Source organism: Streptomyces luomodiensis (genome assembly GCF_031679605.1).
Lineage (GTDB): Bacteria > Actinomycetota > Actinomycetes > Streptomycetales > Streptomycetaceae > Streptomyces > Streptomyces luomodiensis.
In genome coordinates, this window is record NZ_CP117522.1 from 2348950 (window position 1) to 2576521 (window position 227572).

A 227572-nucleotide genomic window follows, 5' to 3' on the forward strand; every position below is an offset into this window, starting at 1 on the left:
CGAGCACCGCCTGGCCCTGGAGCAGCTGCGCGCCGCCGTGGACTCCCGGCCCAAGGACTGGGACACCTTCCAGCGGCAGGCCGTCTCCTTCCATCTGCGCAACGCCCGCGCCTGGGCCGATCGCGCCACCGGCCAGGATCTGAGCGCCCAGGTCGATCCCGCATTCCGCCATGGACCGGCCGCGCTCGCCGATGCCGCCGCATCGCACTGACCACCGCCCGCCGTCTTCACGACCCGACCGATTGGGGCACCCTTCGCATGTCACTGACCGTCTCCCCCGAACTTCTGGCCCAGGCCGAGCAGGGCGAGGTCTCCGAGCGGGACTTCGTCGCCACCGTGCGCGACTCACTGCCGTACGCCTATGACCTCATCGCCCGTCTGGCGGACGAACTCCGTTCCGGTGACGCCGAGTTCACCGACAACCAGACCCCGCCGCCGTCCGAGGCCGAGCGGGGGCAGCTGCTGCGCGCCCTGGCCAGCGACGCCATCCGCGGCAGTCTGGAGCGCCACTTCGGCATCACCCTCGCCTTCATGAACTGCCATCGGGTGGCCGCGTTCCGCCCCGGTGCGGAAGAGGGTTCCACCTACGCCACCTTCGTCTCCACGCGGTCCCAGATCCTCAACCAGTCGCCCGAACTCCGCGACTGCTGACCCCCGGTCGCCCGAGAACCCGCGCAGCCCCAGGCCAATGGTCTGGGGCTGCGGCTACGTGATCCCGTAGTGCCCGCAGGCGGCCCCCATCCGTACCGTCATTGGTGTCCGGAAACGCGGAGCCGATTCCGGACCGGTCGAATCCCTCGTCATGATCGGGAAGGGAAAGCCATGCCGGTAACGGTCGAAAAGAACACGGTCTGCCTCGTCTGCGACAGCGAGCTGGAAATTGAGAACGGCGCGGAGACGGGCGAGATCATCGAATGCGGGACGTGCGGTCAGGAGCACGAGCTGACCAGCGGGGCCGACAACGGCTACCAGGTCGCGCTGGCGCCGGAGGTCGAGGAGGACTGGGGCGAATGACCGTCGCAGCCACCGACGTCCTGCTGTCGGTGACCGTGCTGCGCCCCGACGAGCGTCGGCTCCTGGACGCCTTGCGCGCCCAGGGGCTGACGGCCCGTCCGGTGCTGCCGCCGGACATCGCCGAAGTCCTCTCGGACGAAACGGCCCGACCCGAGATCGTCCTGCTCAGGAACCTGTCCCACCGTGAGGCCATCGGTACCGCCCGCCGGCTCGAGCAGGCCGGGATCGAGACCCTGAACAGCCCCTCGGCCATCGAGGTGTGCAACGACAAGGGCCTTCAGGCCCTGCTCTTCGCGCGGCACGGCGTCCCCCACCCGGTGACCCGGCACGCGTTCAGCTACGACCAGGTCCGCTCCGCCGTCGTCGAGCTCGGCCAGCCGGTGGTGGTGAAACCGCCCTCCGGCTCGTGGGGGCGCGGGGTCACCCGCCTGGCCGACGAGGGCGAACTGGAGGCGTGGACGGGCGGGCGGGAGTCCGCCGACGCGGCCGGGAAGCTCTTTCCCGTGCTGGTGCAGGAGTACGTGGACAAGCCGGGCCATGACCTGCGCGTCGTGGTGATCGGGGAGACCCCGGTCGTGGCCTTCCGCCGGAAGTCCGACAACTGGCGCACCAATACGCATCTGGGCGCCGAGGTGGAACGCGTCGAGATCACCGCGGACATCGAGCGGCTGTGCGCCCTGACGGTTTCCGCTCTCGGCCCCGGTTTCTACGGGGTGGACCTGGTGGAGGACCGCCTCACGGGTGAGCTGACGGTTCTGGAGATCAACGCCAATCCGGAATTCGCGCGTTCCTCCGAAGCGCATGGCGTCGATGTGGCGGGCCGTTATGCCGAATACGTCGCCGGTCTCCTCGGCTCCCGGCGGCTCTCGGTGGCCGCCTGAGCCATCACGCCACCGGCATCAGTAACACCACGGGGAATCTCCAGGACCATTGTCACCTTTTCAAGGGGATATTTCATGGAACAATACGACGCTGCGCTCGTTCTGACCCGGGTACTGACCTCCGGTGTCGTGATGAGCATCGAGAAGAACGACAAGGAGCTGCCCTCTCTGGAGAGGCTGCTGGCCAAACTCGGCGGCCGTGCCAGAGTGGTTCTGGTCAACAGCCGGACGGCCGCGATCCACGCGGCGCTGTGCGGCCAGGGCATCGGGCACGGTGACCACGCGGTGCTGCCCGAACTCGATCGGCGCGACCGCTCCTTCGTCAGCTGGCTCGGCGTGCAGGAGGCCGGCCAGGAAGCCGGATCGGAGGCCGGCGGACCGGCCTTCGATCTGTTGAGCCTCACCCCCGAGAACGCCGGCCAACTCCGGGAGGCCGCCGCGGCCGCAAGCGCTCCGGCGCTGGCCGTGGACTTCACCGGGCTCGGCTTCGGGCCGGCGGCGGCCCTGCTCACCGATGACGAGCGGATCTGGGCGCGGGCCGAGCGGCTGAAGATATTCGGCGCCTTCGATCTGCGCACGATGTGGACGCAGGAGGAGGCCGAACCCGGCCTGGCCCCGGGCGTCCAGTTCAACTACCGGCTCAGCCCGCTGGTCGCGGCCTGCGTCCGGATGGCACTCAGGCAGGTCGGCCCGCGTACGCCCGTCAAGACCGGAGGGACCAACTGATGATCACGGACTTCCCGTCGGCTCCGCTCCCGCTGCCCGACCCCGCGGAGGTCGCGGCCGAACTCGCCGAATTCGGCGGCGGGGCGATGATCCCCAAGGAGATGCGGCGCACCATCTTCCCGGTGATCACCAAGGAGGATGTCTTCACCATGCTGCTGGCGCAGCGGTCCGCCCCGGAGAAGGTGGTGGCCGACTTCGCCGAGAGCTACCGCGCCTACGTGGGCGCCCACCGGGCGCTCCCCACCGCGAGCGGCACCTCAAGCCTCCATCTGGCCCTGATCGGGGCCGGTGTGCAGCCCGGTGACGAGGTGATCGTCCCCGCCTTCACCTTCATCGCCACCGCGCAGGCGGTCGTGGCCGCCAAGGCCGTGCCGGTCTTCGTCGACATCGATCCGCGGACGTACTGCATGTCGGCCGAGGCCGCCGAGGCGGCGGTCACCGAGCGCACCCGGGCCATCATGCCGGTGCACGTCCACGGGCTGCCCGCGGACGTCGCCGCGCTGCGCGCGGTCTGCGGCCGGCACGGGCTGGCGCTGGTGGAGGACGCCTCGCACGCCCACTCCGCGAAGATCGGTGAGCAGATCTGCGGCTCCCTGGGGGACGCCGCAGGACAGAGCCTGATGGCGGACAAGAACTTCCCGCTCGGCGGCGAGGGCGGTATCGCCTTCTTCGCAAGCGACGAGGCGTACGACCGGACGACGGAGTTCCTCGACCGGAACGGCATCGACTACGGGATGTCCTGGGTGGCCGCCGCGTTCGGCGCGAGCCAGCTGGCGCGACTGCCCTACTACGACGCCATACGGGCCCGCAACGCGGCGCTGCTGGCCGACGCGCTGCGGGAGACCGGTCTGTTCACCCCGCCGTACGTGCCGGACGGCCACGTCCACGCGTACAACATGTACCGCGTCAATCTGGTGCCCGAGGCCGTCGGCCTGGAGGACCTGCCCGTCTGGGCGGTGAAGGAGGCCGTGCACGAGCTGCTCACCGCCGAGGGCGTGCCGGCCCGCGAGTGGCAGAACACCCCCATCCCCTGCCACCTGCCCTTCCGGGAGCGGGCGGGCTTCGGCAACGGCTACCCGTTCACGCTCAACCCGGCCGCGGTCCGGGACCACGAGCCGCAGGACTTCCCGAACGTGGTCGCCATGCTGGACCGCACCGTGGTGCTCTGCCGTGAGCTGCGCTCCCCGGTGGAGTACGAGCGGGCGACCCGCTACGCGGACGCCTTCCGCAAGGTCGCCGCCCGTCCCGACGCCATCCGCAAGCTCGTCGCCGAGCGTGAGTACCGGCGGCCCTATGAGAAGGCGGCCCGCCTTGGCTGACAACGACCGGCTGCGGGTGGCCGTACTCGGCGCCAGCGGCTACACCGGTGCGGAACTGGTCCGGCTGCTGCTGGACCACCCGCGAGTGGAACTCGCCTATCTGTCCTCGGAGCGCTACAGCGGGCTCCCCATCACCTCCGTGCTGGCCGGGGTGCGCAACCACCCCGCCGCCGCCGGGTTACGGTTCCAGCCGCTGGATGCCTGCGACGAGGTGGACGTGGCCTTCGGCTGCCTGCCCACCGGGGCGCTGCCGCCGCGGATGCCCAAGCTCTCGGAGCGGGCGGAGCGGGTGATCAACCTGGCCGGGGACTTCCGGCTCACCGACCCTGAGGAGGCCGCCGCCCACTATCCCGAGTCGGCCGGGTGGGACCAGCCGTTCCACTACTTCGTCCCGGAGTTCTCCCCGCCACCCGCCGACGCCCGGTTCATCAACCTGCCCGGCTGCATGGCCGTCACCACGCTCTACGCGCTGCAACCGCTGGTCGCCGCCGACCTGGTGGGGGATGAGGTCGTCGTGGACGCCAAGACCGGGGCCAGTGGCAGCGGAGCGAAGTCCTCGGAGCACCCCGCGGAGCGGATCGGCAACTTCCGGGTGCACAAGCCGTTCGGGCACCGGCACGCCCCGGAGATCGTGCAGGCGCTGCACACCTTCTCCGGCCGCGCCCCACGGCTGCGGTTCTCCACCTACAGCCTGGACGTCTCGCGGGGCATCCTGATCTCCGCGTACGGTCCGCTGCGCCCGGAGGTCTCCCGGCTGGACGTCAAACGTGCCTACGGCAAGACGTACGCGAAGACCCCGTTCGTCCGGGTGCGCACCGCGCTGAAGACGCCCGGCGACTTCCCGATGCTCAAGAGCGTGGTCGGCTCCAACATGGCCGAGGTGGCGGTGTCGGTCCGCGAGGACCGGTTCGTGGCCGTCGCCGCGCTCGACAACCTGCTCAAGGGCGCGGCCGGACAGGCGGTGCAGGCCCTCAACCTCCTCCACGGATTCGAGCAGTCCACAGCCCTTCCCTTCACGGCGGTGACACCATGAGCGGACGGCCCCTGTATGTGATCAAGGTCGGCAGCAGCACCCTGCTGCATCCCCAGGTCTTCGACGAGATCGCCGCCGTCCGCCGGCGCGGGGCGCGGGTGCTGCTGGTGGCCGGAGGCGCCGAGGGCATCGAGCGCCACTACCGGTCCATCGGCCGGGCCATGCCCGAACTCACCCTGCGCAACGGCGACACCGTGCGCTACTGCCCTCCGGCGGAGATGCCGCATATCGTCGCCGCCTACCAGCAGGTCACGCTCCCCATGGTGGAGGCCGGCCTCACCGCGCTCGGCCTGGCGGTCTTCACCGCCGTCGCGGCCCACGGCGGCCTGGTGACCGGGGTCGTCAACCGTCCGCTGCGGGTGATGGCGGACGGCCGGTCCAAGGTGATCAGGGACCACCGCGCGGGCACGGCGGAGGGCGTGGACACCGAGCGGCTCACGACGCTGCTGGACGCCTACGACGTGGTCTGCCTCTCCCCGCCGGTGCGGGACGCGGCCGGCGGCAGCGAACTCAACGTCGACGCCGACGTGCTGGCCGCGACGCTGGCCAACGCGCTGGGCGCGGACCATCTGCGGCTGGTCACCGGGACCGCGGGGATCCTCACCGACCCCGCGGACCCCGGCTCCACCCTGCGCGACGCGTTCCCGGGCACGGCCGCCCAGTACGCGGGCGGCCGGATGAAGCAGAAGGTGCGGGCGGCGGAGCTGGGGCTGCGAGGCACGGCGGACGTCGCGGTGACCGGGCCGCACACCATGGCGGATCCGGACGGCTGGACCCGGTTCTGGGCGGCCGAGGAACCGGCCGCGGACCTGGCCCTGCTCAGCCGGACCGTGCAGATCCCCTCCACCTCCTACGACGAACACGAACTGGTGGACTACCTGGTGCACTGGTGCCGGCAGCGGGAGCTGCGGGCGTGGCGCGACGAGGCCGGCAACCTGGTCGCGGAGCGCGGCACGGGACCGCGCACCCTGCTGCTGCTGGGCCATCTGGACACCGTCCCGTTCACCTGGCCGGTGCGCTGGGAATCCGGCGCCGCGGATGACGCGGACACGGCGGACGCGGGCACCGGGGACGCGGTGCTGCACGGGCGGGGCAGTGTGGACGCCAAGGCGTCCATGGCCGCCTTCCTCGACGTACTGGCCGACGCGACCGTCCCCGAGGGCTGGCGGCTGCGCGTCGTCGGCGCGGTGGAGGAAGAGGTCTCCTCGTCCAAGGGGGCCTTCCACGTACGCGACCACTATCCGGCGGACGCGGTCGTGGTGGGCGAGCCGAGCGGTTCGGCCGCCCTCACCCTCGGCTACTTCGGGCTGTTCAAGCTGCGGGTGACCGCGACGGTGCGCAGCGGCCACTCGGCCGGCTTCCAGGCCCGGTCCGCGCCCGACCACCTGATCGAGTCGCTGGAGGCGATCCGGGCGGCCGTGCTGAAGGAGGCCGACGACGCCCTGAGCGCGGTCATCGACGTCAGCTGCTCGGCCGATGCCGGCAGCCAGTCGGCCACCGCGATCCTCAACTTCCGGGTGCCGCCGGCCGCGGACCTCGACGCGCTGCGCACCAGGGCCCTGGACGCGGCGGGCGAGGACGTGCGGATCGAGTTCCTGCGCGCCACCCCGGGCTTCACCGGCCCCCGCTCGACGCCGCTGGCCAGGGCCTTCAGCCGCGGTTTCGGCCGCAGCGGCATCCGTCCCCGATTCCTGCTGAAGAAGGGCACATCCGATATGAACACCCTGGCCACGACATGGCGGGGGGTACCCATGGTGGCCTACGGACCGGGCGACTCGGCCCTGGACCACACCGAACACGAGCACATCGACGCGGCCGAGTACCGCAGGGCCCGCACCGTGCTGCACGAGGCGGTCACCGGGTTCTTCGCGCTCAGCGGCGCGGGAGCCGACGACGGCGGGCGCGCCGCCCGGACCGGGGAGGAGGCGGCATGACGGCGACCGTCACGGAGGCCGGGCCGCACGGTGTCGGCGGAGCCGTCGCCGAGCGCCCCGCCCCCCACCAGACCCTCCCCGATGTGCTGCGGGAGCGGGCGCTGACCGCCCGCCGCATGGTGATCGACATGGCCGCCTCGCCGACCGGCTGCCATCTCGGCGGCAGCCTGTCGGCGATGGACATCCTGATCGCCGCGCTGGACCGGACGGCCTCGTCCGACGACGGCAGCCAGGTGGTGCTGAGCAAGGGACACGCCGCCGCGGGGCTGTACGCGGCGCTGTACGTGACCGGAATCCTCCCGGAGGACCCGGTGCCGCACTACGGCGCCCCGACCCACCACTTCACCGGTCATCCGGGGCCCGCCGTACCGGGCGTCCGCTTCCCGACCGGAAGCCTCGGCCACGGGGTGCCCTACGCGCTGGGCTGGGCCCTGAGCCGCAGGCTCTCCGGCTCGGGCGGCCTGGGCATCGCCGTCGCCGGGGACGGCGAGCTCCAGGAGGGGCTGGTCTGGGAGACCTGCCAGGTCGCCGCCGCGCAACAGGTCGGCAATCTGGTGCTCTTCGTGGACCGCAACGGCGGCCAGAACGACGGCCTGGTGGCGGACATCTCCCCGCAGCCGCGGCTGGCCGAGCGGTTCGAGGCGTTCGGCTTCGAGGTGCGCGAGGCGGACGGGCACGATGTGGCCGCCCTCCGGGAACTGCTGGAGCCGGACCGGTCGGCCGCCACACGGCCGTTGGCGATCATCGCGGACACCGTCAAGGGCAAGGGGCTCCGCCCGGTCGAGGGCAAGGCCGCCTCGCACTACGTGACCATCGACGCCGCGCGGGCCACCAGTTGGAAGAGGATCGTGCGATGACACTGCCCGGACGTACCGCCTACCGCGAGGAACTGACGAGCATCGCCGCGGACAACCCCCGGGTCCTGTGCCTGGAGGCCGATCTCGGCGGCCGCTCCCACCCCTTCGCGACCGCGTATCCCGACCGCTTCTTCAACGTCGGCATCGCCGAGGGTGCCATGGTCGACATGGCCGCCGGGCTGGCGGCCGGCGGCTACCAGCCCTTCGTCTCCACCTTCGCGCCGTTCGCCGCGCTGCGCGCGGCGGAGAGCCTGAAGCTCGCCCTGGGCTACCTGGGCGCCGGTATCACCGTGGTGGCCCCGTACGCCGGGGTGTCCGGCGGCTGGTTCGGCACCACCCACCACTGCCTGGAGGACTTCGCCGTCGTACGGGCGATACCCGGCGTCACGATCGCCGCCCCCTACGGGGAGCAGGAGATGCGCGCGGTCATCCGCCGGGCCGCGCGCACCGGCACCCCGCACTACGTGCGCACCGGGCGCAACGCCGCCCCGGTGAGCCTGCCGTGGCAGGGGACGGACCCGCCGGTGGTCAACTGGGACGACGCGGGCGCGCGGCCGGACCGTACCTGCCTGGTGTCGGTCGGTGAGGTCGGCACCGAGCTGTGCCTGGCGGTGCGCCGGGCCGACCCCGGGCTCGCGCACGCGCATCTGTGCTTCGTCGACCAGCCGCATCTGGAGCTGGCCGCCGCGGAACTGGCCGGGCGGTACGACAGGTTCGTCGTGGTCGAGGAGCACCGGCCCGCCGGGAGCGTCGGCTCCGCGCTCGCCCTGCTGCTGTCCGGGCGCGTGGTGCGCTCGGTGAACGCGGGCGAGGGCTGGCCGAGCCGGGGCGGCAGCCATGAGCAGGTGCTCGACCAGCTGGGGCTGAACGAGGCCGCGGTGTGGGAGGCGCTGGCCCCTTGGGAGGAACGGCCGCTCGGGGCCGGGGCGGAGATGGGAACGGGGAACGGGACAGGGAAGGGGAAGTCGACATGAGTACGCAGCACCGGGTGGGGCTGGGGCAGGGGACCGCGATCTACGTGGGCGCGATCCTGGGCGCCGGCATTCTGGCGCTGCCCGCGCTCGCGGCGCGGGCGGCGGGCCCCGCCTCCCTGCTGGCGTGGCTGGCGCTGCTGCTGTTCTGCGTACCGGTGGCCACGAGCTTCGCCGCGCTCGGCGCGCGGTACCCGGACAGCGGCGGGGTGGCCACCTTCGTGTCCAAGGCCTTCGGGTCACGTCTGTCCGGCGCGGTGGGGTACTGGTTCTACTTCGCCCTGCCCGCCGGGGCACCGGCCACGGCCTACGTCGGAGGCCAGTACGCGGCCCACGCGCTGGGTGCCGGACAGCGGGTCACGCTGGCGGTGGCCGCGGGCCTGCTGCTGGCGGCGTTCGCCAGCAACGCGGTGGGGCTGCGGATGTCGGCCCGGGTGCAGCTGGTGCTGGTGGGGCTGCTGGCGGTGCTGCTGCTGATCGCCGTGCTCACCGCGCTGCCCCACGCCCGTACCTCGAACCTCACCCCGTTCGCGCCGCACGGCGGGGCGGCCGTCGGACAGGCCGCCAGCCTGCTGTTCTTCACCTTCGCGGGGTGGGAGGCGGTCACCCATCTCTCCGGTGAGTTCCGCGATCCGCGCAAGGATCTGCGCCGGGTCACGGCGGCCACCTTGGTGGTCATCGGGGTGCTCTACCTGGGTCTCGCGGTGACCTGTGTGCTGGTGCTGGGACCCGAACTCGCCGAGTCCGACGCCCCGTTGACGCTGCTGCTCCAGCGCGGTATCGGCTCGTCCGCCTCCGCCATCACCGCGGTGATGGCCATGCTGCTCACCTTCGGCACCATGAACTCCTACCTGGCCGGGGCCTCCCGGCTCGGGGCGGCGCTCGCCCGGGACGGTGTGCTGCCGGCCCCGCTCGCCAAGGGCCACCGGCCCGGCGAGGTGCCGCGCCGCAGCCTGGCCCTGCTGTTCGTGCTCAGCGGGCTGGTGTGCGCCTTCGCGCTGCTGACGGACACCGGTCTGGGGAAGGTCATGCTGGCCGCGTCCGCGTGCTTCATCGCGGTCACGGTGGCCGGCCTGGTGGCGGGGGTGCGGCTGCTGCCCCGGGGCAGCGCCGTGTGGTGGGGCGCGGTCGTCGCGGCCGCGGTGATGAGCGTCGTCCTGGCGTTCTCCGGGTGGTTCCTGATCCTTCCGGTGCTGCTGGGAGCGGCGGCGGTCGGCGGGCAGTGGTGGTCGGCGCGGCTCCGGGAACGGGTGCGGTCGGCCGGCTCGCCGAAGTCCGGGGCGTCGAGGATGGTGAACGCCTGCGCGCCGCTGCCGGAGCGGGCAGAGTAAGTGGCCGGAAGACGTCCGAGGAGGGTGCAGTGGATCTGGGGCTGAAGGGGCGGGTCGCGCTGGTCGCGGCCGGTACGAGCGGCATCGGGCTGGCGGTGGCCCGCCGGCTGGCCGGGGAGGGCGCCACCGTATCGGTGTGCGGGCGCTCCCCCGGCCGGCTGCGGGAGGCGGTGAGCCTGCTGGAGGAGGAGGCGCCCGGGGCGGTGCACGGGAAGGCGCTGGACGTCACCGATCACGCCGCGGTGGAGGGCTGGGTCGAGGAGGTGGCCGGTCTGCACGGCGGGCCGCATGTGGTGGTCGCCAACGCGGGGAGCCCGCCGGAGGGGGGTGCCGAGCGGTTCGGTGTGCCGGACTACCGGGCGGCGGTGGAGCTCAACCTGCTCTCCGCGATCACCCTGACCCGGGCGGCCCTGCCGCATATGCGGCAGGCGGGCTACGGCCGGATCCTCTTCGTCACCTCGCTGGCCAGCAAGCAGCCGATTCCCGGGCTCGCGCTGTCCAACACGGTCCGCCCGGCGGTGGTCGGCTACGCCAAGGCGCTGGTGCACGAACTCGCCGAGGCCGGGGAGCGTGCGGTGACGGTCAATGTGCTCGCCCCCGGTATGACGCGTACGCCCACGCTCCAGGCGTGGGCGGAGGAACTCGAGGGCGGCGTGGAGCGGTTGAGCGCGGACATTCCGATCGGGCGGCTGGCGGAACCGGACGAGGTGGGTGCCGCCGCCGCCTTCCTCGCCTCGTCGCTCGCGGGAGCCACCACCGGAGTGGTGCTGCCGGTGGACGGCGGCGCCACCCGCGGCCTGCTCTGAGAGTGGGCCGGTGGCGCCGCTCGTGCCGTCGGGTCAGGCGGCCACGGGGGGACGTCCGTGCAGGGCCACGGCGAGTTGGGCGCGGCGGCTGATGTCGAGTTTGCGATAGATCCGGGTGATGTGCTGTTCCACGGCGCGCGGGGAGACCCGCAGCCGCTCGGCCATCTGCTGGTTGGTGAGACCGTCGAGCATCATCCGGGTCAGCCGACGCTCGTGGGCGCTCAGTTCGCCCGCCTCGATCTCCGGCCGCCCCGCGTCCGGGACATGGGGGCCGGCCGGCGCGGCGGAGCCGCCGGTGAAGACCTCGTCCAGCTCCCTGGCGCGGGTGCTCAGGACGATGCGTTCCCGGACGTAAGGGTCCCCGCCCAGCACGCTCCGCAGCGCGGCGTGGTCGTCGACCTGGAGCAGCAGCGTGTCGCCCTGCCCCCCGGCCCAGGCCCCTCCGTACAGCAGGATCTTCTCGTGGGCCATCCGCCGCCAGTACAAACGGTGACTCGGCCGCGTACGGCGCAGGTCCTCTCCCGTGCGCAGTTGGCGTTCTACGAAGAATCTCATCGTTGCTCCCGGTGCCAGGACGGTGCCCACGGGGCCCGGACGCTCCGTGGTACTGCGCCCGTAGCGTCCAGCGACGGACTCCCCAACGCTTCCCGTCCCGATACCGGCCGACCGAACACCTGTCGGTAATGGTTATATTTTTTTCGCTGACTGGTCGTTACAGTTAGTACATGAGCGCTCGCCGAGGGGGCACAGGTTGACGGAGCAGAAGCGGGACCCGGTCCGGTTGAATGTGCTCGGCTCGCTCGAATGCCTCACGGACGACGGGACTCAGCTTCCGCTCGGCGGGCCCGTCCACGAGCGGGTACTCGTCGCCCTGCTGCTCTCCCCCAACCGTGTTCTGCCGGTCAGCCGGCTGGTCGAGGCCGTCTGGGACGAGGATCCGCCCGCCACCGCCCCGCACCAGGTGCGCAAGGCCGTCGCCGCGCTCCGCCGCCGCATCCCGGCGGGGCATGAGCTGATCCTCACCGATGGTCCCGGCTACCGGGCGGTGGTGGCACCCGAGCGCCTGGACCTGAGCATGTTCACCGAGGGGCTGCGGCGGGCCCAGCAGGAAGCGGCCGAAGGGCGCACCAGGGCCGCGGTCGACACCCTGAGCACGGCTCTCGCACTGTGGCGCGGCCCGGTTCTGGCCGGGGCCGGCGGTGCGGTGATCGCGGCCGCCTCCGCCGCTCTGGAGGAGCGCCACCTGGCGGCGACCGAACAGTACTACGAGCTGCGGCTGTCCCTGGGCGAGAGCGGCGAACTGGTCGGGGACCTGCGCGATCTGATCGGCTCCCATCCCTTCCAGGAGACGCTCCGCGGACTGCTGATGCTCGCCCTGTACCGGTCGGGGCGGCAGGCGGAAGCGCTGGCGGAGTTCGACTCGGTGCGCAAAATGCTCTCCGTGGAGCTGGGCATCGACCCGAGCGAGCGGCTGACCGCTCTGCACGAGGCGATCCTGCGCAACAGCCCCGAACTCGCCGCCCCCAGCCGTCCGGCGCCCGTGCCCCCGGCCACCGCGGCGGCCGCCACCCCCACCGGCCACTCACCGCCTCCCTTATCCGCTCCCTTACCCACCCCGCCCCCACCGGTGCCGACCGGCCCGCACTGCTGCACCCTGCCCTACGACCTGCCGGACTTCACCGGCCGGGACCGGGAGCTGCGGTATCTGCTGGAGGGCTCCTGGGGACCGGACGGCCAGGGCGGTCCGGGCCCGCGCCCCGGACGCGGCCCGCGCATCGTGGCCATCGACGGCATGGGCGGCACCGGCAAGACCTCGCTCGCGGTGCGGGTCGCCCACCAACTCGCCGACTACTGGCCCGACGCCCATCTCTACGTCGACCTGCGCGGTTTTACCCCAGGCGAGCCGCCGCTCCAGCCCGGCGCGGTCGCCGAGGCGATGCTGCGGACGCTCGACGTGCCCGGCGAGCGCATCCCCGAGGACGAGGCGGGGCGGCTCGCCCTGTGGCGTACCACGGCGGCACAGCACCGGCTGGTACTCCTCCTGGACAACGCTGTCGACAGCGCGCAGGTCCGGCCGCTGCTGCCGGGCACCTCCGACGCCCTCGTCCTGATCACCAGCCGTTCCCGGCTGGTGGAACTGGACGGGGCGCAGTGGATCTCCCTCGGGATGATGCCCCCGCAGGACAGCACGGCGCTGGTCGCCAGGATGCTCGGCGAGGAGCGCATGGCGGCCGAGCCGGTGGCGGTGGCCGAGCTGGCGGAGTTATGCGGCCACCTGCCGCTCGCACTGCGGATCGCCGCCGCCAGGCTCCGCAACCGGCCGCGCTGGACCGTCCGCCACCTGGTCGACCGGTTACGGGACGAGACCCGCCGCCTGGACGAACTGCGCTCCGGGGAACGCGGCGTCACCGCGACCCTGACCCTGTCCTACGAAGGGCTCGCCCCGGCGCACCGCACCGCCTTCCGGCTGCTGGGCAGACATCCGGGCGCGGACGTCGACCCCTACTCGGCCGGCGCTCTGCTCGGCACCGACCCGAGCCGGGCCGAGGAGGTGCTGGAGCATCTGCTGGACACGCATCTGATGCAGCAGCACGAGACCGGCCGCTACGCCTTCCACGACCTGGTGCGCAGTTTCGCGCAGTGGCTGACGAAGCAGGAGGGCCAGGACCAGAACACGGCGAACGAGACGGCGGACGCCACGGCGGATGCCACGGCCACCCAGCGGCTGCTCGACTACTACCTGGCCGCCACCGAAGCGGCCTGTGACATCGTTTTCCCGGGGCGGGCGCCACTGAGCCCCGGACCCGACGGACCGGTCCTGCGGCCGGCCGCCGTGGTCCCGCCGCTCCAGAACGTCGCCCGCGCCCGGGAGTGGCTGGACCGGGAGAAGGACAGCCTGCTGGCAGCCGTCACCCTCGCGGACCGCCAGGGCCTGTACCGGCACGCCGCCGAACTGGCCCGCAACGTCGTCTTCCAGCTCGACAGCCGGGGGCGCTACGAGGAGTTCCGGCAGGTGGCGGGCGTCGCGGTGGCCGCCTCACGGGCGCTGGAGGACCGGTCCCTGCTGGCCCTGAGCCTGTCGAACCTGGCGGTCGCCGACTGGAAGCTGGGGCGCTTCCCGGAGGGGCTGACGGCCGCGGAGGAGAGCCTGGGGCTTTCGGTGTCGCTGGGGGACCGCAGGGGGGAGGCCAAGAGCACCGGGATGCTCGGGCTGTTGCTGGCCACGGTCGGCCGCTTCGACGAGGCGCTGCCCCACCTGATGCAGTCGATCTCCCTCAAGAGGGAGCTGGGCGCCCCGCGCGCGGAGGCCGAGTCCCTGACCAACCTCAGCTCGCTCTTCGAGCACCTGGGCAGATACCGCGAGGCCGCCGAGGCGGCGCGGCGGGCGGTCGAGCTCAACCAGCGGATCGGCGCCCGGGACAACGAGATGGTGGCCCTGACCGACCTGGCCCTCGCCCTCATCGGTCTCGGTGCGGACGAGGAGGCCCGCGCCTGCCTGGACCGGGCCCTGGAGATGAGCGACGACTCGGACTCCCTGGGAGACGTGGCCCTGGTCCTCGCGCTCTCGGCCAAGGTACGGCGCCGCCTCGGCATGCCCGCGGGGACGCCGGACCACGCCGAACGCGCCCTGGAACTGGAGCGCGAGAGCCGCGCGCCGATCCGGCAGGCGACGGTCAAGAACATCCTGGGCCGGCTGTGCGGCCACCGGCGTGACCACACCACCGCCCTCCAACTGCACACCGACGCCCACCGGATCGCCTCGGCGGTCGGCTACCGCATCGAGATGGCGCGCGCCCTGTCCGGTATGGCCCAGGCTTGTCAGGCGCTCGGTGACGCGGCGGCGGCCGATGACCACCGCCGCGGAGCCGACGCGCTGTTCGACCAGATGGGCGTGGCGGAAGCGTTCCGCCGGCACGGTTGACACACCGGTGCGGCATCAGGCGGCGGCGAAGGCCGGCCCCTCACCCGAGAGGGGAGCGACGGCCGGCCCCTCACCGGAGGCGAGGACATGGCGCGCGCTGGGGTGCCCGGTGGTGGCCGTCGTCCGGTACTCGTGCGCCGCTCCGGCAGTGGAAGCGAACGTCATCGCCGCGATGAGTCCGACCAGTGTGGCGCGCGTGGCTCGCATGAGTGGTACCCCCTCAATCGGTGACCGCTGTTGACATCTCCGATGCTGTCCGCGGCCGTTCCCGAACGCGTCCGGTCTCGTTACCGGCCGCCGCACGCCGTGGCGCGCCGAAACGGGAACCCGCGGTATCCGGCGGCTGACAGGGGCGGCGTACCGCCCCGGCCCGCCGGCCGGCCCCCGCTCACAACGGGCCCATCAGACCCAATCCGGCGTCGGGGGAACAAGGGCGGGAGGCGGAGTCGTGGTGGTGGCCGGGTTCGCAGTCGCGGACCACGACGGTGACGGCCTCGACCGGGCAGCCGGCCACCCGGGATACGGTCGCGGCCAGCTCGGACACCAGGACGGCGCGGCGTTCCCGGTCGTTCCCCTGCCACCAGTCGACGGTGACCACAGGCATGTCGGTACTCCTCAGGAAATAGGTAAGGCGGATGGCACAGGCCCTGAATGGCGCGGCTCGCCATGAGGGTCAGCCATCCTCCCGACCCGGGTTCCTGAACGGTTCCCGCGCCGTTCCCTCTCACGGAGGCGGGACTGGGTACCGCGGATACCCCCCTCTTCCGCACCGCGTCCGTACGGGGACATGGGGGTGGTCGGCGCCGCGGACATCACCGTCGCGGCGGGGGGCGGCGGGCGCGCCGGAACCGGCCGGCGGCCCCGGCGCTCATCGCACCCGGCGGTCCCGGGCGCGCCACAGCCGGCCGATGTCGCGGGCGAAGGACCAGCTGAGCAGGGTCAGGGCCAGCAGGGCGGCGCCGACGGCCAGGGGGCGGGGCAGCACATCGGCGCCGACGACGAGCAGCAGCACGCCCTGGAGCGCGGCCACCGTCTTACGGGCCGTGCTCGGGGGCAAGGGGCCGGCCAGCCAGGGCAGCACCCATGACGCGGCGACGAAGGCGTAGCGCATGGCCCCGATCAGCAGCACCCAGGGGCCGAGCGAGGCGGCCACGTAGACGCTGAGCACCAGGATGAGGACGGCGTCGACCTCCATGTCGAACCGCGCGCCCAGCGCGGAGGTGGTGCCGGTGCGGCGGGCCACCTGGCCGTCGACCGCGTCGAGGACCAGGGCGACCGCGGTGAGGACCACCAGGACGGTGACCGGCGGCGAGCTCGCGAAGGAGTCGGCGACCAGCGCGGTCACCCCGCCGACCAGCGTCGCCCGCGCCAGCGTGACGCGGTTGGCCGCGCCGAAGGAGACGAGCCAGGACCGCGACAGGGCGCGGGTGAGCACCGCCCAGGTGGCGCCCGCGAAGGCCAGGCCGGTGAGCCAGCCCGCGGGTCCCAGGCCGACCGCCGTGCCCAGCGACACGAGCAACAGCAGCTGCGCGCCCGCGCCCGCGGCCGTCTCGGTCCGCACCAGCCTCGTGTTGTACGGGTTGTTCAGGGCCACCGTGCACCCTCCGGGCTGTGTGGCTGAGTGGGTGGGTGCCGCGTACCGTGTCCGCGGCTTCATGGTGTCGGTACGTGGGCCACCACCCGATCGTTCAGTTCCCCTTGCCCAGCCCCTTGTCCAGCTCCTGAGGAGAACGCCGTATGACGCGCACCGCCCGTGCCTTCTGGCTCCGCTCCCCCGGCCACGGCGAGATACGTCAAGTGACCCTGCCCGACCCGGGCCCCGGCGACGTGGTGGTGCGCACGCTGTGCACCGGGGTGAGCCGCGGTACGGAGACCCTGGTCTTCCGCGGTGGCGTCCCGGAGAGCCAGCACACCGCCATGCGGGCGCCGTTCCAGGACGGTGCGTTCCCCGGCCCGGTCAAGTACGGCTATCTCAACGTGGGTCTGGTCGAGGAGGGGCCGCGGGACCTGCGGGGGCGCGCCGTCTTCTGTCTGTATCCGCATCAGACCCGGTACGTGGTCCCGGCGAGCGCGGTGACCCCGGTGCCGGCGGGCGTGCCCGCGCCGCGCGCCGTGCTGGCGGGCACGGTGGAGACCGCGGTGAACGCCGCCTGGGACGCCGCGCCCCTGCTGGGCGACCGGATCGCCGTGGTGGGGGCGGGGATGGTGGGTGCCTGCGTCGCGGCGGTGCTGGCCCGGTTCCCCGCCGTACGGGTGCAGTTGGTCGACGCCCGGCCCGAGCGCGCGGAGGTCGCGCGGGCGCTCGGGGTGGACTTCGCGCTCCCCGGGGAGGCGGCGGGCGACCGTGATCTGGTGGTGCACGCCAGCGCCACCGAACAGGGGCTCGCGCGCTCGCTGGAACTCCTCGCGCCGGAGGGCACGGTGCTGGAGCTGAGCTGGTACGGGGACCGGCGGGTCAGCCTGCCGCTCGGGGAGGCGTTCCACTCCCGCCGGCTGGTGGTGCGCAGCAGCCAGGTGGGGACGGTGTCACCGGCCCGGGGCGCCCGCCGGGGCTACGCCGACCGGATGGCGCTGGCGCTCGGACTGCTCGCCGATCCGGCCTTCGACGCCCTCGTCACCGGCGAATGCGGTTTCGAGGAGCTTCCCGAGGTGCTGCCGAGACTGGCGTCCGGGGAGCTTCCGGGGTTGTGCCACCGGGTTCGGTACGACGGCGAAGACGACGGACACGACGCGTACGAGGACGACGGCGGATCCGCCGTGTCGCCGGGCTGAACACGCGGAACGCGGCGGCCGTACTGGAGGGCGTGCCCCGGCCGGGGCCCGACACGCCGCGTCTGGAGGGTCATCCGTTGTTCAGCATCACCGTCCGCGATCACATCATGGTCGCTCACAGTTTCCGCGGGGAGGTCTTCGGACCCGCGCAGCGGTTGCACGGGGCGACGTTCCTGGTGGACGCCACCTTCCGCCGGGCCGAGTTGGACGGCGACAACATCGTCGTCGACATCGGTCTGGCCACCCGTGAGCTGGGCGAGGTGTGCGGCGCGCTCAGCTATCGCAATCTCGACGACGAACCCGGTTTCCGGGGCGTCAACACCTCCACCGAGTTCCTCGCCAAGGTGATCGCCGACCGCCTCGCCGAGCGGGTGCGCTCCGGGGCGCTGGGCGAGGGCGCCCATGGGCTCTTGGGGATCACGGTCACCCTGCGCGAATCGCATATCGCCTGGGCCAGTTACGAGCGTGCGCTATGAGCCGGGCCGCACCGCGTGCGGTGCACTTCGTGATGCCCGGCGCCGTGGCCGACCCGGCCGCGCCGAGCGGCGGCAACGTCTACGACCGGCGGATCTGCCGGGATCTGCCCGGCACCGGCTGGCGGGTCGAGGAGCACACCGTCGCGGGCGACTGGCCCCGGCCGGGACCCGCCGCCCGCGCGGAGCTGAGCCGCGTCCTGACCGGGACGGCGGACGGGGCGGTGGTGCTGCTCGACGGACTGGTCGCCGCCGCGCTGCCCCACCTCGTCGTTCCGCAGGCCCAGCGGCTGCGGCCGGCGGTGCTGGTGCATCTGCCGCTGGGCGACGAGACGGGGCTGGACCCCGGCCTGGCCGCCGAACTTCAGGCGCTGGAGGGCCGGACCCTGCGCTCGGTCCGGGCGGTGGTGGCCACCAGCGCGTGGGCGGCCGGGCGGCTGGTGGAACTGCACGGACTGGTCCCCGACCGGGTCCACGTCGCCGCGCCCGGCGCCGATATCGCGCCGCCGGCCTCCCCGGGCGGTGACGGCTCACGGCTGCTGTGCGTGGCCTCGGTGACCCCGCGCAAGGGACAGCTGCGGCTGGTGGAGGCGCTCGCGCAGATCCGCGACCTGCCCTGGAGCCTGGACTGTGTGGGACCCCTGGACCGGGACCCGGACTACACCGGCCGGCTCCGGGAGCTGATCGGGAGGACCGGCGTCGGCGACCGGGTGCGGCTGCTCGGCCCGAGGACCGGCGCCGGGCTGGACGCCGGCTACGCCGCTGCCGACGCGCTGGTGCTCGCCTCGTACGCCGAGACCTACGGCATGGCGGTGACCGAGGCGCTCGCCCGGGGGATACCGGTGCTGGCGACGGCCGTCGGCGGGGTCCCGGAGGCGGTCGGGCAGGCGCCCGGCGGCCGGACGCCGGGCCTGCTGATCGACCCGGACGACCCCGGGGCGCTGACGGCGGCGCTGCGCCGCTGGCTGGGCGACCCCGGTACGCGCCGCCGGCTGACCGCCGCCGCGCACGAGCGGCGTACCGCGCTGGCCGGGTGGGAGAACACCACCCGGAACCTGGCCGGTGCGCTGGACCAGCTCCGACACGAGCCGCGGAGGGCCGCGTGAGGACGACCGACGTACCGCGTTACACCCCCGACTGGCTGGAGCTGCGGGAGGGTGCCGACGCGGCCGCCCGCGCCCCCGAACTCCTCGACGCGCTCCGCCCCCACCTGTCCGGCCCGCCGCTGGTGATCCACGATCTGGGGTGCGGCACCGGCTCCATGGGGCGCTGGCTGGCGCCCCGGCTGGGCGGCCCGCAGCTGTGGATCCTGCACGACCGGGACCCCGATCTGCTGGACCGGGCGGCCGTCCGGATGCCCCGGACCACCACCGACGGCAGCCGCGTCACCATCGCCACGGCGCGGGGCGACCTCGCCCGGCTGACCGGGAGCGCGCTGGACGGCGCCTCGCTGGTGACGGCGTCCGCGCTGCTGGACGTGGTCACCGAGCGGGAGGTGGACCGGATCGCCGCGGCCTGCGCCGAGGCCCGGTGCCCGGCGCTGCTGGCGCTGACGGTGGTGGGCCGGGTCGAGCTCAGCCCGGCCGATCCGCTGGACGCGGAGATCGCCGAGGCGTTCGACGCCCATCAGCGGCGCGGCGGTCTGCTGGGCCCGGACGCGGTCGCGGTGGCCTCCCGGGCCTTCGCCCGCCACGGCGCGACGGTGCGGACGCACACCAGCCCCTGGGTGCTCGGCGCCGAGCAGTCCGCGCTGACGGCCGAGTGGCTGCGCGGCCGGGTGGCCGCGGCCGTCGAGCAGCGGCCGCGGTGCGCGGGACGCGCCGAGGCGTATCTGCGCCGCCGGCTGGCCACGTGTGCGGCGGGGGCGCTGCGGGCGGTGGTGCACCACCGCGATCTGCTGGCGCTGCCCGCGCCCCGCACGACGGGGGCGGCCGCGTGAGCGCCGCACCGCGCGCCCGGCTCGGGGCGGCCGTGGGCGCCGCCGTCCTCGCGGTGCTGGTGTGGCGGCTGGGCACCGGGGCCTTTGTGGCCGGCTTGCGCACCGTCGACGGCCGCACCCTGCTGGCGGCGCTCGCTCTGGGCCTGCTCACCACGGTGTGCAGCGCGTGGCGCTGGTGTCTGGTGGCGCGCGGGCTGGGCATCCGGCTGCGGCTGGGCCCGGCCGTCGCCGCCTACTACCGCGCGCTGTTCCTCAACGCCGCGCTGCCCGGTGGCGTGCTCGGCGATGCGCACCGCGCGGTACGGCACGGGCGGGACGCGGGGGACGTCGGCCGGGGTGTCCGCGCGGTGGTGCTGGAGCGGGTCGCGGGCCAGGTGGTGCTGCTCGCGGTGGGGGTGGCGATGGTGCTGGCCCACCCCTCCCTGGCGGTGGAGTGGACCGGCCGGCTGGTCGGCGGGGTGGCCGGCCGGCTGGTCTCGGCGCCCGGGGCGGTCGCGGGGTGCGCGGCGCCGCTCGTGGTGGCCGTGGCTCTCGTGGCGGCCGTCCGCCGCCGCGCGGCGCCGGTGGCCTCGCGGCGGCGGGGCGCGGTCCGCGGCGCGCTGGCGGAGGCGCGCCGCGGACTGCTGGCCCCGGGCAGCTGGCCGGGGGTGGTGGTCTCCTCGGCCGTGGTGCTGGCCGGGCATCTGACGACGTTCGTCCTGGCCGCGCGGACCGCGGGGTCACACGCTCCGCTGACCGTGCTGGTCCCCCTGTCGGTGCTGGCCCTGATCGCCATGGCGCTGCCGCTGAACGTCGGCGGCTGGGGCCCCCGGGAGACCGTCACGGCCTGGGCCTTCGGTGCCGCCGGCCTGGGTGCGGGCCAGGGGCTGGCCGTGGCCGTGGTCTACGGGGTGCTGACCTTCGCCGCGTGTCTCCCCGGGGCCGTGGTGCCGGCCGTCCAGTGGTGCGCGCGGCCGTGGCGCGGTCAGGTCGAGTTCGAAGAGGGTGTCCGCGCCGAGGGCGGAGCGGCGGACGGGCGGGCGGAGCGCGTCCCGCATGACCGGGGTGCCGTCGAAGCGCAGCCCGGGGATGCCGTCGCCGAGCAGGACCGGGGCCACGGTGACGTAGAGCCGGTGCAGCGCGCCCGCGTGCAGGAAGCGCGACACGGTGACACCGCCGCCCTCGACGAGTATCCGGCCCAGCCGGCGCCGTGCGAGGGTGCGCACCAGGTGGTGGGGGGCGAAGGCGTCCGGGTCCGCGAGCGTCAGCACCTCCACCCCGTCCGGCGGCGCCGGCCGGCGCTCGCCGGTGGCGGCCACCACCCACAGGGTGGGGGCTGAGCCATCGGTGAAGACGCGGCGGTCGCGCGGCACCCGGCCGTGTGGATCGAGGACGACCCGTACCGGGTTCGGGCCCGCGCAGGCGCGCACGGTCAGCTGGGGGTCGTCCGCGACGGCGGTGCCGGCCCCGACGACCACCGCGTCGGCGAGGGCGCGCAGCCGGTGGAGGTGGCGGCGGTCCTCCTGTCCGGTGACGTAGTCGGCGTCGCCGGTGCGGGTGGCGATGAAACCGTCCAGGCTCTGGCCGAGCTGAGCGACGGTCAGCCGCGGACCGGCCAGGCACAGCGGGAGGTAGCGGTCGGCCAGGAGCCGGGCCTCCGGCGAGGCGGGCTCGCTCCACCGCCGTCCGCCGTCCGGGCCCCGGACCAGACCGGCGGCCCCGGCGTCCGCCTCGGTCCGCACCGAGCGCAGCCGCTCCCACGCCGCTTCCGTGGCCAGGAAGGTCATTTAGTCTCCTCCCCGGCACCGACGAGGGAAAGATATTCGGCGAAGGAATCGACGAGCCCGGCCAGGAGTTCTTTTCCCTTGTGCGCGGACGCCCTGGACGGACGGCCGATGACACCGGACTCCGTATAGGCGGACATACCGAGGGTGAGCAGATGCTTGCGCTCATCGAAGGTCCAGTCGGAGGTTTCATGACCGGACCGGACGAGTTCCGGGTGGGCATGCAGGAGGATGGATGTCTCCAGTTCGCCCGCATGCATATCGCTGTGCGCCGGGGTGCGTATACCGGCGCGTATCCGGGCGGTGTTCCAGTCCGCCGGTCCCGGGAACAGCGCCATACGGAAGTCACTGCCGACGGATTCCTGGACGACGTTGCGCAGTACGTAATTCCCGCCGTGCCCGTTCACCAGGACCAGACCGCGCAGACCCGCGCGCCGAAGCGACTGGGCGATGTCGCGGACCACGGCGTGGAGGGTGGCCGCGGAGAGGGACACCGTCCCTGGCCAGGCGGCGTGCTCATGGGAGCAGGAGATGGTCACCGGGGGCAGTGCCAGCACCGGATACGCGGCCGCGAGCTGGCCGGCGACCGTGCAGGCGATGACCGTGTCGGTCGCCAGGGGGAGAAACGCGCCGTGTTGTTCGAAACTGCCGACCGGAAGCACGGCGACATCGGCCCGGCGGGCCCGCACGTCTTCCGTCGTCTGGGTCGGCAAGACCATGCCGGCCTGGGAGCGCATGCCCGAACCGCTCATATCTCGTGGACCTTTCCTGTGTCCGTCCGACAGCTGATTGCCGCGGCTTTCTCATATTCCCGTACCCGGGCCCGGGTTTTCCAGATAGGCTGCCGGACATGACAGAAAGTGATGGCGTGTTCGATGTCGGCACCCAGCCTTCTGGTGTCGAACGAGTGGTGAATGTCCGGCTGTCCACGCGATATGGCGAATTTCTCGCCATCGGCTATCGGGACCTCGCTCGCGGCGATGAACAAATAGCGCTGGTGCACGGCGATGTCACCGGGGAGGAGGCGCTGGCCCGGCTGCATTCGGAGTGCCTCACCGGGGACGCGTTCGGCTCCCGTCACTGCGAGTGCGGCGACCAGCTCTCCGCGGCGCTGAAGGCGATCGCGGCCGAAGGCCGGGGCGTGCTCGTCTATCTGAGGGGCCATGAGGGGCGCGGGATCGGGCTGCTCGCCAAGCTCCAGGCGATGCGGCTCCAGGCGGAGGGGCTGGACACCGTCGAGGCCAATCTGGCGCTTGGCCTGCCGGCCGACGCCCGCGACTACCAGGTGGCGGCGGAGGTGCTGCACGACCTCCGGGTGCGCTCCGTGCGGCTGCTGTCCAACAACCCCCGCAAGCGGGAGGCGCTGCTGCGGCACGGCGTCGGGGTCAGCGAGCAGGTGCCGCTGCTGATGCCCCCGCGCCAGGAGAACCTCGCGTACCTGCTCACCAAGCGGGACCGCATGGACCACTGTCTGCCGCATCTGGACGCCGTAGTCCAGCGCACCTGACCGCGCGCTACCGCCGGATGGGCGATCAGCGCACATATGTCCGAGAATGGTGGTGCCCGTGACGTCCCCCGTGACGTCCCGACGGACGACGATCAAGGGTAGGGATCATGGACCTGGAGATCGAACTCCGGGTGGACGGGACCGAGCACCGCCTCACCGTCGACACCCGTACTACGCTGCTGGATGCCCTGCGCGAGCGGCTGGGGAACACCAGCCCCAAGAAGGGCTGCGACCACGGACAGTGCGGCGCCTGCACCCTGCTGCTCGACGGCCGCCGGGTCCTGGGCTGTCTCGCGCTGGCCGTCGCCCACCAGGGCTCGGACATCATCACGGCGGCGGGACTCGCCGACGGTGAGCTCCACCCGCTCCAGCGGTCGTTCATCGCGCACGACGCCTTCCAGTGCGGCTACTGCACACCCGGTCAGATCGTCTCGGCGGCCGGGATGCTGCGGGAGGCCGGGGCGGGCTGGCCGAGCGCCGTGAGCAAGGACCCGAACGCCACCGAGGTGGTGCTGGACGACGAGGAGATCGCCGAGCGGATGAGCGGCAACCTGTGCCGCTGCGCCGCGTACGCCAACATCGTCCCGGCGATCGCGGAGGTGGCGCACCGATGAGGCCCTTTCGCTACGAGCGCGCCGACGGGGTGTCAGCGGCCGTCAGCACCCTGGTCCGGGAGCCCGAGGCGGCCTATCTGGCCGGGGGCACCAATCTGGTCGATCTGATGCGGCTGGAGGTGGCCACCCCGGAGGTGCTGATCGACGTCCGGCGGCTGACCTCCGACCGGATCGAGGAGCTGCCCGACGGCGGACTGCGCATCGGCGCGGCGGTGACCAACAGCGATCTGGCCGCCGACCCGCGGGTCCGGCGCCGCTATCCGGTGCTCTCCCAGGCGCTGCTCTCGGGCGCCTCGGGCCAGCTGCGCAACCTGGCCACCACCGGCGGGAACCTGCTCCAGCGCACCCGCTGCCCGTACTTCCAGAACGTCACCACCCCCTGCAACAAACGCGCACCGGGCTCGGGCTGTTCGGCACTGGAGGGCTACCAGCGCGACATGGCGGTCCTCGGCGCCTCCCCCGCCTGTGTGGCCACCCACCCCTCCGACATGGCGGTCGCCCTGGCCGCACTGGACGCGGTGGTGGCGGTGGCCGGGCCGGACGGTCAGCGGCGGATCCCGCTGACCGAGCTGCACCGGCTGCCGGACTCCGCCCCCGAGCGCGACACCGTGCTGGAGCGCGGTGAGCTGATCACCGATGTGGAGCTGCCGCCCCCGCACGCCGCGACCCGCTCCCGCTACCGCAAGGTGCGCGACCGCGCCTCGTACGCCTTCGCGCTGGTCTCGGTCGCCGCCGCGCTGGACGTCGCCGACGGGGCGGTACGGGACGCGCGCATCGCGCTGGGCGGGGTGGCGCACAAGCCCTGGCGCGCCACCACCGCCGAGGCGGCGCTGCGCGGCGCGCCCGCCACCCGGGAGAGCTTCGTGGACGCGGCCGCGGCCGAACTGTCCGGGGCGCGGCCGCTGCCGGGCAACGCCTTCAAGGTGCCGCTCGCCCGCAACACGATCGTCGCCACCCTGCTGGAGCTGCTGGAGGAGGCGCGATGAGCGACGTCACGGCCCGCCCCCGGGCCATCGGTATCCCGATGGACCGCGTCGACGGCGTGCAGAAGGTCACCGGCACCGCCACCTACGCCTATGAATGGCCCCTCGACCAGCCCGTCTACCTCTATCCGCTCCAGTCCACGATCGCCTCCGGGCGGGTGACCGGGGTGGACAGCGCGCTCGCGGAGGCGGAGCCGGGGGTGCTGGCCGTGCTCAGCCACCTCAACGCCCCCACGCTGACCCGGCCCGACGATCCGGAGCTGGCCGTCCTCCAGTCCGACGAGGTCGCCTGGCGCGGTCAGTTCATCGGCGCGGTGGTCGCCGAGAGCCTGGAGACCGCGCGCCGCGCGGCGGGGCTCGTCCGCGTCAGCTACGAGAGCAGGACCCCCGATGTGGTGCTGCGCGCCGACCGCGACGACCTCTGCGCCCCGGCGCACGCGGCCACCTTCGGCACCGGCGGCGGAGAGCTCCAGGACGGCTCGCCCGCCGACAGCCGGCTGGGGGACGTCGAGACGGCCCTGGCGGCCGCGCCGACCATGGTGGACGCCACGTACACCACGCCGATGTACCACAACAATCCGATGGAACCGCACACCGCCGTCGTCACCTGGTCGGACGGGGAGCTGATCGTGCGCTGCTCCACCCAGGGCGTCTCCTTCAGCCAGGCCCTGATCTCCGGGGTGCTGGGTCTTGAGCCGGGGCGGGTGCGGGTGGTCTCCCCGCATGTCGGGGGCGCGTTCGGCTCGAAGGTCTACCCCCACTCGTACGCCGTCCTGGCCGCGATGGCGGCCCGGACCGTCCGCCGGCCGGTCAAGTTCACCCTCACCCGCCAGCAGATGTTCGCCCTGGTCGGGTACCGTCCCGCGTCGATCCAGCGGATGCGGCTGGGCGCCGACCGGGACGGCAGGCTGATCGCGCTCGCCCATGACGTGATCGAGCAGACCGCCAAGGCCAAGGGGTACGCGGAGCAGGTGGCCGTCTGCTCCCGGATGATGTACGCGGCGCCGCACCGGCGCACCACCCACCGGCTGGCCCCGCTGGACGTCCCGGTGCCGACGATCATGCGGGCGCCGGGCGAGGCGCAGGGGATGTACGCGCTGGAGTCGGCCCTGGACGAGATGGCGCTCGCCTGCCGACTGGACCCGGTGGAGTTCCGCATCCGCAATGAGCCGGAGGTGCATCCGGAGTCCGGGCTGCCGTTCTCCAGCCGCCATCTGGTGGCCTGTCTGCGCGAGGGCGCCCGCCGGGCCGGATGGGAGCGGCGCGATCCGGCCCCCCGGTCGCGGCGCGAGGGGCGCTGGCTGGTGGGCACCGGCGTGGCCGCCTCGACGTACCCCTCCCCCCGCTTCCCCGGGAACGCGGCCACGATCCGGATCGGTCCGGACGGCCACTACACGGTGCGGATCGCCGCCGCCGACCTGGGCACCGGCACCTGGACGGCGCTCACCCAGATCGCCGCCGACGCGCTGGGCGTCCCGGTCGGGGAGGTGGAGATGCGGATCGGGGACACGGCGCTGCCGGCCGCGTCGGTCGCCGGGTTCTCGGCCGGCATCAACAGCTGGGGCAGCGCGATCTGGGAGGCCGCGGACCGGCTGCGGGCCCGGCTGCGGACCGAGCACGGCGGTATCGCGCCACCGGGCGGCCTGGCGGCCACCGCGGAGCTGCCGGGCGGCAACCCGGACGCCGAGCGCTACGCGATGCACAGCTTCGGCGCCCAGTTCGCCGAGGTACGGGTCGACCAGGACACCGGGGAGGTGCGGGTGGCGCGGCTGCTGGGGATGTTCGACGTGGGCCGGGTCATCAACCCCAAGACGGCGCGGTCCCAGCTGATCGGCGGGATGACCCAGGGGATGTCGATGGCGCTGTACGAACACAGCGTGCTCGACCCGCGGTTCGGGCATGTGGTCAACCAGGACTTCGCCCAGTACCACATCGCCTCCCACGCCGATGTGCACGCCGTCGAGGCCCACTGGCTGGACGAGTCCGACCCGCACACCAACCCCATGGGCGCCAAGGGCCTCGGTGAGGTGGGCATCGTCGGCACCGCCGCGGCCATCGCCAACGCCGTGCACCACGCCACCGGTGTCCGGGTCCGCGAACTGCCCATCACCCTCGACAAACTGCTGCCCTGAGCCATGGCCGGGTCCGGTGCACCGATCCTGGTGACCGGCGCCGCCGGGAGCGTCGGGGCCGTCGGCCGCGGCGTGGTGGCGGAGCTGCGCCGGCGCGGGCTGCCGGTGCGCGCCCTGGTCCACCGCGAGGACGAGCGGGCGGCGGACCTGCGCGCGACGGGCGCGGAGGTGGTGGCGGGCGATCTGACCCGCGCCCCGGACGTGGTCCGCGCGCTGGACGGCTGCGGACGGATGTACTTCGGCATGAGCGTGTCGCCGCGCTACCTGGAGGCGACGATGACCACGGCGGTGGTCGCGCGCGCCTCCGCACGGCTGGAAGCGCTGGTCAACATGTCGCAGATGACGGTCTCCCAGATGGACCTGACCAGCACGGCGGAATCCACCCAGCACCGTCAGCAATGGCTGGCCGAACAGGCGCTGAACTGGTCGGGACTCCCGGTCACGCACATCCGGCCCACCATCTTCATGGAGAACCCGCTGTTCGAGGTCTTCGTCTACGCCTCGATCGCGCAGGAGGGCACCATCCGGCTGCCGTTCGGCACCGGGCGCACCTCCCCCGTCGCGGCGCGGGACGTCGCCGCGGTGGTGGCCGAGGTCCTGGCGGACCCGTCCGCCCACACCGGCAGGGTCTACCAGCTGACCGGCCCGGCCTCGCGCGATATGACCGCCATGGCCGAGGAGTTCAGCAGTGCGCTGGGGCGGCCGGTCAGCTATGTGGACGTCTCCTACGAAGCCTGGGTCAACCACGACCTGGGGGCGCTGGGCCTGCCCGCCCACGTCGCCGACCATCTCGCCACGATGGCGCGGCTGCACGCGGAGAACCGCTACGACCGGGTGACCGACGACATCGAAAGGATCACCGGAAGGCCCGCGACGGGGGTGCGGGAATTCGTCCGCGACCATCCCGGGAAGTTCACGGAAGGAGCGGGGTGAGCGGCGAGGCGGCAGCGGGCGGGCAGGCGCCCGGACCCCGGATGGCCGCGCGGCAGGTGGCCGAGCGGCAGCCAGCCGGGCCCCAGCGGCAAACAATCACGCCGCGTGGACGCCGAATCAGCCCACGGACGCACCGCGAGATGGCATCCGCCAACTGCCCAGCGTCCCCGGCGGACAGCCGACCGAACGGCAGACGACCAACCGACGGACGGCCGCCGTACACCAACGGACCGCAGACGGCCCGGCACGGTCCTTGTCTGGAACGAAAGCGGCACGGCCCGGAAACCGCCCCGGCACCAACGCGGCATCCGCGAGCCGCCCCCGCCGGCAGGCGGGGGGCACCGCCAGACGCGGCCGGGCACCGTCGGGCCCCGGCGGGAAACACGCAGACGCGGACACCACGCCGTGCGGGGGCCGGTTCAGTTCGCGGGGGCGCCGCGGCGGGGTGTGGGGCGGCCGGTGGGTGGCACGCGGAGGCAGCCGTCCGGGCCGCAGGTGGCGGTGCGGTCGTACAGATCCATCAGGCGGCGGGCCGCGCGGGCGATGTCGTAGCGGTCGAGGGCGTCCGGGACCGGGTAGCGCAGGGGGCCCGCGGCGGCCTGTCGGCGCAGGGCGTCGGCGAGGGCGGCCGGGCCGGGGGCGATGCGGCGGGCGCCGGGGGCGGCGCCGGCGGGGAGTTCGTCGAGGGCGGGGCAGACGGTGTGCAGCACCGGCAGCCCGGCCGCGAGCGCCTCCAGCGCCGCGAGGCCGAACGCCTCCTCGACGGAGGGCGAGACCAGGACGTCCATGGCGGCCAGCAGTCCGGGCAGCCCCGCGGGCCGGTCGTCGGCCGGGGCCACCGCGCCGTCGCGCTCCCCCAGCAGCCGGACCCGGTCGGCCACGCCGAGCCGGGCGGCCAGGTCCTCCAGCGCGGGGCGCTCGGGGCCGTCGCCGACCAGCAGCAGCCGGGCGCCGGGCACGTCGGCGACGGCCCGAACCGCCGCGTCGAACCGCTTGTCCGCCACCAGCCGGCCGACCCCGCCGACCACGAAGGCCCGCTCGGGGATGCCGAGACGGGCGCGGGCGGCCGCGCGGGCGGTCGGCTCGAAGTGGAAGTGGCGGGCGTCGATCCCGTTGGGCACCAGGTGGATCCGGGGGTTGGGCACCCCCAGGTCGCGCAGCCGGTCGGCGACGGCGGCCGAGACGGCGACGGTCGCCGAGCCCAGCCGTTCGGCGGCGAGGTAGCGGGCGCGGAGGGCGGCGGTGAGCGGACGGCCGTCGATCCGCCGCTCGCCCAGGCTGTGTTCGGTGGCGATCACCGCCCGCACCCCGGCCAGCCGCGCGGCGATCCGGCCGAGCACACAGGCCCGGTAGAGATGGGTGTGCACCAGGTCGTAGCCGCCGGACCGGATCATCCGCGCCAGCCTGGGTACGGCGGCGAGCTGCCGCGCACGCCCGCCGCCCAGGGGCAGATGGGTGACGGGGACACCGTCCGCGCGGATGCCGTGCGCGGTGGCGCCGGGGCCGGAGAGGGCGATGACGTCACAGCGCACCGGCACATGGCGCAGGAGCAGCCTCAGTTGCTGTTCGGCTCCTCCGGCCCCGAGGCGGGAGATGATGTGCAGAACTCTCATCGGGCGACTGCGCCCCATCTCGGTGTGCCAATGTGACGTCGATCGGCTCCGACCCTGCCAGACGTCGGGATGTAAATCACGTAAGACGCGCACCGCTGGGCCGTCGGAGTGGACATCTCACGGACCGTCAACAGGGCGCGCCGAATTTCCGATGTGCGCCGCCGCGCCCCGTGCGATTGTTACCTTCTCATCTCGCGCGATGACCTGAAGAATGAATGACCCATATGGGCCATCAGGACGCGACATTCGGTTCCAGCCAGACCCGCGGGAGTGCCCAGATGTCTGCACCGACCCCCGTCAGAGATTCCCCCCGGAAAACCGGCGCACGCCCCGTGCACGCCGGGCCGCCGCCCGCGCGTACGGCGTCGGATTCCCGCGTTCCGCACCATCGCCCCGCCCCGGTGTACGAGTACAAGCGGTACAGCGAGTTGGCGGGCCCGCTGACGGAGCCCCCCGCGGACCGCCCCTACCGGGTGCGCTGCCGGAGTCTGCTGGCCCAGGAGCCGCACCGGTTCCGGGCCGCGCTGCTGCTGTGCGCGGCGCCGGTGTGCTCGGCGCTGCTGCTGTTGTGGCTGCTGCGCCCCGACCACTGGGTGCGCCGCGACTACGCGCCGGCGTGGCAGTGCGCGGCGGATGTCGCGATGCTGCTCTCGATCGCGCTGATCGAGAGCTTCCGCCTGTTCACGGTCGTCTCCAACGCCCATGCCACCCTGGTGGCGCGGGATCCGGTGCCGGTGGTGCCGGAGCCGGGGACCCGGGTGGCGTTCCTGACCAGCTTCGTGCCCGGCAAGGAGCCGATCGCGATGGTCCGGGCCACGCTCGAGGGAGCGGTACGCATCCGGCACACCGGGCCGCTGGACGTCTGGCTGCTCGACGAGGGGGACGACGACGAGGTCAAGGCGCTGTGCGCACGGCTGGGCGTACGGCACTTCTCCCGCAAGGGCGTCGAGAAGTGGAATCAGCCCAAGGGCGCTTTCCGGGCGCGGACCAAGCACGGGAATTACAACGCCTGGCTGGACGCCCACGGCGACGCATATGAATTCATGGCGTGTGTGGACACCGACCATGTGCCGCTGCCCAACTTCCTGGAGCGCATGCTGGGTTACTTCCGGGACCCGGATATCGCCTTTGTCGTGGGACCGCAGGTCTACGGGAATTACGACACCCCGGTCACCAAGGCCGCCGAAAGCCAGCAGTTCCTTTTCCACGCGCTGATCCAGCGGGCGGGAAACGCGTATGGCGGTCCGATGTTCGTGGGCACCAACAATGCCGTACGGATCAGCGCGCTGCGCTCGATCGGCGGACTGTACGACTCGATCACCGAGGACATGGCCACCGGTTTCGAGCTGCACCGCCGCCGCAACCCCGCGACCGGGAAGAAGTGGCGCTCGGTCTACACCCCCGACGTGCTGGCGGTGGGCGAGGGACCGAGCGCCTGGACGGACTTCTTCACCCAGCAGATGCGGTGGAGCCGCGGCACCTACGAGACCCTGCTCAAGCAGTTCTGGAAGGGCCTGTTCACCCTGTCGCCGGGCAAGCTGCTCAACTACTCGCTGATGATCGCGTACTACCCGATGACCGCGATCAACTGGATGCTCTCCGCGCTGTCCTGTGCGCTGTTCCTGATGCTGGGGGCCGCCGGGATCCACGTCCCGGCCGAGATGTGGATGATGCTCTACAGCGACGCGGCGATGCTCCAGATCGGCCTGTACGTCTGGAACCGGCGGCACAACGTCTCCCCGCACGAGCCGGAGGGCTCCGGCGGGCTGGCCGGGATGCTGCTCTCGGCGCTGTCCGCCCCGATCTACGCCAAGTCGCTGTGCGACGCGGCGCTGCGGCGCACCAGCCGGTTCGTGGTCACGCCCAAGGGCGACTCGTCCAGCCCCGACCGGCTCTCCACGTTCCGTATCCATCTGCTGTGGGCGGGGGTGTTCGGGTCCTCGCTGATCGGTTCGTTCTTCCTGGGCCACACCCATGCGGTGATGCGCGTCTGGGCTGTGCTCGCCCTCGCCCTGTGTCTGGCCCCGGTGGCGATCTGGTCGGTGGGGCTGGTACGCCGCGGGCGACGGCGCCCGGCGCGCGGAACGGTGCCGTCGGCGCGTGCGGACAGCCCGTGCCCGGCGGCGGCCAAGGAGAAGGACAAGGAGAAGGAGAAGGCCCCGGTCTGCGCGCTGTGACCGGCGGACAGGGCGGGCCGTGGCACGGGGCGCCCCCTTCGCCCCCTTTGACGCCAGGCCCTAGCGGTGGTGGCCGGCGTTGCGGGCCAGGTCGAGCGCGTACGCGGTCCACCAGTGGCCGGCCGGGGGGCCGCCGTTGCAGGTTCCGTCGGACTCCCCGGGCCGTTTGATCCACAAGTACGCGTCCACCCGGGGGTCACCGGTGTGGGTGCTGGGCGGTTCGCCCAGCGCCCGCCCCGGTGGGTTGCACCAGGAGTTCCGGGTCCTGACCCCGTGCCGGGCCGCGCCGCGCGGCCGCAGCGGCCCGTTGCCGTTCCGGCTGGTGTCGATGACGAAGTGGGTGCCGTCCAGGGCACGGGAGAGCCGGCGGCCGTACGCCCTGATGACCCGGGTCGGCTGGAAGTTGGCGACGTTCAGCGCGAAGCCGTCCGCCTGCTCGATGCCGCCCTCGCGCAGCGGCTTCACCAGCCGGGCGGGGTTCTTGATCCAGCCCGGGTTCCCCGCGTCCACGTACACCCGGACGTGGGGCAGCGCGGCGAACATGGCGACCGCGTCGCGGATCATCGCCAGCCGGGCGGTGCGCAGCCGGGCGGGCACACAGCCGTCGACGATCTGGGCCACCGCGTCGGGTTCCAGTACGACGATCGCTTTTCGATCGCCGATGCCCAGGGTGATCTGCTCGATCCACTTCCGGTATTCCCTGCCGTCCTTCGCGCCGCCCGCGGAGTACCGTCCGCAGTCGCGGTACGGGATGTGATAGGGCACCAGGACGGGGGTGGACCCGGTGCGCGCCGCGGATTCCGTGATGAAGCGCACCCGTTCGCGCGGCGGCGCGGGGCCGAGCCACTCCGCGACCGGCTGCTGGGCGATCCGCCGGATGAGTTCGGCATCGCCGTTCTTCCCCGCCCTCTCCCGCTCGTGGGCCTGCCGGGCGGCCGGGCTGTCCGGGTTCACCCAGAGCCCGCCCCGCCGCGGGGAGTCGAACCATTGGCATCCGCTCAGCGGAAGCATCGCCATGACGCACACGGCGGCATGCACCCCATGCCGCACAACGGTCTTTCTGGCACCTTTCTCGCGCATGCGTCGAATCATGGCACCGCGTGCCGCCGCTTCAGCGGACGCGGCGCTCGTGGCCTCCGATGTCGTGCCCCACGCCCGGCCGGCCGTCGCCCGCGTCGCCCCCGTCGTTCTCCGGGTGGCCGCCCGCGTCGTCCTCCGGGTGCCACAGCGGATGCTCATGGGCCGCCCACGCCCGCTCGACGCTGCCGGTGCGCATACCGCGCCGGGCCTCCGGATCGGCGAGCGCCTTGCCGATGTGGCCGAGCAGGACGACGCCGACCGCCAGCGCCAGCCAGTCGTGGACGAAGGTGGCACTGGTGCGCCACATCAGCGGGGCCAGTCCGGTGAACCACATCAGCAGCCCGGTGCCCGCCATCACCAGCACCGCGCCCGCGAGGTACCCGGCGTAGAGCTTCTGCCCCGCGTTGAACTTGCCCGCGGGCCGCTCCGCACGGCGGTGGTCGCGCCGCAGCGCCGCGCGCAGCCAGCGGCGGTCGTGCGGGCCGAACCGGTTGAGGCGGGTGAGGTCGGCGCGGAAGGCGCGGGAGGCGAGCCCGAGCAGGGCCGGGAGGGGCGTCAGGATGCCGGACCACTCGTGGACGGTGACCACGAGCGCGCGCCGGCCCACGAGTTCGGCCAGCTGGGGCAGGTACAGACAGGCCGCGCTCAGCACGCACGCCCCCAGCAGGGCGGCCGTGGTGCGGTGGATCCAGCGCTCGGCGGGGCTGAACCGGAGCACCCGGGCCCCGGACGGCGATCGGGACCCGGACCGGTCGCCGTGCTCAGGCGGTGGGGTCATCGTCACGCCCGTTCGACCTGCCGACCCAGGCGTCGACGTCATAGCCCCGGTCCTCCCAGTAGCCGGGCCGCACCTCATCGGTGACGGTGATACCGGAGAGCCACTTCGCCGACTTGTAGAAGTACATGGGCGCCACATACAGCCGCACCGGCCCGCCGTGCGCGTGCCCGAGCGGCTCGTCCCGCAGCTTCAGCGCGACCAGCACATCCGGGCGCCGGGCCTGGTCGAGCGTCAGGCTCTCGGTGTACGCGCCGTCGAAGCAGGTGAAGCGGACGGCCGTGCCCCGCGGGCGCACCCCGGCCGCGTCGAGCAGCGCCGACAGCCGCACCCCCTCGAACGGGGTCTCGCGCACCCGCCAGCCGGTGACGCACTGGACGTCGCGGACCAGACGGGTCTGCGGGAGCGCGCGCAGATCGGCGAGGCGGTACTCGGCGGGCTTGTCGACGAGCCCGTCGACGGTGAGGCGGTAGCTGTCGGCGTTCTTGTGGGGCACGGAGGAGGTGACGGAGTAGTAGCGGAATCCTCCGCCGTTGGGGAGGAGGCCGGTCACCCCCGTCGGGTCCTTGTCGGCCACCGCGCCCAGCGCGGTCTCCAGCCGGTCCTGCAACCAGGGCGCCGCGGCCATCGCGCCCGCGCCGAGGCCGAGCATGCCGAGAACGAGGCGCCGGCCGACGGGGGCGCCCCGGCCGTCGGCTCCGGCACCGGTGTTGGGGTCCATGGACCGATGAGAGCACCGGGCGGGGGCGACGCGCCATCTCCGCCGGGGATTCGTCAGCGTTCCGTAAGACTCCGTCGTCGCCTACGAGGCGTCGAGCGAGGCGAGCAGTGCGAGGGCGTCGGCCGAGGGGCTGCCGGGAGCCGCGTGCAGGAGCAGCGTCTCCAGTCCGTCGGAGCCGGCCACCTGGAACTTCTCGACCAGCAGTTCCACCGGGCCGATCGTGGGGTGCCGGATGCGGAAGGTGGTGTCGCGGGCGGTGCGCACGTCGTGGCGTGCCCACAGCACGCGGAACCGCTCGCTCTTGACGGAGAGCTCACCGATCAGGGTGTGCAGACGCGCGTCGTCGGTCTCGGTGCCGATCTGGGCGCGCAGGTGCGCCACGGCGGTGGCCGTGTACCGCTCCCAGTCGTCGTGGTAGTCGTGTGCCGCCTGCTCGGTGAAGAGCGTCCGCAGCCGGTTCGTCCCCGGCTCCATGTCCGGCGCCAGGGCTCGGGCCAGCCGATTGGCGGCCAGCACGTCGCTGTACTTGTTGAACACCATGGCGGGCACGTTGAGGGTCCGCAGCAGCAGGCCAAGGCTCTCGGGTACGCGCGCGTCCGCCCGGTCCGGGCGGCGGCTCGGCTTCGGACCGGCCAGCGACATCAGATAGGCCGTGCCTTCCGCGTCCAGCTGGAGCACATCGGCCAGGGCGTGGCTGACCTGGGCCGAGGGGTTGCGGTCGCGGCCCTGTTCCAGGCGCAGGTAGTACTCGACGCTGATCCCGGCCAGCATCGCCACTTCCTCGCGGCGCAGACCCGGCACCCGGCGCGGCCCGTGGCCGGCCGGCAGGCCCGCCTCCGCCGGTGTGACGAGTTCGCGACGGGCCCGCAGGAAGTCTCCGAGAGCGTTGTCCACCCGTTCAGCCTAGGCGGCCGCGACTCCCCGTGGGTGTCCCCGCCACTACCAGGAACAGCGGGAACTGGGACCCGGCGTGCGCCCGGGTGACAGTGACGGCATGACGAAGACATGGTTCATCACGGGGGTCAACAGCGGGATCGGCCGGGAGCTGGCGGAGCAGCTCCTCGCGCGCGGCGACCGCGTCGCGGGAACGGTCAGGCGGCAAGGATCGGTCGATGACCTGCGGGACACGTACGGCGACCGGTTCTGGCTCGGCCACCTCGACATCACCGACCTGGCGCGGGTGCGGGAGGTCGTCGACGCCGCCTTCGGCGAGCTGGGCCGTATCGATGTCGTCGTGATCAACGCGGGCTACGGGCTGTTCGGCGCTGCCGAGGAATGCACCGACGAGCAGATGGTCCACCAGATCACCACCAACCTGATCGGCTCGATCCAGACGGCGCGGGCGGCGCTGCCGCATCTGCGCGCACAGGGCGGCGGCCGGATCATCCAGATCTCGTCGGTCGCCGGTCTCGCCGCGCACCCTGGTGCCTCGCTCTACCACGCGGGCAAGTGGGGCGTCGAAGGGTTCATGGAGGCCCTCGCCGGTGAGGTGGCTCCGTTCGGCATCGAGGTGACGCTGGTCGAGCCCGGTGGTGCGCGGACCTCCTTCGCCGGCAGCAGCCTGCGGCTGGGCCGGCCGCTGGCCGCTTACGACGGCACACCGGCCGCCGCGGTGCGCGTCTTCAAGGACACCGCCGTCCCGCTCCCCGGCGATCCGGCCAAGGTCGCCGCGAAGGTCATCGACAGCGCCGCCCAGCGGCCCGCGCCGATGCGGCTGGTGCTGGGCAGCGACTCCTACCAGGGCGCCACCGCCGCGCTGCGCAACCGTCTCGCCCACATCGAACCGCAGCGGGCCGGCGCCGCCGAGACCGACGCGGACACCGACACGACCACCGACGCGACCACCTGAGCGATCCCGCCGCCACCGGCCGGGTCCCCGCCTGCCCCGCATACCAGACGTCAGTCCTCACCCTGGTGTTCAACGACACCACCGGCATCGTCGACGACCCCGACGGTTCCGGTCGGGCCGCCTGGAACGGCGTCGCCCCGGGCCGCCGGTGACCCGGCGGCCCGACCCGGCGCGCACCGGGGCCCCATCGCGTCGGCCTGGCCGTCCGCCGGAGGTCACCGTCCGCCGGAGGTCAGGACACCGCCTTGGCCGCCGCGCGGCCCGCCGTGCGGCCCGAGAAGAGGCAGCCGCCCAGGAAGGTGCCCTCCAGGGAGCGGTAGCCGTGCACGCCCCCGCCGCCGAAGCCCGCCGCCTCGCCGGCCGCGTAGACGCCGGGCAGCGGTTCGCCGCCCTCGGTCAGGACGCGGGAGGAGAGGTCCGTCTCCAGGCCGCCGAGCGTCTTGCGGGTCAGGATGTGCAGGCGCACGGCGATCAGCGGACCCGCCTTGGGGTCGAGGATGCGGTGCGGGGCGGCGGTGCGGATCAGCCGGTCGCCCAGATAGTTGCGGGTGCCGCGCAGGGCGGTCACCTGGAGGTCCTTGGTGTAGGGGTTGGCGATCTCGCGGTCCCGGGCGACGATCTCCCGCCGCAGCCCGGCCTCGTCGATGAGCGGCTCCTTGGTGAGCTCGTTCATCCGCCGGACCAGCGCCGTCAGCGACCGCTCCACGATGAAGTCCGCGCCGTGGTCCATGAACGCCTGGACCGGGCCCGGGACGCCGGCCCGCGCACGGCCGATCACCTCGCGGACGCTCTTGCCGGTGAGGTCCGGGTTCTGTTCGGAGCCGGAGAGCGCGAACTCCTTCTCGATGATCTTCCGGGTGAGCACGAACCAGGTGTGGTCGTAGCCGGTCCGCATGATGTGCTCGAGCGTGCCGAGGGTGTCGAAGCCGGGGAAGAGCGGCACCGGCAGCCGCCTGCCACGGGCGTCGAACCACAGCGAGGACGGGCCGGGCAGGATGCGGATGCCGTGCCGGGGCCAGATCGGGTTCCAGTTCTCGATGCCCTCGGTGTAGTGCCACATCCGGTCGCGGTTGATGATCCGTCCGCCGGCCGCCTCGGCGATGCCGAGCATCTTGCCGTCCACATGGGCCGGAACCCCGGAGATCATCCGCTCGGGCGGGGAGCCGAGCCGCTCGGGCCAGTTGGCGCGGACGAGGTCGTGGTTGCCGCCGATGCCGCCGGAGGTGACGATCACGGCTTGGGCGCGCAGTTCGAAGGCGCCGGTGACCTCGCGGCTGCTGGCGGTGCCGCGCTCGGCACGGCTGGGCTCCAGGATGTCGCCGGTGACCGTGTCGACCGTGCCCGCGCTGCGGCCCAGCCCCGTCACCCGGTGCCGGAAGCGCAGGTCGACCAGGCCGCGGGCGGCGGCCGCGCGCACCCGCCGCTCGAAGGGGGCGACGACGCCGGGGCCGGTGCCCCAGGTGATGTGGAAGCGGGGCACGGAGTTGCCGTGCCCGGTCGCGTCGTAGCCGCCGCGTTCGGCCCAGCCGACGAGCGGGAACAGCCGCAGCCCCTGGGCGTGCAGCCAGGACCGCTTCTCGCCCGCCGCGAAGTCCACGTACGCCTCGGCCCAGCGGCGCGGCCAGTGGTCCTCCTCGCGGTCGAACCCGGCCGTGCCCAGCCAGTCCTGCCAGGCGAGGTCGCGGCTGTCGCGGATGCGCAGGCGGCGCTGCTCGGGTGAGTCGACGAGGAAGAGTCCGCCGAAGGACCAGTGGGCCTGGCCGCCGAGCGACTGCTCGGGCTCCTGGTCGAGCAGGATCACCTTGCGGCCGGCGTCGGCCAGTTCGGCGGTGGCCGCGAGGCCCGCGAGCCCCGCGCCGACCACGATCACATCCGCGTCGTACGCCATCGTGTGGTGTCCCGTTCTCGTGAGCCCGCCGACGCCCGCCGGCGGTGTCGTGACCGCGATCCTGCCTACCGGCCAGTACGGCGTCAACCCGCGGCATGGGAGCGGTTTCCGGCCGCTCCCCTGCCCGTCGGCGTGGTGCCGACGTCGTGGCGAAACTTCAGCGCCGAACAAAAGGGCACAATCGTTCACTGATATTGGACAGGGTTTGGCTGACGGTGCATCATCATCGACCATGGCTGACAGCTCCGTTGAGCGTTCAGGGCCGACCCCCACCGTGGGACGCCGCGTGGTGAACCCGACCCTCGTCACGCCCGGCCCGCAGCCCGTGGAGGCCGGACCGCCCGCGGACGAGGCGCCACAGGTGCTCCGCGGCGAGGTGATCGGGCCCCGGCACGCCCGCCACCGCCCGGTGGACAACCGGCGCAAGGCAGCCGCCGGGGCGATCCTGCTGTCCGCCACCGGCGCCGCCACCGCGCTCCTGATGTTCCTGGGCAAGGACGCCCGCGAGGCGTCGGCCGCACCCGAGCACAACACCGCCACGGCCGCCCCGGACGAGCCGGACAGCCAGGCCGTCCCGTACGCCGAGGCGGCGGTGGGCGACACCCCGCTGCGCGGTGCGCGCGCCGAGAAGTCCGAGCAGCCCGAGTCGCGGCGGCCCGACACCGCGCAGCCGACGGCCCAGGCCCCGGCCGGCGACTCCACCCCGGCGGCCGGGCCCCGCACCCCCTCGTCCGGCGGGAACCGCTCCGCCCCGTCCTGGCCGGACCGGGCTTCGCAGGGGTCGGGGCGGTACGACGACTGGCAGGACGCGGCGGAGGCGTTCGACCGCTGGGTCGAGCAGCAGGCGAGGCAGTACGCCGACGACGGCGGCTCCGGGCCCTACGGGACGGGCCAGGGCGACGGGCGCGGCGGGCAGGGGCACGGCGGCGGCTACGGCGGCGGCCGCGGGAACGGCTACGGCGGTGGCCACGGGGGCGGGAACGGCCACGGGGGCGGCTACGGCGGTGGCCACCGCCGCTGACCGCGTCCGCGATCTGCTTGTATGGCGGTATGCCTGATCAGGAACCGCGTTCCGCCGACGAACTACTGGACATCGTGGACGAGCGGGACCGCGTGGTGGGCCAGGCCCGACGCGGTGACGCCATGGCCCACCGACTCCGGCACCGCTGCGTCTTCATCCAGGCGCGGGACGCCCAGGGCCGGATCTTCGTCCATCGCCGCACCGCCGAGAAGCTGGTCTTCCCGTCGCTGTACGACATGTTCGTCGGCGGGGTGGTCGGCGCGGGCGAGAGCTACGACGAGGCGGCGCTGCGCGAGGCGGAGGAGGAGCTGGGGGTGCGGGGGCTGCCCGCGCCCGTGCCGCTGTTCTCCTTCCTCTACGAGACGCCCGAGCACACCTGGTGGAGCCGGATCTACGAGGTGCGCTGCGAGCTGCCGGTCGATCCGCAGGTCGAGGAGGTCGCCTGGCACACCTTCCTCACCGAGGAGGAGCTGACCCGCCGGCTGCCCGAGTGGGAGTGGGTGCCGGACGGGCGGGAGGCGTACCGGCGGCTGGTGGAGTGGCGCCGTGAGAGGCTCGAAGCGTGACCGAGTCCGCCGAACCCGCCAGATCCGCCGAACCCGCCAAGTCCACCGAGTCCGCCGAGTGCGGCTCTCCGGAAGCCTCCGGGCCCGCCGATGCGCGTGGCGGCGGTCTGGCCTCCGTCGTCGCGGAGGTGCGGCTGTGGTTCGCGCCCGAGCGGCTGCGGACGGAGGGCGACACCCCCGACTACCGCTTCTCGCTCGCCAACGAACGGACCTTCCTGGCATGGCTGCGCACCGCGATGGCGCTGGTCGGCGGCGGATTCGCGGTCGACCAGTTCCTCCCGGAGACGGGCCGGCCGCTGCGGCTGGCCCTGGCCCTCATCCTGCTGGCGGGCGGTGCGATGTGCGCGCTGCGGGCCATCAACCACTGGATGCGCTGCGAGCGGGCCATGCGACGCGGCGAGGACCTGCCGGTGTCCCGGTTCCCGGTGGTGCTGGCGGTCGCGGTCGGAGTGGTCGCGCTGCTGATGGTGATCGTGGCCGCCTTCGGGTGGGGCGGGTGAGCCGGAAGGTGTGAGGCGATGCCCGAGGGGAACAGAACGGACGGAACACGAACGCAGGGCCGGGACCGGGACCCAGGGCTCCAGCCGGAGCGGACGCGGCTGGCCTGGCGGCGTACGACGCTGGCGTGCGCGGTGGCCGCCTCGCTCGCGGGGCGCCAGACCTTGCACGGCGGTGCCGACCCGGCCGCGCTCGTGATCCTGGCCCTGGTGGTGCTGGCCTGGCTGGCCTTCCTGGTGTCGGCTCACCGCCGTATCCGGGCCATGAACGCGTCACGGCCGCCCGCCCTGTCCCCGCGGGCGGCCGCGGCCGCGGTCACCTGCACCCTCGCCCTGGCCCTCCTGGGAGCGGCCACCCTGCGCTGAACCCCACCCAGCGCTTCACCCTCACCCGGGGCCGCCCGGATCGCTCAGTCCACCGTGATGGCGATCTTGCCCCGGACGTGGCCCTCCATGCTGAGCCGGTGCGCGTCGGCCGTCTTCGGGAGAGGGAAGACCTCGGCGACCTCGACACCGAGGGCGCCGCGCTCGGCGAGGTCGGTGAGGTCCTGGAGGTCGTCGGGGTCGGGGCGGACGAAGACGTAGTGGCCGCCGAGGCCGAGGACGGCGGGGTCGGCGATGGAGGCCAGGCGGCCGCCGGGGGCGAGGAGTTCGGGGGAGGCGGTGAGGGCGTCGCCGCCGACCAGGTCGAATACCGCGTCCACCCCGTTCGGGGCGAGGGCGCGGACCCGGTCGGCGAGTCCCTCCCCGTACGTGGTCGGTTCGGCGCCGAGCGCGCTCAGGTACGCGTGGTTGCGCTCGCTCGCGGTGCCGATCACACGGGCGCCCATGTGCCGGGCCAGCTGGACCGCCATCGAGCCGACCCCGCCCGCCGCCGCGTGGACCAGGACGGTGTCCCCCTCACCGGCCTTCAGCGCCCGCGTCAGGGTCTGGTAGGCGGTCAGGCCCGCCAGGGGGATGCCCGCGGCCTGTGTGAAGGAGAGGTTCCGCGGTTTGCGGGCGAGGGTGCGGATGGGCGCGGCCACGTACTCGGCGCAGGTGCCCCGGGAGAGGAAGTCCTCCCGTACGTACCCGATCACCTCGTCGCCGGGCTGGAACTCCGTCACCGCCGGACCGGTCCGCTCCACGACCCCGGAGACGTCCCAGCCGGGGATGACCGGGAAGACCGCGTCCAGGAAGGGGTCGAGGTAGCCGGCCCGCGTCTTCCAGTCGACGGGGTTCACGGCGGCCGCCTTGACCTTGATCAGCACGGTGTCGGGGCCGACCTTGGGCTCCGGCCGCTCCCCGTACTCCAGGACCTCGGGGCCGCCGTAGCTGCGGTAGCTGATGGCCTTCATGGTGGTACTCCTCGCCTCTCTCGTGTTGTTCGTGTTGCTCGTGTTCGTCATGGGTCTCGCCCTCTCGCTGTCGCCGAGACCACTGGACTACATACCGACTGGTCGGCATCATGTGGTGGGACGGTCCGCCCGTTTCCCCTACCCGAGTACCGAGGAAGAGGCGCGATGAACGCAGGCAATCCCCCAGGGCTCGACCTCGAGCGGCTCCGTGCCCACCTCGACCGCGAACGGGCGGGGCTGGTGCGCGGGCCGCTGAGTGCCGAGCTGATCGAAGGCGGCCGTTCGAATCTCACCTACACCGTCACCGACGGCGCGTCCCGCTGGGTCGTCCGGCGTCCGCCGCTGGGCCATGTGCTCGCCACCGCCCATGACATGGCGCGCGAACACCGGGTGATCAGCGCGCTGCACCCGACGTCGGTGCCGGTGCCGGAGCCGGTGCTGCTGTGCGAGGACGAGACGGTCATCGGGTCGCCCTTCTACGTCATGGAGTTCGTCGAGGGCACCCCGTACCGCAGCGCCGAGCAGCTGGCCGCGATCGGGCCGGAGCGCACCCGTGAGGTCGTCCTCTCCCTCGTCGACACGCTGGTGGCGCTGCACTCCGTCGACCCGGCCGAGGTCGGGCTCGGCGACTTCGGGCGTCCGGAGGGGTTCCTGGAGCGGCAGCTGCGCCGCTGGGGCAAGCAGCTGGAGGCTTCGCGCAGCCGCGAGCTGCCGGGGATCGACGAGCTGCACACCCGGCTCGCCAAGGCGCTGCCGGTCTCCCCCTCCCCCACGGTGGTGCACGGCGACTACCGCCTCGACAACGTCCTGGTGAACGCCGACGACCGGATCACGGCGATCCTCGACTGGGAGATGTCCACGCTCGGGGATCCGCTGACCGATCTCGGGCTGATCGTGATGTACAGCGGTCATCCGCAGCTCGCCGACGCCCCCATCTCCTCCACCCAGGGCGCCCCCGGCCACCCCGCCACGGACGAGCTGATCCAGCGCTATGCCGAGGGTTCGGGGCGCGATGTCGGCGCCGTCTCCTGGTACACCGCGTTCGCCTACTTCAAGCTGGCGGTGATCCTCGAGGGCATCCACTACCGCTTCACCCTCGGTCAGACCGTCGGTGCGGGCTTCGACCGCATCGGCGACATCGTCCCCGCCTTCATCGACCACGGCCTCACCACCCTCCAGGAGAGCTGATCCCGCATGGACTTCGCATTCGACGCCAGGACCGAAGAGCTGCGCGCCAAACTGCTCGCCTTCATGGACGAGCACGTCCATCCGGCGGAGGCGGTCGTGGAGGAGCAGCGGGCCCGGCTGGACTCCCCGTGGCTCACCCCGCCGATCGTCGAGGAGCTCAAGGCCGAGGCCCGCCGCCAGGGGCTGTGGAACCTGTTCCTGCCCGACGCCGAGTACGGCGCGGGGCTGACCAATCTCCAGTACGCCCCGCTCGCCGAGATCACCGGTCACAGCCCCCAGCTGGCCCCCACGGCGCTGAACTGCGCCGCCCCCGACACCGGCAACATGGAGGTGCTCGCCCAGTTCGGCGATGAGCGGCAGCGCAAGCAGTGGCTGGAGCCGCTGCTCGCGGGGGAGATCCGGTCGGCCTTCGCGATGACCGAGCCGGAGGTGGCCTCGTCCGACGCGACCAACATCGAGACCCGGATCGAGCGCGATGGCGACGACTACGTCATCACCGGGCGCAAGTGGTACATCTCCGGGGCGATGAACCCCGACTGCAAGATCTTCATCGTGATGGGCAAGACCGACCCGGAGGGCGCCGATGTGCGCCGTCAGCAGTCGATGGTGCTGGTGCCGCGCGACACCCCGGGGGTCGAGGTGCGGCGGGCGATGCGGGTGTACGGCTACGAGGACCACTACCACGGCGGCCACGCCGAGGTGGTCTTCGACCGGGTGCGGGTGCCGGTGAGCAACCTCATCGGGGAGGAGGGCGGCGGTTTCGCCATCGCCCAGGCCCGTCTCGGCCCCGGCCGGATCCACCACTGCATGCGGCTGATCGGCATGGCCGAGCGCGGGATCGAGCTGATGTGCCGGCGGGCCGTGGACCGTACGGCCTTCGGCAAGGCGCTCGGCCGGCAGGGCCAGGTGCAGGAGTGGATCGCGGACGCGCGGGTGGCGGTCGAGCAGCTGCGGCTGCTGGTGCTGAAGACGGCCTGGCTGATGGACACGGTGGGCAACCGCGAGGCCCACACCGAGATCCAGGCGATCAAGATCGCGACCCCGCGCACGGTGGTGGACATCCTGGACCGGGCGGTGCAGCTGCACGGCGCGGGCGGGGTCAGCCAGGACTTCCCGCTGGCCGAGCTGTGGGCCGCGGCCCGTACCCTGCGGCTCGCGGACGGCCCGGACGAGGTGCACCAACGCTCGCTGGCCCGCCGGGAGTTGAAGCGCTACCAGTCAGACCAGTAGACCAGTAGACGTGGACAGAAACGGGTGTGGGGCGCCTGCCGGGCAGGCGCCCCACACCCGTGGGTGTCACGATCCGCTCAGGGCCGCAGCGCGCGGAGCAGCAGGTCGGCCAGATGGTCGGCGACCTCCTGGGCGCCCAGCGGCCCGCCGGGCCGGTACCAGGTGCCCAGGTGGTGGACCGAGCCGAAGTGGTAGTCCACCACCAGATCGGCCGGGGTCCGGGAGCTGAACACCCCGGTCCGCTGGCCCTCCTCGATCAGCGCGCGGAACCGCTCGTGGTAGCGGCGGCGCTCGGCGCGTACCTGCTTGTGCTTCTCCGGGCTGAGTTGGTGCATGGACCGGAAGAAGATGGTGGCGTCGTCGAGGTTCTCGATGGTGGTGACCACGACGTCGGCCGCCGCGTCGCGCAGCCGCCGCTCCACCGGCGCGTCCGCGTCCGCGAAGGCGTCCAGGCGCTCCTGCTGGAGCCGGAGCACCCGGCCGTAGATCTCATGGAGCAGATCGTCCTTGGAGCCGAAGTAGTGGTAGAGGGCGCCCTTGGTGACGCCCGCCGCCTCGACGATCTCCTGTACGGACGTCCGGTCGTAACCGCGCTCGGCGAAGAGGCGGGTGGCAGCGGCCAGCAGCCGCTGTGGCACCGGCTGTCCGTCGCCGTCCGTCGCTCTGCCCATGGTCGCCACCCGTTCTCTTCCTCTTTTCTCTTTCCCTCTTATCCTCGCAGCTCGCGCCGGAGGATCTTGCCACTGGTCGTCTTCGGCAGCTCGGGCAGGATCTCCACCTCGCGCGGGTACTTGTACGCGGCCAGCCGCTCCGCACAGTACGCGGACAGCTCGTCCGGTGTGGCCTCGGCCCCTGGCCGGAGACTCACATACGCCTTGACCGTCTCGCCGCGGTAGGCGTGGGGTTTGCCGACGACGGCCGCCTCCCGCACGGCGGGGTGGGTGTAGAGCACGTCCTCGACCTCGCGCGGCCACACCTTGAAGCCCGAGGCGTTGATCATGTCCTTCTTGCGGTCGACCACGTACAGCCAGCCGCCCTCGTCCATGAAGCCGATGTCGCCGGTGCGCAGCTCGCCGTCGGGGAGGGTGGCCGCGGTCGCCTCCGGGCGCCGCCAGTAGCCGGGCACCACCATCGGACCGCGGACGACGATCTCGCCCTGTCGGCCGAACGGCACGTCCTCGCCCGCGTCGTCCACGATGCGCACCACGGTGTCGGCGCCGGGGACGCCGACGGCGAGGGTGCCGGAGGCCGGGTCGACGGGGGCGCGGACGCCGGGCGGGACGCTGGCGCAGGGTGCGGTGCACTCGGTGAGCCCGTAGCCGTTGTGCAGATACGGGCCGAAGGTCGTCTGGAACCGTTCGACCAGCGCGGGCGGCAGCGGGGCGCCGCCGGAGGAGATGATCCGGAAGGACGAGAAGTGGTCGCGGGTGGCCTGCGGATGGGCCATCAGCGCCATGAAGGCGGTGGAGGGGCCCACGGTGTAGACGGGACGGTACTCGGCGAAGGCGTCGAGGACGACCCCGGTCTCGAAGCGGTAGGTCAGGGCGAGGGTGCCCGCCCCGGCGACGCACGCGCACAGCTGGCAGACCATGCCGGTGATGTGGAAGAGCGGGGCCAGCGCGAAGAGCGTGGAACCGGCGGGCAGCTCATGGAGGAGGTGCTGCCGGTCGGCGTTGTAAGAGATGTTGCCGTGGGTGTTGGTGGCTCCCTTGGGGGTGCCGCTGGTCCCGGAGGTGTAGCTGATCAGCGCGATGTCATCGGGGCCCGGTGCGGCGAGGGACGGCGGGCGGGCTCCGGCGCGGGCGGCGACGAGGAGGTCCTCGGTGTCCTCGGGGACGGGGATCGGCGCATCGCGCAGCACCCGCTCGTCGTCGCGGGTCTGGAGGTCGCGGGCGTCGGCGGTGAGCGCGATGCGCACCGGGGACGCGGCGGCCGTCTCGCGTATGTAGTCCTCCCAGGCGTGGCGGGCGCAGACCAGGGCGCTGACCTCGGCGTCGCCCAGGATGTGCGCGAGCTCCGCGCCCTTGTACATGGGGTTGACGGGGACGACCGTACCGCCCGCCTTCCACGCGCCCAGCAGCGCGAGCACGAAGTGCGGGGTGTTCTGGAGCATGATGGCGAGCCGGTCGCCGGGCCGGAAGCCGCGTTCGGTGAGATGGCCGGCTATGCCGTCGGAGAGCTCGTCGACCTCCCGGTAGGTCAGCCGTCCGTCGAAGTAGGCGAGTGCCGGGTGGCCGGGTGAGGTGCGCACGGCGTCCCGGAACGCGTGCAGCGGACTCGGCCTCGGGGTGATCGGGCGGCGCTGTGCCTCAGTGAGTTGCGCGAGCCATGGCTTGTCCTGGTACGAGGTCATGGGGTGCGGCCCTGTCTGGTGGGGGTGAGGGTGGCGGTGGGAGAGGTACCGGGCGCGGGGTCAGCCGGATGTCCCGGGTGCCGCTTCGATCGCTTCGAGCTTGCGCTGGAGCTTGTTGATACCGCCCAGCCAGCGGTCGGTGTCACCGGCGCGGGCCGCGTAGTGGCGGGCCACCTCGGGGTGCGGAAGGATCAGGAAGCGCTCCTCGGCGATGCCCGCGAGGACGGCGTCGGCGACCTGTCCTGGTTCGATCGCGGTGGGCGCCAGCACCAGCTCACCGGCGGTCCCGGAGGCGGTCAGCATGTCGGTGCGCACCCCCTGCGGGCAGACGGCGTGGACGCCGATGCCGCGGTGGCGGTAGGTGGCCGAGAGCCATTCGGCGAAGGCGAGCGCGGCGTGTTTGGAGACGCTGTACGGCGCCGAGCCGACCATGGTGAGCAGTCCGGCGGCGGAGACGGTGGCGACGAAGCGGCCGCTGCCGCGCTCCAGCCACGCGGGCAGCAGTTCCCGGGCGGCCCGCACATGGGCCATCACATTGACGTCCCAGGACTGCTGCCACAGCTCCTCGTCGGCCTCCGGGCCGCCGTCGTGGCCCACGCCGGCGTTGGCGCAGAAGATGTCGATGGTGCCGTCGAGCGCCTCGCGGGCCGCGGGCACGACACCGGAGGCGTCACCGGGGACGGCGGTCGCGCCGATCTCCTCGGCGACGGCCTTGGCCTTGGCGACGTCGAGGTCGTTGACCACGACCCGGGCGCCCTCGGCGGTGAAGCGCCGGGCGAGGGCGGCGCCGATGCCGCCGCCCGCTCCGGTGACCACGACATGCGCCCCACGCACGGTACCCACGATCGCAACGCTCCTCGGCTCGGTTCCGTTCGGCTCCGCAGCGCAGACTAACCAGTCGGTATGTGCGAACGGAAGAGGTCCCGCGACCTCCCCGCGAATGGCCGGTGGGTTACCGGCCGGGTCCGTCTCTGCGCATGACGCTGCGCCAGCGGGCGTTCTCCCCGGCGAGCGCGTTCCACAGCACATTGAGCGGATGACCGGCGTCCTGCGCGGTCCGCTCCCCGGCCCGTACGAACACCCCGACCAGCACTTCCAGCTCCGGCCCCATGCCGTCGGTCAGCTCCAGCGTGCGCAGCCCGGCGCCGGCCCGGATCCGCCCGTCGGCCACCGCGGCACCGATGCCCTCGGTGACCAGCACTCCGCCGCGCAGCACACCGGAGGAGAGCAGCTCCAGGCCGTACTGCACATTGTCGATCTCGGCCGCGATGTTCAGCTCCTGGCGGTAGCGGCCGCCGAACCAGCCGCGCAGGAAGCCGGGTATCAGACCGTCGGCCGACACGGCCAGCGGCAGCCGGGGCAGCTCGCCCACCGGGACCGAGGGGCCCGGCAGTTCCCCGGCGTCCAGGTTGGTGACCAGGGACAGCCCGCTGCGCCGCCACTCCATCACCTCGAAGCCGTCGAGCCGGCCGTCGCGGCCGGCCGTGGTGAGCACGCTGCCGCAGACCAGGTCGAGTTCCTTGGCGTCGAGCCGCTGCAACAGATCCCGGGTGCGCACATGCTCGACCTTGAGCTCGACCCCCCGGCGGTCGAATTCCCCGGTCACCAACTCCACCGCGTTCAGCAGAAAGCCGAGGGTGTATCGGGTGGAGCCGACACAGAGCCGGCTGCCGAGACGGCGGCGGGCGTCGTACAGCTCCTCCCGCCAGTCTTCGAGGGTGCCGCGCGCGAGTGTGGCCAGTGACTCCCCGGTCGCGGTGAAGAGCACATTCTGGCTGCGGCCCCGTTTGACCACCAGCGGCTCACCGCACAGCGCGCCGAAGTTCCGGTTCAGGGTGTCCAGTTGTTTCTGCACACTGGACTGCTCCCGCCCCAGCAGCCGGGCGGCGCCCAGCGCGGTGCCCGTCTCATGGACCGCGAGCAGCGTTCTGAGCTGGTCCATCGTGGTGTCCAGCAGCGCCGTCGGGTACTGCCACCGATCCTTTACAGGCATTCCGGCCTTCCGCTCGAAGAGTATTCGGCACCCCAATGACGTTTCCGTCCGCAGCATAGTCCAGCGCACTTTGAGTGAACTGATCCCGAGAACAGCGGCGATATTCTCCCGATGGATATTCGGGAATTCCGTGTCCCCCACGTATCCCCCGGCGGTTACGGAGTCCTGCATTCCAGGTTCCGCCCGCCCATTTCGGGTAAGTCGAACGGCTGGCCGATTGTCCGACGGCGACCGTATGCGTGTCGTATGGCCAGCGCTCAGGGCAGTTGGGACGATACACGCACAACGGACCATTCGAGGGGAAGCAGCAATGACGGGGATGAGCGTACGGCCGTACTGGGAGCTGAGATTCGACGCCGACGGGGACGTCGACGTCCGGCAGCTGGACCGGCTGCTGGAACAGACCGCGCAGCGGGAACTCACGGATCTGGTGGTGTTCTCGCACGGCTGGAACAACACCCGGGCGATGGCCACGCGGCTCTACGACCGCTTCTTCGCGCCCTTTCCGGAGCTGCTCGGCGAGGCGGGCCCGGCACGCCTCGGCTATGTGGGGGTGGTGTGGCCGTCGATGCGGTTCGCCGACGAGTCGCTCGCGGGCTTCCCCCGCGAACCGGTACCCGGTGCCCGCCCGGGGCTCGACGCGGAGACCCGGCGAGCCCTGGAGACGGTCTTCCCCGGGCGGCAGCAGATCGTGGCGCGCCTGGCCGAGCTGCTGACCGAGCGGCCCGAACGGCTCGCGGCGCTGGACGAGTTCGCGGTGCTGATGCGCGGGCTGGTCGGGGTCCGCGGGCTGGTCGGCGCGGCCGGCCACGCGGCGGACACGGACGTGGACACCGACACCGACACCGACACCGACACCGACACCGACACGAACGGCGTACCGGCGATGTTCGGGGAGGACGTGGCGGAGGTCTGCGAGCGGTTCGCCGCCGCGCTCACCGAGGCGCGCGGCAAGACCGACACCGAGGACCGCGGGAGGACCGGCACCGAGGACCGCGCCCTCCTCGACAGCGGGCTCGGCGGGCTCTGGGACGGGGCGCACGAGCTGCTCCGCCAGGGCACGTACTACGTGATGAAGCGGCGGGCCGGCACGGTCGGGCGGGAGGGCCTGGGACCGGCGCTCGGCGCGCTGGCGGCCGCCCGGTCCGCGCCGCGCCTCCATCTGATCGGCCACAGCTTCGGCGGCCGGCTGGTGTCGTACGCGCTGACCGGGCTGCCCGGAAGCGCCACGGTGGCATCGGTGACCCTGCTCCAGGGGGCGTTCTCGCACTACGCCTTCGCCGAACGGCTGCCGCACGCCGCAGGGCGCGGCGGTGCGCTGCGCACCGCCCCGCACCGGGTGACCGGGCCGGTGGTGTCCTGCCACTCGCGCCATGACACCGCGCTGGGCCTGCTGTACCCGGTGGCGTCGCGGGTGTCCGGGGACGATGCCTCGCTGTTGCCGGGCGACACCCGCTGGGGGGCGATCGGGTACGACGGCATCCACGCGGTGGACGGCTCCCGGCGGGTGGACCTGGCCGAGGCGCTGGACGGGCCGTTCCCGGCCGGGGGCTGCGTGAGCGTCGATGTCTCGGAGGTCGTCCGGCACGGCGTGCCGCCGGCCGGCGCGCACAACGACATCTGCCATGCCGAGCTGGCCCGGGTGGTGCTGCGCGCGGGCCGGATCGGGGACGGGTAGCGGTTCCGCGACGGCCGGCGCGGCGGCCCTTGTGGCGACCGGGGGCGGTGGCCCCGTCACGGCCGGGAGGGGCGGGACCTCGCCGGGTGCGAGGTCCCGCCCCGGTGGCCTCAGCGGTGGGCCCGGAACTCCACGACCTGCTGGTAGGTGGGCCGGTTCTGCCAGCTGATCTTGTTGTGGGTCAGCCCGCCGACCGGCCGCTGGATGATGGCGTCGGCGCACCACTGGTCGCCCGCCGAGCAGTTGTCGTCGCCGGGGTAGACCTGGGCGGGGGTCTTGGCCACGGCCGTCTTCAGGCTCGTCAGCAGGGCGTCCCGGCAGGCGCTCAGCTCCCCGCCGCCGCAGTACGGCCGGGCCAGCGGGCCCGCCACGTCCTCGCCGAGGACCGTGCGCAGATCCTTGTCCACATAGGACCACCAGCCGTACTGGAAGGAGGACCCGGCGTGCGAGCCGGTGGGGCCGTGCCCGGCCGAGGGCGCTTCGTCGACCGTCAGATTGGCGCGCAGGGCGTCGTAGAGGTCATCGCCCAGTCCGGGTCCGAACTCGGCCTCGACCAGCAGCGGCCACCAGGCGTCCATGATCCGTACGGCGTCGGCGTGCCCGTAGGTGTGCGAGCCGGCGCTGGTCTCGCGGCGCTGTGCGCCCGCCGCCGCCCAGGACTCCAGCCGCTGCACCGCGGTGGCCAGGCCGGGGTCGTCGATGGGCTGCGAGCGCAGCACCTTCAGCAGCTCCGGCAGCACGTCCTCACCGCGCAGATCGGTGACGGCGGCCTCGGCCATGGCCCGGGTGAGCGCGGCGCGGGTGACCCCGCCCTTGCGGACCAGGGCGCGCACCCGGTCGTCGAGGAGGTTGCCGCGGTGCACCGAGCCGTTGCCGAAGCCGGCCGCGCTGTAGCCCTTGGCCAGCTTGTTGTTCCAGCTGATGTAGTAGTCCTGGTCGATGGACTGCGGATGTTCGGCGGGCGGGGTGGCGGCGGCGGTGTTGGCCGTGGGGTCGAAGTCCCGCCACTCGTACGCGGTCTGGGCCCGGACCGGCAGCGAGGAGTCCACGTCCGCGGCGCGCACCGGGTTGAGTCCGCTGTTGTAGTAGGCGGTCTGCCGGGAGTCGGCGTAGAACCAGTTGAAGGTGTAGTTGATGTGCTGGGTCGCGCTCTGGAAGGACGCGGCGTCGGTCACGTAGCCGGGGTCGTTGAGCATCTGGAAGCCGATGATGGAGTCGGCCTCGTGGCGGTAGGTGGAGCGCAGCACGGTGTAGGCCACCGGTGTGCCGTCGACGGTCGCGCGGTGGGTCACCAGTCCGTAGTTGGTCCGGTAGACCTGCATCCGGTACGAGCCGGCGGCGGTGGAGTCGGCGAGGGTGGGCTTCCAGGCGTTGCGCCGCTCCAGCTTCTCCATCGGCAGACAGGCGCCGTGGTAGCGGTAGTACGTGGCGTCCTTGGACGGCGCGGAGCCGTCCGGGGAGCACAGCTCGACCGCGTAGGTGTCGGTGATGTCCTGGGCGGCGGTGGTGGCGCTCCAGGCGTAGTCCTGGCCGCGGCCGAGCTGGACGTACATCCCCACACCCGCGAAGGAGGCGCCGCGGGCGCTGATCCCCGGGCCCTGGAGCTCCTGGAGCATCAGCAGCTGCGGGGCGAAGTAGCCGGTCTGCGGGCCGAAGACGGCCACCGGGTGGCCGCTGGCGGTGTACTTGCCGGAGACCACCAGCGCGTTGGACATGCCCTTCTTGCGGCTGAACAGATCGCGGGGCAGCACCCCGTCGTCGTAGATGCCGCGCAGCGGTTCGAGTGACGCGGGGGCCTCGGCCTCGGTGCGGGCCTTGGTGCGGTCCTTGGCGCCGGCTTTGGTGGTGGCGCCGCCCTCGCGGTCGTAGACGAGTTGTTCGGCGGTGACCGAGCCGGGGTCGGGCAGCGCGACACCCTTGGGCGTGGCGGGCTTGTCCGCGTACGGGAAGCTGCCGTCGCGCACGGTCAGCACCGCCTCGGGGTCGTTGCGCTCCCGGAAGGACTCCCACACCTCGGTGCCCTCGGCGAGGCCGTACTTCTGCTGGGCGGCGAGCAGTGAGAGCGCGCCCTCCACCTCGCCGCCCCCGCCGTTGCCGAAGAGGGCGCCGACCACGGAGGCGAGGGCGATCAGGTCGGTGAGCTTGAACGGCTGGATCTCACCGGCGTTGGTGATCGCGTCGATATGGCCGGTGAGCACGTACTCCCCGGGGAAGTACCGGCCGTCCTTGGCCTTCTTGGCGTAGGCGTTGATGCCGTCGACATACGCCTGGGCGTCGGCCAGCGCCTGGCGGCCGCGCTCGCCGCCGTGGGCGAGGATGAAAGCCACCTGCGCCTGGTAGTCCTCCTCGGTGTACGGCGCCTGGCGGAAGAAGTCCTGCTCCAGGCCCTGGTTGGCGGCGGCGCCGCCGGCGAAGGAGGTCAGCTCGCCGCGCCCCACGTGGCGGAAGAGGTCCATCAGCCACAGCCGGTCCTGGGCGGCGGCGTATCCGGCGCCGAACTCGGTGCCCTCGCGGGTGGTGCCCTGGATGTGCGGGACACCGGTCTTCTTGTCGCGGGTGATCGTGACGTCGTCGCGCGGCTTGGTCACGGAGGCGACCTGGTCGGCGGGGACGCCGAAGGAGGAGTCGTTGAAGAAGTCGGTCAGCTTGTCGTCGGTGAGGGTGGGGTAGCCGCTCGCCAGGTCGCCGTAGCGGCCGAGCTGGTCGGTGCTGTGCTCGGGATGGGTGCCCAGCACCCGGTTGGCGAGGATGTCGGCGAGCGTGGCGTTGCCGGTCGCACCCGGCGGGAGGATGTCGGAGCACTGGCCGCCGCAGTAGTCGGTGGCCGCCGCCGCGGCGGGCTCCGCACGGGCCGGCTGCGGCACCGGGGCCGCGAGGGCGACGCCGAGGCCGAGTGCGGCGGCCGCGGCGAGCACGGTACTGGTGAGCTTGCGGTGTCTGATGGGCCTGGGGGTTCGTCGTCGCATGTGCGCTCCTCCCGGTTGCCGTCGCGACGGAGGTTACCGGCGGTATTACCGGCCCGGAAGATGAGCGGACGTCAACTTCATGGCCACGGCGGGCGAGTGAGGACTGCCGGAGAAGATCCGGGGAATTCGATGGATCCGGATCGCGCTGCGTTACGTCCATTCGACAACGAGTCGGGTCCGCACTCGCGGAGGTGGTAAGAAGTGGCCGGTTTCAGAGCACTTGCACGTGAGGTTCGCAATCCACGCAGACACATCACCGCCCGGCGCACATCGCTGCGCAAATGCCTGGAGCGGTTCGCGCCGTACGGGCACCGGGCGACCTGGCACCATCTATGCGCCCGTTCCGGGATCATCCCGGAGGACCGTAGGCCGGACCCCCTGCGGCTGCTCACGGCTCTGGCGGAGCTCGAGGAGGCCCGCACGCTGTGGCTCGCGTACGAGGCGGACTTCGCCGCCCGGCGCCGGCAGGAGAAATTCCTCGGCATCCGCCAGCCGAGCGCCGTCGACGACTGGCATCTGCGCACCTGGGGCGGATGCGACATCATTCCCTGCGAATCCCCCCAGGCCCATCCCGACGGCCGCCTCGCCGACGTGCTGCGACGGCTGATCGCGGCGATGGAGTCGGGTCCGGGCTCGGCCTGCCCGGTCTGCGCGCAACCGGGCCTGGTCTGGCGTGAGGACCTGGACCGCTATCCGTCGGCCGGACCGGTCTGCCGGGACTGCGGCATCGTGGTGCCGCTGCCGCTGCTGACCACCGAGGCCCTGGCGGCGGCCCGGCGCGCGGCCCGGATGAGCCGGTACGCCACCGTATGACACCCGGCCTTCCCCGGCCGGAAGAGCGCTCGCCGGAGTCCCCGCACCGGGCGGCCGGCGAGCGCCGACATCCCTGACGACCGCGTCGGCGCGGGCCGCGTTGACAGGGCGCCGGGCAGCCGAGCATGCTGAGCAGTCGCTTAGTACGTGGCTGCCCGGGAGGCACGCATGACAGAGCCCAGGATCTTCACCTCGCCCGATGAGCTGCGGTCCGCGGCCGGCGCGGAACTCGGCCCCAGCGACTGGCTGGAGATCGACCAGAAGCGCATCGATCTGTTCGCCGACGCGACCGGCGACCACCAGTGGATCCACGTGGACGCGGAGAAGGCGGCGGCCGGCCCGTTCGGCACCACGATCGCGCACGGCTATCTGACGCTGTCCCTGCTGCCGTCGTTCACCCCGCAGCTGCTGCGGGTCGAGGGCGTGCGGATGGGCATCAACTACGGCGTGAACAAGGTCCGCTTCCCCTCCCCCGTCCCGGTCGGCTCCCGGCTGCGCGCCACTGGCCGGATCGTGGAGGTCGCCGAGGTCAAGGACGGGGTGCAGATGACGCTGACGGTGACCGTGGAGCGGGAGGGCGGCGACAAGCCGGTGTGCGTGGCGGAGTCCGTGGTCCGCTACTACGGCTGACGGTTACCGCTGCCGGTGGCCCCTACGGCCGGCGGCCCTACCGCTGACGGTCCCTACGGCTGCCGCCCCGAGGCCCCCACCATGCGCAGCACCAGACCCGCGTAGAGGTCGCCGACCTCGTCGGGGGTGCTGCGCCCACGGGCGTTGAACCAGCGGGCGACGTCGATGCACAGGGACAGCACGGCGACCGTGGTGCCGCGCACGTCCGCGACGTCGAAGACGCCCTCCTTCACCCCGTCCTCGATGATCGAGCGCACCGCCCCGTCCGTGGCCCTGCGGACGGCGATGACCTCGGCATGGTGCTCCTCGGCGAGCGCGCCGAGCTCGTACTGCACCACCCGCGCGGTCGTATGGTGCTCGGCGTGCCAGCGGACGAAGGAGCGCACCGCCTCGGCGAGCCGCTCGGCCGGGCTGCCACCGCCGTCCCGCGCCCGCTCCACGATCCCCAGGGCCCGCTCATGGCCGACCTTGCTGATCTGGTAGAGCAGCTCTTCCTTGGTCTTGTAGTGGATGTAGAGGGCGGCCGGGCTCATTCCGGCGCGGCTCGCGATGTCCCGGGTGGTGGTGGCGTGGTAGCCGCGCTCCGCGAAGGCGTGCACGGCGGCGCTCACCAGCCGCCGGGCGGCGTCAGGGGTGATGTCGCCCCAGGGCTCGGCCTTGCCCCCGGTGTTCTTCGGCTCCGCGTCCATGGCGGACACCCTACACGGAGAGTGAGCAAGCGCTTAGGAGATGTCCGGATCGTCGTCCCGCCACTCGGACTAGGATCCCCCCATGTCACAACTGGTCCAGGTCAACTACCGCAAGTACGACGGCACTCTGCACTGGAATCAGCGGATGCGCAGACTGGGCGAGGACGACCACGGCGTATGGCTGGGGCTGCCGGCCGGGGCGGTGACGCGCAAGGGGTACCGTCCCCCGATCCTGCTCGAGTGCGCGCATGTGCTCCTCTTCCCGCGCGACGCGTGGTGGACGGCGGTGTTCAACGCCCCGCCCCGGGAGACCGAGATCTACTGCGACATCACCACGCCGCCCGAGTGGGTCTCCCCCTACGAGGTGACCATGGTGGACCTGGACCTCGACGTCATCCGCGAGCGGACGGACGGCGCGACCCTGATGGTCGACCAGGACGAGTTCGCCGAGCACCAGGTGCGGTACGGCTATCCGGCGGACGTCATAGCGGAGGCCGAGGCGGCGGGGCGGTGGCTGATGGAGGCGGTCGACGGGCGCGCCGAGCCGTTCGGGACCGCCTGCGGGCAGTGGCTGGGCATGGTCGACGGCGAGCGGCGCTGACAGCCCGACCGCGGACATCGCCTCTCGGTGGACGCCACCTCACCAAGGGACGTCACCTCACCGGGAAACGTCGTCTCACCCGGACGGGCGGCCCGTGCCGGGCGCGGCCGAGGACCCTTCCGTATGCCGCTTCCCCGGCGCGGGCGGGCCCCCGGCGGAGTCCCCGGCGGGGTCCGCGGCCGGGCGCTCGCGCAGTGGCCGTACGGCGATCGCCGCCGATATCAGGAGCAGTCCGCCCAGCATGACGAAGGGGGCGGCCGTGCCCACGAGCCCCGCGAGCACACCGGCGGAGGCGGGCGCGGCGACCTGGCCGAGGCGGTTGCCGGTCAGCCGCAGCGCGAGGGCCGTGCTGCGCGCCCCCTCCGGGGCGGCCTGGACGACGGTCGTCATCGACAGCGGCTGTCCGACGCCGAGGCAGAAGCCGAGCCCGGCCAGCAGCACCCCGAGCGCCCAGGCGGGCACCGGCAGGGCGATGCCCGTGCACAGGAGCGCGGCGCCCAGACAGCTGACGGCCATCAGGACGGTGCGGCCCATCAGCCGGATCATCGGGGTGATGGCGAGCCGGCAGACCACGGTGGCGGTGGCGCGCAGGCTGAGCAGCACACCGACGACCGCGGGCGAGATCCCGCGCTGTTCGCCGACCACCGGCAGATAGGCGGTGAGGATGTCGGTGGCGGAGAGCACGGCGAGGCTGATGAACATGCCGGAGGCGACACCGCGGGTGGTCAGGATGCCGCGTACCGGCACCCGCCGGGCGGCGGTCTCCCCGGCGGGGGCGGCCGTCGTCCCCGTACCGTCCGGGCGGCGCTCGATGCGCCACAGCGAGGTGACGGAGAAGGCCGCGAGGGCGGCGGACACGAACAGCGCGGCCGCGCTGGTGCGCCCCATCGCCCCGTCCTGTTCGGAGACCACCAGTCCGGCCGCGATGGGCCCGATGAGCTGGCCGAGCGAGGCGCCGATGGTGAAGTGGCCGAAGTTGCGGTCCTGTTCGTCCGGTCCGCTCTGGCGGGCCACGATGGACTGGGCGCCGATGACGAACGACAGATGGCCCAGGCCCATCACCCCGCTCCACGCGGCCATCTCGGGCAGCGAACCGGCCGTGCCGCTGAGCGCGCAGCCGGTGGCGATGAGCGCGACCCCGACGGGCAGCAGCGGGGCGCACCGCCCGTGGTCGGTGCGCCGTCCCAGCGGTACGGCGGCGAACAGCGGCAGCAGGGCGTAGACACCGGCGATCACACCGACCGCGCGGGCGTCGGCGCCGAGTGCCAGCGCCCGGTAGGAGACGGCCGGCCGCGCCATGCTGACCGCCCCCTGGGTGAACGAAAAGGCGATGACCAGGCGCAGCAGCCAGCCCCTCCCGGGCTTCGGACTCTCCATGGGTCAGATGATGCCGAAGGCCAGAGCCGCGGCGAGCACCACCAGCGAGGTGAGCGCCGCCCATTTCACGGTGAACCGGGTGTGGTCGCCGAATTCGACCTTCGCCATGCCCACGAGGACGTAGACGGCGGGGACCAGCGGGCTCGACATGTGCAGGGCCTGTCCGGTGATCGAGGCGCGGGCGATCTCCAGCGCGGAGACCCCGTGCGCGGCCCCGGCCTCGGCGAGGATCGGCACGATGCCGAAGTAGAAGCCGTCGTTGGACATGAAGTAGGTGAGCGGGATGGACAGCACACCGGTGACCACGGCCATGTGCGGGCCCATGCCGTCGGGGACGCTGTCGACCAGCCAGCGGGCCATGTGCTCGACCATGCCGGTGCCGGTGAGGACGCCGGTGAAGACGGCGGCGGCGAAGACCATCCCGGAGACGTTGACGACGTTCTCGGCGTGCGCGGCGATCCGGGCCTTCTGGTCGCTCATCTGCGGGAAGTTGACGGTGAGCGCGATCGCGGCGGCGAGGAGGAAGAGGACCGGGATCGGCAGGACTTCCATGATCATCAGGGTCAGCAGGGCGATGGTCAGGGCCGCGTTGAACCAGTAGAGCTTGGGGCGCAGGGTGGCGCGGTGGGGGTCGAGCCCCTTGAACTCGTCGTCGTCGGAGGCGCCGGAGACGCCGGAGCCGTGCGAGCCGTCCGAAGCGTCGGAGGCATCGGAGCCGTCCGAGGCGTGTGCCGCGCGGCCGCCCTTGGCCGCCTTGCCGCCGCCCTCGCCCTTGGTGCCGGAGCCCGCACCGACCAGCACCTGCTCGGGGTCGCCCGCGGTGACCTCGTCCAGCGTCAGCACGCCCAGGCGCTTGCGCTCCCGCAGACCCAGGCCGTAGGAGAGGGCGATGACGAAGAGCAGTCCGACCGCGAGGGCCGGGATCATCGGTACGAAGATGTCGCCCGCGTCGACCTTGAGCGCGGTGGCGGCACGGGCGGTCGGGCCGCCCCAGGGCAGCGTGTTCATCACGCCGTTGGCCATGGCCGCGACACCGGTCATCACCACCAGGCTCATCTTCAGCCGCCGGTAGAGCGGCACCATGGCCGACACGGTGATCATGAAGGTGGTGGAGCCGTCGCCGTCGAGCGAGACGACCGCCGCGAGGATCGCGGTGCCGACCACGATCCGCATCGGATCCGCCTTGCAGAACCGCAGGATGAGCCGGACGATCGGGTCGAAGAGGCCGACGTCGATCATCACCCCGAAGTAGATGATGGCGAACATCAGCATGGCGGCCGTGGGGGCGAGATCTCCGACGCCGTCGAGAACGTAGTCCCCGAGATGCGCCCCCTTCCCGACGAGCACGCAGAACAGCGCGGGGATGAGCACCAGGGCGCCCATCGGGGACATCTTCTTCATCATGATCAGGACAAGGAATGTCGCGATCATGACGAAGCCGAGGATGGTCAGCATAGTTGGCTACCTCACGTTCGCCTTCGAACTCCCCCAGTTATTGGCGGTCGAGGTGACGTTAGGTGCGGCAACTTTGCGTTAACAAGACCTTGACATGCGAGCAATAAGCGCAAAACCCCAGGTCAGTGCAGTGGTGCCAGCGCGGCGGCCTCAGCGCGGTGGCATGGGCGAGACCTGCACCGGATGACCGTTGAGCACCGCCGTACCGGAGAGCGGGTCCAGCCGTGAGCCGTCGATGAGCTGGTTGACGTTGACCCCGGGACGCGCCCCGGCCACGGAGAGCCGGACACCGGGGCGGTCATGGCCCCAGCCGTGCGGCAGGCTCACCACTCCGGTGCGTACCGCGTCCGTCACCTCGACCGGCACCTCCAGCTCCCCGCCGTCGCCCTTGACCCGCGCCAGGCCGCCGTCGGCCAGGCCCAGCCGGGCGGCGTCCTCGGGGTGCACCTGGAGGGTGCAGCGGTTGCTGCCGCCCATCAGGGCCGGGACGTTGTGCATCCAGCTGTTGTTGGAACGCAGATGGCGGCGGCCGACCAGCAGCAGCCCCGAGGGCCGGTCGGCCAGCGCCCGGCGCAGCCGGGCCACATCGGCGGCCAGCGGCTCCGGGCACAGCTCCACTGTGCCGCTGCGGGTCTTCAGCAGTCCGGGCAGCCGCGGCCGCAGCGGCCCCAGGTCGATGCCGTGCGGATGGGCGAGCAGCTTCTCCAGGCTCAGCCCGTCGGGATCGGCGCCGAACCCGTCGCCGTACGGCCCCAGCCGCAGCATCATGTCCAGCCGGCGCTCGGCGCCGTCCACCCCGGTCAGCCGCGCGGCCAGCTCGGCGGGCTCGCGTCCGTACACTGGGGACGCCGGGTCGGCGGTCTCCTTGCCGAGCGTCTGCTCGATGGCCAGCGCGTCCACGGCCGCCGGGTCGGCACCGCCTCGTCCGCTCACGCACAGCACCAGCCGCGCCAGGATCTCGCACTCGCTCATCCGGTCCGCCTCCAGCGGGATGGCGGGGCGGCTGTAGCGGACCTGGTTGCGCACGGACAGGCTGTTGAAGGCGTAGTCGAAGTGGGGGCTGCGGCTGGGCGGGGGCGGCGGCAGCACCACATGGGCGTGGCGCGAGGTCTCGTTGAGATACGGATCGACGCTGACCATGAAGTCGAGCCCGGCCAGCGCCCGGTCGAGGCGGTCGCCGTCCGGCGCGGAGAGCACGGGGTTGGCCGCGATCGCCAGCAGCGCCCGTATCCGCCCCTCGCCCGGTGTCTCGATCTCCTCGGCGAGCGCGGCGACGGGCAGTTCCCCCTTGGCCTCGGGGTGCCCGCTGACCCTGCTGCGCCAGCGGCCCAGCGCGAACCCCTTCCCCGGCCGCGCCGGGCGCTCCCGCCGGCCGGTGGCGCCCAGCGGGAACATCATGCCGCCGGGCCGGTCGAGCTGTCCGATGAGCACGTTGACCACATCGACCAGCCAGCTGGTGAGGGTGCCGAACTCGACCGTGGTGGAGCCGACCCGCCCGTACACCACGCCCCTGGACGCGGCGGCCAGCTCACGGGCGAGGATGCGGATCTCCTCGGCGGGCACATCACACGCCGCGGCCACCGCCTCCGGCGGGAAGTCCTCGGCCAGCCGCCCCACCTCCGGCACACCGCTGATGTGCTCGGCGAGCGGGCCCGGTGCCACCAGGTCCTCGGCGAACAGCACCTGCACCATGGCGAAGAGCAGCAGGGCGTCCGTACCGGGCCGGATCGCCACATGGCGGTCGGCCAGCGCGGCCGTACGGGTGCGCCGGGGGTCGACCACCACCAGCCGGCCGCCGCGCCGCCGCAACGCCCGCAGCCGGCCGGGGAAGTCGGGGGCCGTGCACAGACTGCCGCCCGAGTCCAGCGGGTTGGCGCCGAGTATCAGCAGATGGTCCGTACGGTCCAGATCGGGCACCGGGAGCGCGCCCGCGTCGCCGTACAGCAACCCGCTGGAGACGTGCTTGGGCATCTGGTCGAGGGTGCTGGCGGTGAAGACGTTGGGGGTGCGCAGCGCGCCGAGCAGCTGCGGCGGATAGAGCCCTCCGGCCACGGTGTGCACGTTGGGGTTGCCGAGCACGATCCCCGCCGCCTGCGGTCCGTGCTCGCGCAGCAGGGGCGCCAGCCCCTCCTGGACGACGGCGAACGCCTCGTCCCAGCCGGTCTCCTCAAGGCGCCCGGCGCGGCGCACGAGGGGGCGCCGCAGCCGGTCGGGGTCGGCGTCGAGCTCTCCGAACGAGGCGCCCTTGGGGCAGATGAAGCCACGGCTGAAGATGTCCTCCCGATCGCCGCGCGCCCCGGTGACCCTCCCCTCGTCGATCGTCAGGGTCAGTCCGCAGGTGGCCTCGCAGAGCGGGCAGATGCGCAGGGCGGTGCTCATGGGTCCCTCCCGGGGACGGCGGCGAGGCGGCGCTGACGCGCGGGACCCGCTCACCATACCGACTGGTTGGCATGCCGGGGAGGCATCGACGGGAACTCCCGCCCGGCACGGCCCCGCCGCCCGGCCCGCGTCCGCCCCGGGTCGGCCCCGCCGCCTGGTCTGCCGCCCGTCCCCGGGTCGGCCCAGCACCCGGATCGGCCAGGCCAGCACCCGGGTCGGCCCAGCCCCAGCCCAGTCCGGCACCCAGTCCGGCACCCGGGCTACTCCAGCACCCGGGCCAGCCCAGTCCCAGCTCAGTCCAGTACCCGGATCGGCCCAGTTTTCAGCTCAGTCCAGCACCCGGGCCAGATAGGCGCGCAGCAGCTCCTTCGTCTCCGCCACGATCGCCGGATCGCCCTCCGGGTCCATCCGGAACGCCAGTTGCAGCAGCGCGTCCGCCGCCTCGACCGCGAGCAGGAACGCCACCCGCAGCCGCTCCTCGGCCACCTCGTCCGTGCCGCTCCCGCCGCTCCCGCCGTCCCCCAGCCGGTCGGCGAGCAGCACCCGCAGCCGGTCGGCGACCAGATGGTTGGGCTGGTCCGGCCGCGCGGTCGCCGGGACCGGATGGCCGAACTCGATGAGCGCGAAGCCGGGCGCCCCGCGCTTCATCGCCAGATACTCGTCGACGACCACGTCCATCGCCTCACGCCAGCCGCCGCGCCCGGCCGGCCCGGAGTCCGAGGCGGCCAGCCGCCGGGTGATCCGGGTGGCGTACTCGTCCAGATTGCGGTGGGCCAGGGCCTCGGCCATCGCCCGCTTGTTGGAGAAGAAGCGGTAGACCGAGCCGATGGGCACATTGGCGCGCTCGGCGACGGCGCGGGTGCTCAGCTCTTCGTAGCTGATCTCGTCGAGCAGTTCGGCGCAGGCGTCCAGGATCCGGCCGAGGCGCTCGGCGCTGCGACGCTGGACCGGAGGGCGGCGGAGGGGCGGTATGGGCACGCCACCATCCTGCCCGATCATTGACGCACCCGGGTTTCGATTCCTATCGTCTGACAGAGGAATCGAGCGGTGTGGCGGAGCGGCGGGAGCGCGCGATGGGCGACGGCACGGGGATCGAGCAGGCGCGTAAGACGGCCCAAGGGCTGGTCTACGCCTCCGGATTCGGCAATGAGCACAGCAGCGAGGCCGTGCCCGGCGCACTGCCCATCGGCCGCAACTCCCCCCAGCGCGCACCGCTCGGGCTCTACGCGGAGCAGCTGAGCGGCACCGCCTTCACCGAGCCGCGCGCCGCCAACCGGCGCTCCTGGCTGTACCGCATCCGGCCCTCCGCCGCGCATCCGCCGTTCACCCGGATCGACAATGGCGCGCTGCGCGGCGCGCCCTTCACCGAGACCGCGCCCGACCCCAACCGGCTGCGCTGGGATCCGCTGCCGGAGCCGCCGGAGGGCACCGACTTCCTCACCGGGCTGTGGACGCTGGGCGGCAACGGCGACGCCACCCAGCGCGCCGGCATGGCCATCCACCTCTACGCGGCCAACGCGCCGATGACCGACCGGGTGTTCAGCGACGCGGACGGCGAGCTGCTGATCGTTCCCGAGCGGGGCGGGCTGCTGCTGCGCACCGAGTTCGGTCTGCTGCGGGCCGAGCCGGGGCATGTGGCGCTGATCCCGCGCGGGGTGCGGTTCCGGGTGGAGCCGCTCGCCCCTTCCGTGCGCGGCTATGTGTGCGAGAACTACGGCCGCCCCTTCACCCTCCCCGACCTCGGCCCGATCGGCGCCAACGGGCTGGCGAACGCCCGGGACTTCCTGGCCCCGGTCGCGGCGTACGAGGACGTGGAGCGCCCGGTGGAGGTGATCAACAAGTTCTGCGGCAATCTGTGGGCCGCGACGTACGACCACTCGCCGCTGGATGTGGTCGCCTGGCACGGCAACCATGTGCCGTACGTGTACGACCTGCGCCGTTTCAATGTGCTGGGCACCATCAGCTATGACCACCCGGACCCGTCCATCTTCACGGTGCTCACCTCGCCCTCCGACACCCCGGGGCTCGCGGGCGTGGACTTCGTGGTCTTCGCCCCGCGCTGGCTGGTCGGCGAGGACACCTTCCGGCCGCCGTACTTCCACCGCAATGTGATGAGCGAGTACATGGGGCTGATCGAAGGCGCGTACGACGCGAAGACCGGGGGCGCCGGGGGCTTCGTACCGGGCGGGGGCTCGCTGCACAACATGATGTCCGCGCACGGCCCCGACCACGAGACCTTTCTGCGGGCGAGCGCGGCCGAGCTGGCGCCGCACAAGGTGGACGACGGGCTGGCCTTCATGTTCGAGACCCGCTGGCCGGTCACGGCCACCCGGCAGGCGCTGGAGGCGGACCACCTCCAGGGGCGCTATGACGACGTATGGCAGGGTCTGGAGCGTCATTTCCGCCCTTGAAACGCCACGTGAACGACCCCGCGCGGCGGTTGCCGTACGACCGCCCCGCGCGGCGGTTGACGTACGACGCCCCGTACGACCGCCCCGCGCGGACCGCGGCCGTACGACCGACCGTACGACCGCTCCGCGCGGCCGCTGCCGTGACACGTGGCTCGTGACTCCTGACTCATGACCGGAGACCGCGTGACCGCCTTCGCCCCCGACTCCCTCACCCTCAACCGCAAGCTGCCGCTGTGGTACCAGGTCTCGCAGTCGCTGCGGGCCTCCATACTCGGCCGGCGCCCGCACGACCCGCTGCGGCTGCCGACCGAGGACCAGCTCGCCGAGCACTACGGCGTCAGCGTGCTCACCATGCGGCAGGCGCTCAAGGAACTGGAGGCCGAGGGGCTGATCAGCCGCCACCGCCGTCGCGGCACCTTCATCGAACCGAGTGCGCGGCGCGGCGCGCCGGTACGGCTGCTGGGGTCGGTGGACGCGATCGTGGCCCAGCAGTCGGGCGAGCGGACGACGGTGCTGGAACACGGCTCGGCGCCGGTTCCGGCGGAACTCGCGGAGTACTTCCCCGGCCTGGACGAGGCGACCGTCTACCGCCGGCTGCGCCGGGACGGCAGCGGCGGCGAACCCACCAACTGGGCGGAGAACCTGGTCCGCCCCGAGCTGGCCGACCGCATCGACCTCGCGGACCTCGCGCGCTGGCCGATGACGAAGGTACTGCGGGACGTGGTGGGGGTACGGATCAGCCGGATCACGGACACGGTGGAGGCCCGGCTGGCCGACCCCGAGACCTCCCGCCTGCTCCAGGTCCCGCTGCTCAGCCCGATCCTGTACTACACGGGGGTGACCTACGACGAGAGCGGCCGCGTGGTGGACGTGGCCCGCATCCACTACCGGGGCGACCGGTTCTCGTTCTCGGTAACCGTAGAGGCCGACTGACCCGCCCCCACGGAGCGGCCACGCCGCGACGGCCCGCCGCAGCGGCGGGAAGCCAGACCCAGCATGGCGAGACGGCCCGCCGTCCACACCGGGCGGCCCCCTCGCACCGCGCGGGCGGCGCACGGCCGACGGCGGCAGCCGGACAGGCCGAACACGCGATCACCGTCGAGGCCGATCGGCGCCCTTCGCAGCACCCGCCGCCCCTCCCCCGGCCCGCGGCCACTCGGCCGCGCCGGGCCGCGCCGCCACACGCCCCGCCGTCGCCGTCGCGGCGGGACACGGACACCGGTGTGCGGGTGCCGCCGGCCCGACCGGCGACCGGCATGGTGACGGCGGGCACGTGGCCTTGGGGGTGGGGGCCGCATCGATACCATGCCGGGCGTGGGAGAACGTGAGGCGCCGCTGCTGGGGGACCTGATGCCGTGGGCCGTGGGGCCGCTGCGGCTCGGGCGGGCCTGGGTCATGGGGCCGGACGCGGTCTCGCTCAGAGCGCGCTGGGAGCGGCTGACGGGGGCCGAGGACGAGGCCGGGCGGACCGCGCTGTTCCGGCCGACCCGCGCCCGTACGCTGCACAGCTCCGTACCGCAGCTGCCCGGCCAGGCCACCTCCACCGCCCGGCTGGCGCGGGCGGACGGACCGTGCCCGCAGCCGGTGCGGATCGCGCACGGGCCGTTCGACCAGCAGTGGCTGATACCGGATCACCGGCTGATCGACGCCGCCCGCCCCGAGCTGTGGCGGGTGGCCGACGACCGGCAGATCCATGTGGTCGAGGCCGCCGGGCCGGACCCGGACCCGGTGCTCAGCTTCTCGGCGCTGCTGCCGGACGGCCACTCCCCCGCGGGCCGCCCCGGCCGTATCCGTCCGCTCTACCGCCGCCCCGGCGGGCAGGAGCCCAATCTCGCTCCCGGGCTGCTCGCATACCTCACCACCCGGCTCGGCCGCGCGGTGAGCGCCGAGGACTTCCTGGCGTGGACCGCCGCCGTGGCGCGCGGCGCCCCGTGCGCCGTGCCGCTGACCGCCGACCCCGGGGTGTGGGAGTCGGGCGTGGAGCTGGGCCGCCGTGTGCTGTGGCTCCACACGCGCGGGGCGCACAGTGGTGAACGCCCGCGCATGCCGGGTGGCCGACGCCCCTACGTCCGTGCCGCGCTTCCGGCGAACGGGCTGCCGGACTCCCTGGACTACGACCCGGACGAGGAGGCCCTGCTGCTGGGTGAGGGGCGGATCTCGCCGGTGCCACGGGTCGCGTGGGAGTTCCGGGCGGGCGGGGTGCGCGTACTGGAGACGTGGTTCGAGCGGCGCACCGCCCCGCAGGAGCCGGGCACGCTGGAGGCGGTCGGCCCGGCGGGCTGGCCGCCCGCGTGGACCTCGGAGCTGCTGGAGCTGATCACCGTGCTGGCGCTGCTCGCCGAGCTGCGCCCGGAGCTGCGGGCCGCCGCCGACCGGCTGGCGGACGGCCCCCTGATCGAGGCGGCGGAGCTACGGGAGGCGGGGTTGCTGCCGGTGCCCGGCACGGCGCGGCGCCCCGCGTCCGTACTGGACCATCACGAGGAGGGCCCGGAGGGTCAGTTCGCCCTTCTGTGAACGGACCCGCCCCGCTTCCACGAGGGGTACGGCCGCCGCCGCGAAGAGTACGGCCGCACCCACGCGGGGTACGGCCGAACGGACCTCTCGTCGGCATCCCGCAGCGACAGCGGTATGGGGTGGATCACAGCACGGAACTCACCGGCTGGAGCGAACCGGATGACCCCGTGCCTGCCCGGGATGACGAACGAAGACGCCTACGGGCCGGCCGGGTCAGCCGTGGTTGCCGAACAGCGAACGACGCAGCCGGCGCAGTGGCGCGAACAGCGACACCCGCGCACCCCGGCTGTTCTTCGCGCGCGTGTGATCGTGCGCGATCAGCTCCTGCATCAGCACCGCGGCGCTCTCCGCCTCCCGCTGGGGGACGGCAGGGCCGCCCAGCACCGCGAGATGGCGGTCGAGGCGCGCGCTGGACGCACCGCTTCCGCATTTGATCGCAGGCACTCGTGGCCTGCTCCGTACCGTTATCTGCTCCATGACACTCCCCACCCGTACGAGGGCACCCGCCCCGGGCAGAGTAACCCTACCTCCCCGAGCCGTCACCCACGCATCCCAGGTTCCGGATTCACCACCACGTCAAGGGTGTTGACAATACCTTTCGCGCGCAAACAAATTCTCGGCCCACCGCTCCATCCGTCCATCTGTCTACCCATCGCACCCCTTCACCAGGCTCGAACACGCCTGCGAGGAGACCCCGGCGGCCGGGGCCTCCTCCGTGCGGTGGTGGCGTGGCGCGATCAGGCGGCCGAACTGAAGACCGGGAGGTAGCCACCGGACTGACCGGCGGCGGTGGGGTGGTAGGACTCGTCGATGGGGATGGTGACGCTGTTCAGCCAAGCGCTGCCGGAGCAGATCTCATGCCCGGTGAAGGTCGTGGTGACGTCGCCGAAGCTGAAGCCGTGGTCGGCGGCACGCTTGGCGGTGACGGAGTTGAGCACGTCGGCGCCGCTGTTGATCGCGGCGCGCTCGGTCTCGCTGAGACCCAGTACGCAGGAGCCGCTCAGCTTGTAGAAGCGCGGGTAGCCGAGGACGACGACATGGGCGGACGGGGCCTTGGCGCGGATGGCGTCGTAGACCTGGTCCAGCTTGGCGGGCAGGGTGTTCTGGACGAACGTCTTGGCGCTGTTGACCGCGTTGACGCAGGTGGACTCGGACTGGAGCACACAGGTGGTCATGATGTCGGCGAAGCCGGCGTCATTGCCGCCGATGGAGATGGAGACGAGACCGGTGCCGGAGTTCAGCGGACCGAGCTGATTGTTCAGCACATCGCCGGTCTTGGCACCGGAGCAGGCGGTGAAGGCGAAGCTGGAGGGGGCGTGCGCGGCGGCCCAGAGCGCGGGGTACGCCTTGGTGCTGCGCTTACAGCTGCCGCTGGCGCTGTCGTAGCTGCCCGCGCCGACGCCGGATGAGTAGGAGTCACCCAGCGCCACATAGGCGGGGCCCGCGCTGTTCTCGTGGGCATGGGCGGCGCCGGCCCCGGTGAGGGCGAGGACGGCACCGACGACGAACGAAGCCATCGTCGCCGTGAGTCTGGACAGTTTCATTCGATCTCCCTAGCAGGATCACTGCTGTGCCGATATGAGGCGCGATGACCCGAAAAGGTGTCATCGCGTTCGTTCGAAACCGTCAGTCACGCCGCACGGGAGCGTTTCAGCGGAGTGACATGGCTATGTCATCCCGCTCAAACGGCCTATCTATGCGAGTAGTTGGCAAAAATCTTTCGATACGCGGCCGATACCGCCACAGGGCGGCCAGTATCCGGACGAGTCACTCCGCGGGATGTGTGAACGCCCCCATTCCGGTGGGGTCCGTGGAACAGCTCGGTAAACGGCCGCAAACCCTGGTGCGTCCTCGCCCCCGGTCCTGGATCATGGGGGCGGGTGCGCTGACCGACGCACCGGCCCCCCCGTTCTCAGGAGGCAGACCCTGCCTACGACACCCGCCGAAAAGTCCCTTCCGATCCGGCTGAACGTCGATGACAGCGATTCGCCGTCGGATGTCGTCGACGCGCTCTTCCTGGGGCGCTTCGCGACCGGTGAGCAGCCGTACGCCCGCAGCCACTCCGTCGACCGGGTGAAGTCGGGCGCCACGCTGCTGCCGCCGTCCGCGACCGTGCTGCGGGCGGCCCGCGACGACGACCGCAGCGCGACACTCGCCGAGGGCGACGGCTGGACCCTGCTGATCTCCCGGTGGAACCGGGGCGCGGATGTGACCGTGACCGCCGTCGACGACGCGCTGGCCGAGAAGGTGCTGCGGCAGGCGGTCGACGGCGCGGAGGACGAACCCGAGCCGCAGCCGGAGAACGTCTCGATGGGCTTCTGGTACGTCTCGCCGCGGCGCGGACCGCACCGCACCACACGGCAGATCTCGGCCGGGACCTGGGAGGAGATCCGCGGCAACTACACGGCGCCGGTCGCCGAGGCCATGGACGGGCTGATGAAGGTCACCCCCGACGACATCGCCGGCCGGCTCCTGCTGCTGCACGGCCCGCCCGGCACCGGCAAGACCTCGGCGCTGCGCACCCTGGCCCGGTCCTGGCGGGACTGGTGCCAGGTGGACTGCGTCCTGGACCCGGAGCGGCTGTTCACGGACGTCGGCTATCTGATGGACATCGCGATCGGCGAGGACGACGGCACCGCCAAGGGGCGCTGGCGGCTGCTGCTCCTGGAGGACTGCGACGAGCTGATCCGCGGCGAGGCCAAGCACACCGCCGGGCAGGCGCTGTCCCGGCTGCTGAACCTGACGGACGGTCTGCTCGGCCAGGGGCGCAATGTGCTGGTCGGGGTGACCACCAACGAGGACCTGGAGCGGCTGCATCCGGCGGTCGTCCGCCCCGGCCGGTGCCTGGCCCGGATCGAGGTGGGCAAGCTGACGCGGGCGGAGGCGGTCAACTGGCTGGGGACGGAGACCGACGACCGGGAGGGCGTCGTCGGACGGGACGGGGCGACGCTCGCGGAGCTGTACGCGCTGCGCCGCGGCACCCGGCCCGCCTCGGTGCCGTCACAGTCGGGGGACGCGGACGCGGGGCTGTACCTGTGAGACGGGCGGGCCGGTGAGACAGGCAGGCTGGTGAGACGCGCGGGCGATGAGACGGGCTCACCGGCGGGCCCGTCTCAGCCGTACAGCTCCCGCAGCCGTACGGACAGGCAGGTCACACAGCCCTCCATCTTCTCGAACTCGCTGATGTCCACCGGCACCGGCTCATAGCCGAGGTCGGCGAACAGCTCGGCCGTGCGCGGCGCGCTCCGCGCCATCAGCAGCTTGCCGCCGCCGAGCAGCACCACATGGGCGCCGGACTCCTCGGGCACGGGAAGGAAGCGCGGAAACGCCTCCGGGTCGTCGACCAGCGGCGGATAGCCGATGACGGTGCCGTCCGGCAGCGCGGTCACCGCCGACTTGAGGTGCAGCACCTTGCTGACCGGTACGGCCACCACCCGCGCGCCCAGCGGCTCCAGCGCGGCGCGCAGCTGGCGTACGCCGTCGCCGTTGGTACGCCCGCCGCGGCCCACGTAGAGGGTGTCGCCGATCTTCAGCACGTCCCCGCCGTCCAGCGTCCCCGGCTCGCGGATGCGGTTCAGCGAGCAGCCGAGTCCGGTCACGGCCTCCTCCGCCGTCACGGTCTCGGGCCGGCGGGAGTCGGCGCCGGGGCGGGCGATCACCGCGACGTTCCGGTGGACGACCATGGTGTCCTCGACGAACACCCCGTCCGGGCAGTCGTCCAGCGGCGGCAGCTCCACCGTCTCCCAGCCGTGCGCACGCAGCGCCACGACGTAGACCTCCCACTGCCGCAGCGCCAGCGCGGCGTCGACCGGTGTGCGGTCGATATGGGTGACGAGCCCGTCGGCGAGGCGGGGGCTGGGGCGTCGGACGAGGGCTTTACGGCTGGTCATGGCTCCAGGATGACAGGCTCAGGCGCCGTCCTGGTCACCGTAGGCGGCCCGCACGGCGTCCTCGACGGCGGCGAGCGCGGCCGCGCGGTCCAGGCCCAGGCGCCGCGCCCGCTGGGCGTACGTCCGGGCGGCTTCGGCGGCCTGGCGCCGGGCCGCGTCGCCCGCCGCCGCGATGAAGGAGCCGTGGCGGCCGCGGGTCTCGATCACACCGTCCGCCTCCAGCGCCCGGTACGCCTTGGCGACGGTGTTGGCCGCCAGCCCCAGCTCCTCGGCGAAGCCGCGTACGGTGGGGAGTTTGTAGCCCACGGGGAGCGCGCCGGAGCGGGCCCGCTCGGCGATCTGCGCGCGGATCTGCTCGAAGGGGGCGGCCGCCGCGTCCGGGGCGACGGTGATCTGCAAGGCCACGTGGGGCTCCTGGGGCGTGCGTACGGTGTGGTGGTGTGTGGCCCCCATTGTCGGCCACGCCGAGGGACCGCGCACCGCCGGTGATCCGGCGCATGAGCCAGCGGCGAGCTTGCGCATGAGACACGGGTGGTCCGGCGTATGAGCCACGGGTGGTCCGGCGCATACGCGGCGGGTGGTCCGGCGTATGAGCCGCCGGGGGCCCGGCGTATGCGCCGCGGGTGCTCCGGTCCACGTACCGTCGGTGATCTAGCCCACGAGCAGGGCGAATTGGGAGGCGGGCGGGGCTGACAGGCCGTAGCCTGCGAAACCATGACCCTGACTGTGCGCGATTTCCGTGCCGCCGACGCGGAGTCCGTCGCGGCAGCGCGTCGCTCCGCCTTCCCCTATCTGGTGACCACGCCGCGGACGGTGGTCTGGGCGGTGGAGAGCGCGCCCGTGGCACGGCACTACCGGCTGCTGGTCGCCGAGGCCGACGGGGAGGTGGTGGGCGCGTCCGAGGTGGGCGTCTTCCACGACAGCGACGAGCCCGGCCTGGCCTTCGCCAATACGACGGTGAGCGCGCGGGCGCGCGGCCGGGGCGCCGGCTCGGCACTGGTGACCGCCGCCGAGGAGTACCTGGCCGGGCTGGGCACCGCGAAGGTCTTCGCCTGGACGCTGGACGAGCCGGGCGCGGTGACGTTCGCCGAACGCCGTGGCTACCGCCGTGGCCGCGCCTCCCGTGTCCAGCGGCTGGACCTGACGGCGGCCGCGCTGCCGCCGCTGAACGCGGGCGGCCTGCCGGACGGCGTGGAGCTGCGCACGGCGGCGGACTTCGCGGACGATCCGCGCCCGCTGTACGAGGCGGACGTCGAGTGCACGCGGGACGAGCCGGGAGATGTGGCGACGACCCGGCCCCCGTACGCCGAGTGGCTGGCCGCCACCTGGGAACACCCGGCGCTCGACCGCGAGCTGACCTCGGTGGCCGTGGTGGACGGCGCCGTGGCGTCCTACAGCGTCGCCCACACCGACGGCCGGGGCCGCTACTGGTCCGGCATGACCGGCACCCTCCGCGCCTTCCGTGGCCGCGGCCTGGCCAAGCTCGCCAAGAACGACTCCCTGCACCGCGCCCGGTCGGCGGGCTGCCGGGAGGCGTTCACCGGCAACGACGGCGACAACGAGCCGATGCTGGCGATCAACAAGTGGTTCGGCTACGAACCGGCGCACATGGAGTGGCGCTACGTGCGGGAGCTGTCGGCATAACGCCGCAGGCCCGCCTCTCTCCTGTCAACCCCCGCTGAACTGTCAACCCCCACTGACCAAGGGACATCGATGTCTGCCATGACCCCATCCGTCCACCCGCCCAGACGCACTCTGCTCGGCACCCTCCTGGCCGTCGCCCTCACGACGGCGGTACCCCTCCTCCCGAGCGGCACGGCCTGGGCGAACGACAGCGCCTCCGCCGACCCGCTCAAGGTGATGGTCGTCGGCGACTCGATGACCCAGGGCCACGAGGGCGACTACACCTGGCGCTACCGCCTGTGGCAGTGGTTCCACGAGCAGCACGTGGCCGTGGACTTCGTCGGCCCCTACACCGGTACGACGTCACCCGACGCACCGGCCGCTCCCCAGCCGCCCCGGCTCCAGGGCGAGCCGGAGCCCGCCCCGGCCCCGCCCAGGACCGACGGCGGCTACGCCAAGGACGCGGAGGCGTTCGACAGCGACCACTTCGCGGTGTGGGGCCGCCAGGCCGCCCAGGACAAGGCGCTGATCAAGGAGCAGGTGGCGAAGTACCAGCCCGATCTGCTGCTGGTGGGCCTGGGCTTCAACGACATGGGCTGGTTCGTCAGCGACGCCCAGGGCACCCTGGAGAGCGTGAAGACGCTGGTCGACGAGGCCCGCGCCGCCAAGTCCGACGTCAAGTTCGCCCTGGCCAACGTGCCGCAGCGGGCGAAGATCGAGGGCCGGGACGACCTGATCGCCAACACCGACACCTACAACCGGCTGCTCGCCGAGGCGATCCCGGCCTGGCACACCGCCACGTCCCCCGTGAAGCTGGTCGACTGGCAGGGTGACTACGACTGCGCGCCCGAGAGTTGCCCCGCCGGCTATGACGGCCTGCACCCCAACGCCCTCGGCGAGTACCAGATAGCCCACGCCTTCGAGACCACCCTGCACACCGAGTACCACCTCGGCACCGACGTCCCGGACGTCCCCGGCACCGTCGCGCCCCGCCCCACCTCGACACCGGCCGACGTCAAGGCCACCTCGGCGGACAGCGGCATCGTCGTCACCTGGGACCCGGTCTACGGCGCCTTCGGCTACGACGTCCGCGCCCGGCTCGTCGGCTCCGCCGACTGGGGCGGCGAGCACCACGTCACCGCCAACCGCTACGACACCACCTGGACGACCGAGGGCCAGAGCTACGAGTACCAGATCCGCACCGACAGCGGCGGATCGGTGAAGTCGGAGTGGTCGGAGGTCGTCAGCGCGACCGCCCATCCGAAGACCGCCCCCGGCCCCGCCGACATCGTCACCCGTCCCACCGCCACCGGCGTCGACGTGTCCTGGAACCCCCCGACCGGCCCGTACACCGACACCATCGACCGCTACGAGGTCCTCACCTACGACCTCGACACCCCCGGCGCGTTCCCCGGCAGCGTCGGCACCCGGGACACGTCCATCCACGTGGACGGCCTGACGCCCGGCCACCGCTACGCGGTCTCCGTGGCCACCTGGAACGCGGCCGGCGGCGGTATCCCCAGCGGCGGCCCCCAGGTGGTCATCGGCGCGGACGCCGCGTCGGCGGCAAGCTGACCGTCCGACAGCGCGCTGTCGCGCGGTCACGGCACTAGCCCAGCGGCGTCAGGCGGTCGGGGCCCTTGGGGTCATAGGCGATGGCGTCGCCGGGCTCGTGCCAGTGGAGGGTGAAGCGGTGGCCCGCCCGGTAGGCCTCCAGGCCCGCGCGGCAGTACGCCACCATGTCGTCCGGCAGCGCGTCCAGCGGGAACCAGCCCAGCTCCGAGCACTTCTCCGGCTCCCGGTTGACCGGCTCCCGCCCGCCCTCCCCCGGATCTCCCAGCTCCGCCTCGAAGAACCACCCCGTACGGGGCGCCCCCGTCGGCGCCTTGTGCTGCATCACGAGGACGACCCGCACCTCGTCCGGGGTGAGGGTGAGGCCGATCTCCTCCGCCGTCTCGCGGAGGAGTGCGGCACGGACGTCCTCCCCGTCCTCGACATGGCCGGACGGGGCGTGCAACAGCCCGTCCGCGTAACCCGTGTTGGCGCGGCGGGCGAGGAGGACCTCGCCGCCGCGGCGCAGGATCAGATGGACGTCGACGATCTCGGTGTGGCGCCGGGCGGGCGCGAGGTCGGCCACCAGGACGTACCGCTCGTCGTGCACCACCCGCCCCCACAGCGCCGCGTCCGCCCCGAGCTGCTCGACCGACAGCCGCTCGGCCAACGGCCCGACCAGCCCGGACAGCTCGGCGGCGGACAGACCGACGGGGCCGGACCGCTCGGCGACGGACAGGCCCACCGAGTCGGACTCACCCCAGCGGCCCTCGATCAGCACCAGCCGCCCGCCCGGCCGCACCAGCCGCGCCCAACGGCCCAGCACCGCCCGCTGATCGGGCAGCAGCCACAGCAGATGCCGGACCAGCACCACATCGAAGTTCCGCTCCGGCACGGGCGGCTCCGCCGCGTCCCCGACGAGCACGGTGGCGCCCGTCCCCGCGAGCTTCTCCCGGGCCAGCCCGGCCATCCGGGACGAGCGGTCGACCCCCGTCACCCGGTGCCCCGCCTCGGCCGCGAGCAGGGCGAGGCTTCCGGTGCCGCACCCGAGGTCGAGCACATCGCCGGGCCGCTCGGGCAGCCACCCACGCAGCCGGGCGGCCCACGCCTCCCGGACGGCCGGGTCACGCAGTCCGTGGTCCGGCTCGTCGTCGAAGTCCGCGGCGGCGGCGTCCCAGTAGGCGGTGGTCGAGGTGTCGGCACACATACCGCGATGGTCGCACCCGCCACCGACAACGCCTCCCTTTCCCACCGTGGGGCGGCTTCTTACCGTGGGGCGGGCCGCAGCACGAGGGTGACGAAGCCGAGGGTTCCGCGGTAGCCGTTCAGCCACTGGGAGCGGTGTTCGGCGGCGGCCTTGTGCGCGTCCGCGGCGTCGGGTTCCATGCCGTGGTCCAGGGCCCAGCGGGACAGCGAGCCGGTCCACGACCACTCGTAGTCGTCCCACTCCCCGGCCGTGCTGACGTGACCGTAGACGGGCACCCAGCCGTCGGCGACGACACGGTCCACGGTGGTCGTGAGATCGGCGTAGTCGTCCCGGGTGGCGCCCAGCGCCGAGAGGGCGGCGGTATGGGGTTCGCGCTCCCAGAAGCCGTCGCCCACCAGGACATGGCCGCCCGGTGCGAGGAATTCGCGCGCCGCCGCGAGGGTGGGCAGCAGCCCGCCGAAGGCGTGTGCGGCGCCGACGCTCAGCACCACGTCGAAGCGGTGCGCCGAGGCGAACCCGGCGGCGTCCGTCTCATGGACGACCAGCCGGTCCGCGACCCCGGCTTCCTCCGCGTCCGCGCGTGCCAGGTCCAGGGCGGCGCCGTCGACGTCCACGCCCTCGGCGCGTATCGACGGGTAGCGGGCCAGCAGCCGCCGCAACCATGCGCCGCGTCCGCAGCCGAGGTCGAGGGCGCGGGCGTCGGCGCGGTCCGCCGCGTCCGCCATGGCCCGGTCCAGCAGCCGGCCCACCGACTCCTCCGCGAGCGGGGCGGCGATCGGGTGGTCGGCGTGCGCGAGGCGGGAGATCCGTTGACGGTCCATCCGCACAGCGTGGCAAGACCCGGCCCACCTCGCAGCGCATTTTCTTGGTCAGAACGATGCGTTGAACGTCTCGATCTCACAACGCGCCGCCCCGCCTTTGCCGATCCTGGCATCCGTGGTGATGAACGGCACGCCTAGGCTTTCAGCAAGCACAACGTACTGGGCGTCATAGGCGGACAGGTTGCTCGACAGGTCCTTGACTCGCTCCCACAGGATCAACGTTTCGTACCGGTCGATCGGCAGATCGCGATACGTCGCCACGGCCTTGCGGAGCTGCTTTTCGCTGAGCTTGGGCTCGCCGCCACGTCGCCCGCGCGCCAGGCCGAGCAACGCCGACATGACCTCGTAATCGAGCAGATGGGGTGCGGCGAGCCGATCCTCCTTCGCGACACGTTGACGCACCCCATGTCCCGTTGGACTCTCGTCCGCCAGGAAGAAGACGAGCGCGGAGCAGTCAATGACGATCAACGGTCCGCCCTTGCGTCGTGGATCGCGGCCAGCACATCCGATGCGCTCAAGCTGGCGCCGGCCTCGGCTTCGGCCCGAGCTGCGACCTCAGCGAGCGTGGGCCTAGAGGCTTCCCCGACGAGCACCTCCAGCGCATACGCCTGGAGCGACTTGCCAGCCCGTGCAGCGCGGGCCTTCAGCGTGGCGAGGGCGTCGTCCGGTACGTCGCGAATGGTCAGAGCAGTCATGCGCTGCATTTTAGCAGCAGCGCATGCATAATGCAGCTGCATCACAGGTCCGCACCGTCGCGGTGGCGCGGGCAGCGGCAGGGCGGGAACTGGCTCGACCGCAAGGGTGCGAGCTTGTCCTTGACCACGACGACCACCTTGGCGACTTCCTGCGTGACGACCGTGCCGTCGGGCGAGACGCGGTAGACGCGCATCGTCATCCGTGGAGGGGTGGGATCGATGTGTGGGAACACGTTGACCTGTCTTTCCGGTCGGCCAATTACGTTGAGTGCACACAGCGTTGCGCTCCGGCACGTAGGCTGGAAAGAGGCGATACGTCCCAGCCAAGATCGCGGGACGAAAGGGGATGGACCGATGACGTTCCAGCCACGCGAACTGTTTCCCGACCGCTCCGCACGCGACCTCTTCGGCGCGGAGATCCGCCGCCACCGCGAGAAGGCGGACATGTCGCTGCGGCGGCTGTCAGAGGTGCTGAACTACAGCAAATCGCACCTGGCCCGGATCGAGGCGGCGGAGTCCCTGCCGTACGACGACCTTCCGGCCAAGCTGGACGCGTGCTTTGGGACGGACGGCATGTTCGCGCGGATCTATGCGCTGGCGAAGAACGAGCCGTATCCGTCGAAGCTGCGCCGTGTGGTGGAAGTTGAGAAGCGCGCGGTCACCATCGAGCAATACACGTGCGCCACCATCCCTGGCCTGCTCCAGACTCCCGAACTCGCAAAGGCGTCGCTGCGCATCGGCAACCGGTTCGCACCCGACGCGGAGATCGAGGCGTGGACGAAGGCCCGCATTGCTCGACAGGCGCGGCTGGCCGGACCACGGCCACCGCACTGTTGGTTCATCGTGGACGAGGCGGCATTGCGCCGCGCGGCGGGCGGACCCGAGGTGATGCGCCGCCAGATGGGGTCCCTCCTTGAGCGCGGGACGCAGCCATACGTAACCATTCAGGTCCTGCCGTTCAGGGCGGGCCAGCACGTGGAGGCGGGCGGTTCCTTGCTGCTCTACACGCTGCCGAACGAACCACTGCTGGCCTACGAAGAAGGCAGCCGCTTCGGCACTTTCGTCGAGGACCCGGACCGAGTCGCGGAGCGTCGGAAGAACTACGATCTGCTCAGGGCCATGGCCCTCTCGCCCCTCGACTCCGAGGCGGTGATCCGAGCCGTGATGAAGGACTGGACCTCATGGGAACCGCCCCAGACCTGAGAACCGCTTCGTGGCACAAGAGCAGCTACAGCAGTAACGGGGGCGGCGAATGCGTGGAGGTCGCCGACAACCTCCCCGGCATCGTCCCCGTCCGCGACTCCAAGAATCCCGACGGGCCCGTCCTCATATTCCCGGACGACTCCTGGAGCACCTTCATAGCGACCCTGAAGAGTCCTCACCGCAGCAGCAGCTGAAGTCCGCCCAGCACCGTGGCCGCGATCACCAGTCGCTCGAAGAGCTTCTGGTTGATCCGGTCCACGCAGGCCTTACCGATGAACGCACCGGGCAGGACGAAGAGCGCCAGCAGCGCGTCCAGCAGCAAGGAGCGGGCGTCGATCAGGCCGAGGCCGACGCTGAAGGGCACCTTGGCCACGTTCACGATCAGGAAGAACCAGGCCGAGGTGCCCAGGAAACCCAGCTTCCGGAAGCCGGCGGAGAGCAGGTAGAGCGACATCACGGGGCCGCCCGCGTTGGCCACCATCGTCGTGAAACCGCCGAGGACACCGTACGAACCGGCCTTGAGCCGTGCGCCCGCCCCGTCCGTGTCCGGGACCGCCGGGACCGCCGGGGTCTCCGCGCGTGCCGCCGTGCGCCGTCGCCACAGCGTGACGCCCGCCATCAGCAGCAGGATCGCCCCGATCGACGTCCGTACCGCCGCATCCCCGGCCCACAGCAGGAACACCGTCCCCACCACGACCCCGGCCGCGACCGCCGGGAACAGCCGCCACAGGGTCCCCCAGTGGGCGTGCCGCCGATAGGTGCTCACGGCGAGCACGTCACCCACGATCAGCAGGGGCAGCAGCACACCGGTCGACTCCCGGGCCGGAAGCACCGCCGCGAAGATCGCGAGGCTGACGGTGTTGGCGCCGCTGACGGCGGTTTTCGAGAAGCCGACGAGTATGGCCGCCGCCGCGAGCGCGGCGAACTCCCAGAGGGTAACGGTGTACATGCCACGGAATGATGGCAGGCCGCCGCGCACCCGCCGCAGCCAGGGATCTCAGCGCACCCAGCCCATGAGCGGCTCGGTGTCGAGCGTGACGCCGACCGGCGCGGGCAGCGTGAGGGGCTTACCGAACGGCACGGTCTTGGTGCACTCGTAGCGGACGCCGTCGGGCTCGCTGAACACGGTGACCTCACCGGCCTCCCGGTCGACCAGCAGGTAGACCGGAATGCCCGTCTCGGCGTAGGCCCGTGGCTTCTCCACCCGATCCCTGCGGTCGGTGTCGGAGTCGTAGGAAGTGACCTCCACGACCATCAGGACGGAGTCGGCATCGGCCCACTCCCCCTGGCCGACGAACGCGTCACTGTGGGCCAGGGTCCCGTCGGGGCGCGCATGGCCATTGCGGTCCGTCTCGACTTTGAGGCCCTGGTCGTGAAGCCACAGTTCGGGATGGGCCTGGATGCAGATCCGCGCCAGCCACTGAATGATCCGCCCGTGATCGCCGTCCGGCACCGGCGTGACCCCGATCTTCCCGTTGATGAACTCCCACCGCACTCCCTCCGCCACGCGGGCCGCCAGCCGCGCGTACTCCTCGAACTCCTCCGGCAGCATCTGCGGACGATCATGGGTCGCGGTCATGACCGAGAGCCTCCTTCGGGTGCGGTGCGCTCTCAGCGTAGTCGTTCTCAGTGGCCACCACCTGTGAGACTGAGGTGCACGCATGGTGACAGGACGAACTTGGGACGGGCTGCCGGAGCTGGTGGACTGGCTCGAGGAGGAGTACGGGCCGATCGCCGAGGACGGAACTCCGCCTCGCGTACGAGACGGTGGAGCTGCCCGCCGACGACGATCAGCGCCTGGTGGTGCACATCCCCGCCGACGACGCCTCGGCCGCCGCCCTGGACCGGCTGACGGGCCGCCGCTCCGGCGCGCTGCGTGCGGTGTCCGGCTGAGGCCCGTCCGCCGGGCAGGTCATTCGTCCAGGTAGTGGAAGCCCGGCTGCGGATGCATCAGGAAGTCGTGGTGCGAGATGTTCCAGGCGTACGCACCGGCCATCGCGAAGGCGACGCGGTCCCCGGCCCGTAGCTCCGTGACCGGGACGCGGCGGGCCAGGACGTCCTTGGGGGTGCACAGCTGGCCGACCAGCGTGACCGGCTCCTCCCGTACGGCCGGGCGCGCCCAGGGCCGGGGCCAGGTGTCCACGGGGAGCACCTGGAAGGGCTGGTCGTGCTGTTTGGTGGCGGGGGTGCGCAGGTGGTGGGTGCCGCCGCGCAGCACCGCGAACGCCTCGCCCCCGCTGTGCTTGAGGTCCAGCACTTCGGTGACGTACCAGCCGCAGTGGACGGTCAGCGCCCGGCCGGGCTCGATCCGCAGGGTGAGGCCCGGGTGGCGCAGGGCGAGGTCCGCCATGCCCCTGCCGTAGGCGGCCCAGTCGAAGCGGCGGTCGGGGTGAGCGTAGTCCACCCCCATCCCGCCGCCGACGTTCACCTCGGTGAGCCCCAGGCCGTGGCGCTCGGACAGCTTCCGCGTCCAGTCGGCGATCACGGCGGCCACCGCGACCTGGGCGGGGGCGTCGAGGCCGCTGGCGAGATGGGCGTGGATGCCGCGCAGGCGGAGGGGGCCCGCGCGGGTGAACAGGGGCAGGCAGCGCTCTACGGCCTCCGGGTCGAGGCCGAAGGGGCTGGGGCGGCCGCCCATGGCGAGTGCCGCGCCGCCCAGCTCGTCACCGGGCACCGGGAGGTTGACGCGCAGCAGGATGTCCACGTCCCCGTCTCCCCCGTCCCCGGCCTCCGCGTTCCCCGCGTTCCCGTCTCCCCCGTCCCCGGGCCCCGCGTTCCCGAGCCCCGCGCCGCCGGGCCCCGCGTTCCCGAGCCCCGCGCCCCTGGCCCTCACGTCCCCGGCTCCCGCGTCCCCGGCCCTCACGTCCTCCGCCGCCCTGGCCAGCAGCCGCAGCTCCTGTTCGCTCTCCACATGGAACCGCTCCACGCCCAGCGTCAGCGCCCGGCGCAGCTCGCCCTCGGTCTTGCCCGGTCCGCCGAAGGCCAGCGGCATCCCGGGCACGGCCGCGCGGACATGCTCCACCTCACCGCCGGAGGCGACCTCGTAGCCGGTGACGTGGGGCGCGAGCGCCCGGAGGACGGGCGGGGCCGGATTGGCCTTCGCGGCGTAGTAGAGCTCCAGGCCCGGCGGCAGCGCGTCGCGTACGGCGCGTGCGTGCGCGCGGAGCGCGGCCAGGTCGTAGACGTAGGCGGGGAGGTCGTCGGCGGTCAGCGCCGTGGCGAGGGTGTGGACGGGGGTGGTGATCAACGGCTGCTCCCGGGGTGGATGGCATGGGCCGCCTCGGCCGCGTGGGTCGTCTCCGACACGTGGGTCGACTCCGACGCATGGGCCGACTCCGACGCATGGGTTGTCTCCGACACGTGCGCCGCCTCGGACAGCAGGGCGGAGGCGAGCGGGCTGGCGATCCGGACATAGCCCGCGTGGCGGTCGGCCTGACGGGCCCAGCGGGTGAGCAGGTTGGCCTTGGCGGGCAGCGGCACACCCGCCACGAGGGCGCGCAGCGCGGGCGGGTGATCGTGGGCCGCGGAGCGCTCGCACAGCACCCGGCGAACCGCCGACCACAGCGCGGGCTCCAGGCGCGGACAGCGGTCGGCGAGGGCGGCCACCATCTCGGCGACGTGGTTGACCAGCAGGCAGTACACCACCCGGTCCCAGCCGCGCTCCCGCTCGTATGTCAGCGGGCGGGCCACGGCCTCGGGCAGCGCCGCGAGCGCGGCGGTGTGCTGCTCGGGCACCAGCTTGGTGCCCTCCAGGTCACGGAAGAGGACCTGCCGGGGGGTGCCGTCGGCGGGGTCCACGCCGATCACGACGTTCTGGAGATGGGGTTCGAGCACCACGCCGTGGTCGAAGTAGGCGGCCAGCACGGGCGGTACGAGAAGGTCCAGATACGCCTGCCACCAGGCGGCGAGCCGGTCGGGACCGGCGTCGGGGAGGAGCCGGGAGAGCTGGGCGCCGCTGGTCGGGTACTCATCGGCGACGGCCGCCGCGAGCACCGCGGTCAGCCCCGGCCGCAGCCGGGCGGCCAGCCCCTCGCGGACGATCACCCCGAAGCCCTCGGTCAGCTGCTGCTCACCGCCGAGGTCAAGGCTCCGGTACGCGGGTTCGCGCAGCAGCTCGCAGCTGGGGAAGCGGGCGGCGAGGTCGGCGGCGACCGGTTCCAGCAGCCGGGTCAGGGCGACGGCGCCGGACAGCTCGTAGTCGGCGTTCTTGCGCAGGCAGTTGGTGATCCGCACGTTCAGGCTGAACTTGAGGAAGTCCCGGCCGTCGTACAGCGTCCGGACCGACGCGGTCGGCGCGAAGTCCCGGCCGCCGGGCCCGAGGTCCAGCACATCGCCACGGCCGATCGCCGCCCGCAGCAGACGGTGCTCGCTCAGCATGGCGTACTGCCAGGGGTGCGCGGGCAGCAGGCGGTAGCCCTCGGGGACCTGGCGCTGCCGGTCCAGCGCGGCGAGGGCACCGGGGCGCGCGGACTCCTCGCGGACGTATGCGTGGCGTACGGCGAGGTGGTGCAGCGGGAAGCGCGCCCCGGCCTCGGGGGCGAACCGCGACCAGGAGTCGGCGCTGCCGGTGCGGGCCTTGGGGGTGGGGTGGAAGCGGTGGCCGAAGAGCAGGGACTGCTCGGAGGCGAGATAGGCGAGATGGGCGCGCTGGGTGTCATGGGCGCTGTCGGCGGCGGGTGGGGTGTTTCGGTCCCGGTTCCGGTCCCGCTCCTCCATCGCCTCCAGGGCCGCCGTCATGCCCGCGTGGCTGGAGGTGACCTGGTCCAGGAACTCGTCGTTGTGCACACCCGTGCGCAGCTGGAGCTCCCGGTGGATGCGCTCGGCGAGTTCGCGCCAGGACATCTCGGTCCAGGTGCCGTCGCGCTGTTCGCTGACCGGCCCGGTGAAGCGGTGCGCCCCGATGAGGGAGGTGCGCCGCAGCCGGACGCGCAGCAGCGCCCCGCAGCGCGGCAGCCTCAGCCGGAGCCACCCGTCGGCCACGGCGGTCTGGTGCTCCGGCCCCGAGACCTCACGGAGCAGACAGTTGAGGAGGGTGTGGGCGGTCACGTGGTCGGCGGAGGCCACGGCCGCGGCGGGCGAGGAGGTCATGGGCATGAGGCGGCTCCAGCGGGGGCGGAGGAGGGTGCGGAGGAGGAGGGTGCGGAGGAGGAGGGTGCGGAGGAGGAGGGTGCGGAGGGAGGTGCGGGGTGGAGGGTGGGAGAGGTACGGGGAAGGTGGGCCGGTCGGGGCGCGCCGGTCATCTGCCGCTTCCCCGCAGCAGATAGTTGGGCCCGGTGACGTAGTGCTTGTTGATGTCCGCGGCGCCCGAGTGATCCTTGGTGAACAGGGTGCCGGCGGTGACCATCGCCTTGACCGGCAGCCGCGCCGCCTCCAGCACCCGCGCCCGCAGCAGGGCGGCGGACGTCCCGGGCCGGGTGGCGGCGAGCCGGTCGACGGCCTCGGTGAGCCGGTCGCGCAGCCGCCGCAACAGGGTGTCGAGCGGGGCCCGGCCGAGGCGGGCGAGTTCGAAGACGAGGGCGGCGGCGCACAGATGGACGGTGATGGTGGTGAACACGTCGGCCACCGGGCCGTCGCCGGGCGTCAGGATTCTGCGGTCGTCGAAGCCGCACAGGTCGGCGGCGGGTCCGCCGCCGATCACGGCGGCGAGCCGTACCGCGTGGACGCGGGGGCCGTCGTGGTCCTTGATGAGCAGCCGCAGCCGGGGCACCGCACACCCCTCCTCGAAGACCAGCGAGGTGTTCTGCTGGTGGGACTCCAGCGCGATGCCATACCCGAAGAGGGTGGTGTGGAAGTCGAACAGCAGCGTGAAGTAGTCGTCGAGCAGGGCGAGGACGTCACCGCCGTAGTGGCGCTCGGCGAGCCCGTCGATGACGAGCATGCCGTCCGGGGCGGGGGCGAGCAGCCCGGCCAGCGGCACGATCGTGGCGTTCTCCAGACCGGGCGGGTAGCGGCGCACGAGCGTGGCCAGCAGCTCGTGCCCGGCGTGCAGATGGGTGGTCTCGTCGGCGAGCAGCACGGTGGCGCGGAACCTCGGCTCGCGCTCGATCACGGCTTCCACGAGCCGCTGGGCCACTTCGCCGTCGGTGAGGGTGCCGGGTTTGATGGACCGCCGGTTGCGTTGCCCCAGCGTGGAGGTGGTGAGCGGCAGCTTGAGGTGGACGAGGGGGTCGTCGGCGACGGCCACGGTCCGCATGGAGAGGGTGGGCCGTACGTCCAGCAGACCACGGTCGGCGAGCCGGGCGGCGTCCTCCAGCCCGGCCGTGCGCAGCGCGGTCTCCAGCGGGCGGCCGACGGTGAGCGGATGCACCGGGAAGGCCAGCCATCCGTCGGCTGTCCCCTTCCCCGGCCCGAGACCGAGCCTCAGCTCGCCGGGTGTCGGCCACCAGACGGGCAGCCGTGCCGGGTCCCCGCTGACCGCCTCGCGGGGGAGGACGAGCCAGCGCAGCGGGAAGGTGGGGTGGAACTCGGGGGCGTGGGCGCGTAATTGGTCCTCGGTGAAGACGGCCCGGCCCCGGCTGGTCGGGTAGACCGGGTGGTCCCGGAAGGCGGCGAGCGTGTCATACGCCACCGCCCCGGACATCCCCGCCCACCGCTCACCGTGGCGCGCGGCCAGGTCGGCGACGACACCGGGCCGGACGCGGGTGTGCAGCCGCATGGCGTCGAGGGCCTGGTGGCATTCGGTGACGAAGACGTCGTACAGCGGGCGGTCGTCGACCGGAACGGCCGCCCGCAGCCGCCCGAGGACGGCGTCGAGGCCGGTGAGCGGTGCGGTACGGACGGGATGGTCGACGGGGCCGCCCACAGCCCCAGGCCCGGCGGCGGCGCCGAGGGCGCCGGGAGCGCCGGAACTGCCGGGGACGGCGGGAGCGCCGGGGACGGCGGAAGTGCCAGGGGCGCTGGGGACACAGGGGACGCCGAGCGACCCGGATTCACCCGAGACGCCGAGCGGCCCAAGCCCGGCCAGGGCGCTCGGCGCCCGGGGAACGCGGCCTCCGGGAGCGTGGTTCCCGGGCCCATCGGCCGGGCCGGGCCCGGCCGAGGTCGCGGCGCCCCCGGCGCCGCCCCCAACCGCACCACCCACAGTCGCGCCACTCGCACCCGCGCCCCCCACAGTCGCGTCTCGCGAGGGGGCGGGTACCAGTCGGGGCGGGCGGCGGGCGCGGATGGTGCACTGGAAGCCCTCGGGTTCCACCGGCAGCAGCACGCTCTCGCCCCCCTCCAGCGCGATGCGCAGCCAGTCGCCGTCGGCGCGCCGCACCGTGCGGGCGCGGCTGCGCAGCTTGTAGGCATCCTCTCGGAGGAACGTGTCGAGCACCCGTCCGAGAAGCTCCCGCTCCTCTTCCGCTGTTTCCGCTGTTTCCGCTGTCACACGATCTCCCATCGGTGGGCCGCGAGGAACTCCGCCACCGCCGCGTCGATCCGCCCCTGGTCGGTGCCGGTGGCCCGGAGCACGCCGAGGAAGTCGCGGTTGGTGCGGTGGAGCGGGTGTTCCTCGCCGATTCCGCGCAGCGGCCGGTAGTCCAGCCGTACGCCGTCGCGTTCGGTCACACTCGCCGGAGGGGCGGACGCGAGCCGTCCGGCGCGGTCGGCCATGACGTACTCCATGCGGACCCGGCCGTCGGTCCGTGCGCCGAGGTCGTCCGGCAGCGGCTCGCCCAGGTGCGTACGGAGGATGTACTCGAACAGGGGGATGTCGAGCAGCTCGGCGAGGACGAGGTCGCACTGGTCGCCTATGGCACGGTAGTTGACCTCTATGAGGCGGGCCCGGTCGCCCTGGACGACGTACTCGGTGTGGCACACGCCGAACCCGACACCGAGCGCGCGTAGTTGGGTCAGCACGTGGTCGGTGTGCGGCTGCGGGGGCGGGGCGGGCAGCAGGTGCAGCCGTTCCTCGATGAAGTGCGGGGGTGGCGACAGCTCGGTGCGGAAGGCGCCCAGGACATGCAGGGTGCGGCCGTCACCAAGGGTTTCCAGGGTGCGTAGTTCGCCCTCGAGGAACTCCTCGATCACCAGCGCGGCCCCGGGCCTCCGGGCGCGGATCTCCCGGCAGCGCCGGATCAGTTCGTCCGCGTCGGCGACGAGGACGACGTCCTCGCTGGCGACGCCCTCGCGTGGTTTGACCACACAGGGGTAGGGCGCGTCGAGTCCGGCGAGGGTGGCGGGGTCCTGCCCGGTGGCGAGTTCGGCGGACCAGACGGGGTCGGCGGCGTCCGGGCCGGCGGCGGCGAGGGCGCGGCGCAGTTCGGCCTTGTTCTTCGTGCGCAGCGCGGCGCGCCAGTCCTTGCCGGGGAGGCCGAAGTACGCGGCGGCGAGGGCGGCCTGGGTCTGGAGGTGGTCGCTGTTGGTGAAGACGGCGTGGGGACGGCCCTCGGCGGCGATACGGCTGATGACCTCGGCGAAGTCCCGTACCTCACAGGGGGCGACGTCAAGCGCGGGGAACGGGGCGCGCCGCCGTCCGTAGGCGCGTTCGTGGGCGTCGGGCTGGTCGGTGAGGAGGGTAACCGCCAGGCCGAGCCGGGCCGCCGCGGGGAGGAAGCCCTCGGTGACGGAGTCGGTGGGGTTGAGGGCGAGGAGGTGGAGCCGAGGGGGCCCCGAGGCAGGGGAGGAGGACGGCCGGGACGCCGCGTCGAGATCATTCTCGTTCACGGCCCGAGATTAGGTTAGGCATGCCTAATCCTGCTAATTCGACGGCCCGGTCCGCCCGTTTGGCCCTGATTAGCCGTCAACGATGGTCAATCTTCCGCGTCAACCCCCGGCGTCGACGAGGTGGCCCGTCAACGGGGTAGCCCGATGCCGCGCTGGCGGACGCGGCGCGCGGCGAGCCGCTCGTCCGGGTCCTGGGCGCGCAGCGCGGCGAGTTCGTCGCCCAGGAGACGGCCGAGGCGGCCGAGGAAGGCGTCGGCGGTGCGGGAAGCGTCAGGGGTCCGGGCGGTGTCCCGGTCCGTCTCCCCGTCCGCCTCCCCGTCCTCCTCCACGATCCGGTCGACGATGCCCTGGGCGAGGAGGTCGGCGGAGCGTACGCCCTGGCGGGCGGCGACCTCGTACGCCCGCTCCGTGGTGCGGTGGAGGATCGCGGAGGCGCCCTCCGGCGGCAGCGGCGACAGCCAGGCGTGGCGCGCCGCGACGACCCGGTCGGCGGGCAGCAGCGCGAGCGCGGCGCCACCGGCGCCCTGGCCGAGCAGCAGGCAGAGGGTGGGCGCGGGCAGGGTCACCATGTCGGCGAGGCACCGCGCTATCTCCCCGGCGAGCCCGCCCTCCTCGGCCTCGCGGCTGAGCGCGGCGCCCGCGGTGTCGATGACGGTGAGCAGCGGCAGTCCGAGCTCGGCGGCGATCCGCATCCCGCGCCGCGCGGTCCGCAACCCCGCCGGCCCCAGCGCCTGCCCCTCCCCCGGCCCGTCGGCCGTGTCGCCCTTACGGGCACTGCGCCGGTTGTGGCCGAGGACGACGCAGGGCGTCCCGCCGACGCGGGCGAGCGCCAGCAACAACCCGGGATCGTGCTCGCCGGCCCCCGTGCCGCTGAGCGGGCTCACATCCTCGGCGGCGACCCGCAGTAGATCCCGCAAACCGGGCCGTTCGGCCCGCCGCGACGCCCGGATCGACTCCTCGGCGGACGGCACCGCCGCCCCCACCTCTGCGTCGTCGGGTGCCCCGCCGCCCCCTCCCGCCCCGGCGAAGGCAGTGACCCCGGCCTGATCGTGCACGGCCCCCACGCCCCCGGCGCCCCCGGCCGCGACATCCCCACGCCGACCGCCCGCTCCCGCCCTGGGCAGAGCGCCGGAGGGCGGGGCCGGCGTCGGGGCCGCCGACCCCGCCTCCACGGCATCGGCACCACTCGCGTCCCGCTCAGCGCCACGCCCGCCAGGCACCACGTGCCCGTGAACGGCCGACGAGGACCCAGCCTCCGGATCCCACCGGCCCGCGCCACCACCGAACGCCTCCGCCTCACCACTATCGGCGCCACGAGCGACCGACGGGCCACCCCCGGCCGCGATACCCCCGTGCCGCCCCGGCGTCCCGCTGGGCGCGTCACCCGGTGTGCCGGGCGCGGGCCCGGTGGAGGCCCCGCCTGCGTCCCTCGGCTGGTCGGGGGCGAGTGCCGCACCCGCCGTCGGGGCGGGGCCGGTCGCGGCGTCGCCCGCGCAGAGAACCCTCAGCACGCGTGCCGCCACGCCCGACAGGCGGCTCAGCGGGAGGACCGCGTCGATCAGGCCGTGGTGCATCAGGTTCTCGGCGTTCTGCACACCGGGCGGGAACTCCTCCCCGTACAGGGCCTCGTGCACCCGCGGGCCCATGAAGCCGATGAGGGCCCCCGGCTCGGCGGCGGTGACGTGGCCGAGGGAGCCCCAGGAGGCGAGGACGCCGCCGGTCGTGGGGTGGCGGAGGTGCACGAGGTACGGCAGGCCCGCCGCCTTGTGGTCCGTGATCGCCGCGGCCACCTTCACCATCTGAAGGAACGCGACCGTACCCTCCTGCATCCGGGTCCCGCCCGACGCCGGTGTCGCCAGCAGCGGCAGTCGCTCCGCCGTGGCCCGCTCCACGGCCCGTACCAGCCGCTCCCCCGCGGCGACGCCTATCGAACCGGCCAGGAAGCGGAACTCGCAGGCGACCAGCGCCACCCGGCGCCCCTCGATACGCCCCTCACCGGTGATGACCGACTCGTCCAGCCCGGTGCGCTCCCGGGCCCGCTCCAGGTCGGCCCGGTAGTCGGGGTCCTCCGTGGTGATCTCCACCGGCTCGTCCCAGCCGTACCAGCTGCCGGGGTCGACGACGGCCTCGATCAGCTCACGGGCCGAGGCGCGGGAGAGGCGGGAGGCGCAGGAGACGCGGGGTGAGTTCGTTCCGGTCATGTGTGTCACCTTTCCACGCCGCCGAGCCTGCGCAACCATCGGCGATCACCTTGAGTACCCCCGGGACCGGCCCAGGACCGGCCCAGTCTCAGCTCCGCCTGAGCTGCTCCTTAACGGCGCCATAAGAGCGGTGGACCGGCCGGTGGTCGGGGCTAGCGTGCTCCGCGTCACCCCCACCGAAGGAGTCCCCGACGATGACCGCTCGTGCTACCGCTCGCCGCAGAACCGCCCGCATCGCCGTGCTCGGCACGGTGCCGCTCGCCCTCATCGCGCTGAGCGCCGACCCGGCCTCCGCGCACGGTTCGATGACGGACCCGGTCAGCCGGGTGTCGGCATGCTTCGCGGAGGGTCCGGAGAGCCCGGACTCGGCGGCCTGCAAGGCGGCCGTCGCGGCAGGCGGCACCCAGGCGCTCTACGACTGGAACGAGGTCAACATCCCGGACGCCGCCGGACGCCACAAGGAGATCATCCCGGACGGGAAGCTGTGCAGCGCGGGCCGCGACAAGTACAAGGGCCTGGACCTGCCGCGCGCCGACTGGCCCGCCACCGCCATGACGGCCGGTGAGCACACCTTCACCTACCGGGCCACCGCGCCCCACCGGGGCAGCTTCGAGCTGTACATCACCAAGGACGGCTACGACCCGACGAAGCCGTTGACCTGGGCTGACCTGGAGGCGGAGCCGTTCGCCAAGGTCACCGACCCCACGTTGCAGAACGGCAGTTACGTGTTCACGGGGAACGTGCCCGACAAGTCGGGCCGCCATCTGATCTACAGCATCTGGCAGCGTTCGGACAGCCCGGAGGCGTTCTACACCTGCTCGGACGTGACGTTCGGCGGAGACGCGGCCGGGACGAAGACGAACTCCGCGCCGGCCGCCGTCGCGCCCGATGACACGCAGATAGCGGAGGGCGCCGAGAAGTCGACGGTCGATCACCACGGGCACGGCGGTGACGGCGGTGACGGCGGCGCCGAGGCCACCCACCAGCCGAAGACGGCGGACGAGAGCGCGGAGGGGACGGAGACCAAGGCCAAGAGCGCCGAGGCCATGGCCGCGAGCACCGGCCCGCGACAGGACGGGAGCGCCGCCGACGGGCAGCGGCTCGCCGAGACCGGGGGCGACGGCTCCACCACCCCCATGGCCCTCGGCGGCGCCGCGGTCCTCGCCACCGGTGCGGCCGTGCTGTTCGCCGTCGGCAACCGCCGCAAGGCCGTACGCCGCGGCCGCGGCTGAGGCTGTCGCCGGCGCCAAGGCGCCGGCCCTGATGAAAGCGGAGCCGGTTCCGGGGCCTACGGCAACCCCGGGACCGGCTATCCGCGTTTCGTCACTCCGACAGGGGTCCGTCTAGAGCTCGTCGTCGGCCAGCGCCGCGTCGAGGGCCGCCGTGAGCCGCAGCAGCCGCGCCCGCAGATCGATCGCCTCCTCGGCGTCGAGGCCGCTGGCCTCGATCGCCTTCAGGGGGACGACCTGGGCGCGCTCCTTCAGCGCCGTCCCCTCCGCCGTCAGCCGGACCGTCACCGAGCGCTCGTCGTGCGCGCTGCGCTCGCGCTGGACGAGTCCGGCCGACTGCATCCGCTTGAGCAGCGGCGAGAGGGTACCCGAGTCCAGCCGCAGGAACTCCCCCAGCCGCTTGACCGGCATCTCCCCGTGCTCCCACAGCACGAGCATCGCCAGGTACTGCGGATAGGTCAGCTCCGTGTCGCGCAGCACCCGGCGGTAGAGGCCATCGAAGGCACGGGAGGCGGCGTGCAGGGCGAAGCAGAGCTGCCGGTCGAGCCGGAGCAGCTCGTCGGCGGGAGGCAGCGACGCCTCCGGGGCGGCGGTGCGGTCAGTCGTGCGGTCGGGCTGATGCGGCATGTGTCCAGCGTACCCTTTAGTTGTGCGCAACTTAATTGTGTGCTGTACTTCCGTCCGGAGGCAGGGCGCACCGAGCACCCGCCTCCCTCCGACTGCCGGAACACGAAAGGGATGGTCTTCATGGACGCGCTCTACACCGCGGTGGCCACGGCCAACGGACGCGACGGCCGGGCCGTGAGCTCCGACGGACAGCTCGACCTGCCGCTGGCCATGCCGCCCGCCCTCGGCGGCAGCGGCCAGGGCACCAACCCCGAGCAGCTGTTCGCCGCGGGCTACGCCGCCTGTTTCGCGTCCGCGCTCGGCCTCGTCGGCCGCCAGGCCAAGGTCGACACCAAGGACATCTCCGTCACCGCGGAGGTCGGCATCGGCAAGGACGAGGCGGACGGCGGCTTCGGGCTCAAGGTGACGCTGCGCGTCGAGCTGCCGAGCGAGCTCGAGAACGAGACCGGCCGCAAGCTGGTCGAGCAGGCGCACCAGGTGTGCCCGTACTCCAAGGCGACGAGGGGCAACCTCGAGGTCGAGCTCGTCACCGAGTGACCGGGTAACACCCAACGGCCCGGCGGACGGCGCGCCCTGCTCGTACGGAACGAGGCAGGGCGCTCATCCACGCGCGACCAGGGGTCAGTCGTCCGAGGCGCAGGTGGTCGGGGTGGCGTGCTCCGGAATCGCCGCCCTCGTCGAGGCGCCGCAGGAAGCCCGAGCCGACCACCTGGTCCATGAGCGCCGGGGTGCTCTCGGCGATGAGGTCGCCGGCCCCGGGGAAGTAGTCCAGGAGCTTCGTCAGACCCGGACAGGGTGGTGCCGTGGTTGGAGGGGGCGAAGCCGACCAGGGCGTTCACCTTCGGAGGAACGTTTACGCCGTTTTCACGCCACGTCCAGGAATCCGGCGGGCCGGATCGCGGAGTCGCCGAAGCGGGCGCGGGCCCGGTCGGCGGCGGCCTCCAGGCGGCGTGACTTCTCGTCGGCGGGGTCGAACGTCAGCTGGTGCGGGGCGAGTTCGGCATCCACCAGCCCCTCGACGCGCAGCGCCACCGACCGCACCCGGGCCCGCTGCAACCCGAGCGCGTCGTGCAGCGCGTACGCGGCGGCGGTCAGCGCCGGGGTGTGCGCGGTCGGCTCGGTCAGGGTGCGGGAGCGGGTGGTCGTGGAGCGGTCGGCGTAGCGGACGGTGAGGCTGAGCGCGGTGGCGACCTGCCCGCTGGTGCGCAGCCGGACGCCGAGCCCGTCGGCGAGGGTGAGCAGCGCGCGGCGCCTGCGGACCGGGTCCAGCTCGTCGTGCCGGAAGCGGTGTTCCGCGCCCATCGCACGGGCGGGGGCGTTCGGGGTGACCGGCGCCGGGTCGACACCGCGCGCCCACGCGTGGACGCGGCGCGCGGTCGCCACGCCGAGGATCCGCTGGAGGGTGGACAGCGGCGCGGCGGCGATCCGCGCGGCGCTGTCCAGCCCGTACGCGCTCAGGGTGCGCGCGGTCGCGGGGCCCACCCCGGGCAGGGCGGTGGGCGGCTTACGGGCCAGGAACGCGGCGACGGCGTCCGGATCGCCGGGAACGGTACGGACGGAACCGGCCGCACGGCCGGACCGGCCGCCCTCGGGGCCGGAGGCGTCGGACTCCTGGGCGGCCATGCGGGCGAGCATGGGGTTGGCGGCGACGCCGACGGTGCAGTCCACGCCGTACCGGGCCAGCGCCCGGACCCGTACGATCTCGGCCAGCCCCGCCGCGTCCCGCCCGAAGTACCGCAGCGCACCCCGCACATCGGCCAGCGCGGCATCGGGCGGCAGCGCCTCGACGACGGGCGTCAGCTCCCCGAGCAGGGTGAGCAGGCCCTGGTAGACGTCCTCCCCGGGCGTGGGATGGAACCGCACGTACAGCACATGCGGCACGTCATCGGACCGTTCCGGACCGTCGGTCCGCCCCCGGCCCGCATCGCCCCGGGCCCGGCCACCGGCCGACGCGTCCCCGCCCGCCTCGTCCGCCTCGTCCTCCGGCCCCCCGGCCGCCGCCCCCGCGTCCGCCTCGTCAGCGCCGCCCGGGGTCCGGCCCCGGCCCCCGCCTCCGCCCGCCTCGTCGTCGAACTGGTCGAACTCCTCGGCGCCACCGCTGGGTTCACCGGTCGCCGAACCCGCCGCCGCACCGTCAGCGGGCCCCCCGGGTGCGGCGGCACCGGCCGAGGGGTCGGCCGGGCGTGCGACGGGGGCGGCCGAGGAGACCGCACCCGTACCGCCGGGGACGCCCTCCCCCGCCACGACCGACGACTGGCTCGGCGCGGGCGGGCGGGCATCGGCCGCATGGCCGTCCTCCGCCCCACCCCGGGGCACCGCGCCATCCAGACGCACGCGCTCCCCCGGCCCGGCCCCGCCCCGCGCCCCGGGTGCGAGTGGTCCGGCCGACGCCGGTGGGGGTGCGGTGGCCCGGATACCGAGCGGGACGACGCCGACCAGGGGCATGGCGGACGGGACCGCACCACCACCGGCCCCGAGCGCGGACCCGCCCTGACACGGCTCGGCCCGCAGGACGGGCCCGTCCTGGCACGGCTCGGCCCCGAGCACAGGCCCGTCCTGGCACGGCCCGACCCCCAGCACCGGCCCGCCCTGACACGGCCCGACCCCCAGCGCGGGCGAGGTGGCGGCGGACGTACGGCGGGGCTGCCGCCCCTTCGGCGCGTTCATCCCGCGCTCCCCGGACTCGCGTGCCACAGCTTGCGGCCGGTCGCGGCCTGGTCGCCCGCCGGCCGGAGGTCGGCCCAGGGGTGCATGGCGTAGCCGGTGGGCATCTCGATGCGGCGGTCGGAGCCGGCGTCCGCCCCGGCCGTCTCCGCCCCCGCCCCGGCCAGTTCGGCGGCGACCGCCTCGAGGCCGCCCTCCTTCCTGAGCCGGGCCAGTTCGGCGAGGTTCCACACGGCCGAGCCGACGACGCTGAGGCTGCGCGGGCCGCGCCGCTGGACCACCCCGCGCACGAGGAGCAGCCAGGAGTGGAAGACGGTGTGCGCGCAGGCCGCGTGGCTGTCGTCGAAGAAGGCGCAGTCGACCAGCCCCGTACCGTCGTCGAGCGTGATGAAGATGACCCGGCGCCCCGAGCGGATCGGCGGGGTCTGGGTGGCGGCCTTGGCGCCGGCGACGAGCACCGTCTCCCCGTGCGGCGCGTCGCGCAGCCGCTTCGCGGGGATCGCGCCCAACTCCTCCAGGAAGTCCCGGTGGTCGCCCATCAGATGACGGGAGACGTCCATGCCGAGGATGCCGAGTTCGGCGCCGAGGCGTTCGTCCGCGTCGAGGTCGGGGAGTCCGGCGGGGGCGGCGGGGCCGGTTTCGGCCAGCGGAAGCTGGCCCTCGGCGTTGTGCCGGGCGGCGGCGCCCCGCTGCTGCCGGTGCAGTTCGGCGATCTGTAGCAGCAGGTCGCGGCGGCTCGCGCCGAACGCGTCCAACGCGCCGACCTGGGCCAGCCGTTCGGCGACCGGCCGCCCGGGGTGGGCGCGCAGCCACAGGTCCTGGAGCGAGGAGTACGGCTGTCCGGCCACGATCCGCTCGGTCTCGGCCTCGCTGATGCCGTGGACGTCGCTCAGCGCCAGCCGGATCCCGACGCCCTCATGACCGCTCTCATGACCGTCCCCATGACCGCCCTCATGACCGCCCTCATGACCGTCCCCATGACCGCCCTCGTGGCCGCCCTCATCATTGGCGTCCTCTTTATTACGGCTGTCATGAGAACCGCCAGACGTCAGTTCGATTCGATAGGCGGCCCCCGACCGGTTCACGTCCAACGGCAGGATCGGCACCCCGCGCCGCCGCGCGTCCGCCAGCAGCAGCCGCTTCGGGTACATCCCGGGGTCATGGGTGAGCAGCCCGGCGTAGAAGGCGGCCGGATGGTGCGCCTTGAGCCAGGCGGACTGGTACGTCGGGACCGCGAAGGCGACGGCGTGCGCCTTGCAGAAGCCGTACGAGCCGAACGCCTCGACGATCTCCCAGGTGCGCTCCCGTACCTCCGGCGCATAGCCCCGTTTCTCCGCCTCCGCGTGGAACCAGGACCGCACCCGCCCCTGCCGCTCGGGGTCGGACAGCGCGCGCCGCGCCTCGTCGGCGAGGTCCCGTTCGCAACCGGTCATGATCGACACGATCTTGATGATCTGCTCGTGGAAGACCACGACCCCGTAGGTCTCGCGCAGCGCGTCCGCCAGGTCCGGATGCGGATAGCGCGCGGGTTTGCGGCCGTGCCGGGCGTCGATGAAGGGCCGGACCATGTCGGCGGCCACCGGACCCGGCCGGAAAAGCGATATGTCGACCACGAGGTCGTGGAAGGAGGTGGGCTGGAGCCGGCCCAGGAGATCACGCTGACCGGGCGATTCGATCTGGAAGCAGCCGAGCGTCTCGGTGGAGCGGATCAGGTCGTAGGTGGCCGGATCGCCGGGCCGGACCTGACCGGGGTCGTCGAGGTCCACGTCCCGCCCGGTGGTCCGGCGGATCTCCGCGACCGCGTGCGCCATCGCGGACTGCATCCGCACACCGAGGACATCGAGCTTGAGCAGTCCGAGCTCCTCCACGTCGTCCTTGTCGAACTGCGACATGGGAAAGCCCTCGCCGCTGGTCGGCACGATGGGGGTACGGGCCGGCAGCCCGGCGTCCGAGAGCAGCACTCCGCAGGGGTGCATGGCGATGCCACGGGGCAGCCCGTCGAGCGCCTCGACCAGTCCCCAGAACCTGCTGAAACGTTCCTGTCCTGCGGTCGCCTCGCGGAGCGCCCGCAGCTCGGGCAGTTCCTCGAGCGCCGCGCGGGCATCCCGGGCGCGGATGTGCGGGAAGGACTTGGCCAGCCGGTCCACCTCGGCCGGGTCCATGCCGAGCGCCGCGCCCACGTCCCGTACGGCATGGCGCACCCGGTAGGTCTCGGGCATCGAGACGGTCGCGACCCGCTCCGCCCCGAACCGCTCGAAGATCGCGCGATAGACGTCGAGCCGCCGCGCGGACTCCACATCGATGTCGATATCGGGCAGCGCGGCCCGCCGCACCGACAGGAAGCGCTCCATCAGCAGGCCGTTGGCGACGGGGTCGGCGTGGGCGATGCCCAGCAGATGGTTGACGAACGACCCGGCGCCGGAGCCACGGGCGGCCACCCGGATGCCGAGCGCACGGGTGTCGTCCACGACCTGCGCGACGGTGAGGAAGTACGAGGCGAAACCGAGCCGTTCGATGGTGCGCAGCTCGTCCTCCAGCCGCTCCCAGCGCGCCCGGTCGCGGTCGTACCCCCGCAGCACCATGGCGGCGGCGCAGCGCGACCGCAGCACCCGCTCGGCGCTCCGCCGCCCGGCCCCGACCAGACGGGGCTCGGGGAAGTGGACGCTGCCCAGGCCGATGTGGCCCTCGGGGTCGACCAGACACCCGGCGGCGGTGCGCCGGGTCTCCTCCAGCAGCCGGTACGCGGCATCCCGCCGCATCCCGGCCGCCGCCACGATCAGCTCGGCCGCCTTCGCCATGTCCCGGGGGCCCTTGAGCCAGCGCTCACCGCTGTCGAGCGCGCCGGGGTCGCGCGGGTCGATGGGAACGAGCCGGCGGGCCGCGTCCAGGACGTCGGCGACCGGCCCCTCCCCCGGGTCCGCATAGCGGACGGCGTTGCTCAGCACGGCCGGTATGCCCTGTTCGGTGGCGAATCCGACGGTACGGGCGGCGAGCCGCAGCGAACCCGGGCCGGTGCCGGCGCGGCCGTGCCAGACGGCTTCCAGCCGCAGCGCGTCACCGAAGAGTTCCCGCCAGGGGGTGATCAGCTGCTCGGCCCGGTCGGGGCGTCCGGCGGCCAGGGCCCGGCCGACGTCGGAATCCGGGCCGAGCAGCACGGTCAGCGGGGCGAGCGCGCCGGCGGCGCCCACCAGATCGCGCCAGTGCAGCAGGGGCGGCCCGGCGCCGTTGGTCCGGGCGGTCCCGGGGTGGGCGAGCCCCGCATGGGCGGCGGAGACCAGCCCGCACAGCGCGGCCCAGCCCGCCGCGCCGTCCCGGGCGAGGAAGACCACCCGGGGCGCGGACTCGTCGATGAACGCCCCGCCGCGCACCGGCGTCCGGCGCCGGGCGGTACGCCCCGGCTCCGGGGCCTCCATCCGTACGGCGAGGTCCACCCCGAAGAGCGGCCGCACCCCCGCACGCTCACACGCCCTGGCGAACCGCACCGCCCCGGCGAGGCTGTCGCGGTCGGTCAGCGCGACCGCGTCCATGCCACGCTCGGCGGCGCGCTGCGCCAGCCGCTCCGGGTGCGCGGCCCCGTACCGCATGGAGAACCCGGACGCGGTGTGCAGATGCGTAAAGCCCGGCATCCACACCTCCCGCTGCTCGCACCCCCTGCCCGACCCTGCTTGTCCCACGCCCCACCATAACCCCATTCTCGAACAGGCGTACGAGTTGGTTCGGCGGCCTTCCCCGTCCACCATAAGCACATAAAACGACACCAAGTTCCGCGTGTCGCCTTCGGAAGCGGCGGAGCCGGGACGCGACAGCCTCACCGGGGCGGCGCGCGGCGTTCCGCATCGAAACATCCGCCGCACGCGACAATAAGCCACCGAACGACTACTTGTAGCGACCGGAAGTGCTCGATCGGCGTGCGCTCTTGACGCGTACCGCGTAAGGCTCCGTCCGGTATCTGCAACCATGAGCAAGGGAGTGTTCGACATGCGGAAGACCACTGGGGCGATCGGGCTGGGAGCCGCTCTGACCGTGAGCGCCGTGCTGGGGATCGGCACGAGCGGCACGGCGAACGCCGAGCCCGTCAAGCCGAAGAGCCTGTACCCTCCCTCCGCCCTGGTCCTCACCGTCGGCTACGGGGCCGACGCGGCCACGGCCAGGGTCCAGCGGGCGGTCACGCTGAGCTGTCGCCCCACCCCCAGCGGCACCCATCCGGCCCCCGCCCAGGCATGTGCCGAACTCCGTTCCGTGAACGGCACGTTGGGCCGGCTGCGGACCGGTGCGGAGCCCGGCCGGGTGTGCACCAAGGAGTGGCGTCCGGTCACCGTCACCGCCGAGGGGGTCTGGGACGGCCGCCGGGTGTCGTACGCGCACACCTTCGCGAACAACTGCTTCAAGAACGCGGCCCCGACGGTGATCTTCGAGTTCTGACCGGCTGGGCCCATCCGACCGGCTGAGCCCAGGCGCGTTCCGCCCGGCCGCACCACAGAACAGGCCCCCGGACACCCTCCACGGGTTCCGGGGGCCTGCTGATGTTCTGTTCCGTACCGCTCTACTCGGCCCTTCAGCCGATCTCGGCGCCGAACGCCTGGAGCGCCTCCGGCACCGGCTGGAAGAAGGTCTCCCCGCCCGAGGAGCAGTCACCGCTGCCGCCGGAGGTCAGGCCCAGCGCCGTGTCGCCCGAGAAGAGCGCGCCGCCGCTGTCGCCGGGCTCGGCGCAGACGTTGGTCTGGATCAGCCCGGAGACCGACCCCTCCTGGTAGTTGACGGTCGCGTCGAGGCCGGTGACCTCGCCGTCGTGCACCTGGGTGGTGGAGCCGCTGCGCGTCACCGTCTGACCGACCGTGGCGTCACCGGCCTTGCTGATGGCCTGGGTGCTGCCGTTGTAGAGGTCGACCTCGCTCGGGTGGTCGGTGTCCGCGGTGTACTTGACCAGCCCGTAGTCGTTGCCGGGGAACTCGCTGCCCGCGTTGGTCCCGATCTCGCCGCCGCCCTGCGAGTCCGACCAGCTGCTGATGGCCTCGGTGCAGTGACCGGCGGTCAGGAAGTACGGCTCGCCGTCCTTGACGACGTTGAAGCCGAGCGAGCAGCGTCCGCCGTCGCCCCAGATGGCGTCGCCACCCGCGATGAAGGTGGAGAACTTCCCGGCCGAGCGCTTCACCTCGACCTTGTCGCCGAGCGCGTCGGTGACCTTCTGAAGCGCGTTCAGCCGGTCGCCCTTGACGGTGCTGTCCGCGGTGACGACGACCTTGTTGCTTCTGGGGTCCACCGACCACGAGGTGCCCGGAATGGTGGCCTTGTCCTTCAGCGTCTGACGCGCCTTGCCCAGCTCGGCCAGGGTGTACTTGACCAGCTTGGCCTCGGCTCCGGCCTCCCGGATCCGGTCCACGGCGCTCTCGTCGACCACGTTGACGACGAGCTTCTTGGCCTTGGCGTCGTAGTACGAGCCCGCCGTGTCGCTCTTGAGCGTGGCGGTGAGGGTGTGGGCGAGCTTTCCGGCGGCGGTGACCGAGAGGGTCTCCGGCTGGGCCTCACCGGGCGCGGCGTTGGCGCTCTGGAGGGTGATCCCCGTGGCGACCAGGGCCGCTATGCCGGCTCCGGCAATGGCGACACGACGCTTCGGTATGCGGCGGTGCTTCAACTCTCTGCCTTCCAGTGGGGGGTTGGGCCGTCGGCAGTGGGGTGCCAGGGCCCGGAGGGCGTAACGACATGCCGCTTCTCCCCACGCAGGGGCGCGTTCATGCCAAATTGCGCCGTCGAGTATTCCCACCACGACCGGGCTCGCACAAGGGGGCGTTCACCTCATGGGCGTGAAATGTACCCTGCGGCCCCGAGTCCGGACATGCCGGGGCCCGCACACCTCATGGGTGTACGGGCCCGATCAGGCGCATCCGAACGGAACGTCACACCTCGCGGATCTCCCCAGCTCAGCGCCCCGCCGACAGCTCCTCACTCCCGGCGGGGCGCTCCTCACGACCCCCTCTCGCGGCTCACCGGTCCACGGTGTGCGCCTCCGGTTCCGGCTCGCGCTCGGTGATCCTCGGCATCGCCGGCCGGGCGGACTGCGCGGACTGGGCGGGTGCGGCCTCCCGCTCCGGAGCGGCGGCCGGGGCGCCGCCCTCCGTACCGCCCGCCACGCCGCCGTCCGTCCGGGCCGCCCCCTCCGGGAGCTCCTGCTGTCCCTTTTCCAGGAAGCGCAGCAGCTCGACCGGGATGGGCAGCACCAGCGTGGAGTTCTTCTCGGCGGCGACCGCCATCACGGTCTGGAGCAGCCGCAGCTGGAGGGCCGAGGGGGTGTCGGCCATCTGCGAGGCGGCCTCGGCCAGCTTCTTCGACGCCTGGAGCTCCGCGTCCGCGTTGATGACCCGGGCGCGGCGCTCCCGGTCGGCCTCCGCCTGGCGGGCCATCGACCGCTTCATGGTCTCCGGCAGCGACACATCCTTGATCTCCACCCGGTCGATATGGACACCCCATCCGACGGCCGGGCTGTCGATCATGAGCTCAAGGCCCTGGTTGAGCTTCTCGCGGTTGGAGAGCAGATCGTCCAGATCGCTCTTTCCGATGATCGACCGCAGCGAGGTCTGGGCCATCTGGGAGACGGCGAAGCGGTAGTCCTCGACCGCGACGAGCGCGTCGGCCGGGTCCACGACCTTGAAGTAGACGACGGCGTCGACCCGCACCGTCACGTTGTCCCGGGTGATGCCCTCCTGGGCGGGCACGGGCATCGTCACGATCTGCATATTGACCTTGTAGAGCCGTTCGACGAACGGGGCGATCATGGTGAAACCCGGCCCCCGGATATCCGAGCGCAGCCTCCCGAGCCGGAAGACCACCCCCCGCTCGTACTGCTTGACCACCCGGGCCGCGGCCAGCACGCCCAGGGCGCCGAGGCAAGCCAGTACCACTACCAATGTCACGAGCGCGTCCACCATCACGGCCACCTGCCGTCCGTATCGCGAACAATGCCCCGTATGGGGTACTGATGTCCACGATAGTCCGCCGGTCAGACAGTGGGGAGAGCTATGGAAAGCCCCCGCCCGGTGGCCCGGACGGGGGCTTCTCAGCAGGCTGCTCAGCCGGCGGTGATTCGGCGACGATTCGGCGATACGGCGCCGATCAGCCGATCAGCGAACGGGCGCCGATCAGTACACGCTCACGCCGTACGCGTTCAGCGCCTCGACGACCGGCTGGAAGAACGTGGTGCCACCGGAGGTGCAGTCACCGCTGCCGCCGGAGGTGAGGCCGAGGGCGGTGGTGCCGGCGTAGAGCGGGCCGCCGCTGTCGCCGGGCTCGGCGCAGACCGTGGTCTGGATCATGCCGTAGACGATGTCACCGCCGCCGTAGTTGACCGTGGCGTTCAGCGCGGTGACCCGGCCGCTGTGGATGCCGGTGGTGCTGCCGCGCCGGGTGACCGTCTGGCCCACGGTCGGGTTGGCGGCGGAGGTGATGTCCTGGCTGCCGACGGTGCCGGAGGGGGAGACCGAGCCGCTGTACCGGACCAGACCGTAGTCGTTGGTCGGGAAGCTGGAGCCGGCCGTCGGGCCGATCGTGGTGGTGTGGCTGGAGTTCGACCACCAGGTGCCCGCACCGTCGGTGCAGTGACCGGCGGTGACGAAGTAGTTGGTGCCACTGCTGTTGCGCACGTTGAAGCCGAGGGAGCAGCGCCAGCTACTCGCGTAGATCGCGTCGCCGCCCGAGATCAGCTTCTGGATCTTGCCGGGGGTCCGCTGGACCTCGATCGCGTCGGCGCTCGCACCGGCGGTGTTCTTGATCTTGGCTATCTCGCTCTGGGACACCGTGCTGTCGGCGGTGACGACAAGCTTGTTGGTCGCCTTGTCGACATACCAGGCGGTGCCCGCGACATCGGCCTCCAGGACGGCGTTGCTCGCCGACTTGGCCTCCGCCGCGCTGAAGGTGCGGGCGTTGTCGCTTCCGGCGTAGGCGGCGGGGGCAGCGAGCGCCGTTCCGGCCACCAGGGCGGAGGTCGCGGCGATCAGGGCGATACGTCTCGCCTGCTTACCGTGGGGGGCGTTGCGCTTGATCCTCAACTCTTCCTCCGTGGGAATCGGGGGTCCGCTCGAGTGGGCAGGCCCGTGAGGCGCAGTCAGAGAGCACGCCGAATAGTCCGATTCGACGTGCCCCTGACAAGCGCTTCCGGAAGTATTCGTGGCCATGGGCGCACCGCGCAAGAGGACAATTCGGAACAGCCGCCTGACACACGCCACATAGCCCCGGCGGGTTCAGGCCGCCGGGGCTTGTGCTCCCATCCCCTTGGGGTATCCCATGAGACGGATGCGCGGGCGATCAGGTTCCGTCGTGGCGCGAGCGGATCACATCCCTTCGGCCATCCCGGTCCCGGGGCCGCTCAGTCCCTCTCCCGCCGCTCCCCCGGATAAGGAAGTCCCAGGTGGTCGCGGAGTGTCGGACCGGTGTACGCGGTGCGGAACGCCCCGCGCTCCTGGAGCAGCGGCACCACCCGGTCCACGAAGTCGTCGAGCCCGCCGGGGGTCAGATGCGGTACGAGGATGAAGCCGTCGGCGGCGTCCGCGGCGACGTATTCGGCCATCTCGGCGGCGACCGCCTCCGGGGTGCCGATGAACGACTGCCGCCCGGTCGCCTCGATGACGGTCTGCCGGATGGACAGCCCTTTCTCCTCCGACAGCGCCCGCCACTTGGCGGCGACGGCCAGCGGATCGCCATGCCGCACCCGGCCCTGGGCCAGCTGGGCGTCGGGGTCCGGGTCGATGTCCGGAAGCGGTCCGTCGGGGTCGTAGCCGGACAGGTCCACGCCCCAGATCTGCTCCAGGGTGAGCAGCGCGGTCTGGGGCGAGACCTGCTGCCGCCGGATCTCGACGGCCTTCTCCCGGGCCTCGGCCGCGGTGTCGCCGAGGACCAGGGTCACCCCGGGCATGATCTTCAGTTCCTCCGGGGCGCGCCCGTACCGCGCGAGCCGCCGCTTGACGTCGGCGTAGAAGGCGCGCCCCGCCTCCAGTGAGCCGTGCCGGGTGAAGATGACGTCGGCGGTGGAGGCGGCGAACTCCCGGCCCTCGTCGGAGTCGCCGGCCTGGATCACCACCGGATGGCCCTGCGGTGAGCGCGGCAGGCCGAACTCGCCCTCGAGGGTGAAGTGCCGGCCGGTGTGGGCGAACGGGCGGGGCGTACCACCCGGCGTGCCACCCCGCAGGCCGTCCGGCGTGCCGTCTGGGGTGCCCTTCGTCCCCTGGGAGTCCCACAGTCCGCGGGCGACGGCGACGAACTCGGCGGCCCGGGTGTAGCGGTCGGCCCGGTCCAGGAAACCGCCGCGCCGGAAGTTCTCGCCGGTGAAGGCGTCGGAGGAGGTGACCACGTTCCAGGCGGCGCGGCCTCCGCTGAGGTGGTCCAGGGAGGCGAACCGGCGGGCCAGCTCATAGGGTTCGTTGAACGTGGTGTTGACGGTGGCGGCCAGCCCCAGCCGTTCGGTGACGGCCGCGAGCGCGTTCAGCACGGTCATCGATTCGGGCCTGCCGACCACGTCGAGGTCGTGGATGCGGCCGTTGTGCTCGCGCAGCCGCAGCCCCTCGGCGAGGAAGAAGAAGTCGAACAGACCGCGCTCGGCGGTGCGCGCGAGATGTTCGAAGGAGGAGAAGTCGATCTGGCTCTTGGACCGGGGATCGGCCCAGACCGTGGTGTTGTTGACCCCGGGGAAGTGGGCGGCGAGATGGATCCGCTTGCGCTGCCGGCTCATCGGGCGGCCTCCCTCTCCAGGGCGTAGCGGTTGGCCGGGCGGGACAGCCCCAGGTGGTCGCGGAGCGTCGCACCGGGATAGAAGGTGCGGAAGAGCCCTCGGTGCTGGAGCAGCGCCACACTGCCGTTGACGAAACGCTCCAGGTCATGGCGCGGGGCGACGGGGGTGATGTGGAAGCCGTCCACGGCGTCGGCGGTATGCCATCCGGTGATCAGCTCGGCGAGGTCGACCGGTCCCCCGCGGTACAGCGGCGGTCCGCCGGCCGTCGCGGGCGGCCGCACCAGCGGGGCGTCGGCCGGGGAGCGCCCGGCCGCGCCCTCCCCGTCGGCCAGGTCCACGGCGACGGCGGCGAGCACGGTGAGCGCGCCGGCCTCCCGGCCGTACCCCACCGCTCGGCTCCGCAGCTGGTCGCGGAGGCGGCCCGCCTCCTCCGGGGAGGTGGCGTGGACGTACACCACATCGGCGTGTCGGGCCGCGGTCTCCCAGGTCACCGGGTCGGTGGCGGCGACGGCCACGACCGGGTGGCCCTGCGGGGGCCGGGGCACGATGGCGGGGCCGCGCACCGTGAAGCGGGGCGACTCGAAGTCCACGTAGTGCAGTTTGTCGCGGTCGATGAAGCGGCCGGTGGCGGTGTCACGGATCTCCGCGTCGTCCTCCCAGCTGTCCCACAGCCGGGCCGCCACATCGGCGACCTCCCCCGCCTCGGCCCACAGCTCCCCGGCGGGGGCGGCCGGGCGGCGGCCCACCAGCCGCGCCTCCGCCTCCGTGGACGACACCTCGACCCGCCAGCCCGCCCGGCCGCGGCTCACCCAGTCCAGGGTGGCCACGGCGGAAGAGACGTGGAACGGCTCGGTGTGGGTGGTGGTGACGGTCGGGACCAGCCCGATCCGCCCGGTGGCGGGTGCGACACGCGAGAGCACGGCGAGCGCGTCCAGCCTGCCGCGGCCCGGCCCCGGCGGGCCGAAGGTGTCGTCCAGGGTGACGAAGTCGAGTGTGCCGCGCTCGGCGAGGCGGGCGAGGTCCACGTAGTACGGCGCCTGGTACTGCCCGTCGCCGTCGATGGCGGCAGCCAGGTGCAGGGTGCCGGTCGGTACGGCCATGGTCGGGGCCTTCCTCGGTCGGGGGCGGGGGGTCACGGCTTGGGCAGACCGGGCGGGTTGATCTCGGACTTCTTCACCGCCTCACTGGAGAGCCCCCACCGCTTCAGGACCTTGGCGTACGAGCCGTCCTCGATCACGTGGTCGATGGCCGCGGCGTAGGCGTCGACCAGTCCGCTGCCCTTCTTGGTGGTGGCCGCGATCTTGCCCTGCACCTGGTCGCCGCCGCCCGAGAACCGGCCGATGATCTGGGTCTGGCCGGTCGAGGCGACGTGGTAGGCGGAGGTGGGGTGGGGGCCGAAGTAGGCGTCGATACGGCCGGACTGGAGGGCGAGGTAGTAGTCGGTGTCCTTCTGGAAGTACTTGATGTTCACGGGCTTGCGGCCCGCCTTCTCGTTCTCCTTGCTCCAGTCGACCAGGATCTTCTCCTGGTTGGTGCCGGAGGAGACCGAGATGGTCTTACCCGCCACGTCCTTCGGGCCCCTGACCCGCCACGACGTGCCCTTCTTGGCCTCGAAGGCGAGGTCGTCCAGCCGGTAGGTGGCGAAGTCGTACTTCTCCTTGCGCTCCTCGGTGACCGTCACATTGGAGAAGACGGCGTCGAACTTGGAGCTGTCGAGGCCCACGAAGAGGTTCTCCCAGGAGACCGCCTGGAAGTCGACCTTGAGCCCGAGGGTGTCGGCGACCAGCGTGGCGATGTCGATCTCCGAGCCGATCCGGGTCTTGTCGTCGGTCGCGTAGAAACCGAGCGGGGCGGCGGCGTCGGCGCTGCCGCCGATGCGCAGGGTGCCGCGCTCGCGGATCGCGGCCGGCACCTTGGCCGCGATCGACTCGACCTTCTTGCCTCTGATGCGGTGCTGGTCGGGGCCGATGTTGATGGCGTTCTTCCGGTTCTTGGAGCCCACCGTCTCCTGGACGTCGCCGTCGCCGCAGCCGCCGAGCAGGGCGGAGGCGGTGAGGGCGGCGACGGCGGTGACGAGGGTGCGGCGGGTCTTCACGGAGTGCTCCTTGCGCAGGGGGACAGCGGCGTACGTGACCATCGGCGGGTCACAGGACCTTGGAGAGGAACGCCTTGGTGCGTTCGTGGCGCGGGCTGTCGAGCACCTCGGCGGGCGTGCCCTGCTCGACGATCCGGCCACCGTCCATGAAGACGACGGTGTCGGCGACCTCCCGCGCGAAGCCGATCTCATGGGTGACGACGATCATCGTGGTGCCCTGGTGGGCCAGGTCCTTGATGACGTCGAGGACCTCGCCGACCAGTTCGGGGTCGAGGGCGGAGGTCGGCTCGTCGAAGAGCAGCAGCTCGGGTTCCAGGGCGAGGGCACGGGCGATCGCCACCCGCTGCTGCTGTCCGCCGGAGAGCTGCCGGGGGTACGCGGACGCCTTGTCGGCGAGACCGACCCGGGCGAGCAGCGTCTCGGCGGCCTCGACCACCTGTTTCCGGGGGCGGCGCAGGGCCGAGACCGGCGCTTCGACGATGTTCTCCAGCACGGTCAGATGCGGGAAGAGGTTGAAGTTCTGGAAGACGAAGCCGATCCGGGTGCGCTGCTTGAGGATCTCGCGTTCGCGCAGCTCGTAGAGGCGGTCGCCCTGACGGCGGTAGCCGACCAGCGAGCCGCCGACGCTGATCCAGCCGCTGTCCACCTTCTCCAGGTGGTTGATGGCGCGCAGCAGGGTGGACTTGCCGGAGCCGGAGGGGCCGAGGACCACGGCCACCTCCCCGGAGCGCACCTCCAGGTCGATCCCGCGCAGCACCTCCAGCGGCCCGAAGCTCTTGTGGACGGAGCGGATGTCGACCATGGCGGTCATCGGGTGGCTCCCCGCGAGAAGTGGCGCTCGACGTAGTACTGCGCGATCGAGAGCACGGTGGTCAGGATGATGTACCAGACGGTCGCGACCATCAGCAGCGGCACGACCCGGCCGTTGCGTCCGTAGATGACCTGCACCTGGTAGAACAGCTCGCCGATCGCCATGACGGAGACGATCGAGGTGCCCTTGAAGAGCGAGATGACCTCGTTGGCGGCGTTCGGCAGGATCGAGCGCATCGCCTGCGGGAGCACGATCCTGCGCAGCTGCCGCAGCCGGGGGATGCCGAGCGCGGCCGCCGCCTCCAGCTGTCCGCCGTCGACGGCGAGGACTCCGCCGCGCACGATCTCCGCCGCGTAGGCCGCCTGGTGGAGAGCGAGTCCGAGGACCGCCGCGCTCATCGCGCCGACCAGACCGGCGGTGTCGAAGGAGAAGAAGCCGGGGCCGAAGGGGATGCCGAAGTCGATCCGCTGGTAGAGGTAGGTGAGGTTGAACCAGAAGAGCAGCTGGACGATGAGCGGGATGGAGCGGAACGCCCAGATGTAGGTGAAGGCGACCGACTTCAGGAACGGGCTCTTGGACAGCCGCATGAAGGCCAGGACGATCCCGAGGGCGAAGCCGAGCGCGGTGCCGTAGAAGGTGAGCTGGATGGTGATCCAGACCGCCTTGAGGATGGTCGCGGTGGTGAAGAAGTCGGCGAAGACGTCCCATTCCCAGCCGGGGTTGGTGACCAGGCCGTGGGCGAACTGGGCCACCAGGACGGCGGTGACGACCACCGCGGCCCAGCGCCAGGGGTGGCGTACCGGGACGACCTTGAGGGCGGAGTAGTCCTCGCGTGCGGCGCCGCCATCGGCGGCCTTGCCGACAGGCGGATCGGACGTCAGCGACATGGAGGGTCCTTCAGGGGGAGCGGAGGGTTTTCCGGGACAGCGGAGGGTTTTCCGGGGGGTGCTCAGAGCTCAGGCGATGCGCGGGACTCGGACGGCGAGCGGGGCTCAGACGGCGAGCGAGGCGCGACAGGACAGGTCGCGCAGACAGCGCAGCAGTGCGCGGGCGGTCGCGTCGTTCTGCCGGAACGCGGGTGCGTTGGTACGGGGCCGGGCGAAGGCGCCGGAGGCGCGGGCGTCGGTGTGCGGGCCGAGCGCGAAGCGGCGCGGATGCGGATGGCCGGCCCGGTCCAGGACCCGGGCGTCGGCGGGGCTGACGGCGAGCAGTCCGGCCGGGGTGGCGGCGGCGCCGTCGCGGTGCAGGGAGCGCAGCAGGCTGTCGCGGGAGCGGTCCACGGTCGGCTCCGGCAGCCGGGCCTCGACCAGCGCACGGGCCTCGACGGCGTGGCCGGGCACACTGGCGGAGCTCGCCCGGAACACCCCGCGCAGCGGATCGGCGGTCACGGTCGTCTCGGCGCCGAGGAAGCGGACCACTCCGGCGCGGGAGAGCGCGAGCAGCTGCTCCAGCCGTGGGCCGGGCGGTCCGGAGGCGAGGAAGCTGAAGAAGCCGTGCCACCAGCCGCCGATGTCGCCGAGCCGGGTCAGCTGGCCGTAGACGGACAGCAGGGCGAGGAAGACGGCCAGGTCGGGGCTGTGGGCGGGGTCGTGGCGGCGGGTGAGGTCGGCCTCGATATGGGCGCGCAGCCCCTGCTGGAGGGCGTCCTCGGTGGGGAACCGCAGCCCGGTCAGGGGGCGGTCGAGGGCGTCCAGGTCGAGTCGGTCGGCCGGATCGGGGACGGCCGCCGTGACCAAGGCGTCCAGTGCGGGACTGCCGGGCGGGCAGGCGGCGTACTTCTCCTCGAACGCGGACCACTCGCCGGCCGTCCGCTCCGGATGGGCGGTGAACAGCCGGTGGTAGTGGGCGAATCCCAGCTCCTTGGTGATCAGGGGCCAGATGTCGCGCCGGAAGTCCGGCCGTTCGGGGCGCGACAGCAACGCGTCGACCTGGGCGGGGCCGAAGAAGCGCGGCACCGGGGGCCGTTCGCCGTCCAGCGAGTAGCCGATCTTGGCGTGGTACGGCACACCGCGCCGTGAACCGGCGTACAGCACGGGCTCGCGGCCGGAGGGGCGGTACACCAGCTCCCCGGCCGGGCCGCGCTCGTAGCGTCCGCCGCGCCCCTCGGTGAGCAGCAGCATCAGATCGACGAAGGCCAGGCCGAGGCCGCGTACGAGCACCGGTTCCCCGGGGCGCAGTCCGCTCAGGTCGCTGTCGGCGGTGTACTCCGGCGGGAGGTGGACGAGTCCGTGCTCGGCGGCGAACGCGCTGAGCGCCCGCTGCTCGGCATCGGGTTCGGCGTCGAGGTGACCGAGGGCGAGGACCACGGCGTCGGCGGTGATCGGGGCGGTCCGCCGCTCCAGCCACACCTGCTGGCGTCCGTCGCGCGGCCCGGTGACGCGTACCGCCCGGTCCCGGTGCTCATGGACGGTGGTGCCGGGCGGCAGGGCGGCCACCGACCGCTCGTACACCCAGCGCAGATAGGCGCTCTGGAGGCGTCTGGTGGCGAAGCTCTGCCCGGTCAGGGCGGCGGCCTCGGCGGCGAGTTCGGGCGGCAGGGCGGGGGACACCTCTCCCGCGCGGACCTGGCCGGCCCATTCGGCGAGGGAGGGGCCGGGACGCAGCGGGCCTTCGCGCTCCACCGACTCGTCGGTGAACATGGTGACGTCCTCGGCCATGGAGTTCATCCACAGCAGCGGGGACTGGTCCGGCCGCCAGATACGGCCGCCACCGGGCGGGTGCGGGTCGACCAGGTGCAGCTCGAACGGGGCGCCGTCGCCGTACAGTTCGGGGGCGTTGGCGGCGATGCGCTCGATCAGACCGGTGGCGCGGGGGCCCGCGCCGACGATGACGATCGTGGCGGGCGATCGGGAGGGGTGGTCCGATGTCGCGGACATGCGAGGGCTCCGTGAGTTCTGAAGTGAACACACGCATGGCCCGCACACACGGCCGAGCCCCTCAGCTCGGCATGGGCCCGAGGCTAAGGCGTCCCCACCGTGCGCTGTCAAGACCGTCCGAACTGTGAGCAGTGCGTCTCACCACGGTTGACGTGCAAGCGGAAGGCTGCTCCACTTGGCCCATGGACTCATGGCAGCGACTGGTCACGCGCGACCACATCGACTTCGGTCGGGTGTGGTCCTCGTCCTGTTCGGGCTGACCGCCCGCCTCCGCTGCCCTGGGGGAATCCCCCCGGATTCCTCCGGGATTCCCGGAATTCTCCGGGGAATCCCCTCCCCCAGCGCTTCGAGGCTTCGCCCGCCCGCCGGTTCCCTCCTCCGGTGTGGCCGCCGCACACCCGCGTCGTCACGCGCCATCGGCCCTCGCGCACGCATGACCGCAGCACACGTTTGACGCCAGCACACACACGGTTCAGCACACCCCTCCCCTCAGGTGCCCCGGCACCGCCTAGCGGCTAGCAGTCGCAGCCGCAGTCACAACCATCGCAGCAGTCACAGCAATTGCAGCAGTCGCCGCAGTTGCCGCAGCAGTCACAGCAGTCATCGCACTTATGGCACAGGCCCTCACGCGGCTGCCCGGTCCACGGGTCGTGGTACGGGTCCCGGCAGCACACCTGGCAGGTGCAGCACAGCCCGGTCCACACCAGGCAGCCGGCGATCAGCCCCCGGCGCCGGTGCGGCGGCTCCGGAGGCGCGCCGCCGGGGCCGCCCGGGGTGGTGATCCACGGCGACTGCGGCGGCGGCCCGTAGGAGGACTCCGGGCCGCCGGAGCCGTGGCCGGTGTGGGCGCAGCCGCCGGTGCCGAAGGCCCGGTCGACCGCGCGCTCCAGCTCGTGGACCAGCAGCACATGGGCGAGCCGCCCGGACCCCTTGCCCGCGAACCGGGTGTCCTTCAGGGCCAGCCGTACCCCGTGCACCGCGTCGTCGCACAGCCTGCGGACCTCGGCGAGAGAGGTGCCGGTGGCCGCGATCGGGTTCCAGGCGCCGGTCCGGGCGTCCTCGGCCAGGTCCTCCACCGCGTCCAGCAGATGGGCGAGCCGTCCGAAGAGCCGGCCCGCCTCCTCCAGCGGGGCCCGGTTGCCGGGCCGGCCGGCCAGGACGGCGGTGTGCCCGAAGGCCGCGGCGGTCGCGGTCTCGGTCGGCTCGGTGATGGTCAGCAGTGAGGTGCCGGGGCCGGCCTGGGACTCGAGCTCCGGCTGTCGGCCGACCGCGTCGAGCAGCAGGGCGGTGTCGAAGCCGAGCGCGGCGCCGCCGCGCTCCCCCGCCCGGTCCCACCGCCCGGCCACCCGGCGGGCGGCCGCGGCGACCGGGCGCCGGGCCAACGCCCCGTCGCCGTCCGCGACATGGTCCCGTACCTTCGCCGAGGCCAGCACCAGCGAGACGGTGGCCGCCAGCCGCGCCCCCTCGCCCTGGGCGACCGACGCCGTCCGCATCCCGCGCAGCGGACAGGGCCCGGCGGTGCGCCGCCAGCCGTCCGAGCGCCCGGCCTGGGCCTCCACCAGTACCGAAATCACCAGGCCGTCGTAATTGGTGGCGATGCGGGCGAACTGCCCGTGTTCACCCCGCAAGGCGAGGCACAGCCCGCACAAATGCGCCATCCACTCGGTGCGCAGGTTTTCCGACAGCCGATGGCGGCAAGGCCGGATAATGCCAAACACAAAGATCCCCGTTCACCCATACGTCCCCGACGTCACCCGTCCGGCCGCGGCGGAGTCTACCCAGCACTCCGTCAGCCTCCATAAGCAGGGGGAACTCTGATATGGCGCCAGTCGTTGTGCACCAGTAACGTCACGAATCCCCTGTGCGGCCGCAATCCACGTGGCAGACCATCCGCATCATGGACGACCATAGAGGGGCGGACACTACACACCATCAGGGAGAGAGAGGAGGCGTCCATGGGATCGGTACGCAAGGCAAGTGCCTGGCTTGGCCTCGTCGACGACAGCGATGACGAGCGCTACTACGACGACGACTACGCCGAGGGACCCGAGCCCGGCGACTCCTGGGTGACCGACCCGCGAGCGCGGGTGGCCGACCAGACCGCGCAGGACCCCGGGACCCGGATCGCCACGGTCACGCCGGAGGGGTTCCGGGACGCGCGCGGCATCGGCGAGATGTTCCGGGAGGGCGTCCCGGTCATCGTCAATCTGACGACGATGGAGCCCTCCGACGCCAAGCGCGTGGTGGATTTCATGGCCGGGCTGATCTTCGGGCTGCGGGGCTCGATCGACCGCGTGGCCAACCGAGTCTTCCTCCTCACCCCGCCGGACTACCAGATCATCAACGGCCAGGTCGGCCACGCCACGGGCTTTTTCAACCAGAGCTAGGCCCGCGCTGCGGGGCTCACCGGAAGGCGTCGATTCCGGTGAGCGCCTTGCCCAGCACCAGCTGGTGCATTTCGACGGTGCCCTCATAGGTGAGCACCGACTCCAGATTCGTGGCGTGCCGCATCACCGGATACTCCAGCGAGATCCCATTGGCACCCAGAATCGTCCGCGCCGTACGGCAGATCTCGATCGCCTCCCGCACATTGTTCAGCTTGCCGAAGCTGACCTGCTCGGGGCGGAGCCGTCCCGCGTCCAGCCGCCGCCCCAGATGATGGGCGAGCAGCACCCCCTTGTGGAGCTCCAGCGCCATATCGGCCAGTTTGGCCTGGGTGAGCTGGAAGCCCCCGATCGGCCGGCCGAACTGCTCGCGCTCGCGCGCGTAGTCCAGCGCCGACTCGAAGGCGGAGCGGGCCGCCCCCATCGCGCCCCAGACGATGCCGTAGCGGGCGTGGCTCAGACAGCTGAGCGGCCCCCGCAACCCGGTCACCTCGGGCAGGACGGCGTCGGCCGGCAGCCGCACCTCGTCCAGGACCAGTTCGCTGGTGACCGAGGCGCGCAGCGACCACTTGTGCTTGATCGCGGGGGCCGAGAAGCCTGGCGCGTCGGTGGGGACGAGGAAGCCGCGGATGCCCTCGTCGGTGCGGGCCCACACCACGGCGACCCCGGCCACCGAGCCATTAGTGATCCACATCTTGCGGCCGGTGAGCACCCAGTCCGAGCCGTCCCGCTTGGCGTAGGTGCGCATACCGGACGGGTCGGAGCCGTGGTCGGGCTCGGTCAGCCCGAAGCAGCCGATGACCTCGCCGGAGGCCATCCGGGGCAGCCACCGCTGCTTCTGCTCCTCGGAGCCGAAGCGGTGGATGGCGTACATGGACAGGGAGCCCTGCACCGAGATCAGGGAGCGGATGCCGGAGTCGGCGGCCTCCAGCTCCAGACAGGCCAGTCCGTACTGGATCGCGCTGGCGCCCGCGCAGCCGTAGCCGGTGAGGGACATGCCGAGCGCGCCGAGGGAGCCGAGCTCCCGGGCCAGCTCGCGGATGCCGGGCACCTCGCCGCGCTCGTACCAGTCGGCGACCTGCGGCAGGACGCGGTCGGCGGCCCATCGGCGCATGGTGTCGCGGACCGCGAGGTCCTCGGGGTCGAGCAGATCGTCGAGCCCGAGTGGGTCGCGCGGGTCGAACGGCGGCAAGGTACCAGCGGACATGGGCGGCGGCCTCCGGTGGTTGCGGGTCCGGGACACCGGGCGCGTACCGGCCGCCGGGGCGCGTCCTGTCGCCCGGCGGCCGGGGCGGTCAGCCCGGTCGGTCCGACGCTACGGCCGGGTAACCCCCGGCGTCCAGACCCGCTCCCGCCAGGTCATCGGGGTCGGTCGGGGTCCGGTCAGGACTCGGCGGCGACGGCGGTGCGGTCATACCGGGCCGGGGCGTCCGGATCGCCCGTCCCCTGGCCGTCCGCCTCCTGTCCGTCCGCCTCCTGTCCGTCCTGGCCCTGGGCGGCGCCCGGGTCGGACTCGTCGTCGCCGGCGCACTCCATGACCTTGGGCAGCCGCAGCGCGGCCAGCGCGCCGAGCAGCAGCAGACCGGCACTGACCGCGAGCGTGACGTGCAGACCGTGGACGAAGGCGGTGCGGGCGGCCGAGCGCAGGGCCTCCCCGGCGTGGCCGCCGAGCCGGTCGGAGACCTTGTACGCCGCGCCCAGCGACTGGCCCGCGTCGGCGCCGGCCGAGGCGGGGACGCCGGGCACCGAGGACACTCCGGGCTTGTAGGCGGCGTTCATCACGCTGCCGAGGAGGGCGATGCCGATACCGGCACCGAGCTGGTAGGAGGTCTCACCGATGGCGGCGGCGCCGCCCGCCGAACCGGTCGACGCCTCGTTGAGCATGGACTCGTAGGCGCTGAAGAGCGTGGTCTCCAGGCCGAAGCCCAGGACGACGAAGCCGCCGACGAGCACGGCGGGCCGGTCGGACTGGCCCATGGCGGTGAGCGAGAGAACGGCGAGGGCGGTGAGCGCGAAGCCGACCGCGACCATGACCCGCGGGCCGAGCCACTGGAGCATCCGCGAGCCGACGAGCCCGGCGGCCATGGCGGCGAAGGTGAGCGGCAGCAGCCGCAGACCCGTCTCGAGCGGGGTGAGCCCGAGCACGAGCTGGAGGTACTGGGCGGCTATGAGCTCCAGGCCGACGAGCGCCAGCAGGGCGAGGACGATACAGCCGACGGAGATCGAGAAGGCGGGCCGGGAGAACAGCTTGAGATCGACCAGCGGATGCGTACGGCGGCGCTGGCGGCGGATGAAGAGCACCAGCAGCACCACCCCGAACAGGGTCGGGGCGGCGGTCACGACGTTCAGCAGCCCGGCGCCGCTGCCCACCCGCTTGACGCCGAAGACGACGCAGAACAGCCCGCACGCGGCCATGACCGCGCCCAGCACGTCCCAGGGCCCGTTCCGGTCGCCGGTGGACTCCGGCAGCAGCCAGCGGCCGACGGGCAGCGCCACGACCATCAGGGGCAGGTTGACCAGGAAGACCGAGCCCCACCAGAAGTTCTCCACCAGAAAGCCGCCGAGCAGCGGACCGACGGCCGCGCCGACGGCGGCGACCGCGCTCCATATGCCGATGGCCAGCGCCCGCTCCCGGCGGTCCGGGAAGACCTGGCGCAGGATCGACAGCGTCGCGGGCATGATCATCGCGCCGCCGACGCCCAGCAGCGCGCGGGCCACGATGAGGATCTGGGGGCTGGGGGCGAAGGCGGCCAGCGCGGAGGCGGCGCCGAAGAGCCCGTAGCCGAGCAGCAGGACGCGTCGTCTGCCGACCCGGTCGCCGAGGGTGCCGAAGAGGATCAGCAGCGAAGCGCAGACCAGTGGATAGACGTCCACGATCCACAGCAGTTCGATCGCGCCGGGGCGCAGATCCTCGGTCACGGCCGGGACCGCGACATGGAGCACGGTCGCGTCCACGGCGACGAGCAGCAGGCTGACGCAGAGCACGAGGAGCACGATCCAGCGGTTCGCCCCGCCGTTCGCCTCGGTGCCGCGCCATTGCCGGGGAACGCCCGCCGTCCGCCGATTGCCGGCCGTGGTCGTCCCGGACATGTACGCACCTCCCTGGGTCTTGCGCTCGCGGTCCGCCGCGCTGGGGCGGAACGTCACGTCGGTGGGGACGTCCGGGTGACCCGGTGGCGAAGGCGCGAGTGAGACGTCAGGGTACGCGAGTCCCCGCGCGGACCGTGTGCCGCAGGTCATGTTGGGCCCATCGCCCGGATGGCTTACGGAGGCGTACGTTCCGCACTTCCCCTTTTGTCCCCCGTCGCTCTGCCGTTCCCCGCCGTCCCTCCCGTGTCCTCACGGTGGCTGTTTTCCGTTCGTCCGCCGTTGTCCACAGCCCCCGCGGGCGGTCGTCCACAGCCCCCGCGAACAGCGCGGACCATCCTTGATAATCGTCGCCGTGACTGATCTCGCCCCGACCGACTGCGCGCCACCCGGCGACGGCGGCAGACCGGGCCGCACCACCGGCCCCACGCCGCGCCAGGCCGCTTCGGCGTTGCTCGCGTATGCGGGGACGCGCCTGCTCGGGCTGGTGGTTCTCGCGGTCTGGGGCGCCTTCGCGGACAAGAGTCCGCACCAGCTGCTCGCGGCCCGCTGGGACGCGCTGTGGTACACCCGCATCGCCGAGGAGGGGTACGGCTACGCGCTCCGGCTCCCCGACGGGGCGGTCCACTCCGACCTCGCGTTCTTCCCCCTGCTCCCCGCGCTGGAGCGAGTGATTTCAGCCATAGCCCCGCTGACCGCGGCCGACGCCGGCCTGCTGGTGAGCTGGGTCACGTCCCTGCTCGCCGCCTGGGGGATCTTCGCGATCGGCGATCTGCTCCACGGCCGGCGGGTGGGCCTCACGCTGGCCGCGCTGTGGGGCGTGCTGCCGGTCGGGATCGTGCAGTCGATGGCGTACTCGGAGTCGCTCTTCACGGCACTGGCCGCCTGGGGGGTGTACGCGGCGCTGACCCGGCGGTGGCTGTGGGCGGGGCTGCTCGCGGCGCTGGCGGGGCTCACCCGGCCGGTGGGGGCGGCGGTGGTCGCGGCGGTCTGGGTGGCGGCCGCGGTGGAGCTGCTGCCCGGCGGACGGTGGCGGCGGGCGGGAGGAATGGATCGGGGCCTGCTCGCGGGCGTCGTGCTCGCGCCGCTGGGCTGGCTCGGCTATGTGACCTGGGTGGCCTTCCGGACCGGAAGCGTCACCGGCTACTTCGACGTCCAGAACGGCTGGGGAAACGGCTTCGACGGCGGCCTGGCCTTCGCACGCTTCATCGGCGGGCTGCTGACCGGCCCGCCCTTCGTGGACGGGCTCGGCCTGCTGCTCGGCGTCGGGGCGCTGATCTGGCTCTACGCCCGCTGTGTGCGGCAGCGCCAGCCGCTGCCGCTGCTGGCCTACGGCGGGGCGGTGCTCGTCCTGGCGCTGACCGCGAAGGGGTACTTCGGCTCCAAGCCCCGGCTGCTGCTCCCGGCCTTCCCCCTGCTGCTGCCGGCCGCGGTCGCCCTGGCCCGGCTGCGGCCGGGGCGCGCCGCGCTGGTGCTGGGCTCGGCCGGGCTCGTCTCCGCGCTGTACGGGGCCTTCTGGCTGCACGGCTCCGGGCCGCCGTGATCCGACCGTCCCGGCCGGATCGCCGAGCGCCCGCGGAGAGCCGCGTCCGGCCGCCCGGCGACGCCCGGGGAAACAACGAGGAACGCCTCGGCTAATACGCGATAAACACCCCCTGTAAGAATTCCATAAAGGCCCTGGGACACGCCCATTGCAAGGGCGGGTCACAAAAGTCCGGGAGCTCGCGCATTCCTGGGAAAGGGCACGGCCAAAAGCCGTGGGCGAGACGCACTCCACATCACATCGTCATCACAAAGCGACCTGATCGACCGAACCCGCCTGTCACGCAATGTAACGTCGATTAGGTGCGTACCGAAGACAGGCTCCCGGCGACCGAGGAGCGACGGCCCGATCTCATGCGACCACGCATGACCCGAACGCGCTTCTGGCTGCTCGGGACCACCATTGCGGTCTACGCGGCGACCGTGATCGGGGTGCTCACCACCTCATGGCTGGTGGAGCTCGACTGGCAGGTGATGCTCTTCCGGCCCTACAAGCAGTGGCCGGAATTCCACACCTTCCTGGACTATTTCGTCGTCATGGGCCAGCGCGGCCCGACCGCGGTGGCCGTCGCCGCCTGGCTGGGGTGGTGCTGCCACCGGCAGCGCACCCTGCGGCCGCTGCTGGTGCTGGGCACCTCCCTGCTGCTGCTGAACGCCACCGTGGGCGCGGTGAAGCTCGGCTTCGGCCGGCTCGGTCCGCACTACGCGACCACCGTCGGGTCCAATGAGATGTGGCGGACCGGCGATATATTTCCTTCCGGTCACACCGCGAACGCCGTGGTCACCTGGGGCGTGCTCGCCTATCTGGCGACCACCCCCCTGGCCCGCAGAGTCGCCTCGCTGATCGCCGCGGGCTTCGCCTTCGGCGTCGGCATGACCACCGTCTACCTCGGCACCCACTGGCTGAGCGATGTGGTGCTGGGCTGGGCGGCCGGGGTGCTGGTGCTGCTGGCGCTGCCGTGGCTGGAGCCGGCCATGGCCCGTGCCGAGGTGCTGCTGCTGACCGTGTGGCGCCGGGTGCGCGAGCGCCGGGCGGCCGCGCCGGTGCCCACCGGGCCGCCGGTCGCCGGGACCCCGCTGGCCACCCCGCGCGCCGCCCGCGACGACGAGCTGCCCGCCCGGGAGACCGTGGCGGTGATCCGGCCGGCCGCGGCGGCCGGCCGCGGCCCCGACGGACGGCCGCACCACCCGGTCCGCCAGCACACGGTACGCTCCGAGCGCACCCCGGTCACCCCGGTCGGCAGCCGCCGGCCGCCGCACGCCGACCGGGTGCCGCGCACCACGGCGCCCTTCGGCCCGCCCGCCGGCCGCGGCCGGACGCCCGCGGGGGGCTGAGCCGCCGCACCGGGCCGCGGGGCGGTACGCACACCCTTCCCCGCGCCGGCCGGTCGATCCGCCACACCACGGCCCCGGACGCTCCGCCGAGAGCGTCCGGGGCCGTGGTGCGTCCGGGGCACGTGACGTGTCCGGACAGGTGACGTGTCCGGACAGGTGGCGCGTCCGCGCAGGGCGGCGGGCGCGCCTCGGACAGCCGGGCCGGACCGGGCCGGTCAGCCGCGCCAGCAGCGCTTCACGGTGCCGTCGTCCACCTCGAAGTCGATCCGCCCGCGCACGTACTCCATCGTGATGATCGCGCCCGGCGGAAGCGACCGTACGGTGGTCCAGCCGCGGGCGCGCGCCCTCTCCTCGGCGGTACGGGCATCGAGACCCACATAGCTGTCGAGATCGTCGTCGGGTTCGGCCGGAAGGTTCGGTACAGGTCCCATGACAGCCACCGTAGGTGGCTCCATACGAGTGGCAAACCCGGAGTGCCCATGGACTGGCACCGCCTCATGTGCCTCGCGTCCGCCATTCGTCACACTTGTGTCACAGAAAACACGCCCGGGTTTGTCGGCGACTTCGTCACTCTTCCGGGGCTTGTGTTGACGTCTCGAAGATGACGGCGAGTTTCCGTCGATATCCCGCGCCAAACCACCGGCTCCGGTATGGACGGCGGGCCTTGGCGAGATCTTTCGAACAATTCGCACAGCTGCCGGAAAAGCGATGTCCGGACCCTCCGGAACACACACTTCCGCCACACATCGCCGAAGCCGAACCCGAAGGCCGGAGCCGAACCCCAAGGTTTACGCCCAGCCGGACGCGGTACCCGCCGCCACCGGAGACCACATGACTGACACATCCGATGAGACCCCCGAGAAGACGGCGGCCGGCGACCTGACCCCGCTGGCACTCCTGCGTGCCGCCCGTGAACAGCTCGTCGAGCTGACGGGCCTGGCCCCCGAGTCCGTGCCCCGCCTGGAGCGGACCGACGAGGGGTGGGTGCTGGAGGCCGAGGTGGTGGAGCTGGCCCGGGTGCCGGAGACGATGAGCCTGATGGCGCTGTACGAGGTGAGCCTCGACCCGGACGGCATCCTCACCGGATACCGCCGCCTCCGCCGCTATGAGCGCGGACGGAGCGACCGCGCCTGACGGCGGGAGCCCCGGACGCCCACGAAACCCGAGACCCGAAACCCGAGAGGAGCACATCCGACATGACCACTGTTGTCCCGGCACAGCAAACCAGAAGCGGTGGCGGCTCCAGCGGCCTGTACGACGTCCTGGAACTCATCCTCGACCGGGGGCTGGTGATCGACGCGTTCATCCGCGTCTCCCTCGTCGGCATCGAGATACTCAAGATCGACGTCCGGGTCGTGGTGGCCAGCGTCGACACGTATCTGCGGTTCGCCGAGGCGTGCAACCGGCTCGACCTGGAGTCGGGGCCGAACAAGTCCCCCGGACTGCCCGAGGTCGTGGAGGGCATCACCGAGGGCGGTGCGCGTTCCAAGACCAAGGGCGCCCTCTCCGGCGCGGGCGAGACCGTCTCCAAGGCCGCCCAGTCCGTGGCCGAGGCGATCCGGCCGGCGGAGGAGGACGACGAGGAGCCGCGCCGCCGGCGTCCGGCCCGTAAGGCGGCGCCGAAGAAGTCCGAGGAGTCCGCATGAGCACGTATGTCTACGGCATCGCGCGCGGTGAGGTCGCGGATCTGGACGATCGGCTGACCGGCATCGGTGACCCCCCGCTGCCGGTCCGGGCGCTGAACGAGGGCGAGCTGGCCGCGATCGTCAGCGACTGCCCGGCGGAGCTCAAGCCCCGGCGGCGCGATCTGCTGGCCCATCAGCACGTGCTGGCCGAGGTGAGCGGCTCCCATCCGGTGCTGCCGATGCGCTTCGGCAGCGTGTCCTCCAGCGACGAGGACGTCCGCAGCGTGCTGGCCGAGCACGCCGACCGCTACCAGGACCAGCTCAGCCGGCTGTCCGGCCGGGTGGAGTACAACGTCAAGGCCGTGCACGACGAGGACGCGGTGCTGCACCAGGTGCTCGCCGAGGAGCCGGACCTGCGGGTGATGGCGGAGGCCAACCGCGCGGCGGGCGGCGGCACCTACGAGGAGCGGGTGCGCTTCGGCGAACGGGTGGCCGAGGCGGTACGGGCGCACGAGGTGCGGGACGCCAAGCTGGTGGAGGAGGCGCTGGCCCCGACGGCCGAGGACGTGCGCCCCGGACCGGAGAGCGGCGGCTGGTTCCTGAGCCTGTCCCTGCTGCTGGACAAGGACGCCGCTGATCCGCTGCTGGCGGCGGCCGCAGATCTGGAGAAGGCCCATCCCTGGCTGAAGCTGCGGCTCAACGGCCCGCTGCCGCCGTACAGCTTCGTCGAGTCCTGATGCTGATGATCGGCTGGGTGCTGAGGCAGGTCGTGGCCGCCGCGGAGCGGGAGTACTACGACCCGGCCAACATCCAGCGCGCCCTGGCCGATCTGGAGAACCGGCTCGACCTGGGCGAGATCGACGAGAAGGAGTTCGAGCGGCAGGAGGACGCGCTGCTCGACCGGTTGGAGGAGGCGCGCCAGTGGGCGAACGGGACTCTGTGACCACCCGGGGCGGTGTGGCCCCGACGGCCGGCGCGTATGGCTCTCCGGCCTCGTCGTTCGGCTCCTCGGGATCGTACGGGGTGGCCAACCGGGGCGAGGGCGGGGCCAACCTCGCCGACATCCTGGAGCGGGTGCTCGACAAGGGCGTGGTGATCGCGGGCGATATCCGCATCAATCTGCTCGACATCGAACTTCTCACGATCAAGCTGCGGCTGATCGTGGCCTCGGTCGACAAGGCGAAGGAGATGGGCATCGACTGGTGGGAGCACGATCCGTCGCTCTCCTCCCGCGCCCGGACCGACCGGACCGAAGTGACCGCCCGGACCGACCGGACCGACCGGACCGAAGTGACCGACCAGGCCGCCCGGACCGACCGGACCGAGGTGCCCAGCGGGGAGAACGAGGAGAAGACCGCATGACCGAAGGACTGCGGTACGCCTACGCGGTGGTACGCGACACCGGTACGCCGGACGCCGCCGCGGACGTGCTCGCCGCCCTGGAGGGGGTGCCCGGAGTGGCGGGCGAACCGGTGCGCGCCGTACGCCATCTGGGCCTCGCCGTCCTGGCGGGCACCGTGCCCGCCGAGCACTTCGACGAGGGCCCGCTGCGGGAGCGGCTGGAGGACATGGCGTGGCTGGAGCGGGTGGCGCGCGCCCATCAGCGGGTGGTCGACACCGCGGGCGCCGAGTCCTGCGTCATACCGGTCCGGCTGGCCACCGTCTGCCGTGGTGAGGAGGGGCTGCGGCGGATGCTCGCCGACGGGCGGGAGCGGTTCGCCTCGGCGCTGGACCGGCTGGAGGGCCGGGTCGAATGGGGCGTCAAGGCCTATGCCGAGGCGCCCCCGCCCGAGGAGCCGCCCGCCGGGGAACCGAACGCTGCGACCGCCCTGTCCGGCCGTGACTACCTGCGCCGCCGCAAGGCACAGCGGCGCGCCGCCGAGCAGCGCTGGGGCCATACGGAGGAGGGTGCGCGGCTGGTGCACGACACCCTCGCCGGGCTGGCCGAGCGGCACCGGCTGCATCCGCCGCAGGACCCGAAGCTGTCGGGGGTGTCCGACCGCAATGTGCTGAACGCCGCGTATCTGGTACGGCGCGAGGACAGCGCCGGTTTCGCCCAGCGGGTCGGTGAGCTGGCCGGGCGGGCGGCCGGGCTGCGGGTGGAGCTGACCGGCCCGTGGGCGCCGTACTCCTTCACCGCCCCTGACGAGGCCGAGGGCGCGGGGGCCGGCGGATGACGACGGCCCCGTCCGGCCGCCCCCTGGCCCATCAGCGGATCGCCCTGGTGGATGTGTTGGACCGGCTGCTCGCGGGCGGAGTAGTGATCACCGGTGATCTGACCCTGCGGATCGCCGACGTCGATCTGGTCCGTATCGATCTGCGCGCGCTCATCAGCTCGGTGAACGCCAATGTGCCGTCGCCCTGGGAGGAACCATGAGCGGAACCGTGAGCCACAAGCTGGAGCTGGACCAGGACACCGTCGAGCGTGACCTGATGAAGCTGGTGCTGACCGTCGTCGAGCTGCTGCGCCAGCTCATGGAGCGGCAGGCGCTGCGCCGGGTGGACCAGGGCGACCTGACGGAGGACCAGGAGGAGCGGATCGGGCTGACGCTGATGCTGCTGGAGGACCGGATGGGCACCCTCTGCGAGCGCTACGGCATCGCGCCCTCGGAGCTCAATCTGGACCTTGGGCCGCTCGGTCCGCTGCTGTCCCCGGGGGAGTGACGCTCAGGGCAGCCCCACGGTTCGCCGCAGCCAGCGGGCGATCACGACGGTACCCGTCCAGGACCGAGACCCGCCCAGGACACGTAAGGAGCCTCGATGGCGACAGACACCGCGCGGGCCGTCGGTCCGGTCCGGGTGTCACGGCAGGGCAGTGTGCTCGTGGACTGGCTCACCACCACCGACCACAAGAAGATCGGGCATCTGTATCTGATCTCGTCCTTCGGCTTCTTCCTGGTCGGAGGCGTCCTGGCGCTGGTGATGCGCGCGGAGCTGGCCCGCCCGGGGCTCCAGATCCTCTCCCAGGAGGAGTTCAACCAGGCGTTCACCCTGCACGGCACGATCATGCTGCTGCTGTTCGCCACCCCGGCCTTCGCGGGGTTCGCCAACGAGATCATGCCGCTCCAGATCGGCGCGCCGGATGTGGCCTTCCCCCGCCTCAACATGCTGTCGTACTGGCTGTATCTGTTCGGCGGGCTGATCGTGGTGGCCAGTCTGCTGGTGCCGGGGGGCGCCGCGGACTTCGGCTGGACCGCCTACGCCCCGCTCAACAGCGCGATCCGCTCCCCCGGTATCGGCGCCGATATGTGGATCATGGGGCTGGCGCTGTCCGGCTTCGGGACGATCCTGGGCGCGGTGAACTTCCTGACCACCATCATGGCGATGCGGGCGCCGGGGATGACGATGTTCCGGATGCCGATCTTCACCTGGAACACCCTCTTCACCTCGATCATGATCCTGATGGCGTTCCCGGTGCTGGCGGCGGCGCTGCTGGCGCTGGAGGCGGACCGGCGGTTCGGGGCGGTGGTCTTCGACGCCCGGTACGGCGGACCGCTGCTGTGGCAGCACCTCTTCTGGTTCTTCGGCCATCCCGAGGTCTACATCATCGCGCTGCCGTTCTTCGGCATCATCACCGAGATCATCCCGGTCTTCTCCCGTAAACCGGTCTTCGGCTATGTGACGCTGATCGGCGCGACCATGGCCATCACCGGACTGTCGATGGTGGTCTGGGCCCACCACATGTTCGCCACGGGGTCGGTTCTGCTGCCCTTCTTCTCCCTGATGTCCTTTCTGATCGCGGTGCCGACCGGGGTGAAGTTCTTCAACTGGATCGGCACCATGCTGGGCGGCTCGGTGTCCCTGGAGGCGCCGATGCTGTGGGCGGTCGGGTTCCTGGTGAGCTTCCTCTTCGGGGGGATCACCGGCGTCATCCTGGCCTCACCGCCGATGGACTTCCATGTCACCGACACCTACTTCGTCGTGGGCCACTTCCACTACGTGGTCTTCGGCACCGTCGTCTTCGCGATGTTCGCGGGGTTCTACTTCTGGTGGCCGAAGTTCACCGGGAAGCTGCTGGAGGAGCGGCTGGCCCGGATCCACTTCTGGACGCTGTTCGTCGGCTTCCACACCACCTTCCTGGTGCACCACTGGCTGGGGGTGGAGGGGATGCCGCGCCGCTACGCCGACTATCTGGCGGCGGACGGCTTCACCGCGCTCAACACCGTCTCCACCATCGGCTCCTTCCTGCTGGGCATGTCGACCCTGCCGTTCCTCTACAACGTCTGGAAGACGGCCAAGTACGGGAAGAAGACCGAGACGGACGACCCCTGGGGGTTCGGCCGCTCCCTGGAGTGGGCGACCTCCTGTCCCCCGCCCCGGCACAACTTCACCACCCTGCCGAGGGTCCGCTCCGAGTCGCCCGCCTTCGATCTGCACCATCCGGAGGTGGCCGGCCCGGAGCAGGAGAAGGACCAGCAGCTGACGCCGCGGGGGGCGATCGGCCCAGGGCCCGAGCCAGGCGGTCCCTGAGCCTCGAGCCCCCGCCGAAGCCCCCGTCAGGATCAGACCGACGCCTCGATCCGCACCGCCAGGTCGTTGCCGCGGGTGTAGTACGGCCGGGCCTGTACCTCCCCGTGCGGGCCCGTGACCGTCCGCGGCGGATAGGTGAAGATCTCCTTCTTGTCCGCGATGTCGTCCAGGATGCGGGCGAGCCGCGCCGGGGCCATGCTCCCGTCCGCCGGGCGCAGCCACAGGTCCCACACGTCCGCACCGCCGTCCCAGCTCCGCGCCAGCTCGGGGTAGGAGAGCGTGAAGGAGAAGTCCGGGCCGTCCACCTCCAGCGGCGCCGTCCGCACCGGGGCGGTGCCCCCGCGGCGACGGGCCTCGACGACCGCCTCGGCCAGCCAGTCGGAGGGGTAGGCGACGCGGTGCAGCCGCCCCCGGACGGTCATCGTGTCGTCCCCCAGGCGGATCTCCCCGGCCTCGGCGTGGGGCGCCCGCCGCCAGCTGCGCAGCGACAGATTGCCGTGCTTGGTGGCGTACGGGATGCGGACGGACAGCGGGGAGGTGCTCGGCCCCGGCCGGCGGTCGACGAGCGAGCGCAGATCGTTCAGGCCCGGGGCGAGCCGCCGCGGCTCCGCGTCCCCGTACGCCACATGGACGTCCCAGCGGCCCTCGGGCAGGGCGACGGTGCTGGGCAGGGCGGCCTGTAGCCGGCCGTCCGCGGTGGGGCCCAGCGGCAGCCGCACCTCCCCGTCGGGGGCGTCCGCCGCGCCCCGGCGGAGCAGCACCAGCGCACCGCTCCAGTCGTCGTGGCCGCCGGGGGCGGGACGGGCTCCGTCGGCGATGTGGAAGGTGAGCCCGCCGGCCGAGTCCGCCACGCAGTCGGCGCGAGCCGGGGCGGTCCCGTCGGCCTCACTCATCCCGTCCTCCTTCAGGTGCTGGGCTGCCTCCGCTGTTGCACTCATGCGACACGCACCTTCCGCAGGGAGTCCTTGGTGGTGAACGCGCCGCTGAGCAGGGAGCCGCGGGTGCGGTGCCAGGACTCCCGCAGTCCGCTGCGGGCGATCAGACCGGAGAACAGCGTCTCGTAGCGCCCGGCCACCCGGGAGGGGTCGAAGCGGGCCGAGTCCTTCAGCGCCGCCTGTCCCATCTGCTGGCGCAGCTCGTCGTTGTTGATGAGGTCGAGGAGGGCGGCGGCGATGGCGTCGCTGTCGCCGGTGGGCACGAGCCGGCCGTCCACGCCGTTGTCGATGATCTCCGCGGGTCCGTGCGGGCAGTCGGTGGCCACCACGGGAAGGCCGCAGCGCATCGCCTCCACGATGGTCATGCCGAACGACTCCAGGCTGGAGGTGACGGCGGCGATGGAGCCCTTGGCCCACTCGGGGTCGAGCGGATTGGCCGGACCCATCAGGAAGACGTGGTTGTAGAGGCCGAGCTGGTCGATCAGGGCGCGCAGCTTGGCGTACTGGGCGCCGCCGCCGTAGATCCGCAGCCGCCAGTCCGGGCGGGCCGCGCTGACCTTGGCGAACGCCTGTATCAGCAGGTCGTAGCGTTTGACCGGGGCCAGCCGGCCGGCCGCGACCACCCATTTGCCGGTGCCGTCCGCGGGCGCCAGACCGGGCTCGGGCACGCTGTTCGGCACCGCCTCGATCCGTACGCCGGGCAGCCGCATCTGGTCGCGGTAGGTCTGCGCGTCGGCCTCGGTCACGGTGGTCACCGCGTCCAGCCGGGGGTAGACCGCGCGCAGGGCCCGCTTCAGCCCCTTGGAGTGGGTGCTGAGCGTCAGATGTTCCTGGCCGACCCGTACCGGACCGCGGCGGGCCTCGCGGGCGATGTGGACGTTGAGCCCGGGACGGGTTCCGACAACGATATCGGCGTCCAGCCGGCGCAGATGGTCCGCGATACGGCGGTCGGTGAGGGCGCTGTACTGCTTGTAGCGGCCCTCCGCCGCCGGGAAGACCCGGGCCGGGCGGCTGTGGTCCGGGTCGTCGCCGTCGTAGGACGGGCTGTTCTTCCGGATGTCCACTAAGTGGCTGAGCCGCACATGCGGACCGGGATCGAAGAGCGGCTGGTCGCGGTGGCGGAATACCGACACGATCTCCACATCGTGCTGTTCCCCCAGGGTGCGGGCGAGGTTGTACGTGGTCCGGATCGTCCCGCCGATCCCGTACGCGTTATGAATCAGGAAAGAGATGTGCATCCGGCCCCGTATCCCACTGCTTCCCCGCGGACGGGTCTCGTCCGCCTACCACGGTGTTAGACGGCGAAAAGTGGGACAGGGTTGGGCGTCATCACCTTCTTGTGTCCCAACAGATGTGAAATCGGTAGCGACTTGAGGGAACCATCCGGCCCGACGGGCCATCAGGCCCCGGCGCGGCCCAGGGCGCGTGACCCCCGCCCCGCATGGCCCGTTGTCTACGTATGAGCCGGGAACCGCCCGGCTCACACCGAGACCGAGGAGCCACCCGTGCCGCGCATGCTCGACGTCAGCGATGACGTACGCGCCGAGATCGGCGACGAAGAAGCCGACCGGCTGCTCGCCGGGGACAACGCCCCGGGCGCTTACGACTGCACGTCCTGCCGCACGCCCGGCAACACCGAGCAGGAGCGGACCAGCACCGTGCTCTTCGTGGGCCAGGAGACGGCCGTGCTGGCCTTCGCCCACGCCACCTGCGTGCCCTCCCAGGTCGTCCCGGTCTCCGAAGAGCAGTTGCGCGGCGCGGTGCGGTCCATCACGGGTGAGGACGCCGCGCCGCTGACCGCCGAGGCCCCGCCCGCACCGCCCGCGCCATCCGTTTCCGTACCGCACGCCTCCGTACCGCACGCTTCCGCGCCGTACATCCCCGCCCCGGCCGCGCCACTCGCCCCCGCCTCGCACACCTCCGCGCTGCTGACCGCCGAGGCGCCGCACGCGCCGGTGGCCCAGCAGGCGGTGCTCGGGGTGACCAGCGGGGTGGTGCTGGTCGGCCAGGAGGCGTGCCCGGCGCTGGTGGTGGAGCCGACCGCGCCGATCGTCCGCCCCGGTTCGGCCGGGCACGCCGACGACTTCCTCCAGCTCCTCATCGAACAGGGCTTCGCCCCGGTGGTCGATCTGGGCCGGCCGCCCGCGCCCAACCCCGGCTGGTCGGTGCTGCTGGCCATGGGGCGGCTGCACGCGGTGCTGATGCCGGGGCCGAACGGCGGCGGCCCGGTGGCCTGGTGGCAGGCGCACAGCCCGATGCCGCTCAGCGACGGCTGGCGGAGCGCCGTCGGCCGCTCCCGGAAGGTGCTGATCTACGGCGCGGCGGCGGGCACGATCGGCACCCAGCCGCGCGAGGACCAGCTGCGCGCGGCGCTGGACCGGGCCGCGGCGCGCGGTGCGCTGGTCGGCGCGTCGATGCCGCTCGCGGGCACATGACCGCCATGGCCGCCGCCGTCCCGGAGCTCCCCCCGCAGCTCCCCCCGGACCTCACCGACCCTTGGTGGGCAGCCCATTCGCCACCGATGCCGCATCCGACGGGCGGCCGGGTCGTTGGCACATACGTGCACGCATACGACCTCTCCTACCGCTCCCCCTCATACGGCTGCATTCCGGCCATGCGCCCCGCGCTGGAGGCAGCGCCCGACCCCTGGCGCCACTCCGCCACGCCGATCTACGACGCGTTGTACGCGGAGTACCGCAGGCTGTTCCGGGCGCTGCCCGGCGACCGTTCGGACGAGGAGAACATGGAGTTCGTGGCGTTCGCCGCCATCGGCCGGCCCCGGGGCCTCACCGGCGGCCACGGCCGCCCGGACAGCCACAGCGCGGCGTGGCACACCGACGAGCTCTACTACCGCGGCTACGTCCCCGCCCTGCCGCCCGGCCGCGGCGAGGAGCAGGGGCACACCTACTGACCCCGGGGGCACACCCACCGGCCCCGGGCACACCCACCGGCCCCCGCGCCCGCCCGCCGCACGGGCGGAAGGCGCGGGCCCGGCCGGGAGCCGGGACGGGCTGACCGGCGCGCGGCCGCTACTTCTTGCGGCCGCGCTTCTCGCGCACCCGCACCGAGATCTGCAGGGGCGTCCCCTCGAAGCCGAACTCCTCGCGCAGCCGCCGCTCGATGAAGCGGCGGTAGCCGGCCTCCAGGAAGCCCGAGGCGAACAGCACGAACCGCGGCGGCCGGGTCCCGGCCTGCGTCCCGAACAGAATCCGCGGCTGCTTGCCGCCGCGGATCGGATGCGGATGGGAGGCGACGATCTCACCGAGGAAGGAGTTGAGCCGCCCGGTCGGAATCCGGGTCTCCCAGCCCGCCAGCGCCGTCTCGATCGCCGGGACCAGCTTCTCCATGTGGCGGCCGGTGCGCGCCGAGACGTTCACCCGCGGCGCCCACTGGATCTGCCCCAGCTCGGTCTCGATCTCGCGCTCGAGGTAGTAGTGGCGCTCCTCGTCGAGGGTGTCCCACTTGTTGTACGCGATGACGAGCGCGCGCCCGGCCTCGACGGCCATCGAGATGATCCGCTGGTCCTGGACGCTGATGGACTCGCTGGCGTCGATCAGCACGATCGCGACCTCCGCCTTCTCCACGGCGGCCGCGGTGCGCAGCGAGGCGTAGTAGTCCGCGCCCTCCTGGAGGTGGACCCGGCGGCGGATACCGGCGGTGTCGACGAACTTCCAGGTGATGCCGCCGAGTTCGATCATCTCGTCGACCGGGTCGCGGGTGGTGCCCGCCATCTCGTTGACGACCACCCGCTCCTCGCCCGCGACCTTGTTGAGCAGCGAGGACTTGCCGACGTTCGGGCGGCCGATCAGGGCGACCCGGCGCGGTCCGCCGACCGTCGCCCCGAAGGTCTGGGCCGGGGCCTCGGGCAGCGCCTCCAGCACCGCGTCGAGCATGTCGCCGGTACCGCGGCCGTGCAGCGCGGAGACCGGGTACGGCTCGCCGAGGCCGAGCGACCACAGCATCGCGGCGTCCGCCTCACCGCTGGGCCCGTCGACCTTGTTGGCGCACAGCACCACGGGCTTCCCGGCCCGGCGCAGCAGCTTGACCACGGCCTCGTCGGTGTCGGTGGCGCCGACCGTCGCGTCCACGACGAACACCACCGCGTCGGCGGCCTCGATGGCGAACTCGGCCTGGGCCGCCACGGACGCGTCGATGCCGAGCACGTCCTGCTCCCAGCCGCCGGTGTCGACCACCTTGAAGCGGCGGCCGGACCACTCGGCCTCGTAGGTGACCCGGTCGCGGGTGACCCCGGGGCGGTCCTCCACGACCGCCTCACGGCGGCCGAGGATGCGGTTCACCAGGGTGGACTTGCCGACATTGGGGCGGCCGACGACGGCCAGCACCGGCAGCGGGCCGTGCCCGGCCGCGGCGAGGTCGCCCTCGACCTCCGTCAGGTCGAAGCCCTCTTGCGCGGCGAGCTCCATGAACTCCGCGTACTCGGCGTCGCCAAGCTCCCCGTGCTCGTCGCCGCCGCTGTGGATCTGGTCGTTCATGAAGATTTCCTCGTCGTCCCTCAGTGCCGCGGGCCGCCGCTATGGGCTCGCGGGTCTCATGTCTGGTCTGGGCGCCCGGTCAGCCGCCGGGCGGCGTCCAGATGCGCGCCCAGCCGCTTCCGGATGCGCTCGGTGGCCTGGTCCAGGGCCGCCCGGGTGCGCCTGCCGCTTCCGTCCCCCGCCTCGAAGGGGTCGCCGAACACCACGTCGATCCTGCCGCGCAGCCGGGGCAGCGCCCTGGTCCGCCCGTCGCCGCGCGGCTCGGCGGTGCCGAGCACCGCCACCGGCACGATCGGCGCACCGGAGCGCACGGCGAAGTACGCGAGCCCCGAGCGCAGTGAGGCGAAGTCGCCGTCGCCCCGGGTGCCCTCCGGGAAGATGCCCAGCACCCCGCCGCGCTCCAGCACCCCCAGGGCCTGGCCGATCGCGGTGCGGTCGGCGCTGGTGCGGTCCACCTTCAGCTGCCCGATACCGCGCAGGAACGGGTCCAGCGGGCCGGTGAACGCCTCCTTCTTGACCAGGAAGTGCACCGGCCGCGGCGAGGTGCCGATCACCATCGGACCGTCGACGTTGTGGGAGTGGTTCCCCGCGAGGATGACGGGCCCGGCGGACGGGACGCGCCAGGCGCCCAGCACCCGGGGCCGCCACAGCCCGTACATCAGGCCGATGCCGATCCGCCGGGCCGCGGCGGCCCCGGCCGCGCTGGGAAGTGCCGCGTCGGTGGCGCTCACGCCGCGGTCCGCTTCTCCTCGACGAGGGTGACGACGCACTCGACGACCTGGTCGAGGGTGAGGTCGGAGGTGTCCACCTCGACCGCGTCGTCCGCCTTGGCGAGCGGTGATGTCTTACGGCCGGAGTCCAGGGCGTCCCGCTTGGCCAGCGCGGCCTGGGTGGCGGCCAGGTCGCTGGCCTCCTTGCCCTTCAGCTCGCCGTTGCGGCGGGCCGCCCGGACCTCCGGGGAGGCGGTCAGGAAGATCTTGAGGTCGGCGTCCGGGAGGACCGTGGTGCCGATGTCCCGGCCCTCGACCACGATGCCGCGCGGCGCCTCGGCGGCGATGGTCCGCTGCAGCTCGGTGATCACGGCCCGCACCTCGGGCACCGCGCTGACCGCGCTGACCCGCGAGGTGACCTCCTGGGTGCGGATCGGCCCGGAGACGTCGGTGCCGTCGACGGTGATCGTCGGGGCGGCCGGGTCGGTGCCGGAGACGATGGTGGGCTTGGCGGCGGCGTCGGCCACGGCGGCGGCGTCCTCGACGTCGATGCCGTTGGTCACCATCCACCAGGTGATCGCCCGGTACTGGGCGCCGGTGTCCAGGTAGCCCAGGCCCAGCTTGGCGGCGACGGCCTTCGAGGTACTGGACTTGCCCGTGCCTGCGGGGCCGTCGATCGCGACAATCACTGCTGCCGGGGCGGTCCGGGCGGCGGTTTCCACGGTGACAGACACCTTTCATGTGCACGGGGCTGAGTTGAACGGGGGCAGGTGAGCCTCGGACAAGGTTACTGGCTTCGTCCGGGCGGCTTCGCACCGCTGGGGGACGGCCCCCGGAGCCGGGGCCTGCGGCGGCCGTCCCGCACCGCTACTGCCGGATGGACCAGCCCCGCTCCCGCAGCGCCTTGGTGAGCGCCGGGGCCGCCGAGGGCTCGACCATCAGCTGGATCAGACCGGCCTGCTGTCCGGTGGTGTGCTCGATCCGGACGTCCTCGATGTTGACGCCCGCCCGGCCCGCGTCGGCGAAGATCCGGGCCAGCTCGCCCGGCTGGTCGCCGATGAGCACCGTCACGGTCTCATAGGCGGCCGAGGCGGCGCCGTGCTTGCCCGGCACCCGCTCGCGCCCGGCGTTGCCCCGGCGCAGCACGTCCTCGATACCGGCCGCGCCGTGGCCGCGCTTGGCCTCGTCGGCGGACTGGAGCGCGCGCAGCGCCCGCACCGTCTCGTCGAGGTCGGCGGCGACGGCGGCGAGCACATCGGCGACCGGGCCGGGGTTGGCGGAGAGGATGTCGATCCACATGGCGGGGTCGGAGGCCGCGATCCGGGTCACGTCGCGGATGCCCTGCCCGCACAGCCGCACGGCCGTCTCATCGGCGTCCCTCAGCCGCGCGGCCACCATGCTGGACAGCAGGTGCGGGGTGTGCGAGACGAGCGCCACCGCCCGGTCGTGGGCCTCGTCCTCCATCACCACGGGCACGGCCCGGCACAGCGCGACGAGCTCCAGCGCCAGGTTGAGCACCTCGATGTCGGTGCCGCCGGTGGGTGTGAGCACCCAGGGCCGTCCCTCGAAGAGGTCGGCGGTGGCGGCCAGCGGCCCGGAGCGCTCCCGGCCCGCCATCGGATGCGTGCCGATGTAGCGGGTCAGATCGCAGCCGAGGGCCTCCAGCTCACGGCGCGGGCCGCCCTTGACGCTCGCGACGTCCAGGACGCCGCGGGCCAGGCCGCGGCGCAGCGCGTCGGCCACCGTGGGGGCCACGTGGGCCGGCGGCACGGCCACGATCGCCAGGTCCACCGGCCCGTCGGGCTCGCCTTGCGTCCCGGCGCCGAGCGCCTCCGCGGTGCGGGCCTGGTCCGCGTCGTGGTCGGCGAGGTGCACCTGGACCCCGCGGCCGGCCAGGGCCAGCGCGGCGGAGGTGCCGATCAGGCCGGTGCCGATGACGAGGGCGGTTCTCATTGGGCGATGTCCTTGCGGAGGGAGGCGGCGGCGCCGAGGTAGACATGGGCGACGTCGGACTTGGGCAGGGGCGTCTCGACATGCGCCAGGATGCGGACGACCCGGGGCATGGCCCCCTCGATGTCCAGCTCCTGGGCGCAGATCAGCGGTACGTCGGTGATGCCGAGCTTGCGGGCGGCGACCGCGGGGAAGTCGCTGTGCAGATCGGGGGTGGCGGTGAACCACACGCTGATCAGGTCGTCGGGGTCGAGGTCGTTGCGCTCCAGGATGGTGGTCAGCAGCTTTGAGACCCGCTCGTGCATGTGCTCCGGCTCGTCCCGCTCCAGCTGGACGGCCCCGCGGACCGCTCGTACCGCCACGTCTCGCTCCCTGTCGCGCTGTGCCCGTCTGCGTCGGGCGCGGCCGCGTCGCGGGCCGCGCTCACGATCAGCCTAACGAGCGGGTCGGACAGACTCCCGGGGCGACCGCTGGGCGAGACGCGACGAGACCGGCGAGACGCGACGCGACGAGACCGAACGAGCCGCCGGCGGCCGGGCCGATCAGCGACTCGGGGGTCGTCAGCGGCTCTTGGACCGTCAGCGGCTCGGGGACCTCAGAGGTCGACCTCGCGCATCAGCATGCCGACCTCGGTGTTGGTCAGCCGCCGCAGCCAGCCGGACTTCTGGTCGCCGAGCGCGATCGGTCCGAAGGCCGTCCGCACCAGCTTGTCGACCGGGAAGCCGGCCTCGGCGAGCATCCGCCGCACGATGTGCTTGCGGCCCTCGTGCAGGCTCACCTCGACCAGGTAGTTCTTACCGGTGTTCTGCACCACCCGGAAGTGGTCGGCGCGGGCGTAGCCGTCCTCCAGCTGGATGCCGTTCTTGAGCCGCTTGCCGAGGTCGCGCGGGAGCGGGCCCTGGATCGCGGCGAGGTAGGTCTTCCTCACGCCGTAGCGGGGGTGGGTGAGGCGGTGGGCCAGCTCACCGTGGTTGGTGAGCAGGATGATGCCCTCGGTCTCGGTGTCGAGCCGGCCGACGTGGAAGAGCCGGGTCTCGCGGTTGGTCACGTAGTCGCCCAGGCACTGGCGGCCGTCGGGGTCCTCCATGGTGGAGACGACACCGGCGGGCTTGTTCAGCGCGAAGAAGAGGTACGACTGGGTGGCCACGGTCAGCCCGTCGACCTTGATCTCGTCCTTCTCGGGATCGACGCGCAGCCCCTGCTCGGTCACGATCTTGCCGTTGACCTCGACCCGAGCCTGGTCGATCAGGTCCTCACAGGCACGGCGCGAACCCATACCGGCGCGGGCGAGGACCTTCTGGAGCCGCTCGCCCTCCGGCTCGCCGAAGGTCTTGGGCAGTGTGATCCGCGGCTTGTCGTGGCGGGCGCGGTTGCGCTCCTCGATCTGCGCGTCGTACTCGCGCGGACGGGCCGGGGCCGACGTCCGGCCACGGCCGCCGCCTGCCTTGGGACCGCCCTTGGGGCCGCCCTTGGGACCCGCCTTCGGGCCGCCCTTCGGTCCACCCTTGGGACCCGCCTTGGGGCCCGCGCTCGGGCCGCCGCCCACGTCGTAGCGGCGCTCCTCGGGGCGGGGGCGGCCGGCGCGCTGCTGCTTCTCGTCGCGCCGGTTCCCCGCGCCCCGGTAGTTCTTGCCGCCGCTACCGCTGCCCCTGCTGTTCCTGCCGCTGCTTCGCATCACGTTTCCGTCTGAGAGTGGCCGCTGCCGGCTCGGTGTTCTACATCGTCGTGCGCTTCGTCGCCGTCGATGGCATCCGGATCGAACGACGGCACGCCCTCCTGGGACTCGCCCTCGACCGCGTCCGCCTCGGGGAGGAACGGCGCGAGCTCCGGAAGCTCCTCCAGGCCCCGCAGGCCCATCCGCTCCAGGAAGTAGTTCGTCGTCCTGTACAGGATCGCACCTGTTTCGGGTTCCGTGCCCGCCTCCTCGACCAGACCCCGCTGGAGGAGGGTCCGCATCACGCCGTCGCAGTTGACGCCGCGGACGGCCGAGACACGGGAACGGCTGACCGGCTGACGGTACGCGACCACGGCGAGGGTTTCCAAAGCGGCCTGGGTGAGCCGGGCCTGCTGACCGTCCAGGACGAACCCCTCGACGGCGGCGGCGTAGGCCGGGCGCGTGTAGTAGCGCCAGCCGCCCGCGACCAGCCGCAGCTCGAAACCGCGGCCCTGTGTCGCGTACTCGTCGGCCAGCTCGCGCAGCGCGTCCGCGACGGCGCGGCGCGGCCGCTCCAGCACCTTGGCGAGGTGCTCCTCGGTGGCGGGCTCGTCGACGACCATGAGGACGGCCTCCAGGGCGGGCTTGAGGTCCAGCTCGGCGACCCCGGAGAGCCCGGCGGGTGTCCGCTGCTCACTCAACTCGGTACCTCCTCCTTCTCGTTCGGGGGCGTGGCCGCCTCCTTACCGGGCGTGGCCGTCTCCTTACCGGGCCCGGCTTCCCGGGGCCGGGCCTTGCCCCGGGCCTGGGCCTCCTGGTCGAACTCGTCGGTCACCAGCGGCTGCCGCCCCTCCTCGCCCGTCCAGCGGACCATGAGCGACCCGAGCGCCTCCGGCTGGTCGAGCAGGACCGCGCGCTCCCGGTAGAGCTCCAGGAGCGCCAGGAAACGCGCGACGACCGTAAGGACGTCGGGAGCGTCCTCGGCGAGCGTGCCGAAGGTCGCCTCCCCCAGCTCCCGCAGCCGTGCGACCACCACCTCCGCCTGCTCCCGGACGCTGACCAGCGGGGTGTGGATGTGGTCGACGTAGACCTGTGGCTTGGGTTTGGGCTGCATCGCCTTGACGGCCAGCTTGGCGAAGCCCTCGGGGCCGATGCTGATGACGACGTCGGGGAGCAGCTCGGCGTGGTGCGGCTCCAGGCCGACGGTACGGGGGTGGCGGGTGGCCTCGGCGGCCAGCCGGTCGCTGAAGATGTCCGCGATCCGCTTGTACGCGCGGTACTGGAGCAGCCGGGCGAAGAGCAGGTCGCGCGCCTCGAGCAGGGCGAGGTCCGCTTCGTCCTCGACCTCGGCGGCGGGCAGCAGCCGGGCCGCCTTGAGGTCCAGCAGGGTCGCGGCGACGACGAGGAACTCGGTGGTCTGGTCGAGGTCCCAGTCCGGTCCCATGGCGCGGATATGGGCCATGAACTCGTCGGTGACCTTGGAGAGGGCGACCTCGGTGACGTCGAGCTTGTGCTTGGAGATCAGCTGAAGGAGGAGGTCGAAGGGACCTTCGAAGTTGTCCAGCCGCACGGTGAACCGATTGCCGTCGTCGTCACCGTTGACGTCGTCCTGGTCGCCTCCCTGGCTCTCCTGGCTTCCCGCGCGCCCTTCGGCCCCGTCGGCCCCCTCGCTCCCTTCGGCCCCGTCGGTCCCGGCCCCGGTCGCCTCCCCGCCGTGCCCGCCCGCCGAGGGCGTCATATCGACGTCGGCCCGTGCGTGCACCGGCTCTGGCTCGCCCGCCGCAGCGCCCTCACCATGGCCCCCGGCCGTCGCACCGCGCCCGGCGGGCGTGCCGCCCGGCACGGCCCGCTCCCCCGGGGCGACGATCCGTTCCGGGCGCGTGGTGCGCGGCTGAGCGTGGGTCCTCCGTCCGGCTCGGGTCTCCGCTTCCGTGGCCGGAGCGGCGGGCTCGGTCACCGCCGGGAACGCCTCGGGCCCGGCGGCCGCCTCGTAAGGGGCCTCGTGCGCCGCACGGGCGCCGTCCTGCGGCCCGTCGGCCGCCAGGGGCGGCGCGGCCGCCTCAGCCGTCGCCGGGTGCGGATCGGCCGTCGTCGTCGTACGTGTGGCGGGCTCGCTGCCCTGAGTGGCGTGGGCCGCTTCGGCGGGGTCCGTCCGCGGGGACGGGGCGTCCGACGCGGGGGGCGGCGCGGCGGGGTGCTGCGCGGAGGTGGTGGACCGGTCCGGCCCCGTGGTGTGCGGCCGGGCGCCGGGGCCTCGGCCGAGGGTGCGGCGAGGGGGGCGGGGCGGCGGGGCGGGGGCGTCGTTCGTCGGCATCGCGGTCCAGGGTGCTCAGGGCCGGGCGGGGCAGCCCGTACGACCGGGCAGGCTATCGCCCGGCCCGGTCAACGGCCGCGGAGGCGGCGCACCAGGATGCTCGCGTCGCCCCGCGACTCGAGGTCGGCGAGGACGACCGCGACCGCCTCGCGGACGATCCGGCCGCGGTCGACGGCGAGCCCGTGCTCGCCCCGGAGCACCAGACGTGCGTGCTCGAGGTCCATCAGCTCCTCGGCGGAGACATAGACCGTGATCTTCTCGTCGTGGCGCTCGCGCCCGCTGGGCCGCCGGTTCGCCGTACGGGCGCGCCGACGGGCCGGGGCGCTCTGCTCGGCCGCGGCCGAACCGGTCCGGGCCGGGCGGCCCTTGGGCCGGTCCCCGGCCGCGGGGCGCCGCTCGCCGACCGCGTCCTGGGGGGCCGCCGTCTCCCGTCCGGTGTGTTCGCCCGAGCCGGACTGCTCACCGTCCGGGCGCTGCTCCTGCCCTTCGCCCGGCTCGGTGCCCGCCTCGGGGCCCGCGGCGGGCGGGGGCACCCGGGGGCCCTCGCCGTTCGTCTGGCGGCGTCCGGAGGCGGGAGAGGAGGACTGGAGCGCCATCCCTCCCGTGGTGCGGAACAGTTCGTCGGCTCCCGGCAGACTCACTCGGCGTGACACCGGGCGAGCACCTCCCTGGCGAGCTGACGATAGGCGGCGGCGCCGACGGAGTTGGACGCGTACGTGGTGATCGGCTCACCCGCGACCGTGGTCTCGGGGAAGCGGACCGTACGGCCGATGACCGTGTGGTAGACGTGATCGTCGAACGCCTCGACCACTCGGGCGAGGACCTCGCGGCTGTGCACGGTGCGCGAGTCGTACATCGTGGCGAGGATGCCGTCCAGCTCCAGGTCGGGGTTGAGCCGCTCCTGGACCTTCTCGATCGTCTCCGTGAGCAACGCCACACCGCGCAGCGCGAAGAACTCGCACTCCAGCGGCACGATCACCTTGTGCGCGGCGGTGAGCGCGTTGACGGTGAGCAGACCGAGCGAGGGCTGACAGTCGATGACGATGTAGTCGTAGTCGGCCATCAGCGGCTTGAGCGCGCGCTGGAGGGTCGACTCCCGGGCGACCTCGCTCACCAGCTGCACCTCGGCGGCCGACAAGTCGATATTGCTGGGCAGCAGGTCCATATTGGGCACGGCCGTCTTCAGCAGCACCTCGTCGGCCGACATGCCCCGCTCCATGAGCAGGTTGTAGACCGTGAGGTCGAGCTCCATCGGGTTGACCCCGAGGCCGACCGACAGGGCGCCCTGCGGGTCGAAGTCGACGAGCAGGACCCGGCGGCCGTACTCGGCCAGGGCGGCGCCCAGGTTGATGGTGGAGGTGGTCTTGCCGACCCCGCCCTTCTGGTTGCACATCGCGATGATCTTCGCGGGACCGTGGTCGGTCAGCGGCCCCGGGATCGGGAAGTACGGCAGCGGGCGCCCGGTCGGGCCGATGCGCTCGCGGCGCTGGCGGGCAGCGTCGGGCGCGAGCGTGGCCGCGTATTCGGGGTCCGGTTCGTACTCCGCGTCCGGGTCGTAGAAGTGCCCGTCGGGGAGGTCGTCGTAGTCGGCGAAGCGGGCGGGATCCGTGCCCCCCTGGTCGCCGGCCATGGCGTTCACGTGATGGCCGTCCATGCTGTGGCTCTGGTGGGCTGTCGTCATGCTCTGGTGGGTTGCGAAGGTGCGGACAGCGACGGAGCCGACAGCCTCGAGCCCCGAGGGACCCTGGCCCCGCGCAGCCGATCCTGGTTGACCACCCCCGGGAGAAAATGTCGACTCATTCACAAGTCGTCCTACCTCCTTGGTGACCAGGAAATTTCTCTATAGGTCAGCGTGACACCATGCCGACGGTTGGCGACTCTATGGCGTGTCGGCGGTCCGCAGCAACACAATCCACCGGACACGGCATGATGTGTCGGCAATCGAACACCCCGATGTCAAGGGCGTGTGACCGGTGCCGCGGAGATTTCACCACCCCACAAAGCGTCTGAATAGTTGCCTTTAGGGCGAGTTGGCCGAGCCATGAGTCGCGCCCGATATGGGACACAGCGGACACGCCCGCGGCCGGGCCCCGCCCTACGGCAGAACCCGGCCGGATGTCCATCCTTGGCTTGTCGTTGACGGTCCGGGTTGACCGTCCGGCAACCGGAGTTCACCGGCCCGGACAACCGGAATTCACCCGCTCCGGCACCCCTCGGCCGATCAGCGACTCACCGATCGACGAGTCAGCCGATCAGCGCGCTCAGTTCGACGGCGGGCAGCTCGTGCGCCTCGGCGACCGGGCCGTAGACGACCTGCCCCTCATGGGTGTTGAGCCCCTTGGCCAGCGCGGCGTCCCGGCGCAGCGCGTCCCGCCAACCGCGGTTGGCCAGCTCCACGATGTACGGAAGCGTCGCGTTGGTGAGCGCGTGGGTGGAGGTGTTCGGAACCGCGCCGGGCATGTTGGCGACGCAGTAGAAGACCGAGTCGTGGACCGTGAAGGTCGGCTCGGCGTGGGTGGTGGGGTGGGAGTCCTCGAAGCAGCCGCCCTGGTCGATCGCGATGTCGACAAGGACACTTCCCGGCTTCATCCGGGACACCATCTCGTTGCTGACCAGCTTGGGCGCCTTGGCCCCCGGGATGAGCACGGCGCCGATGACCAGGTCGGCGTCGAGGACGGCCTTCTCCAGCTCATAGGCGTTGGAGGCGATGGTCTGCACCCGGTTGCCGAAGATCCGGTCGGCCTCGCGCAGCTTGTTGATGTCCTTGTCGAGCAGCGTGACGTGGAAGCCCATGCCGATGGCGATCTGGGCGGCGCTCCACCCGGAGACGCCACCGCCGATGACGACGGCCCGCGCGGCGGCCACCCCCGGCACCCCGGCGGGCAGCACACCGCGGCCGCCGGCCGACCGCATCAGGTGGTACGCGCCGACCTGCGGCGCGATCCGGCCCGCGACCTCGGACATCGGCGCGAGCAGCGGCAGCGCGCGGCCGGCGGTCTCGACGGTCTCGTAGGCGATGGCGGTGGTGCCGGACTCCAGCAGCGCGTCCGTGCAGGCCCGGGAGGCGGCCAGGTGCAGATAGGTGAAGAGCGTCTGGTCCTTGCGCAGCCGGTGGTATTCCTCCGCGATGGGCTCCTTGACCTTCAGCAGCAGGTCGGCGGCGGCCCAGACCTCGTCGGCCGTGTCGAGGATGCGCGCGCCGGCGGCGATGTACTCCTCGTCCGTGATGGAGGAGCCGAGGCCCGCGCTCTGCTCCACGACGACCTCATGGCCGCCTCGGACCAGCTCGTGCACACCAGCGGGGGTGATGGCCACACGGAACTCGTTGTTCTTGACCTCGCGGGGAATACCGACCTTCACGTCGATCACGGTCCTTGGATGGGGGGAACGGAACATATCGCCACAGCCGGTCATAGGCCGCCACAACATCGACCTTAGACAGGCAAACCGGAACGCGTCCGCATGCCGGAGACGACCGCAACATTCGCGGTACAGCCAGTCTAATGAAGGAGGTCACCCTGTCTAGCCTTGCAATGCATCAATCTTTTGGGAGACCGCTACTTGTTTCGTAGGTCGACTGGGTTTCCCTTGCCCTTCCCGAGTGACGGAACCATGTCGTCCGGTTCGGTCTCGTCGATCCTGCGGGCGGTGCTGCGCAGCGACCGCGCCACCGCGGGGTCCCCGCCCAGCCGGTCGATCGCGTCCGCCGCGTGGCGCGCCACATCGGCGTGCAGCCGCGTATCGCCGCAGGTCCGGGCGGCCGCGGCGGCCTCCGTCCAGATGCGCAGCGCCTCCCTCGGCCGGCCCGTGCGCTCCTGGGCGCCGGCGGCACCGCTGAGCGCCCGCGCGTACCCCGGCCGGTCCCCCGCCCGGCGGCAGGCGGCCGCGGCGGCCCGCCAGTCGCGCAGCGCCTCGCCCCACCGCCCGGCGTAGCCGTGGACGGTGCCGAGCCGCGCGTACAGCCGGGCGGCCGCGGGCAGATCGCGGCGGCTCAGCCGCAGCTCCAGGGCGCGTCCATACCAGTCGGCCGCCCGGTGCCAGTCCTCCAGCTCCTGGTACGTCCCGCCGATCGACTCCAGCGCCCGCCCGGTCGTATACGGATCACCCGAGGCGCGGGCGGCCTCCAGGGCGCTCTTGTAACGGGCGAGGGCCTGGTCCACCCGGCCCGCCCCGCCGTCCAGATCGCCGAGGTTCAGCAGCGCGGCCGCCCGCTCCACCTGCAGATCACGCCGCTTGGCCACGTCGAGCACCAGCTGATGCAGGCCGTACAGCTCCGGCGCGGCGCCCTCGGCGCCCCGGTGGGCGGTGAGGGCATGGGTCAGCGCGGCCACCAGACGGCGGGCCAGGGTGTCGAGCCGACCGGTCTCCACGGCCGTCCGGGCGGCCTCGATCAGCGTGGGCAGCCGCGCCTCGAGCCAGGCGGCCGCCTTCGCCGCCGACTCGAACCGCAGCGGCCTCGGCATCTCGGCCAGCCTCTTCCGGCCCGGCGAACCGGGGGGCTCGGCGGCCAGTCGGCAGGCGCGCAGCTGCCGTACGGTGCGCTCCAGCATCCGCGCCCGCGCCAGCTCCACCTCCGCCGGGCGCTCCACGGTCTCCAGCAGCTCCCGCAGCAGCGGATCGAGGCAGCCGGGCACCAGGTAGCGGCCGGGCTCGCGCGGGCGCAGCATCCCGTACGCGGCGAAGCCCTCCAGCGCCGCCTCGCCGTCCGCCACCGAGCATCCGGCCAGCGCGGAGGCGGTCTGCGCGTCGACCGATCCGCCGGGCGCGAGCACCAGCAGCCGCAGCATCCGGGCGGTGGCGGACGGCAGCGCGGCGTAGGCCAGCCGGAAGGCGCGGTTCAGCGGGCGCGCGCCATGGTCGGAGTCCCTCTCGTCCGGCGGCAGTTCGCGCAGCCGCGCCAGGACGTCGGCGACCGACGCCTGGGGACGGGCGGCGAGCCAGCCGCCGACCAGGACGAGCGCGGCGGGCTGGCCCGCGCACTCCTCGACCAGGGACTGCGCGGCCACCGGATCGCAGGTGATCCGGGTGGGACCGGCGTACTGCGCCAGCAGGCCGACCGCCGCGCTCACATCCAGCCCGCCCACCGTGCACGGCCGCACATCCGGCACACCGGTCAGCGGGCCGTGCGAGACGGCGACCACCAGGCAGCCGGGCTCATCCGGCAGCAGCGCGTCCACCTGCTCGGCCCCGGCCACGTCGTCGAGCAGCAGCAGCATCCGCCTGCCGTCGAGCGCCTCACGCAGCGCCGCGCTCAGATCGTCCTCGTCCGCCCCCGGCGGGGCGCTCGCCCCAAGCCGTCCGAGCAGCTCACGGGCGGTGCGCTCGATGGGGACCGGATCGCCGGCGGAGGTCGTCAGCCGGGCGCTCAGCACACCGTCGGGGTAGTCGTCGGCAAGCCGCCGGACGAGCTCCTCGGCAAGCGCCGTACGGCCCCAGCCGGGGCGGCCCGCGATCAGCAGCACCCGGCTGCGGGCGGCCTTACGGCCGGCGAGGGTGTCCAGGCCCGCGCGCTCGATATCGGCCCGCAGCGAGAGCAGCTCCCGCCGCCGCCCGGCGAACCCCCGCCCCACCGTGGCCGCCGCCGCGAACAGCACGGCCCGGGTCGCCCCGCTCCACACCCCGCCGTCCTGGCCCCCCGTGCGCCCGGCCGCGCCGCTCGCGGAGCGCTGCCGGGGCGGGGCGTCGGCAGGGGGTGTCCGGTCGTCCGGCGCCTGGTCCCGCGCCGGACGGTCCGCCGACGGACGGTCCTGTGACGCACGGTCCTGTGACGGACGGTCCTGCGGCTGCCGCCCGGGAGCGGAAGAAGCGGATGAAGCGGGCGCGGCGGGCGGCGGCTGCCGCTTCCGGGGGGCCGTCGGCTCCCCATCGGTGTCGACCGCCTGCTCCGCCACCGGCCCACTCCCGTCCACCTGCGCGTTCGAGCCCGTCGCGGCCATGCGATCGGGGTGACTATGAGCGTAGTTCACTCCGCGTCAGGTACCCGGCACTCCCGGCCCACAGCTCGCCCCGAAAATCACTCCATCGGATCTTCACCAGCCGCCGCGCCCCCAGGCGCGGGCCTACGCCTCGACAGGATGGGCCTACGCCTCGAAGGGGCGGGCCGGCCAGGGCGCGTCGGCGGGGCGCAGGGAGTCGATGCCGTCGCCGGCGAGCGTGGCCTGGAGCGCCAGCGCACCGACCGCGAGGCAGTTGTTGTGCAGTTCGCCCGCGAGGACGCCGCGCACCAGCTCCTCCAGGGACACCCGGGCCAGCTCCATGTCGGCCTCCTCCTCGGAGACCTCGAACCGCTCGCCCTCGGCCGCGGAGATCTCCCGGGCCAGGAAGATCCGTACGGCCTCGTCACAGCCGCCGGGCGAGGTGTAGACGTCCACCAGGACGCGCCAGTCCTCGGCCTTGACGTGCGCCTCCTCGTACAGCTCCCGCTGGGCGGCGTGCAGCGGGTTCTCACCGGGGATGTCGAGGAGGCCGGCCGGGATCTCCCACAGCCGCCGGCGGACCGGGTGCCGGTACTGCCGCAGCACGATCACCCGGCCGTCCTCGTCCAGGGCGAGGACGGCGACGGAGCCGGGGTGGACCTGGTAGTCGCGCTTGGCCCGGCCGCCGTCGGGCATGACCACCTCGTCCGTGCGCACGCTCGTCTTGTTGCCGGTGAACGGCGTGGCGGTGGCGGTGACCTGCCATTCCTCGGGGGTGTCCTGGATGCGCATGCTTGCCTCAGCGTCCTTTCCGCGTGCGGTTGACGGGGCGGTGGGGCCGCGCCGGCCGCCCGCCCCCGTCAACCGTAGCGGTCAGACCTGGCCGCCCCGCGCCTGAGCTGCCGTCTGTCGCTCGACCGCGGCCTTCACCAGCCCCGCGAAGAGCGGGTGCGGACGGGTCGGACGGGAGCGCAGCTCGGGATGGGCCTGGGTGCCGACCAGGTACGGGTGGACCTCGCGCGGGTACTCCACGTACTCCACGAGCTTGTTGTCCGGGGAGGTGCCGGAGAAGACGATCCCGGCCTTCTTCTCCAGCTCACCGCGGTAGGAGTTGTTGACCTCGTAGCGGTGGCGGTGGCGCTCCTCGACGTACGGCTGGTTGTCGTAGACCTCGCGGACGATCGAGCCCTCGGCGAGCTTGGCCGGGTACATGCCCAGCCGCATGGTGCCGCCCATGTCGCCCTCGCCCGCGACGATGTCGAGCTGCTCGGCCATGGTGGAGATCACCGGGTCGGTGGTGGCGGGCTCGAACTCGGTGGAGTTGGCGCCCTCGATGCCCGCCAGGTTGCGCGCCGCCTCGATGACGATGCACTGGAGGCCGAGACAGAGGCCCAGCAGCGGGATCTTGTTCTCCCGGGCGTAGGTGATCGCGCCGACCTTGCCGATCACACCGCGGTCGCCGAAGCCGCCGGGGATGCAGACCGCGTCCACGCCGTCGAGCTGCTGCCGGGCACCGGCCGCCGTCTTGCAGTCGTCGGAGGTGACCCACTTGATCTTGACGCGGGCGCTGTTGGCGAAGCCGCCGGCGCGCAGCGCCTCGGTGACGGAGAGGTAGGCGTCGGGCAGGTCGATGTACTTGCCGACGAGCGCGACGGTGACCTCGTGGTCGGGCTGGTGGACCCGCGCCAGCAGGTCGTCCCACTGGGTCCAGTCCACGTCGCGGAAGGGCAGGTCCAGCTTGCGGACGACATAGGCGTCCAGGCCCTCGGAGTGCAGCACCTTCGGGATGTCGTAGATCGACTTGGCGTCGATGGCGGCGACCACGGCCGCGTCGTCCACGTCGCACATCAGCGAGACCTTGCGCTTGATGGAGGTCGGGACCTCGCGGTCGGCTCGCAGCACGATCGCGTCCGGCTGGATACCGATGTTGCGCAGCGCGGCCACCGAGTGCTGGGTGGGCTTGGTCTTCAGCTCCCCGGACGGGCCGATGTAGGGCAGCAGCGAGATGTGCACCACGAAGACGTTGTCCCGGCCGACCTCGTGCCGGACCTGGCGGACGGCCTCCAGGAAGGGCAGCGACTCGATGTCGCCCACGGTGCCGCCGACCTCGGTGATGACGACGTCCACGTCATCGGTGGCCATGCGCCGGATGCGGTGCTTGATCTCGTTGGTGATGTGCGGGATGACCTGCACGGTGTCACCGAGGTACTCACCGCGCCGCTCCTTGGCGATTACGGTGGAGTAGACCTGGCCGGTGGTCACATTGGCCGAGCCGTCGAGGTCGACGTCGAGGAAGCGCTCGTAGTGGCCGATGTCCAGATCGGTCTCGGCGCCGTCGTTGGTGACGAACACCTCACCGTGCTGGAAGGGGTTCATCGTGCCCGGGTCCACGTTCAGGTACGGATCGAGCTTCTGCATGGTGACGCGCAGACCGCGCGCCTTCAGCAGGGCCCCCAGGCTGGAGGCGGTAAGACCCTTGCCGAGTGAGGAGGCGACACCCCCGGTGACGAAGAGGTGCTTGGTCGTCATGGGTTTAGCGGCAATGGCCAAGAGGGAGCTCCCGTGGTCGCGTCGTGAGGGTGCGCACGGCAACCGCCCCGGATACCGGGGGCGCCGTCGCTGAGGTTCGGGGGTTTCGTGCCCGCCGCTCCACGGGCTACCAGGGTATCAGCGCCCCGGAGCGGCCGCTGCTGACCTGGTTCCCGCGTTCGTTCTGCGCAATCGTCCGGATACCATCGGTGACCGGCCACCCGATCGGCCGCGCGCTGCGAGCCACGATGTGGACTGACTCCAGCGGATCACCGTCGTCCGTCGTATCCTCATCGGACGCACGCATGCGAGCGACCCCGGCACGGCACCACCAGCACGCCCCCGGAACAAGTAGCTCGTCAGAATTTTCCGAGACCGTAAGCAACGCCCTCCGGGGCGATACGGCCGTTCGAATGGGGAATGCACGTGGCCGGGCGTATCGAGGATTACGCACTGATTGGTGATATGCAGACCGCCGCCCTCGTCTGCAGAGACGGGACGGTCGACTGGCTGTGCCTGCCGCGCTTCGACTCCCATGCCATCTTCGCCGCTCTGCTGGGCACCGAGGAACACGGCTTCTGGCGCCTGGGCCCCGCCTCCCCCGCGGGGAGCGAACCGCCCGCCGCCGACCGCCGCCGCTACCGCGGCGACTCGCTGGTCCTGGAGTCGGAGTGGGACACCCCGCGCGGCACGGTCCGGGTGATCGACTTCATGCCGCCCCGGGACGGCGCCCCGCAGCTGGTGCGGATCGTCGAGGGGGTCAGCGGCCGGGTGCCGATGCGCTCCGCGCTGCGGATGCGGTTCTCCTACGGCTGGGTCGTGCCGTGGGTGCACAAGGTGGACACCCGCACGGTCGCCGTGGCCGGTCCGGACTCGGTGTGGCTGGACACCGAGGTCGACACCTACGGCAAGGACCTGACCACCTACTCCGACTTCACGGTGGGCCCCGGCGACCGGATCGCCTTCACCATCAGCTGGCAGCCCTCGCACAAGGAGCCGCCCGCCCTGCCCGAGCCGGAGACCGCACTGGAGGCCACCGAGGCGTTCTGGCGGGAGTGGGTCGAGCACTGCACGTACCACGGCCCCTACCGGGACGCGGTGGTCCGCTCGCTGATCACGCTCAAGGCGCTGACCTACGCCCCCACCGGCGGCATCGTCGCGGCGCCCACCACCTCGCTCCCCGAGGAGATCGGCGGCGTCCGGAACTGGGACTACCGCTTCACCTGGCTGCGGGACGCGGCGATCACCCTCTCCTCGCTGCTGCGCACCGGCTACCGCGAGGAGGCCCGCGCCTGGCGCGAATGGCTGCTGCGCGCGGTCGCGGGCGACCCGGAGAACCTACAGATCATGTACGGCATCGCGGGCGAGCGGGAGTTGGCCGAGGCGGAGCTGACCTGGCTGCCGGGCTATGAGAACTCCCAGCCGGTCCGGGTCGGCAACGGCGCGGCGGGCCAGCTCCAGCTGGACGTCTACGGCGAGGTCACCGAGGCGCTGCACCTGGCCCATATGACCGGGCTGGCGCGCAACGACTACGCGAGCGTGCTCCAGCTGAAGCTGATCCGCTACCTCGAGGAGCACTGGGACGAGCCGGACGAGGGCATCTGGGAGGTGCGCGGGCCGCGCCGGCACTTCGTGCACTCCAAGGTGATGGCCTGGGTCGCGGTCGACCGCACCGTCAAGCTGATCGAATCCGGCGATGTGGACGGGCCGTTGGAGCGCTGGCGGGAGCTGCGCGAGATGATCCACCGGGACGTGTGCGAGAAGGGCTACGACGCCGAGCGCAACACCTTCACCCAGTCCTACGGCTCCAAGGAGCTGGACGCCTCGCTGCTGCTCATCCCGCAGATGGGCTTCCTGCCGCCGGACGACAAGCGCGTCATCGGCACCATCGAGGCGATCCAGCGGGAGCTGTCGACCGAGGACGGTTTCGTCATGCGCTACCCCACGGCGGGCGAGGACGCCGGGGTGGACGGTCTCGAGGGCGACGAAGGGGCCTTCCTGGCCTGCTCGTTCTGGCTCGCGGACGACCTGGCGATGATCGGCCGGGTGGACGAGGCCCGCAGGCTCTTCGAGAAGCTGCTCGCGCTCCGCAACGACCTCGGGCTGCTGGCCGAGGAGTGGGACCCGCGCAACCAGCGCCAGGTGGGGAACTTCCCGCAGGCGTTCAGCCATGTGCCGCTGATCGACACCGCGCTGCGGCTGACGGCGTCCGGGGCGTACGGGGGCTAGTGACCGGGGGTTGGCCGCACGGGCGGCCAACCGCCACCGGGCGCGGTGTCCGCGTGGACACCGCGCCCGGTCATGCCGGATGAGCGGCTTAGAACGGGGTCAGGGTGAGCGTGATCCCCGTCGGGGCGGTGTCCTGGATGTAGGACGCGAACTCGGCCACGTCGTCGAAGGCGAAGCCGTACGCCTTGCCGTCCACGGTCGCCGCGTGCATGGCCTTGGCGTAGTGGTTGGTGACGTCCTCGCCGTAGAAGGCGGCCGGGTCGGTGGTCGGCTGGGCGTCGGCGTTGTGCAGCGTGGTGCGGTTGAAGCCCGCGCCGAGGATCGCCGCGACCGGGCCCGTCGTCCCGTCGTTGGGGGCCGCCAGGGCGCCGTCGCAGAACAGCACGTCCTTGGTGGAGGGCTTGTCGAAGGAGACCGACGCCGGGCCGGTGAAGGAGAACTTCCCGTCGGTCACCCGGCCGGTGAACTCGCCCGCGTTGGTGGTGACCTTGAGGTCCTTCGATCCGTAGGTCTCCCAGACCTGGTCGATGTACGACGCGAAGTAGTCCTCCGCGAACACTCCCGCGCCCATGCCGTGGCCCGGGGCGATCACCCGCAGGTTGTCCCCGACGATCAGCGGCTTGAAGGCCTCGACGGCGGCGATGTCGGAGAAGACCTTGTCGCGGGCGCCGTCCTTGAGGGTGCCGGTGGTCTGGTCCTGGGCGCCGGTGAGGTGGATCGACAGCGGGACGCTGAACATGTCCACCATGGTGGTGTTGCAGAACATCCCCGAGGAGTTGTACGTGAACTCCGCGCAGTCGTGCAGGATGTCGTAGTTCGGGTCGCCGGACACCCAGCCGGCCGGGTACTGGAGCGCGGCCTTGCCCACCCCGTCCTCGACCACCTTGAGCTTGAGCTTCGAGCCGAGGGCCACATAGATCCGGCCGGACATCTCGGGCAGGTTCAGCTTGGTGTCGCCGCCTCCGGACAGCGGGATCGCGTAGTCGGTGAAGCCGTCCGAACCGTTGTCGGAGAGCGCGACGGGGACGGCCTCGCCCTCCGGGGTGACGTGGACCTGCTGGTCTCCCGCGTTGCCGACGATGTAGAGCCACACCGACCCGTTGTCGTACTGGCCCGTCTTGTTCACGACGGTCAGGGGCAGCGAGGCGGCGGCCCTCGCGCTCGGCGCACCGCTGGCGCGGCCGCCGGCGAAGGCCAGGCCGGTTCCCGCGGCGGCGGCGGAGGCCGCGATTCCACCCAGCAGCTTCCTGCGACTGATCATGATGATGGTGCTCCTCGGCGTAGTGGGGGTTGCCGGGAAAATGGCGTGGGGGGTGACGAGACGCGCGACTGAGAGCGCTCTCTCGTCCCTCTGCCCAGCACCCTGCCGATCAACGGCCGGGCCCGTCAACCCTTTCGCTCAGAATGGTCTGCACCAACTCGTCGTAGACGCTGAGGACATGGGCGACGGTGTCGTCCTCCGTCGGCCAGCCGGCCGTCCGCGCCCGCCCGGCCGCGGCGAGCCCGGCCCGGCGCACCGGGTCGGCGAGCAGCCCGGTCACGGCGCCGGCCAGGGCCTCCGGGTCGCCGTACGGGACGAGTTCGGCCGCGTCCCCGACCAGTTCCGGCACCCCGCCCACCGCCGTGGCCACCAGCGGCACGCCCGCGTGCAACGCCTCCTGGGCCAGCAGCGACCGCGCCTCCCAGCGGCTGGAGAGCACCGCGACATCGGCGGCGGACAGCAGCTGCGGCACATCGTCACGCCGGCCGAGCAGCCGCACCGGCAGCCCCTCCATGGCGATCCGGCGCTCCAGCACCGCACGGTCCGGCCCCTCCCCCGCCACCACCAGCAGCGGCCGCGGCTCCAGCCCGCGCCAACGCCGCGCCGCGTCCAGCAACGGGCCGAAACCCGCCGCCGCGTCCAACCGGCCCGCCGTGACCAGCAACGGCCGGTCCAGCACGCCCAGTTCGGCCCGGACCTTCTGGCGGCGGCCGTCTCCGGTCTCCGGTGCGCGGCGCGGTGCGGGCACCGCGACCAGGGCCAGCCGTGCGTCGCGCGCACCGCGGGCGCGGGCCCGGTCCACCAGGTCCGAGGAGGCCCCCAGCACGATCGCCGCGGTCCGCGCCACCCGCCGCTCCATCAACCGGACCAGACCGGCCCGCGCCCCCTCGACGTCCACCCGGGTGTGCCAGGTGACGATCAGGGGCACATTCCGGCCACGCAGCGCCACCGCCGCCAGCAGCCCCGGACGCAGCCCGTGGGCGTGCACCAGGGCCGCCCCGGCGGTGGCCGCGCGCAGCGACGCCACGCTTCCGGCGTCCGTCAGGGCGTCCAGCCCGGTGAACCCCGCTCCGGCCTGCGTGAAGCCGTAACCCTGCTCGGCGCTCCAGGGCCCGCACACGGTCACCCGCAGTCCCCGGGCCACCAGCCCGGCCGACAGCGACCGCACATGCACCCCACTGCCCGAACTCCCGCCGCCCAGCACCTGGACGGCGTGCAGCGACGACTGCCCGTGCGGCGGGACCGGGGTGTTGCTCACGCGGGCGGAGCTCCTGAGGCGATATCGGAGAAGGGGACGGCCCAAGAATGCCAGCACTCGCCGGGCCCTCGTCGCAACGCTCCCAGGCGACGTCCGCCCCGGGCTCGTTCGTACGTCCGCGAAGCAACCCTTTCGGGTGAAGGATCAACGTCCCGCGCGGGCCGCCTCCAGGAGCTCTTCCGCATGCGCCCGCGCCAGTTCGGAGTCCTCCTGCCCGGCGAGCATCCGCGACAGCTCCCGCACGCGGTCCTCGCCCTCCATGGCCTTCACCCCGCTGCGGGTCACCGCCCCGTCGTTGGTCTTCTCCACCACCAGATGCCGGTCGGCGAAGGCCGCGACCTGCGGCAGATGGGTGACCACCACGACCTGCGCGGAACGGGCCAGCCGCGCCAGCCGGCGGCCCACCTCGACCGCCGCCTTGCCGCCGACGCCCGCGTCCACCTCGTCGAAGAGATAGGTCGGCACGGGATCGGAGCCCGCGAACACCACCTCGACCGCCAGCATCACCCGGGACAGCTCACCTCCGGAGGCGCCCTTGGCGATCGGCCGGGGCGGGGCGCCCGGGTGGGGGGCGAGCAGCAGCTCGACCTCATCGGCCCCATGCGGCCCGAACCCGACCGCCCGGCCACCCACCTCGATGCCCTCTCCCTCGGCGGCCTCGTTCTGCCGGATCGCGAACGTGACCCGCGCGTGCGGCATCGCCAGGGAGGCCAGCTCGGCGGTGACCGCCTCGGCGAAGCGCCCCGCCGCCTCCGTACGGGCATCGGTGAGCGTCTGCGCCAGCTCGCCCAGTTCGGCACGGAGCGCGTCGCGCTCGGCGGTCAGCTCGCCGATCCTGTCGTCGTCACCGTCCAGCTCGGCGAGCCGGGCCGCGCCCCGCTCCGCCCAGGCCAGCACATCCGCGATGGTCTCCCCGTACTTGCGGGTCAACTGGGCCAGCGCGGCCCGACGCTCCTCGACGGCCGCCAGCCGCAGCGGGTCGGCGTCGAGATCGTCGGCGTACCCCGCGAGCTCCCCGGCCACATCGGACAGCAGGATGCCGACCTCGCCGATCCGGTCGGCGAGCCCGGCGAGGGCCGGGTCATGGGAACGCACCCCCTCCAGCGCACGGTGGGCACCCGCCACCAGCGTGGCCGCGTCCACACCCTCCGGGTCCTCCGGATTCCCGGCGAGGGCGGCGTGCGCGAGCGCGGCGGCGGAGGCCAGGGCCTCGGCATGGCCGAGCCGCTCGGCCTCGGCCGCGAGCTCGGCGTCCTCCCCGGGCAGCGGCTCGGCGGCCGCGATCTCTTCCAGACCGAAGCGCAGCAGATCGGCCTCCTGGGCCCGTTCCCGTGCCCGCGTGGTCAACTCCTCCAACTCGGCCGAGACGGCACGCAGCCGACGATAAGCCTCCGCGTACTTCTCCAGCGGCCCGGCCACCGCGTCCCCCGCGTACCGGTCCAGCGCCTGACGCTGCCGGGCCGGACGCAGCAGACCCTGCTGATCGGTCTGACCGTGCACGGCCACCAGATCGTCGGCCAGCTCGCTCAGCAGCCCCACCGGCACCGAACGGCCACCCACATGGGCCCGCGACCGCCCCTCGGCGGAGAGGGTACGGCTGATCAGCAGCGCGCCGTCATCGAGCTCGGCCCCCGCCTCCTCGGCTCTCACGGCCACCGCCGAACGGGCATCCACCGTGACCCGCCCCTCGACGACCGCCGCCTTGGCCCCGATCCGCACCAGGGCGGCATCGGCCCGACCGCCCAGCAGCAACCCGAGGCTGGTGACGACCATGGTCTTGCCCGCGCCGGTCTCACCGGTCACCGCGGTGAAGCCGGGCGACAGCTCGACGACCGCGTCGTCGATGACGCCCAGCGCACGTATCCGCATCTCCTCCAGCACGTGCAAGACCATACGAGGTTTGCCCGGCCCGACGCGACGAAGGGGCGCCACTTCCGAGCCCCACCGCACATATGCCCGCCCCCGGGACCACACCCGCGCCACCGGGCGAACCCGCCACCGGACAGGTGTCAGGTGCCACCGGGGCGTGGACGCCGACGAGACGGGAGGGGCAGGGCCGCACCCACCCCGCCCGGCACCCGGGCCACCCGGCGGGGCGCGGCCGCCGACGAGGCAAGAGGGAACGGGGCCGCACCCGTGCCGCCGGGCGAACCCGCCACCGGGCAGGCGCCCGGAGCCACCGGGGGGGGCGGTCGCCGACAAGACGGGAGGGGCAGGGCCGCACCCACCCCCGCCCAGCACCCGGGCCACCCGGCGGGGCGTGGACGCCGACGAGGCAAGAGGGAACGGGGCCGCACCCGTGCCGCCGGGCGAACCCGGAACCGGACAGGCGCCCGGAGCCACCGGGGCGTGGACGCCGACGAGACGGGAGGGGGCAGGGCCGCACCCACCCCCGCCCGGCACCCGGGCCACCGGGCGGGGCGCGGCCGCCGACGAGGCAAGAGGGAACGGGGCCGCACCCGTGCCGCCGGGCGAACCCGCCACCGGGCAGGCGCCCGGAGCCACCGGGGGGCGGCCGCCGACGAGGCGGGAGGGGGCGGGGTCGGAGGGGCGGGGTCCTGGACGCTTACGTGTATTTGTGGCGCCAATCTCCGGCCCACCCCACGCTCAACTGTCGTCGGCGCCGTAAATATACGGTCCAGGACCCCGCCCCGGAGGCCCCGCACCCGCACCCACCACGCAACCCACCGCGCACCCCAGCGCAACCGACCGCGCACACCCCACGGCAACCCCCTAGTGCGGCGCCCCCCGCCACCCCGCCACCGGAAGCGCGAACTTCGCGACCAGACGGTCCGTGAACGACGCGTGGTGCAGCCGCGCCAGCCGCACCGGTACCGCACCCCGGCGAACCTCCACCCGCGCCCCCGCCGGCAGCTCCACCGTGCGCCGGCCGTCACACCACAGCACCCCATGCGGCGTCTGCGGCTGGACCTCCACCGCGAGCACCGACTTCGGCGACGCCACCAGCGGCTTGGCGAACAGCGCATGCGCGCTGATCGGCACCATCAGCAGGGCCTCCACCTCGGGCCACACCACCGGCCCGCCCGCCGAGAACGCGTAGGCCGTAGAGCCGGTCGGGGTCGCGCAGACCACACCGTCACCACCGAACCGCGAGACCGGACGGTTGTCGACCTCCGTGACCACCTCGAGCAGCCGCTCACGCGCCGCCTTCTCGACCGACGCCTCGTTCAGCGCCCAGTCCGTGTGCACGATGTGCCCGTCGGTGCGGACGAGCACATCGATCGTCATCCGCTCCTCGACCTCGTACTGCCGGGTCACCACCCGGTCCACGACCTTGTCGAGGTCGTCCCGCTCGGCCTCGGCCAGGAAGCCGACCCGGCCGAGGTTCACGCCGAGCATCGGCACCCCCGAGACCCGGGCGAACTCCGCGCCGCGCAGCAGCGTCCCGTCCCCGCCGAGCACGACCAGCAGCTCGCAGCCGTCCAGGACGTCACAGTCCGCGTCGACGCGCTCGACAGCGGGTGGCAGCGGCAGGTCCGCGGCCTCGGCAGCGAGCACCCGCACCCCGATTCCGCTGCGCAGCAGCCCCTGGACGACCAGCTCGGCGCTGCGGATGGCCGCGGGGCGGCCGGTGTGCGCGAGCAGGAAGACGGTGCGGTCCGCCGCCGGCTCGACCGCCGGTGGTGGCACCATCGACGCCAGCGGAGCCACCGACGCCGAAGACTCCCACGCTTCGGGCACTGCTTCCTTCTCCTGCGCTGCTTCTGAAGTGGTCAACTGGGCCCCTCCGCCACTGCACGGTCAACATCGGCCGGGTCCAGTGCCGGCGCCCCGGCGCGCATCCACAAAAAGTACTCAACATTACCCGACGGTCCCGGAAGCGGGCTGGCCGTCACGCCCAGCACCCCCAGTCCCAGTTCCGCCGCCCGCTCCGCCACCGTACGCACCGCTTCGGCGCGCAGCTCGGCGCTGCGGACCACTCCCCCGCTGCCCAGCCGCTCCTTGCCGACCTCGAACTGCGGTTTGACCATCAGCACCAGATCGGCGTCGGGCGCGGCGCACCGCACGAGGGCGGGCAGGACCAGCCCGAGCGGAATGAAGGAGAGATCGCCGACGACCAGGTCCACCGGTGTCCCTCCAATCCGCTCGAGTGTCAGCTCGCGTACGTTCGTACGGTCGTAAACGCTGACGCGTTCATCGTTCTGGAGCGACCAGGCCAGCTGGCCGTAGCCGACATCGACGGCGAGCACCCGCGCGGCGCCCGCGCGCAGCAGGACGTCCGTGAAGCCTCCGGTCGACGCACCCGCGTCCAGCGCCCGCCGCCCGGCGACCTTCAGCCCCGCCCCGTCGGCCGGGCGGACCGGACGGACCGGACGGACCCCGGGCTCCTGCCCAGCGCCCGAACCGGCACCCGCACCCGCACCCGCACCCGCCCGATACTCCTCGCTGAAGGCGTACAGCGCGCCCGCCAGCTTGTGGCCGCCGCGCGAGACGTAGTCCGGATCGCTGTCGTCCTTGATCACGACGACGGCCGCGCTGGTCTCCACCTGGGTGGCGGGCTTGGTCGCCACCGCCCCTCCGACGGTGACCCGGCCCGCGCTGATCAGCTGGCTCGCATGCTCACGCGAACGCGCCAGCTTGCGGCGCACCAGCTCCGCGTCGAGTCGTACGCGTCGTGGACGGGTCACTGCCACGGGTGGTTCAGCTCCTGAGGTCGTTTACGTCGTGATGCGGCGAACCGTTACATCGCAGCAGGGGGCTGCGGACCGGGCGCCGCCGGTCCGGGCCGCCGGTCGAGTGCTGTCAGCGTGTCGCGCAGGCCCCGGTGGACATCCTCGTACACCTCCAGATGTCCGCTGGTCGCGAGGTGGTCGGCGTCGGCCAGCCGGTCGAGCCGGGCGTCCACCTCGGGAACGCCGGTGGGCGTGCGGTCCACACCGAGCGGGGCCGGATCAGCGGCCCCGAGCGGCTCCGGCACAAGGTCCGGCGCCGGCCCCGGTACCGACTCCGCCGCCGGATCGGACTGTGGGCCGGGCCGTCCGGCCGGCATCGGCTCGCTCATGGCCCCGACGCTACCGCGAATCCCACGTTCTCCGGCGTACGAGACCTGCGGTAACGTCGTCCGCGATGGCGACCTTGGAACAGTGCCGCGGCGCACTCGAGAAGCTGGCGGAGAACCTCGCGGGCGCGAACGGGGACCTCCGCAGCGCCGCCGCGCTCGATCGCTCCGTCAGCTGCTGGATCACCGACCTGGACACCACCTTCGTCGGCCGTCTCGTGGACAGCCGGATAGAGGATGTGACGGCCGAGCCGGGCCCGCCGGCCGGGCGAGCGCAGATCCGGCTGACGATGACCGGCGACGACCTGGTGGCCCTGGTCGACGGCGAGCTGCACTTCGCACGGGCGTGGGGCAGCGGCCGGATCAAGCTAGAGGCCGGCCTGCGCGACCTCCTGCGGCTACGGAAGCTGCTCTGATCCACCCGGAAAAGCCCCAACCGAAACGCCCCAAGCGGAAACCACACCGCCCAAAACCCAGCAGAGACTCGCTAGGACTCTCTCGCCACAGCCGCCAAAGACACCTCGGCGGCCCGTGCCGTACGGGGCTGGCGGGCAGCGGGGATGACCAGCGGCGTCCCCGTCTCCGGGTCGTCGATCACCTGGCAGCGCAGCCCGAAGACCCGCTCCACCAGCTCCGCCGTGACCACGTCCCCCGGCGTCCCCTCGGCGACGATCTTCCCGCCCCGCATCGCGATCAGATGCGTGGCGTAGCGGGCGGCGTGGTTCAGGTCGTGCAGAACGGCGACGAGGGTGCGGCCCTGTTCCTCATGGAGCTGGGCGCACAGGTCCAGCACATCGATCTGGTGCTGGATGTCCAGGTAGGTCGTGGGCTCGTCGAGGAGCAGCAGCGGGGTCTGCTGGGCGATGGCCATCGCGATCCACACCCGCTGGCGCTGTCCGCCGGACAATTCGTCGACATAGCGATCCCTGAGTTCCGCCACCCCGGTCGCCGCCATCGATTCGTCGACGATCCGCTCGTCCGTCTCCGACCACTGCCGCAGCAGCCCCTGGTGCGGGTAGCGGCCGCGGGCGACCAGGTCGGCGACCGTGATCCCGTCCGGCGCGATCGAGGACTGGGGCAGCAGCCCGAGCGTGCGGGCGACCTTCTTGGCGGGCAGCGTGCCGATGGCCTGCCCGTCCAGCAGCACCGATCCGGCCGAGGGCTTGAGCATCCGGGACAGGGCGCGCAGCAGAGTGGACTTGCCGCAGGCGTTCGGCCCGACGATCACCGTGAAGGAGTTGTCGGGGATGACCACGGACAGCTCTTCGGCGACCGTGCGCCGGTCGTAGGCGAGGGTCAGCCCCTCCGCGGTGAGCCGCTGCCGCCCCCGCGAGCCCCCGCTACCACTACCGCTACCGCCCCCACTGCCACTGCCGTCTGCCACGGTCTGCCGGGTGTCCTTGTCCATGTCGTCTTCCGTCCGGGTCGTGTCCACACTCGTCATATCCGCCCCGCCTTGCGCTCGGTCACCAGCAGCCACAGCAGATAGGCGCCGCCCAGCATCCCGGTGAGCGCCCCCACCGGAAGCTGATCGGCCCCGAAGGCGCGCTGTGAGGCCCAGTCGGCGGTGATCAGCAGCCCCGCGCCCATCCAGGCCGACGGCAGCAGATTCGGGCCCGCCGAGCGGGTGAGCCTGCGGGCCAGCTGCGGGGCGACCAGCGCCACGAAGGCGACGGGCCCGGCGGCGGCCGTGGCGGCCGCCGTCAGCAGCACGGCCGAACCCATCAGCACCATCCGCGTCCGCTGCACCCGCACCCCGAGGGCGTAGGCGCTGTCGTCGCCCATCTCCAGCATCCGCAGCCCGCGGGCGTGGCTGAAGACCACGGGCAGCAGCACCACGCAGACGGACAGCAGCGGCCAGACCTGGTTCCAGTCCCGCGCGTTGAGCGATCCGGCGATCCACACCACCGCGCGGGTCGCGTCCACCACGTCGGCCTTGGTGAGCAGATAGCCGTTGACGGCGGTGAGCATCGCGGACGCGCCGATGCCCACCAGCACCAGCCGGTACCCCTGTACGCCCCGCCGCCAGGCCAGCGCGTAGACGCCGAGTCCGGTCAGCAGGCCGCCGCCGAGCGCACCGGCGGCGACCTCGGCCGGACTGCCCTGGACGAGGACGATCACGGTGAGCGCCCCCGCCGCCGAGCCCTGGCCGAGACCGAGCACATCCGGACTGCCCAGCGGGTTGCGGGAGATGGACTGGACGATCGCCCCGGCCAGCCCCAGGGAGGCGCCGACCAGCAGCCCCACCAGTACGCGCGGCAGCCGCAGATCGTTGACGATGAAGTCCTGGGCCATCGTGCCGTCGCCGAACAGCGTGCGCACCACGTCGACGGGGGCGATGGGGTAGTCCCCGGTGCCGATCAGCACGACGCTCATCACCAGCGCCAGGGCGATCAGCAGCGCCCCCACGACCATGCCCCGGACGTCCAGGCGCAGCGAGAGGCCGCCACGGGTGCGCAGCACGGCTCCGCGCGTCCCGGGCTTGCTGGTGCGCTTGCTCGCGTTCACAGTTCGGCCATCCTTCGGCGACGTACGAGGTAGATGAAGAGAGGTCCGCCGATGAAGGTGGTGACGACGCCGACCTGGAGTTCCGCGGGCCGGGTGATCACCCGCCCGATCACATCGGCGCCCAGCAGCAGCACGGGCGAGAGCACGGCGGCGTACGGCAGGATCCAGCGCATATCGGGCCCGGTGAGCGCGCGCACCAGATGCGGCACGATCAGCCCGACGAACGCGATCGGTCCGCAGGCGGCGGTCGCGGCCCCGCACAGCAGCGTGACCGCGCCCATGGAGAGCGCCCGGGTGCGGTTGAGGTTGGTGCCGAGCGCGCGCGCCGTGTCGTCGCCGAGGGCCACGGCGTTCAGCGAACGGCCCAGCGCGACCGCCAGCACCATGCCGACCAGGAGGAACGGCGCCACCTGCCGGACGACGCTCATGTTCGCGGAAGCGAGCGAACCGACCGTCCAGAAGCGCATCTTGTCGAGCGCCGCGGTGTCCAGCAGCTCAACGGCGTTGACGTATCCGTAGAGAGCCGCGTACACCGCCATCCCGGCGAGCGCGAGCCGCACCGGGGTGGCGCTCCGGCTGCCGCCGAGCGCGTACACCAGCACGGCCACGACGGCGGTGCCGAGGAACGCGAACCACACATAGCCGGTCAGGGATGTGACGCCGAAAAAGCTGATGGCCGAGACGACGGCGGCGGACGCGCCCGCGTTCAGCCCCAGCAGTCCGGGGTCGGCGAGCGGGTTGCGGGTGAGCGCCTGGATGACGGCACCTGCGAGACCCAGCCCAGCGCCGACGAGCAGACCGAGGATGGTGCGCGGCAGCCGTACGTCCCGGATCACCACATCGGTGTTGTCGCCGGTGTAGTGGAACAGCCCGTGCCACACCTGGTCCAGCGGAATCGGTTTGGCACCGATCGCGATGGACGCCGCGGCGATCGCCACCAGCACGCCCAGGGAGACGACCAGGCCGGTCGCACGGCGCGCGGTGCGCCGCCGGGGCGGCGCGCTCGCTGTCTCGGTCCCGGCTTTCGCCGGACTGACCACGGTCACGCGGAACTCCACCTCATAGCACGGCCGATCATGACTTAGGTTAGGTTACCCTAAGTCTTACTGACCGCATCCATGCGGGATCACCGGAGTTCGTGGCCGGGCTCACAGCCCCAGCCACCCAACGCAGCCGACGCCGGCCGCGCAAGCCGCCAACGCCGCGTCTTCCCCGCGTCCGCGCTCGGCTCACAGCCCCAGCCGCGCCAGAGCCTTCCCCGCGTCCGCGTCGCTCACACCGTCCCCCGCCTCGGCCCACGCCGCCGCGCACAGCGCCCGCAGACCGTCCAGCGGCTCATCGCCGTCGCCCTCCAGCACCAGCGCCCCGCCCTCGGCCCGTGCGACCCAGCCGCCGCACCGGAAAGCGCCCGCCGTGCCCGCCGAGCCCGCCGACCCGTCGTGCTCCACCTCCGGCTGCGGGGTGAGCAGCCCCCGCAGGTCGCGGTCCACATACGCCGGCCGGTACTTCGGCTCGGCGGCCAGCAGCTGCGCGGGCGTGGTCACCCCGGTCAGCACGAGCAGCGAGTCCACCCCGCCCGCGTACGCGCCCTCGATATCGGTGTCCAGCCGGTCCCCGACCACCAGCGGCCGCCGGGCGCCGGTGCGCAGGATCGTCTCCCGGTGCATCGGCGGCAGCGGCTTCCCCGCGGCCTGCGGGGACGCGCCCGTCGCGATGCGTACGACCTCCACCGCCGCGCCGTTGCCCGGTGCGATGCCCCGTCCGCTGGGAATCGTCAGATCCAGGTTGGAGGCGAACCACGGCACCCCGCGCGCCACCGCGTACCCCGCCTCCATCAGCCGTGCCCAGGGCATCTCCGGCCCCCCGTACCCCTGCGCCACCGCCGCCGGGTCGTCGTCCACCGAGTCCACCGGCGTCAGCCCGCGTTCGCGCAGCGCCACCCGCAGCCCCTCCCCGCCGATCACCAGCACCCGCGCCCCCTCCGGCAGCTGCTCGGAGATAAGCCGGGCGACCGCCTGCGCGGAGGTGATCACATCGTCGGGGGCGGCAGGCACCCCGAGCCGCGTCAGATGCTCGGCCACCACCTCCGGCGTCCGCAGCGCGTTGTTGGTCACATACGCCAGCCGCATCCCGTCGTCCCGCGCGGTGACCAGCGACTCCACCGCATGCTCAATGGCCTCGCCGCCCGCGTACACCACCCCGTCGAGGTCCAGCAGGGCCGTGTCGTACGCCTCGTGCAGCGGCCGTCGACTGGATTCGGGCCGGGTGCGGACGGGCTGGTTCATGGGGGCCACTCCTCGCAGATCTGTGCGCTTCTCCCCCGATCATCGCGTATCGCCGCGCGGGGCATAACATTCACTGATGAGCATTCCAGGGCCTGGCGGACAAGGTCTCCAGCTCACTCCCTTCCGGGGGCTGCGCTATGTCGCGGAGCGGGTCGGCAGCCTCGCCGCCGTCACCTCACCGCCCTACGACGTGGTCGTACGGCCCGATGGTCTGCGCCGGCTCGAGGCGGAGGACCCGTACAACATCGTCCGGCTGATCCTGCCGCAGGCCGGCACCCCGGCCGCCCGCCACCGCCAGGCCGCCGAGACGCTGCGCCGCTGGCAGGCCGACGGAGTGCTCGCCGCGGACCCCGAGCCCGCGCTCTACGTCTACGAGCAGCGCGACGGCCGGACGCTCCAGCGCGGACTGATCGGCGCACTGCGGCTGAGCCCGCGCGAGGAGGGCATCGTCCTCCCCCACGAAGAGGTCATGCCGCATGTCGTCGAGGACCGCGCCGATCTGATGCGCGCCACCGCCGCCCATCTGGAGCCGCTGCTGCTCGCCTACCGCGGCCACGAGAACGGGCCCCCGGGAAACGGACCGAACGGACCAGCGGAGAACGGAAGCGCAGGGAACGGCACCACGGGGAACGGCACCACGGGGAACGGACCAGCGGAGAAGGGCACCGGCGGGGCCGCGCGGGTCATCGAACGCGCCATCCGGCGCGCACCGCTGCTCTCCACGACCACCGAGGACGGCGTCGACCACCACCTCTGGCGCGTCACGGACCCCGCCGACCTGGTGGAGGTCGCCGCCGACCTCCGCCACCACCAGGCCCTCATCGCCGACGGCCACCACCGCTGGGCCACCTATCTGCGGCTGCGCGAGGAGCGCCGGGAGCCCGGCCCCTGGGACTTCGGGCTCGTCCTGCTCGTCGACACCGCCCGCTACCCCCTCCGGGTCCGGGCCATCCACCGGCTGCTCCGCCGGCTGCCACCGGCCGAGGCGCTCACCGCGGCACGACGCGCCTTCCGCGTACGGGAGATCGACGGCCCCATGCCGCGCGCCCTGGAGCGGCTCGCCAAGGCGGCCGCGGCCACGCCGCCGAACGCCTTCCTGCTGGCCGGGGACGGCCGCTTCCACCTCCTGGACCGGCCGGACCCGCAGGTGCTGGCCCGTACGGTCCCCGAGGGACGGCCGGAGGCATGGCGGACGCTGGACGCGACGGTGCTCCACCACGTCCTGCTGGACCATCTGTGGCACGTCCCGGACACGCCCGAGCACATCGGCTACCTCCACGACCCGGCGGCGGCCGTCGAGCAGGCCGAGCGGCTGGGCGGTACGGCGGTGCTGATGCATCCGGTGTCCGAGGACGTCGTACACGAGCTGGCGCGGCAGGGCATCGCGATGCCGCACAAGTCGACGTCCTTCGGACCGAAACCGGCGACGGGGCTGGTGCTGCGGAGCCTGACGCTGGGCTGAGCCCTTCGGCCGCGGCGGACAGACGAGTGGGGCGGAACCCCTTCCGGAATCCCGCCCCACTCATGGCGTCAGCTGTCGTCGCCGTCCTTGTCACGCTCGGCCCGGGGCCCGGACGTCGCCTCCCCCACCGGCTCGGCGTCCTCGGCCTGGTCCTGGTCCTCGGCCTGGTCCTGGTCCTCGGCCTGGTCCTCGCCGGACTCGGACTCCTCGCCCCGGTCCTCGCCCTCGGCCTCCTCGACCGGCTGGGGAACGTCCGGCTGGGGAACGTCCGCCCCCTCCTGCTCGGGGTCGAGGGCGTCCACGAACTCGACCCCGTCCAGCTCGGCGAGCCGGTCCGACGCGTCCGTGGTCCCGCCCTGGTCCGCCTCGAGCGCCTTGGCGAACCACTCCCGGGCCTCGTCCTCGCGGCCGACCCCCAGCAGCGCGTCGGCATACGCGTAGCGCAGCCGGGCGGTCCACGGCTGGATCGAGTTCGAGGCCAGCTCCGGGCTCTGCAGGGTGACGACGGCGGCCTCGCCCTGGCCCATGTCGCGCCGGGCTCCGGCGGCCACCATCCGCATCTCGACCTGCCCGGCCCGGTCCAGCTTCTGCACCTCGGGCTCACCGGCCATGGCCAGCGCCCGCTCGGGACGGCCCATACCGCGCTCACAGTCGGCCATCACCGGCCACAGCTCGGAACTGCCGGTCATCCGGCGCGCGGCACGGAACTCCGCGAGCGCCTCGGCGTACTTCCCGACGCTGTACGACGCGAAGCCCGCGGCCTCGCGCACGGCGGCCACCCGGGAAGCGAGCCGCAGGGCGACCCGCGAGTACTGGTACGCCCGCTCGGGCTCGTCGTCCAGCAGCTTGGCGACCATGACGAGGTTCTTCGCGACATCCTCGGCGAGCGTCTTCGGCAGGCTCATCAGCTCCTGCCGCACGCTCTTGTCGATCTCCTCGCCGGTGACGTCCTCGGGGATCGGCAGCCGCTTGATCGGCTCGCGGTCGCGGTCCCTGCCGCGCTCATCGCGGCGCCCGTAGCCGCCGGAGCGGTCATCGCGGCGGTTGAAACCACCTCCGCCGGAGCGGCGGTCGTCCCGACCCCGGCCCTGACCGTACGGACGGCGCGGCCCGCGGTCGTCGCGACCGCCCCGGAAGCCGCCGTCACGGTCGTCGCGCCGCGGCCCGCGCGGCCGGTCGTCCCGACGCTCGTCACGCCGCTCATCCCGCCGGTCGTCCCGCCGGAACCCACCACGGTCGTCATCACGCCGGAACCCACCACGGTCACGGTCGTCACGGCGGAACCCACCACGGTCGTCATCGCGCCGGAACCCACCACGGTCACGGTCGTCACGGCGGAACCCACCACGATCGTCATCGCGCCGGAAGCCACCACGGTCACGGTCGTCACGGCGGTAGCCGCCACGGTCGTCGTCACGCCGGTACGAAGTCCGCTCGTCACGGCGCTCGTATCCGCCACCACCACGACCGCCACGGTCGCGGTCACGGTCATCGCGGCGGAACCCACCACGATCGTCCCGCCGCTCGTCACGGCGGTCATCCCGACGGTCATCGCGCCGGTAGCCGCCACGGTCATCGTCCCGGCGGAAGCCCGGCCGATCGTCACGGTCCCGACGGAAGCCACCCTGGCGGAAGCCACCGTCGCGATCATCCCGGCGCGGTCCGCGCGGCCGCTCATCACGACGGTCATCACGACGCTCGTCCCGGCGCTCGTAACGGCCGGCAGGACGGCCGCCCCGGTCGTCGCGGCGCCCGTAGCCACCGGGACGGCCTCCGCGGTCATCGTCCCGACGCGGCCCACGCGGCCGGTCATCCCTGCGATCGTCGCGGCGGTCATCGCCACGGCGGAACCCGCCACGGTCGTCATCCCGGCGCGGCCCGCGCGGCCGCTCATCACGCCGGTCATCGCGGCGATCATCACGACGGAAACCACCACGGCCGCCGTCACGGCGCGGCCCGGAGCCGCGGAACTCGCGCCGGTCGCCGGCGTCCCGGCGCCGCGGCTCGCGGCCTGTCCGGTCGTCGGGAGAGTTGGTGGACATCGGCGTGACTCCTGTCTTCATGTACTACAGACATTCTCCCGCATCGGACGCACCGATGCGGCTCCAGAAAAAACAAAAGGACCCCTGGTCCCAGCATGCACGCTGGGACCAGGGGTCCTAAAAGATTGTTCGGCGGCGTCCTACTCTCCCACAGAGTCCCCCCTGCAGTACCATCGGCGCTGAAAGGCTTAGCTTCCGGGTTCGGAATGTAACCGGGCGTTTCCCTAACGCAATGACCACCGAAACCCTATCGGGTTCTAGCGAACAAGCACACTCTTCAATTAAGTCAAGTGGAACTGATTCACCGGTGCGACTGTTCGCAACCCGGGAACCACACAGTGGACGCGAGCAACTGAGGACAAGCCCTCGGCCTATTAGTACCAGTCAACTCCACCGGTCACCCGGCTTCCATATCTGGCCTATCAACCCAGTCGTCTACTGGGAGCCTTAACCCCTCAAGGAGGTGGGAGCCCTCATCTCGAAGCAGGCTTCCCGCTTAGATGCTTTCAGCGGTTATCCCTCCCGAACGTAGCCAACCAGCCATGCCCTTGGCAGAACAACTGGCACACCAGAGGTTCGTCCGTCCCGGTCCTCTCGTACTAGGGACAGCCCTTCTCAAGACTCCTACGCGCACAGCGGATAGGGACCGAACTGTCTCACGACGTTCTAAACCCAGCTCGCGTACCGCTTTAATGGGCGAACAGCCCAACCCTTGGGACCGACTCCAGCCCCAGGATGCGACGAGCCGACATCGAGGTGCCAAACCATCCCGTCGATATGGACTCTTGGGGAAGATCAGCCTGTTATCCCCGGGGTACCTTTTATCCGTTGAGCGACGGCGCTTCCACAAGCCACCGCCGGATCACTAGTCCCGACTTTCGTCCCTGCTCGACCCGTCGGTCTCACAGTCAAGCTCCCTTGTGCACTTACACTCAACACCTGATTGCCAACCAGGCTGAGGGAACCTTTGGGCGCCTCCGTTACCCTTTAGGAGGCAACCGCCCCAGTTAAACTACCCACCAGACACTGTCCCTGATCCGGATCACGGACCCAGGTTAGACATCCAGCACGACCAGAGTGGTATTTCAACAACGACTCCACCACAACTGGCGTTGCGGCTTCACAGTCTCCCACCTATCCTACACAAGCCGAACCGAACACCAATATCAAGCTGTAGTAAAGGTCCCGGGGTCTTTCCGTCCTGCTGCGCGAAACGAGCATCTTTACTCGTAGTGCAATTTCACCGGGCCTATGGTTGAGACAGTCGAGAAGTCGTTACGCCATTCGTGCAGGTCGGAACTTACCCGACAAGGAATTTCGCTACCTTAGGATGGTTATAGTTACCACCGCCGTTTACTGGCGCTTAAGTTCTCAGCTTCGCGGAGTCGAAACCCCACTAACCGGTCCCCTTAACGTTCCAGCACCGGGCAGGCGTCAGTCCGTATACATCGCCTTACGGCTTCGCACGGACCTGTGTTTTTAGTAAACAGTCGCTTCTCGCTGGTCTCTGCGGCCACCACCAGCTCCGAGTGCAAAACTCATCACCAGCAATGGCCCCCCTTCTCCCGAAGTTACGGGGGCATTTTGCCGAGTTCCTTAACCATAGTTCACCCGAACGCCTCGGTATTCTCTACCTGACCACCTGAGTCGGTTTAGGGTACGGGCCGCCATGAAACTCGCTAGAGGCTTTTCTCGACAGCATAGGATCATCCACTTCACCACAATCGGCTCGGCATCAGGTCTCACCCATAATGAGAGACGGATTTACCTACCCCTCGGGCTACACCCTTACCCCGGGACAACCACCGCCCGGGCTGGACTACCTTCCTGCGTCACCCCATCACTCACCTACTACAGGTCTGGACCGTCGGCTCCACCACTCCCCTTCACCCGAAGGATCCAGGGCGGCTTCACGGACTTAGCATCGCCTGGTTCAGCGTTGGCGCTTCAAAGCGGGTACCGGAATATCAACCGGTTGTCCATCGACTACGCCTGTCGGCCTCGCCTTAGGTCCCGACTTACCCTGGGCAGATCAGCTTGACCCAGGAACCCTTAGTCAATCGGCGCACACGTTTCCCACGTGTGAATCGCTACTCATGCCTGCATTCTCACTCGTGAACCATCCACAACTCGCTTACACGGCTGCTTCACCCGGCACACGACGCTCCCCTACCCATCACAACAGCCGTTAGGCCTCATGCTGCAATGACACGACTTCGGCGGTACGCTTGAGCCCCGCTACATTGTCGGCGCGGAATCACTTGACCAGTGAGCTATTACGCACTCTTTCAAGGATGGCTGCTTCTAAGCCAACCTCCTGGTTGTCTCTGCGACTCCACATCCTTTCCCACTTAGCGTACGCTTAGGGGCCTTAGTCGATGCTCTGGGCTGTTTCCCTCTCGACCATGGAGCTTATCCCCCACAGTCTCACTGCCGCGCTCTCACTTACCGGCATTCGGAGTTTGGCTAAGGTCAGTAACCCGGTAGGGCCCATCGCCTATCCAGTGCTCTACCTCCGGCAAGAAACACACGACGCTGCACCTAAATGCATTTCGGGGAGAACCAGCTATCACGGAGTTTGATTGGCCTTTCACCCCTAACCACAGGTCATCCCCCAGGTTTTCAACCCTGGTGGGTTCGGTCCTCCACGAAGTCTTACCTCCGCTTCAACCTGCCCATGGCTAGATCACTCCGCTTCGGGTCTTGAGCGTGCTACTCAAACGCCCTCTTCGGACTCGCTTTCGCTACGGCTCCCCCACACGGGTTAACCTCGCAACACACCGCAAACTCGCAGGCTCATTCTTCAAAAGGCACGCAGTCACGACGCAGAGACAAGTCTCTGCGCGACGCTCCCACGGCTTGTAGGCACACGGTTTCAGGTACTATTTCACTCCGCTCCCGCGGTACTTTTCACCATTCCCTCACGGTACTATCCGCTATCGGTCACCAGGGAATATTTAGGCTTAGCGGGTGGTCCCGCCAGATTCACACGGGATTTCTCGGGCCCCGTGCTACTTGGGAAACAAGCAAGCAAGCCACCACGATTTCAGCTACGGGGGTCTTACCCTCTACGCCGGGCCTTTCGCATGCCCTTCGCCTATCGCAATGGTTTCTGACTCACCCAGCCGCCGGCAGACGACTGAAGCTCACTCCCACAACCCCGCATGCGCAACCCCTGCCGGGTATCACACACATACGGTTTAGCCTCATCCAGTTTCGCTCGCCACTACTCCCGGAATCACGGTTGTTTTCTCTTCCTGCGGGTACTGAGATGTTTCACTTCCCCGCGTTCCCTCCACATACCCTATGTGTTCAGGTATGGGTGACAGCCCATGACGACTGCCGGGTTTCCCCATTCGGACACCCCCGGATCACAGCTCGGTTGACAGCTCCCCGGGGCCTATCGCGGCCTCCCACGTCCTTCATCGGTTCCTGGTGCCAAGGCATCCACCGTGCGCCCTTAAAAACTTGGCCACAGATGCTCGCGTCCACTGTGCAGTTCTCAAGCAACGACCAGTCGCCCACCACCAACATGGACTCCGGCCAACCGAGGGTTCATTCCCTCAGACACCCAACAGCGTGCCCGACACCGCCTCCTACTCACTCTGTGTTCCACGCCCCCGAAGAGGCAGTACTAGCAGAGAAAGCATCCAAGACGATGCCGAATAGTCAACGTTCCACCCATGAGCAACCGTGCGAGACATTCGCTCGCAGTCGGCTATGTGCTCCTTAGAAAGGAGGTGATCCAGCCGCACCTTCCGGTACGGCTACCTTGTTACGACTTCGTCCCAATCGCCAGTCCCACCTTCGACGGCTCCCCCCACAAGGGTTGGGCCACCGGCTTCGGGTGTTACCGACTTTCGTGACGTGACGGGCGGTGTGTACAAGGCCCGGGAACGTATTCACCGCAGCAATGCTGATCTGCGATTACTAGCGACTCCGACTTCATGGGGTCGAGTTGCAGACCCCAATCCGAACTGAGACCGGCTTTTTGAGATTCGCTCCACCTCACGGCTTCGCAGCTCATTGTACCGGCCATTGTAGCACGTGTGCAGCCCAAGACATAAGGGGCATGATGACTTGACGTCGTCCCCACCTTCCTCCGAGTTGACCCCGGCAGTCTCCTGTGAGTCCCCATCACCCCGAAAGGCATGCTGGCAACACAGAACAAGGGTTGCGCTCGTTGCGGGACTTAACCCAACATCTCACGACACGAGCTGACGACAGCCATGCACCACCTGTACACCGACCACAAGGGGGCACCCATCTCTGAGTGTTTCCGATGTATGTCAAGCCTTGGTAAGGTTCTTCGCGTTGCGTCGAATTAAGCCACATGCTCCGCCGCTTGTGCGGGCCCCCGTCAATTCCTTTGAGTTTTAGCCTTGCGGCCGTACTCCCCAGGCGGGGAACTTAATGCGTTAGCTGCGGCACGGACAACGTGGAATGTCGCCCACACCTAGTTCCCAACGTTTACGGCGTGGACTACCAGGGTATCTAATCCTGTTCGCTCCCCACGCTTTCGCTCCTCAGCGTCAGTATCGGCCCAGAGATCCGCCTTCGCCACCGGTGTTCCTCCTGATATCTGCGCATTTCACCGCTACACCAGGAATTCCGATCTCCCCTACCGAACTCTAGCCTGCCCGTATCGAATGCAGACCCGGAGTTAAGCCCCGGGCTTTCACATCCGACGCGACAAGCCGCCTACGAGCTCTTTACGCCCAATAATTCCGGACAACGCTTGCGCCCTACGTATTACCGCGGCTGCTGGCACGTAGTTAGCCGGCGCTTCTTCTGCAGGTACCGTCACTTGCGCTTCTTCCCTGCTGAAAGAGGTTTACAACCCGAAGGCCGTCATCCCTCACGCGGCGTCGCTGCATCAGGCTTGCGCCCATTGTGCAATATTCCCCACTGCTGCCTCCCGTAGGAGTCTGGGCCGTGTCTCAGTCCCAGTGTGGCCGGTCGCCCTCTCAGGCCGGCTACCCGTCGTCGCCTTGGTAGGCCATCACCCCACCAACAAGCTGATAGGCCGCGGGCTCATCCTGCACCGCCGGAGCTTTCCACCACCAGACCATGCGGTCAGCGGTCATATCCGGTATTAGACCCCGTTTCCAGGGCTTGTCCCAGAGTGCAGGGCAGATTGCCCACGTGTTACTCACCCGTTCGCCACTAATCCCCGGCCGAAACCGGTTCATCGTTCGACTTGCATGTGTTAAGCACGCCGCCAGCGTTCGTCCTGAGCCAGGATCAAACTCTCCGTGAATGCTTCCGGGATATCCCGGCAAACACTGCACGAGAGCGGAACAGAACCGGAGGAATAATCCAGTCCCGTTCACAGCGTCCTCGCTGTGTGTTTTTCAAAGGAACCTCGTCCGAGATGGACGGGGTTATCAACATATCTGGCGTTGACTTTTGGCACGCTGTTGAGTTCTCAAGGAACGGACGCTTCCTTCGAAACCCTTTCACCGGTTTCTCCGGGCGCTTCCCTTCGGTGTTTCCAACCTTACCAGATCCGATTTCCGGTCCGTTTCCGATCCGAATTCCGTTTCCGGCCCCCTGTTGGAGCGGGGTGTTTCGCGCCTTCCGGCGTGTCCACTACTTTAGCCAATTTCCTGCCGGGCGCCTAATCGGAGCCCCGGGCCTTGATTTCGCGCAGCGAAATAGGACCCTCTTCGGGAATCGTCGGTAGTGGTTGGCCGCTCCGGAGCTGCGGTGACGTGATCTTCAGATCGCGCCGACAGCGCTGCCCGTCTCAAGCGGCTCGGGCTACGTTAGGCGTCCGGTCCAACGGAGTCAAGTTCCGACCTGACGGCGCGTCGCACTTCGGCGACGCGGGGTGTGTGCCCGGTAGGGGCTCACCGAGGGGTCACCGTCGATCCAGAAGCGCCAGGGGTGAGTTGCGCCCTCGCCGCCCACTCCGGTGCGCGGACCGCTGAGCACCTGGTCGGGCCGGGCGGGGTGGCCGGTGAGTATGCCCAGCGGGGCATCGGCGCCGGCGCAGGCGTCGGTGCCGTTCAGCCGGCGGTCCACGCCCAGGGCCGTGGCCAGCCGGGCCGGTCCCTTGGCCAGCTCGTGGTCGTTACGGGCCTTCGGCCGGCGCTCATGGGCCCGCTCATGGCCGTGCAGTACCTCGCCCGCGCGCAGCAGCACCCCGCTGGCGTGGCCCTCCGGTCCGCAGACCAGGTTGAGGCAGTGCCACATGCCGTAGGTGAAGTAGACATACGCATGACCCGGGGGGCCGAACATCACGGCATTGCGCTCGGTGCGCCCCCGGTAGGCGTGCGAGCCGGGGTCCGCCGGGCCCGCGTAGGCCTCGACCTCGGTCAGCCGCAGTTCGATCGGGCCGTCCGGGGTGCGTCGCACCAGGACGCGGCCCAGGAGGTCGGGCGCGACCTCGAGGACGGGTCGGTCGAAGAAGGCACGGTCGAGCGGCTGGCGATCAGGTCCTGGTGTCACGCGCCCCGAGCGTAGTGGAACAGATATGAACCGGTGGTTGGAGAGGGCACCGATCCGCTGGGAAGGTATGAGCCGCGGAACCGTCCAGTGCGGTTTCGCGTTCCTACGTGTCAACAGTGATCGAGTGCGATCAGGTCAAGACGCAGTCGCGTCCTTGAGAGGGAGAACATGGGCTTCAAGAAGCTGCTCGCGAGTCTGGGTGCCGGTGGCGCTTCGGTGGAGACGGTGCTGACCGAGGAGAACGTCGTCCCGGGTGGCATCGTGCAGGGCGAGGTCCGGATCCAGGGCGGCTCGGTCGCGCAGCAGATCGAGGGGCTCTCGGTCGGCCTACAGGCGCGGGTCGAGGTGGAGGGCAACGACCAGGAGTACAAGCAGGACATCGAGTTCACCCGGCAGCAGCTGGGCGGTGCGTTCGAGGTGCAGCCGGGTGCGGTGCACGCGGTGCAGTTCGGCCTGGAGATCCCGTGGGAGACTCCGATCACCATGTTCCTGGGCCGGCATCTGACCGGGATGAACGTGGGGGTGACCACGGAGCTGGCGATCGCGCGCGCGGTGGACTCGGGCGATCTGGACCCGGTCAATGTGCACCCGATCCCGGCCCAGCAGGCGATCCTGGACGCGTTCGGTGCCCTCGGCTTCCGGTTCAAGAGCGCCGACCTGGAGAAGGGACACATCCGCGGGACGCGCCAGCGGCTGCCCTTCTACCAGGAGATCGAGTTCTACGCGCCGGAGCAGTACCGGGGTCTGAACCAGGTGGAGCTGTCCTTCGTGGCGGACGACCGCGAGATGGACGTGGTGCTGGAGATGGACAAGAAGCCGGGGCTGTTCACCGAGGGCAGTGACACCTACCGGTCGTTCACGATGAACCTGGCGTCCTTCCAGGACACCGACTGGGCCGCGTACCTGAACCAGTGGCTCGCCGAGGTCGGCGGCAAGCGCAACTGGTTCTGAGGGTTTCCCTCCGCTGCGCTGAACTCCCGCGCGGGGCGCACACCGAAGGCATCGCGGTGTGCGCCCCGCGTCGTACGTCAGGGCCCGTCGTCGTAGCGCACCACCAGCGGCCGCCCCTGCGCCGCCCAGTACGCCTCCGCGTCGGCGAGGATGTCCGCCGCGATCGCGGCGGCGTCGGGGGCCGCGTCGCGGAAGGCCGGCCAGCCCTGGATGTCCAGCAGACAGCCGCTGGGCTCGCCGCCCTCGGCCAGCCAGGACAGATCGGTGAGGCAGTCGGCGAGGGCGTCCCAGTTGCGCCCGTACCAGTCGGGAAAGCGCAGGTCCCGGGCGCAGCGGTCGAGAAAGCCGCTCTTGTCCGTCACGCCGTCGAGGCGTAGGTGGAGGGCGAGGGTCGGGCCGGTCATGGGCGCCATGGTGCCAGCCCTCCGGGTACGGGTCTCGTTAGGCTGGCCGCGGAGATGATCCACTGCGACTTCGAGGAGGTTCTCGACGTGTCCGAGCAGAACCGGCCACCGCTTCCCCATGACTTCCATCCGCCGGTGCCGTCGTTCACGGTGGTGAGCGACGATGTGGAGCCGGGCGGCACGCTGAAGTCCGCCCAGGTGCACGCCGAGGGGAACACGTCCCCGCAGCTGCGCTGGGAGGGCTTCCCGGAGGGTACGAAGAGCTTCGCCGTCACCTGCTTCGACCCGGACGCGCCGACGGGCAGCGGTTTCTGGCACTGGGTGGTGTTCGACATCCCGGCCACGGTCACCGAGCTTCCGGCGGGTGCGGGCAGCGGCGGCTTCGCGGGCCTGCCCGCTGGTGCCGTGCAGGCGCGCAACGACTACGGCACGCGTGACTTCGGCGGTGCCGCGCCGCCGCCCGGGGACGGTCCGCACCGCTATGTGTTCACCGTCTACGCGGTGGACACGGAGAAGCTCGGCCCGGACGCGGATGCCTCGCCCGCGGTGGTCGGCTTCAATCTGCGGTTCCACACGCTGGGGCGGGCCCAGTTGATCGGGGAGTACGAGGTTCCGGCCGCGAGCTGACGCGGCCGAAATTGCGTTGTTCCCGGCCAGGCTCCCGGCCAGAGTTGATCCCGGCCCCGCACATGTCCGGGCGGGGCCGGACGCCGGGATGCGGGGGTGGTCGGGATGCGCGAGACGCTGGTTCTGAATGCGAGCTTCGAGCCGCTGGCGACGGTGACGCTGCGGCGCGCCGTGGTGCTGGTGCTCCAGGAGAAGGCGGTCGTCGAACACGCCCATCCGGGGCTGCGGGTGCGGGCCGCGGAGGTGGATCTGCCGCTGCCGCGGGTGATCCGGCTGTGCCGTTACGTGCGGGTGCCGTTCCGAAGACGTGCCCCGTGGTCGCGGCGCGGGGTGCTGGTGCGGGACCAGCACCGGTGCGCGTACTGCGGCCGCCGGGCGACGACCGTGGACCATGTGGTGCCGCGGTCGCGCGGGGGCGGGGACACCTGGCTGAACACGGTGGCCTCCTGTGCCGAGGACAACCACCGTAAGGCGGACCGGACTCCGGAGCAGGCGGGGATGCGGCTGCTCAAGGCGCCGTTCGAGCCGACGCCTTCGGATGCGCTGCTGCTGGCGCTGGGGGCGGCGGAGCGGGACGGTCTGCCGGAGTGGCTGGCGCTGCCGGCCTGAGGGTCCCGGGGCCCGTCCCGCCGCCGTGACGTCAGTCGATCGTGGGCTGTTCGCGGCGCGGGGCGGGCTCCTTACCGGTGGCGGCGGGGGCGCCGCCACCGTTTCCGCCGCCGGTCAACGGGCCGAAGTTCCCCATGGCCCCGCCGAGTCCCTTGAGGGCGTCGCCGATCTCGCTGGGCACGATCCAGAGCTTGTTGGCGTCGCCCTCGGCGATCTTCGGCAGCATCTGGAGGTACTGGTACGAGAGCAGCTTCTGGTCCGGGTCTCCGGCGTGGATGGACTCGAAGACCGTACGGATCGCCTGGGCCTCGCCCTCGGCGCGCAGCGCGGCGGCCTTGGACTCACCCTCGGCCCGCAGGATCGCGGACTGCTTCTCACCCTCGGCCCGCAGGATCTCGGACTGCCGGACACCTTCGGCCTGGAGGATCGCGGCGCGCTTGTCACGGTCGGCGCGCATCTGCTTCTCCATCGAGTCCTGGATGGAGGTCGGCGGCTCGATGGCCTTGAGCTCGACGCGGTTGACGCGGATGCCCCACTTGCCGGTGGCCTCGTCGAGGACGCCGCGCAGCGCCGCGTTGATCTCCTCGCGGGAGGTCAGGGTGCGCTCGAGGTCCATGCCACCGATGATGTTCCGCAGGGTGGTGACGGTCAGCTGCTCGATCGCCTGGATGTAGCTGGCGACTTCGTAGGTGGCGGCGCGGGCGTCGGTCACCTGGTAGTAGATGACGGTGTCGATGTTCACGACCAGGTTGTCCTGGGTGATCACCGGCTGCGGGGGGAAGGGCACGACCTGTTCACGGAGGTCGACGCGGTTGCGGATCGAGTCGATGAACGGGACGACGATGTTGAGGCCCGCGTTGAGGGTGCGTGTGTAGCGTCCGAAGCGCTCCACGATGGCGGCACTGGCCTGCGGGATGACCTGGATCGTCTTGATCAGTGCGATGAACACCAGCACCACGAGGATGATCAGGACGATGATGATCGGTTCCACAGCGGCTCCCCGTGCCCTTCATGCGGCGGTTCGGATGGTCGGGATGATCAGGTTGGGCGGTTCCCGAGGGTGGAGTCTGTCAGATTGATGGCCGACTCCGCAGCTCAACCGGGTTGTCCTCAGCTCTTGTTGGGACACTTCCGGTACGGCGTCTACATGACGACGGCTGTCGCACCGTCGATGTCCACCACGTCGACCTGCTGCCCCGGTTCGTAGCTCTGGCCGGGGTCGAGGGAGCGGGCGGACCACACCTCGCCGGCGAGTTTGATCCGGCCGCCGCCGCTGTGGTCGACGCGCTCGAGGACGATGGCCTGGCGTCCTTTCAGCGCGTCGATGCCGCTGCGCAGTTCGGGCTGCTGACGGCGGCTGCGGACCGCCATCGGCCGTACCACGGCGACCAGCGCGACGGAGACGGCGCAGGCGACCACGACCTGGAGCACGATGCCGCCACCGAGCGCGTCGATAATGGCACCGGCCACGGCGCCGACCGCGACCATCCCGAATTCGGGCATCGCGGTCAGCACGAGCGGGATGCCCAGTCCTACGGCGGCGATCAGCCACCACACCCACGGATCCACACGGTCATGGTAGTTGGCGCCGGTCCTCGGGGACAGTGCGCGGATCACCTGCCGGTGGCACGGCGGGCGCCTGGGGCGGTCACTTCAGCGGCAGGCCCTGGGCGGTCCAGCGGTCGCCGTTGCGCTCGACGACCAGCGGGAGGCCGAAGCAGCGGGAGAGGTTACGGGAGGTCAGTTCGGTCTCGACCGGGCCGGCGGAGAGCACCCTTCCCTGGCGGATCATCAGAACATGGGTGAAGCCGGGGGGGATTTCCTCGACATGATGTGTCACCATGATCATCGACGGGGCGAGCGGGTCGCGGGCGAGCCGTCCGAGGCGGCGGACGAGGTCCTCGCGGCCGCCGAGGTCGAGTCCGGCCGCGGGCTCGTCGAGGAGCAGCAGCTCGGGGTCGGTCATCATGGCGCGGGCGATGAGGGTGCGCTTGCGCTCGCCCTCGGAGAGGGTGCCGAACTTCCGGTCGAGGTACTCGTTCATGCCGAGGCGGTCGAGGAAGGCGCGGGCGCGGGACTCGTCGACCGCGTCGTAGTTCTCCTGCCAGTGCGCCGTCATGCCGTAGGCGGCGGTGAGGACCGTCTGGAGGACGGTCTGGCTGCGCGGCAGCTTCTCGGCCATGACGATGCCCGCCATGCCGATGCGCGGGCGCAGGTCGAAGACGTCGACGTGGCCGAGCAGCTCGCCGAGGATCCGGGCGCTGCCGGTGCTCGGGAAGAGATAGCTGGACGCGAGGTTGAGGAGGGTGGTCTTACCCGCGCCGTTGGGGCCGAGGATGACCCAGCGCTCTCCCTCTTTGATCGACCAGGAGACCTCGTCCACCAGAGCCCGACCATCGCGGACCACCGATACGTCCAGCAGCTCCAGAACCTCGCTCATGAGCGCGTTGTCTCCCATTGCAGTCTCGAGTCGTGCGTGCGCCTGTGGGCGCAGCCCCCTGGGGAAAACCTACGCCACACGTTGTCGGTACCAGTCCTTAGGCTGGTGCCATGCTCGATGAACCACGTTCAGGGCGCCTCGCGGCTTGGGGAAATGCCCTTCTTGCCGGACTTGTCTCCCCCGATGAGGCCGCGCATCGCATCGCGGGAGAGGACGCGTCGCACCGTGTGGCCGGGCTTCCGGGGGAGTCCGGGCCGGTGGGGCTCACGCTGGCGCTGGGGCGGCTGCGGGCGCTCGGGGCCAAGGGGCTGCGGGTGGCGCTGCCCATAGCGGGGCATCCCCTGGGGCTGAGCGGTCCGCCGGAGTTCAACGCCCAGGCGCTCGACGCGGGCGAGGCGGTGATCGCCACGGGGGTCGCGCTCGGCCTGGTGCCCGAGGTGTCGGCGGCCGGGCCCGAGGGCGATCAGCACATCGAGGTGGTGTGGCGGTGCCAGGGCGTGCGGGAGGCGCCGCCGGCCGATGTGCCGTCGCTGGGCGAGGCCGAGCGGGAGCTCGCCGAGGCGCTGCGGGAGGCCACGGAGGTGCTCTCGCGGCTGAACGTGGCCGGATCGGGCCCGGTGGCGCAGGCGGCCCTGGAGGCGTACCGGGCGCGGGCCGAGCGGGGGCGCGAGGTGCTGGCCCCGGGCTATCCGCCACGGGCCATCCGGGTTCTGGAGCTGGCGCAGCGGGTGGGCGCCCTGGTGGACATCGCGTACACGGCGGGCGGGGACGGCCGGGAGCACGGCGGTGCGGTGAGCGCGTCGGAGATCGCGGCGCGGGCCGAGGCGCTGCGGCCGGTGGAGCGCACCTCGCGGCGGGCGCAGGTGGCGGCGTACAACGCGTATGTGGAGGAGCGGGAGCGGGGCGGTCTCTGACCCTCGCGGGTGTCTTCCCGGGCTGTCTCCGGGGGCGGGGCGCCGGCTCCCCGGGGGTGCCTTCGCCGGAGTGTCATGGGACCGGCCCCGGAGGCGGGTGCCTCCGGGGCCGGCCGGTGGTGCGTCGGGTGTGTTCGCCCGGACAGGGAATCGTCAGCGGCAGACGCCGGGGTAGGCGAAGTTCATGGCCCCGATCGCGGTAATGGTGTTGCTGCAGACCCCCGCGGGCACGTGGACGGGCACCTGAATGTTGTTACCGGACACGGCACCCGGGGACGTCGTGGCCCCACCGTCGGCCTGGGGGCCCTGGGCGGAGGCGGCACCGGCACCGGCCACGGCGAGTCCGCCGGCCGCGATGGTGATGGCAGCGAACCTCTTGATGTTCTTCACTTCTCAAGACCCTTCATCCATAAGCGTGTCGCTGCGACGGTCCGCCGCAGTACGCCGTGAAGAACGGCCCCGCTCACGACGAGTTGCGCTGTTCGAGTGACGGCTACACGTTGGTGTGATTGCACGGAGAAACGCTGTTCAGGCTCCGATCCCATGCCTTACCGCCCACAGCGCGGCCTGGGTGCGGTCGGCGAGATCCAATTTCATCAGAATATTGGACACATGGGTTTTCACGGTCTTTTCGGATAGCACCAGTGCACGGGCGATCTCCCGATTGGACCGGCCGTCCGCGATCAGGGCCAGTACCTCGCGCTCCCGCTCGGTGAGTGAGCCGCCGCGCCCCTGGCCGCCGCCGTTCTCCTCCTGGGAGAGCAGTGCGAGGGCCACGTCGGGCTGGAGCAGCACATGCCCGGAGTGGACGGACCGGATGGCGCGGGCCAGCGCCTCGGGGTCCACGTCCTTGTAGACGTAGCCCGAGGCGCCCGCGCGCAGGGCGGGGACCACCGTGCGCTTCTCGGTGAAGCTGGTCACGACCAGCACCCGGGCGGGGTTGTCGAGGTCCCGCAGGGTGCGCAGCGCCTCGATGCCGTCGAGGCCGGGCATCTTCACGTCCATGAGGACCACGTCGGGGCGCAGCTCCTCGGCGCGGGCGATGCCCTCCTCGCCGTCCGACGCCTCGCCGACCACCTCGATGTCGTCCTGGACCTCGAGGAAGGTGCGCAGTCCGCGCCGCACCACCTGGTGGTCGTCGACGAGCAGCACCCGAATCCGCCCCGGGTCAGCCACCGGGCACCTCCATCTCGATCACGGTGCCCTTACCGGGCGCCGACTCTACGGTCAGGCGGCCACCGACGCCACCGGCCCGGTCCCGCATCGACACCAGCCCGAGGTGGCGCCCGGCGCGCCGTACGGCCGAGGGGTCGAACCCCCTGCCGTCGTCGGCGACGCGGAGCCGGGCGCCCTGGCCGTACCGGGCGAGGGTGACGTCGACCTGTTGTGCGTCGGCGTGGCGCAGCGCGTTGTGCAGCGCCTCCTGGGCCACCCGCAGCAGCGCCTCCTCCTGGGCGGCGGGCAGCGCCCGTACGCCGTGGCAGGCGAAGGTGACACGGGCGGAATGGGCCCGGTCGAGCACCCGCACCTGCGTTCTCAGGGTCGCCACGAGGCCGTCCTCGTCGAGGGCGGCGGGGCGCAGTTCCACGACGGCGGAGCGCAGCTCGTCGGCGGCCTCGGCGGCGAGCTGCGCGACCTGCCGGAGCTCGTCCTTGGCCCGGACCGGGTCGCGGTCCACGAGGGCGGTGGCGGCCTGGGCGGTCAGCCGCAGCGAGAAGAGCTTCTGGGAGACCGCGTCGTGCAGCTCGTGGGCGAGCCTGGCCCGCTCCCCGGCGATGGTGAGTTCGCGGCTGCGCTCGTAGAGCCGGGCATTGGTCAGGGCGATGGCGGCGTGCTGGGCCAGGATGGCGAGCAGCTCCTCGTCCTCTGCGGTGAAACCGCAGCCGCCCTGGGGCTTGGGGCATCGCTTGTTGGCGAGGAATACCGCGCCGAGGACTTCATCGCCGTCGGCAATAGGAAGACCCAGAAAATCAGACATATCGGGATGAGCTGATGGCCATCCACCGAAACGCGGATCAAGTCGTACATCGGCGAGTCGCTGCGGAGTGGCGTCCTTGAGCATGGCGGCGAGAATGCCGTGCTGCCGGGGCAGCGGCCCGATGGCCTTCCACTGCTCCTCGCTCACCCCATCTACTACGAACTGGGCGAAACCTCCGTGATCATCCGGCACCCCCAGAGCGGCATACTCCGCATCGAGCAGCTCACGGGCGGACACAACGATGGTCTTTAGGACATCACGGACTTCCAGATGTCTGCTCATGGCGAGCAGCGCACCGCTCACCCGGCGCAGCCCGGCCTCGGTTCCGCCGCCCCGTCCTTTCGTCATGAGCATTACCGTACCGACCGCCATCCGGGGGCCATATCGGCCGGTCGGCGGCCACCTGATAAGACCCGAGCCCTAGGTCGAACGGCGCACTCAAGGCGCCCGAAGGGGCTGTTACAGGAGTGGAAAATACAAACACCCTGTGCATTTGCGTGGGCACACCCCGCAATATGAGAGGCTCCGCGATGTGAGCCCGGACACAGGACCTAAAGCACTTACGAACGTACTTAGTGGACGTTTCATAGGCGACTGAGCGGGGATGACGGCCGTTCGCATGGGCATGAGCGGCCTACTTATCCACTAAGCAGCATCGTATGTCACTGCTTTGCGACAGCTTTTTGCGGCAGCTAAGAATTTCCCCCAGTCGCACGGCGCCGTAGATCGATGAACGGCGCTCTGCGCGCCGATTTGGCCTGCGACTCAAAGCGATTGGAAGAGGTCTACTCCGCCATGCCCCTGCCCAACATCCCCGGCTACCACCGTCTGACCAAAACGCACAAGTACTCCGCCGCCGGTATCGCGGCCGCCGGTGCGGCCGCCATAGCCTTCGCGGTCGTCCCCGGCGGTGACACCGGTGCCCAGACGACGGCCCAGGACCTGCCGAACAAGCCGGTTGCCCTCACCTCCCAGAAGGCCGACAGCCAGGCGCACCACGAGGTCCTGGTGAAGCAGTCGGCCGCCGCCGAGAAGCAGGCCAAGGAAGAGGCCGCCGCCAAGAAGAAGGCCGCGGAAGAGGCCGCGAAGAAGAAGGCCGCGGAAGAGGCCGCGAAGAAGAAGGCCGCCGAGGCCAAGGCCGCCAAGGAGCGGGCAGTCAAGCAGGCCGCGAGCCGCTCCACCACGCGTGTCGAGACGGTCGCCGCTGCCAAGGACACCAAGAACTACCCGGACAACCTCGACGGCTGGATCCGCGAATCCCTCGACATCATGAAGGAAAAGGGCATTCCGGGGACCTACGAGGGCATCCACCGCAACATCATCCGGGAGTCCGGCGGTAACCCGCGCGCCATCAACCTCTGGGACATCAACGCCCAGAACGGCGTGCCCTCCAAGGGCCTGCTCCAGGTAATAGCCCCGACGTTCAAGCAGTACCACGTCGAGGGCACCTCCTGGGACCCCTACGACCCGGTCGCGAACATCACCGCCGCGTGCAACTACGCCGCCGCGCGGTACGGCTCGATGGACAACGTGAACGGCCCGTACTAAATCCAACGGCCCGTCCCGGACCCGGCGTTCACACGCCGAAGGGCGACGGCACCCCCTGTGTGCGAGGGGTGCCGTCACCCTTTTCGGTGACGTCAGGACGGTGGTGACGGCCGCGGCTACTTGCGCATGACCTCCGGCTCATGGCGGCGCAGCAGCCGTGCGACCGCGAAGCCGCAGGCGATGCCCAGGACGAGCAGCGCCACCATGTCGATGCCCCACTGCGTCGTGGTGTGCTCCCACAGCGGATCGGTGTCCAGGGGCTTCTTGCTGTCCCACGGCGCCATCATGTGGCCGGAGCCCGGTCCCAGGTCCAGCGTGGCGCCGGCCGCGCCGACCGCCCAGCGGGACGGCATCAGCCAGGCGAACTGCTCCACGCCCGGCGAACCGAAGATCTTGAACAGCACACCGGTGAAGACGACCTGGACGATCGCGAACATGACCAGCAGCGGCATGGTCTTCTCGGCGGTCTTCACCAGGGACGAGATCACCAGGCCGAACATCATCGAGGTGAAGCCGATCGCGATGACGGCCAGGCAGAGCTCGGCGGCCGGCGGCATCAGCAGGCCCTCTTCGGGCAGCTTGCGCGTCGAGAGACCGATGGCGCAGATGATGATGCCCTGGACCGCGGTGATCACGCCGAGCACGATCACCTTGGACATCAGATACGCGGAGCGGGACAGGCCGACCGCCCGTTCCCGTTCGTAGATCACCCGTTCCTTGATCAGTTCTCGCACGGAGTTGGCCGCGCCGGTGAAGCACATGCCGACCACGAGGATCAGCAGAATGGTCCCGGCAGCCTGGTTGAACGAGCCCTTCGGGGCCATCTGGAGGCCGAACTTCGCCGGGATGACGACGCTCACCGCGCCCAGTACGGCGGGCAGGATCGCCATCAGTCCCATGAAGCCCTTGTCCGAGCCGATCACCGACAGATAGCGGCGGATCAGCGTCCACAACTGGGATCCCCAGCTCTGCGGCTTCTGCATCCGGGTCGGCGGGGCCTGGACATGGACGGACTGCGGGGCGACGGAGTCCAGGTCCGCCGCGTACATCTGGTAGTGCTGCGAACCGCGCCAGCGGCCCGCCCAGTCGTAGTCGCGGTAGTTCTCGAACGCCGAGAAGACATCCGCCCAGCTGTCGTAGCCGAAGAAGTTGAGCGCCTCGTCCGGCGGGCCGAAGTAGGCGACCGAGCCGCCCGGCGCCATCACCAGGAGCTTGTCGCACAGCGCCAGCTCGGCGACCGAGTGGGTGACCACCAGCACGGTGCGGCCGTCGTCGGCGAGCCCGCGCAGCAGCTGCATGACATCGCGGTCCATGCCCGGGTCGAGACCGGAGGTCGGCTCGTCCAGGAAGATCAGCGACGGCTTGGTGAGCAGCTCCAGCGCGACGGAGACCCGCTTGCGCTGACCGCCGGAGAGGGCGGTGACCTTCTTCTCCCGGTGGATGTCGAGCTTGAGCTCGCGCAGGACCTCGTCGATCCGGGCCTCGCGCTCGGCCGCGGCGGTGTCACCGGGGAAGCGGAGCTTGGCGGCGTACCGGAGGGCCTTCTGGACGGACAGCTCCTTGTGCAGGATGTCGTCCTGGGGCACCAGACCGATGCGCTGGCGCAGCTCGGCGAACTGCTTGTAGAGGTTCCGGTTGTCGTAGAGGACATCGCCCTGGTTGGCCGGGCGGTATCCGGTGAGCGCCTTCAGCAGCGTGGACTTACCGGAGCCGGACGGGCCGATGACCGCGACGAGGGACTTCTCCGGGACGCCGAAGGAGACGTCCTTGAGGATCTGCTTGCCGCCGTCGACGGTCACCGTCAGATGGCGGGCCGAGAAGGAGACCTCACCGGTGTCGACGAACTCCTCGAGGCGGTCGCCGACGAGCCGGAAGGTGGAGTGACCGACACCGACGGTGTCGGAGGGGCCGATGATCTGCTGCCGGACCGGCTGACCGTTGACATAGGTGCCGTTGTGGCTGCCGAGGTCGCGTATCTCGAAGCGGCCGTCGGGCAGCGCCCGGAACTCGGCGTGGTGGCGGGAGACCTGCAGATCGGAGACGACCAGGTCGTTCTCCAGCGCACGGCCGATCCGCATCACCCGGCCGGCGGCCAGCTGGTGGAAGGTGGTCGGGCTGCGGTCGCCCTGGGCGGGCGCGGCACCGGCCGGGCCGCCGGAGGGACCGGCGCCGGGGACCTTCTGCGCGGGGTTGTGCTGCGGGGCCTGGGCCTGGGCCTGTGGCTGCTGGGGGGCCTGCTGCTGGTGGGGCGCCTGCTGCTGTGGGATGAACGGCTGCTGCTGGTGCGGGGCCTGGGGCTGCTGCTGCGGCTGGTGCTGCTGCGGCCAGCCTTGGTGCGGCTGCGGTGCGCCCTGCTGCGGCCAGCCGGAACCGGGCTGCTGCTGCGGCTGGTGGGCGGGAGACTGCTGAGCCGGAGGCTGCTGAGCCTGCTGAGGCATGCCCATCGCCGCCTGCTGGCCGTACCCGCCCGCGGCGCCCATCGAAGCGGCACCGTTGCCGGAGACGCTGAGCCGGGGACCGTCGGTGGCGTTGCCGAGATGGACGGCCGAACCAGGGCCGATTTCCATCTGTTGGATTCTCCGACCTTGCGCATAGGTGCCGTTGGTGGATCCCTGATCCTCAATGATCCAACTGCTCCCGCCCCAGCGCACCGTGGCATGTCGCCAGGAGACCCTGGCGTCGTCCAGCACCATGTCGCCCTGCGGGTCACGCCCCAGGCTGTACGACCTCGACGGGTCAAGTGTCCAGGTCTGTCCGTTCAATTCCAGTACGAGTTCCGGCACTCCACGCCCCACTAGTTGTCCCCCGAGCTACCCCCTGTCACAGGGAGTCTAGGGATGGCGAACATCGTGGGGAACTATTTCAGGCTCAGTCCCTTAACTGAAAGTCGGGTTTTGACAAGACCACATCTCGGGCGGTGTTGACTCATCCGAAAGGCCCTCGGAAAGTGGTAAGCGCTGACAGACAGCCCGGATCGCTGTTTATCCGGGCAACCTGATCGATGCGGACGGGGCGGACGCGCGCGGGCCTCGTGGCCGCCTCCTTTCCCGCTCCTGCTCGCCGGGCTGATCTGGGTGGACAACGATACGGTCACGATCGACGGCATCCGCGCTGGTCCGCGCCCGTCGACGCCACGGTGTCCGTCGGCTTCGCCGTGGCACCCGGCCGCTCGCTGCCGGGCGGGCGCGGTGTGGGTGGCCGCCGTGCGGTGAGACGTGGGGCTGGGAGACGGGGCACGGGGGGATGGGAGCTGAGGGACGGGGGTGGCACTGGGGGCGTGGGGGGACGGCACCGCCGATCATGCGAGGTATGACGCCACGGCGACCTGGACATGAACGTTCCGCTTCGGGTGGCTGTCCACGGTGCGGGCTGCCGCGCACCCGGCGCGGACAGCCGGATACGGTGGTAAGACCATGAGCGCATCGCGGAATCTCCCTGTCACCGCCGTCCCGGACGACGATGTCCCCACCCTCCTTGTCAAGATTTTCGGCAAGGACCGCCCCGGTATCACCGCCGGGCTCTGCGACACCCTCGCCGCCTACGGCGTGGACATAGTCGACATAGAGCAGGTCGTCACCCGGGGCCGCATCGTGCTGTGCGTCCTGGTCACGGCCCCCACAGCAGACGGGGTGGAGGGCGATCTGCGGGCCACCGTGCACAGCTGGGCGGAGTCGATGCGGCTCCAGGCCGAGATCATCTCCGGCCGGGGCGACAACCGGCCGCGGGGCACGGGCCGGTCGCACGTCACCGTGCTGGGGAATCCGCTGACCGCCGAGTCGACGGCCGCCATCGCCTCCCGTATCACCGGCACCGGCGGCAATATCGACCGGATCTTCCGGCTGGCGAAGTATCCGGTGACGGCCGTGGAGTTCGAGGTGTCCGGCGCCGAGACGGAACCGCTGCGCACCGCGCTGGCCACCGAGGCCGCCGATATCGGTGTCGATGTGGCCGTGGTGGCGTCGGGGTTGCAGCGCCGGGCGCAGCGGCTGGTGGTCATGGATGTGGACTCCACCCTGATCCAGGACGAGGTGATCGAGCTCTTCGCCGCCCATGCCGGGTGCCAGGACGAGGTCGCCGAGGTCACGGCGCGGGCGATGCGCGGTGAGCTGGACTTCGAGCAGTCGCTGCACGCGCGGGTCGCGCTGCTGGCGGGGATCGACGAGTCCGTGGTGGAGAAGGTGCGCGCCGAGGTCCGGCTCACCCCCGGCGCCCGTACGCTGATCCGCACCCTGAAGCGGCTCGGCTATCAGGTGGGTGTGGTCTCCGGCGGCTTCACGCAGGTCACCGACGATCTCAAGGAGCGGCTGGGGCTGGACTTCGCCTCCGCCAACACCCTGGAGATCGTGGACGGCAAGCTGACCGGCCGGGTGATCGGCGAGGTGGTCGACCGGGCGGGCAAGGCCCGGCTGCTGCGGCGCTTCGCGGCCGAGGCGGGGGTGCCGCTGGTGCAGACCGTCGCGATCGGCGACGGGGCGAACGACCTGGACATGCTGAACGCGGCCGGGCTCGGGGTAGCCTTCAATGCCAAGCCGGTGGTGCGGGAGGCCGCGCACACCGCCGTGAACGTGCCGTTCCTCGACACGGTGCTGTATCTGCTGGGCGTGACCCGCGACGAGGTCGAGGCCGCGGACGCGCACGAGGACTGACGGGGCCGGAACACGCGTCCCGGCCCGGCGGAACGCGCATCGGCCCCCGGCTCCTCCGTACGACGGCGGAGCCGGGGGCCGATGCGGTGGCGACCTGGTGGGCCGGTGAGATCACTCGTGGGGCGCCCAGAAACCGGCGAGGCGCCCGCAGCCGAGCTCGACCGACTTCCACGAACCGCTGAAGGTCACCACCGCGAACGCGGAGGTGGGGAAGGCGCTGCGGGTCATCCGCTCCCGGGCGCCCTCCTCGGCCTCGCCCGCCAGCGCGTCGGCGAGGCCGTGCATCCCGGGGTTGTGCCCGACGACCAGCAGGTCGGTGATGTCGTCCGAGGTCTCGTTGAGCACCTCGATGAGCTGGCCGACCGGGGCGTCGTACAGCCGCTCCTCGTAAACGGTCTTCGGGCGCCGCGGCAGCTCGTGGACCACCAGCTTCCAGGTCTCACGGGTGCGCAGTGCGGTGGAGCAGAGGGTGAGTTCGGGGGTGAGACCGGCCTCCGCGATCCGGCGCCCGGCGACCGGGGCGTCCTTGCGGCCGCGCTCCGCGAGCGGGCGCTCATGGTCGGCCACCTGGGGCCAGTCGGCCTTGGCGTGTCGAAGGAGGACAATCCTGCGGGGCACATCGACGCTCATGCGTCCCAGCTTCGCATGAATCAGTGCATGAGGCGCAGGGTGTTGGAACGACCTTGTCAAACGTGCGCGCACCCGCCATACGGCGGACCTGGCTGGTGGGCGGCCTGCGGCGGTCACAGTGCCGCGCGTCCGAAGGCCCGGTGCAGCAGCTCCACGGTCTGCGAGACCGGCCCGGAGCCGCCGCTCGCGGCGTGGGCGTCAGTGGGTCCGGTGAGCAGGAGCAGCAGCGCCACGAAGGCCAGGACCGGGAGCGCGAGGGCCCACCACGGCAGCCGGACGTCCACGCCGCTGTCCGCCGGGTGGACGGGCCGGGTACGGGTGCGGGCGGACATGGGATCGCCTCCGGGGTCGCCGAACGTTGTGGTGGTTCGACGGTACGGAGCGGCCGGGGCCGCCCCCATCCGGTGGGCCACCCAGTTACCCCTGAGCCTGACCCCCTAGGGGATGGTGGGGCCTGCCCCACCATCCCCTACACCGCACCAGGTCAGGGCGCCGGGCCGGCCGGGCAGCCGGGTCAGGGCGAGGCGATGGTGGCGATCACGGCGATGATCACGGTGATGCCCAGCATCACGCCGAAGATGGTGAGGAGCTTCTTCTGGCCGTTCGGGGGGTTCTCATCGAGCACTGGCATGGCACCAGTGTCCCACTCCCCGTGCGCGACGCCGATCAGGCCTCGTCCTCCAGGGTGCGGGGGCGTCCGGCCAGTACGCCCGCGATGATCTGCGGCACCATGAACGCGGCCATCAGCGCGATGGGCTGCCCCCAGCCGCCGCTGTGCTGGTAGAGCACGCCGACCAGCAGCGGGCCCGGGATGGACAGCAGATAGCCGGTGCTCTGCGCGAAGGCCGACAGCCGGACCACGCCCGCGTGGGTCTTCGCCCGCATGCTGATCATGGTGAGGGCGAGCGGGAAGGCGCAGTTGGCGACGCCGAGCAGCACGGCCCACGCCCAGGCACCCTCGGCCGGGGCCAGCCACAGTCCGCCGTAACCGATGAGGGAGAAGGCGCCGAGGATGGCGACCAGAACGCCCTGGTGCCGCAGCCGGGCGGCGATCCGGGGCAGGACGAAGGCGAGCGGCACGCCCATCGCCATCATCACGGCCAGCAGCAGACCGGAAGTGGAAGCGGAGACCCCCGCGTCCCGGAAGATCTGCGGCATCCAGCCCATGGAGACGTACGCGGCGGTGGCCTGGAAGCCGAAGAAGACGGCCATCGCCCAGGCGATGGGGCTGCGGGTGATGCGGATCGCGGACCCGTCGGCGGAGGCGGATGTCCCATCGGCGGAGGCGGATGGCCCGCCGGCAGGGGTGGGAGTCCCCGCTCCGGCCGGTGCGTCCGCGCGGGAACCACCCGCCGCGGAACCGCCCGCTTCCGCACCGCCCGCCGCCGATCCGCCCGCCGCCGGGCCATCCGCCGCCGGGCCATCCGCCTCCGGTCCGCTCGCACGGTCGCGGGCGAGGAACAGCCAGGGCACCAGCGCCACGGCGGCGAGCAGCGCCCACACCGCGAGCCCGGCTCGCCAGGAGCCGCCCAGCGCGTCGGTCATCGGCACGGTGGCCGCCGCGGCGGCGGCCGTGCCCAGCGACAGCCCCATCGAGTACAGCCCGGTCATCGCGCCGACCCGGTCCGGGAACCAGCGCTTGACGATCACCGGCATCAGGACGTTGCTCACCGCGATCCCGGCCAGGGCGAGCGCGCTGGCGGCCAGGAAGGCCACCGTTCCGCCGGCGAGGGGGCGCAGCGCCAGACCAGCGGTGATGGCGGCGAGCCCGGCGCAGACGACGGCTCCCGGACCCCGGCGCCGGGCCAGTCGGGGTGCGGCGAACCCGAAGAGCGCGAAACAGGCCGCGGGCACGGAGGTGAGCACTCCGGCGACGGTGCCGCTCATCCCGAGGTCGTCGCGGACCTCCTCCAGCAGCGGACCGAGGCTGGTGACGGCCGGGCGCAGGTTGAGCGCGGCCAGGAGGAGCCCTGCCGCCATGACGCGGCCGCGCCACGGCGAGGCCGCGCGGCGCGGTTCTGCGGGGTGCGCCGGGCGGGGCGCGGAGGCGGCGGTGTCAAGCGTCGCGAGGTCGTCAGACCGGGGCGTGTGCATGCCGACCATCATAGAATCATGGGATGAATGCCGTCCAAACGCCGGTCATGCCGGTCGTGCCGATCACGCCGGTCATGCCGATCACGCCGCCCCAGTGGTGCGCGACCGCCCGGTGACGGCCGGACGGCATGATGGAAGGGCCCATTCACCCAAACGGCCACCACCGCACCCCGCACAGGAGAGTCATGCCGCTGACCTCGCCCCGGCGCTCCGCCCTCGCCGACCAGGTGATCGCCCAGCTGCGCGCCCAGATCACCTCGGGCGAGTGGCCGGTGGGCTCGCGGATTCCCACCGAGCCCGAGCTGGTCGAGCAGCTGGGGGTCGCGCGCAACACCGTGCGGGAGGCCGTGCGCGCCCTCGCGCACAACGGGCTGCTGGACATCCGCCAGGGCTCGGGCACCTATGTGCTGGCGACCAGCGAACTGGCCGGGGTGATGCACCGCCGCTTCGCCGGCGCCGACCCCCGTCATGTGGCCGAGCTGCGCAGCGCCCTGGAGACCAAGGCGGCCCAGCTGGCCGCGGAGCGCCGTACCGAACAGGACCTCAAGCAGCTGGACGCACAGCTGGACCGGCGCGAGCGGGCCTGGGAGGCGGGCGACCCGGGCGCCTTCGTCGAGGCGGACGCCACCTTGCACATGGCGGTCGTGGCCGCCTCGCACAACGATGTGCTGGCCGAGCTGTACGCGGATCTGGGCGCGGTCGTACGGGACTTCCTGCGCGCGGACATCCACGGCGGGATGGGCCCGGAGACGCATGTGGACCACGGCCGGCTGGTGGCGGCGATCCGGGAGGGGGACGGGGAGCGGGCGGCGGCCGAGGCCAGCGTCCATCCGTTCGGCTGTCGCTTCCGCGGCCGCTGAGCCCGGACGTGTCGGTCCCTGAACGCACTCACCGGTGGCTCACCCACGCCTTCCGTATCTCCTTCCAGCAGCGCTCGGCGAGCCGCACGTACTGGGCCGGGCCGACCTCCACCGGGCGGGCATCCATGTCCGGGTCCCACCAGCGGGCGCATTCGACGTGCAGTTGCACCCGGTCGGAGCGGGGGTTGGGGTTGAAGCAGCTGGCGGTGGCGTGCGAGCCGCGCACCGAGGTGCTGCACGCGGCCTCGCGCCGCCGGGGCCGCTCCTGCGCGGCGGAGCTGGAGGCGGCGATGACCAGCCCCACCATGGCGACGAGCAGCAGCGCGGCCGCGACACGGCGGGTCGTCCGCACACGGCGGGTCATACGTACACGACGGGTCAAACGCACAGGCCGGGTCGTACGCACACGACGGGTCGTACGCACACGAACGGTCGTACGCATGCGGGACCTCCTCGGCCGTGCTGCCGCGCCGCTGTCGCTCCGGTGAGTCGGTTCGTGAGTTCGCCTTCGAACACCTCCACAGTGCGCGCTCCCACCACCCGTACGCCCGTTCTCCTCCCCCGTACGGGTGAACGCGGACGCGGAACGGCCGCCGCCCCGGACCCGCGGTTCGCGGGTGGGACGGCGGCCGTCGCGCGGAGCGTGCCGTGGGCTCAGGCGCCCATCATGTGCACACCGCCGTCGACGTGCACGATCTCGCCCGTGGTGCGCGGGAACCAGTCGGACAGCAGGGCGACGACGCCGCGGCCGGCCGGCTCCGGGTCGGTCAGGTCCCAGCCGATCGGGGCCCGGTGGTTCCACACGTCCGCCAGATCCTCGAAGCCGGGGATGGACTTCGCGGCCATGGACTTGATGGGCCCGGCGGAGATCAGGTTGCAGCGCACGTTCTTCTCGCCGAGGTCGCGGGCGAGGTAGCGGTTGGTGGACTCCAGCGCGGCCTTGGCCACACCCATCCAGTCGTACTTCGGCCAGGCGAACTGGGCGTCGAAGGTCAGCCCGACGATCGAGCCGCCGCGCGGCATCACCGGCAGGCACGCCATGGTGAGCGCCTTGAGGGAGTAGGCGGAGACGTGCACGGCGGTGCCGACGTCCTCCCAGCTGCCCTCGAGGAAGTTGAACGCGCCCTGCGGGCCGAAGGCGATGGAGTGCACCACGCCGTCGAGGTCGACACCCTCGCCCAGGTGCTCGCGCACCTTGTCGGCCAGGCCGTCCAGCTGCTCCTGGTTCTGCACGTCCAGTTCGATGACCGGGGCGGGCTTGGGCAGCCGCTTGGCGATCCGCTCGACGAGGGAGACCCGGCCGAAGCCGGTGAGGATGACCTCGGCGCCCTCCTCCTGGGCGAGCTTGGCGGCGTGGAAGGCGATGGACGACTCGGTGATGACGCCCGTGACCAGGATGCGCTTACCGGCGAGAATTCCACTCATGACGTTCAGTGACCCATGCCCAATCCGCCGTCGACAGGGATGACGGCTCCAGTGATGTACGCGGCCTCGTCGGAGGCCAGGAAGCGGACCGAGGCGGCGATCTCCTCGGGCTGCGCGTAACGCGCGAGCGGTACCTGCTTCACGATGTTCTCGCGCTGCTCGTCGCTGAGCGCGCGCGTCATGTCCGTGTCGACGAAACCGGGCGCGACCACGTTGACGGTGATGTTGCGCGAGCCCAGCTCACGGGCGAGGGAGCGGGCGAAACCGACCAGGCCCGCCTTGGACGCGGCGTAGTTCACCTGACCGGCCGACCCCATCAGCCCGACGACCGACGAGATCAGCACCACACGTCCCTTACGGGCCCGCAGCATCCCCCGGTTGGCCCGCTTGACCACGCGGAACGTGCCGGTGAGGTTGGTCTCGAGGACGGTGGCGAAGTCCTCCTCGGTCATCCGCATCAGCAGCTGGTCGCGGGTGACCCCGGCGTTGGCCACCAGGACCTCCACCGCGCCGTGCTTCTCCTCGATCTCCTTGTACGCCTGCTCCACCTGCTCCGGCTCGGTGATGTCGCACTTGACCGCGAGGAAGCCGGCCGGCGGCTCACCGGACCGGTAGGTGATGGCGACCTTGTCGCCAGCGTCGGCGAAGGCGCGGGCGATGGCGAGGCCGATGCCGCGGTTGCCTCCGGTGACGAGAACCGAGCGGCTCAAGGGACCACCTTCTCTTGTCGATCTTTTGTCGATCTTGCCGATCTTGTCGATGTCGTGGCGCACGTCACAGTGCGTGCCGACGACCCCTACCCTCGCAAACTATCGGTCCGAGGCCCCCGAGGAGGAATCGGGCACCCACAGGGGCGTGTGGCACTCCCTGTCGAGTTCCTACAGAAATCCGGTGCGCCGACCAGGCTGGCCGGGCTGGTCACGGAGCTCGGCCGCGGTCCCGACACCGCCAGGACCACGCTCACCTGCGGTCAGCGGTCCTCGGGATAGGTCCGCAGGTCCGTGGTCGCGAGAGTCCAGTCGCCGATGGTCACCTCGTCACCGAAGGCGTAATCGCTGCGCGTGCGGTAACGGGGGCCCTCGCCGCCGAGCCCCGGTCCCGGATCGGACAGGGCCGCGATCGTGCCCTTCCGTGGGTCGACGAGGAGATAGAGCGGGATGCCCATCGCCGGGTAGTCGTGCATCTTCTCGACGTAGTCGGTGGAGTGGTTCGACGGCGAGACGATCTCGGCGACCAGAGCGACATCGCGAGGGTGGAACGGTGCCATCGTGTTCTCGGCGAACACGGCGTCAGGAACCACGATCAAATCGGGGCGCCGGAGCTTCCCGAGGGAGGCGTCTTCCACCTCACCGCCCGTGTGGGCGACCAGGAAAGGCGGGATCTGTCGGTCGAGCTGCTGGCGGATACGCAGGGCGATGAACTCGTGCGGCCGCGGGGGAGACATCATCATGACGATCTCGTCGCCGCTGATCTCGTAGCCCCGGAACGGGTCCGGGGCGTGCTCGGCGAGCCGCTCCGCGATCTCCCGTAGACGTGCGTACTCCACGGCCGACGCTCCTTCACCACGGCGGGCCTGCTCCTCTGTGTCCCCATCATCGCGCACCGTCGGCTCCGGTGTCTCCCGTGACCTGCTGCGATCGGCACCCCTCGGGAGCCAGGGCGTACTCGCACCACACCGTCTTACCGACACCCCGCTCCGCCACCCCCCACTTCGACGCGAGCGCGTCCACGAGCAGCAGCCCGCGCCCGCACTCCGCCTCGTCCTGGCACTCCCGGAGCACAGGCCGCCGTTCGTCACGGGCGTCGGACACCTCGATACGGGCCGAGACGGGACGCGGACGCCCGTCTCCACCCGGCGGCGGCTGCACGCTGAGCCGCAGGTGGAAGTTCCGGCCGGGCACATGCCCATGGCTCACGGCGTTCGCCGCGAGTTCACCCGCGATCAGGGCCAGGCCCTGCGAGGCGTCGCTGTCCCGGGGGATGCCCCACTCCTCCAGTCTGCGGACGACGAGGCGCCGGGCGAGCCGGGCACCGTGCCGGGAAGAGGTGAAGAACATCTCGAACGTACCGCTAGGGGGATTTTCGCCATTCACGTCACCGAGCGTGGCGAAGCGTGCCTAGCCTGGCCAGACGGGCGGCGGGTACGCAGGGTCGCGGTACGGGCACTTCGGGTGGCCGTACGGGGGCCATGCCGTGACGCCGAGGGGCGGCGGGGCGTTCTCGCGCAAGGAGGTGGGCGGGCGCATGGCAGGTGACATCGTCAAGTGCATCGGCAGGCAGGTGAAGCTCTTCCGCGAACGGGCGGGGCTCACACAGGCGCAGCTGGGGGAGGCGATCGGGTACAGCGAGGAGCAGGTCTCCTCGGTCGAGCAGGGACGCCGGGTGCCACAGCCGGATTTCCTGGACGCGGCGGACGAGGCGCTGGAGGCCTTCGGGGTGCTGCGGGCGGCCAAGGAGGAAGTGGCCAACGTACAGCTCCCGGCGTTCTTCCGGGGCGCGGCACGGCTGGAGGCGCAGGCGGTCGAGTTCCACGCATATGAGAACCAGGTGATCAACGGGTTGCTCCAGACCGCTGATTACGCCCGCGCCGTCTTCACCATGCAACGCCCCATGCTGGACGAGGAAACCATCGAGCAACGGGTCACCGCCCGGTTGGCCCGGCAGGAACTCCTCACGCGACAGCCCCCGCCCGTCATGAGCTTCGTGACCGAAGAGGCGGTGTTGTTCCGGCCGTGCGGCGGAACATCCGTGCTGCGCGCGCAGTTGGAACACCTGCTCCATATCGGCCAGATGCGTAACGTAGAGCTTCAAGTCATGCCGACGCGGCTGGAAGAACATGCCGGAGCGGGCGGCCCCTTCGCCTTGCTGGAACCCAAGGGGCGCCAGATGATGGCCTACGCAGAGGTCCAGGACATCAGCAGGTTGCTGACGGACCGCAAAGCGGTCCGCACGCTCGAACAGCGCTACGGGATCATCAGGGCCCAGGCTCTCCCGCCACGGGAGTCGCTGGAGTTCATCGAGAAGCTGCGGGGAGAAACGTGACCAACAAGCAGGCCGAGCTGTCGTGGTTCAAGAGCAGCTACAGCAGCGGCGAGGGCGGCATGTGCGTCGAGGTGGCCGCCACGCCCGGCACCGTCCACGTACGCGACTCCAAGAACCGCCACGGATCACAACTCGCCTTCCCCATACGCCAGTGGGACGCCTTCATCGGCGGCCTCCGCGCCCGGGAGTTCGAGGCGTAGGCGGCGCACCGCACGGCGCCCCACTCGCGGCACGGAGTGGGGCGCCGTCATCTCCACCCCGTTCACCCGCGGCTTGCGGGTGACAAAGGCTGCTGCTCGAGGAAGGCGCGCATCGCGTCGGCGACCGTGTCGAGGTGGCTTTCGAGGAGGAAGTGCCCTCCGCCCGGCACCAGCCGGATCTGGGCGTTGTCGAGGTCCCTCGCGAAGGCCCGCGCTCCGTCGGGACCGAAGATCTTGTCTTCCGCGCCCCAGATGGCCAGCAGCGGTACCTGGGTGGCACGGAAGTACGCGTGGAGCTGGGGATAGAGGGGCGGGTTGGTGGCGTAATCACGGAAGAGGTCGAGTTGGATCCGGTCGACGCCGGGGCGCGAGATCTCACGGTGGTCGGCAGCCCAGGTGTCCGGGTCGATCAGTTCTGGTTCGGCGACACCGTGCAGGTACTGCCAGCGAATGGCTTCCTCGCTCAGGGCCGTACGCAGCGCGGCTTCCGTCGATGGGCTCGGCGACTGCGCGTAGGCCCAGATGGGGGCCCAGAAGTCGGCGACGAATCCCTCGTCGTAGGCGTTGCCGTTCTGCGTGACGATCGCGGTGATGGCGTGAGGGTGTCGCAGTGCCAGGCGCCACCCGATGGGAGCGCCGTAATCCTGCACATAAAGCGCGTACCGCTCCAGGCGCAGTTCGGTGAGGAGTGCGTCGGTCACGTCGGTGAGAGCGTCGAAGCTGTAGGCGAACTCGTCGGCCGGAGGCGTGGCGGACTGCCCGAACCCCAGATGGTCGGGGGCGATGACGTGGAATCGGTCGGCCAGTGCGGGAATCAGCTGCCGGAACATGCGTGAGCTCGTGGGATATCCGTGCAGCAGGACGATGACGGGAGCGTCGGCGGGGCCGGCTTCCCGATAGAACACGCGATGTCCGAGCACGGAGGTGTAGCGGTGTCGCACCTCAGCCATGAGTAACCCCTTTAGTACCTCGATGCGGTTAGGCCGGTCCTCATAGGCTGACCCTGAACGTGTAACCTGTCAAGCGCGGCAAGCTGGTTACAGACGGAGGAAGGGTCGGATGCCCAGCGAGGATGCGCTGCTCGAAGCGCTCAACAGCACCCCCGTGGTGGACGGGGTTCCGCGCGACCTGTGGCTGGAGGACCCCGCACTGCGCCAGTGGGCGGCACGGCACGGCGGTGACGGCGGGCCCGCGGAGCGGGAGTGGCTCAGGAAGACCCGTGACGTCCTGCAGACGGTGGTGCGCGGTGAGGACGGACCGGAGGTCCTGGCCCCGTTCATCGCAGGCGCCCGCAAGGTGCCCCGAGTGAGCGGGGACGGCCTGGAGTGGATTCTGGAGGTCGAGGCGGAGCGACGGCTGGCCGTCGGGCTGATCCTCGCCTGGGCCCGCATCCAGGAGGACTCGCCGGGCAGGCTGCGACCGTGCGCGAACAGCGACTGTCACCTGTTTCTAGTCGACCACAGCCGTGCCAACACCGCGCGGTGGTGCTCGATGAAAACCTGCGGCAACCGGCTCAAGGCCCGTCGGCACCACGAGCGGCAGCGTCGGGCCGGGAGGGAGACCGCGCCCGGTGGCACCGGAGCGAGGGCGGACCAACCCTCCTGACCAACCTCTTCGGCGGCCTGGACACCGCGCGGTGACGGTCATCGCGCAGAGCGGTGTGGCGGTCACCGGCAGTGTCGGTCACCCGTGCGAAGATAACCCTCATGTTTGGGGGAGGGAACGGTCGGCCGCCCGGTCGGAGCGGCCGTCAGACGCTGGCTGACCTGGTACGACAAGAGGCCGCCGCGCGCATGCCGGAGCGCGAGAAGTGGGCGGCGCTGCGTAAGCGGCGGCTGTACTTCCAGCGTCCCGAGAACCCGGGCTTCCTGGTCTCGGAAACCGCCGAAGGCGGCCCACTCGTGCCGGTCTTCACCTCGCTCCAAGGGCTCGCGCTGTTCGCGGGGGCGTGCGGCTGGGCGTCCACCACGGCAGAGGACCTGGTGGACCTGCTGCCCGAAGGCGTACGGGCGTTGGTGGACCCGCTGGGTGAGCACCCCTTCCTGCTGGACGCGCGGACGCTGCGCGACGCGGAGGGGCAGGGCGCGGAGGAGCAGGGCGCGGAGGGGCAGGGCGCGGAGGGGCACGAGGAGGGGGCTGACGGTGGCTGATCCCGATGCGCGGAATGTGAACCGCGCTCCCAGCGAGGGCGGCGAGGACGGCAAATACGGCGGCAATGAGGGCGCCGACGGCTACAAGATCGAGATCGAGTCGGTGAAGGGGCTGATCAGCCCGCTGGAGGAGTCGGTCATCGGCGCGCGGGCGGTGAAGAACGGCCAGGAGAAGCTGACGACGTACCTCCAGCACTGCGGCGCGCCCGAACTCCTGGAGTCGGGCAAGGGGTTCATCAAGGCGTGGGGCTTCGGCATGGGCGAGCTGGCCGACCACGCGGATGTGGTGGTGGAGCGGCTGTACGAGGCGGTGGCCGGGTACATGCTGGCGGAGCTGCTCCAGATCAAGAACTTCTGGCCCTCGGACGAAAACATGGCCAAGCTGCCGAACGGCGCGGCGGGCAAGTGGTCGTGGGACAACGTGGGCGCGCCGGAGATGGAGAAGCGCCCGGAGGACACGGGATTGTCGAAGCTGTCGCGCAAGTGGCTGCGTGAGTACGAGGACGAGAGCTGATGGGCGATCCGGACGCGGGGCGGGCCCCGCAGATACGGATACCGGCGGGCGCCGAGCCCAAGGACCTGATCCCCGGCGATCCGGACCAGATCGACGACCTGGTGCTGGAGCTGCGCGCGTACGCGGGCGCCTTCCAGGACGGCAAGGACAAGCTGCGGCCGCTGGAGCTGGCGGACTGGTCGGGCAAGGGCGCCAGCGAGTTCCGCAAGTCGGTCGACCGGCTGCCCAAGGAGCTGACCTCGGGCCACGACCAGTTCACGCATGCGGCGAGCGCGCTGGCGGCGTACGCGACCAAGCTGCGCTCGGTGCAGAAGAGCTGTGAGCTGATCATCGAGGACGCGGAAGCGGCGCGGTCGGCGTCCGCGTCGCACAACAAGAAGGTCGAGGCGTACAACGACGCGGTCTCGCGCGGCGACGATGAGTTGCCGGAGAAGCCTTCGGAGACCGATCCGGGCATCGCCGCGATGGACGAGTGTGTCGGTCGGCTGGACAAGCTGATCGAGGAGTTGCAGCTGGTCGTCGACGCGTCGAAGAAGAAGATCGACACGGCGGCGGAGAAGGCCCCCGACAAGCCGAGCAACTGGCAGAAGGTCGGGGACGGCTTCAAGGACGGGTTATGGAAGGTCCACCACGGCATCCTGGGCATGGCCGAGCTCCCCGCCTCGCTCCTCAAGGGCGACGTCAACGACTTCGCGATGCAGCTGGCCGGCATGGTGGACGGCGCGGCGTACGCGGCCCAGCACCCCAAGGAGTTCGCGAAGGCGGTCACCAACTGGGACATGTGGTCCAAGGACCCGCTGCGCGCGGCGGGCGAGATCACCCCGTCGCTGCTGCTCGCCCTGGCCACGGGCGGTGCGAGCGCGCTGCGCAAGGAGCTCCAGACGGGCAAGACCGCCGCCCAGCGGCTGGCGGCCCGTAAGCAGGCGCTGGGCCGGGACGGCGAGGCGTCCGGCCGGGCGGACAGCGAGGGCAGCCACGACCGGCACACGCGCGAGCGGGACTGCGAGACCGACCCGGTCGACGTCGCGACCGGCGAGATGGTCATGCCGGCCACGGACGTGTCCCTGCCCGGCGCGCTCCCCCTGGTCCTGGAGCGCACCTTCGTCTCCGGGCACACCTGCGGCGGCTGGTTCGGCCGCACCTGGGCGGCCACGCTCGACCAGCGGCTGGAGCTGGACGCGGACGGGATCGTGTTCGTCACGGCCGACGGCATGGTGCTGCGCTACGGGGTCCCGACACCCGGCCAGGACACGTACCCGGTGCGGGGCCCGCGCTGGCCGCTGCGCTGGGACGGCACGGCGGGCGGCACGATGCGGGTCGAGATACCCGAGCAGGCCCGCACACTGCACTTCGACCCGCTGGGCGGCCTGGGTGGCAACGAGCTCCCCTTGACGCTGGTCGAGGACCGCAACGGCCGCTCGATCACCTTCACCTACGACGAGGACGGCACCCCGCGCGAGGTGACGCACTCCGGCGGATACCGCATCGCGATCGACACCGACCCGGAGCTGATGCGCGTCACCGGGCTGCGGCTGCTGGGCGTCGGCGACGCCGAGGGAGGGACCACGCTGGTCTCCTTCGGCTACAACGGCGCGGGCGATCTGACCGAGGTCCACAACTCCGCCGCCGAGCCGATGCGGTTCACCTACGACGACCAGCACCGCATCACCTCGTGGACCGACCGCAACGGCACCAGCTTCGGCTACGTCTACGACCACCGGGGCCGCGTGCTGCGCACCATCGGCTCGGACGACATGATGACCGGCCGCTTCCACTACGACGAGGCGTCCCGTACCACCGTCTACACCGACTCGCTCGGCCACCGCATCACCTACGTCTTCGACGAGGCGTACCGGACGGTGGCCCGCACCGACGCCCTGGGCCACACCACCCACACCCAGTGGCTCCCGGGGCCGCGCCGCCTGCCGCTGTCGGTGACCGATCCCCTGGGCCACACCACGCGCTACGCGTACGACGACTCCGGCCACCTGATACGCGTGGACCGCCCGGACGGCACGACGGCCACGGCCACCTACGACACGTACGGCCAGCCGCTGGAGATCCGGGAACCGGACGGCGCGGTGTGGCGCCACGCGTACGACGACCGGGGCAACCGCATCCGCACGACGGACCCGACGGGCGCGGAGACGCACTACGCGTACGACGCGTCGGGAAACCTGACGTCGGTCACGGACGCGCTGGGCAACACCACCCAGGTCGTCTGCAACGAGGCGGGCCTGCCGGTGAAGATCACCGACGCACTGGGCAACACCACCACCGTCCGCCGGGGCACCCACGGCCGCATCACCCGCGTCACCGACCCCCTGGGCCACATCACCCGCCAGGGCTGGACGATCGAGGGCAAGCCGGCGTGGCGCACCCGCCCGGACGGCAGCCGCGAGATGTGGACCTGGGACGCCGAGGGCAACCTCCTCGAACACACCGACCCGGCGGGCAACACCACCCGCCACACCCACACCCACTTCGACCTCCCGGCGACCCGGACGGAACCGGACGGGGCGAGGTACGCCTTCGAGTACGACACACAGCTGCGCCTGACGACGGTGACGAACCCGCAGGGCCGGACGTGGACATACACGTACGACGGCACGGGCCAGGTCGTCTCGGAAACGGACTTCAACGGCCGCACACTCACCTACGAACACGACGCGGCAGGCCGCCTGATCTCCCGGACCAACGGCGCGGGCGAAACCCTGTCCTACACACGCGACGCACTGGGCCGCACGATCGCCACCCGCACGGCGGACGGGACGGAGACGACGTTCGCGTACGACGCGGCGGGCCGCCTGACCCGGGCGACGAACCCGGACACGGAGCTGAGCCGCACGTATGACGCGCAGGGCCGGGTCCTGACGGAAACGGTGGACGGCCGGACGACGACGTACGAGTACGACGCGACGGGCAACCGCACCCAGCGGATCACCCCCAGCGGCCTGCACTCGGAATGGACGTATGACGCGGCAGGCCGCCCGACAAGGCTCACCACGGCGGACAACGCGCTCCACTTCACTTACGACGCGGCGGGCCGCGAAACATCGCGGACCTTCGGCGACGACGTATCGCTGACCCAGACCTGGGACGCCCTGGACCGCCTGACAACACAGTCCCTCACCCACGCTTCCGGCGCGGAGCGGCTATTGCAACACCGGGCGTACGCCTACCGCCCGGACGACCACCTCACCGAAATCCGCGAGCTGACCTCCGGCACCCGCCGCTTCGACCTGGACCCGGTCGGCCGCGTGAGGGCAGTCCACGCCCACGGCTGGACCGAGACCTACGCCTACGACCCGGCAGGCAACCTCACCCACGCCACGGCCCCGGGCCACGAGGCGCCCGGCGACCGCGAGTTCACCGGCACGGTGATCCACCGAGCGGGCCGCACGACGTACGAACACGACACCCAGGGCCGCCTCACCCGCCGCACCCGCAAACTCCTCAACGGCCAGACCCGCACCTGGACCTACACCTGGAACGCGGAAGACCGCCTCACCGACGCGACAACCCCCGACGGCGAGCACTGGCACTACACCTACGACCCCCTGGGCCGCCGCACCACAAAACAACGCCTGACCGAGGACGGCACGGTCGCCGACCGAATCGATTTCACCTGGGACGGCACAAGGCTGGCCGAACAAACCACGCCGACGGGCTTGACCACAACGTGGGACTACGTCCCGAACACCCACCGCCCCATAACCCAAACCGAGCACCACACACCGCATGAACCGACGGAGGAGTCCTCACCAATCCTCCGCCGCCTGACCGATAAAACCCCCCAGTCGGAATACGACGCCCGCTTCCACGCGATCGTCACCGACCTGGTCGGCACCCCCACCGAACTGGTCACCCCCGACGGCACCCTCGCCTGGCAACACCGCACCACCCTCTGGGGCACCCCCCTCCCCGCCCCACCCGGCTCAGCCGACTGCCCCTTGCGCTTCCCCGGCCAATACGCCGACCCCGAAACCGGCCTCCACTACAACTACTTCCGCCACTACGACCCCGAAACCGCCCGCTACACCGCACCAGATCCTCTGGGCCTAGAGCCTGCTCCCAACCACCACAGCTACGTGCGCAACCCTCACCACTGGACAGACCCTCTTGGGCTCAACGCTTGCGAAGATGCAAGTAAGATCGATGTTGACAACCTCAAGATGACACGCACAGTGGAACGCCACCTTGACGACCTCCATGAGATAAAGAACGACAAAGATGGCGGTAGGGCATTCGTCCGCTCTCGCCCGTTCACAGATTCAACCCTGGCGGTGCGGGAAGTGATGGAGGGAAGCAAACCCTATGCCGATCCGCGTGGCACTGAAGGAGCGGTCCGATGGGACACTCCCGGTAGCTTCCACGGCCGAGAGGGAAAATGGGAACTGGTGGTTGACACGAACACCAACACCATTCTGCATTTCAACTTCACGAGAGAGTGATGATAATCAAGGCGCTACGGCAACCTTCCAACTCCCTTCCGGGTGAACTTCTGTACAGCCGGTCAGAATATGGCTTCCGTTTCCAGACCGCAGATGCGAAAGATCTCGTGACGAGCGAGGGCAGCATGGGATTTGCCAGCGTGTCGATTGACACCCTTCAAATCGAGGTCAGTGTGCAAACGGGCCGAGCCCTCTACGTATGGGGATACGAGCCCTACACTGGCTGGCGCAACGAAAAGTTCAATGAGCCCGAGGCGCAACCTGGGATGGTCATCCTACAGCCAAACGAGCCATTCGAAGAGGGCATCTCTCTGTCAATCCCAGCTCAGCACTGGGGTAGAAGATATGACCAGTCCACTGGCTGGTTCGCGACAAGTCCAGGTGATCGCGATAATGCCGAGTGGCATGTTGAGATTGCCAAAGGAATTGTGTTGGGTGGATCGGCACGCGGAATTCAGTCAATCTATCTAAGGCCAACTTTCGAGGACTAACCCGGCAATGTTGGCCGGTGCACCCCGGTAACCGCCGTCCGCGACTGCCCGGCGACCGCCACCTCACCGGCTAAATTCACCACCGCGCCGACCGCACCACCTACGAATACCCCAGCCAAGCTACCTCGTCCGCCGCGCCTGCAGCCGGGGCCCTGTGAGGCACTCCTCCAGTCTGCGGACCACGAGGCACCGGGCGAGCCGGGCACCGCGCCGGGAAGAGGTGAAGAACATCTCGAACGTACCGCCAGGGGGATTTTCGCCATTCACGTCACCGAGCGTGGCGAAGCGTGCCTAGCCTGGCCAGACGGGCGGCGGGTACGCAGGGTCGCGGGGACGCCGGGTGCCACAGCCGGATTTCCTGGCAACAGCGGACGAATCGCTGGAGGCGTTCGGGGTGCTGCAGGCGACCAAGGAGGAAGTGGCCAACGTACAGCTCCTGGCCTTCTTCCGGGGCGCGGCACGGCTGGAGGCACAGGCGACCGAGTTCCACGGGTACGACAGCCAGGTCGTCAACGGGTTGCTGCAAACGCAGGACTACGCTCGTGACATCTACCGCATGCGCCGCCCAGTTCTGGACGAAGAGACCATCGAGCAGCGGGTTTCCGCGCGTCTCGCCCGCCAAGAGCTTTTCGCCCATCGGCCCGCGCCCACCATGAGCTTCGTGACGGAGGAGACCGTGCTGCGGCGCCCGCTCGGTGGCGAGGAGATCCTCCGGGGCGAGTTGGAACATCTGCTGTCCATCGGCCAGATGCGAAACGTGGAACTCCAGGTGATGCCCACCAACCGGAGAGACCACGCCGGGCTGGGCGGCCCATTCGCTCTCCTTGAGCCCAAAGGACGACAGCCCGTGGCCTACTCAGAAGTACAGGGACGAGGCACGCTGGTAACCGATCGCAAAGCCGTCCGGGAGCTTGAGCAGCGGTACGGGATCATCCGCGCGCAAGCTCTCACTCCACAGGAATAGTCACTGGACTTCATCGAGAAACTGCGGGAAGAAACGTGAACAACAAGCAGGCTGGAAGCAACACACCTGAACTCTCATGGTTGAAGAGCAGCTACAGCGACAACGAAGGCGGCATGTGCGTCGAGGTGGCCGCCACCGCCGACACCGTCCACGTACGGGATTCCAACAGCCGCCACGGATCTCAACTCGCCTTCTCCATACCCCAGTGGGACGCGTTCATCAGCGACCTCCGGGCCGAGGAGTTCGGCGCATAACCCTCATTGGGCGGTAGGCGGCGTGGTCTTCCGCGTCGCCGTCTCGCGTCTTCGACACCACTCAGCAGCGGGGCAGGAAGAGCCGGGCGGAGGCCACATTACCGACCGCCAGGCCGCTGGAGCGGACCACCGGTTGCGGCTCAGCTCTGCGGAGCCCCGCACCGACCCGGAGTGTCTGGGCAGAACCTGATGAGTGCAACCTTGGACCGCTCAAAGGGGCGTTGAGGTGGTCCAACGCCGCACTCGATGAGCAGTACCCCCACTGAACTGAGGAACGCGACGGACCGGTGCCCACGCCCCGCGGCCGACACTCAAAGCCCGCCGGGCGCCCCCGGCCGGACAGCACCCGCGAGACTCGGCCGCCTGACATCACAGGCCCTCACCCACACCTCCTCCGGCGGAACCGCCGGAGCATTGCTCCAACACCGGACATACGCCTACCGCCCGGACGACCACCTCACCGAAATCCGCGAGCTGACCTCCGGCACCCGCCACTTCGACCTGGACCCGGTCGGCCGTGTGACGGCGGTTCACGCACACGGCTGCACCGAGACCTACGCCTACGACCCGTCGGGCAACCTCACCCATGCCACAGCCCCCGCCCACGAAGCGGTGTCCGGCAACCGCGAATTCACCGGCACGATAATCCACCACGCCGGCTGCACCACCTACGAACACGACTCCCAGGGCCGCGTCACCCGCCGCACCCGCAAACTCCTCAACGGCCAGACCCGCACCTGGACCTACACCTGGAACCCCGAAGACCGCCTCACCGACGCAACCACCCCCGACGGCGACCACTGGCACTACACCTACGACCCCCTGGGCCGCCGCACCACAAAACAACGCCTGACCGAGGACGGCACGGTCGCCGACCGAATCGACTTCACCTGGGACGGCACAAGGCTGGCGGAGCAGACGAGGCCCGAGGGCGCGACGCTGACTTGGGACTACGCCCCAGAAACCCACCGCCCCATAACCCAAACCGAGCACCACACACCGCATGAACCGACGGAGGAGTCCTCACCAATCCTCCGCCGCCTGACCGATAAAGCCCCCCAGTCGGAATACGACGCCCGCTTCCACGCCATCATCACCGACCTCGTCGGTACCCCCACCGAACTGGTCACCCTAGACGGCACCCTCGCCTGGCAACACCGCACCACCCTCTGGGGCACCCCCTCCCCTCCCCACCCGGCTCAGCCGACCGCCCCTTGCGCTTCGGGCCAATACGCCGACCTCGAAACCGGCCTCCAGGACAACCACTTCCGCCACTACGACCCGGAAACCGCCCGCTACACCTCGCCAGATCCGCTGGGCCTGGACCCCGCCCCCAATGCGGTGACGTACGTGCATCACCCCTACACGTGGAACGATCGCCTAGGGTTGGCAGGCTGCGGTGGTCGCGAGAACCGCCGATAACGGCAAGGGAAGCGTCTGGCAGGCTCCTGGCGCCAAGGGTAACGCTGACATGATTCGAGTGATGAACCCGACCGATAGGTACCCGGACGGGTATGTGCGTTTCTATAATGCGCATGGGCAGCCGATAGGCATGAATGGGAAGCCTGGCTCGAAAGCCGAGACGCACATTCCCATGAATCCCGACGGTACGTATCCGCTTCCAGCAGGATGGTAGGCATGGACCTGAAGCTCCGAGGCCAATCAGTCACACGCGTCTGTTTCGATGCGGCTCTCACGCTTCTCACCAACGAGGATTACGAGGTTCGTGTGGAGACAGATGCAAGCATCCAGGCGCCCGGTGGGGATCTGGTGCTGTTTGATCCGGAATCCCCAGGTCCTGCTGCCGTCCAATTGGTGAACCTCGTACAGGATGCTGTTGCTTCGGCTGAGGTAGGAAGCGCTGGGGATCTGCTTATCTCGTTCGAGAGCGGTGCGAAATTGACTGTGCCTCCGAATTCCGACTACGAGGCTTGGGGACTTGTGGGGCCGAACGGGAGTCGAGTGACATGCATACCGGGCGGCGAGATCGCACGATGGAGCGAACAGTAGTGTCCTGACCTGACCGGGAAGGTTTGCCGGGTTGCGCCGGTGGCAGGTCGTTGACGGGAGGGTGTATTCCCAACCGGGCTGCCAGTGAGCCGGGGCTTGGACGAGATCTTCGAGGTGGGCGCCGGTAAGCAAGCAGTCCAGGGCCCATCGATTGGCCGAGTGGGCGATCAGCAAAACGCGGCTGCCATCCCACTGGGTGGCCAGATCGGTGAGGAAGTCGTCTGTGGCGGCCAGAACATCGCGGTAGCTCTGGCCGCCGGGGAAGGGCTCGTCGATGTGGCGGCCTCGCAGCGAGGCGAGAACTGCCTGCGGGCAGCCGTTGAGGCGCCCGTAGTTGCATTCACGCAGGCGGGGATCCTGGTGGATCGGCAGCGTGGTGCCCGTGAAAGCGATCCGCGCGGTGGCCACGGCGCGGTACAGGTTGGAGGTGAACACCGCCGCGATGCCGTCGTCACGCCGACGGTCGCCGAGGTGCCGGGCCTGGCGGTAGCCGGTCGGTGAGAGGGCGCCCGGTAGCCAGCCGGCGGCAATTCCGGCCTCATTGTCAGTGGTCGTGGCATGGGTCTCGTAGACCAGCTGGATCGCCATGTTTACCCCCGTTCATGGTCAGGCCGCCATCGTCGCCCGGCGATAGCACACCGAGCTGGTGCTGCCCCGGCGCAAGATCTGGTGGAGCGTCTGCCCCTCCTAGTCGGTCAGTCTGCGCACTCGCACAGGCTCAGCCACCAAACCTCCAGTGGCCGGAGACCGTAACTCCCCGTCCAGCCGCCCCAACCACCAATCCGGCCGACCTATCCAGTCAGCGGACTAGGGCATTTTCGCCATTCACGTAACTGAACATGGCGAACTATGCCTAGTCTGACTAGACAGGCAGCGGGTACGCAGGGCCGCCGTACGGGTACGGACAGTGCCCGCACGGGAGGACTCGGTGCTGTAGGACCCCGGCGACGGTCATCACGGAGCGGGCACGCGCTGAATAGCCAACGAGCAGAAAGCGACCTGGAGGCATCATCAGGTGGGCATATTTCAGCTAGATAAGTTCTATCACCAGCTATTTTCCGCCTTGGACGCTTTGACCTGGCAACCCGACAAACAGCTGGATTACACACACCGACTGAGTGTAGGCATTGATGAGCTCGCGCTGGATTTCGACGACATATACCGCCTCGCCCAGGGAAAGGCCCAAGAAGGCCTTGTACCCGCCGCCATACTAGATGCAATCGACCCGATTGATGCACATCTGAAAATAATGACCGAGGTTGGACCTGGAGCGTGGACTGAATCAGCACTCCGGAACACCAGGGAGTGGCATGATTTGCGGGACCTCGCACAGTCAGCCAAGTCGAGACTACTCACGGAGCAGCACCAAGTCGGCATTGGGGATGTACGACAAAGAGACGCTAACGGGAACAATTAGGTCATGAGAGACACACTCATCCTCTTCACGCAGTCAGAGCACTACGGTGAACTGGTCGCTCGCATTAATAACTTTCCAAAAGGCGCAAGCGGGAAACACTTCCAGCACTATTCGTACGCTGATTGCACATTCGGTATCGACGACAGCGAGGATGTACTTAGCGACTATGACGACGAGGGGCTTGAATACATTACGGAATCGATTGGAACATTCGGCGTCAGGCAATCTACGCTCTCCATGGTTTTCCGGAACCGAAAGACCAGCGCTGACGATTTCGGTCTGAGTTCACGGCCCGACGCCTCATACTACGACTGGCAAGTCGGCGCGCCAGGTTTCAAACATGAGGTCCGGCGCCTGCAGCAAAAACAGCGCTCCGTGCCGTGCAGCCATGGTTCACTGCCGACGGACACAAGCCAACCGGGCGTACATCGATGGACGTGAGTCGCCCGCGCCGCCCGCCGGGTCGGCGCATCCTGGAACAGCGACTTTTCGGGACAACTCAGTCACCTCCCAGTATCCACCTCGTGTGGGACGGCACCCGCCTCCCAGACCACTGGAGTTAACGTGCAGCAGCAGGAAATCCAGAAACTTCTTGACCTGCTTGCCCTAAATGGACACATAGATGATCTAGTTCGTGCCGCACAGTCGGCGAGCCATGGCCAGATCGACGAGGTCGTTTATCTCTGTCCGGAGAGCGCGATCTCAGCTCTAGAGAAGTTCCTCGCGGGCGGCATCTCGACACAGGAGCTGATCGACTGGGCGGAGGTTGTTCATTCTTTGGACGCCATTGGCGTAGCTGAAGAGCATGACGATTTGCTACTCCAGTTCCTTTTTGAAATCTCCACTCCAGAGCTAATTTACGACATCAACACGGAGGTCTGTAACCGGTGGATCAGTAGGCTACGGCAAGCGATTTCATGACCCGAAAGGCCGCTGCCGACAAGAGCGGTTGCCGCTGCAACGCCCGTGCGTGTCGCTGCCAGGGTGCCTCGAGTCCGTCGGGGCGCGGGAAATACCGCGTCCCAAACCGTAGCGGCACGGTTCACTGTCGACGGATGCAGACCGCAGCCGCAGTAGACCACTGAGCAAGGGGACGTCTGTGCCGCACGAGATCGACGCAGCCTTCCTCTCTCTAACCCTCAGGTCGCCGACACGGCGATCGCCGACCGCACCTGGGACTACGTTGCCTGATCAAGGCATTGGAGAAGATGTGAAGACCGGAGTTCAGGCGCTTGCCGATGCGCTGGGATCAGGAAAGATGTACGGCGTCGGACCCGGCAGCCTCATGGCCGATTTCGATGAGGCGATCAATCTGGAATTCATAGATGTGGTGCACGAGTATAAAGGATCCAAGCTTCTGCGGCGGGATTACGGAGTCGCAGAGGCTACGTTCAGTGATCCATCGGAATGGACCTGCAGGTGGCTGACGATTCAAGTTCACAGGCTTTCAAGATCTCCAGAGCTCATTGAGGAGTTGTGCGCATCCGCGAAAGTGACATTCGATCCGTACACCCGGTGGGAAGATGTCAGACAGGAGCTGGGACATCTATTCCCGAAGGTCGAGGTGCGCCGCGGAGAGCACCTCGGAGAGTATCAGGAGCACCGCATAGAAGAATCCATTGCGGCTATTCAGGTGATCACGGATCCAGATTCCGTGCGGAATAACTTTCCGGGGGCAGGAGATATCTGGAGCGTCGAACTGTCGGCTTTCCATCGCTCCGGCTCTTTCATGTGATCACATGAAAGAGCCGGAGCGGATGATCAATGAGGTTGCTCAAGGGCTACGCGGCATGGACGAAGCCGTTAGCTGGTTCCATTCGCTGGACCGGGACGAGCAGAGAGCGGTGCTGCAGGAGGTGGTTCGTTACGCGATGCAGGCGCACGTAACGGCAGAGGATGGACGAAATGGCCTGGCGCGGTCAGGGTTAAAGTCGACGATGACTCCTGCCGTCTTGATCGCGCGAGAACCAGTTCTTGAGCAGATGGGGAAGATCATCAACCTTCCCCCTAGCGAGTATCCGCGGTCCTTCCGCGTCTTGCTTTCGACGTTCGCAGTAGCCGACACTCGGCGAAGAGAAACAGAGTGTCGCGGCGCCTGCATTCACTATTGGCATAACCTATGAGCGCCACAAGGACGCGTACGGTGCGCCTTTTGGCGGATTACGAGTGCTATCCCGTGTGGACGATCACTGAACAGGGACTGGATAACGTAGCGCCCGACTCGCTTCCTCTCAGCAGGCAGCTCATAGAGGATCTGGATCGTTGGGGAGACGAGTACGAAGCGACGTACAACCGGGATGACCCGGCGATCTCCGGATTCCGTTCGGAAGAGGCGGAGCGAAGCTTCGTTGAGCGGGGCCATACGTTGGCTCGCCGTCTGCGCGATGAGCTCGACGAGACCTGGCGCGTCTCCTACTTCGATCAGTCGACAGCCTCACACATCGAGATCGAATGACCCCATATCGCCGACCTGTGCGCCGGGCCGGCGCTAGCGGCGGCTGTACTTCCAGCGCCCGGAGAACCCGGGCTTCCTGGTCCCGGAGACCGCCGAAGGCGGCCCACGCTGCCGGTCTTCACCTCGCTCCAAGGGCTCGCGCAGTCCGCGGAGGCGTGCGGCTGGGCGTCCACCACGGTCGAGGACCTGGTGGACCTGCCGCCCGAGGACGTACGGGCGTTGGTGGACCCGCTGGGTCCCTTGAGGCATGGCCGCCGCCGGACGACATGCGCGGACGGATCGAGCAGCAGGACCCTCGGTCTGGTGGCGGGTTCCGAATGTTCCTCACCTACCTCGACCCCGCCCACAGCCCTGGCAAGACGTCAGCGGCGACGGATGTCGTCAACGTCGAGTTCACCGGCTGGCTCAGATCGACGCGTCGTCTCCAGCCTCGGCACCGGCTCCCGCCCCGGCTTCCAGCGCGGCGACCAGCCGGTCCAGGGCGGGCAGGGCCTGGTCCAAGGCCAGCCGGTCGGCCTCGGGCAGTTCCTCGACGACCCGGGTGAGGGCGGCCGTGCTGGCGCGGTCGTAGCGCTCCAGCAGCTGGAGGGCATCCGCCGAGGCGGTGAGGACCACGGTCCGGTGGTCGTGCTCGGGGCGGATCCGGTCCACCAGCCGCGCGGCGGACATCGTCCGGACGAGGTTGCTGACGGTGGAGGGCGCCACCCGCAGGCGGTTGGCCGCCGCGCCGGGGCTGAGGCCGTCGGGGGCGGAGGACAGCGCCCGTAGCAGCTCGATCTGGGCCTCGGGCAGGTCCGGCAGCCCCTCGGCGTTGCGGGTGGCGCGCAGCACGGCGCGCCGCAGCGGGCCCAGCAGGCCGCCCAGTCCGGCGGCCACCCGGGTCGCTCCGGCCACTCCCCGGCCGCCGGGCGCACCGCCGTCGCCCTTCCCGCCACCGCTCGCTGCTCTGTCCGTGTTGCGCATGCCCCCCATTGTGGGCCCACGGGCACTTAGTTTTGTGACAAACATGTTTTGTGGCACAATGAATCCAGGGCGCGGAACCGGACCGGCCTGAACCACACGCCCGCCGGCCCTCGCCCACCGCACAGCAAGGAGCACCACCATGAGCACCGCGTACGCCACACCGACCACCGTCGAGAACCCCGTCCCGCCGCAGGACCTGTCCGGCATCGCCGGGCACCGGTTCATCTACACCTACGCCAACGGCTGGCAGTACGAGATGTACGTGAAGAACGCCACGACCATCGACTACCGGATCCACACCGGCATGGTCGGCGGCCGCTGGGTGAAGGACCAGGAAGTCGACCTGGTGCAACTCGCCGACGACGCCTACAAGATCTCCTGGAACGAGCCGACCGGCACCTCGGTGGTCGTCAACGTGCTGCCCGGCCGGCGGGTCCTGCACGGCACCATCTTCTTCCCGCAGTGGATCGAGCAGGAGGGCAGCAAGACCGTGCTCTACCAGAACGAGCACCTGGAGGAGATGCGCGCCTACCGGGACGCCGGCCCCACCTACCCGATCTATGTCGTCCCGGAGTTCGCCCGCATCACCCTGTTCGAGCACGTGGGCGAGAACGACGAGAATGTCATCGCGGTGGGTCCCGAGGAACTGCCCGCGGGCTTCGCCGACCGCGTCAACTGAGGACGGCGACCGTGACTCCCGCACCCCCGCCGCTCACTTTCTTCGCCCACCTGTCGGTGCACGTGGACGCCCCCTACGACCTCGGGGAGGCGCCCGACGGCCACCGCCGGCTGGTGCCCCTGACCGGGGGCCGCTTCGCGGGGCCGGACGTGCGGGGCACCGTCCTGCGTGGCGGGGCCGACAACCAGGTCCTGCGCACCGCCACCCTGACCGAACTCGACGCCCAGTACGCCCTGGAGACGGATGAGGGCGAGCGGATCGCGGTGCACAACACCGGCATCCGCTCCGGCAGCCCCGAGGACATCGCGGCCATCGTCCGGGGCGAGGAGGTGGCGCCGGAGCGGATCTACTTCCGCAGCTTCCCCCGCCTGGCCACCGCCGCCCCCAGGCTGGCCTGGCTCAACGAACGTCTCTTCGTCGCGACCGGGGAGCGCCGGCCGGACAGCGTGGAGCTGGATGTCTTCCTGCTCGGCTGACCACTGGCCCTGCCCCGAGGACGCCGCCCCGGTAGCACACCGAGGGCGGCGTCTTCGGCTCATGGGCGCCTTGCAGGCACGAATTAACCGGACCCGAGACGGATCGGCATGGTTCACTGCCGACGGACACCTACACGACCGAAGGGGAGTCGCCCGTGCCGCACGAGATTGATCCGTCCTTCCTCGCGCTGCCCCTGCGGGCGCTCGCCGACGCGGCGCTCGCGCGCGCCCGCGCGCTCGGGGCCGAGCATGCCGACTTCCGGCTCGAGCGGGTGCGCAGTGCCGCGTACCGGTTGCGGGATGCCAAGCCGGCCGGGACCTCGGACATCACCGATCTGGGGTATGCGGTGCGGGTGGTGCACGGCGGGGCGTGGGGGTTCGCGTCCGGGGTGGATCTGACCATGGACGCGGCGGCGCGGGTCGCCTCCCAGGCGGTGGCGATGGCGAAGCTGTCGGCCAAGGTGATCGAGGCGGCCGGGTCCGATGAGCGGGTGGAGCTGGCGGACGAGCCGGTGCACGCCGACAAGGTCTGGGTCTCCTCGTATGACGTCAATCCCTTCGATGTGGCCGACTCCGACAAGACCGGGCTGCTCGCCCAGTGGAGCGAGCGGCTGCTGGCGGCCGACGGGGTGGCGCACGCGGACGCGTCGCTGCTGACCGTGCAGGAGAACAAGTTCTACGCGGACACGGCGGGCACCACGACCACCCAGCAGCGGGTGCGGCTCCATCCGCAGCTGACCGCCGTGGCCGTGGACCCGGCGAGCGGTGAGTTCGACTCGATGCGCACCCTGGCCCCGCCGGTCGGGCGCGGCTGGGAGTATCTGACCGGAGGGCCCGGTGCGGGCGGCTGGGACTGGGACGCCGAGCTGGCGGAGATCCCGGAGCTGCTGGCCGAGAAGATGCGGGCGCCCTCGGTCGAGGCCGGGACGTACGACCTGGTGGTGGATCCGTCCAATCTCTGGCTGACCATCCATGAGTCGATCGGTCACGCCACCGAGCTGGACCGTGCGCTGGGCTACGAGGCGGCGTACGCGGGCACCTCCTTCGCCACGTTCGACCAGCTCGGGACGTTGAAGTACGGCTCCGAGGTCATGAACGTCACCGGGGACCGGACGGCCGAGCACGGGCTGGCCACCATCGGGTACGACGACGAGGGGGTGGCCGCGCAGTCCTGGGATCTGGTCAAGGACGGCACGCTCGTCGGCTACCAGCTGGACCGCAGGATCGCCCGGCTGACCGGTTTCGAGCGGTCGAACGGCTGCGCCTTCGCCGACTCGCCCGGCCATGTGCCGGTGCAGCGGATGGCGAATGTGTCGCTGCGGCCCGCGCCCCACGGTCCCTCGACGGAGGAGCTGATCGGGGACGTCGAGAACGGTCTGTATCTGGTCGGCGACCGCTCCTGGTCGATCGATATGCAGCGGTACAACTTCCAGTTCACGGCGCAGAGGGCTTACCGGATCAGGAACGGGGCTCTCGCCGGGCAGCTGCGCGACTTCGCCTACCAGGCCACGACCACCGACTTCTGGGGTTCGATGACGGCCGTCGGCGGCCCGCAGACCTACGTCCTGGGCGGCGCCTTCAACTGCGGCAAGGCCCAGCCCGGACAGATCGCGGCCGTCTCGCACGGCTGCCCGTCGGCACTGTTCCGCGGCGTGAACATCCTCAACACCACCCAGGAGGCCGGGCGATGAGCACCAAGCCGCATGAGATCGTCGAGCGCGCCCTGGAGCTGTCCCGCGCGGACGGCTGTGTGGTGATCGCGAACGAGACCTCCACGGCCAATCTGCGCTGGGCGGGCAACGCCCTGACGACCAACGGCGTCACCCGCGGCCGCACCCTGACCATCGTGGCCACGGTGGACGGCGCGCGGGGCACCGCCTCGGGTGTGGTGTCCCGGTCCGCGGTGACCGCCGAGGAGCTGGAGCCGCTGGTGCGGGCCGCCGAGGCGGCCGCGCGCGGCGCGGAGCCGGCCGAGGACGCCCAGCCCCTGGTGGCTGCCGGTCCGGGAGCGTCCGTCTCGCCCGGCTTCACCGACTCCCCCGCCGTGACCTCCTCCGAGGTGTTCGCCGACTTCGCCCCCGTCCTCGGCGAGTCCTTCGCGGCCGCCCGCGCGGGCGGCCGGGAGCTGTACGGATTCGCCCACCATGAGCTGGTCTCCAGCTATCTGGGCACCTCCACCGGGCTGCGGCTGCGCCATGACCAGCCCACCGGCACGCTCGAGGTCAACGCCAAGTCCCCGGACCGGACGCGTTCGGCCTGGGCCGGGCGGGCCACCCGCGACTTCACCGATGTGAACCCGGCCGCGATCGACGCCGAGCTCGCCCAGCGGCTCGCCTGGGCCGAGCGGAGGATCGAGCTGCCGGCCGGCCGCTACGAGACGCTGCTGCCCCCGAGCGCCGTGGCCGACCTGCTGATCTACCAGATGTGGTCCGCCTCGGCGCGGGACGCGGCGGAGGGCCGTACGGTCTTCAGCAAGCCGGGCGGCGGCACCCGGATCGGCGAGAAGCTGTCCGAGCTGCCCCTCACGCTGCGCAGCGACCCGGCCGCACCGGGGCTGGAGGCGGCGCCGTTCGTGATCGCGCACTCCTCCGGGGACGACGCGTCGGTCTTCGACAACGGGCTGCCGCTGGCCGCCACCGACTGGGTCCGCGACGGGGTGCTCGAGCGGTTGATCACCACGCGGCACACGGCCGGTCTCACCGGGCTGCCGGTCGCCCCCGCCGTCGACAACCTGATCGTGGACGCGGGCGGCACGCGCTCGCTGGAGGAGATGGTCGCCTCGACCGAGCGGGGGCTGCTGCTGACCTGCCTGTGGTACATCCGCGAGGTCGACCCGGCGACGCTGCTGCTGACCGGGCTGACCCGGGACGGCGTCTACCTCGTGGAGAACGGCGAGGTGGTCGGCGAGGTGAACAACTTCCGGTTCAACGAGTCCCCGGTGGATCTGCTCTCCCGGGCCACCGAGGCGGGCCGCACCGAGCGGACGCTGGCGCGTGAGTGGAGCGACTACTTCAACCGGGCCGCGGCGCCCGCGCTGCGCGTGCCGGACTTCAACATGAGCTCGGTCAGCAAGGGAGTGTGACTGGTCCCGCCGGCCCCGCCGGTCCCGCCGGCCCCGCCGGTCCTGCCGCTCGGGCAGGACCTGCCGCTCGGGCAGGACCGGCCGCTCGGGAGGACCTGCCGCCCCGGCCGGCCGCCCCGACCGGACGAATAGACTGGTCCACGCCTGTCCCGATCTCTTCCCTATCCGTTTCGTCTATCTCCAGGAACGCCATGACACGCCTCGGCGAATCCGTCGCCCGCGCCAGTGAGCTCCTCACCCAGGACCTCTCCTCCGACAAGACCGTCGAGCGGCTGCTCGAGGAGACGGGCTCGCGGCGCTATCTCGATCTGACGGACCTGTCGCCGCTGGAGCAGGCCGAGCTGATCGCGTCCCGTACGGTCGAGATCCTGCCCGGTGTGGAGGAGCTGGCCAAGCGGATCGAGGAGCGCGTCGGCGCCGGCCAGGGCCTGGGCATCAAGCTGGGCATCGACCCGACGGCCGCCGATGTGCATCTGGGCCATGTGGTGCCGATGATCATCCTCAACCGCTTCCAGCGGATGGGACATGACGTCACCCTGCTGATCGGCGACTTCACGGCCAAGATCGGCGACCCGTCGGGCCGTACGGCGGAGCGCCCGCCGCTGACCGACGAGGACATCGCCCGGAACCTCGCGGGCTACCAGGACCAGGTCCGGCCCTTCTTCGACTTCGAGAAGGTCAGCTTCCGGCAGAACAGCGAGTGGCTGGCACCGTTCACCTTCCCCGAGCTGCTGGGGCTGCTCTCCCAGGTGCCGGTCTCGCAGCTGCTCCAGCGCGAGGACTTCCGCAACCGGCTGGCCGCCGGCTCCGGCCTGACCATGTCCGAGTTGCTCTACCCGATCGCGCAGGCCCTGGACTCGGTGGCCCTGGAGTGCGATGTGGAGCTGGGCGGCGCGGACCAGCTGCTCAATCTCCAGATGGGCCGCAAGCTGATGGAGCTGCGCGGGCAGCGGCCGCAGCTGGTGGTCACGATGCCGCTGATCGAGGGCACGGACGGCACCGGCGCGAAGATGTCCAAGTCCAAGGGCAACTACGTCGCGCTGTCCGCGACCGCCGACGACGTCTTCGGCAAGATCATGTCGATTCCGGACCGGCTGATGAAGCCGTACCTTCAGGCGTGGACCGAGTGGACGGACGCGGAGATCGCCACCGTGACCGCCCGGGTGGAGGACCGGTCGCTGCACCCGATGGACCTGAAGAAGGTCCTGGCGGGTGAGGTGGTGGCGGCGCTGTACGGCGTCGAGAAGGCGATGGCGGCCCGTGCGGGCTTCGTCGCCCAGTTCTCCAAGAAGAGCTTCGCCGACGTCGGGACGCTGCCGGTGGTCGACGCCGGGGAGCACGGCGCCGAGTCCATCGCGACCGTGCTGAGCAAGGTGCTGGAGTTCCAGCCCAGCGCCTCGGCCGCCCGCCGGGTGGCCAAGCAGAACGGTCTGCGGCTGGTCGTCGAGACCGAGGGCGGTCAGGAGTCGGTGGTGCTGCCCGAGGCCCAGGCGGTGCGGCCGCTGGCCGAGGTGGTCACGGAGACGCTGGCGTCCACCGGGCTCACGGCGGACTCCGGCACGGTCTACCTCAAGGCCGGGCGCAAGATCGCCCAGGTGCGGGGGGTGTAGCCCGCCCGCTCCGCTACGAGCCGAAAGCCCCCCGTCAGGGGCCGCAGCAGGGGCCGGTGCGCGTCTCCAGCACGTGCGCCGGCCGCCGCGCGTATGGGCCGTATGCACATGGCCGTATGCATATGGACGTATGCGCACGAACCGATGCGTATGGGCGTATGCGTATGGGCCGTATGCGTACGGTCACCCTCACGACGCGCCCCCGCTCCCCGGCCGCCGTCGGTCAGGTCACACCACGTCTGCGTCCGCCACTGCGGATGGTGTGCCACAGCGGAGTGCCCAGGGCGACGATCACCACGGCCCCCGCCAGCTGGAGCAGATGCCGGATCCAGTCGAAGCCCCCGGTGTGCCGGACCCCGATCCAGCCGGCCACCGCATTGCCCAGCATGCCGCCGAGGATGCCGTAGATGCAGGTGAGCCAGAGCGGAATGGCCTGTTTGCCGGGCAGGATCGCCCTGGCGATCACACCCAGGATCAGACCGACGATGATCGCCCATAGCCAGTTCATGTCGCCTCCTGACACGCAGCGAAGGGATGCGACGGGACGCACATCCCTTCCAGTGTTCGGCCACTTCGGATACGGCGCACGCCGGAGGGCCGGTACGCCTTCTGGCGCACCCAGGACGACACCCGTCAGGGCGCCCCGGTCTCGAACCGACAGCAGGCGCGGCGTAACGTTGAGTACGTCCCAGAGCGGGGGATGCCCGCTCGGCGAGCAGGTGGTGGAACGTGATGCGGAAGCAGGGCGGTACGGAGGTCTTCCGGATCACCGGAGCCCGGCAGGGGCTGGCCGACGACGTACGCGGCCGGCAGCGGCGTTATGTGATCTCGATGTCGGTGCGGACCGTCGCGGTCGTGCTGGCGGCGGTGTTGTGGAACGTGGAACGGCATGTGGCCATCGTGGCCCTGGTGCTCGGCGCGGTGCTTCCGTACATCGCGGTGGTGATCGCCAACGCGGGCCGGGAGAACGCCACTTCCTTGCCCACGACCTTCATCCCGACCCCGCCCCGTCCGATGCTGATCGCCGGGCGCGGTGAGGAGCCGTCCGATTCCCGTGGGGCGGAATCCGTCCCGGAGGACCTCGGACATATCAGCGAACCTGGACGCGGCGAGCGCGGCTGACCTGCCAGGTTTCCGCAAGCTCAAGAAAACCTCAGATCAATCGCGCAGTTCCGGTGCACCGCGCCCTATCCCTCGTGACATACTGCGTACGCGCTCCGCATCCCCCGTCGGAGCGACGGACCGACGCCGGGCGGCTCCCCCCGTGGCTGCCCGGCGTCGCCCTGTCCGGCGGGTCTTCCGTAGAGTCTGCGGTGTGAACACCCCTGAGACCACCGCCGAGACCGACACCGTGATCTGCTCCGCCAAGGGCTGCCGTGCCCCCGCCGTATGGGTGCTGGCCTGGAACAATCCCAAGATCCACACTCCGGAGCGGCGCAAGACCTGGCTGGCCTGCGAGGAGCACCGCGAGCATTTGTCTAAGTTCCTCGGGATGCGTGGCTTCCTCAAGGACGTGGTGACGCTGGAGGAGTGGTCGGCCACCGACCACTGACACCGTTCCCGCGGACTCAGGAAAACCTCAGATCAATCGCGCGGTTCCGGTGAACCGCGCCCCGTCGCCCGTGCCATACTTCCTGGCGTTTCCGAAGCGCGCCCCTCGCGGCAGGCCCGCTGAATCCCTCAGCGAGGCTGCTGGAGGAGCGAGGAGGAAGTGAGTGAGTGGTCGGAGCGACACGAAACCAAGCGGGCCAAGGTGGACCGATGCCGAGAGGTGGCAGGTCTATCTGGCGGCGGCAGGGCTGTTCGTGGCAGTCATCGCCACGGTGGGACAGTTCGTGCGGTAGCGGTTCAACGCAGGAGACGGTCGCGACCGGATCCGCACACGCGGAAGCCCGGTCGATAGCTAGGCGACCGGGCTTGTGAACCGCGCAGGAGGGTCTGGCTCGGGGTGCCACCCGGGTCGGGCCCTCCCGTGTCGACACGAGGAATATACCGAACCCAGGTCACCGTGGAGCCGGTTCCGGCGGCCTCGGTGGCTCCGATGGCTCCGCCCGGAAGGGCCTGGGCGGCGGTTCCGCCCAGGGTGCGGGGCCGCCCCGGAGGGTGTCAGCCGCCGATCGCCGACATCGGGCGGTCGGGCTGGAGGAACGACGGGTCGTCGAGCCCGGAACCGGCCTTCTTGCCCCACATCGCCAGCCGCCACAGCCGGGCGATCTCCTCGTCCGGGACGCCGGAGCGCAGCGCTCCGCGCAGATCGGACTCCTCTCGGGCGAACAGACAGGTGCGCACCTGCCCGTCGGCGGTGAGCCGGGTGCGGTCGCAGGCGCGGCAGAAGGGGCGGGTGACGGAGGCGATGACGCCGACCCTGGCCGGGCCGCCGTCGACCAGCCAGCGCTCGGCGGGCGCGGAGCCGCGCTCCTCGTTCCCCTCGGGGGTGAGGGTGAAGCGGGTGCGCAGGCTCGCCAGGATGTCCCCGGCGGTGATCATTCCCTCGCGCTTCCAGCCGTGCTGGGCGTCGAGTGGCATCTGCTCGATGAAGCGCAGCTCATAGCCGTTTTCCAGGGCCCAGGCGAGCAGCTCGGGGGCCTCGTCGTCGTTGAGTCCGGGCATCAGCACGGCGTTGACCTTCACCGGGGTCAGCCCGGCGGTGTGCGCCGCCTGGAGGCCGCGCAGCACATCGTCATGGCGCTTGCGCCGGGTCAGGGCCTGGAAGACCTCCGGGCGCAGCGTGTCGAGCGAGACATTGACCCGGTCCAGACCCACGTCGCGCAGGGCCTGGGCGGTGCGCTCCAGCCCGATGCCGTTGGTGGTGAGGGACATCTCGGGGCGCGGGGTGAGGGCCGCACAGCGCTCGACGATGCCGACCAGACCGGGGCGCAGCAGTGGCTCACCGCCGGTGAAGCGGACCTCGGTGACCCCGAGCTCGGTGACGGCGATCCGGATCAGCCGGACGATCTCGTCGTCGGTGAGCAGATCCGGTTTGGCCAGCCACTGCAGGCCCTCTTCCGGCATGCAGTAGGTGCAGCGCAGGTTGCAGCGGTCGGTCAGGGAGACACGCAGGTCGGTGGCTACGCGACCATAGGTGTCGATCAGCATGGTGCGGCCCCTCCGCGGTTGGCGTCGCGTGCACTGTGGTCAATTGTCCACGGTGGTCAATTGTCCTTCTGGCAGCGTACGTGACGGGTGTGACAGGGAGGGGCCGCAGGAGTGGCCCAAACGGTTCAGCGGCCCAAGCGGTTCAGCGGCCCAGGCGGTTCAGCGGTCCAGGCGGTTCAGCGGCCCAGGCGGCTCAGTGGGCGCCGTGTCCGGTGAGCGAGCGGACCTCCAGTTCGGCGTACTTGTCCTTGTCCGGCTCCTCCTTGGAGACCAGGGTGCCCACCCAGCCGAGCAGGAAGCCCAGCGGGATGGAGATCAGGCCGGGGTTCTCCAGCGGGAACCAGTGGAAGTCCACATCCGGGAACATCGAGGTCTCCTTGCCCGAGACGACGGGCGAGAAGAGCACCAGGAAGACCGAGGAGATCAGTCCGCCGTAGATGGACCACAGCGCGCCCTGGGTGGTGAACCGCTTCCAGAACAGGCTGTACAGGATGGTCGGCAGGTTGGCGGAGGCGGCGACCGCGAAGGCGAGCGCCACGAGTCCGGCGACGTTGAGATCCCGTGCGAAGACCCCGAGGACCACGGCGACGGTGCCGATGCCGACGGTGGCCCAGCGGGCCGCCGAGATCTCCTCCTTCTGCGTCGCCTGGCCCTTGCGGATGACGTTGGCGTACAGGTCGTGGGCGAAGGAGGACGAGGAGGCGAGGGTGAGTCCGGCGACCACGGCGAGGATCGTCGCGAACGCCACCGCGGAGATCACCGCGAGCAGGATGGCGCCGCCGGTGGAGTTCGCCCCGCCGCCGACCTCCTCGGCGAGCAGCGGAGCGGCGGTGTTGCCGGACTTGTTGGAGGCGATGATGTCGTCGCGGTCGAGCAGCGCGGCGGCGCCGAAGCCCAGCGCGATGGTCATCAGGTAGAAGACGCCGATGATGCCGATGGCCCAGTTGACCGACTTACGGGCGGCCTGGGCGGTGGGCACGGTGTAGAAGCGGATGAGGATGTGCGGGAGTCCCGCGGTGCCCAGCACCAGGGCGATGCCGAGGGAGAGGAAGTCGAGCTTGCTGGTGGCGTTGATCCCGTACTTCAGCCCCGGCTCCAGGAACGACTCCCCGATGCCGCTGTTCTTGGCCGCCTCGCCGAGCAGCTCGGAGACGTTGAAGTGGAACTTCAGCAGCACCAGGAAGGTGATCAGGAGCGTGCCCGCGATCAGCAGTACGGCCTTGACCATCTGCACCCAGGTGGTGCCCTTCATGCCGCCGATGGTGACGTAGAGCATCATCACGACGCCGACGAGGACGACGATGAGGATCTTCCCCGCCTCGCTGGTGATGCCCAGCAGCAGGGAGACCAGCACGCCGGCGCCCGCCATCTGTGCCAGCAGATAGAAGATCGACACGACGATGGTGGAGACGCCCGCGGCGGTGCGCACCGGGCGCTGGCGCATCCGGTAGGCGAGGACGTCGCCCATCGTGTAGCGGCCGGAGTTGCGCAGCGGCTCGGCGACCAGCAGCAGGGCGACCAGCCAGGCGACGAGGAAGCCGATCGAGTACAGGAAGCCGTCGTAGCCGGAGAGCGCGATGGCGCCGGCGATGCCGAGGAAGGACGCGGCGGACATGTAGTCGCCGGAGATGGCGAGGCCGTTCTGGAAGCCGGAGAACTGGCGGCCGCCGGCGTAGAAGTCGGTGGCGTCCTTGGTCTGCCGGCCCGCCCATACGGTGATGGCGAGGGTGGCCAGGACGAAGACCGCGAAGAGCGTGACGATCAGCGGCCGGTTGTCCGAGGTGCTCCCGGCCGCGAGCAGATGGTGGCTCATGGACGCTCCTCCACAGGGGTCTTGCCCGTACTGGGCTTGTCCAGACGGGACTTGATCGCCTCGGCGCGGGGGTCGAGCTTGGCGGCGGCGTGCCGGGAGTACCACCAGGCGATGAGGAAGGTGCTCAGGAACTGGGCGAGCCCGAACACCAGGGCCACGTTGACATGGCCGACGACCTTGGTGCCCATGAAGCCGTCCGCGTAGTTGGACAGCAGGACGTAGAGCAGGTACCAGCTGACGAACGCGATGGTGAGCGGGAAGGCGAACGAGCGGTGGGCACCGCGCAGTTCGCCGAACTCCGCGCTCGCTTGCACCTCGGCGTAGGGTGAACGGTCTTGTTGCCGCTGATCGTCGGGGCGATCGCTGGCCGGTGCGGTATCCACGGTCTCTCCTGGTGAGGTGGGTCCGAGCGGGGATGGAAACGGCGGCGCGAAGTGATCCGGATCACGCATGGTAGGGCGACGCCGACCCGTACGACAGGGGCCGGTTGATTGAAAGAGGGATAAGAATTCGGCGGAGGGATCGGCTCCGGGTACTGTGGCGGGTTTTCTTCCGGAATGCATTGATGCCCGACCTTGATCAGCGATAGCTTCCTTCGTCATGTACCCGCCCAAGCGCGCACTGCGTTCGGGCGGCCCTTGAGGACGAAGTGGAGACCCCATGCCTCAACCGAGATCGGCTCCTCCAAGACCCGGACGGCGGGCTTTTGACGGTCCGTCGGCTCCGCACGCTCCGCATGACCCCTTCACCACTCCCCGCCGTCTCTCCCCCGGTCCCGCGGCGTCCCGGGGTGTCACGACGGCGAGCGGGATCCGCGCCATGAGGGCGCGCACATTCGCTGGTGCGGATGACCCCGGCCGGACCACGGCCGTTGACCCGGCCCCCAGGGCCGCCGCCCGCGCCCGGGGGCTCCGCGTCCCCCGAGTGGCGCGCTGAGCGCGCGTCCGCGCCCCCGGTCCGGAACGCTGTCGATCCAGCCCGGTCCGTCGGCCCAGGTCCCCCTCAGCCACGTTCCCGCCACGTCTGGCCCACGTGTCACCCCGTCGCACCCCATCTCACCCCGTCTCACCCACGTCGAGAGAACCGGAGTACCCATGACGCCGCGCCGCACCTCCCTGCCGCTGCGCACCGCCGCGATACCCGCCGCCATGGCGCTCACCACCGCGCTGGCCTTCCTGCCCACCACCGCCACCGCTCTCGGGCGGGACGGCGACGCCACCACGGCCACCACGGCCACCACGGCCGACGGTCCGTCGCTGAGCTATGTCGTCAACACCCGTCCGGGGCAGGACCCGTCCCGGATCCGCAAGGCCATCACCCAGGCCGGCGGCACGGTGGTGGAGTCGTACGACCGGATCGGCGTCATCGTCGTCCACTCCGCCAACCCGGACTTCGCGAAGACCGTCCGTAAGGTCCGCGGCGTCGCCTCCGCCGGCAACACCCGCACCGCCCCGCTGCCCGCCCAGTCCACCGACGACATCGACACGCCGAAGCTGCTGAGCGACAAGGAGCGGCAGGCGGTGGCGGCGAAGGCCTCGGCCGGGCAGGACCCGCTGGAGCCACTCCAGTGGGATCTGCCGGCCATCAAGGCGGACAAAGCACATGAGAAGAGCCTGGGCAGCCGGAACGTCACCGTCGGGGTCATCGACACCGGCGTGGACGACACCCACCCCGATCTGGCGCCCAACTTCGACCGTAAGGCGTCCGTCAACTGTGTGACGGGCAAGCCGGACACCACCGACGGCGCCTGGCGGCCGAGCGCCGAGGAGTCCCCGCACGGTACGCATGTCGCGGGTGAGATCGCCGCCGCGAAGAACGGCATCGGCGTCACCGGGGTGGCCCCGGGCGTCAAGGTCTCCGGTATCAAGGTGTCCACGACCGGCGGGTTCTTCTACACCGAGGCGGTCGTCTGCGGCTTCGTCTGGGCCGCCGAGCACGGTGTGGACGTCACCAACAACAGCTATTACACCGACCCGTGGTACTTCAACTGCACCACGGACCCGGACCAGAAGGCCCTGGTCGAGGCGGTGCGCCGGGCCTCGTCGTACGCGGAGCGCAAGGGCGTGGTCAACGTGGCCGCGGCGGGCAACGAGAACTACGACCTGACCTCGGACACCATCACCGACCCGTCCAGCCCCAACGACACCACCCCCGGCGACCGGGAGGTGGACCCGAGCGTCTGCCTGGACATCCCGACCCAGCTGCCGGGCGTCGTCACCGTGGCCTCGACCGGCGCCAAGGGGCTCAAGTCCTCGTTCTCCAACTACGGCCTCGGGATCATCGACATCGCGGCCCCCGGCGGCGACAGCACCGCCTACCAGAAGCCGGAGCCCCCGGCGACCAGCGGCCTGATCTACAACACGCTGCCGGGCGGGCAGTACGGCTACATGGCGGGCACCTCGATGGCCTCGCCGCATGTGGCCGGTGTCGCGGCGCTCATCAAGAGCACCCATCCGCACGCCTCCGCGGCGCAGGTGAAGGCGCTGCTCAAGGCCGAGGCCGACGACATCGCCTGCCCGACCGAGTACGACATCGACGGCAACGGCACGGTCGACGCGGTGTGCGAGGGCGGTGAGCGGTACAACGGCTTCTACGGCGCCGGGCTCGCGGACGCCCTGGACGCCGTCGAGAAGTAACCGGCTGACACAATGCACGGGCCGCCGGGGCGACTTCGCCCCGGCGGCCCGTACGCGTCCCCCATGAAGCCGCGAGAGGACCTCGTTTCCGTGCACCCCCACGACCTCTGGGGACCGCTGCCCCCGCGGCCGGCCTTCTCCCTGCTGATCCGGTTCGTACTGACCGTGCTGCTGCTGCCGGTGTGGTGGGTGCTGGTAGTGGTGATCTTCCTCGCCTTCATCGCCGCCGCCCTCGTGGGCGAGATCCTTACGGTGATCCCCGGGTTCGAGAGGGGCTTCCTCCGGCTGATGGACGCGTTCGGGGACAAGGTGGCGGTGTGGCCCGCCTGGTGCGTGACGCTCCCGGAGCTGCGGCACGAGGGCGACGCGGCCTTCTACCGGGCGCGGGTGGACCACCGCATCGCCACGTGGACCAGCAAGGAGCTGGCCGCCCAGAAGGCGCGGAAGGCCCCGCCGCCGGGCCCGCACGACATCACGGTGCGCGAGTACCGCGGGGTGGGCGCGGGCTATGTCGTCCAGGCGGCCCGCGCCCAGGGCTGGGAGCTGAGCCATGACCGCCCCTCGGACCCGCTGCGCGTGGTCCGGCTCAGGCGGCTTCCCGTCCCGGCCTGACGAGCGCCCCTGCCGGCCCGGGGCGTGAGGCCCCGGCGCGTAGCACCCCCGCCGTCAGCAGCCACTGGGCGGCGGCATAGGTGGCCATGATCCAGAACTGGGGCACCGGCGGCCGCGGCCAGTCGGCGAGCCCGGCCGCGATCAGGGTGTCGGAGAGCAGGAACAGCGCCCCGCCGAGCCCGGTCCACGGGCCCGCCCCGAGCGCGCCGAGGCCCATGGCCGTCAGCAGCAGGCTGTAGCCCGCGACGGGCAGCCGCAGCTCCGGCGCGAGACCGGGCCACAGCAGCGCCACCGTGCCCAGCCAGGCCGCCCCGTATCCGGCGGCCGCCCGGAGCGCCGTACGGCGCCGTACGGTACGGGCGAAGAGCGCCAGATAGCAGAGGTGTCCGGCCGCGAAGCAGCCCATTCCGGCCAGGAACGCGATCTCGCCGCCGATCTGCAACAGCACATCCCCGCCGCAGCCGCACAGCAGCGCGGCGGGGAGCGGCCACGGCCCGCCCCGCACCAGGGCCCAGGCGGCGAGGACGGGCATCAGGGCGGGCTTGGTGAACTGGACGGCGGTGGTGGCGCCCGCCAGGAGCGCGCCCAGGTGAACGGCGGTCAGCAGCGCGAAGCAGACCGGCAGGGCCCGCGCCGCGCGCCCGGCGGCGGCCGTCATCCCACGCGCTCGCCGGCCGGCTCCGGGTGCCCGGCCTCCGGGGCCGGTCCTGGCTGCCAGCCCGGCCCCCTGAAGACCCGGCCCGCCCGTTCGCGCCAGTCCCGCGCCGCCGCGATGTCGCGGGCGATGGCCGCGTACTCGTGCGTGGCCACGCGCAGCGGGTTGTAGGTGGCGATGTTCTTCGTCAGACCGTAGACGGGCCGCTCGGTCTCGGGGACGAACGACCGGAAGAGCCGGTCCCACACGATGAGGATGCCGCCGAAGTTGCGGTGCAGATAGCCCCCTTGGGAGGCGTGGTGGACACGGTGGTGCGACGGGGTGTTGAACAGGAACTCCACGGGGCGCGGCAGGGTGCCGATCCGCTCGGTGTGGATCCAGAACTGGTAGACGAGGTTCGCCGACGAGCAGAACGCCACCGCCGCCGGATGCACCCCGAGCGCGATCATCGGCACGTAGAACGGCCATACCGTCCAGGTGGTCCACGGCTGCCGCAGGGCGGTGGTGAGGTTGAACTTGCGGCTGGAGTGGTGCACCACGTGGCACGCCCACAGGACGCGGACGACGTGGTGCCCGCGGTGCGACCAGTAGTACAAGAAGTCCTGGACGAGCAGCATCAGCGGCAGCGTCCACCACATCACCGGGACGCGCAGCGGGGTGAGTTCGTAGACGGCGGTATAGATCGCCATAATCGGGATCTTCCACACCAGGTCGAAGACGATGCTGCCGAGCCCCATGGTGACGCTGGTCGCGGCGTCCTTCACCGCGTAGCCCTCGGCGTCCTCGTCGGGGTGGAGGCGATAGCTCACCATCTCCACGACGGTGAGCAGGACGAAGGCCGGTATGGACCACAGCACGGCATTGGGCAGATGCGGCATGTCCGCAACATAGAACCGCCCGTAAGGCCACGGCTAGGGTTGGTTACCAACAAGTACGGTAGATGGTGTGTCAACAAGGCGACGGCTGCCCCAGGGGCTTCGCCCGACACCCCGTCAACCCGAGGCCGCGCCCGTCCCGACCGGCCCGCCCGTCAGGGCTGTCGGTGACGGCCCGTATCCTCATGGACCATGCTCGAAGACCCGACGGCAACCGCACCGCACCCCGTCCCGCCGTCCGCATGGCCGGCCAGCTATCCGCAGGGGTACGCGGTCGTCGACGTGGAGACCACCGGCCTCGCCCGCGACGACCGGATCGTCTCCGCGGCGGTCTATCAGCTCGACGCCCGGGGCGCGGTGCAGGACCACTGGTACACCCTGGTCAACCCGCAGCGCGATCCGGGCCCGGTGTGGATCCACGGCCTCACCGCGGAGATGCTCGCCGACGCCCCGCGCTTCCCCGAGATCGCCGGGGAGCTCTCCGAGCGCCTCGCCGACCGCGTCCTGGTCGCGCACAACGCCGCCTTCGACTGGTCGATGCTCGCTCGTGAGTACGCCCGCACCAAGAGCACCGCGCCCGTGCGGCAGCGGCTGTGCACCATCGCCCTCTCCAAGGAGCTGGGCCTGCCCCTGCCCAACCACAAGCTGGAGACCCTCGCCGCGCACTACGGCGTGGTCCAGCGGCGCGCCCACCACGCCCTGGACGACGCGCGGGTGCTCGCCGAGGCGTTCCGGCCCAGCCTCCTCCGGGCCGCCGCGACCGGGCTGCGCCTGCCGCTGCTGGCCTGCCAGCCGCTCACCGAGTGGTCCGACGGCCCGGCGATCGGCCACCAGCGGTCGTACCGGCAGACCTGGCGCCCCAGCCGCAAGCGCCCCGCCTGCCCCTATCCCAACCCCGGGCGCTACGAGCCGGGCGGGCAGCTGGTCCAGGGCATGCGGGTGGCGTTCTCCGGGGACACCTCGGTCGACCGCGAGCTGCTGGAGGACCGGGCGATCGAGGCCGGGCTGCACGTGGCCACCAGCGTCTCCCGGCTCACCAGCGTGCTGGTCACCAATGACCCCGAGTCGCCCACGTCCAAGACCGCCAAGGCCCGCTCCTTCGGCACGCCCATCATCGACGAGGCGGCCTTCATGCAGCTCCTCCAGGACGTCACCCCCGCGCCGCCGACAAACAGGTGAAGTCGGCGCGACGCGCCCGCCCGCCGCTCGCCCGCCACCGCGCGGGGCCGCACGCTGAGGCGCATGGCACGTTGTGAGGTCTGCGGAAACGACTACAGCATGGCGTTCGAGGTGCACGCGCAGGGCAGCGTGCACGTCTTCGACTGTTTCCAGTGCGCCATCCACCGTATGGCGCCCATCTGCGAACACTGCCGGGCCCAGATCATCGGGCAGGGCGTGGAGGCGGACGGCCACTTCTACTGCTGTGCGCACTGCGCGCGGGCGGAAGGGAAGGTGGGCATCGTCGACCATGTGTGAACCCGGCCACCTGCGTGGATTGTCCCGGGGCCGCCCCCACCGGCCGAGGGACAATCCACGCCGAGTAGGGTCAAGGACGTGTACCGCTTCCTGTTGACCCGGCAGTGGGTGATCCTCACACTCGTGGCCCTGGCCCTGATCCCGACGATGATCAGGCTGGGTTTCTGGCAGCTGCACCGCCATGAACACCGGGTCGCGCAGAACCAGCTCATCGGGGACAACCTCGACGCCCCCGCCGTGGCCGTCGAGAAGCTCACCTCCCCCGGCCGTACCGTCCCGCGCGACGACACCTGGCGCACGGTGACCGCCACCGGCAGCTACGACACCGCCCACGAGGTCGTCGTCCGCCAGCGCACCGGCTCCGACGAGCAGTCCATCGGCTACTTCGTGCTCACCCCGCTGCTGCTCCCCGACGACCGCGCGGTCCTGGTCAACCGGGGCTGGATCCCGGCCGGCACGGACCTCACCCGATTCCCCGACGTGCCCGCCGCCCCCTCCGGCAAGGTCACCGTCACCGGCCGGCTGAAGGCCGACGAGACCACCGGCAACAGCGGCATCAAGGACAAGCAGGGGCTGCCGCCGCGCCAGGTCTCGCTGATCAACAGCGAACAGCAGGCGAAGGTCCTGTCCCGGCCCGTCCTCGGCGGCTACATCGAGCTCACCTCGTCCTCCCCCAAGGGCGGCGGCAAGCAGCCCCAGCCGGTCGCCGCGCCCAACCACAGCGACATCGGCCCGCACATGGCCTACGCCATCCAGTGGTGGCTGTTCTCCGCCGGTGTGCCCATCGGCTGGGTGGTGCTGGCCCGCCGCGAGCGCCGGGACCGCGCCGAGGAGGCCGCGAAGGCCGCCGCGGCCACCCCCGAGAAGGTCCCGGCCACGGCCTCGGCGGACTAGGGTCCCGCTTCCCGGGAAGGCGCCCCGACATGGCTCAGCGCATCGACGACTACGCCCTCATCGGTGACCACCAGACGGCGGCCCTGATCAGCCGCCACGGCTCGATCGACTGGCTGTGCCTGCCCCGCTTCGACTCACCGGCCTGCTTCGCCGCGCTCGTCGGCGACCACGACAACGGGCACTGGCGGCTCGCCCCCAAGGGCGCGGGCGACTGCACCCGCCGCCGCTACCTCGACGACTCCCTCGTCCTGGAGTCGGTCTGGGAGACCGGGACGGGCACGGTCAAGGTCATCGACTTCATGCCGCAGCGCGACCGCGCCCCCGACGTCGTCCGCATCGTCGAGGGCGTCTCCGGCAGCGTCGAGATGCTCGGCGTCCTCCGGCTGCGCTTCGACTACGGCCGGGTCATCCCCTGGATGCGCCGCACCGACGGCCACCGGATCGCGGTCGCCGGACCCGACTCCGTATGGCTGCGCTCGGAGCCCGAGGTCCGCACCTACGGCAAGGACTTCAGCACCCGCTCCGAGTTCACCGTCTCGGCCGGGGACCGGGTGGCCTTCGTACTCACCTGGCACCCCTCCCACGAGCCCCGCCCTCAGCTCGTCGACCCGTACGACTCCCTCCGCTCCAGCCTGGCCGACTGGCGCGACTGGGCCGCCCGCTGCCGCTACCAGGGCCCGTACCGGGACGCCGTCATGCGCTCCCTGATCACCCTCAAGGCGCTCACCTACGCGCCGAGCGGCGGTATCGTCGCGGCCCCCACCACCTCGCTGCCCGAGGAACTCGGCGGGGTCCGCAACTGGGACTACCGCTACTGCTGGCTGCGCGACTCCACCCTCACCCTGAACGCCCTGCTCCGCGCCGGCTACCAGGAGGAGGCCGCCGCCTGGCGCGACTGGCTGCTGCGGGCGATCGCCGGCGACCCGGCCGAGCTACAGATCATGTACGGCCTCGGGGGCGAGCGCCGCATCCACGAACACGAGCTCCCCTGGCTGGAGGGGTACGACCGCTCGGCCCCCGTCCGGGTCGGCAATGGCGCGGTCGACCAGCGCCAGCTCGACGTCTACGGCGAGGTGCTCGACACCTTCCACGTGGCCCGCGCCGCGGGGCTGCCCGCCGAACCGCACGCCTGGAAGATCCAGACCGCGCTCATGGACTTCCTGGAGTCCGCCTGGCGCGACCCCGACGAGGGGCTGTGGGAGGTCCGCGGGCCCCGCCGCCACTTCGTCCACTCCAAGGTCATGGCCTGGGTCGCCGCCGACCGCGCCGTCCGCGCCCTCGAGGCCCACCCCGAGCTGAGCGGCGACGCGGACCGCTGGCGCGCCATGCGCGACGCCGTCCACCAGGAGGTCTGCGAAAAGGGCTACGACCCCGCGCGGTCCACCTTCACCCAGTCCTACGGATCCGCCGAGCTGGACGCCGCGACCCTGCTCATCCCCCGCGTCGGCTTCCTCCCCGCCACCGACCCCCGCGTCACCGGCACCATCGACGCGATCCGCCGCGAGCTCAGCGAGGACGGCCTGATCCGCCGCTACACCACCGACGGCGGTGTGGACGGCCTCCCCGGCTCCGAGGGCGCCTTCCTCGCCTGCTCCTTCTGGCTCGCCGACGCCCTCCAGCTGGCCGGCCGCCACAAGGACGCCCGGACGCTCTTCGAACGCCTCCTCACGTTCCGCAACGACGTCGGACTCCTCGCCGAGGAGTACGACCCGGCGGCCGGCCGGCAGCTCGGCAACTTCCCCCAGGCGTTCAGCCACATCGGGCTGGTGGGGACCGCCCTCACCCTCGCGGAAGGGCCCAGGGCAGACTGACCCCATGGATCTTGGACTCAAAGACCGCGTGTACATCGTCACCGGGGCCACCCGCGGGCTCGGCCTCGCGACCGCCCGTGAGCTGATCGCCGACGGCGCGAAGACCGTCATCACCGGCCGCGACGCCGACACGGCGGCCGCCGTCGCCGCCGACCTCGGCCCGAACGCCGTCGGCGTCGCCGCCGACAACGCCGACCCCGAGGCCGCGGCCCGTCTGATCGCCACCGCCCGCGAGCGCTTCGGCGGCTTCGACGGCATCCTCATCAGCGTCGGCGGCCCGCCGGCCGGATTCACGGCCGACCTCACCGACGCCCAGTGGCAGAGCGCCTTCGACTCCGTCTTCCTCGGCGCCGTCCGCCTCGCCCGCACCGCCGCCGAGCAGCTCTCCTCCGGCGGCGTGATCGGCTTCGTCCTCTCCGGCTCCGTCCACGAGCCGATCCCCGGCCTCACCATCTCCAACGGCCTGCGGCCGGGCCTCGCCGGTTTCGCGAAGTCCCTCTCCGTCGAGCTCGGCCCCCGCGGCATCCGCGTCCTGGGCCTCCTCCCGGGCCGCATCGCCACCGACCGCGTACGCGAGCTCGACAGCCTCTCCGGCGACGCGGACGTGGCACAGGAGCGGGCCTCGGCCTCGATTCCGCTGCGGCGGTACGGGACGCCGGAGGAGTTCGGCAAGTCCGCCGCGTTCCTCCTCTCCCCGGCCGCGTCGTACCTCACCGGCCTGATGCTCCCCGTGGACGGCGGCGCCCTCCACGGCATCTGAGGACCTCCACCCTGGCCGCATGGCCTCCCCCAGCCCCCCGGTGCCGCCTGCTTCCCGGCCGGACCTCCGGATGCGGACCGTGGACGCCTCCGGCGACCGTCCCCCACCCCACCCCTCCCCGAACCGAGGGGCTCCGCCCCCCGGCCCCCGCCGGGGCTCCGCCCCGGACCCCGCTAGCGACGGCCGACGAGACGGGAGGGGCGGGGAACCGCACCCGCGCCACCGGGCGAAGCCGAGGCCAGGCACGCGTCCGAGACCACCGGGGGGGTCGCCGACGAGGCGGGAGGCGGCGGGGGCCGCGCCCATCCCACCGGACGAAGCCGAAACCGGGCACGCGTCCGGGACGAAGACGAGAACGGACGGGGCCGCACCCACCCCACCGGACGAACCCGGCACCGGGCAGGCACTCAGGGCCGCCGAGGCGCGCACGCCGACGAGACGGGAGGGGGCGGGGAACCGCACCCGCGCCACCGGGCGAACCCCGAGCCGGGCGGGCACTCAGGGCCGCCGAGGCGCGGTCGCCGACGAGACGGGAGGGGGCGGGGGGCCACCGGCGAACCCGAGGCCGGGCACGCGTCCGAGACCACCGGGCACGCGTCCGGGACTACCGAGGCACGCACGCCAACGAAGACGAGAACGGACGGGGCCGCACCCACCCCACCGGACGAACCCGCCACCGGGCAGGCGCCCGGGGCCACCGGCGGGGAGTCGCCGACGAGGCGGGAGGGGGCGGGGTCGGAGGGGCGGGGTCCTGGACGCTTACGTGTATTTGTGGCGCCAATCTCCGGCCCACCCCACGCTCAACTGTCGTCGGCGCCGTAAATATACGGTCCAGGACCCCGCCCCGGAGGCCCCGCACCCGCACCCACCCACACAACCCACCGCGCCCCCCACGGCAACCCCGCCCCAGCGGCACCGCCCCGCAGAGCTACCGCGCCCGCTCCGCCCCGTGCCGCGCCACCCGCACCCGCACCTCCGCCGGCAGCCGCTCCAGCCCCGCCGAGCCCCGCGCACGCTCCAGGACCTCCGCCCGCAGCCCGTCCAGCGTCAGCTTCGGCTCCACGCCCGGCTCCAGCACCAGCCCCATCCGGGCCTCCGGTGTGGTCCGCCGGCCGCGCAGCAGCACATGGGCCCGCTCCACGCCGTCCAGCGACTCCGCGTCCGCCAGCAGCGCCGCCTCCAGCGCCCGCCCCCGCAGCAGCGCGCCCTCGCCGTCGCCCGTCTCCACCAGCACCTCATGCAGCCGGCGTCGCCGCAGCTGTGCCAGGAACCAGCACAGCGCGAGCACGAACAGCACCGCCAGCGCCGCGATGACGGCCGGCCACCACCACCCGGCGTCCCGCCAGCGCGTCCGGTCCGCCCGGCTGAGCAGCACATCGTCCCGTCCGTCGAACGGCGGCCACCCGGCCAGGACCACCGCTCCCACCCCGGCCAGCACCAGACCCAGGACGCCCAGCAGCACCCGGTTGACGACGCTCAGCATGGCCCGCTCACCTCGTCTTCGACTTCGCGAACCGCCGGACATGGACGGACAGGGCGGGCCGCCGGGCCAGGCCCAGCTGCCGGATGCCCTCGTGGAGGGCGGCATCCAGATCCGCCCGCACCTCGTCGAGATCGCGGAAGTGGGCCAGCGCGCGGGCCCTGATCCGCCGACGGCCGACGTCGACGCGGGCCGACCGCACACCGGGCACCTCCATCGCCCGGTCCCGCAGCACCAGCCCCGCCGAGGCCCGGTCGATCCCCGCCCGAACGCCACCCGCGCCCCCGGCCCCGGCCGCACCCCCACCAGACGCCTCCGCACCCGCACCCGCACCCGCACCCGCACCCGCACCCGCACCCGGCGAACGCATAGGGAGCACCCCGCGCATCCCCGGCGTCATCGCGAGGACCACCATCCACACCCCCAGCGCGGCCAGCAGCGCCGCCCCGCCCATGACCCACACGTCGTCCAGCGGCCGCGAGGCGAGTTGCGCGGCGAGCCAATCCCGCCAGCGCATCGCGGACCAGCCCGAGCGCACGGCCGCCACGTCG

The 227572-nt window shown here is 71.5% G+C and carries 209 protein-coding genes, 3 rRNA genes and 4 pseudogenes (2 of these 216 running past the window's edge); 100 read left to right on the top strand and 116 right to left on the bottom strand.

Annotation, left to right across the window (positions count from 1 at the left end; all coding sequences use genetic code 11):
- The 12 genes from PS467_RS09975 to PS467_RS10030 form a co-directional block, all read left to right on the top strand.
- Positions 1 to 211: the end of an ATP-binding protein gene (locus PS467_RS09975; protein ID WP_311034961.1), read on the top strand. The gene continues 758 nt to the left of window position 1, outside the view; 211 of the gene's 969 nt are visible here — the last part of the coding sequence; its start codon lies beyond the left edge, outside the window; the stop codon is at positions 209 to 211.
- 47 nt (positions 212 to 258) lie between these two features.
- Positions 259 to 651, top strand: coding sequence for an SCO5389 family protein (locus PS467_RS09980; protein ID WP_311034962.1), 393 nt, complete (start codon positions 259 to 261; stop codon positions 649 to 651).
- A gap of 171 nt (positions 652 to 822) precedes the next feature.
- Complete coding sequence (locus PS467_RS09985; RefSeq protein WP_268971087.1) at positions 823 to 1014, top strand: lysine biosynthesis protein LysW; 192 nt, start codon at positions 823 to 825, stop codon at positions 1012 to 1014.
- Positions 1011 to 1895 carry a RimK family alpha-L-glutamate ligase gene (locus PS467_RS09990; RefSeq protein WP_268971088.1) on the top strand — a complete coding sequence of 295 codons (885 nt, stop codon included), beginning with the start codon at positions 1011 to 1013 and terminating at the stop codon, positions 1893 to 1895. Before PS467_RS09985 ends, PS467_RS09990 begins: the two co-directional genes overlap by 4 nt.
- 75 nt (positions 1896 to 1970) lie before the next feature.
- On the top strand, positions 1971 to 2621 hold the full coding sequence (locus PS467_RS09995) for a degT/DnrJ/EryC1/StrS aminotransferase (protein ID WP_311034963.1): 651 nt from the start codon (positions 1971 to 1973) through the stop codon (positions 2619 to 2621).
- The gene (locus PS467_RS10000) at positions 2621 to 3940 is read left to right on the top strand and encodes an aminotransferase class I/II-fold pyridoxal phosphate-dependent enzyme (protein ID WP_311034964.1); all 1320 of its coding nucleotides are present in this window, start codon (positions 2621 to 2623) and stop codon (positions 3938 to 3940) included. The genes PS467_RS09995 and PS467_RS10000 overlap by 1 nt, the downstream gene beginning before the upstream one ends.
- Complete coding sequence (gene argC, locus PS467_RS10005) at positions 3933 to 4973, top strand: N-acetyl-gamma-glutamyl-phosphate reductase (protein ID WP_311034965.1); 1041 nt, start codon at positions 3933 to 3935, stop codon at positions 4971 to 4973. The genes PS467_RS10000 and argC overlap by 8 nt, the downstream gene beginning before the upstream one ends.
- Positions 4970 to 6907 carry a M20/M25/M40 family metallo-hydrolase gene (locus PS467_RS10010; protein ID WP_311034966.1) on the top strand — a complete coding sequence of 646 codons (1938 nt, stop codon included), beginning with the start codon at positions 4970 to 4972 and terminating at the stop codon, positions 6905 to 6907. Before argC ends, PS467_RS10010 begins: the two co-directional genes overlap by 4 nt.
- The gene (locus PS467_RS10015) at positions 6904 to 7764 is read left to right on the top strand and encodes a thiamine pyrophosphate-binding protein (RefSeq protein ID WP_311034967.1); all 861 of its coding nucleotides are present in this window, start codon (positions 6904 to 6906) and stop codon (positions 7762 to 7764) included. Before PS467_RS10010 ends, PS467_RS10015 begins: the two co-directional genes overlap by 4 nt.
- Positions 7761 to 8738, top strand: a complete 978-nt coding sequence (locus PS467_RS10020) for a transketolase family protein (protein ID WP_311034968.1) — start codon at positions 7761 to 7763, stop codon at positions 8736 to 8738. Before PS467_RS10015 ends, PS467_RS10020 begins: the two co-directional genes overlap by 4 nt.
- A complete protein-coding gene (locus PS467_RS10025) occupies positions 8735 to 10066 on the top strand; it encodes an APC family permease (RefSeq protein ID WP_311034969.1) in 1332 nt (443 codons plus the stop codon). Before PS467_RS10020 ends, PS467_RS10025 begins: the two co-directional genes overlap by 4 nt.
- Positions 10067 to 10095: 29 nt before the next feature.
- Entirely contained in the window at positions 10096 to 10872 is a 777-nt protein-coding gene (locus PS467_RS10030; RefSeq protein WP_311034970.1) for an SDR family NAD(P)-dependent oxidoreductase, read from the top strand.
- 33 nt (positions 10873 to 10905) lie between these two features.
- On the opposite strand, the gene PS467_RS10035 is transcribed toward PS467_RS10030, so the two are convergent.
- Positions 10906 to 11427, bottom strand: a complete 522-nt coding sequence (locus PS467_RS10035; protein ID WP_268971097.1) for a helix-turn-helix domain-containing protein — start codon at positions 11425 to 11427, stop codon at positions 10906 to 10908.
- 196 nt (positions 11428 to 11623) lie between these two features.
- Here PS467_RS10035 and PS467_RS10040 point away from each other — a divergent pair, with 196 nt between their 5' ends.
- On the top strand, positions 11624 to 14794 hold the full coding sequence (locus PS467_RS10040; RefSeq protein ID WP_311034971.1) for an AfsR/SARP family transcriptional regulator: 3171 nt from the start codon (positions 11624 to 11626) through the stop codon (positions 14792 to 14794).
- A gap of 15 nt (positions 14795 to 14809) precedes the next feature.
- On the opposite strand, the gene PS467_RS10045 is transcribed toward PS467_RS10040, so the two are convergent.
- The 3 genes from PS467_RS10045 to PS467_RS10055 form a co-directional block, all read right to left on the bottom strand.
- Positions 14810 to 15001, bottom strand: a complete 192-nt coding sequence (locus tag PS467_RS10045) for a hypothetical protein (RefSeq protein ID WP_311034972.1) — start codon at positions 14999 to 15001, stop codon at positions 14810 to 14812.
- A 181-nt stretch (positions 15002 to 15182) separates the two neighbouring features.
- Positions 15183 to 15398, bottom strand: a complete 216-nt coding sequence (locus PS467_RS10050; protein WP_268971100.1) for a tautomerase family protein — start codon at positions 15396 to 15398, stop codon at positions 15183 to 15185.
- 264 nt (positions 15399 to 15662) lie between these two features.
- Positions 15663 to 16388 carry a CDP-alcohol phosphatidyltransferase family protein gene (locus PS467_RS10055; RefSeq protein ID WP_311034973.1) on the bottom strand — a complete coding sequence of 242 codons (726 nt, stop codon included), beginning with the start codon at positions 16386 to 16388 and terminating at the stop codon, positions 15663 to 15665.
- 143 nt (positions 16389 to 16531) lie between these two features.
- Between PS467_RS10055 and PS467_RS10060 the strand changes: the two genes are divergently transcribed.
- The 5 genes and pseudogenes from PS467_RS10060 to PS467_RS10080 all read left to right on the top strand — a co-directional run.
- Positions 16532 to 17566 (top strand): zinc-dependent alcohol dehydrogenase, encoded by a 1035-nt coding sequence (locus PS467_RS10060; RefSeq protein ID WP_311034974.1) that lies wholly within the window; start codon positions 16532 to 16534, stop codon positions 17564 to 17566.
- Positions 17567 to 17643: 77 nt separating this feature from the next.
- Positions 17644 to 18042, top strand: coding sequence for a 6-pyruvoyl trahydropterin synthase family protein (locus PS467_RS10065; RefSeq protein ID WP_311034975.1), 399 nt, complete (start codon positions 17644 to 17646; stop codon positions 18040 to 18042).
- The gene (locus tag PS467_RS10070) at positions 18039 to 19145 is read left to right on the top strand and encodes a glycosyltransferase family 4 protein (RefSeq protein ID WP_311034976.1); all 1107 of its coding nucleotides are present in this window, start codon (positions 18039 to 18041) and stop codon (positions 19143 to 19145) included. The genes PS467_RS10065 and PS467_RS10070 overlap by 4 nt, the downstream gene beginning before the upstream one ends.
- A complete protein-coding gene (locus tag PS467_RS10075; protein ID WP_432280561.1) occupies positions 19073 to 19978 on the top strand; it encodes a class I SAM-dependent methyltransferase in 906 nt (301 codons plus the stop codon). The genes PS467_RS10070 and PS467_RS10075 overlap by 73 nt, the downstream gene beginning before the upstream one ends.
- A 59-nt stretch (positions 19979 to 20037) precedes the next feature.
- Positions 20038 to 20829 (top strand): annotated as a pseudogene (locus PS467_RS10080) (lysylphosphatidylglycerol synthase transmembrane domain-containing protein); the annotation flags it as partial.
- Positions 20830 to 21108: 279 nt separating this feature from the next.
- Here PS467_RS10080 and PS467_RS10085 read toward each other — a convergent pair.
- Together PS467_RS10085 and PS467_RS10090 are read right to left on the bottom strand one after the other, a co-directional pair.
- A pseudogene (locus tag PS467_RS10085) lies at positions 21109 to 21744 on the bottom strand (RibD family protein); the annotation flags it as partial.
- A complete protein-coding gene (locus tag PS467_RS10090; RefSeq protein WP_311034978.1) occupies positions 21741 to 22493 on the bottom strand; it encodes a creatininase family protein in 753 nt (250 codons plus the stop codon). The pseudogene PS467_RS10085 and the gene PS467_RS10090, both read right to left, overlap by 4 nt.
- A 98-nt stretch (positions 22494 to 22591) precedes the next feature.
- Here PS467_RS10090 and ribA point away from each other — a divergent pair, with 98 nt between their 5' ends.
- The 5 genes from ribA to PS467_RS10115 all read left to right on the top strand — a co-directional run bounded on the left by ribA (position 22592) and on the right by PS467_RS10115 (position 27910).
- A complete protein-coding gene (gene ribA, locus PS467_RS10095) occupies positions 22592 to 23248 on the top strand; it encodes a GTP cyclohydrolase II (protein ID WP_311034979.1) in 657 nt (218 codons plus the stop codon).
- Positions 23249 to 23355: 107 nt separating this feature from the next.
- Positions 23356 to 23862: a (2Fe-2S)-binding protein gene (locus PS467_RS10100; RefSeq protein WP_268971101.1), complete on the top strand. Its 507-nt coding sequence runs from the start codon at positions 23356 to 23358 to the stop codon at positions 23860 to 23862.
- Positions 23859 to 24848, top strand: a complete 990-nt coding sequence (locus tag PS467_RS10105) for an FAD binding domain-containing protein (protein WP_311034980.1) — start codon at positions 23859 to 23861, stop codon at positions 24846 to 24848. The genes PS467_RS10100 and PS467_RS10105 overlap by 4 nt, the downstream gene beginning before the upstream one ends.
- The gene (locus PS467_RS10110; protein WP_311034981.1) at positions 24845 to 26977 is read left to right on the top strand and encodes a xanthine dehydrogenase family protein molybdopterin-binding subunit; all 2133 of its coding nucleotides are present in this window, start codon (positions 24845 to 24847) and stop codon (positions 26975 to 26977) included. Before PS467_RS10105 ends, PS467_RS10110 begins: the two co-directional genes overlap by 4 nt.
- A gap of 3 nt (positions 26978 to 26980) precedes the next feature.
- On the top strand, positions 26981 to 27910 hold the full coding sequence (locus PS467_RS10115) for an NmrA family NAD(P)-binding protein (protein ID WP_311034982.1): 930 nt from the start codon (positions 26981 to 26983) through the stop codon (positions 27908 to 27910).
- 419 nt (positions 27911 to 28329) lie between these two features.
- On the opposite strand, the gene PS467_RS10120 is transcribed toward PS467_RS10115, so the two are convergent.
- Positions 28330 to 29523: a glycosyltransferase gene (locus tag PS467_RS10120; RefSeq protein WP_311034983.1), complete on the bottom strand. Its 1194-nt coding sequence runs from the start codon at positions 29521 to 29523 to the stop codon at positions 28330 to 28332.
- 278 nt (positions 29524 to 29801) lie between these two features.
- On the opposite strand from PS467_RS10120, the gene PS467_RS10125 reads away from it, so the two are divergent.
- On the top strand, positions 29802 to 31700 hold the full coding sequence (locus PS467_RS10125; protein WP_311034984.1) for a glycosyltransferase family 2 protein: 1899 nt from the start codon (positions 29802 to 29804) through the stop codon (positions 31698 to 31700).
- A 60-nt stretch (positions 31701 to 31760) separates the two neighbouring features.
- Here the strand turns inward: PS467_RS10125 and PS467_RS10130 are convergent, their stop codons facing one another.
- The 4 genes from PS467_RS10130 to PS467_RS10145 form a co-directional block, all read right to left on the bottom strand.
- A complete protein-coding gene (locus PS467_RS10130; RefSeq protein ID WP_311034985.1) occupies positions 31761 to 32780 on the bottom strand; it encodes a glycoside hydrolase family 6 protein in 1020 nt (339 codons plus the stop codon).
- A 31-nt stretch (positions 32781 to 32811) separates the two neighbouring features.
- Positions 32812 to 33558, bottom strand: coding sequence for a cytochrome b/b6 domain-containing protein (locus PS467_RS10135; protein WP_311034986.1), 747 nt, complete (start codon positions 33556 to 33558; stop codon positions 32812 to 32814).
- Positions 33542 to 34276 carry a molybdopterin-dependent oxidoreductase gene (locus PS467_RS10140; RefSeq protein ID WP_311034987.1) on the bottom strand — a complete coding sequence of 245 codons (735 nt, stop codon included), beginning with the start codon at positions 34274 to 34276 and terminating at the stop codon, positions 33542 to 33544. The genes PS467_RS10135 and PS467_RS10140 overlap by 17 nt, the downstream gene beginning before the upstream one ends.
- 81 nt (positions 34277 to 34357) lie before the next feature.
- A complete protein-coding gene (locus PS467_RS10145; RefSeq protein ID WP_311034988.1) occupies positions 34358 to 35170 on the bottom strand; it encodes a helix-turn-helix domain-containing protein in 813 nt (270 codons plus the stop codon).
- A 100-nt stretch (positions 35171 to 35270) separates the two neighbouring features.
- Between PS467_RS10145 and PS467_RS10150 the strand changes: the two genes are divergently transcribed.
- Entirely contained in the window at positions 35271 to 36125 is an 855-nt protein-coding gene (locus tag PS467_RS10150) for an SDR family oxidoreductase (protein WP_311034989.1), read from the top strand.
- Positions 36126 to 36357: 232 nt separating this feature from the next.
- On the opposite strand, the gene PS467_RS10155 is transcribed toward PS467_RS10150, so the two are convergent.
- Positions 36358 to 38013, bottom strand: coding sequence for an FAD-binding dehydrogenase (locus PS467_RS10155; protein ID WP_311034990.1), 1656 nt, complete (start codon positions 38011 to 38013; stop codon positions 36358 to 36360).
- Positions 38014 to 38245: 232 nt separating this feature from the next.
- On the opposite strand from PS467_RS10155, the gene PS467_RS10160 reads away from it, so the two are divergent.
- The 4 genes from PS467_RS10160 (at position 38246) to PS467_RS10175 (ending at position 40463) form a co-directional block, all read left to right on the top strand.
- A complete protein-coding gene (locus PS467_RS10160; protein ID WP_311034991.1) occupies positions 38246 to 39034 on the top strand; it encodes a hypothetical protein in 789 nt (262 codons plus the stop codon).
- A 29-nt stretch (positions 39035 to 39063) separates the two neighbouring features.
- Positions 39064 to 39600, top strand: a complete 537-nt coding sequence (locus PS467_RS10165; RefSeq protein WP_268971114.1) for an NUDIX domain-containing protein — start codon at positions 39064 to 39066, stop codon at positions 39598 to 39600.
- A gap of 107 nt (positions 39601 to 39707) precedes the next feature.
- Positions 39708 to 40100: a YidH family protein gene (locus PS467_RS10170; RefSeq protein WP_311039805.1), complete on the top strand. Its 393-nt coding sequence runs from the start codon at positions 39708 to 39710 to the stop codon at positions 40098 to 40100.
- An 18-nt stretch (positions 40101 to 40118) separates the two neighbouring features.
- A complete protein-coding gene (locus PS467_RS10175) occupies positions 40119 to 40463 on the top strand; it encodes a DUF202 domain-containing protein (protein ID WP_311034992.1) in 345 nt (114 codons plus the stop codon).
- A 44-nt stretch (positions 40464 to 40507) separates the two neighbouring features.
- On the opposite strand, the gene PS467_RS10180 is transcribed toward PS467_RS10175, so the two are convergent.
- Positions 40508 to 41434 carry an NADP-dependent oxidoreductase gene (locus PS467_RS10180; RefSeq protein ID WP_311034993.1) on the bottom strand — a complete coding sequence of 309 codons (927 nt, stop codon included), beginning with the start codon at positions 41432 to 41434 and terminating at the stop codon, positions 40508 to 40510.
- 165 nt (positions 41435 to 41599) lie between these two features.
- On the opposite strand from PS467_RS10180, the gene PS467_RS10185 reads away from it, so the two are divergent.
- Positions 41600 to 42622: a phosphotransferase family protein gene (locus PS467_RS10185; protein ID WP_311034994.1), complete on the top strand. Its 1023-nt coding sequence runs from the start codon at positions 41600 to 41602 to the stop codon at positions 42620 to 42622.
- Between the two features lie 6 nt (positions 42623 to 42628).
- The gene (locus tag PS467_RS10190; RefSeq protein ID WP_311034995.1) at positions 42629 to 43852 is read left to right on the top strand and encodes an acyl-CoA dehydrogenase family protein; all 1224 of its coding nucleotides are present in this window, start codon (positions 42629 to 42631) and stop codon (positions 43850 to 43852) included.
- A 77-nt stretch (positions 43853 to 43929) separates the two neighbouring features.
- On the opposite strand, the gene PS467_RS10195 is transcribed toward PS467_RS10190, so the two are convergent.
- The 4 genes from PS467_RS10195 to PS467_RS10210 form a co-directional block, all read right to left on the bottom strand.
- On the bottom strand, positions 43930 to 44523 hold the full coding sequence (locus tag PS467_RS10195) for a TetR/AcrR family transcriptional regulator (RefSeq protein ID WP_311034996.1): 594 nt from the start codon (positions 44521 to 44523) through the stop codon (positions 43930 to 43932).
- A 38-nt stretch (positions 44524 to 44561) separates the two neighbouring features.
- Positions 44562 to 46205 carry an AMP-binding protein gene (locus tag PS467_RS10200; RefSeq protein ID WP_311034997.1) on the bottom strand — a complete coding sequence of 548 codons (1644 nt, stop codon included), beginning with the start codon at positions 46203 to 46205 and terminating at the stop codon, positions 44562 to 44564.
- 60 nt (positions 46206 to 46265) lie between these two features.
- Positions 46266 to 47048, bottom strand: a complete 783-nt coding sequence (locus tag PS467_RS10205) for an SDR family oxidoreductase (protein WP_311034998.1) — start codon at positions 47046 to 47048, stop codon at positions 46266 to 46268.
- A 109-nt stretch (positions 47049 to 47157) separates the two neighbouring features.
- Positions 47158 to 48198 carry a LysR family transcriptional regulator gene (locus PS467_RS10210; protein WP_311034999.1) on the bottom strand — a complete coding sequence of 347 codons (1041 nt, stop codon included), beginning with the start codon at positions 48196 to 48198 and terminating at the stop codon, positions 47158 to 47160.
- A 310-nt stretch (positions 48199 to 48508) separates the two neighbouring features.
- On the opposite strand from PS467_RS10210, the gene PS467_RS10215 reads away from it, so the two are divergent.
- Positions 48509 to 49876 carry a lipase family protein gene (locus tag PS467_RS10215; RefSeq protein ID WP_311035000.1) on the top strand — a complete coding sequence of 456 codons (1368 nt, stop codon included), beginning with the start codon at positions 48509 to 48511 and terminating at the stop codon, positions 49874 to 49876.
- Between the two features lie 110 nt (positions 49877 to 49986).
- On the opposite strand, the gene PS467_RS10220 is transcribed toward PS467_RS10215, so the two are convergent.
- Positions 49987 to 52842 carry a penicillin acylase family protein gene (locus PS467_RS10220; protein ID WP_311035001.1) on the bottom strand — a complete coding sequence of 952 codons (2856 nt, stop codon included), beginning with the start codon at positions 52840 to 52842 and terminating at the stop codon, positions 49987 to 49989.
- A gap of 201 nt (positions 52843 to 53043) precedes the next feature.
- Between PS467_RS10220 and PS467_RS10225 the strand changes: the two genes are divergently transcribed.
- Positions 53044 to 53655, top strand: a complete 612-nt coding sequence (locus PS467_RS10225) for a hypothetical protein (protein ID WP_311035002.1) — start codon at positions 53044 to 53046, stop codon at positions 53653 to 53655.
- A 168-nt stretch (positions 53656 to 53823) separates the two neighbouring features.
- A complete protein-coding gene (locus PS467_RS10230) occupies positions 53824 to 54285 on the top strand; it encodes a MaoC family dehydratase (RefSeq protein WP_268971126.1) in 462 nt (153 codons plus the stop codon).
- A 53-nt stretch (positions 54286 to 54338) separates the two neighbouring features.
- Here the strand turns inward: PS467_RS10230 and PS467_RS10235 are convergent, their stop codons facing one another.
- The gene (locus PS467_RS10235) at positions 54339 to 54974 is read right to left on the bottom strand and encodes a TetR/AcrR family transcriptional regulator (protein WP_268971127.1); all 636 of its coding nucleotides are present in this window, start codon (positions 54972 to 54974) and stop codon (positions 54339 to 54341) included.
- Positions 54975 to 55056: 82 nt separating this feature from the next.
- Between PS467_RS10235 and PS467_RS10240 the strand changes: the two genes are divergently transcribed.
- Complete coding sequence (locus PS467_RS10240; RefSeq protein WP_311035003.1) at positions 55057 to 55575, top strand: DUF402 domain-containing protein; 519 nt, start codon at positions 55057 to 55059, stop codon at positions 55573 to 55575.
- A 75-nt stretch (positions 55576 to 55650) separates the two neighbouring features.
- On the opposite strand, the gene PS467_RS10245 is transcribed toward PS467_RS10240, so the two are convergent.
- From PS467_RS10245 to PS467_RS10260, 4 genes are all read right to left on the bottom strand, one after another.
- Positions 55651 to 56952 (bottom strand): MFS transporter, encoded by a 1302-nt coding sequence (locus PS467_RS10245; RefSeq protein ID WP_311035004.1) that lies wholly within the window; start codon positions 56950 to 56952, stop codon positions 55651 to 55653.
- A gap of 3 nt (positions 56953 to 56955) precedes the next feature.
- A complete protein-coding gene (locus tag PS467_RS10250) occupies positions 56956 to 58407 on the bottom strand; it encodes a CitMHS family transporter (protein WP_311035005.1) in 1452 nt (483 codons plus the stop codon).
- A gap of 150 nt (positions 58408 to 58557) precedes the next feature.
- Positions 58558 to 60786, bottom strand: a complete 2229-nt coding sequence (locus tag PS467_RS10255) for a molybdopterin oxidoreductase family protein (protein ID WP_311035006.1) — start codon at positions 60784 to 60786, stop codon at positions 58558 to 58560.
- Positions 60787 to 61113: 327 nt separating this feature from the next.
- The gene (locus tag PS467_RS10260) at positions 61114 to 61785 is read right to left on the bottom strand and encodes a TetR/AcrR family transcriptional regulator (protein WP_311035007.1); all 672 of its coding nucleotides are present in this window, start codon (positions 61783 to 61785) and stop codon (positions 61114 to 61116) included.
- A 74-nt stretch (positions 61786 to 61859) separates the two neighbouring features.
- Between PS467_RS10260 and hmgA the strand changes: the two genes are divergently transcribed.
- The 3 genes from hmgA to PS467_RS10275 all read left to right on the top strand — a co-directional run bounded on the left by hmgA (position 61860) and on the right by PS467_RS10275 (position 65711).
- Positions 61860 to 63197 (top strand): homogentisate 1,2-dioxygenase, encoded by a 1338-nt coding sequence (gene hmgA, locus PS467_RS10265; RefSeq protein ID WP_311039806.1) that lies wholly within the window; start codon positions 61860 to 61862, stop codon positions 63195 to 63197.
- A 183-nt stretch (positions 63198 to 63380) separates the two neighbouring features.
- Positions 63381 to 64130 (top strand): GntR family transcriptional regulator, encoded by a 750-nt coding sequence (locus PS467_RS10270; RefSeq protein ID WP_311039807.1) that lies wholly within the window; start codon positions 63381 to 63383, stop codon positions 64128 to 64130.
- 372 nt (positions 64131 to 64502) lie between these two features.
- Positions 64503 to 65711 carry a type ISP restriction/modification enzyme gene (locus PS467_RS10275; RefSeq protein WP_311035008.1) on the top strand — a complete coding sequence of 403 codons (1209 nt, stop codon included), beginning with the start codon at positions 64503 to 64505 and terminating at the stop codon, positions 65709 to 65711.
- A gap of 213 nt (positions 65712 to 65924) precedes the next feature.
- Here the strand turns inward: PS467_RS10275 and PS467_RS10280 are convergent, their stop codons facing one another.
- Positions 65925 to 66188: a hypothetical protein gene (locus tag PS467_RS10280; protein WP_268971135.1), complete on the bottom strand. Its 264-nt coding sequence runs from the start codon at positions 66186 to 66188 to the stop codon at positions 65925 to 65927.
- Positions 66189 to 66448: 260 nt separating this feature from the next.
- Entirely contained in the window at positions 66449 to 67255 is an 807-nt protein-coding gene (locus tag PS467_RS10285) for an SGNH/GDSL hydrolase family protein (RefSeq protein WP_311035009.1), read from the bottom strand.
- Positions 67256 to 67637: 382 nt separating this feature from the next.
- Between PS467_RS10285 and PS467_RS10290 the strand changes: the two genes are divergently transcribed.
- Positions 67638 to 68750: a DUF5925 domain-containing protein gene (locus PS467_RS10290; protein ID WP_311039808.1), complete on the top strand. Its 1113-nt coding sequence runs from the start codon at positions 67638 to 67640 to the stop codon at positions 68748 to 68750.
- A 74-nt stretch (positions 68751 to 68824) separates the two neighbouring features.
- On the opposite strand, the gene ddaH is transcribed toward PS467_RS10290, so the two are convergent.
- Together ddaH and PS467_RS10300 are read right to left on the bottom strand one after the other, a co-directional pair.
- Positions 68825 to 69601: a dimethylargininase gene (ddaH, locus tag PS467_RS10295; RefSeq protein WP_268971138.1), complete on the bottom strand. Its 777-nt coding sequence runs from the start codon at positions 69599 to 69601 to the stop codon at positions 68825 to 68827.
- Between the two features lie 18 nt (positions 69602 to 69619).
- On the bottom strand, positions 69620 to 70006 hold the full coding sequence (locus PS467_RS10300; RefSeq protein WP_311035010.1) for a GntR family transcriptional regulator: 387 nt from the start codon (positions 70004 to 70006) through the stop codon (positions 69620 to 69622).
- A gap of 309 nt (positions 70007 to 70315) precedes the next feature.
- Here PS467_RS10300 and PS467_RS10305 point away from each other — a divergent pair, with 309 nt between their 5' ends.
- A complete protein-coding gene (locus tag PS467_RS10305; RefSeq protein ID WP_311035011.1) occupies positions 70316 to 71245 on the top strand; it encodes a GNAT family N-acetyltransferase in 930 nt (309 codons plus the stop codon).
- A 78-nt stretch (positions 71246 to 71323) separates the two neighbouring features.
- Positions 71324 to 72799: an SGNH/GDSL hydrolase family protein gene (locus PS467_RS10310; protein ID WP_311035012.1), complete on the top strand. Its 1476-nt coding sequence runs from the start codon at positions 71324 to 71326 to the stop codon at positions 72797 to 72799.
- A 34-nt stretch (positions 72800 to 72833) separates the two neighbouring features.
- Here PS467_RS10310 and PS467_RS10315 read toward each other — a convergent pair whose 3' ends face one another.
- From PS467_RS10315 to PS467_RS10335, 5 genes are read right to left on the bottom strand one after another with little or no spacing between them, the layout of a single operon-like run.
- Positions 72834 to 73982, bottom strand: a complete 1149-nt coding sequence (locus PS467_RS10315; protein WP_311035013.1) for a methyltransferase domain-containing protein — start codon at positions 73980 to 73982, stop codon at positions 72834 to 72836.
- Positions 73983 to 74041: 59 nt separating this feature from the next.
- Positions 74042 to 74803 (bottom strand): SAM-dependent methyltransferase, encoded by a 762-nt coding sequence (locus PS467_RS10320; protein WP_311035014.1) that lies wholly within the window; start codon positions 74801 to 74803, stop codon positions 74042 to 74044.
- 48 nt (positions 74804 to 74851) lie between these two features.
- Complete coding sequence (locus PS467_RS10325) at positions 74852 to 75271, bottom strand: type II toxin-antitoxin system VapC family toxin (protein WP_311035015.1); 420 nt, start codon at positions 75269 to 75271, stop codon at positions 74852 to 74854.
- Positions 75268 to 75498 carry a FitA-like ribbon-helix-helix domain-containing protein gene (locus PS467_RS10330; protein WP_311035016.1) on the bottom strand — a complete coding sequence of 77 codons (231 nt, stop codon included), beginning with the start codon at positions 75496 to 75498 and terminating at the stop codon, positions 75268 to 75270. Before PS467_RS10330 ends, PS467_RS10325 begins: the two co-directional genes overlap by 4 nt.
- Before the next feature lie 41 nt (positions 75499 to 75539).
- Positions 75540 to 75698 carry a hypothetical protein gene (locus tag PS467_RS10335; RefSeq protein ID WP_311035017.1) on the bottom strand — a complete coding sequence of 53 codons (159 nt, stop codon included), beginning with the start codon at positions 75696 to 75698 and terminating at the stop codon, positions 75540 to 75542.
- 154 nt (positions 75699 to 75852) lie between these two features.
- On the opposite strand from PS467_RS10335, the gene PS467_RS10340 reads away from it, so the two are divergent.
- Positions 75853 to 76701 carry a helix-turn-helix domain-containing protein gene (locus PS467_RS10340; protein ID WP_311035018.1) on the top strand — a complete coding sequence of 283 codons (849 nt, stop codon included), beginning with the start codon at positions 75853 to 75855 and terminating at the stop codon, positions 76699 to 76701.
- The gene (locus tag PS467_RS10345; protein WP_311035019.1) at positions 76680 to 76895 is read left to right on the top strand and encodes a DUF397 domain-containing protein; all 216 of its coding nucleotides are present in this window, start codon (positions 76680 to 76682) and stop codon (positions 76893 to 76895) included. The genes PS467_RS10340 and PS467_RS10345 overlap by 22 nt, the downstream gene beginning before the upstream one ends.
- On the opposite strand, the gene PS467_RS10350 is transcribed toward PS467_RS10345, so the two are convergent.
- Positions 76877 to 77650 (bottom strand): sulfite exporter TauE/SafE family protein, encoded by a 774-nt coding sequence (locus PS467_RS10350; RefSeq protein WP_311035020.1) that lies wholly within the window; start codon positions 77648 to 77650, stop codon positions 76877 to 76879. The genes PS467_RS10345 and PS467_RS10350 overlap by 19 nt on opposite strands.
- A 48-nt stretch (positions 77651 to 77698) precedes the next feature.
- Positions 77699 to 78280 carry a Uma2 family endonuclease gene (locus tag PS467_RS10355; RefSeq protein ID WP_311035021.1) on the bottom strand — a complete coding sequence of 194 codons (582 nt, stop codon included), beginning with the start codon at positions 78278 to 78280 and terminating at the stop codon, positions 77699 to 77701.
- A gap of 188 nt (positions 78281 to 78468) precedes the next feature.
- Between PS467_RS10355 and PS467_RS10360 the strand changes: the two genes are divergently transcribed.
- Positions 78469 to 78594 carry a hypothetical protein gene (locus PS467_RS10360; RefSeq protein ID WP_438829324.1) on the top strand — a complete coding sequence of 42 codons (126 nt, stop codon included), beginning with the start codon at positions 78469 to 78471 and terminating at the stop codon, positions 78592 to 78594.
- Positions 78595 to 78613: 19 nt separating this feature from the next.
- On the opposite strand, the gene PS467_RS10365 is transcribed toward PS467_RS10360, so the two are convergent.
- The 5 genes from PS467_RS10365 to PS467_RS10385 all read right to left on the bottom strand — a co-directional run bounded on the left by PS467_RS10365 (position 78614) and on the right by PS467_RS10385 (position 87548).
- Positions 78614 to 79948: a type III PLP-dependent enzyme gene (locus PS467_RS10365; protein WP_311035022.1), complete on the bottom strand. Its 1335-nt coding sequence runs from the start codon at positions 79946 to 79948 to the stop codon at positions 78614 to 78616.
- Complete coding sequence (locus PS467_RS10370) at positions 79945 to 81795, bottom strand: IucA/IucC family protein (protein WP_311035023.1); 1851 nt, start codon at positions 81793 to 81795, stop codon at positions 79945 to 79947. Before PS467_RS10370 ends, PS467_RS10365 begins: the two co-directional genes overlap by 4 nt.
- Positions 81796 to 81937: 142 nt before the next feature.
- Entirely contained in the window at positions 81938 to 84070 is a 2133-nt protein-coding gene (locus PS467_RS10375; protein ID WP_311035024.1) for an IucA/IucC family protein, read from the bottom strand.
- Entirely contained in the window at positions 84067 to 85347 is a 1281-nt protein-coding gene (locus PS467_RS10380; RefSeq protein ID WP_311035025.1) for an ATP-grasp domain-containing protein, read from the bottom strand. Before PS467_RS10380 ends, PS467_RS10375 begins: the two co-directional genes overlap by 4 nt.
- Before the next feature lie 128 nt (positions 85348 to 85475).
- A complete protein-coding gene (locus PS467_RS10385; protein ID WP_311035026.1) occupies positions 85476 to 87548 on the bottom strand; it encodes a carboxyl transferase domain-containing protein in 2073 nt (690 codons plus the stop codon).
- Between the two features lie 194 nt (positions 87549 to 87742).
- On the opposite strand from PS467_RS10385, the gene PS467_RS10390 reads away from it, so the two are divergent.
- On the top strand, positions 87743 to 88780 hold the full coding sequence (locus PS467_RS10390; protein WP_311035027.1) for a lytic polysaccharide monooxygenase: 1038 nt from the start codon (positions 87743 to 87745) through the stop codon (positions 88778 to 88780).
- A 111-nt stretch (positions 88781 to 88891) separates the two neighbouring features.
- Here the strand turns inward: PS467_RS10390 and PS467_RS10395 are convergent, their stop codons facing one another.
- A complete protein-coding gene (locus PS467_RS10395; RefSeq protein WP_311035028.1) occupies positions 88892 to 89404 on the bottom strand; it encodes a MarR family winged helix-turn-helix transcriptional regulator in 513 nt (170 codons plus the stop codon).
- A gap of 120 nt (positions 89405 to 89524) precedes the next feature.
- Between PS467_RS10395 and PS467_RS10400 the strand changes: the two genes are divergently transcribed.
- The gene (locus tag PS467_RS10400; protein WP_311035029.1) at positions 89525 to 89941 is read left to right on the top strand and encodes an organic hydroperoxide resistance protein; all 417 of its coding nucleotides are present in this window, start codon (positions 89525 to 89527) and stop codon (positions 89939 to 89941) included.
- A gap of 124 nt (positions 89942 to 90065) precedes the next feature.
- On the opposite strand, the pseudogene PS467_RS10405 reads toward PS467_RS10400, so the two are convergent.
- From PS467_RS10405 to PS467_RS10415, 3 genes and pseudogenes are all read right to left on the bottom strand, one after another.
- Positions 90066 to 90246 (bottom strand): annotated as a pseudogene (locus PS467_RS10405) (lipase); the annotation flags it as partial.
- A 22-nt stretch (positions 90247 to 90268) separates the two neighbouring features.
- Positions 90269 to 91285 carry a DNA polymerase Y family protein gene (locus PS467_RS10410; RefSeq protein ID WP_311039809.1) on the bottom strand — a complete coding sequence of 339 codons (1017 nt, stop codon included), beginning with the start codon at positions 91283 to 91285 and terminating at the stop codon, positions 90269 to 90271.
- A gap of 782 nt (positions 91286 to 92067) precedes the next feature.
- Positions 92068 to 95694 (bottom strand): DNA polymerase III subunit alpha, encoded by a 3627-nt coding sequence (locus tag PS467_RS10415; protein ID WP_311035030.1) that lies wholly within the window; start codon positions 95692 to 95694, stop codon positions 92068 to 92070.
- 352 nt (positions 95695 to 96046) lie between these two features.
- Here PS467_RS10415 and PS467_RS10420 point away from each other — a divergent pair, with 352 nt between their 5' ends.
- A complete protein-coding gene (locus PS467_RS10420) occupies positions 96047 to 96490 on the top strand; it encodes a subtilase-type protease inhibitor (protein WP_268971159.1) in 444 nt (147 codons plus the stop codon).
- A gap of 133 nt (positions 96491 to 96623) precedes the next feature.
- Here the strand turns inward: PS467_RS10420 and PS467_RS10425 are convergent, their stop codons facing one another.
- From PS467_RS10425 to PS467_RS10470, 10 genes are all read right to left on the bottom strand, one after another.
- Positions 96624 to 97700: a S1 family peptidase gene (locus PS467_RS10425; protein WP_432280562.1), complete on the bottom strand. Its 1077-nt coding sequence runs from the start codon at positions 97698 to 97700 to the stop codon at positions 96624 to 96626.
- A 349-nt stretch (positions 97701 to 98049) separates the two neighbouring features.
- Positions 98050 to 98991: a slipin family protein gene (locus PS467_RS10430; protein WP_311035031.1), complete on the bottom strand. Its 942-nt coding sequence runs from the start codon at positions 98989 to 98991 to the stop codon at positions 98050 to 98052.
- A 210-nt stretch (positions 98992 to 99201) separates the two neighbouring features.
- A complete protein-coding gene (locus PS467_RS10435; RefSeq protein WP_311035032.1) occupies positions 99202 to 100107 on the bottom strand; it encodes a S1 family peptidase in 906 nt (301 codons plus the stop codon).
- 317 nt (positions 100108 to 100424) lie between these two features.
- Entirely contained in the window at positions 100425 to 101783 is a 1359-nt protein-coding gene (locus PS467_RS10440; protein WP_311035033.1) for an NtaA/DmoA family FMN-dependent monooxygenase, read from the bottom strand.
- Positions 101780 to 102883 (bottom strand): LLM class flavin-dependent oxidoreductase, encoded by a 1104-nt coding sequence (locus PS467_RS10445; RefSeq protein ID WP_268971164.1) that lies wholly within the window; start codon positions 102881 to 102883, stop codon positions 101780 to 101782. The genes PS467_RS10440 and PS467_RS10445 overlap by 4 nt, the downstream gene beginning before the upstream one ends.
- 32 nt (positions 102884 to 102915) lie before the next feature.
- The gene (locus PS467_RS10450) at positions 102916 to 103878 is read right to left on the bottom strand and encodes an ABC transporter substrate-binding protein (RefSeq protein WP_311035034.1); all 963 of its coding nucleotides are present in this window, start codon (positions 103876 to 103878) and stop codon (positions 102916 to 102918) included.
- A gap of 49 nt (positions 103879 to 103927) precedes the next feature.
- A complete protein-coding gene (locus PS467_RS10455) occupies positions 103928 to 104689 on the bottom strand; it encodes an amino acid ABC transporter ATP-binding protein (protein WP_311035035.1) in 762 nt (253 codons plus the stop codon).
- Positions 104686 to 105576, bottom strand: coding sequence for an amino acid ABC transporter permease (locus PS467_RS10460; protein WP_311035036.1), 891 nt, complete (start codon positions 105574 to 105576; stop codon positions 104686 to 104688). Before PS467_RS10460 ends, PS467_RS10455 begins: the two co-directional genes overlap by 4 nt.
- 105 nt (positions 105577 to 105681) lie before the next feature.
- Complete coding sequence (locus PS467_RS10465) at positions 105682 to 107565, bottom strand: FAD/NAD(P)-binding protein (RefSeq protein WP_311035037.1); 1884 nt, start codon at positions 107563 to 107565, stop codon at positions 105682 to 105684.
- Between the two features lie 515 nt (positions 107566 to 108080).
- Positions 108081 to 109283 (bottom strand): DUF5685 family protein, encoded by a 1203-nt coding sequence (locus tag PS467_RS10470; protein WP_311035038.1) that lies wholly within the window; start codon positions 109281 to 109283, stop codon positions 108081 to 108083.
- Positions 109284 to 109520: 237 nt separating this feature from the next.
- On the opposite strand from PS467_RS10470, the gene PS467_RS10475 reads away from it, so the two are divergent.
- Positions 109521 to 109952 carry a cell division protein SepF gene (locus PS467_RS10475; RefSeq protein ID WP_311035039.1) on the top strand — a complete coding sequence of 144 codons (432 nt, stop codon included), beginning with the start codon at positions 109521 to 109523 and terminating at the stop codon, positions 109950 to 109952.
- A 16-nt stretch (positions 109953 to 109968) separates the two neighbouring features.
- Here the strand turns inward: PS467_RS10475 and PS467_RS10480 are convergent, their stop codons facing one another.
- Both PS467_RS10480 and PS467_RS10485 read right to left on the bottom strand, forming a co-directional pair.
- The gene (locus PS467_RS10480; RefSeq protein ID WP_311035040.1) at positions 109969 to 111156 is read right to left on the bottom strand and encodes an acyl-CoA dehydrogenase family protein; all 1188 of its coding nucleotides are present in this window, start codon (positions 111154 to 111156) and stop codon (positions 109969 to 109971) included.
- 176 nt (positions 111157 to 111332) lie between these two features.
- Positions 111333 to 113039 carry an MFS transporter gene (locus tag PS467_RS10485; protein WP_311035041.1) on the bottom strand — a complete coding sequence of 569 codons (1707 nt, stop codon included), beginning with the start codon at positions 113037 to 113039 and terminating at the stop codon, positions 111333 to 111335.
- A gap of 352 nt (positions 113040 to 113391) precedes the next feature.
- Here PS467_RS10485 and PS467_RS10490 point away from each other — a divergent pair, with 352 nt between their 5' ends.
- Complete coding sequence (locus tag PS467_RS10490; protein WP_432280563.1) at positions 113392 to 114579, top strand: putative hexosyltransferase; 1188 nt, start codon at positions 113392 to 113394, stop codon at positions 114577 to 114579.
- Positions 114580 to 114881: 302 nt separating this feature from the next.
- Positions 114882 to 115913, top strand: coding sequence for a phosphatase PAP2 family protein (locus PS467_RS10495; protein WP_311035042.1), 1032 nt, complete (start codon positions 114882 to 114884; stop codon positions 115911 to 115913).
- Positions 115914 to 116128: 215 nt separating this feature from the next.
- Here the strand turns inward: PS467_RS10495 and PS467_RS10500 are convergent, their stop codons facing one another.
- The gene (locus tag PS467_RS10500; protein ID WP_268971173.1) at positions 116129 to 116344 is read right to left on the bottom strand and encodes an I78 family peptidase inhibitor; all 216 of its coding nucleotides are present in this window, start codon (positions 116342 to 116344) and stop codon (positions 116129 to 116131) included.
- 400 nt (positions 116345 to 116744) lie between these two features.
- On the opposite strand from PS467_RS10500, the gene gvpO reads away from it, so the two are divergent.
- The 9 genes from gvpO (at position 116745) to ctaD (ending at position 122008) form a co-directional block, all read left to right on the top strand.
- A complete protein-coding gene (gvpO, locus tag PS467_RS10505; RefSeq protein WP_268971174.1) occupies positions 116745 to 117047 on the top strand; it encodes a gas vesicle protein GvpO in 303 nt (100 codons plus the stop codon).
- Between the two features lie 62 nt (positions 117048 to 117109).
- Positions 117110 to 117559, top strand: a complete 450-nt coding sequence (locus PS467_RS10510; protein WP_311035043.1) for a gas vesicle structural protein GvpA — start codon at positions 117110 to 117112, stop codon at positions 117557 to 117559.
- Positions 117556 to 118275 (top strand): GvpL/GvpF family gas vesicle protein, encoded by a 720-nt coding sequence (locus tag PS467_RS10515; protein WP_311035044.1) that lies wholly within the window; start codon positions 117556 to 117558, stop codon positions 118273 to 118275. Before PS467_RS10510 ends, PS467_RS10515 begins: the two co-directional genes overlap by 4 nt.
- A 17-nt stretch (positions 118276 to 118292) precedes the next feature.
- Positions 118293 to 118481: a gas vesicle protein GvpG gene (locus tag PS467_RS10520; protein WP_432280564.1), complete on the top strand. Its 189-nt coding sequence runs from the start codon at positions 118293 to 118295 to the stop codon at positions 118479 to 118481.
- Between the two features lie 80 nt (positions 118482 to 118561).
- On the top strand, positions 118562 to 118900 hold the full coding sequence (locus PS467_RS10525) for a gas vesicle protein (protein ID WP_311039812.1): 339 nt from the start codon (positions 118562 to 118564) through the stop codon (positions 118898 to 118900).
- Entirely contained in the window at positions 118897 to 119715 is an 819-nt protein-coding gene (locus PS467_RS10530; protein WP_311035045.1) for a GvpL/GvpF family gas vesicle protein, read from the top strand. Before PS467_RS10525 ends, PS467_RS10530 begins: the two co-directional genes overlap by 4 nt.
- On the top strand, positions 119712 to 119915 hold the full coding sequence (locus PS467_RS10535) for a gas vesicle protein (protein ID WP_311035046.1): 204 nt from the start codon (positions 119712 to 119714) through the stop codon (positions 119913 to 119915). The genes PS467_RS10530 and PS467_RS10535 overlap by 4 nt, the downstream gene beginning before the upstream one ends.
- Complete coding sequence (locus PS467_RS10540; protein WP_311035047.1) at positions 119912 to 120202, top strand: gas vesicle protein K; 291 nt, start codon at positions 119912 to 119914, stop codon at positions 120200 to 120202. Before PS467_RS10535 ends, PS467_RS10540 begins: the two co-directional genes overlap by 4 nt.
- A 96-nt stretch (positions 120203 to 120298) precedes the next feature.
- Positions 120299 to 122008: an aa3-type cytochrome oxidase subunit I gene (ctaD, locus tag PS467_RS10545; protein WP_311035048.1), complete on the top strand. Its 1710-nt coding sequence runs from the start codon at positions 120299 to 120301 to the stop codon at positions 122006 to 122008.
- 32 nt (positions 122009 to 122040) lie between these two features.
- On the opposite strand, the gene PS467_RS10550 is transcribed toward ctaD, so the two are convergent.
- Both PS467_RS10550 and PS467_RS10555 read right to left on the bottom strand, forming a co-directional pair.
- On the bottom strand, positions 122041 to 122901 hold the full coding sequence (locus PS467_RS10550) for a hypothetical protein (RefSeq protein WP_311039813.1): 861 nt from the start codon (positions 122899 to 122901) through the stop codon (positions 122041 to 122043).
- A gap of 41 nt (positions 122902 to 122942) precedes the next feature.
- A complete protein-coding gene (locus PS467_RS10555) occupies positions 122943 to 124181 on the bottom strand; it encodes a glycosyltransferase family 4 protein (protein WP_311035049.1) in 1239 nt (412 codons plus the stop codon).
- Positions 124182 to 124448: 267 nt separating this feature from the next.
- Here PS467_RS10555 and PS467_RS10560 point away from each other — a divergent pair, with 267 nt between their 5' ends.
- Positions 124449 to 125378 carry a DUF8842 C-terminal domain-containing protein gene (locus PS467_RS10560; RefSeq protein ID WP_311035050.1) on the top strand — a complete coding sequence of 310 codons (930 nt, stop codon included), beginning with the start codon at positions 124449 to 124451 and terminating at the stop codon, positions 125376 to 125378.
- Between the two features lie 86 nt (positions 125379 to 125464).
- A complete protein-coding gene (locus tag PS467_RS10565) occupies positions 125465 to 125854 on the top strand; it encodes a hypothetical protein (RefSeq protein WP_311035051.1) in 390 nt (129 codons plus the stop codon).
- A gap of 118 nt (positions 125855 to 125972) precedes the next feature.
- On the opposite strand, the gene der is transcribed toward PS467_RS10565, so the two are convergent.
- The 14 genes from der to pyrG all read right to left on the bottom strand — a co-directional run bounded on the left by der (position 125973) and on the right by pyrG (position 142508).
- Positions 125973 to 127436, bottom strand: coding sequence for a ribosome biogenesis GTPase Der (gene der / locus PS467_RS10570; RefSeq protein WP_311035052.1), 1464 nt, complete (start codon positions 127434 to 127436; stop codon positions 125973 to 125975).
- Positions 127437 to 127492: 56 nt separating this feature from the next.
- Entirely contained in the window at positions 127493 to 128167 is a 675-nt protein-coding gene (locus tag PS467_RS10575) for a lysophospholipid acyltransferase family protein (RefSeq protein ID WP_311035053.1), read from the bottom strand.
- Positions 128164 to 128868: a (d)CMP kinase gene (cmk, locus tag PS467_RS10580; protein WP_311035054.1), complete on the bottom strand. Its 705-nt coding sequence runs from the start codon at positions 128866 to 128868 to the stop codon at positions 128164 to 128166. The genes PS467_RS10575 and cmk overlap by 4 nt, the downstream gene beginning before the upstream one ends.
- A 145-nt stretch (positions 128869 to 129013) precedes the next feature.
- The gene (locus PS467_RS10585) at positions 129014 to 130099 is read right to left on the bottom strand and encodes a prephenate dehydrogenase (protein WP_311035055.1); all 1086 of its coding nucleotides are present in this window, start codon (positions 130097 to 130099) and stop codon (positions 129014 to 129016) included.
- The gene (aroH, locus tag PS467_RS10590; protein WP_311035056.1) at positions 130096 to 130458 is read right to left on the bottom strand and encodes a chorismate mutase; all 363 of its coding nucleotides are present in this window, start codon (positions 130456 to 130458) and stop codon (positions 130096 to 130098) included. Before aroH ends, PS467_RS10585 begins: the two co-directional genes overlap by 4 nt.
- A 233-nt stretch (positions 130459 to 130691) precedes the next feature.
- On the bottom strand, positions 130692 to 131771 hold the full coding sequence (locus PS467_RS10595; RefSeq protein ID WP_311035057.1) for a pseudouridine synthase: 1080 nt from the start codon (positions 131769 to 131771) through the stop codon (positions 130692 to 130694).
- Positions 131771 to 132451 (bottom strand): SMC-Scp complex subunit ScpB, encoded by a 681-nt coding sequence (gene scpB, locus PS467_RS10600; RefSeq protein ID WP_268971190.1) that lies wholly within the window; start codon positions 132449 to 132451, stop codon positions 131771 to 131773. Before scpB ends, PS467_RS10595 begins: the two co-directional genes overlap by 1 nt.
- Positions 132448 to 134064, bottom strand: a complete 1617-nt coding sequence (locus PS467_RS10605; RefSeq protein WP_432280565.1) for a segregation and condensation protein A — start codon at positions 134062 to 134064, stop codon at positions 132448 to 132450. The genes scpB and PS467_RS10605 overlap by 4 nt, the downstream gene beginning before the upstream one ends.
- Positions 134065 to 134132: 68 nt before the next feature.
- Positions 134133 to 134717 (bottom strand): hypothetical protein, encoded by a 585-nt coding sequence (locus PS467_RS10610; protein WP_311035058.1) that lies wholly within the window; start codon positions 134715 to 134717, stop codon positions 134133 to 134135.
- Complete coding sequence (locus PS467_RS10615; RefSeq protein ID WP_020872375.1) at positions 134702 to 135718, bottom strand: ParA family protein; 1017 nt, start codon at positions 135716 to 135718, stop codon at positions 134702 to 134704. The genes PS467_RS10610 and PS467_RS10615 overlap by 16 nt, the downstream gene beginning before the upstream one ends.
- 590 nt (positions 135719 to 136308) lie before the next feature.
- Positions 136309 to 137424 carry an alanine dehydrogenase gene (gene ald / locus PS467_RS10620; RefSeq protein WP_311039815.1) on the bottom strand — a complete coding sequence of 372 codons (1116 nt, stop codon included), beginning with the start codon at positions 137422 to 137424 and terminating at the stop codon, positions 136309 to 136311.
- A gap of 197 nt (positions 137425 to 137621) precedes the next feature.
- Positions 137622 to 140000 carry a tetratricopeptide repeat protein gene (locus tag PS467_RS10625; RefSeq protein WP_311035059.1) on the bottom strand — a complete coding sequence of 793 codons (2379 nt, stop codon included), beginning with the start codon at positions 139998 to 140000 and terminating at the stop codon, positions 137622 to 137624.
- Between the two features lie 144 nt (positions 140001 to 140144).
- Positions 140145 to 140771, bottom strand: a complete 627-nt coding sequence (locus tag PS467_RS10630) for an NUDIX domain-containing protein (RefSeq protein WP_311035060.1) — start codon at positions 140769 to 140771, stop codon at positions 140145 to 140147.
- Positions 140772 to 140852: 81 nt separating this feature from the next.
- Positions 140853 to 142508 (bottom strand): CTP synthase, encoded by a 1656-nt coding sequence (gene pyrG / locus PS467_RS10635; RefSeq protein WP_268971195.1) that lies wholly within the window; start codon positions 142506 to 142508, stop codon positions 140853 to 140855.
- 420 nt (positions 142509 to 142928) lie between these two features.
- Between pyrG and PS467_RS10640 the strand changes: the two genes are divergently transcribed.
- A complete protein-coding gene (locus PS467_RS10640) occupies positions 142929 to 144737 on the top strand; it encodes a glycoside hydrolase family 15 protein (protein WP_268971196.1) in 1809 nt (602 codons plus the stop codon).
- Between the two features lie 88 nt (positions 144738 to 144825).
- Here the strand turns inward: PS467_RS10640 and PS467_RS10645 are convergent, their stop codons facing one another.
- From PS467_RS10645 to PS467_RS10670, 6 genes are all read right to left on the bottom strand, one after another.
- Positions 144826 to 145998, bottom strand: a complete 1173-nt coding sequence (locus PS467_RS10645) for a glycoside hydrolase family 64 protein (RefSeq protein ID WP_311035061.1) — start codon at positions 145996 to 145998, stop codon at positions 144826 to 144828.
- Between the two features lie 109 nt (positions 145999 to 146107).
- Entirely contained in the window at positions 146108 to 147256 is a 1149-nt protein-coding gene (locus PS467_RS10650; protein ID WP_311035062.1) for a glycosyltransferase family 4 protein, read from the bottom strand.
- 144 nt (positions 147257 to 147400) lie between these two features.
- Positions 147401 to 149149: a DNA repair protein RecN gene (gene recN, locus PS467_RS10655; protein ID WP_311035063.1), complete on the bottom strand. Its 1749-nt coding sequence runs from the start codon at positions 149147 to 149149 to the stop codon at positions 147401 to 147403.
- Positions 149150 to 149989: 840 nt separating this feature from the next.
- Positions 149990 to 150910, bottom strand: coding sequence for an NAD kinase (locus PS467_RS10660; RefSeq protein WP_268971200.1), 921 nt, complete (start codon positions 150908 to 150910; stop codon positions 149990 to 149992).
- An 80-nt stretch (positions 150911 to 150990) separates the two neighbouring features.
- On the bottom strand, positions 150991 to 151905 hold the full coding sequence (locus PS467_RS10665) for a TlyA family RNA methyltransferase (protein WP_311039816.1): 915 nt from the start codon (positions 151903 to 151905) through the stop codon (positions 150991 to 150993).
- Between the two features lie 53 nt (positions 151906 to 151958).
- Positions 151959 to 152279: a hypothetical protein gene (locus PS467_RS10670; RefSeq protein WP_311035064.1), complete on the bottom strand. Its 321-nt coding sequence runs from the start codon at positions 152277 to 152279 to the stop codon at positions 151959 to 151961.
- Positions 152280 to 152344: 65 nt separating this feature from the next.
- Here PS467_RS10670 and PS467_RS10675 point away from each other — a divergent pair, with 65 nt between their 5' ends.
- Entirely contained in the window at positions 152345 to 152692 is a 348-nt protein-coding gene (locus PS467_RS10675; RefSeq protein ID WP_311035065.1) for a sterol-binding protein, read from the top strand.
- 71 nt (positions 152693 to 152763) lie between these two features.
- On the opposite strand, the gene PS467_RS10680 is transcribed toward PS467_RS10675, so the two are convergent.
- The 4 genes from PS467_RS10680 to PS467_RS10695 form a co-directional block, all read right to left on the bottom strand.
- Complete coding sequence (locus PS467_RS10680; protein WP_432280730.1) at positions 152764 to 153684, bottom strand: ABC transporter ATP-binding protein; 921 nt, start codon at positions 153682 to 153684, stop codon at positions 152764 to 152766.
- Positions 153685 to 153716: 32 nt separating this feature from the next.
- Positions 153717 to 154784, bottom strand: coding sequence for a FecCD family ABC transporter permease (locus PS467_RS10685; RefSeq protein WP_311035067.1), 1068 nt, complete (start codon positions 154782 to 154784; stop codon positions 153717 to 153719).
- Positions 154781 to 155830, bottom strand: coding sequence for a FecCD family ABC transporter permease (locus tag PS467_RS10690; RefSeq protein ID WP_311035068.1), 1050 nt, complete (start codon positions 155828 to 155830; stop codon positions 154781 to 154783). The genes PS467_RS10685 and PS467_RS10690 overlap by 4 nt, the downstream gene beginning before the upstream one ends.
- Before the next feature lie 183 nt (positions 155831 to 156013).
- Positions 156014 to 157069, bottom strand: coding sequence for an HAD hydrolase-like protein (locus tag PS467_RS10695; RefSeq protein WP_311035069.1), 1056 nt, complete (start codon positions 157067 to 157069; stop codon positions 156014 to 156016).
- A gap of 76 nt (positions 157070 to 157145) precedes the next feature.
- Between PS467_RS10695 and PS467_RS10700 the strand changes: the two genes are divergently transcribed.
- Entirely contained in the window at positions 157146 to 158531 is a 1386-nt protein-coding gene (locus PS467_RS10700) for a DUF1015 family protein (RefSeq protein WP_311035070.1), read from the top strand.
- 68 nt (positions 158532 to 158599) lie between these two features.
- Here PS467_RS10700 and PS467_RS10705 read toward each other — a convergent pair whose 3' ends face one another.
- The 6 genes from PS467_RS10705 to PS467_RS10730 form a co-directional block, all read right to left on the bottom strand.
- Positions 158600 to 159451 (bottom strand): tetratricopeptide repeat protein, encoded by an 852-nt coding sequence (locus tag PS467_RS10705; RefSeq protein ID WP_311035071.1) that lies wholly within the window; start codon positions 159449 to 159451, stop codon positions 158600 to 158602.
- Complete coding sequence (locus PS467_RS10710) at positions 159436 to 160437, bottom strand: hypothetical protein (protein WP_311035072.1); 1002 nt, start codon at positions 160435 to 160437, stop codon at positions 159436 to 159438. The genes PS467_RS10705 and PS467_RS10710 overlap by 16 nt, the downstream gene beginning before the upstream one ends.
- A 263-nt stretch (positions 160438 to 160700) precedes the next feature.
- Positions 160701 to 160817: ribosomal RNA gene (rrf, locus tag PS467_RS10715) — 5S ribosomal RNA — on the bottom strand.
- Between the two features lie 110 nt (positions 160818 to 160927).
- Positions 160928 to 164047, bottom strand: a 23S ribosomal RNA gene (locus PS467_RS10720).
- Between the two features lie 259 nt (positions 164048 to 164306).
- Positions 164307 to 165833, bottom strand: a 16S ribosomal RNA gene (locus PS467_RS10725).
- The 16S, 23S and 5S rRNA genes sit together here, the layout of an rRNA operon.
- A gap of 530 nt (positions 165834 to 166363) precedes the next feature.
- Positions 166364 to 167026, bottom strand: a complete 663-nt coding sequence (locus PS467_RS10730; protein ID WP_311035073.1) for a DNA-3-methyladenine glycosylase — start codon at positions 167024 to 167026, stop codon at positions 166364 to 166366.
- Positions 167027 to 167194: 168 nt separating this feature from the next.
- Between PS467_RS10730 and PS467_RS10735 the strand changes: the two genes are divergently transcribed.
- Positions 167195 to 167977, top strand: a complete 783-nt coding sequence (locus PS467_RS10735; RefSeq protein WP_268971210.1) for a sporulation protein — start codon at positions 167195 to 167197, stop codon at positions 167975 to 167977.
- Between the two features lie 77 nt (positions 167978 to 168054).
- On the opposite strand, the gene PS467_RS10740 is transcribed toward PS467_RS10735, so the two are convergent.
- On the bottom strand, positions 168055 to 168381 hold the full coding sequence (locus PS467_RS10740; protein WP_268971211.1) for a barstar family protein: 327 nt from the start codon (positions 168379 to 168381) through the stop codon (positions 168055 to 168057).
- An 87-nt stretch (positions 168382 to 168468) separates the two neighbouring features.
- Here PS467_RS10740 and PS467_RS10745 point away from each other — a divergent pair, with 87 nt between their 5' ends.
- Together PS467_RS10745 and PS467_RS10750 are read left to right on the top strand one after the other, a co-directional pair.
- The gene (locus tag PS467_RS10745) at positions 168469 to 169008 is read left to right on the top strand and encodes a YbhB/YbcL family Raf kinase inhibitor-like protein (RefSeq protein WP_311039817.1); all 540 of its coding nucleotides are present in this window, start codon (positions 168469 to 168471) and stop codon (positions 169006 to 169008) included.
- Between the two features lie 105 nt (positions 169009 to 169113).
- Entirely contained in the window at positions 169114 to 169617 is a 504-nt protein-coding gene (locus PS467_RS10750; RefSeq protein WP_268971212.1) for an HNH endonuclease, read from the top strand.
- Positions 169618 to 169648: 31 nt separating this feature from the next.
- Here the strand turns inward: PS467_RS10750 and PS467_RS10755 are convergent, their stop codons facing one another.
- From PS467_RS10755 to PS467_RS10765, 3 genes are all read right to left on the bottom strand, one after another.
- A complete protein-coding gene (locus PS467_RS10755; RefSeq protein ID WP_268971213.1) occupies positions 169649 to 170608 on the bottom strand; it encodes an SPFH domain-containing protein in 960 nt (319 codons plus the stop codon).
- 152 nt (positions 170609 to 170760) lie between these two features.
- Positions 170761 to 171186, bottom strand: a complete 426-nt coding sequence (locus tag PS467_RS10760; RefSeq protein ID WP_311035074.1) for an NfeD family protein — start codon at positions 171184 to 171186, stop codon at positions 170761 to 170763.
- A 79-nt stretch (positions 171187 to 171265) separates the two neighbouring features.
- Positions 171266 to 172075, bottom strand: coding sequence for an ABC transporter ATP-binding protein (locus PS467_RS10765; protein ID WP_311035075.1), 810 nt, complete (start codon positions 172073 to 172075; stop codon positions 171266 to 171268).
- Positions 172076 to 172167: 92 nt separating this feature from the next.
- On the opposite strand from PS467_RS10765, the gene PS467_RS10770 reads away from it, so the two are divergent.
- Entirely contained in the window at positions 172168 to 172971 is an 804-nt protein-coding gene (locus tag PS467_RS10770; RefSeq protein WP_311035076.1) for an Rv1486c family protein, read from the top strand.
- Positions 172972 to 173124: 153 nt separating this feature from the next.
- On the opposite strand, the gene PS467_RS10775 is transcribed toward PS467_RS10770, so the two are convergent.
- From PS467_RS10775 to PS467_RS10785, 3 genes are all read right to left on the bottom strand, one after another.
- Complete coding sequence (locus PS467_RS10775; RefSeq protein WP_311035077.1) at positions 173125 to 173361, bottom strand: chaplin; 237 nt, start codon at positions 173359 to 173361, stop codon at positions 173125 to 173127.
- A gap of 138 nt (positions 173362 to 173499) precedes the next feature.
- On the bottom strand, positions 173500 to 174147 hold the full coding sequence (locus PS467_RS10780) for a response regulator (RefSeq protein WP_311035078.1): 648 nt from the start codon (positions 174145 to 174147) through the stop codon (positions 173500 to 173502).
- On the bottom strand, positions 174140 to 175303 hold the full coding sequence (locus PS467_RS10785; RefSeq protein WP_432280566.1) for a GAF domain-containing sensor histidine kinase: 1164 nt from the start codon (positions 175301 to 175303) through the stop codon (positions 174140 to 174142). The genes PS467_RS10780 and PS467_RS10785 overlap by 8 nt, the downstream gene beginning before the upstream one ends.
- A gap of 441 nt (positions 175304 to 175744) precedes the next feature.
- Between PS467_RS10785 and PS467_RS10790 the strand changes: the two genes are divergently transcribed.
- Positions 175745 to 176497, top strand: a complete 753-nt coding sequence (locus PS467_RS10790) for a transglycosylase SLT domain-containing protein (RefSeq protein WP_311035079.1) — start codon at positions 175745 to 175747, stop codon at positions 176495 to 176497.
- Between the two features lie 116 nt (positions 176498 to 176613).
- Here PS467_RS10790 and PS467_RS10795 read toward each other — a convergent pair whose 3' ends face one another.
- Positions 176614 to 179292: an ABC transporter ATP-binding protein/permease gene (locus tag PS467_RS10795; protein WP_311035080.1), complete on the bottom strand. Its 2679-nt coding sequence runs from the start codon at positions 179290 to 179292 to the stop codon at positions 176614 to 176616.
- Positions 179293 to 179910: 618 nt separating this feature from the next.
- On the opposite strand from PS467_RS10795, the gene serB reads away from it, so the two are divergent.
- On the top strand, positions 179911 to 181143 hold the full coding sequence (gene serB, locus PS467_RS10800) for a phosphoserine phosphatase SerB (protein WP_268971221.1): 1233 nt from the start codon (positions 179911 to 179913) through the stop codon (positions 181141 to 181143).
- Between the two features lie 111 nt (positions 181144 to 181254).
- Here the strand turns inward: serB and PS467_RS10805 are convergent, their stop codons facing one another.
- The 4 genes from PS467_RS10805 to PS467_RS10820 all read right to left on the bottom strand — a co-directional run bounded on the left by PS467_RS10805 (position 181255) and on the right by PS467_RS10820 (position 183876).
- The gene (locus tag PS467_RS10805) at positions 181255 to 181773 is read right to left on the bottom strand and encodes a SixA phosphatase family protein (RefSeq protein ID WP_311035081.1); all 519 of its coding nucleotides are present in this window, start codon (positions 181771 to 181773) and stop codon (positions 181255 to 181257) included.
- Between the two features lie 113 nt (positions 181774 to 181886).
- Complete coding sequence (locus PS467_RS10810; RefSeq protein ID WP_268971223.1) at positions 181887 to 182105, bottom strand: hypothetical protein; 219 nt, start codon at positions 182103 to 182105, stop codon at positions 181887 to 181889.
- Between the two features lie 182 nt (positions 182106 to 182287).
- Positions 182288 to 182404, bottom strand: coding sequence for an SGM_5486 family transporter-associated protein (locus tag PS467_RS10815; protein WP_268971224.1), 117 nt, complete (start codon positions 182402 to 182404; stop codon positions 182288 to 182290).
- A 35-nt stretch (positions 182405 to 182439) separates the two neighbouring features.
- Positions 182440 to 183876, bottom strand: a complete 1437-nt coding sequence (locus tag PS467_RS10820; protein WP_311035082.1) for a CynX/NimT family MFS transporter — start codon at positions 183874 to 183876, stop codon at positions 182440 to 182442.
- A 176-nt stretch (positions 183877 to 184052) separates the two neighbouring features.
- On the opposite strand from PS467_RS10820, the gene PS467_RS10825 reads away from it, so the two are divergent.
- On the top strand, positions 184053 to 184727 hold the full coding sequence (locus PS467_RS10825) for a FadR/GntR family transcriptional regulator (RefSeq protein WP_311035083.1): 675 nt from the start codon (positions 184053 to 184055) through the stop codon (positions 184725 to 184727).
- 28 nt (positions 184728 to 184755) lie between these two features.
- On the opposite strand, the gene PS467_RS10830 is transcribed toward PS467_RS10825, so the two are convergent.
- The 5 genes from PS467_RS10830 to PS467_RS10850 form a co-directional block, all read right to left on the bottom strand.
- The gene (locus tag PS467_RS10830; RefSeq protein ID WP_311035084.1) at positions 184756 to 185079 is read right to left on the bottom strand and encodes a hypothetical protein; all 324 of its coding nucleotides are present in this window, start codon (positions 185077 to 185079) and stop codon (positions 184756 to 184758) included.
- Between the two features lie 302 nt (positions 185080 to 185381).
- The gene (gene fabI, locus PS467_RS10835; RefSeq protein ID WP_311035085.1) at positions 185382 to 186152 is read right to left on the bottom strand and encodes an enoyl-ACP reductase FabI; all 771 of its coding nucleotides are present in this window, start codon (positions 186150 to 186152) and stop codon (positions 185382 to 185384) included.
- A gap of 5 nt (positions 186153 to 186157) precedes the next feature.
- Positions 186158 to 186862, bottom strand: a complete 705-nt coding sequence (gene fabG, locus PS467_RS10840; RefSeq protein ID WP_268971229.1) for a 3-oxoacyl-[acyl-carrier-protein] reductase — start codon at positions 186860 to 186862, stop codon at positions 186158 to 186160.
- A 260-nt stretch (positions 186863 to 187122) separates the two neighbouring features.
- The gene (locus PS467_RS10845; protein WP_311035086.1) at positions 187123 to 187698 is read right to left on the bottom strand and encodes a Uma2 family endonuclease; all 576 of its coding nucleotides are present in this window, start codon (positions 187696 to 187698) and stop codon (positions 187123 to 187125) included.
- Positions 187699 to 187744: 46 nt separating this feature from the next.
- Positions 187745 to 188209, bottom strand: coding sequence for an ATP-binding protein (locus PS467_RS10850; protein WP_311035087.1), 465 nt, complete (start codon positions 188207 to 188209; stop codon positions 187745 to 187747).
- A 187-nt stretch (positions 188210 to 188396) separates the two neighbouring features.
- Between PS467_RS10850 and PS467_RS10855 the strand changes: the two genes are divergently transcribed.
- Both PS467_RS10855 and PS467_RS10860 read left to right on the top strand, forming a co-directional pair.
- Positions 188397 to 189194, top strand: coding sequence for a helix-turn-helix domain-containing protein (locus PS467_RS10855; protein WP_311035088.1), 798 nt, complete (start codon positions 188397 to 188399; stop codon positions 189192 to 189194).
- Positions 189191 to 189394, top strand: a complete 204-nt coding sequence (locus PS467_RS10860; protein WP_311035089.1) for a DUF397 domain-containing protein — start codon at positions 189191 to 189193, stop codon at positions 189392 to 189394. Before PS467_RS10855 ends, PS467_RS10860 begins: the two co-directional genes overlap by 4 nt.
- Positions 189395 to 189456: 62 nt before the next feature.
- Here the strand turns inward: PS467_RS10860 and PS467_RS10865 are convergent, their stop codons facing one another.
- A complete protein-coding gene (locus PS467_RS10865; protein WP_311035090.1) occupies positions 189457 to 190344 on the bottom strand; it encodes an alpha/beta fold hydrolase in 888 nt (295 codons plus the stop codon).
- 109 nt (positions 190345 to 190453) lie between these two features.
- On the opposite strand from PS467_RS10865, the gene PS467_RS10870 reads away from it, so the two are divergent.
- The 8 genes from PS467_RS10870 to PS467_RS42095 all read left to right on the top strand — a co-directional run bounded on the left by PS467_RS10870 (position 190454) and on the right by PS467_RS42095 (position 200231).
- Positions 190454 to 190999, top strand: a complete 546-nt coding sequence (locus PS467_RS10870; RefSeq protein ID WP_311035091.1) for a CGNR zinc finger domain-containing protein — start codon at positions 190454 to 190456, stop codon at positions 190997 to 190999.
- A gap of 188 nt (positions 191000 to 191187) precedes the next feature.
- Positions 191188 to 191544: an SseB family protein gene (locus PS467_RS10875; protein ID WP_311035092.1), complete on the top strand. Its 357-nt coding sequence runs from the start codon at positions 191188 to 191190 to the stop codon at positions 191542 to 191544.
- The gene (locus tag PS467_RS10880; protein ID WP_268971233.1) at positions 191537 to 192058 is read left to right on the top strand and encodes a hypothetical protein; all 522 of its coding nucleotides are present in this window, start codon (positions 191537 to 191539) and stop codon (positions 192056 to 192058) included. The genes PS467_RS10875 and PS467_RS10880 overlap by 8 nt, the downstream gene beginning before the upstream one ends.
- Positions 192058 to 196512 (top strand): putative T7SS-secreted protein, encoded by a 4455-nt coding sequence (locus PS467_RS10885; RefSeq protein ID WP_311035093.1) that lies wholly within the window; start codon positions 192058 to 192060, stop codon positions 196510 to 196512. Before PS467_RS10880 ends, PS467_RS10885 begins: the two co-directional genes overlap by 1 nt.
- An 831-nt stretch (positions 196513 to 197343) precedes the next feature.
- Positions 197344 to 197967, top strand: coding sequence for a DUF5753 domain-containing protein (locus PS467_RS10890; protein ID WP_311035094.1), 624 nt, complete (start codon positions 197344 to 197346; stop codon positions 197965 to 197967).
- An 80-nt stretch (positions 197968 to 198047) separates the two neighbouring features.
- The gene (locus tag PS467_RS10895; RefSeq protein ID WP_311035095.1) at positions 198048 to 198221 is read left to right on the top strand and encodes a DUF397 domain-containing protein; all 174 of its coding nucleotides are present in this window, start codon (positions 198048 to 198050) and stop codon (positions 198219 to 198221) included.
- Between the two features lie 414 nt (positions 198222 to 198635).
- On the top strand, positions 198636 to 199643 hold the full coding sequence (locus PS467_RS10900; protein ID WP_311035096.1) for an RHS repeat-associated core domain-containing protein: 1008 nt from the start codon (positions 198636 to 198638) through the stop codon (positions 199641 to 199643).
- Between the two features lie 216 nt (positions 199644 to 199859).
- Positions 199860 to 200231 (top strand): DUF6188 family protein, encoded by a 372-nt coding sequence (locus PS467_RS42095; RefSeq protein WP_432280731.1) that lies wholly within the window; start codon positions 199860 to 199862, stop codon positions 200229 to 200231.
- 114 nt (positions 200232 to 200345) lie between these two features.
- Here the strand turns inward: PS467_RS42095 and PS467_RS42100 are convergent.
- Positions 200346 to 200819: pseudogene (locus tag PS467_RS42100) on the bottom strand (histidine phosphatase family protein); the annotation flags it as partial.
- 832 nt (positions 200820 to 201651) lie between these two features.
- Here PS467_RS42100 and PS467_RS10910 point away from each other — a divergent pair.
- The 5 genes from PS467_RS10910 to PS467_RS10930 all read left to right on the top strand — a co-directional run bounded on the left by PS467_RS10910 (position 201652) and on the right by PS467_RS10930 (position 204103).
- Complete coding sequence (locus PS467_RS10910; protein WP_311035098.1) at positions 201652 to 202089, top strand: hypothetical protein; 438 nt, start codon at positions 201652 to 201654, stop codon at positions 202087 to 202089.
- 123 nt (positions 202090 to 202212) lie between these two features.
- Positions 202213 to 202569, top strand: a complete 357-nt coding sequence (locus PS467_RS10915) for a hypothetical protein (RefSeq protein WP_311035099.1) — start codon at positions 202213 to 202215, stop codon at positions 202567 to 202569.
- A gap of 178 nt (positions 202570 to 202747) precedes the next feature.
- The gene (locus PS467_RS10920) at positions 202748 to 203383 is read left to right on the top strand and encodes a hypothetical protein (RefSeq protein ID WP_311035100.1); all 636 of its coding nucleotides are present in this window, start codon (positions 202748 to 202750) and stop codon (positions 203381 to 203383) included.
- 4 nt (positions 203384 to 203387) lie between these two features.
- Positions 203388 to 203771 carry a DUF5958 family protein gene (locus tag PS467_RS10925; protein ID WP_311035101.1) on the top strand — a complete coding sequence of 128 codons (384 nt, stop codon included), beginning with the start codon at positions 203388 to 203390 and terminating at the stop codon, positions 203769 to 203771.
- 29 nt (positions 203772 to 203800) lie between these two features.
- Positions 203801 to 204103: an immunity protein CdiI family protein gene (locus PS467_RS10930; protein ID WP_311035102.1), complete on the top strand. Its 303-nt coding sequence runs from the start codon at positions 203801 to 203803 to the stop codon at positions 204101 to 204103.
- Positions 204104 to 204508: 405 nt separating this feature from the next.
- Here the strand turns inward: PS467_RS10930 and PS467_RS10935 are convergent, their stop codons facing one another.
- Positions 204509 to 205066, bottom strand: a complete 558-nt coding sequence (locus PS467_RS10935; protein ID WP_311035103.1) for a MarR family winged helix-turn-helix transcriptional regulator — start codon at positions 205064 to 205066, stop codon at positions 204509 to 204511.
- Positions 205067 to 205205: 139 nt separating this feature from the next.
- On the opposite strand from PS467_RS10935, the gene PS467_RS10940 reads away from it, so the two are divergent.
- The 5 genes from PS467_RS10940 (at position 205206) to tyrS (ending at position 210913) form a co-directional block, all read left to right on the top strand.
- Complete coding sequence (locus PS467_RS10940; RefSeq protein ID WP_311035104.1) at positions 205206 to 205745, top strand: phenolic acid decarboxylase; 540 nt, start codon at positions 205206 to 205208, stop codon at positions 205743 to 205745.
- Between the two features lie 11 nt (positions 205746 to 205756).
- Positions 205757 to 206221 carry a DUF3237 domain-containing protein gene (locus PS467_RS10945; protein WP_311035105.1) on the top strand — a complete coding sequence of 155 codons (465 nt, stop codon included), beginning with the start codon at positions 205757 to 205759 and terminating at the stop codon, positions 206219 to 206221.
- 155 nt (positions 206222 to 206376) lie between these two features.
- Complete coding sequence (locus tag PS467_RS10950) at positions 206377 to 207912, top strand: TldD/PmbA family protein (RefSeq protein ID WP_311035106.1); 1536 nt, start codon at positions 206377 to 206379, stop codon at positions 207910 to 207912.
- The gene (locus tag PS467_RS10955; protein WP_311035107.1) at positions 207909 to 209303 is read left to right on the top strand and encodes a metallopeptidase TldD-related protein; all 1395 of its coding nucleotides are present in this window, start codon (positions 207909 to 207911) and stop codon (positions 209301 to 209303) included. The genes PS467_RS10950 and PS467_RS10955 overlap by 4 nt, the downstream gene beginning before the upstream one ends.
- 191 nt (positions 209304 to 209494) lie before the next feature.
- Complete coding sequence (tyrS, locus tag PS467_RS10960; protein ID WP_311035108.1) at positions 209495 to 210913, top strand: tyrosine--tRNA ligase; 1419 nt, start codon at positions 209495 to 209497, stop codon at positions 210911 to 210913.
- 223 nt (positions 210914 to 211136) lie between these two features.
- Here the strand turns inward: tyrS and PS467_RS10965 are convergent, their stop codons facing one another.
- Positions 211137 to 211421 (bottom strand): GlsB/YeaQ/YmgE family stress response membrane protein, encoded by a 285-nt coding sequence (locus PS467_RS10965; protein WP_268971250.1) that lies wholly within the window; start codon positions 211419 to 211421, stop codon positions 211137 to 211139.
- Between the two features lie 224 nt (positions 211422 to 211645).
- Here PS467_RS10965 and PS467_RS10970 point away from each other — a divergent pair, with 224 nt between their 5' ends.
- Positions 211646 to 212035 carry a DUF3099 domain-containing protein gene (locus PS467_RS10970; protein ID WP_268971251.1) on the top strand — a complete coding sequence of 130 codons (390 nt, stop codon included), beginning with the start codon at positions 211646 to 211648 and terminating at the stop codon, positions 212033 to 212035.
- Positions 212036 to 212228: 193 nt separating this feature from the next.
- Positions 212229 to 212465 carry a hypothetical protein gene (locus tag PS467_RS10975; RefSeq protein ID WP_311035109.1) on the top strand — a complete coding sequence of 79 codons (237 nt, stop codon included), beginning with the start codon at positions 212229 to 212231 and terminating at the stop codon, positions 212463 to 212465.
- Between the two features lie 554 nt (positions 212466 to 213019).
- Here the strand turns inward: PS467_RS10975 and moaA are convergent.
- The 3 genes from moaA to PS467_RS10990 all read right to left on the bottom strand — a co-directional run bounded on the left by moaA (position 213020) and on the right by PS467_RS10990 (position 216205).
- Positions 213020 to 214009, bottom strand: coding sequence for a GTP 3',8-cyclase MoaA (gene moaA / locus PS467_RS10980; protein ID WP_311035110.1), 990 nt, complete (start codon positions 214007 to 214009; stop codon positions 213020 to 213022).
- 193 nt (positions 214010 to 214202) lie between these two features.
- A complete protein-coding gene (locus tag PS467_RS10985) occupies positions 214203 to 215822 on the bottom strand; it encodes a monocarboxylic acid transporter (protein ID WP_268971254.1) in 1620 nt (539 codons plus the stop codon).
- Positions 215819 to 216205 carry a DUF485 domain-containing protein gene (locus PS467_RS10990; RefSeq protein ID WP_311035111.1) on the bottom strand — a complete coding sequence of 129 codons (387 nt, stop codon included), beginning with the start codon at positions 216203 to 216205 and terminating at the stop codon, positions 215819 to 215821. The genes PS467_RS10985 and PS467_RS10990 overlap by 4 nt, the downstream gene beginning before the upstream one ends.
- Positions 216206 to 216916: 711 nt before the next feature.
- Between PS467_RS10990 and PS467_RS10995 the strand changes: the two genes are divergently transcribed.
- Complete coding sequence (locus PS467_RS10995) at positions 216917 to 218458, top strand: S8 family peptidase (protein ID WP_311035112.1); 1542 nt, start codon at positions 216917 to 216919, stop codon at positions 218456 to 218458.
- Between the two features lie 63 nt (positions 218459 to 218521).
- Positions 218522 to 219070 (top strand): hypothetical protein, encoded by a 549-nt coding sequence (locus tag PS467_RS11000; RefSeq protein WP_311035113.1) that lies wholly within the window; start codon positions 218522 to 218524, stop codon positions 219068 to 219070.
- Here the strand turns inward: PS467_RS11000 and PS467_RS11005 are convergent.
- Positions 219045 to 219728 (bottom strand): lysoplasmalogenase, encoded by a 684-nt coding sequence (locus tag PS467_RS11005; protein ID WP_311035114.1) that lies wholly within the window; start codon positions 219726 to 219728, stop codon positions 219045 to 219047. The genes PS467_RS11000 and PS467_RS11005 overlap by 26 nt on opposite strands.
- Positions 219725 to 220603, bottom strand: coding sequence for a sterol desaturase family protein (locus PS467_RS11010; RefSeq protein ID WP_311035115.1), 879 nt, complete (start codon positions 220601 to 220603; stop codon positions 219725 to 219727). The genes PS467_RS11005 and PS467_RS11010 overlap by 4 nt, the downstream gene beginning before the upstream one ends.
- A gap of 189 nt (positions 220604 to 220792) precedes the next feature.
- Here PS467_RS11010 and PS467_RS11015 point away from each other — a divergent pair, with 189 nt between their 5' ends.
- From PS467_RS11015 to PS467_RS11035, 5 genes are all read left to right on the top strand, one after another.
- Positions 220793 to 221779 (top strand): DEDDh family exonuclease, encoded by a 987-nt coding sequence (locus PS467_RS11015; protein ID WP_268971260.1) that lies wholly within the window; start codon positions 220793 to 220795, stop codon positions 221777 to 221779.
- Positions 221780 to 221842: 63 nt separating this feature from the next.
- Positions 221843 to 222076, top strand: coding sequence for a metallothionein (locus tag PS467_RS11020; RefSeq protein WP_311035116.1), 234 nt, complete (start codon positions 221843 to 221845; stop codon positions 222074 to 222076).
- 78 nt (positions 222077 to 222154) lie between these two features.
- A complete protein-coding gene (locus PS467_RS11025) occupies positions 222155 to 222970 on the top strand; it encodes an SURF1 family cytochrome oxidase biogenesis protein (RefSeq protein WP_311035117.1) in 816 nt (271 codons plus the stop codon).
- A gap of 29 nt (positions 222971 to 222999) precedes the next feature.
- Complete coding sequence (locus PS467_RS11030) at positions 223000 to 224781, top strand: glycoside hydrolase family 15 protein (protein WP_311035118.1); 1782 nt, start codon at positions 223000 to 223002, stop codon at positions 224779 to 224781.
- 4 nt (positions 224782 to 224785) lie between these two features.
- Positions 224786 to 225541 carry an SDR family oxidoreductase gene (locus PS467_RS11035; protein WP_311035119.1) on the top strand — a complete coding sequence of 252 codons (756 nt, stop codon included), beginning with the start codon at positions 224786 to 224788 and terminating at the stop codon, positions 225539 to 225541.
- 928 nt (positions 225542 to 226469) lie between these two features.
- Here PS467_RS11035 and amaP read toward each other — a convergent pair.
- Together amaP and PS467_RS11045 are read right to left on the bottom strand one after the other, a co-directional pair.
- Positions 226470 to 227024 (bottom strand): alkaline shock response membrane anchor protein AmaP, encoded by a 555-nt coding sequence (gene amaP, locus PS467_RS11040; RefSeq protein ID WP_311035120.1) that lies wholly within the window; start codon positions 227022 to 227024, stop codon positions 226470 to 226472.
- Positions 227025 to 227031: 7 nt separating this feature from the next.
- Positions 227032 to 227572 carry the 3' portion of a DUF6286 domain-containing protein gene (locus PS467_RS11045; protein ID WP_311035121.1) on the bottom strand. 191 nt of this gene lie beyond the right edge of the window, so the window shows 541 of its 732 coding nt (coding positions 192-732); its start codon lies off the right edge, out of view; the stop codon is at positions 227032 to 227034.

Excerpts from the sequence above, each read along its gene's own strand:
- pyrG (WP_268971195.1), bottom strand. The coding sequence starts at position 142,508 with ATGACGACCAAGCACCTCTTCGTCACCGGGGGTGTCGCCTCCTCACTC.
- PS467_RS11020 (WP_311035116.1), top strand. The coding sequence starts at position 221,843 with ATGGCACGTTGTGAGGTCTGCGGAAACGACTACAGCATGGCGTTCGAG.
- PS467_RS11030 (WP_311035118.1), top strand. The coding sequence starts at position 223,000 with ATGGCTCAGCGCATCGACGACTACGCCCTCATCGGTGACCACCAGACG.
- PS467_RS09995 (WP_311034963.1), top strand. The coding sequence starts at position 1,971 with ATGGAACAATACGACGCTGCGCTCGTTCTGACCCGGGTACTGACCTCC.
- PS467_RS10090 (WP_311034978.1), bottom strand. The coding sequence starts at position 22,493 with ATGAGCGGTTCGGGCATGCGCTCCCAGGCCGGCATGGTCTTGCCGACC.
- PS467_RS10985 (WP_268971254.1), bottom strand. The coding sequence starts at position 215,822 with ATGAGCCACCATCTGCTCGCGGCCGGGAGCACCTCGGACAACCGGCCG.
- PS467_RS10555 (WP_311035049.1), bottom strand. The coding sequence starts at position 124,181 with ATGCACATCTCTTTCCTGATTCATAACGCGTACGGGATCGGCGGGACG.
- PS467_RS10235 (WP_268971127.1), bottom strand. The coding sequence starts at position 54,974 with ATGGACGCGGAGCCGAAGAACACCGGGGGCAAGGCCGAGCCCTGGGGC.
- amaP (WP_311035120.1), bottom strand. The coding sequence starts at position 227,024 with ATGCTGAGCGTCGTCAACCGGGTGCTGCTGGGCGTCCTGGGTCTGGTG.
- PS467_RS10870 (WP_311035091.1), top strand. The coding sequence starts at position 190,454 with ATGCCCAGCGAGGATGCGCTGCTCGAAGCGCTCAACAGCACCCCCGTG.
- PS467_RS10815 (WP_268971224.1), bottom strand. The coding sequence starts at position 182,404 with ATGCCAGTGCTCGATGAGAACCCCCCGAACGGCCAGAAGAAGCTCCTC.
- PS467_RS10680 (WP_432280730.1), bottom strand. The coding sequence starts at position 153,684 with ATGGACAAGGACACCCGGCAGACCGTGGCAGACGGCAGTGGCAGTGGG.
- PS467_RS10510 (WP_311035043.1), top strand. The coding sequence starts at position 117,110 with ATGACCACTGTTGTCCCGGCACAGCAAACCAGAAGCGGTGGCGGCTCC.
- PS467_RS10390 (WP_311035027.1), top strand. The coding sequence starts at position 87,743 with ATGACCGCTCGTGCTACCGCTCGCCGCAGAACCGCCCGCATCGCCGTG.
- PS467_RS10260 (WP_311035007.1), bottom strand. The coding sequence starts at position 61,785 with ATGATCGGGCAGGATGGTGGCGTGCCCATACCGCCCCTCCGCCGCCCT.
- PS467_RS10070 (WP_311034976.1), top strand. The coding sequence starts at position 18,039 with ATGAGCCGGGCCGCACCGCGTGCGGTGCACTTCGTGATGCCCGGCGCC.
- PS467_RS10315 (WP_311035013.1), bottom strand. The coding sequence starts at position 73,982 with ATGTGTGCCGACACCTCGACCACCGCCTACTGGGACGCCGCCGCCGCG.
- PS467_RS10330 (WP_311035016.1), bottom strand. The coding sequence starts at position 75,498 with ATGACTGCTCTGACCATTCGCGACGTACCGGACGACGCCCTCGCCACG.
- PS467_RS10565 (WP_311035051.1), top strand. The coding sequence starts at position 125,465 with ATGCCGCATCCGACGGGCGGCCGGGTCGTTGGCACATACGTGCACGCA.
- PS467_RS10585 (WP_311035055.1), bottom strand. The coding sequence starts at position 130,099 with ATGAGAACCGCCCTCGTCATCGGCACCGGCCTGATCGGCACCTCCGCC.
- PS467_RS11000 (WP_311035113.1), top strand. The coding sequence starts at position 218,522 with ATGAAGCCGCGAGAGGACCTCGTTTCCGTGCACCCCCACGACCTCTGG.
- PS467_RS10175 (WP_311034992.1), top strand. The coding sequence starts at position 40,119 with ATGCCCGAGGGGAACAGAACGGACGGAACACGAACGCAGGGCCGGGAC.
- ctaD (WP_311035048.1), top strand. The coding sequence starts at position 120,299 with ATGGCGACAGACACCGCGCGGGCCGTCGGTCCGGTCCGGGTGTCACGG.
- PS467_RS10045 (WP_311034972.1), bottom strand. The coding sequence starts at position 15,001 with ATGCGAGCCACGCGCGCCACACTGGTCGGACTCATCGCGGCGATGACG.
- PS467_RS10970 (WP_268971251.1), top strand. The coding sequence starts at position 211,646 with ATGCGGAAGCAGGGCGGTACGGAGGTCTTCCGGATCACCGGAGCCCGG.
- PS467_RS10280 (WP_268971135.1), bottom strand. The coding sequence starts at position 66,188 with ATGGAGCAGATAACGGTACGGAGCAGGCCACGAGTGCCTGCGATCAAA.
- PS467_RS10955 (WP_311035107.1), top strand. The coding sequence starts at position 207,909 with ATGAGCACCAAGCCGCATGAGATCGTCGAGCGCGCCCTGGAGCTGTCC.
- PS467_RS10770 (WP_311035076.1), top strand. The coding sequence starts at position 172,168 with ATGCTCGATGAACCACGTTCAGGGCGCCTCGCGGCTTGGGGAAATGCC.
- PS467_RS10245 (WP_311035004.1), bottom strand. The coding sequence starts at position 56,952 with ATGGAGAGTCCGAAGCCCGGGAGGGGCTGGCTGCTGCGCCTGGTCATC.
- ddaH (WP_268971138.1), bottom strand. The coding sequence starts at position 69,601 with ATGACCAGCCGTAAAGCCCTCGTCCGACGCCCCAGCCCCCGCCTCGCC.
- moaA (WP_311035110.1), bottom strand. The coding sequence starts at position 214,009 with ATGCTGATCGACACCTATGGTCGCGTAGCCACCGACCTGCGTGTCTCC.
- PS467_RS10485 (WP_311035041.1), bottom strand. The coding sequence starts at position 113,039 with ATGTCCGGGACGACCACGGCCGGCAATCGGCGGACGGCGGGCGTTCCC.
- PS467_RS10605 (WP_432280565.1), bottom strand. The coding sequence starts at position 134,064 with ATGCCGACGAACGACGCCCCCGCCCCGCCGCCCCGCCCCCCTCGCCGC.
- tyrS (WP_311035108.1), top strand. The coding sequence starts at position 209,495 with ATGACACGCCTCGGCGAATCCGTCGCCCGCGCCAGTGAGCTCCTCACC.
- PS467_RS10015 (WP_311034967.1), top strand. The coding sequence starts at position 6,904 with ATGACGGCGACCGTCACGGAGGCCGGGCCGCACGGTGTCGGCGGAGCC.
- PS467_RS10640 (WP_268971196.1), top strand. The coding sequence starts at position 142,929 with ATGCACGTGGCCGGGCGTATCGAGGATTACGCACTGATTGGTGATATG.
- PS467_RS10865 (WP_311035090.1), bottom strand. The coding sequence starts at position 190,344 with ATGGCTGAGGTGCGACACCGCTACACCTCCGTGCTCGGACATCGCGTG.
- PS467_RS10615 (WP_020872375.1), bottom strand. The coding sequence starts at position 135,718 with ATGGACGGCCATCACGTGAACGCCATGGCCGGCGACCAGGGGGGCACG.
- PS467_RS10535 (WP_311035046.1), top strand. The coding sequence starts at position 119,712 with ATGACGACGGCCCCGTCCGGCCGCCCCCTGGCCCATCAGCGGATCGCC.
- PS467_RS10050 (WP_268971100.1), bottom strand. The coding sequence starts at position 15,398 with ATGCCTGTGGTCACCGTCGACTGGTGGCAGGGGAACGACCGGGAACGC.
- PS467_RS10875 (WP_311035092.1), top strand. The coding sequence starts at position 191,188 with ATGCCGGAGCGCGAGAAGTGGGCGGCGCTGCGTAAGCGGCGGCTGTAC.
- PS467_RS10385 (WP_311035026.1), bottom strand. The coding sequence starts at position 87,548 with ATGACCGGAACGAACTCACCCCGCGTCTCCTGCGCCTCCCGCCTCTCC.
- PS467_RS10250 (WP_311035005.1), bottom strand. The coding sequence starts at position 58,407 with ATGCTGACCATCCTCGGCTTCGTCATGATCGCGACATTCCTTGTCCTG.
- PS467_RS10370 (WP_311035023.1), bottom strand. The coding sequence starts at position 81,795 with ATGCCCATGACCTCCTCGCCCGCCGCGGCCGTGGCCTCCGCCGACCAC.
- PS467_RS10750 (WP_268971212.1), top strand. The coding sequence starts at position 169,114 with ATGCGCGAGACGCTGGTTCTGAATGCGAGCTTCGAGCCGCTGGCGACG.
- PS467_RS10995 (WP_311035112.1), top strand. The coding sequence starts at position 216,917 with ATGACGCCGCGCCGCACCTCCCTGCCGCTGCGCACCGCCGCGATACCC.
- PS467_RS10130 (WP_311034985.1), bottom strand. The coding sequence starts at position 32,780 with ATGCGCGAGAAAGGTGCCAGAAAGACCGTTGTGCGGCATGGGGTGCAT.
- PS467_RS10230 (WP_268971126.1), top strand. The coding sequence starts at position 53,824 with ATGACAGAGCCCAGGATCTTCACCTCGCCCGATGAGCTGCGGTCCGCG.
- PS467_RS10700 (WP_311035070.1), top strand. The coding sequence starts at position 157,146 with ATGAGCATTCCAGGGCCTGGCGGACAAGGTCTCCAGCTCACTCCCTTC.
- PS467_RS10275 (WP_311035008.1), top strand. The coding sequence starts at position 64,503 with ATGCCGGGCGTGGGAGAACGTGAGGCGCCGCTGCTGGGGGACCTGATG.
- PS467_RS10630 (WP_311035060.1), bottom strand. The coding sequence starts at position 140,771 with ATGCGCATCCAGGACACCCCCGAGGAATGGCAGGTCACCGCCACCGCC.
- PS467_RS09980 (WP_311034962.1), top strand. The coding sequence starts at position 259 with ATGTCACTGACCGTCTCCCCCGAACTTCTGGCCCAGGCCGAGCAGGGC.
- PS467_RS10160 (WP_311034991.1), top strand. The coding sequence starts at position 38,246 with ATGGCTGACAGCTCCGTTGAGCGTTCAGGGCCGACCCCCACCGTGGGA.
- PS467_RS10100 (WP_268971101.1), top strand. The coding sequence starts at position 23,356 with ATGGACCTGGAGATCGAACTCCGGGTGGACGGGACCGAGCACCGCCTC.
- PS467_RS10255 (WP_311035006.1), bottom strand. The coding sequence starts at position 60,786 with ATGAGCACCGCCCTGCGCATCTGCCCGCTCTGCGAGGCCACCTGCGGA.
- PS467_RS10305 (WP_311035011.1), top strand. The coding sequence starts at position 70,316 with ATGACCCTGACTGTGCGCGATTTCCGTGCCGCCGACGCGGAGTCCGTC.
- PS467_RS10345 (WP_311035019.1), top strand. The coding sequence starts at position 76,680 with ATGGGAACCGCCCCAGACCTGAGAACCGCTTCGTGGCACAAGAGCAGC.
- PS467_RS10035 (WP_268971097.1), bottom strand. The coding sequence starts at position 11,427 with ATGAGATTCTTCGTAGAACGCCAACTGCGCACGGGAGAGGACCTGCGC.
- fabI (WP_311035085.1), bottom strand. The coding sequence starts at position 186,152 with ATGAGTGGAATTCTCGCCGGTAAGCGCATCCTGGTCACGGGCGTCATC.
- PS467_RS10140 (WP_311034987.1), bottom strand. The coding sequence starts at position 34,276 with ATGGACCCCAACACCGGTGCCGGAGCCGACGGCCGGGGCGCCCCCGTC.
- PS467_RS10190 (WP_311034995.1), top strand. The coding sequence starts at position 42,629 with ATGGACTTCGCATTCGACGCCAGGACCGAAGAGCTGCGCGCCAAACTG.
- PS467_RS10215 (WP_311035000.1), top strand. The coding sequence starts at position 48,509 with ATGACGGGGATGAGCGTACGGCCGTACTGGGAGCTGAGATTCGACGCC.
- PS467_RS10355 (WP_311035021.1), bottom strand. The coding sequence starts at position 78,280 with ATGACCGCGACCCATGATCGTCCGCAGATGCTGCCGGAGGAGTTCGAG.
- PS467_RS10320 (WP_311035014.1), bottom strand. The coding sequence starts at position 74,803 with ATGGACCGTCAACGGATCTCCCGCCTCGCGCACGCCGACCACCCGATC.
- gvpO (WP_268971174.1), top strand. The coding sequence starts at position 116,745 with ATGACTGACACATCCGATGAGACCCCCGAGAAGACGGCGGCCGGCGAC.
- hmgA (WP_311039806.1), top strand. The coding sequence starts at position 61,860 with ATGGGCGACGGCACGGGGATCGAGCAGGCGCGTAAGACGGCCCAAGGG.
- PS467_RS10440 (WP_311035033.1), bottom strand. The coding sequence starts at position 101,783 with ATGAGCCGGCAGCGCAAGCGGATCCATCTCGCCGCCCACTTCCCCGGG.
- PS467_RS10540 (WP_311035047.1), top strand. The coding sequence starts at position 119,912 with ATGAGCGGAACCGTGAGCCACAAGCTGGAGCTGGACCAGGACACCGTC.
- PS467_RS09985 (WP_268971087.1), top strand. The coding sequence starts at position 823 with ATGCCGGTAACGGTCGAAAAGAACACGGTCTGCCTCGTCTGCGACAGC.
- PS467_RS10125 (WP_311034984.1), top strand. The coding sequence starts at position 29,802 with ATGTCTGCACCGACCCCCGTCAGAGATTCCCCCCGGAAAACCGGCGCA.
- PS467_RS10695 (WP_311035069.1), bottom strand. The coding sequence starts at position 157,069 with ATGAACCAGCCCGTCCGCACCCGGCCCGAATCCAGTCGACGGCCGCTG.
- PS467_RS10105 (WP_311034980.1), top strand. The coding sequence starts at position 23,859 with ATGAGGCCCTTTCGCTACGAGCGCGCCGACGGGGTGTCAGCGGCCGTC.
- PS467_RS10110 (WP_311034981.1), top strand. The coding sequence starts at position 24,845 with ATGAGCGACGTCACGGCCCGCCCCCGGGCCATCGGTATCCCGATGGAC.
- PS467_RS10350 (WP_311035020.1), bottom strand. The coding sequence starts at position 77,650 with ATGTACACCGTTACCCTCTGGGAGTTCGCCGCGCTCGCGGCGGCGGCC.
- PS467_RS10115 (WP_311034982.1), top strand. The coding sequence starts at position 26,981 with ATGGCCGGGTCCGGTGCACCGATCCTGGTGACCGGCGCCGCCGGGAGC.
- ribA (WP_311034979.1), top strand. The coding sequence starts at position 22,592 with ATGACAGAAAGTGATGGCGTGTTCGATGTCGGCACCCAGCCTTCTGGT.
- PS467_RS10060 (WP_311034974.1), top strand. The coding sequence starts at position 16,532 with ATGACGCGCACCGCCCGTGCCTTCTGGCTCCGCTCCCCCGGCCACGGC.
- PS467_RS10475 (WP_311035039.1), top strand. The coding sequence starts at position 109,521 with ATGGGATCGGTACGCAAGGCAAGTGCCTGGCTTGGCCTCGTCGACGAC.
- PS467_RS10150 (WP_311034989.1), top strand. The coding sequence starts at position 35,271 with ATGACGAAGACATGGTTCATCACGGGGGTCAACAGCGGGATCGGCCGG.
- PS467_RS10000 (WP_311034964.1), top strand. The coding sequence starts at position 2,621 with ATGATCACGGACTTCCCGTCGGCTCCGCTCCCGCTGCCCGACCCCGCG.
- PS467_RS10480 (WP_311035040.1), bottom strand. The coding sequence starts at position 111,156 with ATGTCCGCTGGTACCTTGCCGCCGTTCGACCCGCGCGACCCACTCGGG.
- PS467_RS10850 (WP_311035087.1), bottom strand. The coding sequence starts at position 188,209 with ATGTTCTTCACCTCTTCCCGGCACGGTGCCCGGCTCGCCCGGCGCCTC.
- PS467_RS10395 (WP_311035028.1), bottom strand. The coding sequence starts at position 89,404 with ATGCCGCATCAGCCCGACCGCACGACTGACCGCACCGCCGCCCCGGAG.
- PS467_RS10415 (WP_311035030.1), bottom strand. The coding sequence starts at position 95,694 with ATGCCGGGCTTTACGCATCTGCACACCGCGTCCGGGTTCTCCATGCGG.
- PS467_RS10855 (WP_311035088.1), top strand. The coding sequence starts at position 188,397 with ATGGCAGGTGACATCGTCAAGTGCATCGGCAGGCAGGTGAAGCTCTTC.
- PS467_RS10195 (WP_311034996.1), bottom strand. The coding sequence starts at position 44,523 with ATGGGCAGAGCGACGGACGGCGACGGACAGCCGGTGCCACAGCGGCTG.
- PS467_RS10310 (WP_311035012.1), top strand. The coding sequence starts at position 71,324 with ATGACCCCATCCGTCCACCCGCCCAGACGCACTCTGCTCGGCACCCTC.
- PS467_RS10595 (WP_311035057.1), bottom strand. The coding sequence starts at position 131,771 with ATGCGAAGCAGCGGCAGGAACAGCAGGGGCAGCGGTAGCGGCGGCAAG.
- PS467_RS10710 (WP_311035072.1), bottom strand. The coding sequence starts at position 160,437 with ATGACCGGCGTGATGAGCGGCCGCGCGGGCCGCGCCGGGATGACGACC.
- PS467_RS11005 (WP_311035114.1), bottom strand. The coding sequence starts at position 219,728 with ATGACGGCCGCCGCCGGGCGCGCGGCGCGGGCCCTGCCGGTCTGCTTC.
- PS467_RS10645 (WP_311035061.1), bottom strand. The coding sequence starts at position 145,998 with ATGATCAGTCGCAGGAAGCTGCTGGGTGGAATCGCGGCCTCCGCCGCC.
- PS467_RS11035 (WP_311035119.1), top strand. The coding sequence starts at position 224,786 with ATGGATCTTGGACTCAAAGACCGCGTGTACATCGTCACCGGGGCCACC.
- PS467_RS10670 (WP_311035064.1), bottom strand. The coding sequence starts at position 152,279 with ATGAGCGAGCCGATGCCGGCCGGACGGCCCGGCCCACAGTCCGATCCG.
- PS467_RS10805 (WP_311035081.1), bottom strand. The coding sequence starts at position 181,773 with ATGAGCGTCGATGTGCCCCGCAGGATTGTCCTCCTTCGACACGCCAAG.
- PS467_RS10660 (WP_268971200.1), bottom strand. The coding sequence starts at position 150,910 with ATGGTGCCACCACCGGCGGTCGAGCCGGCGGCGGACCGCACCGTCTTC.
- PS467_RS10420 (WP_268971159.1), top strand. The coding sequence starts at position 96,047 with ATGCGGAAGACCACTGGGGCGATCGGGCTGGGAGCCGCTCTGACCGTG.
- PS467_RS10820 (WP_311035082.1), bottom strand. The coding sequence starts at position 183,876 with ATGGTCGGCATGCACACGCCCCGGTCTGACGACCTCGCGACGCTTGAC.
- PS467_RS10500 (WP_268971173.1), bottom strand. The coding sequence starts at position 116,344 with ATGGGACCTGTACCGAACCTTCCGGCCGAACCCGACGACGATCTCGAC.
- PS467_RS10460 (WP_311035036.1), bottom strand. The coding sequence starts at position 105,576 with ATGTCGCTGACGTCCGATCCGCCTGTCGGCAAGGCCGCCGATGGCGGC.
- PS467_RS10445 (WP_268971164.1), bottom strand. The coding sequence starts at position 102,883 with ATGGCCGTACCGACCGGCACCCTGCACCTGGCTGCCGCCATCGACGGC.
- PS467_RS10455 (WP_311035035.1), bottom strand. The coding sequence starts at position 104,689 with ATGACCGCCATGGTCGACATCCGCTCCGTCCACAAGAGCTTCGGGCCG.
- PS467_RS11010 (WP_311035115.1), bottom strand. The coding sequence starts at position 220,603 with ATGCCGCATCTGCCCAATGCCGTGCTGTGGTCCATACCGGCCTTCGTC.
- PS467_RS10165 (WP_268971114.1), top strand. The coding sequence starts at position 39,064 with ATGCCTGATCAGGAACCGCGTTCCGCCGACGAACTACTGGACATCGTG.
- PS467_RS10465 (WP_311035037.1), bottom strand. The coding sequence starts at position 107,565 with ATGTCCGCGACATCGGACCACCCCTCCCGATCGCCCGCCACGATCGTC.
- PS467_RS10285 (WP_311035009.1), bottom strand. The coding sequence starts at position 67,255 with ATGAAACTGTCCAGACTCACGGCGACGATGGCTTCGTTCGTCGTCGGT.
- serB (WP_268971221.1), top strand. The coding sequence starts at position 179,911 with ATGAGCGCATCGCGGAATCTCCCTGTCACCGCCGTCCCGGACGACGAT.
- PS467_RS10810 (WP_268971223.1), bottom strand. The coding sequence starts at position 182,105 with ATGTCCGCCCGCACCCGTACCCGGCCCGTCCACCCGGCGGACAGCGGC.
- PS467_RS10025 (WP_311034969.1), top strand. The coding sequence starts at position 8,735 with ATGAGTACGCAGCACCGGGTGGGGCTGGGGCAGGGGACCGCGATCTAC.
- PS467_RS10400 (WP_311035029.1), top strand. The coding sequence starts at position 89,525 with ATGGACGCGCTCTACACCGCGGTGGCCACGGCCAACGGACGCGACGGC.
- PS467_RS10825 (WP_311035083.1), top strand. The coding sequence starts at position 184,053 with ATGCCGCTGACCTCGCCCCGGCGCTCCGCCCTCGCCGACCAGGTGATC.
- PS467_RS10910 (WP_311035098.1), top strand. The coding sequence starts at position 201,652 with ATGAGAGACACACTCATCCTCTTCACGCAGTCAGAGCACTACGGTGAA.
- PS467_RS10430 (WP_311035031.1), bottom strand. The coding sequence starts at position 98,991 with ATGGTGGACGCGCTCGTGACATTGGTAGTGGTACTGGCTTGCCTCGGC.
- PS467_RS10210 (WP_311034999.1), bottom strand. The coding sequence starts at position 48,198 with ATGCCTGTAAAGGATCGGTGGCAGTACCCGACGGCGCTGCTGGACACC.
- PS467_RS10220 (WP_311035001.1), bottom strand. The coding sequence starts at position 52,842 with ATGCGACGACGAACCCCCAGGCCCATCAGACACCGCAAGCTCACCAGT.
- PS467_RS10675 (WP_311035065.1), top strand. The coding sequence starts at position 152,345 with ATGGCGACCTTGGAACAGTGCCGCGGCGCACTCGAGAAGCTGGCGGAG.
- PS467_RS10885 (WP_311035093.1), top strand. The coding sequence starts at position 192,058 with ATGGGCGATCCGGACGCGGGGCGGGCCCCGCAGATACGGATACCGGCG.
- PS467_RS10765 (WP_311035075.1), bottom strand. The coding sequence starts at position 172,075 with ATGGGAGACAACGCGCTCATGAGCGAGGTTCTGGAGCTGCTGGACGTA.
- PS467_RS10790 (WP_311035079.1), top strand. The coding sequence starts at position 175,745 with ATGCCCCTGCCCAACATCCCCGGCTACCACCGTCTGACCAAAACGCAC.
- PS467_RS10735 (WP_268971210.1), top strand. The coding sequence starts at position 167,195 with ATGGGCTTCAAGAAGCTGCTCGCGAGTCTGGGTGCCGGTGGCGCTTCG.
- PS467_RS10550 (WP_311039813.1), bottom strand. The coding sequence starts at position 122,901 with ATGAGTGAGGCCGACGGGACCGCCCCGGCTCGCGCCGACTGCGTGGCG.
- PS467_RS10785 (WP_432280566.1), bottom strand. The coding sequence starts at position 175,303 with ATGCTCATGACGAAAGGACGGGGCGGCGGAACCGAGGCCGGGCTGCGC.
- PS467_RS10340 (WP_311035018.1), top strand. The coding sequence starts at position 75,853 with ATGACGTTCCAGCCACGCGAACTGTTTCCCGACCGCTCCGCACGCGAC.
- PS467_RS10965 (WP_268971250.1), bottom strand. The coding sequence starts at position 211,421 with ATGAACTGGCTATGGGCGATCATCGTCGGTCTGATCCTGGGTGTGATC.
- PS467_RS10120 (WP_311034983.1), bottom strand. The coding sequence starts at position 29,523 with ATGAGAGTTCTGCACATCATCTCCCGCCTCGGGGCCGGAGGAGCCGAA.
- PS467_RS10335 (WP_311035017.1), bottom strand. The coding sequence starts at position 75,698 with ATGACGATGCGCGTCTACCGCGTCTCGCCCGACGGCACGGTCGTCACG.
- PS467_RS42095 (WP_432280731.1), top strand. The coding sequence starts at position 199,860 with ATGGACCTGAAGCTCCGAGGCCAATCAGTCACACGCGTCTGTTTCGAT.
- PS467_RS10625 (WP_311035059.1), bottom strand. The coding sequence starts at position 140,000 with ATGGCCGCGACGGGCTCGAACGCGCAGGTGGACGGGAGTGGGCCGGTG.
- PS467_RS10530 (WP_311035045.1), top strand. The coding sequence starts at position 118,897 with ATGACCGAAGGACTGCGGTACGCCTACGCGGTGGTACGCGACACCGGT.
- PS467_RS10935 (WP_311035103.1), bottom strand. The coding sequence starts at position 205,066 with ATGCGCAACACGGACAGAGCAGCGAGCGGTGGCGGGAAGGGCGACGGC.
- PS467_RS11015 (WP_268971260.1), top strand. The coding sequence starts at position 220,793 with ATGCTCGAAGACCCGACGGCAACCGCACCGCACCCCGTCCCGCCGTCC.
- PS467_RS10515 (WP_311035044.1), top strand. The coding sequence starts at position 117,556 with ATGAGCACGTATGTCTACGGCATCGCGCGCGGTGAGGTCGCGGATCTG.
- PS467_RS10740 (WP_268971211.1), bottom strand. The coding sequence starts at position 168,381 with ATGACCGGCCCGACCCTCGCCCTCCACCTACGCCTCGACGGCGTGACG.
- PS467_RS10200 (WP_311034997.1), bottom strand. The coding sequence starts at position 46,205 with ATGACCTCGTACCAGGACAAGCCATGGCTCGCGCAACTCACTGAGGCA.
- der (WP_311035052.1), bottom strand. The coding sequence starts at position 127,436 with ATGAACGACCAGATCCACAGCGGCGGCGACGAGCACGGGGAGCTTGGC.
- PS467_RS10020 (WP_311034968.1), top strand. The coding sequence starts at position 7,761 with ATGACACTGCCCGGACGTACCGCCTACCGCGAGGAACTGACGAGCATC.
- PS467_RS10940 (WP_311035104.1), top strand. The coding sequence starts at position 205,206 with ATGAGCACCGCGTACGCCACACCGACCACCGTCGAGAACCCCGTCCCG.
- PS467_RS10155 (WP_311034990.1), bottom strand. The coding sequence starts at position 38,013 with ATGGCGTACGACGCGGATGTGATCGTGGTCGGCGCGGGGCTCGCGGGC.
- PS467_RS10240 (WP_311035003.1), top strand. The coding sequence starts at position 55,057 with ATGTCACAACTGGTCCAGGTCAACTACCGCAAGTACGACGGCACTCTG.
- PS467_RS10010 (WP_311034966.1), top strand. The coding sequence starts at position 4,970 with ATGAGCGGACGGCCCCTGTATGTGATCAAGGTCGGCAGCAGCACCCTG.
- PS467_RS10180 (WP_311034993.1), bottom strand. The coding sequence starts at position 41,434 with ATGAAGGCCATCAGCTACCGCAGCTACGGCGGCCCCGAGGTCCTGGAG.
- PS467_RS10925 (WP_311035101.1), top strand. The coding sequence starts at position 203,388 with ATGAAAGAGCCGGAGCGGATGATCAATGAGGTTGCTCAAGGGCTACGC.
- PS467_RS10185 (WP_311034994.1), top strand. The coding sequence starts at position 41,600 with ATGAACGCAGGCAATCCCCCAGGGCTCGACCTCGAGCGGCTCCGTGCC.
- recN (WP_311035063.1), bottom strand. The coding sequence starts at position 149,149 with ATGGTCTTGCACGTGCTGGAGGAGATGCGGATACGTGCGCTGGGCGTC.
- PS467_RS10135 (WP_311034986.1), bottom strand. The coding sequence starts at position 33,558 with ATGACCCCACCGCCTGAGCACGGCGACCGGTCCGGGTCCCGATCGCCG.
- PS467_RS09990 (WP_268971088.1), top strand. The coding sequence starts at position 1,011 with ATGACCGTCGCAGCCACCGACGTCCTGCTGTCGGTGACCGTGCTGCGC.